This is a genomic window from Ruegeria discodermiae, assembly GCF_030758345.1.
Taxonomy (GTDB): Bacteria; Pseudomonadota; Alphaproteobacteria; order Rhodobacterales; family Rhodobacteraceae; genus Ruegeria_C.
Map to the genome: position 1 here is coordinate 670780 of NZ_JAVAMO010000001.1, position 226798 is coordinate 897577.

At 61.3% G+C, this 226798-nt stretch carries 216 protein-coding genes, 4 tRNA genes and 1 other RNA gene (2 of these 221 running past the window's edge); 109 read left to right on the top strand and 112 right to left on the bottom strand.

What is annotated here, in order from left to right; genetic code table 11:
* On the top strand, window positions 1-90 hold the final stretch of the coding sequence (locus tag Q5Y75_RS03360) for a dipeptide ABC transporter ATP-binding protein (RefSeq protein ID WP_306194336.1). Its footprint begins 1620 nt before the window's first position; only the last 90 of its 1710 coding nucleotides appear in the window; its start codon lies beyond the left edge, outside the window; the stop codon is at window positions 88-90.
* 4 nt (window positions 91-94) lie between these two features.
* On the opposite strand, the gene Q5Y75_RS03365 is transcribed toward Q5Y75_RS03360, so the two are convergent.
* From Q5Y75_RS03365 to zwf, 8 genes are all read right to left on the bottom strand, one after another.
* On the bottom strand, window positions 95-1240 hold the full coding sequence (locus Q5Y75_RS03365) for a fatty acid desaturase (protein ID WP_306194338.1): 1146 nt from the start codon (window positions 1238-1240) through the stop codon (window positions 95-97).
* Window positions 1241-1362: 122 nt separating this feature from the next.
* Window positions 1363-1794 carry a universal stress protein gene (locus Q5Y75_RS03370; RefSeq protein ID WP_306194342.1) on the bottom strand — a complete coding sequence of 144 codons (432 nt, stop codon included), beginning with the start codon at window positions 1792-1794 and terminating at the stop codon, window positions 1363-1365.
* Complete coding sequence (locus tag Q5Y75_RS03375; protein WP_306194344.1) at window positions 1791-4403, bottom strand: TRAP transporter permease; 2613 nt, start codon at window positions 4401-4403, stop codon at window positions 1791-1793. The genes Q5Y75_RS03370 and Q5Y75_RS03375 overlap by 4 nt, the downstream gene beginning before the upstream one ends.
* 99 nt (window positions 4404-4502) lie before the next feature.
* The gene (locus tag Q5Y75_RS03380; protein ID WP_306194346.1) at window positions 4503-5471 is read right to left on the bottom strand and encodes a TAXI family TRAP transporter solute-binding subunit; all 969 of its coding nucleotides are present in this window, start codon (window positions 5469-5471) and stop codon (window positions 4503-4505) included.
* Between the two features lie 276 nt (window positions 5472-5747).
* On the bottom strand, window positions 5748-7364 hold the full coding sequence (locus Q5Y75_RS03385) for a long-chain fatty acid--CoA ligase (RefSeq protein ID WP_306194348.1): 1617 nt from the start codon (window positions 7362-7364) through the stop codon (window positions 5748-5750).
* A gap of 166 nt (window positions 7365-7530) precedes the next feature.
* Window positions 7531-9135: a glucose-6-phosphate isomerase gene (gene pgi / locus Q5Y75_RS03390; protein ID WP_306194350.1), complete on the bottom strand. Its 1605-nt coding sequence runs from the start codon at window positions 9133-9135 to the stop codon at window positions 7531-7533.
* A gap of 8 nt (window positions 9136-9143) precedes the next feature.
* The gene (gene pgl / locus Q5Y75_RS03395; protein WP_306194351.1) at window positions 9144-9815 is read right to left on the bottom strand and encodes a 6-phosphogluconolactonase; all 672 of its coding nucleotides are present in this window, start codon (window positions 9813-9815) and stop codon (window positions 9144-9146) included.
* Entirely contained in the window at window positions 9812-11263 is a 1452-nt protein-coding gene (gene zwf / locus Q5Y75_RS03400) for a glucose-6-phosphate dehydrogenase (RefSeq protein ID WP_306194352.1), read from the bottom strand. The genes pgl and zwf overlap by 4 nt, the downstream gene beginning before the upstream one ends.
* A gap of 171 nt (window positions 11264-11434) precedes the next feature.
* Between zwf and Q5Y75_RS03405 the strand changes: the two genes are divergently transcribed.
* Window positions 11435-12388 carry a radical SAM protein gene (locus tag Q5Y75_RS03405; protein WP_306194354.1) on the top strand — a complete coding sequence of 318 codons (954 nt, stop codon included), beginning with the start codon at window positions 11435-11437 and terminating at the stop codon, window positions 12386-12388.
* A 112-nt stretch (window positions 12389-12500) separates the two neighbouring features.
* Window positions 12501-14084, top strand: coding sequence for a caspase family protein (locus Q5Y75_RS03410; protein WP_306194355.1), 1584 nt, complete (start codon window positions 12501-12503; stop codon window positions 14082-14084).
* Window positions 14085-14093: 9 nt separating this feature from the next.
* Here the strand turns inward: Q5Y75_RS03410 and Q5Y75_RS03415 are convergent, their stop codons facing one another.
* Window positions 14094-14363, bottom strand: a complete 270-nt coding sequence (locus Q5Y75_RS03415; RefSeq protein ID WP_306194356.1) for an usg protein — start codon at window positions 14361-14363, stop codon at window positions 14094-14096.
* Window positions 14364-14586: 223 nt separating this feature from the next.
* On the opposite strand from Q5Y75_RS03415, the gene gyrA reads away from it, so the two are divergent.
* Window positions 14587-17283, top strand: a complete 2697-nt coding sequence (gyrA, locus tag Q5Y75_RS03420) for a DNA gyrase subunit A (protein ID WP_306195686.1) — start codon at window positions 14587-14589, stop codon at window positions 17281-17283.
* Between the two features lie 53 nt (window positions 17284-17336).
* Here gyrA and Q5Y75_RS03425 read toward each other — a convergent pair whose 3' ends face one another.
* A complete protein-coding gene (locus Q5Y75_RS03425) occupies window positions 17337-17864 on the bottom strand; it encodes a flavodoxin domain-containing protein (protein WP_306194358.1) in 528 nt (175 codons plus the stop codon).
* Window positions 17865-18119: 255 nt separating this feature from the next.
* Here Q5Y75_RS03425 and Q5Y75_RS03430 point away from each other — a divergent pair, with 255 nt between their 5' ends.
* Window positions 18120-19007: an AEC family transporter gene (locus Q5Y75_RS03430; protein WP_306194360.1), complete on the top strand. Its 888-nt coding sequence runs from the start codon at window positions 18120-18122 to the stop codon at window positions 19005-19007.
* Window positions 19008-19019: 12 nt separating this feature from the next.
* On the opposite strand, the gene Q5Y75_RS03435 is transcribed toward Q5Y75_RS03430, so the two are convergent.
* On the bottom strand, window positions 19020-19370 hold the full coding sequence (locus tag Q5Y75_RS03435; protein WP_306194362.1) for a hypothetical protein: 351 nt from the start codon (window positions 19368-19370) through the stop codon (window positions 19020-19022).
* 516 nt (window positions 19371-19886) lie between these two features.
* On the opposite strand from Q5Y75_RS03435, the gene Q5Y75_RS03440 reads away from it, so the two are divergent.
* Window positions 19887-20426 (top strand): CHAP domain-containing protein, encoded by a 540-nt coding sequence (locus Q5Y75_RS03440; RefSeq protein ID WP_306194365.1) that lies wholly within the window; start codon window positions 19887-19889, stop codon window positions 20424-20426.
* 42 nt (window positions 20427-20468) lie between these two features.
* On the opposite strand, the gene Q5Y75_RS03445 is transcribed toward Q5Y75_RS03440, so the two are convergent.
* The 5 genes from Q5Y75_RS03445 to Q5Y75_RS03465 form a co-directional block, all read right to left on the bottom strand.
* Entirely contained in the window at window positions 20469-21938 is a 1470-nt protein-coding gene (locus Q5Y75_RS03445; protein ID WP_306194366.1) for a carboxypeptidase M32, read from the bottom strand.
* 1 nt (window position 21939) lies between these two features.
* Window positions 21940-23085, bottom strand: a complete 1146-nt coding sequence (gene ctaA / locus Q5Y75_RS03450; protein ID WP_306194369.1) for a heme A synthase — start codon at window positions 23083-23085, stop codon at window positions 21940-21942.
* A gap of 60 nt (window positions 23086-23145) precedes the next feature.
* A complete protein-coding gene (locus tag Q5Y75_RS03455) occupies window positions 23146-23892 on the bottom strand; it encodes an RNA methyltransferase (protein WP_306194371.1) in 747 nt (248 codons plus the stop codon).
* A gap of 61 nt (window positions 23893-23953) precedes the next feature.
* Window positions 23954-24709 (bottom strand): SDR family oxidoreductase, encoded by a 756-nt coding sequence (locus Q5Y75_RS03460; protein ID WP_306194373.1) that lies wholly within the window; start codon window positions 24707-24709, stop codon window positions 23954-23956.
* A complete protein-coding gene (locus Q5Y75_RS03465) occupies window positions 24699-24965 on the bottom strand; it encodes a hypothetical protein (protein WP_306194377.1) in 267 nt (88 codons plus the stop codon). The genes Q5Y75_RS03460 and Q5Y75_RS03465 overlap by 11 nt, the downstream gene beginning before the upstream one ends.
* A gap of 1 nt (window position 24966) precedes the next feature.
* Between Q5Y75_RS03465 and Q5Y75_RS03470 the strand changes: the two genes are divergently transcribed.
* Window positions 24967-25587, top strand: coding sequence for a thiamine phosphate synthase (locus Q5Y75_RS03470; RefSeq protein WP_306195688.1), 621 nt, complete (start codon window positions 24967-24969; stop codon window positions 25585-25587).
* A 2-nt stretch (window positions 25588-25589) separates the two neighbouring features.
* Here Q5Y75_RS03470 and Q5Y75_RS03475 read toward each other — a convergent pair whose 3' ends face one another.
* Complete coding sequence (locus Q5Y75_RS03475; RefSeq protein ID WP_306194380.1) at window positions 25590-26732, bottom strand: HupE/UreJ family protein; 1143 nt, start codon at window positions 26730-26732, stop codon at window positions 25590-25592.
* On the opposite strand from Q5Y75_RS03475, the gene Q5Y75_RS03480 reads away from it, so the two are divergent.
* The 4 genes from Q5Y75_RS03480 to Q5Y75_RS03495 all read left to right on the top strand — a co-directional run bounded on the left by Q5Y75_RS03480 (window position 26731) and on the right by Q5Y75_RS03495 (window position 30140).
* Window positions 26731-27528, top strand: coding sequence for a DUF4198 domain-containing protein (locus tag Q5Y75_RS03480; RefSeq protein ID WP_306194383.1), 798 nt, complete (start codon window positions 26731-26733; stop codon window positions 27526-27528). The two genes, Q5Y75_RS03475 and Q5Y75_RS03480, sit on opposite strands and share 2 nt — an antisense overlap.
* 49 nt (window positions 27529-27577) lie before the next feature.
* Window positions 27578-28471 (top strand): PfkB family carbohydrate kinase, encoded by an 894-nt coding sequence (locus Q5Y75_RS03485; protein WP_306194387.1) that lies wholly within the window; start codon window positions 27578-27580, stop codon window positions 28469-28471.
* Window positions 28468-29382, top strand: coding sequence for a pseudouridine-5'-phosphate glycosidase (locus Q5Y75_RS03490; protein ID WP_306194389.1), 915 nt, complete (start codon window positions 28468-28470; stop codon window positions 29380-29382). Before Q5Y75_RS03485 ends, Q5Y75_RS03490 begins: the two co-directional genes overlap by 4 nt.
* A 77-nt stretch (window positions 29383-29459) precedes the next feature.
* Window positions 29460-30140 (top strand): DUF502 domain-containing protein, encoded by a 681-nt coding sequence (locus Q5Y75_RS03495; RefSeq protein ID WP_306194392.1) that lies wholly within the window; start codon window positions 29460-29462, stop codon window positions 30138-30140.
* Here the strand turns inward: Q5Y75_RS03495 and Q5Y75_RS03500 are convergent, their stop codons facing one another.
* Both Q5Y75_RS03500 and Q5Y75_RS03505 read right to left on the bottom strand, forming a co-directional pair.
* Window positions 30141-31166: a patatin-like phospholipase family protein gene (locus Q5Y75_RS03500; protein ID WP_306194394.1), complete on the bottom strand. Its 1026-nt coding sequence runs from the start codon at window positions 31164-31166 to the stop codon at window positions 30141-30143. It abuts the gene before it with no gap.
* 58 nt (window positions 31167-31224) lie between these two features.
* Window positions 31225-31998, bottom strand: coding sequence for a 3-hydroxybutyrate dehydrogenase (locus tag Q5Y75_RS03505; RefSeq protein WP_306194397.1), 774 nt, complete (start codon window positions 31996-31998; stop codon window positions 31225-31227).
* Window positions 31999-32397: 399 nt separating this feature from the next.
* Here Q5Y75_RS03505 and Q5Y75_RS03510 point away from each other — a divergent pair, with 399 nt between their 5' ends.
* Entirely contained in the window at window positions 32398-34215 is a 1818-nt protein-coding gene (locus tag Q5Y75_RS03510) for an extracellular solute-binding protein (RefSeq protein WP_306194399.1), read from the top strand.
* A 32-nt stretch (window positions 34216-34247) separates the two neighbouring features.
* Complete coding sequence (locus tag Q5Y75_RS03515) at window positions 34248-34925, top strand: MIP/aquaporin family protein (protein WP_306194401.1); 678 nt, start codon at window positions 34248-34250, stop codon at window positions 34923-34925.
* A gap of 6 nt (window positions 34926-34931) precedes the next feature.
* Here Q5Y75_RS03515 and Q5Y75_RS03520 read toward each other — a convergent pair whose 3' ends face one another.
* Window positions 34932-35555, bottom strand: a complete 624-nt coding sequence (locus tag Q5Y75_RS03520) for a helix-turn-helix domain-containing protein (RefSeq protein WP_306195689.1) — start codon at window positions 35553-35555, stop codon at window positions 34932-34934.
* Between the two features lie 64 nt (window positions 35556-35619).
* Here Q5Y75_RS03520 and Q5Y75_RS03525 point away from each other — a divergent pair, with 64 nt between their 5' ends.
* From Q5Y75_RS03525 to Q5Y75_RS03540, 4 genes are all read left to right on the top strand, one after another.
* Window positions 35620-37128 (top strand): class I adenylate-forming enzyme family protein, encoded by a 1509-nt coding sequence (locus Q5Y75_RS03525; RefSeq protein WP_306194402.1) that lies wholly within the window; start codon window positions 35620-35622, stop codon window positions 37126-37128.
* A complete protein-coding gene (locus Q5Y75_RS03530) occupies window positions 37125-37784 on the top strand; it encodes a DsbA family oxidoreductase (RefSeq protein WP_306194404.1) in 660 nt (219 codons plus the stop codon). The genes Q5Y75_RS03525 and Q5Y75_RS03530 overlap by 4 nt, the downstream gene beginning before the upstream one ends.
* 78 nt (window positions 37785-37862) lie before the next feature.
* Window positions 37863-39071 (top strand): multidrug effflux MFS transporter, encoded by a 1209-nt coding sequence (locus Q5Y75_RS03535; RefSeq protein ID WP_306194407.1) that lies wholly within the window; start codon window positions 37863-37865, stop codon window positions 39069-39071.
* Window positions 39072-39122: 51 nt separating this feature from the next.
* Window positions 39123-40796 (top strand): tetratricopeptide repeat protein, encoded by a 1674-nt coding sequence (locus tag Q5Y75_RS03540; protein WP_306194410.1) that lies wholly within the window; start codon window positions 39123-39125, stop codon window positions 40794-40796.
* Window positions 40797-40829: 33 nt separating this feature from the next.
* Here the strand turns inward: Q5Y75_RS03540 and mfd are convergent, their stop codons facing one another.
* Complete coding sequence (gene mfd, locus Q5Y75_RS03545; protein ID WP_306194413.1) at window positions 40830-44288, bottom strand: transcription-repair coupling factor; 3459 nt, start codon at window positions 44286-44288, stop codon at window positions 40830-40832.
* Window positions 44289-44309: 21 nt separating this feature from the next.
* The gene (locus Q5Y75_RS03550; RefSeq protein ID WP_306194415.1) at window positions 44310-44831 is read right to left on the bottom strand and encodes a component of SufBCD complex; all 522 of its coding nucleotides are present in this window, start codon (window positions 44829-44831) and stop codon (window positions 44310-44312) included.
* A 124-nt stretch (window positions 44832-44955) separates the two neighbouring features.
* On the opposite strand from Q5Y75_RS03550, the gene hemB reads away from it, so the two are divergent.
* The 4 genes from hemB (at window position 44956) to Q5Y75_RS03570 (ending at window position 49726) form a co-directional block, all read left to right on the top strand.
* The gene (gene hemB / locus Q5Y75_RS03555; protein ID WP_306194417.1) at window positions 44956-45954 is read left to right on the top strand and encodes a porphobilinogen synthase; all 999 of its coding nucleotides are present in this window, start codon (window positions 44956-44958) and stop codon (window positions 45952-45954) included.
* A 140-nt stretch (window positions 45955-46094) separates the two neighbouring features.
* Window positions 46095-46667 (top strand): lipid-binding SYLF domain-containing protein, encoded by a 573-nt coding sequence (locus Q5Y75_RS03560; RefSeq protein WP_306194419.1) that lies wholly within the window; start codon window positions 46095-46097, stop codon window positions 46665-46667.
* A gap of 133 nt (window positions 46668-46800) precedes the next feature.
* On the top strand, window positions 46801-49263 hold the full coding sequence (locus Q5Y75_RS03565; protein WP_306194420.1) for a penicillin acylase family protein: 2463 nt from the start codon (window positions 46801-46803) through the stop codon (window positions 49261-49263).
* Between the two features lie 67 nt (window positions 49264-49330).
* Entirely contained in the window at window positions 49331-49726 is a 396-nt protein-coding gene (locus Q5Y75_RS03570) for a nuclear transport factor 2 family protein (protein ID WP_306194422.1), read from the top strand.
* A gap of 66 nt (window positions 49727-49792) precedes the next feature.
* On the opposite strand, the gene Q5Y75_RS03575 is transcribed toward Q5Y75_RS03570, so the two are convergent.
* The 5 genes from Q5Y75_RS03575 to trkA form a co-directional block, all read right to left on the bottom strand.
* On the bottom strand, window positions 49793-50431 hold the full coding sequence (locus tag Q5Y75_RS03575) for an imm11 family protein (protein ID WP_306194425.1): 639 nt from the start codon (window positions 50429-50431) through the stop codon (window positions 49793-49795).
* A gap of 9 nt (window positions 50432-50440) precedes the next feature.
* Entirely contained in the window at window positions 50441-51712 is a 1272-nt protein-coding gene (hflX, locus tag Q5Y75_RS03580; protein ID WP_306194427.1) for a GTPase HflX, read from the bottom strand.
* Entirely contained in the window at window positions 51712-51951 is a 240-nt protein-coding gene (gene hfq / locus Q5Y75_RS03585) for an RNA chaperone Hfq (protein WP_027260655.1), read from the bottom strand. Before hfq ends, hflX begins: the two co-directional genes overlap by 1 nt.
* Window positions 51952-52083: 132 nt before the next feature.
* Window positions 52084-53619, bottom strand: coding sequence for a TrkH family potassium uptake protein (locus tag Q5Y75_RS03590; RefSeq protein ID WP_306194430.1), 1536 nt, complete (start codon window positions 53617-53619; stop codon window positions 52084-52086).
* Window positions 53619-54995 (bottom strand): Trk system potassium transporter TrkA, encoded by a 1377-nt coding sequence (gene trkA / locus Q5Y75_RS03595; protein ID WP_306194432.1) that lies wholly within the window; start codon window positions 54993-54995, stop codon window positions 53619-53621. Before trkA ends, Q5Y75_RS03590 begins: the two co-directional genes overlap by 1 nt.
* 96 nt (window positions 54996-55091) lie before the next feature.
* Between trkA and Q5Y75_RS03600 the strand changes: the two genes are divergently transcribed.
* On the top strand, window positions 55092-55598 hold the full coding sequence (locus Q5Y75_RS03600; protein WP_306194434.1) for a hypothetical protein: 507 nt from the start codon (window positions 55092-55094) through the stop codon (window positions 55596-55598).
* A 102-nt stretch (window positions 55599-55700) separates the two neighbouring features.
* On the opposite strand, the gene Q5Y75_RS03605 is transcribed toward Q5Y75_RS03600, so the two are convergent.
* From Q5Y75_RS03605 to dusB, 6 genes are all read right to left on the bottom strand, one after another.
* The gene (locus tag Q5Y75_RS03605) at window positions 55701-56711 is read right to left on the bottom strand and encodes a hypothetical protein (RefSeq protein ID WP_306194436.1); all 1011 of its coding nucleotides are present in this window, start codon (window positions 56709-56711) and stop codon (window positions 55701-55703) included.
* 39 nt (window positions 56712-56750) lie between these two features.
* Entirely contained in the window at window positions 56751-58166 is a 1416-nt protein-coding gene (ntrX, locus tag Q5Y75_RS03610; protein ID WP_306194439.1) for a nitrogen assimilation response regulator NtrX, read from the bottom strand.
* Complete coding sequence (locus tag Q5Y75_RS03615; RefSeq protein ID WP_306194441.1) at window positions 58159-60447, bottom strand: sensor histidine kinase NtrY-like; 2289 nt, start codon at window positions 60445-60447, stop codon at window positions 58159-58161. The genes ntrX and Q5Y75_RS03615 overlap by 8 nt, the downstream gene beginning before the upstream one ends.
* Before the next feature lie 99 nt (window positions 60448-60546).
* Window positions 60547-61914 carry a response regulator gene (locus tag Q5Y75_RS03620; protein WP_306194443.1) on the bottom strand — a complete coding sequence of 456 codons (1368 nt, stop codon included), beginning with the start codon at window positions 61912-61914 and terminating at the stop codon, window positions 60547-60549.
* A complete protein-coding gene (locus Q5Y75_RS03625) occupies window positions 61914-62996 on the bottom strand; it encodes a two-component system sensor histidine kinase NtrB (protein ID WP_306194445.1) in 1083 nt (360 codons plus the stop codon). Before Q5Y75_RS03625 ends, Q5Y75_RS03620 begins: the two co-directional genes overlap by 1 nt.
* Window positions 62993-63976 carry a tRNA dihydrouridine synthase DusB gene (gene dusB, locus Q5Y75_RS03630; RefSeq protein ID WP_306194447.1) on the bottom strand — a complete coding sequence of 328 codons (984 nt, stop codon included), beginning with the start codon at window positions 63974-63976 and terminating at the stop codon, window positions 62993-62995. The genes Q5Y75_RS03625 and dusB overlap by 4 nt, the downstream gene beginning before the upstream one ends.
* A gap of 184 nt (window positions 63977-64160) precedes the next feature.
* Here dusB and Q5Y75_RS03635 point away from each other — a divergent pair, with 184 nt between their 5' ends.
* The 4 genes from Q5Y75_RS03635 to Q5Y75_RS03650 all read left to right on the top strand — a co-directional run bounded on the left by Q5Y75_RS03635 (window position 64161) and on the right by Q5Y75_RS03650 (window position 67641).
* On the top strand, window positions 64161-65294 hold the full coding sequence (locus Q5Y75_RS03635; RefSeq protein WP_306194449.1) for a bifunctional 2-C-methyl-D-erythritol 4-phosphate cytidylyltransferase/2-C-methyl-D-erythritol 2,4-cyclodiphosphate synthase: 1134 nt from the start codon (window positions 64161-64163) through the stop codon (window positions 65292-65294).
* Window positions 65291-65803, top strand: coding sequence for a phosphatidylglycerophosphatase A family protein (locus tag Q5Y75_RS03640; protein ID WP_306194451.1), 513 nt, complete (start codon window positions 65291-65293; stop codon window positions 65801-65803). Before Q5Y75_RS03635 ends, Q5Y75_RS03640 begins: the two co-directional genes overlap by 4 nt.
* The gene (locus Q5Y75_RS03645; RefSeq protein WP_306194453.1) at window positions 65800-66279 is read left to right on the top strand and encodes a CinA family protein; all 480 of its coding nucleotides are present in this window, start codon (window positions 65800-65802) and stop codon (window positions 66277-66279) included. The genes Q5Y75_RS03640 and Q5Y75_RS03645 overlap by 4 nt, the downstream gene beginning before the upstream one ends.
* Before the next feature lie 180 nt (window positions 66280-66459).
* Window positions 66460-67641: an ammonium transporter gene (locus tag Q5Y75_RS03650; RefSeq protein WP_306194455.1), complete on the top strand. Its 1182-nt coding sequence runs from the start codon at window positions 66460-66462 to the stop codon at window positions 67639-67641.
* A 66-nt stretch (window positions 67642-67707) separates the two neighbouring features.
* Here the strand turns inward: Q5Y75_RS03650 and Q5Y75_RS03655 are convergent, their stop codons facing one another.
* Window positions 67708-69003: an MmgE/PrpD family protein gene (locus Q5Y75_RS03655; RefSeq protein ID WP_306194456.1), complete on the bottom strand. Its 1296-nt coding sequence runs from the start codon at window positions 69001-69003 to the stop codon at window positions 67708-67710.
* Between the two features lie 36 nt (window positions 69004-69039).
* A complete protein-coding gene (locus Q5Y75_RS03660; RefSeq protein WP_306194457.1) occupies window positions 69040-69486 on the bottom strand; it encodes a type II toxin-antitoxin system RatA family toxin in 447 nt (148 codons plus the stop codon).
* Between the two features lie 74 nt (window positions 69487-69560).
* On the opposite strand from Q5Y75_RS03660, the gene hpt reads away from it, so the two are divergent.
* A complete protein-coding gene (gene hpt, locus Q5Y75_RS03665; RefSeq protein ID WP_306194458.1) occupies window positions 69561-70100 on the top strand; it encodes a hypoxanthine phosphoribosyltransferase in 540 nt (179 codons plus the stop codon).
* 104 nt (window positions 70101-70204) lie between these two features.
* On the opposite strand, the gene lipA is transcribed toward hpt, so the two are convergent.
* The gene (lipA, locus tag Q5Y75_RS03670; protein ID WP_306194460.1) at window positions 70205-71161 is read right to left on the bottom strand and encodes a lipoyl synthase; all 957 of its coding nucleotides are present in this window, start codon (window positions 71159-71161) and stop codon (window positions 70205-70207) included.
* 250 nt (window positions 71162-71411) lie between these two features.
* On the opposite strand from lipA, the gene Q5Y75_RS03675 reads away from it, so the two are divergent.
* Window positions 71412-71960: a peroxiredoxin gene (locus Q5Y75_RS03675; RefSeq protein ID WP_306194462.1), complete on the top strand. Its 549-nt coding sequence runs from the start codon at window positions 71412-71414 to the stop codon at window positions 71958-71960.
* A gap of 56 nt (window positions 71961-72016) precedes the next feature.
* Here the strand turns inward: Q5Y75_RS03675 and Q5Y75_RS03680 are convergent, their stop codons facing one another.
* Window positions 72017-73138, bottom strand: coding sequence for a DUF6456 domain-containing protein (locus Q5Y75_RS03680; RefSeq protein ID WP_306194464.1), 1122 nt, complete (start codon window positions 73136-73138; stop codon window positions 72017-72019).
* Between the two features lie 236 nt (window positions 73139-73374).
* On the opposite strand from Q5Y75_RS03680, the gene Q5Y75_RS03685 reads away from it, so the two are divergent.
* Window positions 73375-73668 carry a DUF6477 family protein gene (locus Q5Y75_RS03685; protein WP_306194466.1) on the top strand — a complete coding sequence of 98 codons (294 nt, stop codon included), beginning with the start codon at window positions 73375-73377 and terminating at the stop codon, window positions 73666-73668.
* 6 nt (window positions 73669-73674) lie between these two features.
* On the opposite strand, the gene Q5Y75_RS03690 is transcribed toward Q5Y75_RS03685, so the two are convergent.
* The 3 genes from Q5Y75_RS03690 to Q5Y75_RS03700 form a co-directional block, all read right to left on the bottom strand.
* On the bottom strand, window positions 73675-75219 hold the full coding sequence (locus tag Q5Y75_RS03690; protein WP_306194467.1) for a trimethylamine methyltransferase family protein: 1545 nt from the start codon (window positions 75217-75219) through the stop codon (window positions 73675-73677).
* 126 nt (window positions 75220-75345) lie between these two features.
* Window positions 75346-76065, bottom strand: coding sequence for a hypothetical protein (locus Q5Y75_RS03695; RefSeq protein WP_306194469.1), 720 nt, complete (start codon window positions 76063-76065; stop codon window positions 75346-75348).
* A gap of 73 nt (window positions 76066-76138) precedes the next feature.
* Window positions 76139-76576, bottom strand: a complete 438-nt coding sequence (locus Q5Y75_RS03700; RefSeq protein ID WP_306194472.1) for a GNAT family N-acetyltransferase — start codon at window positions 76574-76576, stop codon at window positions 76139-76141.
* A gap of 76 nt (window positions 76577-76652) precedes the next feature.
* Here Q5Y75_RS03700 and guaA point away from each other — a divergent pair, with 76 nt between their 5' ends.
* The 6 genes from guaA (at window position 76653) to Q5Y75_RS03730 (ending at window position 83027) form a co-directional block, all read left to right on the top strand.
* Window positions 76653-78227, top strand: coding sequence for a glutamine-hydrolyzing GMP synthase (gene guaA, locus Q5Y75_RS03705; RefSeq protein ID WP_306194474.1), 1575 nt, complete (start codon window positions 76653-76655; stop codon window positions 78225-78227).
* Between the two features lie 34 nt (window positions 78228-78261).
* Complete coding sequence (locus Q5Y75_RS03710) at window positions 78262-79083, top strand: hypothetical protein (protein WP_306194476.1); 822 nt, start codon at window positions 78262-78264, stop codon at window positions 79081-79083.
* Window positions 79084-79148: 65 nt separating this feature from the next.
* Complete coding sequence (locus Q5Y75_RS03715) at window positions 79149-79871, top strand: FkbM family methyltransferase (protein WP_306195690.1); 723 nt, start codon at window positions 79149-79151, stop codon at window positions 79869-79871.
* Window positions 79872-79915: 44 nt separating this feature from the next.
* On the top strand, window positions 79916-80776 hold the full coding sequence (locus Q5Y75_RS03720) for a DMT family transporter (RefSeq protein ID WP_306194478.1): 861 nt from the start codon (window positions 79916-79918) through the stop codon (window positions 80774-80776).
* A gap of 137 nt (window positions 80777-80913) precedes the next feature.
* Window positions 80914-82026: a transporter gene (locus tag Q5Y75_RS03725; protein WP_306194480.1), complete on the top strand. Its 1113-nt coding sequence runs from the start codon at window positions 80914-80916 to the stop codon at window positions 82024-82026.
* A 143-nt stretch (window positions 82027-82169) separates the two neighbouring features.
* Window positions 82170-83027 (top strand): ATPase, encoded by an 858-nt coding sequence (locus tag Q5Y75_RS03730; protein ID WP_306194482.1) that lies wholly within the window; start codon window positions 82170-82172, stop codon window positions 83025-83027.
* On the opposite strand, the gene Q5Y75_RS03735 is transcribed toward Q5Y75_RS03730, so the two are convergent.
* Complete coding sequence (locus Q5Y75_RS03735; RefSeq protein WP_306194484.1) at window positions 83028-83600, bottom strand: hypothetical protein; 573 nt, start codon at window positions 83598-83600, stop codon at window positions 83028-83030.
* A gap of 130 nt (window positions 83601-83730) precedes the next feature.
* Between Q5Y75_RS03735 and metA the strand changes: the two genes are divergently transcribed.
* From metA to Q5Y75_RS03755, 4 genes are read left to right on the top strand one after another with little or no spacing between them, the layout of a single operon-like run.
* Entirely contained in the window at window positions 83731-84669 is a 939-nt protein-coding gene (gene metA, locus Q5Y75_RS03740; protein ID WP_306194486.1) for a homoserine O-acetyltransferase MetA, read from the top strand.
* 6 nt (window positions 84670-84675) lie between these two features.
* Window positions 84676-85623 (top strand): alpha/beta fold hydrolase, encoded by a 948-nt coding sequence (locus Q5Y75_RS03745; protein WP_306194487.1) that lies wholly within the window; start codon window positions 84676-84678, stop codon window positions 85621-85623.
* A gap of 49 nt (window positions 85624-85672) precedes the next feature.
* Entirely contained in the window at window positions 85673-86542 is an 870-nt protein-coding gene (gene ppk2, locus Q5Y75_RS03750) for a polyphosphate kinase 2 (protein WP_306194488.1), read from the top strand.
* On the top strand, window positions 86535-87149 hold the full coding sequence (locus Q5Y75_RS03755) for a TetR/AcrR family transcriptional regulator (RefSeq protein ID WP_306194490.1): 615 nt from the start codon (window positions 86535-86537) through the stop codon (window positions 87147-87149). Before ppk2 ends, Q5Y75_RS03755 begins: the two co-directional genes overlap by 8 nt.
* On the opposite strand, the gene Q5Y75_RS03760 is transcribed toward Q5Y75_RS03755, so the two are convergent.
* From Q5Y75_RS03760 to rplM, 4 genes are all read right to left on the bottom strand, one after another.
* Window positions 87146-88210, bottom strand: a complete 1065-nt coding sequence (locus Q5Y75_RS03760; protein ID WP_306194491.1) for an adenylate/guanylate cyclase domain-containing protein — start codon at window positions 88208-88210, stop codon at window positions 87146-87148. The genes Q5Y75_RS03755 and Q5Y75_RS03760 overlap by 4 nt on opposite strands.
* On the bottom strand, window positions 88207-88575 hold the full coding sequence (locus Q5Y75_RS03765; protein ID WP_306194493.1) for a group I truncated hemoglobin: 369 nt from the start codon (window positions 88573-88575) through the stop codon (window positions 88207-88209). The genes Q5Y75_RS03760 and Q5Y75_RS03765 overlap by 4 nt, the downstream gene beginning before the upstream one ends.
* 191 nt (window positions 88576-88766) lie before the next feature.
* Window positions 88767-89252, bottom strand: coding sequence for a 30S ribosomal protein S9 (gene rpsI / locus Q5Y75_RS03770; RefSeq protein ID WP_306194494.1), 486 nt, complete (start codon window positions 89250-89252; stop codon window positions 88767-88769).
* A 6-nt stretch (window positions 89253-89258) separates the two neighbouring features.
* Complete coding sequence (gene rplM, locus Q5Y75_RS03775) at window positions 89259-89717, bottom strand: 50S ribosomal protein L13 (RefSeq protein WP_306194496.1); 459 nt, start codon at window positions 89715-89717, stop codon at window positions 89259-89261.
* Between the two features lie 235 nt (window positions 89718-89952).
* Here rplM and Q5Y75_RS03780 point away from each other — a divergent pair, with 235 nt between their 5' ends.
* The gene (locus tag Q5Y75_RS03780) at window positions 89953-90318 is read left to right on the top strand and encodes a nuclear transport factor 2 family protein (protein WP_306194498.1); all 366 of its coding nucleotides are present in this window, start codon (window positions 89953-89955) and stop codon (window positions 90316-90318) included.
* Between the two features lie 4 nt (window positions 90319-90322).
* On the opposite strand, the gene Q5Y75_RS03785 is transcribed toward Q5Y75_RS03780, so the two are convergent.
* A complete protein-coding gene (locus Q5Y75_RS03785) occupies window positions 90323-91735 on the bottom strand; it encodes an aminotransferase-like domain-containing protein (RefSeq protein ID WP_306194499.1) in 1413 nt (470 codons plus the stop codon).
* 97 nt (window positions 91736-91832) lie between these two features.
* Between Q5Y75_RS03785 and Q5Y75_RS03790 the strand changes: the two genes are divergently transcribed.
* Complete coding sequence (locus tag Q5Y75_RS03790; RefSeq protein ID WP_306194500.1) at window positions 91833-92060, top strand: DUF1127 domain-containing protein; 228 nt, start codon at window positions 91833-91835, stop codon at window positions 92058-92060.
* A gap of 57 nt (window positions 92061-92117) precedes the next feature.
* On the opposite strand, the gene Q5Y75_RS03795 is transcribed toward Q5Y75_RS03790, so the two are convergent.
* On the bottom strand, window positions 92118-92561 hold the full coding sequence (locus Q5Y75_RS03795; protein ID WP_306194501.1) for a PaaI family thioesterase: 444 nt from the start codon (window positions 92559-92561) through the stop codon (window positions 92118-92120).
* 57 nt (window positions 92562-92618) lie between these two features.
* On the opposite strand from Q5Y75_RS03795, the gene Q5Y75_RS03800 reads away from it, so the two are divergent.
* The 4 genes from Q5Y75_RS03800 (at window position 92619) to gluQRS (ending at window position 96492) form a co-directional block, all read left to right on the top strand.
* On the top strand, window positions 92619-93404 hold the full coding sequence (locus tag Q5Y75_RS03800) for an enoyl-CoA hydratase (protein ID WP_306194502.1): 786 nt from the start codon (window positions 92619-92621) through the stop codon (window positions 93402-93404).
* A 259-nt stretch (window positions 93405-93663) separates the two neighbouring features.
* Window positions 93664-95019 carry a methylenetetrahydrofolate--tRNA-(uracil(54)-C(5))-methyltransferase (FADH(2)-oxidizing) TrmFO gene (gene trmFO / locus Q5Y75_RS03805; protein WP_306194503.1) on the top strand — a complete coding sequence of 452 codons (1356 nt, stop codon included), beginning with the start codon at window positions 93664-93666 and terminating at the stop codon, window positions 95017-95019.
* A 22-nt stretch (window positions 95020-95041) separates the two neighbouring features.
* Window positions 95042-95656, top strand: coding sequence for a class I SAM-dependent DNA methyltransferase (locus Q5Y75_RS03810; RefSeq protein WP_306194504.1), 615 nt, complete (start codon window positions 95042-95044; stop codon window positions 95654-95656).
* Window positions 95653-96492 carry a tRNA glutamyl-Q(34) synthetase GluQRS gene (gene gluQRS, locus Q5Y75_RS03815; RefSeq protein ID WP_306194505.1) on the top strand — a complete coding sequence of 280 codons (840 nt, stop codon included), beginning with the start codon at window positions 95653-95655 and terminating at the stop codon, window positions 96490-96492. Before Q5Y75_RS03810 ends, gluQRS begins: the two co-directional genes overlap by 4 nt.
* Window positions 96493-96497: 5 nt before the next feature.
* Here gluQRS and hisI read toward each other — a convergent pair whose 3' ends face one another.
* Window positions 96498-96857 carry a phosphoribosyl-AMP cyclohydrolase gene (hisI, locus tag Q5Y75_RS03820; RefSeq protein ID WP_306194506.1) on the bottom strand — a complete coding sequence of 120 codons (360 nt, stop codon included), beginning with the start codon at window positions 96855-96857 and terminating at the stop codon, window positions 96498-96500.
* Between the two features lie 67 nt (window positions 96858-96924).
* On the opposite strand from hisI, the gene Q5Y75_RS03825 reads away from it, so the two are divergent.
* On the top strand, window positions 96925-97377 hold the full coding sequence (locus tag Q5Y75_RS03825; protein WP_306194507.1) for an iron-sulfur cluster assembly scaffold protein: 453 nt from the start codon (window positions 96925-96927) through the stop codon (window positions 97375-97377).
* 56 nt (window positions 97378-97433) lie between these two features.
* Window positions 97434-98072: a MarC family protein gene (locus Q5Y75_RS03830; RefSeq protein ID WP_306194508.1), complete on the top strand. Its 639-nt coding sequence runs from the start codon at window positions 97434-97436 to the stop codon at window positions 98070-98072.
* A 550-nt stretch (window positions 98073-98622) separates the two neighbouring features.
* On the opposite strand, the gene recG is transcribed toward Q5Y75_RS03830, so the two are convergent.
* The 4 genes from recG to sciP form a co-directional block, all read right to left on the bottom strand.
* Window positions 98623-100713 carry an ATP-dependent DNA helicase RecG gene (recG, locus tag Q5Y75_RS03835; protein WP_306194509.1) on the bottom strand — a complete coding sequence of 697 codons (2091 nt, stop codon included), beginning with the start codon at window positions 100711-100713 and terminating at the stop codon, window positions 98623-98625.
* Window positions 100710-102962 (bottom strand): NAD-dependent DNA ligase LigA, encoded by a 2253-nt coding sequence (gene ligA / locus Q5Y75_RS03840; RefSeq protein ID WP_306194510.1) that lies wholly within the window; start codon window positions 102960-102962, stop codon window positions 100710-100712. The genes recG and ligA overlap by 4 nt, the downstream gene beginning before the upstream one ends.
* Before the next feature lie 114 nt (window positions 102963-103076).
* Entirely contained in the window at window positions 103077-103793 is a 717-nt protein-coding gene (gene ctrA / locus Q5Y75_RS03845) for a response regulator transcription factor CtrA (RefSeq protein WP_306194511.1), read from the bottom strand.
* A gap of 84 nt (window positions 103794-103877) precedes the next feature.
* Complete coding sequence (gene sciP, locus Q5Y75_RS03850) at window positions 103878-104171, bottom strand: CtrA inhibitor SciP (RefSeq protein WP_306195692.1); 294 nt, start codon at window positions 104169-104171, stop codon at window positions 103878-103880.
* 130 nt (window positions 104172-104301) lie between these two features.
* Here sciP and mnmA point away from each other — a divergent pair, with 130 nt between their 5' ends.
* Window positions 104302-105447, top strand: a complete 1146-nt coding sequence (gene mnmA / locus Q5Y75_RS03855; RefSeq protein WP_306194512.1) for a tRNA 2-thiouridine(34) synthase MnmA — start codon at window positions 104302-104304, stop codon at window positions 105445-105447.
* Here mnmA and Q5Y75_RS03860 read toward each other — a convergent pair.
* The 15 genes from Q5Y75_RS03860 to Q5Y75_RS03930 form a co-directional block, all read right to left on the bottom strand.
* Complete coding sequence (locus tag Q5Y75_RS03860) at window positions 105441-106025, bottom strand: hypothetical protein (RefSeq protein WP_306194513.1); 585 nt, start codon at window positions 106023-106025, stop codon at window positions 105441-105443. The genes mnmA and Q5Y75_RS03860 overlap by 7 nt on opposite strands.
* Window positions 106025-107182: a lipid-A-disaccharide synthase gene (lpxB, locus tag Q5Y75_RS03865; protein ID WP_306194514.1), complete on the bottom strand. Its 1158-nt coding sequence runs from the start codon at window positions 107180-107182 to the stop codon at window positions 106025-106027. Before lpxB ends, Q5Y75_RS03860 begins: the two co-directional genes overlap by 1 nt.
* Window positions 107183-107977: an LpxI family protein gene (locus Q5Y75_RS03870; protein WP_306194516.1), complete on the bottom strand. Its 795-nt coding sequence runs from the start codon at window positions 107975-107977 to the stop codon at window positions 107183-107185.
* A 3-nt stretch (window positions 107978-107980) separates the two neighbouring features.
* Entirely contained in the window at window positions 107981-108766 is a 786-nt protein-coding gene (lpxA, locus tag Q5Y75_RS03875) for an acyl-ACP--UDP-N-acetylglucosamine O-acyltransferase (RefSeq protein ID WP_306194518.1), read from the bottom strand.
* Window positions 108763-109236: a 3-hydroxyacyl-ACP dehydratase FabZ gene (gene fabZ / locus Q5Y75_RS03880; protein ID WP_306194519.1), complete on the bottom strand. Its 474-nt coding sequence runs from the start codon at window positions 109234-109236 to the stop codon at window positions 108763-108765. Before fabZ ends, lpxA begins: the two co-directional genes overlap by 4 nt.
* Window positions 109237-109307: 71 nt before the next feature.
* Window positions 109308-109886, bottom strand: a complete 579-nt coding sequence (locus Q5Y75_RS03885) for an OmpH family outer membrane protein (protein ID WP_306194521.1) — start codon at window positions 109884-109886, stop codon at window positions 109308-109310.
* A 6-nt stretch (window positions 109887-109892) separates the two neighbouring features.
* On the bottom strand, window positions 109893-112196 hold the full coding sequence (bamA, locus tag Q5Y75_RS03890; protein WP_306194522.1) for an outer membrane protein assembly factor BamA: 2304 nt from the start codon (window positions 112194-112196) through the stop codon (window positions 109893-109895).
* A 185-nt stretch (window positions 112197-112381) separates the two neighbouring features.
* Window positions 112382-112507 carry a hypothetical protein gene (locus Q5Y75_RS03895; protein WP_306194524.1) on the bottom strand — a complete coding sequence of 42 codons (126 nt, stop codon included), beginning with the start codon at window positions 112505-112507 and terminating at the stop codon, window positions 112382-112384.
* 86 nt (window positions 112508-112593) lie between these two features.
* Window positions 112594-113946 (bottom strand): RIP metalloprotease RseP, encoded by a 1353-nt coding sequence (gene rseP / locus Q5Y75_RS03900; protein ID WP_306194526.1) that lies wholly within the window; start codon window positions 113944-113946, stop codon window positions 112594-112596.
* Window positions 113947-113950: 4 nt separating this feature from the next.
* Window positions 113951-115123: a 1-deoxy-D-xylulose-5-phosphate reductoisomerase gene (gene dxr / locus Q5Y75_RS03905; protein WP_306194528.1), complete on the bottom strand. Its 1173-nt coding sequence runs from the start codon at window positions 115121-115123 to the stop codon at window positions 113951-113953.
* The gene (locus Q5Y75_RS03910; protein WP_306194530.1) at window positions 115123-115905 is read right to left on the bottom strand and encodes a phosphatidate cytidylyltransferase; all 783 of its coding nucleotides are present in this window, start codon (window positions 115903-115905) and stop codon (window positions 115123-115125) included. The genes dxr and Q5Y75_RS03910 overlap by 1 nt, the downstream gene beginning before the upstream one ends.
* Window positions 115902-116633, bottom strand: a complete 732-nt coding sequence (uppS, locus tag Q5Y75_RS03915) for an undecaprenyl pyrophosphate synthase (RefSeq protein ID WP_306194532.1) — start codon at window positions 116631-116633, stop codon at window positions 115902-115904. Before uppS ends, Q5Y75_RS03910 begins: the two co-directional genes overlap by 4 nt.
* Window positions 116634-116645: 12 nt before the next feature.
* Entirely contained in the window at window positions 116646-117209 is a 564-nt protein-coding gene (frr, locus tag Q5Y75_RS03920; RefSeq protein WP_306194534.1) for a ribosome recycling factor, read from the bottom strand.
* Between the two features lie 275 nt (window positions 117210-117484).
* Window positions 117485-118369: a LysR substrate-binding domain-containing protein gene (locus Q5Y75_RS03925; RefSeq protein ID WP_306194536.1), complete on the bottom strand. Its 885-nt coding sequence runs from the start codon at window positions 118367-118369 to the stop codon at window positions 117485-117487.
* A 265-nt stretch (window positions 118370-118634) separates the two neighbouring features.
* Window positions 118635-119219, bottom strand: a complete 585-nt coding sequence (locus tag Q5Y75_RS03930; RefSeq protein WP_306194537.1) for an HNH endonuclease — start codon at window positions 119217-119219, stop codon at window positions 118635-118637.
* A gap of 212 nt (window positions 119220-119431) precedes the next feature.
* On the opposite strand from Q5Y75_RS03930, the gene Q5Y75_RS03935 reads away from it, so the two are divergent.
* Window positions 119432-120007, top strand: a complete 576-nt coding sequence (locus Q5Y75_RS03935) for a pseudouridine synthase (RefSeq protein ID WP_306194538.1) — start codon at window positions 119432-119434, stop codon at window positions 120005-120007.
* An 11-nt stretch (window positions 120008-120018) separates the two neighbouring features.
* Window positions 120019-120471 (top strand): VOC family protein, encoded by a 453-nt coding sequence (locus Q5Y75_RS03940; protein ID WP_306194539.1) that lies wholly within the window; start codon window positions 120019-120021, stop codon window positions 120469-120471.
* On the opposite strand, the gene Q5Y75_RS03945 is transcribed toward Q5Y75_RS03940, so the two are convergent.
* The 3 genes from Q5Y75_RS03945 to Q5Y75_RS03955 are packed head-to-tail and all read right to left on the bottom strand — an operon-like array spanning window position 120468 to window position 122088.
* Complete coding sequence (locus tag Q5Y75_RS03945; RefSeq protein ID WP_306194541.1) at window positions 120468-120767, bottom strand: putative quinol monooxygenase; 300 nt, start codon at window positions 120765-120767, stop codon at window positions 120468-120470. The genes Q5Y75_RS03940 and Q5Y75_RS03945 overlap by 4 nt on opposite strands.
* Window positions 120768-120790: 23 nt before the next feature.
* A complete protein-coding gene (locus tag Q5Y75_RS03950) occupies window positions 120791-121456 on the bottom strand; it encodes an alpha/beta hydrolase (protein WP_306194543.1) in 666 nt (221 codons plus the stop codon).
* Window positions 121453-122088 carry a DNA-3-methyladenine glycosylase family protein gene (locus tag Q5Y75_RS03955; RefSeq protein ID WP_306194545.1) on the bottom strand — a complete coding sequence of 212 codons (636 nt, stop codon included), beginning with the start codon at window positions 122086-122088 and terminating at the stop codon, window positions 121453-121455. Before Q5Y75_RS03955 ends, Q5Y75_RS03950 begins: the two co-directional genes overlap by 4 nt.
* A gap of 99 nt (window positions 122089-122187) precedes the next feature.
* Here Q5Y75_RS03955 and Q5Y75_RS03960 point away from each other — a divergent pair, with 99 nt between their 5' ends.
* Entirely contained in the window at window positions 122188-123411 is a 1224-nt protein-coding gene (locus Q5Y75_RS03960) for an MFS transporter (RefSeq protein WP_306194547.1), read from the top strand.
* Window positions 123412-123420: 9 nt separating this feature from the next.
* On the opposite strand, the gene Q5Y75_RS03965 is transcribed toward Q5Y75_RS03960, so the two are convergent.
* From Q5Y75_RS03965 to cysS, 4 genes are read right to left on the bottom strand one after another with little or no spacing between them, the layout of a single operon-like run.
* A complete protein-coding gene (locus Q5Y75_RS03965) occupies window positions 123421-124197 on the bottom strand; it encodes a squalene/phytoene synthase family protein (RefSeq protein ID WP_306194549.1) in 777 nt (258 codons plus the stop codon).
* Window positions 124194-124913, bottom strand: a complete 720-nt coding sequence (locus Q5Y75_RS03970) for a class I SAM-dependent methyltransferase (RefSeq protein WP_306194551.1) — start codon at window positions 124911-124913, stop codon at window positions 124194-124196. Before Q5Y75_RS03970 ends, Q5Y75_RS03965 begins: the two co-directional genes overlap by 4 nt.
* A complete protein-coding gene (cimA, locus tag Q5Y75_RS03975) occupies window positions 124913-126535 on the bottom strand; it encodes a citramalate synthase (RefSeq protein WP_306194553.1) in 1623 nt (540 codons plus the stop codon). Before cimA ends, Q5Y75_RS03970 begins: the two co-directional genes overlap by 1 nt.
* Window positions 126535-127929 (bottom strand): cysteine--tRNA ligase, encoded by a 1395-nt coding sequence (cysS, locus tag Q5Y75_RS03980; protein ID WP_306194554.1) that lies wholly within the window; start codon window positions 127927-127929, stop codon window positions 126535-126537. Before cysS ends, cimA begins: the two co-directional genes overlap by 1 nt.
* A 246-nt stretch (window positions 127930-128175) precedes the next feature.
* Here cysS and Q5Y75_RS03985 point away from each other — a divergent pair, with 246 nt between their 5' ends.
* From Q5Y75_RS03985 to Q5Y75_RS03995, 3 genes are read left to right on the top strand one after another with little or no spacing between them, the layout of a single operon-like run.
* Entirely contained in the window at window positions 128176-128688 is a 513-nt protein-coding gene (locus Q5Y75_RS03985) for a hypothetical protein (protein WP_306194556.1), read from the top strand.
* A 3-nt stretch (window positions 128689-128691) separates the two neighbouring features.
* Complete coding sequence (locus Q5Y75_RS03990) at window positions 128692-129036, top strand: MmcQ/YjbR family DNA-binding protein (RefSeq protein ID WP_306194558.1); 345 nt, start codon at window positions 128692-128694, stop codon at window positions 129034-129036.
* Between the two features lie 60 nt (window positions 129037-129096).
* Window positions 129097-130284, top strand: a complete 1188-nt coding sequence (locus Q5Y75_RS03995; protein WP_306194559.1) for a pyridoxal phosphate-dependent aminotransferase — start codon at window positions 129097-129099, stop codon at window positions 130282-130284.
* 27 nt (window positions 130285-130311) lie between these two features.
* Here Q5Y75_RS03995 and Q5Y75_RS04000 read toward each other — a convergent pair whose 3' ends face one another.
* Window positions 130312-130830 (bottom strand): outer membrane protein, encoded by a 519-nt coding sequence (locus tag Q5Y75_RS04000; protein ID WP_306194561.1) that lies wholly within the window; start codon window positions 130828-130830, stop codon window positions 130312-130314.
* Window positions 130831-131229: 399 nt separating this feature from the next.
* Between Q5Y75_RS04000 and Q5Y75_RS04005 the strand changes: the two genes are divergently transcribed.
* A complete protein-coding gene (locus Q5Y75_RS04005; protein ID WP_306194563.1) occupies window positions 131230-132774 on the top strand; it encodes a trimethylamine methyltransferase family protein in 1545 nt (514 codons plus the stop codon).
* A gap of 87 nt (window positions 132775-132861) precedes the next feature.
* Here the strand turns inward: Q5Y75_RS04005 and Q5Y75_RS04010 are convergent, their stop codons facing one another.
* Entirely contained in the window at window positions 132862-133107 is a 246-nt protein-coding gene (locus Q5Y75_RS04010; protein ID WP_306194565.1) for an EF-hand domain-containing protein, read from the bottom strand.
* A 720-nt stretch (window positions 133108-133827) separates the two neighbouring features.
* The gene (locus Q5Y75_RS04015; protein ID WP_306194567.1) at window positions 133828-137481 is read right to left on the bottom strand and encodes a vitamin B12-dependent ribonucleotide reductase; all 3654 of its coding nucleotides are present in this window, start codon (window positions 137479-137481) and stop codon (window positions 133828-133830) included.
* 534 nt (window positions 137482-138015) lie between these two features.
* Here Q5Y75_RS04015 and Q5Y75_RS04020 point away from each other — a divergent pair.
* On the top strand, window positions 138016-138477 hold the full coding sequence (locus Q5Y75_RS04020) for a hypothetical protein (protein ID WP_306194568.1): 462 nt from the start codon (window positions 138016-138018) through the stop codon (window positions 138475-138477).
* A gap of 155 nt (window positions 138478-138632) precedes the next feature.
* Here the strand turns inward: Q5Y75_RS04020 and Q5Y75_RS04025 are convergent, their stop codons facing one another.
* From Q5Y75_RS04025 to pdxH, 3 genes are all read right to left on the bottom strand, one after another.
* Complete coding sequence (locus Q5Y75_RS04025; RefSeq protein ID WP_306195693.1) at window positions 138633-139070, bottom strand: DUF192 domain-containing protein; 438 nt, start codon at window positions 139068-139070, stop codon at window positions 138633-138635.
* Between the two features lie 35 nt (window positions 139071-139105).
* Entirely contained in the window at window positions 139106-139645 is a 540-nt protein-coding gene (locus Q5Y75_RS04030) for a cold-shock protein (RefSeq protein WP_306194570.1), read from the bottom strand.
* Between the two features lie 122 nt (window positions 139646-139767).
* Complete coding sequence (gene pdxH, locus Q5Y75_RS04035) at window positions 139768-140373, bottom strand: pyridoxamine 5'-phosphate oxidase (RefSeq protein WP_306194572.1); 606 nt, start codon at window positions 140371-140373, stop codon at window positions 139768-139770.
* 131 nt (window positions 140374-140504) lie between these two features.
* Here pdxH and fabI point away from each other — a divergent pair, with 131 nt between their 5' ends.
* From fabI to trpE, 6 genes are all read left to right on the top strand, one after another.
* Entirely contained in the window at window positions 140505-141311 is an 807-nt protein-coding gene (gene fabI / locus Q5Y75_RS04040) for an enoyl-ACP reductase FabI (protein ID WP_306194574.1), read from the top strand.
* A 6-nt stretch (window positions 141312-141317) separates the two neighbouring features.
* Window positions 141318-141920, top strand: coding sequence for a LysE family translocator (locus Q5Y75_RS04045; protein ID WP_306194576.1), 603 nt, complete (start codon window positions 141318-141320; stop codon window positions 141918-141920).
* A 15-nt stretch (window positions 141921-141935) separates the two neighbouring features.
* Window positions 141936-142439: a xanthine phosphoribosyltransferase gene (gpt, locus tag Q5Y75_RS04050; protein ID WP_306194578.1), complete on the top strand. Its 504-nt coding sequence runs from the start codon at window positions 141936-141938 to the stop codon at window positions 142437-142439.
* A gap of 8 nt (window positions 142440-142447) precedes the next feature.
* Window positions 142448-143623 (top strand): aminotransferase, encoded by a 1176-nt coding sequence (locus Q5Y75_RS04055; protein WP_306194580.1) that lies wholly within the window; start codon window positions 142448-142450, stop codon window positions 143621-143623.
* Window positions 143624-143701: 78 nt separating this feature from the next.
* A complete protein-coding gene (locus Q5Y75_RS04060) occupies window positions 143702-145543 on the top strand; it encodes a peptidyl-prolyl cis-trans isomerase (protein ID WP_306194581.1) in 1842 nt (613 codons plus the stop codon).
* A 10-nt stretch (window positions 145544-145553) separates the two neighbouring features.
* Window positions 145554-147065: an anthranilate synthase component I gene (trpE, locus tag Q5Y75_RS04065; RefSeq protein WP_306194583.1), complete on the top strand. Its 1512-nt coding sequence runs from the start codon at window positions 145554-145556 to the stop codon at window positions 147063-147065.
* Between the two features lie 21 nt (window positions 147066-147086).
* Here trpE and Q5Y75_RS04070 read toward each other — a convergent pair whose 3' ends face one another.
* The gene (locus Q5Y75_RS04070) at window positions 147087-148550 is read right to left on the bottom strand and encodes a divergent polysaccharide deacetylase family protein (RefSeq protein ID WP_306194584.1); all 1464 of its coding nucleotides are present in this window, start codon (window positions 148548-148550) and stop codon (window positions 147087-147089) included.
* Between the two features lie 140 nt (window positions 148551-148690).
* Here Q5Y75_RS04070 and Q5Y75_RS04075 point away from each other — a divergent pair, with 140 nt between their 5' ends.
* From Q5Y75_RS04075 to lexA, 6 genes are all read left to right on the top strand, one after another.
* Window positions 148691-149272, top strand: coding sequence for an anthranilate synthase component II (locus tag Q5Y75_RS04075; protein WP_306194585.1), 582 nt, complete (start codon window positions 148691-148693; stop codon window positions 149270-149272).
* Window positions 149269-150288, top strand: a complete 1020-nt coding sequence (gene trpD, locus Q5Y75_RS04080) for an anthranilate phosphoribosyltransferase (RefSeq protein WP_306194587.1) — start codon at window positions 149269-149271, stop codon at window positions 150286-150288. Before Q5Y75_RS04075 ends, trpD begins: the two co-directional genes overlap by 4 nt.
* Window positions 150285-151097, top strand: coding sequence for an indole-3-glycerol phosphate synthase TrpC (trpC, locus tag Q5Y75_RS04085; protein WP_306194590.1), 813 nt, complete (start codon window positions 150285-150287; stop codon window positions 151095-151097). Before trpD ends, trpC begins: the two co-directional genes overlap by 4 nt.
* The gene (moaC, locus tag Q5Y75_RS04090; RefSeq protein ID WP_306194592.1) at window positions 151097-151570 is read left to right on the top strand and encodes a cyclic pyranopterin monophosphate synthase MoaC; all 474 of its coding nucleotides are present in this window, start codon (window positions 151097-151099) and stop codon (window positions 151568-151570) included. Before trpC ends, moaC begins: the two co-directional genes overlap by 1 nt.
* Window positions 151567-152739 carry a molybdopterin molybdotransferase MoeA gene (locus Q5Y75_RS04095; protein ID WP_306194594.1) on the top strand — a complete coding sequence of 391 codons (1173 nt, stop codon included), beginning with the start codon at window positions 151567-151569 and terminating at the stop codon, window positions 152737-152739. The genes moaC and Q5Y75_RS04095 overlap by 4 nt, the downstream gene beginning before the upstream one ends.
* A gap of 79 nt (window positions 152740-152818) precedes the next feature.
* Entirely contained in the window at window positions 152819-153517 is a 699-nt protein-coding gene (gene lexA / locus Q5Y75_RS04100; protein ID WP_306194596.1) for a transcriptional repressor LexA, read from the top strand.
* Here the strand turns inward: lexA and Q5Y75_RS04105 are convergent.
* A complete protein-coding gene (locus tag Q5Y75_RS04105; RefSeq protein WP_306194598.1) occupies window positions 153511-155562 on the bottom strand; it encodes a ComEC/Rec2 family competence protein in 2052 nt (683 codons plus the stop codon). The genes lexA and Q5Y75_RS04105 overlap by 7 nt on opposite strands.
* 79 nt (window positions 155563-155641) lie before the next feature.
* Here Q5Y75_RS04105 and gltX point away from each other — a divergent pair, with 79 nt between their 5' ends.
* The 3 genes from gltX (at window position 155642) to Q5Y75_RS04120 (ending at window position 159564) form a co-directional block, all read left to right on the top strand.
* Window positions 155642-157057, top strand: a complete 1416-nt coding sequence (gltX, locus tag Q5Y75_RS04110; protein WP_306194600.1) for a glutamate--tRNA ligase — start codon at window positions 155642-155644, stop codon at window positions 157055-157057.
* A 116-nt stretch (window positions 157058-157173) separates the two neighbouring features.
* On the top strand, window positions 157174-158469 hold the full coding sequence (gene gltA / locus Q5Y75_RS04115; protein ID WP_306194602.1) for a citrate synthase: 1296 nt from the start codon (window positions 157174-157176) through the stop codon (window positions 158467-158469).
* 180 nt (window positions 158470-158649) lie between these two features.
* A complete protein-coding gene (locus Q5Y75_RS04120; protein ID WP_306194604.1) occupies window positions 158650-159564 on the top strand; it encodes an SMP-30/gluconolactonase/LRE family protein in 915 nt (304 codons plus the stop codon).
* A gap of 8 nt (window positions 159565-159572) precedes the next feature.
* On the opposite strand, the gene Q5Y75_RS04125 is transcribed toward Q5Y75_RS04120, so the two are convergent.
* Together Q5Y75_RS04125 and Q5Y75_RS04130 are read right to left on the bottom strand one after the other, a co-directional pair.
* Window positions 159573-160130 (bottom strand): hypothetical protein, encoded by a 558-nt coding sequence (locus Q5Y75_RS04125; RefSeq protein ID WP_306194606.1) that lies wholly within the window; start codon window positions 160128-160130, stop codon window positions 159573-159575.
* 102 nt (window positions 160131-160232) lie between these two features.
* Window positions 160233-161312, bottom strand: coding sequence for a PA0069 family radical SAM protein (locus tag Q5Y75_RS04130; RefSeq protein WP_306194608.1), 1080 nt, complete (start codon window positions 161310-161312; stop codon window positions 160233-160235).
* Between the two features lie 210 nt (window positions 161313-161522).
* Between Q5Y75_RS04130 and Q5Y75_RS04135 the strand changes: the two genes are divergently transcribed.
* The gene (locus Q5Y75_RS04135; protein WP_306194609.1) at window positions 161523-162221 is read left to right on the top strand and encodes a cobalamin B12-binding domain-containing protein; all 699 of its coding nucleotides are present in this window, start codon (window positions 161523-161525) and stop codon (window positions 162219-162221) included.
* A gap of 87 nt (window positions 162222-162308) precedes the next feature.
* On the top strand, window positions 162309-162962 hold the full coding sequence (locus tag Q5Y75_RS04140) for a DUF1638 domain-containing protein (RefSeq protein ID WP_306194611.1): 654 nt from the start codon (window positions 162309-162311) through the stop codon (window positions 162960-162962).
* Window positions 162963-162985: 23 nt separating this feature from the next.
* On the opposite strand, the gene Q5Y75_RS04145 is transcribed toward Q5Y75_RS04140, so the two are convergent.
* Window positions 162986-163396, bottom strand: a complete 411-nt coding sequence (locus tag Q5Y75_RS04145; RefSeq protein WP_306194613.1) for a SufE family protein — start codon at window positions 163394-163396, stop codon at window positions 162986-162988.
* 141 nt (window positions 163397-163537) lie between these two features.
* Between Q5Y75_RS04145 and Q5Y75_RS04150 the strand changes: the two genes are divergently transcribed.
* Window positions 163538-164065 carry a hypothetical protein gene (locus Q5Y75_RS04150; protein WP_306194615.1) on the top strand — a complete coding sequence of 176 codons (528 nt, stop codon included), beginning with the start codon at window positions 163538-163540 and terminating at the stop codon, window positions 164063-164065.
* Window positions 164066-164068: 3 nt separating this feature from the next.
* Here the strand turns inward: Q5Y75_RS04150 and rnd are convergent, their stop codons facing one another.
* The 3 genes from rnd to purM form a co-directional block, all read right to left on the bottom strand.
* Window positions 164069-165226: a ribonuclease D gene (rnd, locus tag Q5Y75_RS04155; protein ID WP_306194617.1), complete on the bottom strand. Its 1158-nt coding sequence runs from the start codon at window positions 165224-165226 to the stop codon at window positions 164069-164071.
* Between the two features lie 129 nt (window positions 165227-165355).
* A complete protein-coding gene (gene purN, locus Q5Y75_RS04160; protein WP_306194620.1) occupies window positions 165356-165952 on the bottom strand; it encodes a phosphoribosylglycinamide formyltransferase in 597 nt (198 codons plus the stop codon).
* Window positions 165949-166995 (bottom strand): phosphoribosylformylglycinamidine cyclo-ligase, encoded by a 1047-nt coding sequence (purM, locus tag Q5Y75_RS04165; protein ID WP_306194622.1) that lies wholly within the window; start codon window positions 166993-166995, stop codon window positions 165949-165951. The genes purN and purM overlap by 4 nt, the downstream gene beginning before the upstream one ends.
* A 106-nt stretch (window positions 166996-167101) precedes the next feature.
* Here purM and Q5Y75_RS04170 point away from each other — a divergent pair.
* Both Q5Y75_RS04170 and Q5Y75_RS04175 read left to right on the top strand, forming a co-directional pair.
* A tRNA-Ile gene (locus Q5Y75_RS04170) sits at window positions 167102-167177 on the top strand.
* Window positions 167178-167339: 162 nt separating this feature from the next.
* On the top strand, window positions 167340-167825 hold the full coding sequence (locus Q5Y75_RS04175) for a hypothetical protein (RefSeq protein ID WP_306194624.1): 486 nt from the start codon (window positions 167340-167342) through the stop codon (window positions 167823-167825).
* Window positions 167826-167856: 31 nt separating this feature from the next.
* Here the strand turns inward: Q5Y75_RS04175 and Q5Y75_RS04180 are convergent, their stop codons facing one another.
* A complete protein-coding gene (locus Q5Y75_RS04180) occupies window positions 167857-169176 on the bottom strand; it encodes an ATP-binding protein (protein ID WP_306194626.1) in 1320 nt (439 codons plus the stop codon).
* 41 nt (window positions 169177-169217) lie between these two features.
* On the opposite strand from Q5Y75_RS04180, the gene Q5Y75_RS04185 reads away from it, so the two are divergent.
* From Q5Y75_RS04185 to Q5Y75_RS04240, 12 genes are all read left to right on the top strand, one after another.
* Complete coding sequence (locus Q5Y75_RS04185; protein WP_306194628.1) at window positions 169218-170135, top strand: MBL fold metallo-hydrolase; 918 nt, start codon at window positions 169218-169220, stop codon at window positions 170133-170135.
* 77 nt (window positions 170136-170212) lie between these two features.
* Window positions 170213-170287, top strand: a tRNA-Asn gene (locus Q5Y75_RS04190).
* Between the two features lie 377 nt (window positions 170288-170664).
* Window positions 170665-171099: a lipocalin-like domain-containing protein gene (locus Q5Y75_RS04195; protein WP_306194629.1), complete on the top strand. Its 435-nt coding sequence runs from the start codon at window positions 170665-170667 to the stop codon at window positions 171097-171099.
* 270 nt (window positions 171100-171369) lie between these two features.
* Window positions 171370-171444: transfer RNA gene (locus tag Q5Y75_RS04200), tRNA-Asn, on the top strand.
* A 197-nt stretch (window positions 171445-171641) separates the two neighbouring features.
* A complete protein-coding gene (locus Q5Y75_RS04205; protein WP_306194630.1) occupies window positions 171642-172139 on the top strand; it encodes a hypothetical protein in 498 nt (165 codons plus the stop codon).
* A gap of 128 nt (window positions 172140-172267) precedes the next feature.
* On the top strand, window positions 172268-173299 hold the full coding sequence (locus tag Q5Y75_RS04210; protein WP_306194632.1) for an alcohol dehydrogenase catalytic domain-containing protein: 1032 nt from the start codon (window positions 172268-172270) through the stop codon (window positions 173297-173299).
* A 46-nt stretch (window positions 173300-173345) separates the two neighbouring features.
* Window positions 173346-174221 (top strand): branched-chain amino acid ABC transporter permease, encoded by an 876-nt coding sequence (locus tag Q5Y75_RS04215; RefSeq protein WP_306194634.1) that lies wholly within the window; start codon window positions 173346-173348, stop codon window positions 174219-174221.
* Window positions 174222-174225: 4 nt separating this feature from the next.
* The gene (locus Q5Y75_RS04220; RefSeq protein ID WP_306194636.1) at window positions 174226-175323 is read left to right on the top strand and encodes a branched-chain amino acid ABC transporter permease; all 1098 of its coding nucleotides are present in this window, start codon (window positions 174226-174228) and stop codon (window positions 175321-175323) included.
* Window positions 175320-176084 carry an ABC transporter ATP-binding protein gene (locus Q5Y75_RS04225; RefSeq protein ID WP_306194638.1) on the top strand — a complete coding sequence of 255 codons (765 nt, stop codon included), beginning with the start codon at window positions 175320-175322 and terminating at the stop codon, window positions 176082-176084. The genes Q5Y75_RS04220 and Q5Y75_RS04225 overlap by 4 nt, the downstream gene beginning before the upstream one ends.
* The gene (locus tag Q5Y75_RS04230; RefSeq protein ID WP_306194640.1) at window positions 176081-176854 is read left to right on the top strand and encodes an ABC transporter ATP-binding protein; all 774 of its coding nucleotides are present in this window, start codon (window positions 176081-176083) and stop codon (window positions 176852-176854) included. The genes Q5Y75_RS04225 and Q5Y75_RS04230 overlap by 4 nt, the downstream gene beginning before the upstream one ends.
* A 5-nt stretch (window positions 176855-176859) precedes the next feature.
* Window positions 176860-178746 (top strand): AMP-dependent synthetase/ligase, encoded by a 1887-nt coding sequence (locus Q5Y75_RS04235; RefSeq protein ID WP_306194641.1) that lies wholly within the window; start codon window positions 176860-176862, stop codon window positions 178744-178746.
* A gap of 21 nt (window positions 178747-178767) precedes the next feature.
* Window positions 178768-179943 (top strand): ABC transporter substrate-binding protein, encoded by a 1176-nt coding sequence (locus tag Q5Y75_RS04240; RefSeq protein ID WP_306194643.1) that lies wholly within the window; start codon window positions 178768-178770, stop codon window positions 179941-179943.
* Window positions 179944-179997: 54 nt separating this feature from the next.
* Here the strand turns inward: Q5Y75_RS04240 and pbfA are convergent, their stop codons facing one another.
* The gene (gene pbfA, locus Q5Y75_RS04245) at window positions 179998-181374 is read right to left on the bottom strand and encodes a (R)-1-hydroxy-2-aminoethylphosphonate ammonia-lyase (RefSeq protein WP_306194645.1); all 1377 of its coding nucleotides are present in this window, start codon (window positions 181372-181374) and stop codon (window positions 179998-180000) included.
* Window positions 181375-182099: 725 nt separating this feature from the next.
* Between pbfA and Q5Y75_RS04250 the strand changes: the two genes are divergently transcribed.
* The 8 genes from Q5Y75_RS04250 (at window position 182100) to Q5Y75_RS04285 (ending at window position 193594) form a co-directional block, all read left to right on the top strand.
* Window positions 182100-184136 carry an ABC transporter substrate-binding protein gene (locus tag Q5Y75_RS04250; RefSeq protein ID WP_306194646.1) on the top strand — a complete coding sequence of 679 codons (2037 nt, stop codon included), beginning with the start codon at window positions 182100-182102 and terminating at the stop codon, window positions 184134-184136.
* Between the two features lie 117 nt (window positions 184137-184253).
* On the top strand, window positions 184254-185258 hold the full coding sequence (locus Q5Y75_RS04255) for an ABC transporter permease (protein ID WP_306194647.1): 1005 nt from the start codon (window positions 184254-184256) through the stop codon (window positions 185256-185258).
* Window positions 185259-185263: 5 nt separating this feature from the next.
* Window positions 185264-186412, top strand: a complete 1149-nt coding sequence (locus Q5Y75_RS04260; RefSeq protein ID WP_306194648.1) for an ABC transporter permease — start codon at window positions 185264-185266, stop codon at window positions 186410-186412.
* Window positions 186409-187410: an ABC transporter ATP-binding protein gene (locus Q5Y75_RS04265; RefSeq protein ID WP_306194649.1), complete on the top strand. Its 1002-nt coding sequence runs from the start codon at window positions 186409-186411 to the stop codon at window positions 187408-187410. The genes Q5Y75_RS04260 and Q5Y75_RS04265 overlap by 4 nt, the downstream gene beginning before the upstream one ends.
* A complete protein-coding gene (locus tag Q5Y75_RS04270) occupies window positions 187407-188411 on the top strand; it encodes an ABC transporter ATP-binding protein (RefSeq protein WP_306194651.1) in 1005 nt (334 codons plus the stop codon). Before Q5Y75_RS04265 ends, Q5Y75_RS04270 begins: the two co-directional genes overlap by 4 nt.
* 137 nt (window positions 188412-188548) lie before the next feature.
* Window positions 188549-190441 (top strand): PhoX family protein, encoded by a 1893-nt coding sequence (locus Q5Y75_RS04275; protein ID WP_306194653.1) that lies wholly within the window; start codon window positions 188549-188551, stop codon window positions 190439-190441.
* A 210-nt stretch (window positions 190442-190651) separates the two neighbouring features.
* Window positions 190652-193261, top strand: a complete 2610-nt coding sequence (mprF, locus tag Q5Y75_RS04280) for a bifunctional lysylphosphatidylglycerol flippase/synthetase MprF (protein WP_306194655.1) — start codon at window positions 190652-190654, stop codon at window positions 193259-193261.
* A 12-nt stretch (window positions 193262-193273) separates the two neighbouring features.
* On the top strand, window positions 193274-193594 hold the full coding sequence (locus Q5Y75_RS04285) for a DUF202 domain-containing protein (RefSeq protein WP_306194656.1): 321 nt from the start codon (window positions 193274-193276) through the stop codon (window positions 193592-193594).
* A 135-nt stretch (window positions 193595-193729) separates the two neighbouring features.
* Here the strand turns inward: Q5Y75_RS04285 and Q5Y75_RS04290 are convergent, their stop codons facing one another.
* Window positions 193730-194050, bottom strand: coding sequence for an NHLP leader peptide family RiPP precursor (locus Q5Y75_RS04290; protein ID WP_306194659.1), 321 nt, complete (start codon window positions 194048-194050; stop codon window positions 193730-193732).
* Window positions 194051-194453: 403 nt separating this feature from the next.
* On the opposite strand from Q5Y75_RS04290, the gene Q5Y75_RS04295 reads away from it, so the two are divergent.
* The gene (locus tag Q5Y75_RS04295; RefSeq protein WP_306194661.1) at window positions 194454-194795 is read left to right on the top strand and encodes a hypothetical protein; all 342 of its coding nucleotides are present in this window, start codon (window positions 194454-194456) and stop codon (window positions 194793-194795) included.
* Between the two features lie 332 nt (window positions 194796-195127).
* Window positions 195128-195457, top strand: a complete 330-nt coding sequence (locus Q5Y75_RS04300; RefSeq protein ID WP_306194663.1) for a GYD domain-containing protein — start codon at window positions 195128-195130, stop codon at window positions 195455-195457.
* A 174-nt stretch (window positions 195458-195631) separates the two neighbouring features.
* On the opposite strand, the gene Q5Y75_RS04305 is transcribed toward Q5Y75_RS04300, so the two are convergent.
* The 6 genes from Q5Y75_RS04305 to Q5Y75_RS28445 all read right to left on the bottom strand — a co-directional run bounded on the left by Q5Y75_RS04305 (window position 195632) and on the right by Q5Y75_RS28445 (window position 201561).
* Window positions 195632-196708, bottom strand: a complete 1077-nt coding sequence (locus Q5Y75_RS04305) for a class I SAM-dependent methyltransferase (protein ID WP_306194664.1) — start codon at window positions 196706-196708, stop codon at window positions 195632-195634.
* A 15-nt stretch (window positions 196709-196723) separates the two neighbouring features.
* Entirely contained in the window at window positions 196724-198292 is a 1569-nt protein-coding gene (locus tag Q5Y75_RS04310; RefSeq protein ID WP_306194666.1) for an efflux transporter outer membrane subunit, read from the bottom strand.
* A 27-nt stretch (window positions 198293-198319) separates the two neighbouring features.
* The gene (locus tag Q5Y75_RS04315; RefSeq protein WP_306194667.1) at window positions 198320-199465 is read right to left on the bottom strand and encodes an HlyD family secretion protein; all 1146 of its coding nucleotides are present in this window, start codon (window positions 199463-199465) and stop codon (window positions 198320-198322) included.
* Between the two features lie 16 nt (window positions 199466-199481).
* Window positions 199482-199856, bottom strand: coding sequence for a DUF3302 domain-containing protein (locus tag Q5Y75_RS04320; RefSeq protein WP_306194668.1), 375 nt, complete (start codon window positions 199854-199856; stop codon window positions 199482-199484).
* A 257-nt stretch (window positions 199857-200113) separates the two neighbouring features.
* Entirely contained in the window at window positions 200114-201436 is a 1323-nt protein-coding gene (locus Q5Y75_RS04325) for an MFS transporter (protein ID WP_306194669.1), read from the bottom strand.
* Window positions 201433-201561 carry a DUF3039 domain-containing protein gene (locus Q5Y75_RS28445; RefSeq protein ID WP_371933222.1) on the bottom strand — a complete coding sequence of 43 codons (129 nt, stop codon included), beginning with the start codon at window positions 201559-201561 and terminating at the stop codon, window positions 201433-201435. Before Q5Y75_RS28445 ends, Q5Y75_RS04325 begins: the two co-directional genes overlap by 4 nt.
* A 41-nt stretch (window positions 201562-201602) precedes the next feature.
* Here Q5Y75_RS28445 and Q5Y75_RS04330 point away from each other — a divergent pair, with 41 nt between their 5' ends.
* The 4 genes from Q5Y75_RS04330 (at window position 201603) to Q5Y75_RS04345 (ending at window position 205688) form a co-directional block, all read left to right on the top strand.
* Window positions 201603-202442 carry an arsenate reductase/protein-tyrosine-phosphatase family protein gene (locus Q5Y75_RS04330; protein WP_306194671.1) on the top strand — a complete coding sequence of 280 codons (840 nt, stop codon included), beginning with the start codon at window positions 201603-201605 and terminating at the stop codon, window positions 202440-202442.
* Window positions 202439-203437: an ArsJ-associated glyceraldehyde-3-phosphate dehydrogenase gene (locus tag Q5Y75_RS04335; protein WP_306194673.1), complete on the top strand. Its 999-nt coding sequence runs from the start codon at window positions 202439-202441 to the stop codon at window positions 203435-203437. Before Q5Y75_RS04330 ends, Q5Y75_RS04335 begins: the two co-directional genes overlap by 4 nt.
* Window positions 203434-204693 (top strand): organoarsenical effux MFS transporter ArsJ, encoded by a 1260-nt coding sequence (gene arsJ / locus Q5Y75_RS04340; RefSeq protein WP_306194675.1) that lies wholly within the window; start codon window positions 203434-203436, stop codon window positions 204691-204693. The genes Q5Y75_RS04335 and arsJ overlap by 4 nt, the downstream gene beginning before the upstream one ends.
* A gap of 272 nt (window positions 204694-204965) precedes the next feature.
* The gene (locus tag Q5Y75_RS04345; protein ID WP_306194677.1) at window positions 204966-205688 is read left to right on the top strand and encodes an SH3 domain-containing protein; all 723 of its coding nucleotides are present in this window, start codon (window positions 204966-204968) and stop codon (window positions 205686-205688) included.
* 320 nt (window positions 205689-206008) lie between these two features.
* On the opposite strand, the gene Q5Y75_RS04350 is transcribed toward Q5Y75_RS04345, so the two are convergent.
* From Q5Y75_RS04350 to glyA, 5 genes are all read right to left on the bottom strand, one after another.
* Window positions 206009-206098, bottom strand: a tRNA-Ser gene (locus Q5Y75_RS04350).
* 46 nt (window positions 206099-206144) lie between these two features.
* On the bottom strand, window positions 206145-206972 hold the full coding sequence (locus Q5Y75_RS04355; protein WP_306194679.1) for an endonuclease/exonuclease/phosphatase family protein: 828 nt from the start codon (window positions 206970-206972) through the stop codon (window positions 206145-206147).
* 89 nt (window positions 206973-207061) lie between these two features.
* Window positions 207062-209485 carry a DUF3772 domain-containing protein gene (locus Q5Y75_RS04360; protein WP_306194681.1) on the bottom strand — a complete coding sequence of 808 codons (2424 nt, stop codon included), beginning with the start codon at window positions 209483-209485 and terminating at the stop codon, window positions 207062-207064.
* Window position 209486: 1 nt separating this feature from the next.
* On the bottom strand, window positions 209487-210521 hold the full coding sequence (locus Q5Y75_RS04365; protein ID WP_306194683.1) for a cysteine synthase A: 1035 nt from the start codon (window positions 210519-210521) through the stop codon (window positions 209487-209489).
* 260 nt (window positions 210522-210781) lie between these two features.
* A complete protein-coding gene (glyA, locus tag Q5Y75_RS04370) occupies window positions 210782-212089 on the bottom strand; it encodes a serine hydroxymethyltransferase (RefSeq protein WP_306194685.1) in 1308 nt (435 codons plus the stop codon).
* Window positions 212090-212184: 95 nt separating this feature from the next.
* Between glyA and Q5Y75_RS04375 the strand changes: the two genes are divergently transcribed.
* Window positions 212185-213069, top strand: coding sequence for a LysR family transcriptional regulator (locus Q5Y75_RS04375; protein WP_306194687.1), 885 nt, complete (start codon window positions 212185-212187; stop codon window positions 213067-213069).
* 52 nt (window positions 213070-213121) lie between these two features.
* Here Q5Y75_RS04375 and Q5Y75_RS04380 read toward each other — a convergent pair whose 3' ends face one another.
* The 5 genes from Q5Y75_RS04380 to Q5Y75_RS04400 all read right to left on the bottom strand — a co-directional run bounded on the left by Q5Y75_RS04380 (window position 213122) and on the right by Q5Y75_RS04400 (window position 218694).
* Window positions 213122-214231: an NUDIX domain-containing protein gene (locus Q5Y75_RS04380; RefSeq protein ID WP_306194690.1), complete on the bottom strand. Its 1110-nt coding sequence runs from the start codon at window positions 214229-214231 to the stop codon at window positions 213122-213124.
* Between the two features lie 25 nt (window positions 214232-214256).
* Window positions 214257-214697: a TrgA family protein gene (locus Q5Y75_RS04385; protein WP_306194692.1), complete on the bottom strand. Its 441-nt coding sequence runs from the start codon at window positions 214695-214697 to the stop codon at window positions 214257-214259.
* A gap of 17 nt (window positions 214698-214714) precedes the next feature.
* Entirely contained in the window at window positions 214715-215923 is a 1209-nt protein-coding gene (locus tag Q5Y75_RS04390; protein WP_306194694.1) for an SAM-dependent methyltransferase, read from the bottom strand.
* A 74-nt stretch (window positions 215924-215997) separates the two neighbouring features.
* Complete coding sequence (locus tag Q5Y75_RS04395) at window positions 215998-217422, bottom strand: cryptochrome/photolyase family protein (protein WP_306195694.1); 1425 nt, start codon at window positions 217420-217422, stop codon at window positions 215998-216000.
* A 48-nt stretch (window positions 217423-217470) separates the two neighbouring features.
* On the bottom strand, window positions 217471-218694 hold the full coding sequence (locus tag Q5Y75_RS04400; protein WP_306194696.1) for an aminotransferase class V-fold PLP-dependent enzyme: 1224 nt from the start codon (window positions 218692-218694) through the stop codon (window positions 217471-217473).
* 133 nt (window positions 218695-218827) lie between these two features.
* Between Q5Y75_RS04400 and Q5Y75_RS04405 the strand changes: the two genes are divergently transcribed.
* Complete coding sequence (locus Q5Y75_RS04405; RefSeq protein ID WP_306194698.1) at window positions 218828-219211, top strand: VOC family protein; 384 nt, start codon at window positions 218828-218830, stop codon at window positions 219209-219211.
* A gap of 13 nt (window positions 219212-219224) precedes the next feature.
* On the opposite strand, the gene acuI is transcribed toward Q5Y75_RS04405, so the two are convergent.
* The 5 genes from acuI to Q5Y75_RS04430 are packed head-to-tail and all read right to left on the bottom strand — an operon-like array spanning window position 219225 to window position 223390.
* Window positions 219225-220220: an acryloyl-CoA reductase gene (gene acuI / locus Q5Y75_RS04410; RefSeq protein WP_306194700.1), complete on the bottom strand. Its 996-nt coding sequence runs from the start codon at window positions 220218-220220 to the stop codon at window positions 219225-219227.
* A 58-nt stretch (window positions 220221-220278) separates the two neighbouring features.
* Entirely contained in the window at window positions 220279-221382 is a 1104-nt protein-coding gene (locus Q5Y75_RS04415) for a dimethylsulfoniopropionate demethylase (RefSeq protein ID WP_306194702.1), read from the bottom strand.
* 1 nt (window position 221383) lies between these two features.
* A complete protein-coding gene (locus Q5Y75_RS04420) occupies window positions 221384-221890 on the bottom strand; it encodes a DinB family protein (RefSeq protein WP_306194704.1) in 507 nt (168 codons plus the stop codon).
* Entirely contained in the window at window positions 221890-222594 is a 705-nt protein-coding gene (locus tag Q5Y75_RS04425; protein ID WP_306194706.1) for a DUF1326 domain-containing protein, read from the bottom strand. The genes Q5Y75_RS04420 and Q5Y75_RS04425 overlap by 1 nt, the downstream gene beginning before the upstream one ends.
* Before the next feature lie 4 nt (window positions 222595-222598).
* The gene (locus Q5Y75_RS04430) at window positions 222599-223390 is read right to left on the bottom strand and encodes a DUF2182 domain-containing protein (RefSeq protein ID WP_306194708.1); all 792 of its coding nucleotides are present in this window, start codon (window positions 223388-223390) and stop codon (window positions 222599-222601) included.
* Window positions 223391-223469: 79 nt separating this feature from the next.
* On the opposite strand from Q5Y75_RS04430, the gene Q5Y75_RS04435 reads away from it, so the two are divergent.
* The 5 genes from Q5Y75_RS04435 to Q5Y75_RS04455 form a co-directional block, all read left to right on the top strand.
* On the top strand, window positions 223470-224207 hold the full coding sequence (locus tag Q5Y75_RS04435) for a FadR/GntR family transcriptional regulator (RefSeq protein WP_306194709.1): 738 nt from the start codon (window positions 223470-223472) through the stop codon (window positions 224205-224207).
* Between the two features lie 58 nt (window positions 224208-224265).
* Window positions 224266-224904 carry a TenA family protein gene (locus Q5Y75_RS04440; RefSeq protein WP_306194711.1) on the top strand — a complete coding sequence of 213 codons (639 nt, stop codon included), beginning with the start codon at window positions 224266-224268 and terminating at the stop codon, window positions 224902-224904.
* Window positions 224905-225328: 424 nt separating this feature from the next.
* Window positions 225329-225677, top strand: a transfer-messenger RNA (tmRNA) gene (gene ssrA, locus Q5Y75_RS04445).
* Between the two features lie 130 nt (window positions 225678-225807).
* Entirely contained in the window at window positions 225808-226182 is a 375-nt protein-coding gene (locus tag Q5Y75_RS04450) for a hypothetical protein (RefSeq protein ID WP_306194714.1), read from the top strand.
* Window positions 226183-226384: 202 nt separating this feature from the next.
* Window positions 226385-226798, top strand: the 5' end (the start) of a protein-coding gene (locus tag Q5Y75_RS04455) for a spondin domain-containing protein (protein WP_306194716.1). Its footprint extends 873 nt past the window's final position; the window shows 414 of its 1287 coding nt (coding positions 1-414); the start codon lies at window positions 226385-226387; its stop codon lies beyond the right edge, outside the window.

The following is a 226798-nucleotide window of genomic DNA, read 5'->3' on the forward strand; positions in this document are numbered from 1 at the left end:
AATCCGCAAACCGAGTATGCGCGCGAATTGCTGGAGCTGATGCCCAAGCTTGACGATCTGTCGACCGAAAACCTCGTGGCCGAGAGTTAAGCCGTCACTGCAACCCTTGTGGCGCAAGGTCTCCGATAGACGCTTCATCCCGCTCGGTTGCCTTCCGCCGTTGCGTCTTTGCTGTCGCGGGCAGCGGCGTGTCGAACTCATAATCCGGGTCCGCCTTCTGTCGCTCCCAGGTATCGAGCATCTCGCGCCATGCCCCGCGCAGGCTGCGGGGTTCGGGCATGTCCTCGCGTATTTCGGACGCGAGCGCGGGAAGGTTGTAGCAGGGAATGCCTGCATACATGTGATGTTCGGTATGCCAGTTCATGTGCCAATACAGAAACTCGACCGGTTTGGGCAGGCGGATTGAGCGCGTGCTTTTGCGAAAGTCCGTGGTGTTCTCCATCAGTCCGCAATGCTGCGGCAGCGCGACGAAATAGCTGAGCCAGTTGGCGATATAGCTGGGCACGGTCAGGATCAGCGGCAGCACCCATTGCCCCGTTGCAATTGCAAGCACAAGCACAGCGCCGTGAAAGGCCAGTTGCACGCGCGACCACCAGATTGACCGGCGATGCTGTTCGGGTTGGTCCTGATGCAGCGCCTGCAGCCATTCGTTGAAGGGAATCTTGGTGGACCCCACCTGCCCCATTGCATCCAGCAGCGTGACCCGAACCGTCGAGATGAACCCGCCCTTGCCAAAGGTGCGCCCCGGCGGGGTCAACAGGTTGATCGTGAAAAGCTGCAACAGAAAGGTCCGCCCTACATTAGGATGCAGCGGCAGCAGGTTCTCTCGATCGCCTTCGGGATGCAGCGTATAGCGGTGGTGATAGGTGTGGCTGGCGGCATAGTCGAACGGGTTCCACCAGCTGATCAGGCTGAAGAGATACAGGAACAGCTTGTTGAGCCAGCGCGTCTCGAACACGGTGCCATGGCCAAGCTCATGGGTTGCAGTGCCGCGAAAGAAACTGGCGACGGTGCCGTGACAGAACAGCGCCACCACAAAAAGCAGCCACAGGCCCTGCGCCCAGGTCACATAGGTTGCCAGACCGGTCAGGCAGAACAGGGCCAAATGACCGCCCGCCTGTTTCCAGCCCTGCCGGTCGCTGCGCCTGGACAATTCGCGAAACCGCTCGGGCGGCATGCGCGAGCGGTACCACTGGACCTTCAGCGTCTCACGGACCTGCGACAGGGGTTGATATTGCATGTCTCACCATCACGATCGATGCGACATGAGAATGGCGCGCAAACCGGGACCGTGCAAGCTTTGAGACATTCACGAAAAAGCCCCGGACGGGTCCGGGGCCTTGAGAGAATGCCGGTCGCGGCTTAGCGCACTACGTAGACCGACACTGTTGAATGACGCACCACGCGCGCGGCATTGGGACCCAGCAGATAATCCTTCAGGTCAGGGCGATGCGCGCCGATCACGATCAGGTCGCTGCCCGCGCTTTCGGCGGTTCTCAGTATCTCCTGATAGGCCGAACCAGTTGCCACCACATGGCGGACCTTGGCGTTACGCTCCTCGCCCAGCACCGACGTGCCCAGAGCCTCCAGCGCCTGCTGCGCCTGTTGGATCGCATGCTCGTGATGCTGCGGTTCGAAGAATTGCGAGACAAAGGATTCGCCGAAATCCGGCAACACGGTGACAACATCCAACTGCGCATCATCCAGATCCGCCAGACGCGCAGCCTGACGCAGCACTTCGGCGTCGCTTTCGGGCTTGCCGGCATCGACGGCACAAAGAACGGAACGGGTCATGCGGTCACCTCTGTTTGTCTTGCGGCACGGCCGCGCTGCAGGAAGGCGATCAGGCCCAGAAGCAGCAGCGCGGGGATGAAGACCAGCTCTTTGGGAGACTGGCTCTGCGGGGCAAGAACGGTTGCCAGACGCACCGGTTCGTCAGCATAAAAGTCGAACGTGCCCATTTCGTCCGAGATCGGCGTCCCAAAGAGCGGCTCGTCCAGTTTCACAACCCCGTCCTCGGGCAGCAGCATCAGGCCAAGCGCGTCGACACGGGCTTGACCATCCGGCTCTTCTCCGATGGTCAGTTGCAGCGTGGTCTCTTTCATCTCGCCGGTATCGAAATCCGGGCCTTCCACGGTGACCCGCATCTCACTGCCCGCAGGTGCCGCGCCAACCGCCTCGACCAGAGCTGCCGGTTCGATCTGGGCATAGGGGGGCGAAATACGGTCCATGAAGAAGTCTGGCCTAAACAGCGCAAATGCGATCAGGATCAGCGCGACGCTTTCATAGATGCGGCTCTTGGTCAGGAAGTAACCCATGGTGCCCGCCGTGAAGATCAGGATCGCGATGGTGGCCGAGATTGCCACGATGATCCCCTGCATCCATGTCACGTCGATCAGCAAGAGATCGGTATTGAAGATGAACACAAACGGCAGCGCCACGGTCCGCAGGCTGTAGAAGAACGCGGTGAACCCGGTCTTGATCGCATCCCCGCCCGAAACGGCGGCGGCAGCAAAGCTCGCCAGCCCGACGGGTGGCGTCACATCGGCCATGATCCCGAAATAGAACACGAACAGATGCACCGCGATCAGCGGCACGATCAGCCCGTCCTGCGCGCCCAGTTCGACGACCACACCAGCCATCAGAGAGCTGACCACGATATAGTTCGCAGTGGTCGGCAGGCCCATGCCAAGGATCAGGCTGAGCAGGCCCACCAGCGCCAGCATGGCGATCAGGTTGCCACCCGACAGGAACTCGACCAGATCGGCCATCACCTGCCCCACACCGGTCAGCGTCACGGTGCCCACGATCACGCCTGCGGTGGCGGTGGCCAAAGCGATGCCGATCATGTTGCGGGCGCCGTCGATCAGCCCCTGCCACAGGTCGACCACGCCGTCCATGAAAGCGTTGGCGGTTCTGTTTTCACCGCGGAAGATCGACTTGAGCGGCTTCTGGGTCAGCAGGATCGCAAAGAGCAGCGTTGTGGCCCAGAAGGCAGACAGGCCCGGCGATTTCTGTTCGATCATCAAGAAGTAGACCAGCACGATGATCGGCAGCAGGTAATAGAGCCCCGCCTTGTAGATCTCTGCGATCACCGGCAGTTCGACCTCTTTGGCATTGGGGTCATCGGGCACGAGGTCCTTGACCCCGGCGGCCAGTTTCAGCAGCACCAGATAGACGACCACAACAAGCGCGGACAGTACTAGGCCGGATGCTCCGGGCATGAGGGCGATGACCGCTTTGATCGGGTATTGCACCCCGTAACACAGCGCCGCAAAGCCGACGAAGAAGATCGCCATGCCACCAATGGTCCGACCCATCGAGACGACGCGGTTGCCCAAGGTCGGCATGTTCCGCTTCACCGCTTCCAGATGCACGATATAGACCAGCGCGATATAAGAGATTGCGGCGGGCAGGAAGGCGTGGGTGATCACCTCGACATAAGAGATGCCGACATATTCCACCATCAGGAAGGCGGCGGCGCCCATCACCGGCGGCATGATCTGACCGTTAACGGACGAGGCGACTTCGACCGCACCGGCCTTTTCTGACGAAAAGCCGACCCGCTTCATCAGCGGGATGGTGAAAGTGCCCGTGGTGACCACATTGGCGATGGACGAGCCTGAGATCAGGCCGGTCGCGGCTGAGCCCACAACAGCAGCCTTGGCCGGGCCGCCGCGCAGGTGCCCGAGCGCGCCGAAGGCCATCTTGATGAAGTAGTTGCCCGCACCCGCCTTATCCAGCAGCGCGCCGAACAGAACGAAGAGGAAGACGAACTTGGTGGAGACACCAAGGGCAATGCCGAACACGCCCTCTGACGTGATCCACATATGGCTCATCGCCTTTTGCAGGCTGGCGCCCTTCCAGCGGATCACTTCGGGGACCCATTCGGACGAGCCAAAGAAGACGTAGGCCAGGAAAATCGTTGCGATGATCGCCATGGCCGGGCCAAGCGCGCGACGCGCGGCCTCAAACAGCAGCAGCAGGCCAACAAGCGCGAACCACTTGTCGGTATCATCCGCCAAACCGCCCGCGTCGACGATCTTGTTGTAAAAGAAATAGCCATAGAGCGCGAGGAACGACCCGGCGAGCCCCATGATCCAGTCCTGAATCGGGATGTAATTGCGCGGGCTGGATTTCAGCGCGGGATAGGCGGAAAACGCCAGGAACATGGCAAAGGCCAGATGAATCTGGCGCGAGTTATTCACCACGCTGCCGGGCAGAATGTAGTTGGACAGGGGCGAGGCCAGAATGACCTGAAACACCGACCAGATCACCGCCACGATGGCGAGGAACAGCCCGACATTGCCGGCCGGATCACGCGCACCCGCATCCGAGGAGGCGACCAGTTCCTGTAGTTCTTCTTCGCTGAGCGGGCGATTGCCCTGTGTGTCAGAGGCCATGCGTCATCTCCCTGTCCGGTCCGTCTTTGTGACGGTTCTGGTTCTGGGCCCGTAAGGGCAAACGGGGCGCAATTGATGCGCCCCGCTGTTCAGCCGATCTTATTCGATCCAGCCTTTTTCCTTGTAATACTTCGCAGCACCGGGATGCAGCGGAGCGGACAGACCGTCCTTGGCCATTTCCTCGGGCTTGAGGTTGGCAAAGGCCGGGTGCAGCTTCTTGAAGTCGTCGAAGTTTTCAAAGACCGAGCTGACCACTGCATAAACCGCGTCTTCCGACACATCTGCCGAGGTCACAAAGGTTGCGCCCACACCAAAGGTCTGTGTGTCACCATCGCTGCCGCGATACATACCACCGGGAATGGTGGCGGTACGGTAGAACGAATTGTCATCAACCAGCTTGCCGACCGTATCGCCGGTCACGTTGACCAGCACCGAGTCACACGCCGTAGTCGCTTCTTGGATCGAACCCGAGGGGTGACCCACGGTATAGACCATGGCGTCAATCTGGTTGTCGCAGAGCGCCGCCGACTGTTCAGCCGCCTTTAGTTCGGTCGCCAGTTCGAAATCATCGGTGCTCCAGCCCATGGCTTCCAGCAGCACTTCCATGGTGCCGCGCTGGCCGGAACCGGGGTTACCGATATTGACGCGCTTGCCCTTCAGGTCCTCGAAATTGGCCACGCCGGAATCGGCGCGCGCCACAACGGTGAAGGGCTCTGGGTGGACCGAGAACACCGCGCGCAGGTTTTCAAACGGACCTTGCTCCTCGAATTTGGAGGTGCCGTTGAAGGCGTGATACTGCCAGTCGGATTGGGCGACGCCAAACTCAAGCTCGCCTTCGCGGATGGTATTGATGTTGTAGACAGACCCGCCGGTCGATTCGACCGAACAGCGGATCCCGTGTTCTTTGCGGCCCTTGTTAACCAGGCGGCAGATCGCGCCACCGGTTGGATAGTAAACCCCTGTCACACCACCGGTACCGATGGTGATGAACTCTTCGGCCATCGCTGCAGGTGCCATGAAGGCGGCGGTTGCCAGCGATGCAAGGCCCAGCTTTCCGAAATGTTTCATTTATATCTCCCACTGTGTTTTTAGCGGGCGCGTCATCAGGTGCAGTCCGGGCCCGCCTTTACGGACCTCAATGGTTACAGGACCTTTCCGATCCGCTTCAACCGTTTTCCAAGCACTTGATTTAATTATCGCTCCCAGTGCCGACCAAGCTGTCACCCGGTGCGACAAGATGTCAAGTCTTGCCGAGGCGAAGCAGGGCAAAGACCTCACATATGATCGCAATGCCGTGATTTTCCCCGTTGGCGCGGTGCCGAAACTCTTAGTGACCAGTCCCGGTCAACCGGTCAGCGCATCGCCAAACTGATCGCGCAGCGTCCGTTTGAGAACTTTCCCCGTCGCGTTGCGTGGCAGCGCCTCAACAAAGACCACGGCATCGGGGATCTGCCATTTGGCGATCTTGTCGTCGAAATAGGCCAGCAACTCATCCTGAGTCGGGTCCTGCCCCTCATCGCTTACCGCCACTAGCAGAGGCCGCTCATCCCATTTCGGATGCGGCACGCCAACCACGGCGGCATCGGCCAATTTCGGGTGGCCCACGGCGATGTTTTCCAGCTCGACCGAGCTGATCCATTCACCACCCGACTTGATGATGTCCTTCGAGCGATCGCGGATGGTCATGTAGCCATCGGGATCAATCGTGGCCACATCGCCGGTGGCGAACCAGCCATCCTGCAGCAAATCCTCGTCCTGTTTGCGGAAATAGCTGTCCAGCACCCAATGCCCCCGCACCATCAGATCGCCCTGGGTTTCGCCATCATTGGGCAGCGCATTGCCGTCATCATCAACGATCTTCATCTCGACCCCGTAAGGTGGTCGACCCTGGTTTTCGCGCAGTCGGTGCTGTTCCTCGACGGGCAGATTGGCGTGCTTGGCCAGCGGCACATTGGTGGTGCCCAGCGGGCTCATCTCGGACATGCCCCATGCATGCACCGTCTCAACCTCGTAATCGTCGCGGAACTCAGCGATCATCGAAGGTGGGCAAGCCGAGCCGCCGATCACCGTGCGCTCAAGGCTGGCCAGCTTGGTGTCGCTGCCGCGTGCAAAAGCCAGCAGGCCCTGCCAGATCGTCGGCACGCCGAGTGCCAGGGTGACGCCAAACCGGTCGATCAGGCCAACAAGCGCCTCACCGCTCAAATCCGGCCCGGGCAGCACCATGCGAGAGCCCGACATGGCGCAGGCATAAGGCGAGCCCCAGGCGTTGACATGAAACATCGGCACGACGGGCAGCACCACATCGCGCGCCGAAAAGCCGATACAATCGCGCGTGTTCGAGCCGAAGCTGTGCAGCATGGTGGAACGGTGAGAATACAGCACGCCTTTGGGATGACCCGTGGTGCCCGAAGTGTAGCACATGCTCGACGCGGTGTTTTCGTCAAACGAGGGCCAGGCAAACTCCGGGTCGCCTGTTGCGATCCACTCGTCATAGAATTTTAGCCCCGGAATCTGTTCCGCCGCCGCGTCGCGCGGCCCCAACAGCACCACATGTTCGACCGTCTCTAGCTGCGGCAGAAGCGGTGCAACCAATGGCAAAAAAGTGGCGTCCAGCAACAGCACCCGGTCTTCGGCATGGTTCATGATATAGACTAGCTGCTCGGGAAAAAGCCGGGGGTTGATCGTGTGCAGGACCAGTCCGGCGCCGGAGACCCCGAAATAGGTCTCAAGATGGCGGCGGTTGTTCCAGGCGAGTGTCGCGATCCGCGCCTGTGGTTCCAGCCCCAGTGCGCTCAGGATTGACCCCAGACGCCGGGCGTTGCCTGCCACCTGCGCCCAGTTTGTTTCTTCGACACCCCCGGTGGTGTTGACCGACCAGATTGCTGTTTCACCGTGGTATTTTTCGGCGTGGTCAATCAAAGACGAAATCAGCAAAGGTTGCGTCATCATCTGTCCGAGCATGGCGGTATCCTCCCAATCCGCGGCCCATCTTTTTGCCGGGGCCGTCGTTTCACGTCACTCCAAACGGGAACAGCGCGCGGCGCATCGCCTCAAGCGAATACCACGGTCTCTCCTCCCGCCCAGCACTCTGACGAGCATGGGCGGGGCTGACAAGATGGAAGAACGCTCAGCGATAGCGCAGCACGTAATCGACCAGCGCGGCGGTCGAGCCGTCTTTGCCTTCGGCGCTTTGCTCGCCCTCCACGATGGGACCCAGCGAAGTGGCAAGCTCTTTGCCCAGTTCAACGCCCCACTGATCGAAAGAGTTGATGCCCAGGATCACTCCTTCGACAAAGACCCGGTGTTCATAAAGCGCGATGATCTGGCCCAGAACAAAGGGCGTCAGTTGCGGGTAGATCAGCGTGGTCGAGGGCCGGTTGCCCGCAAAGACCCGGTGCCGCGCCTGCCGCTCCAGCTCGTCGCCGGTCAATCCCTTGGCGGCCATCCGCGCGCGCGCCTCCTCCAGCGAGCGGCCCTGCATCAGCGCCTCGGACTGGGCCAGGCAATTGGCGACCAGCAAGCGGTGGTGATGGGCCAGATCGCGCTCGTGCCCTTCGGCGGCGATCATGAACTCGCAGGGCACAACACCGGTGCCCTGATGGATCAACTGGTAGAAGGCATGCTGCCCGTTGGTGCCGGGCTCGCCCCAGACGATGGGGCCGGAGGGCACGGTCAGCGAGGTGCCATCCATCGCCACGGATTTGCCGTTCGATTCCATCTCAAGCTGTTGGAAATAGGCCGCCAGACGAGACAGGCGCTGATCATAGGGCAGCACGGCGCGGCTGGGATAACCGCAAATCTGGTGATGCCAGATGCCCACCAGCGCCAGCAGGACCGGCATGTTCTCGTGCCAGTCAGCGGCGCGGAAATGCTCATCCATCGCCTGCCCGCCACGCAGGAACGCGTCGAAGGCTTTGGGGCCGATAGCGATCATCAGCGACAGGCCAATTGGCCCCCAGACCGAATAGCGCCCACCGACCCAGTCGGCAAAGCCAAACACGTGCTCTGCCGGGATGCCGAATGCCGCAGTCAGATCCTGCGCAGTCGAAAGCGCCGCAAATTGCTTGGACGGATCGCCGCCGCCTTCACTCATCCAGGCCCGCGCGGTGCGGGCGTTGGTCATGGTCTCGATGGTGGTGAAGGTCTTGGAGGCCACTATCACTAGCGTCCGTGTCGGGTCGAGCCCGCGCAATGTGTCGGCAATATCGGCCCCGTCCACATTGGACACAAAATGGCAGCGCGGCCCGTCATGATAAGGCGCCAGCGCCAGCACCGCCATCGCAGGCCCCAGATCGGACCCGCCGATGCCGATATTGACCACATCCGTGACGGGGCCGCCTGCCCCGGTCAGCGTGCCCTCGCGCACCGCTTCGGCAAAGCGGTGCATATCGTCAAGCGTTGCCAGAACCTCCGCCATCACATCCTGACCGTCCACCAGGACCGGACCGCCATCGAGGTTGCGCAGGGCTGTATGCAGCACCGCGCGGCCCTCGGTCTCGTTGATCGGCTTACCCGAGAACATGGCCTCGCGCTTGCCGGCCAGGGCAGCATTGTCGCACAGGGCAATCAAGGCATTGCGGATATCCGCGTCGATCTGCGTCTTGGAATAATCCAGCCGCATATCTGAGGTTTCGCAGCAAAACCGGCTGGCCCGCGCGGGATCGGCGTCAAACAGATCGACAATTCTGCGCCCCTGACTCTGCGCCTTAAGCGCCTTCAATTCGTCGAACATGATCTATCCTATTCCGCCCAGTGAACCGTGATCCCGTCGAGCACCGCCGCGATGGGGGCCTCTTCCGGGGGCAGTGACATGGCGCGGTCGAGCACATCGCGCTTTTCCTGGCCGAAGATCAGCAAATGCTTGGACAGCGCCCCGTTCAAAACCGGCGCGGTCAGGGTGATGCGCGCCTCTGGCTGGGTTTCAGGCTGCGCCAGCGCCACTGCGGGCGCATGGGCATCCAATGCGGCCGCCAACCCGACCATACCGGGAAAGAGCGACGCAGTGTGCATATCCGCGCCCATCCCCAGTACCAGAACCGACAAAGGCCGCAGCGCGGTGACCTGTTCAGCGACCGCGGCCAGACCATCGGTCGGATCGTCGGCAGGCGCATAGAGCGGCAGGAAATGCGCTGCGGCGGCTCGGTTGACCAGCAGCCGTTCGGCGATCAGACGCGCGTTGGAGCGGTCACTGTCGGCGGGCACGCAGCGCTCGTCTGTCGGCAACACGTGCACCCGGTCCCATTCCAGATCGGCGGCGCAGAGTACGTCATAGATCGGCCCCGGCGTGGTGCCGCCAGGCACTGCCAGCGAGACGGTGTCATGATGCAAAAGCGCGGTCTCAAGCTCGCCCGCCAGCATATTGGCCACATCAATGGCCAGCATGTCGCGATCCGCGTATTCCCTCAGGTTCATGGGTTGATCCCCTGCCATTGGCGACCGTCGCGTTTCATCAGCAGCTCGGCGTCGCCCGGTCCTGTGCTGCCAATCTCGTAGGGTTTCGGCACATCGCCTGCCGCTGTCCAGCCCGAGATGATCGGGTCCGTCCAGGCCCATGCGGCCTCGACCTCGTCGCCGCGCATGAACAACGTCTGGTTGCCCCGGATCACGTCCATGATCAAGCGTTCATAGGCATCCGTTGCGCTCTGACTGTCCGGCCCCAGCGCCTCGGCAAAGCTCATGTCGAGCGGCACGTCGACCAGCCGCATGCCCCCCGGCCCCGGTTCCTTGATCGTCACTTTCAGCGTGATGCCCTCATTGGGCTGCAAGCGGATCGACAGCAGGTTGGCATGGCGCCCGGCCTCTTCGCCGAAGATCGAATGGGGCGCATCCTTGAACACCACGTTAATCACCGAGGAGCGCGCCACCAAGCGTTTGCCTGTGCGCAGATAGATCGGCGTGCCCGCCCATCGCCAATTGCTGACATTGGCCTTGAGCGCGATATAGCTTTCGGTGAATGAGCGCTCATTGCCAACCTCTTCGCGGTAGCCGGGCCGCTCACCATTGGCCTGATATTGCCCCCGCACGATATGATAGGGCTCGACCGGCCCCAGCGCGCGGATGACCTTGAGCTTTTCGTCGCGCACCGCGTCGGGGTCGAACTTGGCAGGCGGTTCCATCGCGATCAGGCACAGAAGCTGCATCAGGTGATTCTGCATCATGTCGCGCATCGCACCTGCGCGGTCATAATAATCGCCACGCCCGCCAACCCCCACGGATTCGGCCACGGTGATCTGGATGTGATCCACATACTGGCTGTTCCAGAGCGGTTCGAACATCATGTTGCCAAAGCGGATCGCCATCAGGTTCTGGACGGTCTCCTTGCCCAGATAGTGGTCGATCCGGTAAATCTGGCGCTCGTCGAAATGCGCCGCAAGCGTGGCGTTCAGCGCGCGGGCGCTGTCCAGATCGTTGCCAAAGGGCTTCTCGACCACGATCCGCGTATGTTCAGAGGCCAGTCCGTGCGCCTGGATGCGCTCAGCCAAGGCTCCAAACAGGCGCGGCCTGACGGAAAAGTAGTAGGCGCGCACGCGACCGGGCAGCAGTTTATCAGCCAGTTGATCCCAACCCTGCGCGCCTGTGACATCAATCTGCACATATTGCACCAGATCGAGAAACGCGCCCTCGATCTGTTCACCTGCGGCCGAGAGCCCGTACTCCATCAGCGCCCCACGCACGAAGGCGCGGTAATCCTCGACCGAGCGGTCCGCCCGCGCGGCCCCGATCACCCGCGCCCCGGCTGGCATCTGACCAGCCCGGAACCGGCGATAGAGCGCGGGCAGGATCTTGCGCCGGGCAAGATCGCCTGTGCCGCCGAAAATGACGAGGTCGAACGGCTCGACCGGGATGACGCGCGATACCATGGCCTGTCCTTAATCCGTCGCTGTGGCAAAGTCCAATGTTAGCGCCAACAATATTCATCCAAGACGACATTTCTCTAACAATCACAAACCTGTCACCTGATGGGGCGTTTCGTTCCCTCGCCCCCATCTTTGGGATACACAGCTTTCAACTCACCACTCCGGAAGACAATCATGAAAGACCTTGAGCAGCCAACCGCGAATGCGGGCAAGTTTCAGAACAGGCACGTGACCGCTGACGGATCGAACCGTGCCAGCGTCGCGCTGAGCAAGCCCGAAACGCTGTGGTTCAATACCGGAACGCTGTGCAATATCGAATGCGCAAACTGCTATATTCTCAGCAGCCCGACCAATGATGCGCTGGTCTATTTCACGGCGGATGAGGTTACCTCCTATCTGGACCAGATAGAGGCGCGCGGCTGGCCGATCCGCGAGATCGGCTTCACCGGGGGTGAGCCCTTCATGAACCCGCAGATGATCGATATGGCCAGGGCCTGTCTTTCGCGCGGCTATGAGGTGCTGATTCTCACCAACGCCATGCGTCCGATGATGCGCAAATCCATGCGCGCCGGGCTGCTGGAGTTGCGTGATGACTATCGGGACAAGCTGACGCTGCGCATCTCGGTAGATCATTACCGCCCCGAATTGCATGACGAGGAGCGCAGCGCAGGCAGCTTCGAAAAAACCCTCGAAGGCATGCGCTGGCTGCGTGACAACGGGTTCCGCATGGCGGTGGCCGGGCGCACCGTCTGGGGCGACAGTGACGCCGAAAGCCGGGCGGGATATGCCGCGTTTTATGAACGCAATGGCTTTGACATCGACGCCGGTGATCCCGGCCAGACCGTGCTCTTCCCGGAAATGGATGAAACGGCGGAAGTGCCAGAGATTACAACCGCTTGCTGGGGCATCCTGAACAAGTCACCGACGGATGTGATGTGCGCCAGCTCGCGCATGGTGGTCAAGCGCAAAGGCGCGCCGTCGCCCACGGTTCTGGCTTGCACGTTGCTGCCCTATTCGCCCGAATTCGAACTGGGCGAAACCCTGGAAGAGGCTGAGCGCGACGTGCATCTCAACCACCCCCATTGCGCCAAATTCTGCGTGTTGGGTGGGGCAAGCTGTTCCGCCTGAGCCGCAGAAAATCCAGATTGTGATAAAATTCACTGATCGCGCTGACGCGGGATTCGTATAGTGCAAGGCAGGTCCGCTGTATTTCGGGTCTGCCATACACAAGGAATTCGTCATGCGCTTTGTTCTGATACTGCTGTTCAGCCTGCTGCCGTCCAGCCTGTTGGCGGCGAACCGACTGGCTCTGGTCATTGGCAATGACGACTATGCCGATGTGCCGGTGCTGGAGAAAGCCGGTGCCGATGCGCGCGCCGTTGGTGAAAAGCTGCGCGAGCTGGGCTTTGACACGGTCGAAGCCATCGATCAGGACCGGCGCGGCATGAACCAGCGCATCTCGGAATTCACCTCGAAACTGCAGCCCGGAGACACCGCCTTTGTGTTCTACGCAGGCCATGGCGTTGAAATCGATGGCGAGAATTACCTGCTGCCCACCGATATCGTGGCCCCCTCCAGCGGCGAGAGCGACTTTGTGAAATCGGAATCCATCGCCCTGTCGGACCTGCTGGATCGGGTGCGTCAGACCGGCGCGCGCACGGCCATCGCCATCATCGATGCCTGCCGCGACAACCCGTTTGAAACCGTGCAGGGCCGCAGCATTGGCGGCACGCGCGGTCTGGGCCGGATCACCGCGCCCCAGGGCACCTTTGTGATCTTCTCGGCCGGTGCGGGTCAGATGGCGCTGGACCGGCTGCATGACGGGGACGAGGCGCAGAATTCGGTCTTCACCCGCGCCCTGTTGCCCAGGCTGTCGAAACCGGGTCTGGAGCTGCGCGCGCTGGTCTCGGACCTGCGGCTTGAGGTGCGCGATCTGGCCAGCACCGTGCAGCATCGCCAGGTGCCCGCCTATTATGACGAGTTGCTGGGCAAGTTCTATTTCACCCCCGCAGCGGCGGCGGCGACCCCGGTGGCAGAGGCCCTGCCCTCGGCATCACCCGAAGCCTCCGACGACATGCGCGCCGATCTGGCGCTGGCCCGCTCGGTTGGCACCGTGACCGCGCTGGACAGTTTCCTGGAGCGCTATGAGGATCGCTCAGAAGATTACAGCTATACCGTTGCTCTGCAGTTGCGTCAGTCGCTTGCGCAGGCCGACACCGCGCCCGTGTCACGTCAGACGGAAACGGAAACCGTCGAAGTGGCCGCCGCCCCAGTTGTGGCCGATCAGCGTAACGTCATGCGCGACACGCAGGTTGCGCTGAACGCGCTGGGATGCAGTGCCGGGGGCGCTGACGGCGTTGCCGGGCCGCGCACCAAACGGGCATTCAGCGCCTATCTGCGCGACAGCGGCTCGAATCTGGGTTCAGATGATCTGGGAACGACCCATGCGCTGGAAGAGTTGCAGGGCCATAGCGGCACGATCTGCAAGGTCGCGGTTGCGCCCAAAGCTGCTCCGGCGCCCAAGACCACAACGTTGAGCATGGCCGGAACCTGGAACTTCAAAGCGACCTGCGCCCTCGTGGTCAAAGTGACGGGTCAGGTGCGATATACGCGTGCCGGGGGCAACAAATATAATGGCAATTTGACGGATTCACTGGGTCAAAAAGCCAATACCGTGATCTTTCTGAATGAAAACCAGCTTTCGGGGACCGATTATTTCCCCGGTATCACGGTCACATGGCGCGGTCGGCTTGCGCCGGATGGCAACAGCTTTACCGCCAACGGCTCCACCGGGTGTGCCGTTTATGCCTGGCGGGTCGGTTAATCCTGCCCGTCAGTTAAGGTAAAATTCCCCCTTCACATTCCGCCATTCCCCCGGCGAAATCATCTTGCGATGCGTGAAGCGCACCGAATGCAGCGGGCCTTCGATCTCGCGCTGCCAGAATTCCACGAATTCAAAGAGCTTCGGGTGATCCGGTGCCAGATCGTAATCCTGCCAGATAAATGTATTCAGAACATGGATATAATCAGGCATGTGGTAGAAGAATTCCGCCGTGGTCAGCCCGTACCCCTTAAGCATCAACTCTGTTTCAGTTTTCTCCATCTATGACCTCCAGTTTGTGCTGTGGTCCCCCTATGGTAGCACGAAAAAGGTTAATCCTTCTGGAAAACAATATGTTAACGTAACGTGAACTGCGGTTTTTCGATCACAAATCACACCGCTTGCACCCCATATGTGCAGTCTGATAAGATACACCCACAAGATATAGACCCAGAATGAAGATCGGGCAGACCACTTGAGCGATACGCCAGAAACTCCTGAAAACATGGATGAAACCCCGCCTGAACGCCCAGTCTATGACGGGCCGACGGTCTCCATCGAATCCGAGATGCGCACATCTTATCTCGATTACGCGATGAGCGTGATCGTCAGCCGTGCCATCCCCGACCTGCGTGACGGGTTAAAACCGGTGCATCGGCGCATCCTTTATGCGATGCACGAGACCGGAAATACCCATGACAAGGCCTATCGCAAATCGGCCCGTCCGGTGGGGGATGTGATGGGTAAGTACCACCCGCATGGCGACAGCGCGATCTATGACGCGCTGGTGCGGATGGCTCAGGATTTCTCGATGTCGCTGCCGCTGCTCGATGGTCAGGGCAACTTTGGCTCGATGGATGGCGATAACCCGGCAGCGATGCGGTATACCGAAGTGCGGATGGACAAGCCTGCCGCCGCCCTGCTGGCCGATATCGAAAAAGAGACGGTCGACTTTCAGGACAATTATGACGGCAAGGACAAGGAACCGACCGTCCTGCCGGCGCGCTATCCGAACATGCTGGTCAATGGCGCGGGTGGTATCGCCGTGGGCATGGCGACCAACATCCCGCCGCATAATCTGGGCGAAGTGGTAGATGCCACATTGGCGCTGATCGACGATCCGGACCTGACCAGCGAGCAGCTGATCCAATTCGTCCCCGGCCCCGATTTCCCCACCGGGGGCGTGATGCTGGGCCGATCCGGTGCGCGCAAGGCTTATCTGGAAGGGCGCGGCAGCGTCATCATCCGCGCTAAGACCCGCGTCGAGGAATTGCGCAAGGATCGCTACGCCATCGTTGTGGATGAGATCCCCTATCAGGTGAACAAGGCCTCGATGATCGAAAAGATCGCCGAGCAGGTGCGCGAGAAACGTATCGAAGGCGTGAGCCATGTGCAGGACGAATCCGACCGCAACGGCGTGCGCGTCGTGGTCGAGCTGAAGCGCGATGCAACGCCCGAAGTGGTGCTGAACCAGCTTTATCGCTTCTCACCGATGCAGACCTCGTTCGGCTGCAACATGCTGGCACTGAATGGCGGTCGCCCCGAGCAACTGACCCTGCGCCGGTTCCTGACCAGCTTCATCGACTTCCGCGAGGATGTCGTCGCACGGCGCACCGCCTACGATCTGCGCAAGGCACGTGAGCGCAGCCATATCCTGTGTGGTCTCGCGGTTGCGGTTTCGAATGTCGATGAGATCGTGGCAACCATCCGTGCCTCCGCTGATGCGGCAGAGGCGCGCGAGAAGCTGATGACCCGCCGCTGGCCCGCCGCCGATATCGCAGGCTACATCCAGCTGATCGACGATCCGACCCATAAAATGAATGAGGACGGAACCTATAATCTTAGTGAAACGCAGGCCCGTGCGATCCTGGAACTGCGTCTGCAGCGCCTGACCCAGATCGGGGTCAAAGAGGTCACCGACGAACTTGAAGAACTGGCCGGTAAGATCAAGGAATACCTGGAAATTCTCAGCTCGCGCGAGCGGATCATGAGCATCATCGCAAATGAGCTGCGTGAGGTGAAAGAGAACTTCGCCGTTCCGCGCCGCACCGAGATCGTCGACTGGTCCGGCGACATGGAAGACGAGGACCTGATCGAGCGCGAGGATATGGTCGTGACCGTCACAAGCGGTGGCTATATCAAGCGCACCCCGCTGGCCGATTTCCGGTCGCAGAAACGCGGCGGCAAAGGTCTGAGCGGCATGCAGACCAAGGAAGAGGACGTGGTCACCACTCTCTTCGTTGCAAACACGCATACGCAGCTTCTGTTCTTCACCACCGACGGCATGGTCTACAAGCTCAAGACCTGGCGCCTGCCGCAATCGGGGCGCACTGGCAAGGGCAAGGCCATCGTCAACATCCTGCCGATCCCGCCCGGTGTGTCGATCGCCGCGATCATGCCGGTAGATGTACCCGATGACGAATGGGAAAACCTGCAGGTGGTCTTTGCCACCAGCGCCGGTGACGTGCGGCGCAACCGGCTGTCCGATTTCACCAATGTCCGTCGCAACGGCAAGATCGCTATGAAGCTGCCTGAGGGCGTGCAACTGGTGAATGCCCGCATCTCCTCGGATGAGGATGATGTGATGCTGGTGACCAATTCCGGCCGCGCCATCCGCTTCCGCACCACCGATGTGCGCGTGTTCAATTCGCGCGAGTCGACCGGGGTGCGGGGCATCAAGCTCAGCAATGGCGACCGGGTCGTGTCGATGTCGGTGATCCGCCATTTCGAGGCCAGCCCTGAGGATCGTGCTGCCTATCTGAAGATGCGGCGCGCCGTTGCGGGCCTGACCGATGAGGACAATGGCGAAGAGGACGGCGTGGCCGCCAGCAGCGATTTCAGCCAGGAGAAATATGCCGAGATGTCGGCCTCCGAAATGCTGATCCTGACCATCACCTCCGGCGGCTCCGGCAAGCTGAGTTCCAGCCACGATTATCCCGTCCGCGGACGCGGTGGTATGGGCGTGGCCGCCATGGACAGGGCGATGCGCGGTGGTGATCTGGTGGCCTCCTTCCCGGTGGATCTGGACGATCAGATCATGCTGGCCACCTCTAGGGGCCAGTCGATCCGGGTGCCGGTCGATGGCATTTCCTTCCGCTCACGCTCGGCTGGCGGGGTGAAGGTGTTCAACACCGGCAAGGATGAAGAGGTCGTCAGCGTCGCCTGGATCGCCGAGCAGGCCGAGGACGAGGCCGAAGAGTAAAGCGAGGGGCGCTCCGACCGGGGCGCCCTTTCCACATGCCCAGCCGCGCCGGGCTATTGCACTGCAGCTAGAAACACGTTCACCTCTGCTGACAGAGCGTCCCAATCCGTGAACACATGCTCGCCGGATTCTGGGTCAACATCCTGATCACGCAAAACCACATGCCGGATGACCTGCATCGCGAAATAATCGTAGCGCGTGGTGCGAACCGCCCCTGCAACCAGCGCCTCGGCGTCGGGGTCCAGACCGGTGCGCATCTTCATCTCGATCACATACTCCCAGGCCTCCTCGACCCCTTCGGGAAAGGCCGCGTTCAGGCTGACCGACAGCAACAGCGTCTTGACCGCGCGCAGCTCTGCCTGCCGGGCGCTCAGCAATGCTTCGAAACTCTGTGGATGCCGCCGTTGATGCACTGGCGCCGCCAATATCACCGCATCCGCCTTGTCGAGCGGGATGTCCGTGCCCTCGCCCGTGTCGAAAATGGCTGCGTCATGACCCAGTGAGGCAACCGCCTGTTCGACATAGCGGGCAATCTTGCGCGTCTGCCCTTCGACACTGGCATAAAGGATCAGGACATTCATCTGGGTCTCCCATTCATTCCGTCGGCGTCATCGGTGCTGGTACAGAGCGCCATAGCGTTGCCGACAGAGGCCCGGTTAGAGGCACCGTTGCCCGGCGTCGTTGTTCTGGATCAATGCAAGATGCGTTTCGCGGCATCGACCGCGCTTTTGCAAGCCACCCAAGGCTCTTGCCGCCATCGCGGAATTGGCTCAGGTTGCCCGTGACCTTTTTGCTTTCAGGCATGGGGGCACCGCTGACAGGAAAGGTAGGAAATTTTGGAGCAGCTTTTTCTGCATGTCCTGAACGTGGTGCTGCCGGTGATGATCTGCGCCGGGATCGGCTGGTGGCTGGCGATCATCAAAGCCCCGTTCGACAACAAGGTCATTGGCGGGATCGTGAGCAAGGTGGGTTATCCGACCCTGATCCTTTCACATCTTTCGACCACCAAGATCGCGGTGAGCTCCTTTCTCGACATGCTGGCGGCGGCATCGCTTGTGGTCGCGGGATTTGGCATCCTGGGCTTTGTCGCGCTCAAGGCCATGCGCCTGCCGGTGCGCGCGTTTCTGACGCCGCTGATGCATTCCAATGTTGGCAATATCGGCCTGCCGATTGCGCTGCTGGCCTTCGGGGATGCGGGCATGGCCTATACGATGGCCTTCGTGGTGGTGGTTCTGGTCAGCGTCTTTACCATCGGCATGTGGATTCCCGCCGGGACGTTTTCGCTGAAAAACCTGCTGACCTCGCCCATCATCTATGCCGTGATCCTCTCGCTGGGGCTGATGGCGACGGGCCAGTCCCTGCCCACCCCGATCGAGAAATCCTTCGACATTCTGGGGGGGCTGTCGATTCCACTGATGCTGCTGACGCTGGGCCATACATTGGCGACGCTCAAGGTCGGCGCGCTCTGGCGGTCAGGTGTTCTGACCCTGCTGCATCTGATCATGGCGGTGGCCATCGCCAGCGTTCTGGTGCCGGTCTTTGGGTTCACCGGGGTCGAACGCGGGGCCTTCATGCTGTGCTGCCTGATGCCGTCCTCGGTCGCGACCTATCTCTTCATCGACCAGCATGTGCCGGACTACGCACCCGAGGTGGCTGGCTTCATCCTAGTATCAACGCTGGCCACCATCCTGGTGCTGCCGCTTGCGCTGACCTATTGGATTTGAGCCTGGCCAGCGTCAGTTTTGAGGCAGTTCGGAGGGATCGCGCAGCAACTCGCCATTGGCATGGCGCCCGGAGCGAACGACAACCTTCGGCCGCCCCATCCGCGCAACAAGCTCCTGCATGCTCAGCCCGAGAAAGCGCAAGCCGCAGAGGCGCTGACCGTTCCGATCATCGATGATCGAAAACGTGCCGCCGCGGAAGGCAAGGCTGTAGTCTCTCGCCTGCATCTCATCAATCAGCGCCGTCCAGCTGGAGACGCGATTGAAGATCGGCAGAAGGATGGAGCGAAGAAGGATAGCCGTTTCACAATCCCAGACCGCAGGTTGCGGGCCGGAAGGGTTCGGAACTGGATTTGAATGCAACATAACAACACCGCACAATTTTACTCATTACTACAAGGCAAGTGTGGCATAGATCGCGCAACAATGCTTCAAAAAATGTCCGTTTCTTTGAAACTTTATGCCGCCACACGGCCCCTTACCAAACAATACTAGCAGCGCGTGGCTATTGTTTCTGTGAAAGATATCACAATGCGTGTTTTTGCACATCTTAGACGGGAAGCGCTTCGCCAGACCGGAGCCGATTACCTGCGCCAGCGCGACGATTCTGTGACCGACCCTCCCGCGCCTGCACGATTTCATTGAATGAAATCGTCCCGGAAACTTTTGAAGTTTCCGGGGCCAGAGTCCATGCCGCTCTTTGAACCTGCTGAATGCCTCTGAGCGCCTATTTTCTCAGCAATTGGCCCAACTGCGCATAGGGAACTGGCGAAATCTTGCCGGGGCATGGCCAAGCCTCTTTTCATTCGCGCTCAGACCACCGTAAAACCGCTTAACCCCTCGAACCGGCACTCAAGCTTCTTGCAAAACAGAACCCGCAACATGACTACGATTTGGCCGCGCCTGCGCGGCACCGCTCGGGCTGCGGTTGCGCTGGGGCTTATCACTCTTGCCTCTGCCTGCGCCCAAAGCCCGACTGAGGCGAATCTCAACCCAGAACGTCAGTCCATGGCGCTGCGCGAGGTTGCGCAAAAGCGCGCCCGGGGGCAACGGGTGTGGTGCGTGCCCTATGCAAGAAACCTCAGCGGCATCCAAATTCGCGGCAACGCCAAGGATTGGTGGGGCAAGGCGCATAATCTTTTTGAGCGGGGCACTGAACCGGCTGTTGGTGCGGTGATGTCATTCCGGGCGACCAGGGGAATGCCGCTGGGCCATGTGGCGGTTGTGTCCGAGATCGTCACCGACCGGGAAGTCATCGTGAACCATGCCAACTGGCACCGCAACAGGGTATCGTTGAAGATGGGCGTCAGGGACGTCTCCAAAAACAATGACTGGACGTTGGTCCGGGTCGAAAGCCGGCCGGGCCAATATGGCAGCTCCTACCCGGTGAACGGGTTCATCTATCCGAATTTTGACGGGTAGCCCACTGCAGAGCACTTCTTTGGCCTGCGGCGACCCTAAAACTCAAAGCTCGTAAAGCGCGCCGAACTTAGCCTCAAGGTAATCCAGCAGCGGCTCCGGTGACGGTTCAGTTCCACTGGCCCTCCTGATCACCTCGCGCGGCGCATAGAGGCTGCCAAAACGTTGCAGCTTGTCGCGCAGCCAACCTGTCGCGCCCGAGGTATCTCCGCCAGCAAGTTGCGTGTCCAGATCGGGAACCGCCCGGCACAGCGCGTCATAGAGGCATCCAGCATAGACATTGCCCAGGCTGTAGGTCGGGAAATAGCCGAAGAGGCCAACCGACCAATGCACATCCTGCAGGCACCCGTTTGAGGGTTTGTCGACCGCATAGCCGAAATCAGCCTCGAACCGGTCATTCCAGGCAGCTTCCAGATCGCGGACTTGCAGGTCGCCCTGCATCAAGGCGCGTTCCAGGTCAAAGCGCAGCATGATGTGCAGGTTGTACTGCACCTCATCCGCCTCGGTGCGGATATAACCGTTATGGACGCGGTTGACGGCAGCGTAGAAGGCATCGGCATCCGCGAATCCAAAATCGCCGAACCTGTCGCGCATCTGCTCATATAGCCAGCCGGTGAAGGCGCGTGAGCGGCCCAGCTGGTTCTCATAGATCCGGCTCTGGCTTTCATGCACGCCCATCGAGGCGCCCTGCCCCAGCGGTGTCAACAGATAGGCCGGGTCAATGTTTTGTTCATAGGTGGCGTGGCCGACCTCGTGAATGGTCGAGTAGAAACAGTTGAACGGGTCTGTCAGGCTGGTGCGCGTGGTGATGCGCACATCATTGCCCGAGCCCGAACTGAACGGATGCACCGCCTTGTCCAATCGCCCTCGTGTCAGGTCATATCCAAAGGTGCGGGCCAGAAGATGGGTCAGCTCCATCTGCCGGGGCTCGTCAAACTCGCCCTCCAGGCCCGCAGGCATGGGCTGCGCCAGCAGCCTTGCGCGCAGATCAACCAGACGGGGCCGCATCGCATCAAAGATCGCAGCGATCTGGGCCGCGGTTGTGTGCGGCTCATAATCCTCGATCATCGCGTCATAGACATCCCCGCCCGAGGCCAGCGCCGCGCCCTCTTCGCGTTTGAGCGCGACCACCTCCTCCAGCACCGGGAGGAACGCGGCCACATCCTCATCCGCGCGGGCCTGCGCCCATTTGCCCTGCGCCTCGGAGGTCACCTGCGCGATGCGCTTGGCCAGATCAGCAGGCACTTTGACCGTGCGCTCATAGGCGCGGCGGATTTCGCGCAATTGTGCGGTACCTGCCTCATCCGGGGCCTCAGCGCGCGCCAGCCAGTCACCCACACGCGCATCCGAGCGGCGGGCATGCAGCACCGCTTCGATTGCGGCCATCTCCTCGCCGCGCTGACTGGCTGCGCCGCGTGGCATCACGGTCTCCTGATCCCAGCCAAGGCGGCCCGCAATCATGCCAAGCGCGGTCGTCTCGCGCTGATAGGCCATCAACTCGTCATAAGCACTCATGTCAGATCCCTCGGACAGAGGTGGAAATCGGATAGGCGCAGAGGAACCGCGCCCGCAGGATCAGCACCCAGACCAGAACGGCCATCAGCTGATGCAGGATGGCGATCTGCCAGGGCGCGGCATAGATCACGGTGACGATGCCCAACACCACTTGCAGCGACAGCCCGGCCAGCACCGCGTTGAAGGCAAAACGGGTCTGGGGATGGGCGCTGCTCCGGCCCCGTCGCCAGACAACGATACCAAAGATCAGCAGCAGATAGCCCGCCACCCGGTGAATCCACTGCACCAGACCGGGGCTTTCGAAAAAGTTCCTCCAGATCGGCTCCAGCACGGTCGCATCCGGCGGCAGGATCTGCCCGCCCATCAGCGGCCAGTCGGTATAAGAGCGCCCGGCATCAATCCCCGCTACCAGCGCGCCCAGCAGGATTTGCAGGAAGGCGAAATGCATTAGCCCAGTGGAAAGGGAAAAGAGCTTGGCCTCCTTGGTGCGCCGCGCCTGCATCAACGCGCGTTCTTCGCGGCCCAGCAGGAAGATATACCAGCCCAGCACGCCCAGAATGACAAAGGCCAGCCCCAGATGGACCGCCAGACGGTAACTGGCGACCGCAATCATCCCCTCGCCCTGCGTCACGCCCGAGGCGACCATCCACCAGCCGACACCGCCCTGCACAGCGCCCAGAGCGCCGGGAATGATCAGACGACCCGTCCAGCCGGTGGGGATTTTACGCAGCACCAGAAAGCCCAGGAACCCAACAGCCCAGACCAGACCAATTACGCGGCCCAACTGCCTGTGGCCCCATTCCCACCAGTAGATTTCCTTGAAATCCGGCAGTTCCATCCACTGGTTCTGGATGCGCCACTGGTCTATCTGCTTGTATTTGTCGAACTCAGCCTGCCATTCGACCTCGGACATGGGCGGGATCGCTCCGGTCACGGGCCGCCATTCGGTGATCGACAGCCCGCTATCGGTCAGCCTTGTCAGCCCGCCCACCACGATCATCGCCACGACCAGCGCAAACAGCACCATCAGCCAGGCGCGAATACCGCCCCGAGCACCGCCGCGCCCGCGGTCGATCATGCCCGGCTGCACGGCCTCTTGCTTGCTGTCGTCCGAAACCTCTTCGAAGATGCTGCGCTTTCCGCTCATCTCGCCCTCATATTCCGTGTCTGGCCGCAAGCTAGGGCGCTTGGCTGGGAAGGTCCAGCGTCAGTCACCGCGTTCCTTCCAGCGCACCATTTGTCGCATGATCCCGTGCAGCATCTGCACATCGGCCCGCGTCATCCGCATCCGCGACCAGAGATTGCGCAGGTTCAGCTTCATATTCGCGGCCTTGGCGGGGGGATAGAAGAACCCCGCCGCCTCCAGCCGTTCCTCGTAATGCTCGACCAGCTTCTCGACCTCCTGCCCGGTCGCCCAGTCGCCCTTGCCCAGATCAGTGGTCTCATGCACCACATCGCCGGTCCGGCGCATCCATTCATAGGCCACCAGCAGCACGCATTGACCGAGGTTGAGCGAGGCATATTCCGGGTTCACCGGCACCGAGATGATGGCATTGGCCTTGGCGATATCCTCGTTTTCCAGCCCGGCGCGTTCCGGCCCGAACAGCACCGCAACCTTTTCCCCTGCCGCGATCTTCTCGGCGGCCATCTGCATCGCCGCTTCCGGGCTCAGCACCGGTTTGGTCAAACCGCGCTGGCGCGCCGTGGTGGCAAAGACGAAGGTGCAATCCGACAAGGCGCCGGGCAGATCGTCAAACAGCTGCGCCTCATCCAGCAGCCGCCCCGCGCCCGATGACATGGCCACCGCCTTGGGGTTGGGCCAGCCATCGCGGGGCGCGACGATCCGCATCCGGTCGAGCCCGAAATTCCACATCGCCCGCGCCGCCGCACCGATATTTTCGCCCATCTGCGGGCGCACGAGCACAAAGGCGGGCTGGGGTCTGTCGCTGGGCATTGCGGTCTCCTGATCAGGCGCGCCCGCTCTACTGCCCCAGCCCGGTCAGGGCAAGTGGGCGTTACAGAAGCCGCACCGCCATGCCGCCATCCACCGCCATGGACCCTCCGGTGACAAAGCTGGCCCGGTCAGACAGCAGGAACATGGCGGCCTGTGCGATCTCCTTTGGGGCGGCCATCCGTTTCACCGGGTGCAATCCAGAGATGAAGGCGTGGGCGTCAGGGTCGTCTCCGGCCATGGCGGTCATGGTCCCGCCGGGCAGAAGCGCGCTGACCCGGATACCCTCGGCGGCATGATCGGCGGCAAGCGAGCGAACCAGACCGGCCAACCCGGCCTTGGACGCCGCATAAGCGCCCATTCCCGGCAACCCGCCATTGCTGATGCCGACAAAAGACCCGGTGAACACCAGGCTGCCGCCGCCCGCTTTGCGCAGCGCGGGCAACTGCGCCTGCGCCGCCAGAAACGCGCTGGTCAGGTTGGTCTCGATCACCGCCTGCCAGTTGGAGAGTGCCATCTCAGGTGCCGGAGCCATGTCGCCCATCATCCCGGCATTGTTGAACGCCCCGTCAAGCCCGCCGAACTCCGATTGCGCCAGCGCAACCAGCGCTTTTGCATAGGCCTCATCGGTAACGTCGCCTGCCAGACAAACCGCCCTGCCACCGCTTTCGCTGATCTGGTCTGCGACCTGCTGCAACTCGGCCCCACGCCGCGCGCCAAGCACCAGATTCGCGCCCTCAGCGGCAAACAACAGGGCTGCCGCTGCGCCGATCCCACTGCTGGCACCGGTGATAATGAGTGTTTTTGCGTCAAGTTCCATGATCCATGTCCTCGCTGATGTGAATGATCAGCAGATACCCATCGCCGCCCCAGCGCCGCGATCCGTTTCCTGCGCTCTTGACCTCACCCCCACGTGAAACCGCAGGAATCGGATCGGGCGTTCCGATAGTCTTCTGGCTGAAAATATCCCGTGGGGAGTCGCAGCTTGCCCGCGCGCCAGCAGTCGTGCCTTTGATATTCCCATCCCCGCCGCAATCCAGTAAACGGCCCGGAACGAAGACGTGAAGGACCGCCATGATGGACAGCCCCGAGCAGCCGCAGATCTATCTGATCACCCCGCCCGAGATCGACCTGGAACAGTTCCCGGATCAGATGGCGAAGGTGCTCGACGGGGCCGAGATTGCCTGTATCCGTCTGGCGCTCTCCAGCCGCGACGAGGATCATGTTGCCCGTGTGTCGGATGCTCTGCGCGAGGTGGCCCATGCCCGCGACATCGCGCTGGTGATCTCGGATCACGTGCTGATGGCGCAGCGGCTGGGGCTGGATGGCGTGCATCTGAGTGATGCCGCGCGCTCGATCCGCGCCGCACGTAAAGAGCTGGGACCGGATGCGATCGTCGGCAGTTTCTGCGGCATTTCGCGCCATGACGGCATGACCGCGGGCGAGGCCGGCGCGGATTATGTCAGCTTCGGCCCGGTTGGTGCGACGGCACTGGGCGATGGCGCTTTTGCCGAGGCCGACCTGTTCCAGTGGTGGTCGGAAATGATCGAGGTGCCGGTGGTGGCCGAAGGCGGCCTGAGCGACGAATTGATCCGACAACTGGCCCCGCAGACGGATTTCTTCGGCATCGGTGACGAGATCTGGACGGCACCAGATCCGCTTGCAAGGTTGAAGGAACTACTGGCTGTAATGGCCTGATATCAGGTCAGATAGACCCGCTCGACGCACCAATACATCCCGATTCCGGCAATCACGAGCGAGGCCGGGATGGCAATCCGGCCGCGATACCAGCCGCGATCCCGGAACCAGAGCCCGACGCTCAGAAAGGCGATGGCGATCACCGTGAGCTGGCCAATTTCGACCCCGATATTGAAGCCGACCAGAGCGGGTATGAACTGCGCCGCTGGCAGCCCGTATTCGCCCAGCACCGAGGCAAAGCCCAGCCCGTGCAGCAGACCAAAGCCAAACACAACCAGCACCCGCCACGGATAAAGACGCCGGATAAAGACATTCTCCAGTGCGACAAACACAATCGAAAGCGCAATCAGCGGCTCGACGATTTCAGGATTTATCCGCACCACGCCGAGCGTCCCCAGCGCCAGTGTCAGCGTATGGGCCAGCGTGAAGGCGCTGATCTGCCAGACCAGCGGGCGCAAGCGCGGGCTGAGAAAGAACAGCCCCAGCACAAACAGGATATGGTCGATCCCATAAGGCAGGATATGTTCGAATCCGATGGGGATATAGGACTGAAACGTCGCCCACGGCCCCAGCGCCGCGCCGCCTGCAAGCGCGATGGCGGGGCTGGTTTCTCCACCTTTCAAATAACCGGTATAGGGCGCCTCGACTCCCTGCTGACGCAGCACCAGATCCCCGGCCCCACCGGGCCATGTTATCTGAAAATCGCGCGCGCTCTCAGGCACCGGCCCGGCAAAGAGGATATGCGAGGCGCGCGGCAGATCGGTATCCCCGATCACCGGTATGCGCGCGCCTTCGAACGACAATTCCACCGGCCCGCCCACGGTCACGCCAAGCCTCTCGATCCATTTAATCGCAAACTCCCGCACCAAAGGCTCCAGCTCGGCAGAGCCCATGGCACGATAGCTGTCATAGCGGCCGGAGAGCTCCGATTCGTCGGTATCGCTCATCCCGTCCAGATCGATCCCGGCCAGAAACGCCTCGACATTCAGGCGGAATTCCATCGTCAACTGGCCATCAGCGACCGAGAAATCGGCGATGCTGGGCGTGACCTCATGGGCGTGAACAGGCAGGCAGAGACACCAGAGGCTTGACAGCAGGGCCAGCAGACGCAGCTTGAGATGCATTGCGTGAAAGGTCCTTGCCATGATCCGCCGCCCCCTGCTCGCCCTTGTTTTGGCTTGTGTCTTTGCCCGTCCGGGCCTTGCGCATGAGTTTTGGATCGAACCGTCCGAGTTTCAAGTCGAAACCGGCGCGGAGCTGACGGCGCAATTGCGGGTGGGCGAGAAACTGAAGGGCACGCCACAGGCCTATTTTCCCAACCGCATCACCCGCTTTGAACAGCGATATGGTGATGTCGCGCTGCCCTATGAGGGGCGTCTTGGCGACATTCCGGCGCTTGCCATGCAGCCTGACCGGGATGGCTTGCTGGTCCTCCTGCATCAGACTGCGCCCAGCACGCTGGACTACAAGGCGTGGGAGAAATTTCAGGCCTTCGCCGATCATAAGGATTTCCCCGATATCCGCGAGCGGCATCTGACACGGGGCTTGCCGCTGGACGGGTTCACGGAAATCTATACCCGTTTTGCCAAATCACTGATTGCGATCGGATCTGGCGCAGGCACAGACACCGCAAGCGGCATGGAGACCGAGTTTGTCGCCCTGACAAATCCTTATACCGACCCGATCACCGACGGGATAGCGGTGCAGCTCTTCTATCAGGGCCAGCCGCACCCGAACGCACAGGTCGAGATTTTTGACCGCGCGCCTGATGGCGGTGTCACCGTTACTCTGACCCACACCGATGCGCAGGGGCGCGCCCTGATCCCGGTGAAATCCGGTCATGACTACCTGCTCGATGCCGTCCGGCTGCGCCCTTATGACGGGCCCGAAGAGGCAGTCTGGGAAAGCCTTTGGGCATCGCTGACATTCGCAGTGCCCTAAGCGGCGGCAACCCTTGCGCAGCAGGTGATTTCTGGGCAAGAGAACGGATATGACACAGCAGACAGATATTCTTTGTATCGGGTCGGTCCTGTGGGATGTGATCGGACGTTCGGCCAGTCACATGCGACAAGGATCAGACGTGCCGGGGCGCATCACCCGCCTGCCCGGCGGTGTGGCGATGAATATCGCGATGACGCTGGTCCGTTTCGGTATGACACCCGCCCTTCTGACCACCATCGGGCGCGATCCGGAAGGTGATGAGTTGATCAATGCCTGCGCGCGCATGGGTATGGAAACCAGCCATGTCTACCGCTCCGAGGACCTGCCCACGGATCGCTATATGGCGGTCGAGGGCGCCAACGGTCTGATCGCCGCTATTGCCGACGCCCATTCGCTGGAAGCGGCGGGTGCCAAGATATTGCGCCCGATGGAAAACGGTGCTTTGGGGTCGCGCGATGCTCCCTATGACGGGTTGGTGGCGCTCGATGGCAACCTGACCCTGACCTTGCTGAAGGAGATCGCAAAGAGCCCTGCCTTTGCTCGCGCCGATCTGCGCGTGGCTCCGGCCTCGCCCGGCAAGGCCGAGCGCCTGCTGCCCTTCCTGCAAAACGCCCGCGCCACGCTTTATGTCAACCTCGAAGAGGCCGGGCTGCTGTGCCAGACCGAATTCGCCGATTCCGCCACCGCCGCGCAAGGGCTGCTGGGCCGTGGCGCGTTGCGCGTGCTGGTGACAGATGGCGGCAAATCCGCGACCGAGGCTGATGCCAGCGGCGCGATCACCCAGACCCCGCCCGAAGTGCTGGTCACCCGTGTGACCGGCGCGGGTGACACCTTCATGGCCGCCCATATCGCCGCCGAGGCGACCGGCGCAAACCGCGCAGCCGCGCTCAACCGCGCGCTGCTGGCCGCCGCGACTTATGTTTCAGGAGAGACCCCGCTGTGATCGATATCCGACATTCCTCCGAGGTTGCCGCCGCGCGCGCCTCTGGCAAACCCGTCGTGGCGCTGGAAAGCACCATCATCACCCATGGCATGCCCTACCCGCAGAATACCGAGGTGGCCGCGCAGGTCGAACAGGATATCCGCGACGCGGGCGCCGTGCCCGCCACCATCGCGGTGCTTGAGGGGCAATTGCATGTGGGGCTGGAGGCACAGGAATTGCAGGCGCTGGGCCAATCACAGGGCGTGGCCAAGCTGTCGCGCGCCGATATGGCGGCCTGTATCGCGACGGGCGGCACCGGGGCCACAACGGTTGCCGCCACTATGATCGCCGCCCACCGCGCCGGGATCGAGGTGTTTGCCACCGGCGGCATTGGCGGGGTCCATAAAGGCGCTGAAACAAGTTTCGATATCTCCGCCGACCTGAACGAGCTGGCGCAGACCCCGGTCACCGTTGTGGCTGCGGGGGCCAAGGCGATCCTTGACCTGGCCAAGACGCTGGAGGTGCTTGAAACCCTGGGCGTGCCGGTCATCGCCCATGGCCAGGATGCCTTTCCCGCCTTCTGGTCGGCGCGCTCGCCGCTGAAGGCTCCGCTGCGGATGGATGATGCCGCCAGCATCGCCCGCGCGCACGCCACCCGCGCTGCCCTCGGCCTGCCCGGCGGGCAGTTGGTCGCCAACCCAATCCCCGTTGCGGATCAGATCCCGGCAGAGGAACTGGCACCCATCATTGCCCAAAGTCAGGCCGATGCGGACGCTCATGGCATCACCGGCAAGGCAGTGACACCCTATCTGTTGCAACGAATCTATGAGCGCACCGAAGGCCGGTCGCTGACCGCCAATATCGCGCTGGTTCGGAACAACGCCCGTCTGGCCGCAAAAATCGCCCAATCGCTGACCGAAATCACCGGCTGAGCCTACGGAAACCACCCCGCCCCATTGTTACCGAGATGAGAAAGACTTAACTAACCAGCGGGCTGGACGGGATAGACATGAATACGCCATTTGACGAGGAACCCCACCGACGCCCCGGTCTGCTGGCCGGGCTGCGCGCGTCCTTTCTGACCGGCATTGTCGTCATCGCACCGGTCGGGCTGACGATCTGGCTGATCTGGAGCGTGGTCGGCTGGATCGACAGTGTGGTTCTGCCGCTGGTGCCACACACGATCCGCCCCGAGCAATATATCGGCATCAACCTGCGTGGTGTCGGCGTCATTATCTTCCTCATCTTCACGGTGTTCGTGGGATGGATCGCCAAGGGCCTCATCGGCCGTTCGCTGATTCAGATCGCCGAAAGCATGGTGGACCGGATGCCGGTGGTGCGCTCGGTCTATTCCGGCATCAAGCAAATCTCGGAAACGGTCTTCGCCCAGAGCGAGCGCAGCTTCGAGAAAGCCTGCCTCATCCAGTATCCACGCCGGGGGATCTGGGCCATCGGCTTCGTGTCGATCGCGGCCAAGGGCGAAGTGGGGCAGCGCGCCGAAACAGGCGGCCAGTTGCTGGGGGTATTTGTTCCCACGACCCCGAACCCGACCTCGGGTTTCCTGCTCTTTTTCCCCGCCGAGGACGTGATCATTCTGGACATGAGCGTTGAGGAGGCGGCCAAGCTAGTGATTTCTGCCGGGCTCGTCTATCCCAATGGCAAGGACCCGACCCAGCCGCCTGAGGAGTGATCAGCCGAACATCTCGGCCAGATCAACCGTACTTTGCGCGCCCAGATCGGGTTTATGCTGGCTCAGAAAGCGGTCCGCCGCCTCTCGCCCGGCAGTTTTCAACCGGTGCAGGATGGGCGGCGTCGGCACCAGTTTTGTCGCCACCGAGAGCTCGTTCATCAGATCGTCATCGGCGATCATGTGGACCAGCACCCGCTTCATTCGGCCCGCTTTCAACGTCCCTTCGGCCAACAGCCGCTGCACAAAATTGATCGCCCGCAACTCGCGAAACAGCGATGAGTTGAAGCTGATCTCGTTGATCCGGTTCTGGATCTGCTGTGGTGTCACCGGCAGTTCATCCCGCTCCAGCGGGTTGATATTGACGATCACCACATCGCTGGGCAGGTCGTCATGGAACAGCGGAAACAGCGCCGGGTTGCCGGTATAGCCACCATCCCAATAGGCCTCGTCACGTCCGGTTTTCGGATCGTGAATCTTCACCGCCTGGAACATGCTCGGCAGACAGGCCGAGGCGAGGATGGCATCGGTACTGATCTCGCCGCCCTTGAACACCCGGATCTTGCCCGAGCGCACACAGGTCGCGCAGATGAACAGATTGGGCCCGTCTTCCGCACAGACGGTTTTGTAGTCGAACCCGTCCACCACCGGTCGTAACGGGTTCGAATAGAACGGCCCATAGGCATAAGGGGACACCATGCGCGACCAGGTATCCGCGACCGAAAACGGCAGCGAATATTCAATCGTGCGCGCCAGATGCCCGGGATCAAGCGCCGACATCCAGCCCGTGAGGCGCAGGTCATCCACCGCCCCCATCCGCGCCCAGAGCGCATCCAGATTGCGCCGCGCGCCGTCGCGCCCATCCGCCACCATACCGGACTTGAACGCCGCGCCATTCAATGCCCCAGCCGAGGTGCCGGTGATTGCCGCCACCTCCACATCTGGCTCGTCCAGAATGCGGTCCAGCACCCCCCAGGTAAACGCCCCATGCGCCCCGCCGCCCTGCAGAGCAAGATTGATCCGTTTCACCTGATCCGCTCCTTCATCTGATCAGACATACCGCAGGAGGCTGGCGCCTCACCCCGGATCACAACGCGGTCCAGCCGCCATCCACTGAAATCGTGGTCCCGGTGATCTGCGCAGCGGCATCCGAGCACAGGAACACGGTGGTGCCGCCCAGCTGTTCCACGGTGGCAAACTCTTTAGAGGGCTGACGCTCCAGCATCACCTTCTTCACCACCTCGTCCCGCCCCATATTGTATTTCTCCATCGTGTCGGGAATCTGCGCCTCGACCAGCGGGGTCAGCACATAGCCGGGGCAGATGGCATTTGCCGTAATCGGTTCCTGCGCGGTCTCCAGCGCGACGCTCTTGGTCATGCCCACGACGCCATGCTTGGCCGCAATATAGGCCGTTTTGAAGGGCGATGCGGTCAGCCCGTGGGCAGAGGCGATATTGACCACCCTGCCCCAACCAGCCGCACGCATCATCGGCAGAGCAGCAGCGGTCGTATGAAAGGCCGAGCTCATGTTGATCGCGATGATCGCCTCCCATTTGTCGACCGGAAACTCATCGATCGGGGCGACATGCTGAATGCCTGCATTATTCACCAGGATATCGCAGGACCCCGCCTGCGCGATCAGGTCACGGCACTCCTCCCCTTTCGACATGTCCGCCTTGATATAGCGCGCCTTTGTGCCGGTCTCCTCGGCGATCTGGCGCGCCAGCGCGTGATCCTCATCCCGGTCGGTGAAAGAGTTCAGAACCACGTCCGCGCCCGCGCGCGCCAGTTCCCAAGCAATCCCCAGCCCGATGCCGGAATTCGATCCGGTGATCACGGCGGTTTTTCCCGATAAGGTCATGGTTCATCCTCTTATGCATCCAATCCGATTGCGATGCAGCCTGCCATGCTGCAGTTGCAAAGAAAACGGGGAAGTTGCGGCGCGCTGTGACCCGGCCTCAAGAAGACAGGCGGGTTCCTGCGCAGCCTGACAATATGCCGCAAAATCAAACGACAAATCCGGGCTATATGGGTTTACCAGTCAAGTCTGCCCGGATGCCAGCACGGCGAAAAAAAACGCCCGCACGAAGCGGGCGTTAAGTTATTGAGGCAGGTTTCATACAGGCAAGAAACCTATCGAGCAGTGACCCCTTTATAAGCAATTCCGCTGCGGCATCCAAGCTAAAAGTTTGAAAAGACGTGAATCCATCGCTACGCTCAAAGCATAACAAAATAAGGCCAGAGCAGGATTGTTGCTAAAATGCTACAGGATATCGCCCCCCGGATACGTGCGGTAAGTGCCGGAATCGGCCTGATTTTTGCTGCACAACTTGCGCTTGCAGAATCGGCCCATGGCATAGCTATGTATGGTGCCCCCGAGCTGCCACCGGATTTTGTGTCGCTCCCCTATGCCAACCCCGAGGCGCCCAAGGGCGGGCGCGTTGTCTTTGGCAATACCGGTGGTTTCGACAGTCTCAATCCGTTTGTGCAGAAAGGCACCGTTCCGTGGCAATTGCGGTTCTGGACCCACGAGAGTCTGATGGGCCGCTCTTTTGATGAACCCTTCACGCTTTACGGTCTGCTGGCCGAATCGGTCGAGACCGATCCGGACCGCACATGGGTCGAATTCACCCTGCGGGAGGAGGCCCGATTCTCTGATGGCAGCCCGGTCACGGTCGAGGATGTGATCTGGTCCTATGAGACATTGGGCAACGAAGGCCACCTGCGCTATCGCGGGCTCTGGGACAAGATCGCCGGTATCGAGGAGACCGGGCCGCGCAAGGTGCGCATCACCTTCAATGTCGAGGATCGCGAGCTTGCCCTGATCACCGGGATGCGCCCGATCCTGCAAAAGGCGCAATGGGAGGGCAAGGATTTCGCCGCGGCGCAGCTGCAGGATATCCCCATCGGCTCGGGCGCCTATGTGATCGACAGCTATGAGGCGGGCCGCTTTGTCAATTTCAAACGCAACCCGGAGTATTGGGGCGCAGACATCCCCTTCCGGCGCGGTACGATGAATTATGATGAGATGCGGCTGGAATTCTTCGGCGACCAGACCGTGCTGTTCGAGGCCTTCAAGGCAGGCCAGCTATCAGCCGTGCGCGAGTTCAACGCAGACAAATGGGCCACGCAATACAACTTCCCCGCCGTGCAGCGCGGCGATGTGGTGAAAACGGAAATCCCGCATCTGAAACCCTCGGGCATCACCGGCTTTGTGATGAACACCCGCAAACCGCCCTTCGATGACTGGCGCGTGCGCGAGGCGCTGATGCATGCGTTCAACTTCGAATTCATCAACGACACGATCACCGGCGGCGCGCAGCCACGCATCACTTCGTATTTCTCGGGCTCGGAGCTTGCTTTGCAGCCCGGCCCCGCAGGAGAGGCGGTGCGCGCGTTACTGGAACCCTTCGCCGATGAACTGTTGCCCGGCGCGTTGGAAGGCTACGACCTGCCCCAAAGCGATGGCAGTGAGCGCAACCGCCGCAACATCCGCGCTGCAACCGCATTGCTGGAAGAGGCCGGATGGACCGTTACCGATGGCGTGCTACAGGACGCAAACGGGACACCGTTGCACTTCAACATCCTGATCAGTCAGGGGGATAAGGAAAGCGAAACCGCGATCGAGATCTTTGCCCGCGCGCTTGAGAGGTTGGGCATCGTGATCGCCGCCGAGAAGGTGGATGATGCGCAATTCACCTCGCGCACCAATGAGCTCGATTTCGACATGACCTATTACCGGCGGGCCCTATCGCTGTCGCCGGGCAATGAACAGAAGCTCTATTGGGGCAGCGAAAACGCCCACACGCCGGGTACGCGCAACCTGATGGGCGTGTCCTCACCCGCCGTAGACGCCATGATCGAACACATGCTGACCGCGACCTCGCGCGAGGATTTCATCGCCGCAACCCGCGCGCTTGACCGTCTCCTGATCTCGGGGCGCTATGTGATCCCGTTCTGGAATTTCGACGTCGGGCGCATCGCCCATGTCAAAGAGATGAAATTTCCCGAGGCGCTGCCAATTTATGGCGACGGGCCGCAATACATGCCCGATGTCTGGTGGTATGAGGCCAACTGAGCGACCCGAATCGAGTCCATCGGAGGCATGACGTGACCGCCCGCAAGCTATTCGCCGAGTTCTTCGGCACCGCCTTCCTGCTGATCGGTGTCGTGGGCTCGGGCATCATGGCGCAGACACTGTCAGACGGGAATATCGCGCTGGCGCTTCTGGCCAATGCGATTGCCACCGGCTGTATCCTGTTTGCGATCATCACCACGCTTGGCCCGATCTCTGGCGCGCATTTCAATCCCGCCGTCACGCTGGCCTTTGCCCTGCGCGGGGAACATGCCTGGAAAGATGTCGCGCCTTATGTGGCCGTACAGATCATCGGCGCGATTATCGGCGTCTGGGCCGCGCATCTGATGTTCGACCTGCCGGTGCTGCAAGCCTCGACCACCATGCATCGCAGCGGCGGCGCGCAGTGGTTTTCCGAGGTCATCGCAACGCTCGGCCTGGTCTTCGTGATCTTCGGCGGCGTGCGGCACAGGCCCGATGCGGTGCCGCCTTTGGTCGGCCTCTATATCACCGGGGCATACTGGTTCACCTCATCCACCAGCTTCGCCAACCCGGCGGTCACCATCGCGCGCGGGTTTACCGACACGTTTGCGGGTATCTATCCCGGCCATATCGCGATGTTCATCCTGATGCAGATCATCTCCGTTTTCATCGGCCATGTGGTGCTGAACTGGCTCTTTGCCGCAGATGAGAGCAAAGGCCCTAACAGCTGACCCGGCTCAGGCCAGCGACGTCACCCAGAGGATCGTCGCATCCTCGTCGCTGACCGACACCACGTTATGCCCCATCGTGGCATCGTAATAGGCGCTGTCGCCGCGGCGCATTTCGACCGGCTCGTAGAACTCGGTGTAAAGACGGACCACCCCGGTCAGCACGTAGAGAAATTCCTCGCCGTCATGGCGCACCCAGCCGTCGAACTCCTCCATCGTCCGCGCCCGGACCCGCGCGCGATAGGGCAGCATCTGTTTCTTGGTCAGGGCACCGGCCAGCAGCTCATGTTCATAGGTGGCGGTGGCATGTTCCGACCCTTCGCCGGATTTGGTGATCGACATGCGCCCGTTGACCTGCCCCTTTTCCGGCTGGGTGAATAGCTGCGGCACCGAAATGCGCAGCCCCACCGCAAGCTTCTTGAGCGCGTCATAGGTGGGCGACATCTGCCCGTTCTCGATCTTGCTGAGCGTCGAACGCGCCAGACCCGCCTGATTGGCCGCCTGTTCCAGCGTCCAGTCCTGCGCCTTACGCAGCTCGCGCACCCGCGCGCCCAGATCCAGCGGTTCCGAGCTTTCCTCGGTCCCGTTTTCGCGAGCGATGCGGATCAGCGATGTGGGGTCATGCGGTTTCATGGCGCCTGTATAGGAGCCGCGCACGCCGCTTGCAACGCGCGCCCGCGCAAGATAGCCAAACGTCATGCTAGCAATCTTCGATCAGGGGCCGCCGCCGCCCTGCCCGACCCCGTTCAACCTTGCCGCTTTTGTGATGCGCCAAGCGCAGGCACTGCCCGACAAGGTGGCGCTGTCCGTACTGGGCGCGCAGGACTGGACCTATGGCCAGTTGGAGGGCGCCATTCGCGGCACCGGCACCGGCCTGCTGGATCGCGGTATCCAGCCCGGAGAGATCGTTCTGATGCGGCTCGGCAATACGGTCGATTTCCCGATCGCCTATCTCGGTGCCATCGCCGCCGGGATCGTGCCGTTGCCCACCTCGTCACAACTGACCGAAGCGGAAACCGCCAAGATCATCACCGATCTCTCCCCGGCGGCGGTGCTGCGCGACCCACAGGTCGCCTGTGCGCACCATGAGCGGACCTTGATGCTGGCTGATCTGCAGGCCATGCGCAGCCTGCCGCCCGCCGCCTATGACATGGGCGATCCGGATCGGATGGCATATGTGGTCTATACCTCGGGCACATCCGGCACACCTCATGCGGTGGCCCATGCCCATCGCGCCATCTGGGCACGGCAGATGATGGTCGAAGGCTGGTATGGCCTCACGCAGGAAGACCGCCTGTGCCATGCCGGTGCGTTCAACTGGACCTATACGCTGGGCACCGGGCTGATGGATCCCTGGGCCATCGGTGGCACCGCGCTGATCCCCGCCGCCGGAACCGCGCCAGAGCAGTTGCCCACACTTTTACGCGATCACAAGGCGACGATTTTTGCTGCGGCTCCCGGCGTTTACCGCAAGCTCTTGCAGCGGGGGGAAATGCCGGACCTGCCCGATCTGCGCCACGGGCTCTGCGCCGGGGAAAAGCTCTCGCCCGCACTCCACGAGCGCTGGAATACGACCACAGGGACCGAGCTTTATGAGGCCTATGGCATGTCCGAATGCTCGACCTTCATCTCCGCCTGCCCTGGTCATCCGGCCAGCGGTGATGTCCTGGGCAGGCCTCAGAAAGGCCGCCGGATGGCGATGCTGGGCGAAAGCGGACCGGTTGGGATCGGTGAGGAAGGCACAATCGCCATCCATCGCTCTGATCCAGGCCTGATGCTGGGCTATCTGAACGCGCCCGAGCAGACCAGGGCGCGGTTTCAGGGCGAGTGGTTTCTGACCGGCGATCAGGGCGTGATGCAGGAAGATGGCAGCATCGCCTATCTGGGCCGCAATGACGACATGATGAATGCGGGTGGCTACCGGGTGTCGCCGGTCGAGGTCGAAGCGGTACTGAACCGCCATCCGGGCATCACCCAGTCCGGTGCTGCTGCTGTTGAGGTCAAACCCGACACGTTCATCATCGCCGCCTTCTATACCGGCCCCGAGGCACTGGACGAAACAGCCCTGCAGACCTATGTCGAAACCCGGCTCGCCCGGTACAAGCAACCGCGCGCCTATATTCACCTGTCCGAGCTGCCCATGGGCGGCAATGGCAAGCTTCTCCGCCGCGCGCTGCCTGCGCTTTTCAAGGTACCGACCTCATGACCCAGACCACCGTCAAGCTCGATATCATGTCCGACCCGATCTGCCCCTGGTGCTATATCGGCAAGACGCATCTGGATAAGGCGCTGGCCTCGGTGCCCGACCATCCCTTTGTCATCGAATGGCATCCGTTCCAGTTGAACCCCGATATGCCCGCCGGGGGCATGGATCGCCGCGCCTATCTGGAAGGCAAGTTCGGCGGCAAGGACGGCGCGGTCAAAGCTTATGCGCCCGTGGTCGAGCATGCCGAACAGGCGGGTCTGAAGATCAATTTCGACGCCATGAAACGCACCCCCAATACGATGGACGCCCATCGGCTGATCCATTGGGCGGGGATCGAAGGCAAGCAGACACAGGCCGTGGACGCGCTGTTCAAGGCCTATTTCGTTGATGGGCGCGATATCGGTGACCACGAGGTGCTGGCGGATATCGCGGACGGAATCGGCATGGATGCCTCGGTGGTCTTGAAACTGCTGCAATCGGAGGCCGATCGCGAAGATATCGCCGCACGCGACACCCATTCGCGCAAGATGGGTGTGAACTCGGTGCCGACCTTCATCGTGGCCAGCCAGCACGCGGTTCCCGGCGCGCAACCGCCTGAACTGTGGGAAAAGGTCATCCAAGACATCAAGTCTCAGCTTGAAACCGGGGCTGCGTAAGAGCACAAGGCTTGTGCGATTACGTCTATGGCTCTGATCCCATCCGCGTGATAGCGCGGGCGGAGAAGGAGCCTTGGAATGAGCACCCGAATCTCGACAGCAGAGTTCATCGCGCTAATCGGCGTGATGTTTGCGACCATCGCGTTTTCCATCGACGCGATGCTGCCCGCCCTGCCCGAGATCGCAGAAGAGCTTAGCCCCGATGAGGAAAACCGCGCCCAACTGATCCTGACCTCCTTTGTGGCGGGGATGGGGATCGGCACTTTTTTCACGGGCCCGCTCTCGGATGCATTCGGGCGCAAACCGGTGATCTATGCGGGCGTCGCGCTTTATATCTTCGCGGCGATACTTGCCTGGGCCAGCACCTCGCTCGAAACCATTCTGGCCGCCCGCGTCTTGCAGGGCATCGGTGCAGCGGCCCCCCGGATCGTGGCAGTGGCAGTGGTGCGCGACCTCTATTCCGGTCGTCAGATGGCGCGGATCATGTCGATTGCCATGATGATCTTCACGCTTTTTCCCGCAGTGGCGCCTGCCTTGGGCGCGGGCATCATCGTGTTTGCCGGCTGGCGCGGCGTCTTCATGGCATTTGTCATCTTTGCCTGCATCATGGTGACCTGGATGGGCCTCCGGCTCGACGAGCCCCTGCCGCGCGAAAACCGCCGCCCCTTCCGCGCGCCGCTGCTCTGGAGCGCGGTGCTGGAGATGTTCCGCAATCCGACCGTGCGCCTGTCCATCGCGGTCCAGACGCTGTGCCTTGGCATTCTGTTCACCATGCTCACCATGGTGCAGCCGGTTTATGACGTGATTTTTGATCGGGAAGAGAGCTTCCCCTTCTGGTTCGGCGCGGTGGCGCTGGCCTCTGGCTCTGCCAGCCTGCTGAACGCCGCCGTTGTGGTCCGGCTTGGCATGCGCCGTCTGGTGACCTGGGCGCTGGGGGCGCAGATCGCGCTGTCGGGCAGTGTGTTGTTCCTGACCAGCCTGCCGCTGCCCGACCTGGCCGGTTTTGCGATTTTTGTCGCGTGGCAGACGACCGTCTTTGCCATGGCAGGCATCACGCTGGGCAATCTCAACGCAATCGCGATGGAACCGATGGGCCATATCGCGGGCATGGCGGCTTCGGTAATCGGGGCCATTTCGACCGTGCTGGCCGCGCTGATCGCGGCACCGATCGGGCTGTTCTTCGATGGTACGTTGCTGCCGCTCACCAGCGGCATCTTCACCATGTCGGTGCTGGCCTTCCTGCTGATGCTGCAAATGGCGCGCGTGGAACAGCGCGTCACAGCCTGAGCTTTGCGAAACCGCGCGCCTCACCTATCCTGCCTGGCAGGAGGGGCCACCATGTCATATGATTACGACCTCGGCACGCATAGCTGCCGGATCACCACAAATTCGGATGAGGCGCAGCTCTGGTTCGACCGGGGGCTGGTCTGGACTTATGGCTATAACCATGACGAGGCGATTGCCTGTTTCGAGCGCGCGCTGGAACATGATCCGGATTGCGCCATGGCCTATTGGGGTGTCGCCTATGCTGCCGGTCCCAATTACAACCTGCCCTGGGCGCTGCTGGACGAAGGCGGACGCGAGCGGGCGCTGACCAAGGCCTATGACGCCACGCAGCAAGCGCTGACAAGGCTGGAGGGACTTACCAAGCTGGAAACCCAGTTGATCAACGCCCTGCTCGCCCGCTATCCGCAGCGCGCGTCTGCGCCGCTGGAAGACATGCAGGGCTGGGACCGCGATTTCGCCGACGCCATGCGCGCGGCTTTCGCCGCCTGCCCGAACCAACTCGACTTGCGCACGATCTATGTCGAAAGCCTGCTGAACGTCACGCCCTGGAAGATGTGGGACCTGCGCAGTGGTGGCCCGGCCGAGGGCGCGGCCACGCTGGAGGCGCAGGACGTGCTGGAAACCGCCATGCGCGACGATCCGGCAGCGATGTCCCACCCGGGCATCCTGCATCTCTATATCCACCTGATGGAGATGTCGCCCACGCCCGAAAAAGCGCTGAAAGCCGGGGATATCCTGCGCACGCTAGTGCCCGATGCGGGCCATCTGGTGCATATGCCCAGCCATATCGACGTGCTCTGCGGCGCCTATGAAGACGTGGTGCGCTGGAACCAGCAGGCGGTTGTCGCCGATCTGCTCTATTACGAGCGCGAAGGCGCGTTCAACATCTATACCGGCTACCGCCAGCACAACTATCACTTCATCATCTACGGCGCTCTTTTCCTTGGACAAATGCAGCCCGCGCTAGACGCCAATCGCGGCATCTGGGCGACCACACCCGAAGAGATGCTGCGCATCGAAAGCCCGCCCATGGCGGATTTCTTCGAAAGCTACATGGCGATGGAACCGCACATCCTGATCCGCTTCGGCCAATGGGAGCGCGCCAAGGCGCTGGAACTGCCAGACGACACCGATCTGTACCGGACCGTGACGGCAACCGTGCATTACGCCCGCGCCATCGCCCATGCAGCAACCGGCGACGTGCCTGCGGCAGAGGCCGAGGAAGAACTGTTTGACGCCGCCCGCGCCAGGGTTCCGGATACGCGGCTGATGCACAACAACAAGGCCGTCCACCTTCTTGAAATCGCTTCAGAAATGCTGCGTGGCGAGATCGAGTACCGCAAAGGCAATTTCGAGACCGCCTTTGCCCATCTGCGCGCCTCGGTCGCCCTCGATGACGGCTTGCCCTATGACGAGCCCTGGGGCTGGATGCAGCCCACCCGCCACGCGCTCGGAGCGCTGCTGTTTGAACAGGGCCATACAGAAGAGGCCGAAGCCGTCTATCGCGAAGATCTCGGTCTTGGCGGCCAGCTCAGCCGCGCCACCGTGCATCCCGACAATGTCTGGAGCCTGAAAGGTCTGCATGACTGCCTGAAGGCGCGCGGGGAAGATATTGAAATCATTCAGATCAAGCAGCGTCTCGACCTTGCGCTGGCCCGCGCCGACCGTTCGGTGGCGGCCTCCTGTTTCTGTGCTCAGGCTGCGATGCAGGCAGCGGCCGTGTGATCGCGCTGGACCCGCAGCGGGGCTGTGCTCCGATTAGGCGGTTTTTGCTTTTTTCCGCGTCCCCACGACTTTCTCGGCCAGATCGCGGGCTATCGCAAAGGCCCCTTTGATCTTGTCGCTTTCCTTGGCCCAGTCGCGGCGCACCACGATCTTGTTGTCCTTGACCTTGGCGAGGCCCTTCTGGTTCTGAATGAACTCCACCAGACCCTCGGGCGAGGCAAATTTGTCGTTGTGGAACTGGATCGTGGCCCCTTTTGGCCCGCCATCTAGCTTGGCGATGCCCGCGCGTTTGCACATCGCCTTGATGCGCACCACCAGAAGCAGCGTGTTCACCTCTTTTGGCAGCGTGCCGAAGCGGTCGATCAACTCCGCAGCAAACCCTTCCAGTTCAACCTTTTTCGACAGCGACGACAGGCGGCGATAGAGGCCCAACCGCACATCCAGATCGGGCACATAGTCTTCGGGGATCAGCACCGGCACGCCCAGATTGATCTGCGGCGCCCATTGATCATCCGCATCGCTGAGCCCCTCCATCTCGCCCGCCTTAATCTTGGCGATCGCCTCTTCCAGCATGGACTGGTAGAGTTCATAGCCCACATCGCGCATCTGGCCGGACTGTTCCTCGCCCAGCAGGTTACCTGCGCCTCGAATATCGAGGTCTTGAGACGCCAGCGTGAACCCCGCCCCCAGCGTATCGAGCGAGCCCAGCACGCGCAGGCGTTTTTCGGCGGTGTCTGTTAGCTTGGCACGGGGTTTCGTGGTCAGATACGCATAGGCGCGGGTTTTCGAGCGGCCCACGCGACCCCGGATCTGGTAGAGCTGCGCCAGACCAAACATATCTGCGCGATGGATCACCATCGTGTTGGCGGTCGGGATATCGAGGCCGGATTCGACAATGGTTGTGGCCAGCAGCACATCGTATTTGCCGTCATAGAAGGCATTCATGCGGTCATCGAGCTCTCCGGCGGCCATCTGGCCATGAGCGACCATATAGGTTAGCTCGGGCAGTTGTTCTTTCAGGAACGCCTCGATTTCGGGCAGATCGCTGATGCGGGGCACCACATAGAAGCTCTGCCCGCCCCGATAATGCTCGCGCAGCAGCGCCTCGCGGATGGTGACCGCGTCGAACTCGCTGACATAGGTGCGGATGGCCAGCCGGTCGATGGGCGGCGTGCCGATGATGGACAGGTCCCGCACGCCCGTCAGGCTCAGTTGCAGCGTGCGCGGGATCGGCGTGGCGGTCAGCGTCAGCACATGGATATCCGAGCGTAGCTGTTTCAGCCGTTCCTTATGGGCAACGCCGAAATGCTGTTCCTCATCGATGATCAGCAGGCCCAGATCCTGGAACCGGATGCCCTTGGCCAGCAGCGCATGGGTGCCGATGACGATATCGACCGTTCCGCGCGACAGGCCATCGCGGGTTTTCTGCGCTTCGCCCGCAGAAACAAAGCGCGACAACTGTTTGACTTCCAGGGGAAACCCCCGGATCCGTTCAGCAAAACTGGCCGCATGTTGCCGCGCCAGCAAGGTGGTGGGCGCGATCACGGCCACTTGCAGGCCGGACATGGCCGCGACAAAGGCCGCGCGCATGGCCACTTCGGTCTTGCCGAACCCGACATCGCCACAGACCAGCCGATCCATCGGCTGGCCGGATTGCAAGTCCTCCATCACGTCCCCAATGGCGCGCAACTGGTCATCGGTTTCCTGATAGGGAAAACGGGCAGAGAATTCTTCCCAGGCATGGGCAGGCGGGTCCAGCATCGGGGCCTTGCGCAGGGCGCGCTCGGCGGCGATGCGGATCAGCCGGTCCGCCATCTCGCGGATGCGTTCCTTAAGCTTGGCCTTCTTGGCCTGCCACGCGCCGCCGCCCAGCCGATCCAGCAGCCCCTCGTCATGGCCGTATTTCGACAGCAGCTCGATATTTTCGACCGGCAGGTAGAGCTTGGCCGCTTCGGCATATTCCAGCAGCAGGCATTCATGGGCGGCCCCGGCGGCGGTCACCACCTCCATGCCCTGATAGCGCCCGATGCCGTGATCCACATGCACCACCAGATCGCCGGGGCTGAGTGATTGGGTCTCGGTCAGGAAATTCTCGGCCTTGCGGCGCTTCTTGGGCGCGCGGATCAGCCGGTCGCCCAGCACATCCTGCTCCGAAATCACCACCATCTCGGGCGTCTCGAACCCGTGTTCCAATGCCCAGACCGCCAGATGCAATCCGCGCTTGCCGATCCGCGTACCATTGGGAACCGGGATCGCCTCAGCGAGGCCCTCATCCTCGATCAACCCGGTCAGGCGTTCGCGCGCACCTTCGGAGTATGAGGCGATCAGGACCGGTTTGGCGTCTAATTTCACCTGAACATGACCAGCCAACGCACCGAAAAGACTGATATTTTCCTGTTGTCTCTCGGGCGCGAAATTGCGCCCGATACGGCCGCCCGCATCGATCACGCCCGGCCCGCTGGCCTGCGGTAAAGGGTTGAACTGCATCACGCGACGGGCCGCCACAGCCTCACTCCAAGCGGTATCATCGAGATAGAGCAGCCCCGGCGGCGTCGGCTTATAGACACTGTCCATGCGCGAGCGGTTTTGCAGCGCGTGGGTGCGGGTCTCATACTGGTCCTGGATGCTGTCCCAGCGCGCCAGCCGCGCGGGCGTGACCTGATCATCCAGCGTGATCGTGGCGTTGGGCAGGTAGTCGAACAGGGTTTCCAGTTCTTCATGGAAGAACGGTAGCCAGTGTTCCATGCCCTGATGCTTGCGCCCGGCGCTGACCGCCTCATAAAGCGGGTCATCAGTGCCCGCCGCGCCGAACTCGATCCGGTAATTCTGCCGGAAACGGGTGATCGCAGCCTCGTCCAGGATTACTTCGCTGACCGGGGCCAGTTCCACGATATCGAGCTTTTCGGTGGTGCGTTGCGACACCGGGTCGAACCGGCGCGCCCCGTCCAACACGTCGCCGAACAGATCCAGCCGCACCGGGCCGCTTTCGCCCGGCGGGTAGATGTCGATGATGCCGCCGCGGATGGCGTAATCGCCGGGCTCCATCACCGTGGGACTCTGGGTGAATCCCATCCGCACAAGAAAGGCCCTGAGCGCCTCTTCGTCGATGCGCCGATCGACCTGCGCGGTGAAGGCCGCCTCGCGCAGCAGCGCGCGTGCGGGAACCCGCTGGCTGGCCGCGTTCAGCGTGGTCAGCAACACAAAGCGCTGCGGCATCTGATGCACAAGGGCGGCCAGCGTGGCCATACGCGCGGCAGATATCTCGGCATTGGGTGAGACCCGGTCATAAGGCAGACAATCCCAGCCCGGAAAGACAAAGACCGGCATATCAGGCGCAAGGAAGGCGAGCGCGGCGCGCGTCGCCTCCATCCGCTTGTCATCCCGCGCGACATGGCAGACCGGGCCATCGGCGCGGGCAATCTCGCGCAGGATCAGCTGCGCGTCGTAGCCTTCGGGGGCACCGCCAACCAGAACGTGATCCGCTGCTGTCATGCTTTGGGTCCTTTCCCCGCCCTAGAGGGCTCCGATGGAGAGGTTCTGATACATGCCCCAAAGGGCGGTGACAAAGATCGAGATCATGCCAATGACCTGCGTGATGATGCGGCAGCGGTTCAGGAAACGCGCAATCTCGACCCCTTGGGCGTTCTGCCCATGAATTGCGCGGGCCGTCGCCAGATTGACCAGACCGACAATCGACATTGGGAAGGCCAGCAGGAACAGCGCCTGAGCAAATTCGATCCCGTAAAAGAAGCCAAGCATCGCCATCCCGGACAGGAAGAAACAGCCGATGGCCAATATCCAAAGCCCCGACACCTCGGTGATATAGAGCAGCCGGTTCACGTTCACCCGGGTGATATCGTTGAGGTCCTGCTCAGCCTGCCCGCCCAATCGGCGCGCGCGGGTCACCATGTCAAAGGGGATGCCCATCACCCAGTGGCTGGCGGATGACCACATGACCGCAAGCCCGATCCAGAACCAAAGGTTCGAGAAGCTGCGCATATCGATCATCTCGAAGATCGAGTCGTACCAGTCCAACCGTCTTGCCCTGCCCTATGCTCTTGTCCTGAGGCCTCTGCCATGGCGCGCATTCAATTGCCACTCTTGAGACCGGGACAATTCCATGCCACCCAGAGCGCAATTGCGCAAGGAGTATCACCAAATGAAACCCATCGTTGCCCCTTTTCCGACCGCCCGGTTTCGCCGCGCCCGGCAATCCGAAGCCATTCGCGGGCTGGTCCGCGAGAACGTGCTGACGGTGGATGACCTGATCTGGCCGGTCTTCGTGCGCGATGGGGATGGCGTCGAGGAACCCGTGCCCTCGATGCCCGGCGTCATGCGGCGTAGCGTCGACCGGATCGCGCAGGCCGCCGTCGAGGCGCAGGCGCTTGGTATCCCGGCGATCTGTCTCTTTCCCTATACCGATCCGTCCCTAAAAACCGAGGATTGCGCCGAGGCCTGGAGCCCCGACAACCTCAGCAACCGCGCAATCCGGGCGATCAAGGCGGCAGCACCAGAGATCGCGGTGATGACCGATGTGGCACTCGACCCCTATAACATCAACGGGCATGACGGCTATGTGGTGGATGGCGAGATCGTCAATGACGAAACCGTCGAAGCGTTGACCAAGATGGCGCTGGCGCAGGCCGATGCGGGCGCGGATATCATCGGGCCATCGGACATGATGGACGGGCGCATCGGCGCGATGCGGCAGGCTTTGGAGGCAAACGGTCACCGCAATGTGATGATCCTAAGCTATGCCGCCAAATATGCCAGCGCCTTCTATGGTCCGTTCCGCGATGCGGTGGGGGCCTCCGGCGCGCTGACCGGCGACAAGAAAACCTATCAAATGGACCCGGCCAATTCTGACGAGGCCATCCGGCTGATCGCCCGCGACCTGAACGAGGGTGCGGATATGGTGATGGTCAAACCCGGCATGCCCTATCTGGATATCTGCCGTCGCAGCAAGGACATGTTCGGCGTGCCCACCTATGCCTATCAGGTGTCGGGCGAATACGCGATGATGCAGGCAGCGGCACAAAATGGCTGGGTGGATGGCGAAAGGATCATGCTGGAAAGCCTGATGTCGTTCAAACGCGCCGGCTGCGACGGGGTTCTGACCTATTTCGCCCCCGAAGTTGCGCGAATTTTGCAGGGCTAACCCTTTAATTTATGAAATTTTCCGGGCGATATCCCGCCCGGCGCTGTCATGAACAAGGTGACAGCGCCCCACATTCCGCGTATGCTTGCCGCCAAGACCGGACAAACCGGCTTATCAGGCAACCCACAGAGACAGAGAAAATGAGCAGTACCCAATCCCCACGACTGAGCCGTCGCGGCTTTGCCCTTGGCATGGCCGGGCTGACCGTCACCGCCGCCTGCGGCAATGGCGTCGGAAATTCCAACGCCGCCGTTATTGACGCCCGGGTCGATGCGACCCTGCAGGAACTCTATAACCAGTACCCAAACACCGTCGAAATCGGCAACAAGGCCAATGGCATCCTGGTGATGCCGCTGATCACCGAGGCCGGTTTTGGGTTTGGCGGCGCCTATGGGCGCGGTGCGCTGCGCGTCAATGGCGTCACAGTGGATTACTACCAGACCGTCAAGGGCACTGCCGGCCTGCAGATCGGCGCGGCGCAATATGCCACGGTTCTCTTTTTCATGACCGAGGATGCGCTGGGCAATTTCCGCCGCTCCAGCGGCTGGGAGGCAGGTGCCGATCTGGCCTATGTTGTCGGCGATCAGGGTGAATCCCTGTCAGCCACCACCACCACTACCACCTCGCCGGTGATTGCAGCGGTCTTTGGTCAGGCCGGTCTGCTGCTGGGGGCCACGGTCGAAGGCACCAAATACACCCGCATCATACCCTGATGCAGGCCTGCGCCGACGGGGCTATGCCCCCGTCGGTCAATCCGGTCGGGTTTCCGCAGGGAATGGACTTTCGGCCCCAAGCCGCTTGCTCTAGTTTGGCCGCGATCCGGACAGCAGAAGGCACGGCACACCCATGAGATTGATCTTTCGCTGGCTGCTGCGGATTGCCTCCGGTCTGATCCTGCTGGTGCTGGCAGGCGTTGCCCTGGTGTATTTCCTGGCCAGCCAGTCGCTGCCCGATTACAACCGCGAGGTTGCCGTAACGGGCCTGACCGCGCCGGTCGAAATCGTGCGCGACAACGCCAATGTGCCCCATATCTTTGGTGAAACCGACGCGGACGTCTATTTCGGCCTCGGCTTTGCCCATGCGCAGGACCGGATGTGGCAGATGACGCTGATGCGCCGCACGGTGCAGGGCCGCCTGTCCGAAGTCTTCGGCGAACGCACGGTCAAATTCGACCGGTTGTTGCGGCGGCTTGACCTCTATCGCGCGGCACAGCAGTCGGTCGCGGTTCAGGACGAAGAGACGATGGTGGCCTTGCGCGCCTATGCCGCCGGGGTAAACGCGCGCCTGAACCAGATCAACGAGGAATCCCTCGGCCGCGGCGCGCCCGAGATGTTCCTGTTTCCGACCCCGATGGCCCCCTGGCAACCCGCCGACAGCATCGCGATGATCAAGCTGATGGCGCTGCAATTGTCCGGGCATCTGGAAGAAGAAGTGTTGCGCGCCCGCACCTCGCTGATACTGGACGATCCCGACCGGCTGCGCGACATTTTGCCCGATGTGCCTGGCTCCGGCATTGCCGCGCTGCCGGAATATTCGGCGCTCTTCCCCGATCTGCCCCGCTATGCCTCGGGGGAACGGCCCGCTGCCGACCCGATCTCGCCGATCCCGGAACGCGGGCTGGCCGGGGCCTCCAATGCCTGGGCGGCTGATCCCAGCCGCTCTGCCAGCGGTGGCACCCTGCTGGCCAATGATCCGCATCTGGGATTCTCTGCCCCGTCAACCTGGTATCTGGCGCGGCTGGAGCTGACCTCGGGGGGGGTGATCGGCGGCACCATCCCCGGCATTCCCGCCGTCCTGACCGGGCGCAGTGACTATCTCGGCTGGGGCATCACCTCGTCTTACGTGGATGATCAGGACCTCTATATCGAACAGCTCAACCCGGATAATCCTGAAGAATACCTGACGCCCGAGGGCTACAAACCGTTCGAGAACCGCCCCTCGATCATCCAGATCAAGAACGCCGCCCCGATCACGCTGACCCTGCGCTGGACCGAAAACGGGCCGGTGCTGCCGGGCAGTATGTACAATCTGGGCAGCATTACCCCACCTGGGCATGTGGTGTCGCTGGCCTGGACCGCGCTCAGCCCGAACGACACGACCATGTCGGCGGCCATCGCGCTGATGAGCGCCAAGACCGTGGCGCAGGCCATCGAAGAAGGCGAGCGCTACCTTGCCCCGGCCCAGAACCTGACCCTGGCCGATCGGGAAACGGTTGCGATGCAGACCATCGGTGCGATCCCGCGCCGCGATGCGCGCCATCAGAGCCAGGGGCGGATGCCCAGCCAAGGCTGGCGGCCCGAAAACCGCTGGCAGGGCCGGATGCCCTACGACACCAACCCCTCCTTCCTGTCGCCCGAGGGAGGGTTGCTGGGCAATACCAACAACAAGACCGTCGACCGGCCCTTCCCGAACCATGTCTCACATAGCTGGGGCGACACCCAGCGGGTGAACCGCTGGGAACGCCTGATGCAATCGCGGCAGGTCCATACCCGCGACAGTTTCATCGAAGCGCAACTTGACCCGGTCAGCTTCGCCGCCCGCTCGCTGCTGCCGCTGATCGGCGCCGACCTGTGGTTCACCGGCGAAGCCGCGCCCGAAGGCACGCCCGAACGCCAGCGCCAGATCGCGCTGTCGCTGCTGGCCGACTGGAATGGCGAGATGAACGAGCATCTGCCCGAACCGCTGATTTATGCCGCCTGGCTGCGCGCCCTGCAAAAACGCCTGATCGAGGATGAGCTTGGCCCGCTGGCCGATGAGTTCAAACATGTCGATCCGCTCTTCATCGAACGGGTCTTCCGTGATGTGGACGGTGCCTCGGTCTGGTGTGATGTCAGCCAGAGCGCCCCGGTCGAAAGCTGCACCGAAATGGCCCGTCTGGCGCTGGATGACGCGCTGGTCTGGATCGCCGAGACTCACGGCAGCGCGCTGGAAAGCCTGCGCTGGGGCGACGCGCATCAGGCCACCCATGACCACCCGATTCTGGGCGAGGTCCCGGTGCTGCGCTATTTCGTGAATATCCGGCAATCGACCAGCGGCGGGGACAACACCCTGCAGCGGGGCCGCACCTCGGGCGAGGACCCGGCCCCGTTCCAGAACGTGCATGGCGCAGGGTTTCGGGGCGTCTATGATTTCGCCGATCCCGATAGCTCGGTTTTTGTCATCTCCACCGGCCAATCAGGCCATTTCCTGTCGCGTCACTATGACGATCAGGCGCAGCTCTGGCGGCGTGGCGAATATATCCCGATGTCGCTGGATGCCGATCTGGCGCGCGCGGCCTCCGTCGGCGTGACCACGCTCATCCCGCAATAAGCCCATCTGGACGCGGCGCACCGGTTTGGCATAGTTTCGCCGGTGTGAAGGCAAGGAGACTCCCCCAATGGCCACAGCCCAGGACAGATTGCAAAATCTCGCGCGGAACTATGCCCTGGCCTGGAGTTCCGGCAACCCCGATTACGTGGCCAGCTTTTTCGCCCCCGGCGGCCAGATCACCATCTATCGCAGCGCGCCGCTGGTCGGTCAGGCTGCGGTGGCGGAAGTGGCCAAGGGTTTCTTTACCGAATTCCCCGATCTCGACATGACCTGCGATACGATGCGCAAGGCGGGTGACCATGCGCTCTTTGCCTGGACGCTGCAGGGCACCCATGCCGAAACCGGCAATCAGGTCACCATACGAGGCTGGGAAGAGTGGGAGATGGACGCGGATCTGCGCATCCGGTCAGCCCATGTCTGGTTCGACCCCGACGATCACCAGCGCCAGATTGACGGGCGCTAAGGACTCTCGCAGAACTTCCGAAAGGTTCTGGCAAAAGAATCCGACATTGATTGCGCCTTACAAAAGTTACTTGATAAAGGATTCTATTTTGCTGAAGCCGCCAAAGCCTCTGCCTTCAGCAGCCGCCAGAAACGCGTCTGAGACGCAAAACCGGTCGCCCAAAAAGCGGTCAGCAAAGACGTGCCGCCCCTTGATCTTGTCGCTGCGCCAGACAAGTTTAGGCCAGGCGTTACTGCTGTAGAACCCGATCTTGCCCCTGCGCATCACGGGCTCCACACTCGACTCATCAACGATGATCCCGTCTTCAATGAAATCCGCAAACTTGTGCAGGAAATAGGCATCCTCCAAGACGCGCCCGTCATTGCAATGCAGAATAACGGGATAGTAGTGACTGTGGCCCGGGTCCATCTCCTCAATCAGATCGCGAAATGCGCGGCTGACAAGGTGTACTCCCAGACCTCCGCCACGCATGAAGTGAGTAAATTCAGTCTGATCGGATGTTTGCACGAAATGAATCGGAAGCAGTTTCGGATCGCCGCTAAAGCGCGGCGATGAAACACCTTCTATGAAGCCTTGCCTGCCGGTCTTGGTGTCCAGCATCGCCCATGTCACATCTTCTTCGTCCGAGATGCTCTCGTGCAAAATCCAAGGCATCACCACTCTCCTGCCTGATCTTTTGTCTAAACGCCGCGCTTCAAGCAGCACATCGCGGGATCAAAGCGCCGCGAATTGCGCCTCTTGCTTGTCGGTCCAGAGCACGAGGATCTCGAACCCCTCCTCGGTCTGTTTCTCACTCTGGATCAGGTCCTGCTCAAACAGCCAAGCCCGTTTGCGGCCGTCGGAAAAGCCCAGCCGCAGCACCGTTTCGTGGCGCGCGCCTTGCAGCTCGACCGCAATCCGGTCCAGCAGCGCATCAATCCCTTCGCCGGTCACCGCCGAGATTGCAAAGACCCCGTCCTCGCGCCCGGCGCGGGTTGCGATGCTGTCACGCATCTCATCGGGCAGCTGGTCAATCTTGTTCCAGATCTCCAGCCCCGGTCGGTCCTCCTCGACCCCCAGAGAAGTCAGGATGGCTTCGACATCCGCCGCCTGCGCCTCGGTCTCATCATGGCTGATATCGCGCACATGTAGGACCAGATCAGCGGCCAGAACCTCCTCCAACGTGGCGCGGAAGGCGGCGACCAGTTCGGTCGGCAGGTTCGAGATGAAGCCCACCGTGTCCGACAGGATCACCTCGGGTCCATCGGGCAATTGCACCCGGCGCATGGTGGGATCGAGCGTGGCGAACAGCATGTCCTTGGCCATCACCTCGGCCCCGGTCAACCGGTTGAACAGCGTCGACTTGCCCGCGTTGGTGTACCCCACCAGCGCGACAATCGGGTATGGCACCTTGGCCCGCGCCTTGCGGTGCAGCTCACGCGTCTTGACCACTTTCTGCAATTGGCGGCGCAGACGCACCAACTGGTCGTCAATGGCGCGGCGGTCAGCCTCGATCTGGGTTTCGCCGGGGCCGCCGACAAAGCCGAGCCCGCCCCGCTGGCGTTCCAGGTGGGTCCAGGCCCGCACCAACCGCGTGCGCTGGTAGGACAAAGCGGCCATTTCGACCTGCAACACGCCTTCTCGTGTCCGCGCGCGGTCCGAGAAAATCTCAAGGATCAGCCCGGTCCGGTCGAGGATCTTGACCTTCCACGCCTTTTCCAGATTGCGCTGCTGAACCGGGCTCAGCGGGCCGTCGATCAGCACCAGCTCAACCTCGGCGGCTTTAACTTCGGCGGCCAGTTCCTCGATCTTGCCGGAGCCAAAGAGATATCCGGGCTGCGGTTTTGCAAGCCGCACGATACCGGACCCGATCACATCAAGATCGGGCAAGGCCGCCGCAAGGGCCACGGCTTCTTCCAGCGCCGGTTCGGGTGTCCGGCGCTCGGCGTCTGATCGGATATCGGGATGCAGCACCCAGGCTCGGGTGCGCGCCCTCTCATGCTCCATCAAGTGGCGTCTTCGCCCTCGTACAGGCTGATCGGTTGTGCCGGCATGATGGTGGAGATTGCATGCTTATAGACCAGCTGCGATTGACCATCGCGCCGCAACAGCACGCAGAAATTGTCAAACCAGGTGATGACACCTTGCAGTTTCACGCCGTTGATCAGGAAAATTGTGACTGGAACTTTGGTTTTTCTAACATGGTTCAGGAAGGCATCCTGAAGATTCTGTCTGTCCGAAGCCATTAATTCTGTTCTCGCCTTTGTTCTTGCGACGCGCTGCGGACCAACGCGCTCCCTCTGAGGACCGAGTATGGAGTGCCCGCAAGGGATATTCCAGACGAAAAATCAACAATGGCAACGCAGTGGCAAAACTGTTCAGTTGCGCCACAGGTCCGGTGTGATCAGCGCGATGATCGCCAATGTCTCAAGCCGCCCGACCACCATGGCGATGCACATGATCAGCTTGGCCCAGGCGTTGAGATCGACCAGCCGGATCGAGATTTCGCCGGACATGTCGATCAGCGGACCGGTGGTGGACAGCGTGGCGATGCTCAGCACCAGCGCCTGATCGAAGCTGAGGCCAAAGGCGGCCAGGAGCGCGCTGACCACGGCCAGCGAGATCGCAAAGAGCATGAAGAAGATCCAGGCGATGAACGCCCCGTCCCGCCGGATGCGGCGGTTTCCCTTGTCGCCTGAATCGACCGAGGATGGGTGAACCAGCTTCTCCATCTCTCTGTAACCGTTGAGATAAAGCGCATAGACCCGCAACAGTTTCACACCGCCCGCAGTGGTGGCAACCCCGCCGCCGATCAGTGCGAGGCCCAGCAGGATCAGACCGGGATTGCCCAGCCCCGACCATTGCCGCGCCTCCTCCCAATCGGCGCTGACAAAACCGGTTGTGGTCAGAAAGGACATCACCGTGAATACTGAGCCCCAGAGCGAGCGCAGGGCGAATTCCACGGTCACCACGATGTCGATCTCGAAGGCGGCCAGCCAGTGCCGCAGAAACAGCAGCAGCGGTAAGCCAAAGACAATCGCAACGCCGATGCGGAATTCCGGGTCCTTGTCGAGACGCGCGTGGCCACTGGTGGCGGTGTCGCTGGAAAAGGTCAGGCGCGACAGGGCAAAGAACATGAACAGGAACAGGATCGCCTCGCCGGTGATGCCCGAGGTCGACCCGGCGATTCCCCCGACCGGCGAAATCCCGGAGGTCGCCAGGATCGACATGGCATGACAGACTGCCGTCAGATGCGCCTCGCCCGCGATCAGGAGCAGCACGCAGACCACCGCCGTCAGCCCTAGATAGACCGGTGCCAGCGTGCGACTGATCCGCAGCAAGCGGCCGCGCGGGTCAGCGCGTTCGCTCTGCGCCGCGCCCGGTACGGCGCGGCCCGGCTGGCCGCGCGCTGTCACCTCGAAGCCCCCCAGCGACAGCGGCGCCAGAATGGCCGCCGCCGCAATCCACATGACCAGCCCGCCCATCCAGGCCACCAGCGCCCGCCACAGATGCAGCGACGGTGCCAGTCGCCCCGGCTCGGTGAACAGGTTTGCGCCGGTGGTGGTGATCGCGCTGACCATGTCGAAATAGGCGTTCAAAAAACTCGTGGTGCGCAACGCGTCGTGAAACGGCACTGCCAGAAACAGCGGCAGCAGCGCAAATGTCGCCATCAGTGCCAGCAACTGCCCCAATGTGCCACGCCGCGACCGGCGGCCCTGCAGCGCCAACGAGATCATGGTGACCACCGTCAACCCCACGATGCCGGAATAGAAAAACGACCGCGACACATCGTGGTCATTCTGGATCAGCGCCATCACCGCCGGAATCCACATCAGCAGCGAGGCAACGCCCCAGATCAGCAGAAACAGCGGCAATTGCCGCACCAGGCTGATCTTCTGAGCGCTGCGTGCCATCAGAAGAAGTCGATCGAGACCTGCATCAGGCGTTCGACCTCCGGCACGTCCTTGGCCATGGCGAAGAGCGCGATGGTGTCACCCTCTTCGATGCGCAAGCCCCCCGAGGGGCGCACGACCTCGTCCCCCTTGCGCAGCGCGCCCACAAGCACGCCTTCGGGAAAGTCGATATCGCGGAGTTTCTGGCCCGCCATGGGCGAGGTCGACAGCACTTCGGCCTCGATCACCTCGGCCTCGGCATCACCGATAGAATAGACCTGCCGCACCCGCCCATGGCGGATGTGGCGCAGGATCGAGCTGACCGTGGTGGCGCGCGGGTTGATATAGGCGTCAATGCCCAGCGGCGTCATCAAAGGCACCAGCGTCGGGTCGTTGATCAGCGCGATGGCGAGCGGGCAGCCCTCGGCCTTGGCGCGCACGGCGGCCAGCAGGTTGGTCTTGTCATCATCGGTTACTGCCAGCATCGCATCGGCACGCGATATCCCGGCCTCGGACAAAAGCGAGGCATCCAGCCCGTCCCCGTTCAGCACGATGGTGCGTTCCAACGCTTCGGCCGCCATCTCAGCGCATTTGCGGTCGCGCTCGATCACCTTGGCGCGGATGCGTGTCTTGTGCTGCTCCAGCGTGCTGGCGACCTCCAGCCCGACATTGCCACCACCGACGATGACCACCCGGTCCTGCTTGCCGTGCTTCTTGCCGAAGATCTCCATCGTGCGTTCGACATCGTCCACATGGGAGAAGACATAACATTCATCGCCGGTGAAGATCTGATCGCCCGGTTCCGGCGCAAAGAGCGATCCCTCGCGCCGGATTCCGACCACGATGGTGCGCAGCGTCGAAAACAGATCGGTCAACTGCCGCAGGGGCGTATTCACGATGGGGCAATCCTCGTCCACCGAAATGCCCAGCAGCTGCGCGTCGTCATCCATGAACAATTCGGTATCAAATGCGGCTGGCACCGACAGGCGGCGCATCGCGGCGGCCGCCACTTCGCGTTCGGGGCTGATCACCACATCAATCGGCAGGTGGTCGCGGCGATAGAGGTCGGAATAGATCGCCGTCAGATAAGATTGTGAGCGCAGCCGCGCGATCTTGCGCTGGATGCCAAAGACCGAATGGGCCACCTGACAGGTCACCATGTTGACCTCGTCGGAATGGGTGGCGGCGATGATCATATCCGCATCCTTGGCCCCGGCCCGGTCCAGCACATCAGGATAGCTGGCAAACCCCGAAATCCCCTGTACATCCAGCGTCTCGGTGGCGCGCCTGACCAGGTCGGGATTGTTGTCGACTACGGTCACGTCGTTCAACTCGCCCGAGAGATGGCGGGCAATCTGCCAGCCCACCTGCCCGGCCCCACAAATGATGACCTTCATCGCACTGGTCCCTTCATGCCGGATTTCTGAATGACAGAAGCCCAAATCAGGGTCAATTGAATTGTCAGATCAGCAACATTGCGCCACAGTAAGCCTATGAAAATGCTGGTTCGGATTGTGTTCTTTGGGGTGTTTCTCGCGGGATGCGGGCCGCTCTCGCTCTATTACAAGCCCGGCGTGTCTGTCACGCGCCAGCAGAACGACACCACAAACTGTCAGGTGCAGGCGCTTCAGGAGGTGCCCGTCAACACCCAGATCCGGCAAGGCCCACCGATCTACTATCCCGGCAACCGCTACTGCAATCGCGGCCAGTGCTGGCGCACTGGCGGCTATTGGGATCGTGGGCCGGTTTACTCCGTCGATGCCAACAAGGGCCTGCGCAATCGGGTGACGCAGATGTGTATGGCGCAAAAAGGCTATCAGCCGGTGCAGATCAAGCCGTGCAGCGCTGGCATCAAGGCGCAGGTACCACCGGGAGCAACGACACAGCTGCCGCCACTTTCAAGCACCTCCTGCTTCATCCGTAACGAGGATGGCAGCTATCAGATCGTGACGCCTCAACAGGCCAACTACCAGATCGTCACGCCGCAACAGGGCGGCTGAAACCAAGGCATTCGCAGTATGCCCCCTTTATGCCGCCGGTCCGCGTCGGCGCTTTCTCGGCAGTAACAAGCGCTGCCGCACCAGCTCGAAGGCCGCTCGATCCTACTCAATTAAGTAGATCGCCGCGTCCCCATTTTCGTAAACGAATTTCACCGCAGACTTCGAGACCGCCACATCAGGGCAATACTGGGGATAATGTTCCCCACGGTGCATGAACTCTTCACAATACCTGCTATCGACAAAGGCCCAGCTGCCGGTGCCAGTTCTATTGCCGTAACTAAACCCGTCGATTGACCCATCCCGTCCATACTTTCTGACATAGAATGTATCATTGCTGAAAAACAAATCACGGCCAGTGACAAAGCGTAGAAAATCAACCTCCGTCTTGATGGGCTGAAACACGCTTGAAGTGTTTTCGATTGTGCCAACCGATGTAACCGGAATACCCGCCTCCAGCGCCTTGTCCACTGCGCTGAAGTTATCGCCGTCGAATATATCGAGAACGGCCCTCTGAAGCAGATTGGTGTCTGCGATATTCTCATGATAGGCGCGAATTTCAGCGGTGAGCTTTTCTACATCCGCATAAGGGCTTTGCAGATCGGACTGCCGGGAGTCGATCTTTTGCAACGTCTGCCGCGAGCTCTGGGCGTCTTTTGTAGAAATGCTGGAGTCTTTGAGAAGTCCTACAATCTCGGTTTCGCGCCGCTTTAGTCCCGCCTCGTATTGTTCGAGCGTGATGCCCTCAATCTTGTCGCCCTGCACATGATCGCCAAGGACGGTCACGATATTTGTTGCTGCCACATCCTTGCCCGATCCCGAGGTCAGATAAGTCGCGATCACAAGAACTGAACCGACGACTGCGCAGATTGCGGCTATGGCGGCCCAATTGAAGTTGCCATTCTTGTCGGTGAAAAACGCATGATCCGAACTCGAACTGGTGTGCTGATTATAGGTATTGCTGCTGCAAATTGTTTCGGGCTTCAAATCGGATGCCCGCGCAGAAAGTAACATATTTCTTCGCAAACCAATAGCGGAGAGAGCCCCTTCCCGGTCGGGTGAATGCAGCCGAATATGCCGCGCTTCAATCCAAACGCGGCATATCCGAAAGCTCACGCGTCCTGGAGACGCTAGTCACAAGGGTCAAACCAGCCCCTATTCGGCGGCTTCGGTCACCTCTTCATCCACATGCGCAACCCGGTTGCCCGCCTTGTTCGAGGTGACCACGCCCAGCGATTTGAGTTTGCGGTGCAGGGCGCTGCGCTCCATGCCGACAAAGGAGGCGGTGCGGCTGATATTGCCGCCGAAGCGGTTGATCTGGGTCAGCAGATACTCGCGCTCGAACGCCTCGCGCGCCTCACGTAGCGGCAGTGTCGCAAGGGCGCCAGAGAGCACAACGCGCCCGTCTTCGCTTTCGCGTTCTTCTTCGCTGGGCAGTTCGCGCGCCTCGATGGGACCGGTACTGTCACCCAGGATCAGGACCCGCTCGATCAGGTTCTTGAGCTGGCGCACATTGCCCGGCCAGGCCATGGTCTGCATCAGCGCGATCGCCTCGTCGCTTAAGGGTCGCGCCGTAAGCCCCTGGGTTTCATTGCACATCTCGATGAAATGCTCGGCCAGCAGCGGAATGTCCTCGCGCCGCTCCTCCAGTGAGGGTACTGCGATCGGCACCACGTTCAGGCGATGGAACAGCTCTTCGCGGAACCGCTCGGCGCGGATTTCCTCCTCCAGATCCTTGTTCGTCGACGAGATCACCCGCAGATCGACACGGACCTTGTCGGAACCGCCAACGCGCTGGAATTGCTGATCGACCAGCACCCGCAGAATCTTGGACTGGGTGCCCAGCGGCATATCCGCCACCTCATCGAAATAGACCACCCCACCATGGGCCTCTTCCAGCAGGCCCGGTTCGACCCCGCGTTCGGCGGTTTCGCGGCCGAACAGCACCTCTTCGACCCGCTCAGGCTCGACGCCCGCGCAGTTCACGGTGACAAAGGGGCCGTTGGCGCGGTTCGATTGCGCGTGTACGAAGCGCGCGGCGATCTCCTTGCCGGATCCCGCCGGACCGCTCAGCATCACGCGCCCGTTCGAGCGGGTGACTTTTTCGAGCTGCCCCAACATCGACCGGAAGGCCGCGGAATTGCCGATCATATCGGCATTGGTCACTTCGCGGCGTTTGAGCGCGCTGTTCTCGCGGCGCAGGCGCGAGGTTTCCATCGCGCGCCGGATCACCACCATCAACTGATCGATGTTGAACGGCTTCTCGATGAAGTCATAGGCCCCCTGTTTGATCGCGGCGACCGCAATCTCGATATTGCCATGCCCCGAGATGATAACCACCGGAATGTCCGGGTTGTCGCGCTTGACCGCCTTGAGGATGTCGATCCCGTCCATGCGGCTGTCTTTCAGCCAGATATCCAGGATCAGCAGCCCCGGAGGTTCGGCATTGATGGCCGCCATGCAGTCATCGGAATTGCCCGCCAGCCGGGTGGCATAGCCCTCATCTTCGAGAATATCGGAAACCAGTTCGCGAATGTCGCGTTCGTCGTCAACGATCAGAATATCACTCATCTTGCCCCGCTTTCACCTTTTTACCGGTTGTTTGTTTGGATGACGCGGATTTCCGGGCCGCGTCCTGCCCGGGAAGGCGGATCACGGCCATGGCGCCGAAATGATCCTGTCCTTCAAAGATCGGCGCATCTTCCAGCGCCAATGTTCCACCATGTTCTTCAATGATTTTCTTGACGATGGGCAGGCCCAGCCCGGTGCCCTCGTCTCGGGTCGTCACGTAAGGCTCAAAGAGCCGTGCGCGATCCTCGGGCAGGCCGATGCCGTTATCAGCGATGGTGATCAGGTTGCCGTCACCGCTGCTGCTCAACGTCACCTGAATCTCTGGGACCAGATTGCCAGGTGCGCCTTTTTCCTTAAGCGTTTCAATCGCTTCGCCTGCGTTTTTGATCAGGTTCGTCAACGCCTGGCTGAGCATGGTTGCATCCACATCGCTCATCAGCGGACCGTCGGGCAGCGTGGCCGAAACCTTTACATCCGGTTGCCCGGTCTGCTGCAACAGCACCGCGTCGCGCACCAGCTGGTTGATATCTTCATCCCGGCGCACCGGTTCGGGCATCCGCGCGAATTTCGAGAACTCATCCACGATGCGGCGCAGATCGTTGGTCTGGCGGACGATCACATCGGTCATCGACACCAGCGTGTCGGCATCACCCTCGTCCAACTGGCGCGCAAATTTGCGTTTGATGCGCTCGGCGCTGAGCTGGATCGGGGTCAGTGGGTTCTTGATCTCATGTGCGATCCGCCGCGCCACGTCACCCCAGGCCGCCATCCGCTGGGCGCTGACCAGATCGGTGACGTCGTCAAAGGCCACCACATAACCTTCCAGCCGCCCCTCTTCGCCGCGCCGTGTCGCCATCCGCACCAGCAGGTTCTCGGCGCGGCCCTTGCGGGTGACCTTGACCTCACCCTGACCTGTTTCGTTGCCGCCCTCCTTGAGCGCCTCGAAGAGAGGCAGGAATTCGGGCACGGCGACGCCAATGGCCGGGTTGCGACCACCGCCGGACCAGTCCAGCAGACGTTCTGCAGAGCGGTTCACGAAGGTCACACAGCCATCCGGGTCCAGGCCGACAACGCCCGAGGTGACCGAGCTGAGCACCGAGTCAAACAGTCTGCGGCGGCTTTCGATCTGGCGGGTGTTTTCCAGAAGCGTGTCGCGCTGGCCTTTGAGTTGGCGGGTCATCTGGTTGAAATAGCGCCCCAGCATGGCGATCTCGTCGTCGCCCTTCTCCTCGACCACCTGCACAGCCAAATCGCCCGCCCCCACGCGCTGCGCCGCCGTGGTCAGACGCCCCACCGGGCGCGACAGGCGCTCGGCAAACCAGAGGCCCAGCCAGACCGCCGCGAGGATCAGGATCAGCGCAAAGCCCAGATAGAGCAGGCCAAATTCGAACAGCACTCGACCCCGTTCGCTTTCAAGTTGCTGGTAGAGCCGCACGGTTTCCTTGGTGTCATCCAGCAGGTTCAGTATTTCGCCATCCACCACGCGGCTGACATATAGATAGCGGTCAAGATAGGCATAAAGCGGCACGATGGCGCGGAATTCGTTATTGTCCCAGTCCTGAATGATCAACTCGCCATTGATCTCGGCCTCAGACACCTGCTCGGGCGTGGGCGCCTCAAAACCAAACAGGTAAGACCGGTCGCCCCGCACCCTGATCTCGCCCGTGCCGTCGATGATATAGGCCTCTTTCAGACCGCGCTGGATCTGCGCCTGCCCCTGTGCCAGCACCTCGCGCAGCTCGGCGTCGTTGATGTAGAAATCGATCGCGCGGGCCTGATCCAGGAACCGCCCCAGCGCCTGCGCGTCCTGGCTGAGGTCCTCGCGATGTTCCAGTTCATAGGCCTCAGCCGCAGCAAGTGAGTTGCCGACCACCTGACGCACCCGGTCCGAGAACCAGCCCTCAAGCCCGATATTCACTGTGAGCCCGGCAAAGATCGCCACGGTCACGGTGGGCACAAGCGCCAGAAAGGTGAAAACGCCTATCAGTCGCAGGTGCAGGCGTGAGCCCGCCGATTTCGCCCGTCGTGCCGCAATCAGCCGCCCGACCTGCGCCAGCACCAGCGCCGCCAGAACAAGAATATAGACCAGATCAGTAAGAAGGATCAGTCGCAGGGTCGGCCCCGAAACATCCAACTCGAACGGGCCGATCACCAGATAGGTGGCAAGCGTCAGGATGGGCCCAAGAACAACAAGACCCAAGGTCCCGAAATTACGGACCTTTCGGGATCTACTCCACTGGCTCAGTGATGGAATTGGCCCGTTCTGTGACCAGGTTGCCACCTGCTGCCCTCATACTGATGTGTCGCCGAAGCGACGTACCGCCATATCTCGTGGTCGTTTCCAGGTCGAAACCCGTTTGCCACGGTTTGTGTGGCGATATTACATCAGTTTGCGTCTGCGTGTCACCTTTATATCGAGGTCCGAGATCTTTTTTCTCAGCGTATTCCGGTTGATCCCCAAAAGATCGGCGCATTTCGCCTGGTTTCCACCGGTCGCGTCCAGCGCGATTTCTATAAGCGGGCCTTCAACTTCGCGCAGAATCCTCTGGTACAATCCCGGCGGTGGCAGCATCCCGCCATGCAAGTCGAAATAGCGCCGTAAATGCCGCCCGACAGAGGCGGACAGCTTCTCGCTGTCACCGCCGCCAAGGGCGGGTTCCGCCTCTGGCTGACTACCCAGGACCGACTCGACCTCGGCGCGGGTGATCTCTTCGGCGCGGCTGGTCAGGCCCAAGCGTCGCACCGCGTTTTCCAACTGGCGCACATTGCCGGGCCAGGAATAGACCCGCACCAGCTCATGGGCCTCCTCGCTGAGCCAGCGTTTCGGCGCGCCCTCTCGTTCGGCCCGGCCCAGGAAATGCTCGGCCAAGAGCGGGATGTCTTCGACCCGTTCGCGCAGAGCCGGAACCTCTACCGTTGCGCCGCTGAGCCGGTAATAGAGGTCCTGCCGCACCCGCCCGGTTTCCATCGCTGCGGCCAGATCATCCTGGCTGGTGGCCATGAAGCGCGGCACGTGATCGCCCGGCGCATCCATCATGCGCACGATCCGGGCCTGAATCTCATCCTCGATATCAGAGACCTCGTCGATCAGCAGCGTGCCCCCCTTGACCCGCGCCAGCACCCGTGCCGGGCCCTCAAGATCCTGCAGATCGGCGGCGGTCACGGTGACGAAGGGCAAGGTCCGCCGGTCAGAAAAGTCGTGAATAGCTCGCGCGATCAAGGACTTACCGGTGCCACTTTCACCGGAAATCAACACCGGCAAATCGGTGTTCATCACCCGCGCCACCAGCCGGTAGAGCGATTGCATCGCCGGTGTCCGCCCGACCAGCGGCAGCTCATCCGGGCGGGTATCGTCCTCTGGCGGGGCCTCGGCCGGGCTGCGGCGTCGCTGGTCCAGCGCCCGCGCGGTACGCTTCATCAGGTCCGGCAGGTCGAACGGTTTGGGCAGGTAATCATAAGCGTCAGCCTCAGCCGCCTGAATCGCGGTCATAATGGTGTTCTGGGCCGAGATCACGATCACCGGCAGACCGGGGCGGTCCTCGTTGATCTTGGGCAGCATTTCCAGCCCGTTGCCATCCGGCATGACCACATCCGAGATCACCAGATCGCCCTTGCCTTCGCCCACCCAGCGCATCAGCGTGGTCAGCGACGAGGTGGCATGCACCTTGCACCCTGCCCGTGTCAGTGCCTGTGTCAGAACCGTGCGGATCGTGCGGTCGTCATCCGCGACCAGAACCGTGCCATCCATCAGGTCTTCTCCTCTATGTCATAGCCGCGCGGCACCCGAGGCAGCGACAGCCGAAAGACGGTCCGCCCTGGAACCGACGTGACCGAAATCCATCCATTGTGGTCCGAGATAATCTTGCTGACCAAAGCCAGCCCCAGCCCCGTGCCGTTCTCACGCCCCGACACAAACGGGTCGAACACGTCATTGCGAATGTCTTCCGGCAGTCCCGGCCCGTCATCGATGATCTCGACCTGCAGCGGCAGGGACTGGCCGGTGCCATCACTGCGGCGCAGGCGGAAGGAATGTTCGAAATAGCTGTGCAGGCGGATCGTGCCGCCCTTGGGCTCCGCTGCCTCGGACGCGTTGCGCAACAGGTTCAACACCACTTGCAACAGCTGGTCAGGGTCACCAATGGCCAGCGGCAGCGAAGGGTCGTAATCCTCGATCATTTTCATATGCGCGCCGAACCCCAGCAGCGCCGAGCGCCGCGCCCGGTCCAGCACGTCATGGATATTGACCGGGCGGAAATCCGGCGGGCTGAGATTGCCGAACTGTTCCACCTGTTCCAGCAGCTTCACGATGCGGCGGCTTTCGGCCACGATCAGATCGGTCAGTTCCAGATCGTCTGGGCTGAGGTTCATGCTGAGCAATTGCGCGGCGCCGGTGATGCCAGCCAACGGGTTCTTGATCTCATGGGCCAGCATCTCGGCCATGCCGATCGCCGATTGCGCGGCAGATTTCACCGTATGGCTCTGAGTCATCCGCCCGGCCAGTTCGCGGGGCGAGATCAGCATCAGCATCTTGCCCGGCTGCCCCAGCAGCGGCGCGATCTGCAGGGCGCATTGCAAAGGCGCGCGGCTGCCGGTGCCCACGTCGATATCGTTGACAAAAAGCGGCGTTCCGTTGTGGCGGGCTCGCTCGAACGCCTCTTCTATCGGCGCGTCGATGGCGATCAGGTCCCAGACCGGCGTGCCGACCACCGACTTGACCGAAGCGTTCAGAAACCCCTCGCCAGCGGAATTGGTATCCTCGATGCGGTCCTCTGCAGAGATCACAAAGGCGGGGACTGGCAGCGAGGCCCAGATGGTTGGATCGGTGTTCATGCGGCCTGCTCTCCCTGCCCGTCCAGCGCCAGTGGCAGCAGGCGCAGCACGTCGCGCGGATCGCGGCTGGTCAGGACATGACGGCGCAGCACCGGCGGTGTTCCGGCCCGGTCCATGTACCAGCCCAGATGTTTGCGGGCGACGCGCAGCCCCAGATCGGGGCCGTAAAAGCCCAGCATCGCCTCGTAATGGGCAGAGACCATGTCGACCAGCGCCGGGCCGGTCGGAATATCCGGATAAGCCGAAGACCCAAGCGAGGCCGCAATCTCGGCCAGCAGCCAAGGCCGCCCCTGCGCACCGCGCCCCACCATGACCCCATCCGCGCCAGAGCGTTTGAGCGCCATCCGGGCCGAAGCCAGATCGACGATATCGCCGTTGGCGATTACCGGGATCGACACCGCCTGTTTCACCGCGTTTATCGCCTGCCAATCGGCATGGCCCTTGTAGAACTGGCAGCGCGTGCGTCCGTGAATGGTGATCATCCGCACCCCTGCCGCCTCGGCCCGGCGGGCGATCTCGGGCGCGTTCAGCAGGGCGTCATCCCAACCCAGCCGGGTTTTGAGCGTCACCGGTATTTCCACCGCGCCCACAACCGCCTCGATCAGGCTGAGCGCATGGTCGGGCGTCTTCATCAGGGCCGAGCCGGAATAGCCACTTGTCACCTTCTTGGCTGGGCAGCCCATATTGATGTCGATAATCCGCGCGCCCCGATCGGCCACCTGCCGCGCGGCTTCGGCCATCCATTCCGCATCGCGGCCCGCCAATTGAACGGCGGTGTTTTCCACATCGGCCCCGATCTCGGCGCGCTCACGCACGCCGGGCTTGGCCTGCACCATTTCCTGACTGGCCACCATCTCGCTCACCACCAGCCCGGCACCAAAGCGCATCACCAGATCGCGGAACGGGCGGTCGGTGATTCCGGCCATCGGGGCCAGGATCACAGGAGGTGAGATGTGTTTGTCGGCAAGACGCAAGGTCACTTTGCCCAATCCTTGTGCATTTTTCTAGGTGGTATCGAAACCCCGCCAAATGCACAAGAAAACAGGGCAGGAATTGCCTTGCGGCAAATTGGTTTGCATAATTTTTAAGCAGGCGATCGGAGTGATTGCCCTTGGCTCTCTCTGGTCCTAAACAGAGCCCGACCCCAGCAGGAGCTCACCGCCCATGACAACAGCTGCCATCATCGTTGCCGCCGGGCGTGGGCGTCGGGCCGGTGGCGAAACGCCCAAGCAATGGCGTGCGCTTGCCAGTCGGCGCGTGGTGGACTGGACGCTGGACCGCTTCCGCCTGCCTGAGATCACCCACATCGTTCTGGTCCTGTCGCCTGATGACGACCCGGCATGGGAAGAGTTTGGCGCAACCGATCTGCTGCTCGCCAAGGGTGGCACTGAACGGGCAGATTCGGTGCGCAACGGGCTGCAGGCGCTGGCCGGGCGCGGTGTCACGCGGGTGCTGATCCATGATGTGGCACGGCCTTGCGTGACTGCGGCGCTGATCCGCACGGTTATACAGGCGCTTGACAGTCACGACGCCGCCGCGCCGGGTCTGGTGGTCACCGATGCGCTCTGGTCGGGCGCGGACGGATTTGTCGAGGGCACACGGGACCGTGCCGGGCTTTTTGCGGCGCAGACGCCGCAGGGGTTCGACTATGATCTGATCTGCGCCGCGCATGAGGTCCGCTCGGGCGAGGCCGCCGATGATGTGGAAGTGGCGCGCGCGGCGGGCATTAAGGTTGCCATCGTTCCCGGCGAGGCAGACAATCTAAAGATCACGCGGGCCGAGGATTTCGCTCGCGCAGAAAGGGTATTGAGGCGCGACATGGATGTGAGACTGGGCAATGGCTATGACGTGCATCGCTTTGGGCCGGGCGATCACGTGATCCTGTGCGGCTGCCGTATCCCGCATGGGCGCGGGCTGCAGGGGCATTCCGATGCTGATGTGGGCATGCATGCGGTCACCGACGCGATCTATGGCGCGCTGGCGCAAGGCGATATCGGTCGTCACTTCCCGCCCTCGGACCCGCAATGGAAAGGCGCGGCGAGCGAGATTTTCCTGGCCCATGCGGTAAGCCTTGCCGGAAACATGGGCTACCACATCGCCAATATCGACTGCACGCTGGTTTGTGAGCACCCGAAGATCGGGCCACATGCCGCTGATATGCAAACAGAAATGGCGCGGATCATGGGGCTGACGTCCGATCAGGTGTCGATCAAGGCCACCACCTCGGAACGGCTGGGCTTCACCGGGCGCGAGGAAGGCATCGCGGCGCTGGCCACCGCCTGCCTGGTGCGGTCATGAGCGCCGGGCGCGACCGCGCGGCGCGGCTTATCGCGACCGTGGGCGGCATCGGCTACCTGCGCCCCGCGCCGGGCACATGGGGCTCGCTTGCGGCGCTGCCCATGGCCTGGGTGCTGCATCAGCTGGGCGGCTTTCCCCTGCTGTTTCTGGCGACATTGCTGGCAGCGCTGGTCGGAAACTGGGCCACCCATGTGATGACCAAGGACAGCGACGACCACGACCCCTCCGAAATCGTGATTGACGAGGTGGCCGGGCAGTTTCTAGCGCTCTGGGCGGTCTCGGCCCCGGCCTGGGCGCATGGGCTGGATATCTCTGCGCTCTGGCCCGGCTGGATCGCGGCGTTTCTGCTGTTTCGGCTGTTTGATATCATCAAGCCCGGCCCTGTCGGCTGGGCCGACCGGCGCGGCGATCCGCTGGGCGTGATGCTGGACGATCTGATTGCCGGGATTTTCGCGGCCATCGGCGTCGCCGCACTGGCCTTCCTGTCGCATGGGGTGCTGGGGCTGTGACTGCCGAGGCGCTCCTCTCGCTTGCCCGCGCGCGTGGTCTGCGGGTCTGCACCGCCGAAAGCTGCACGGGCGGCATGGTGGCCGCCGCGCTGACCGACATCGCGGGCAGCTCGGATGTGGTCGAATGCGGCTTTGTCACCTATTCCAACGCCGCCAAGCAGCAGATGCTGGGGGTCCGCGCCGAAACGCTGGCCGCTCATGGCGCTGTATCCGAGGAAGTAGCGGCACAGATGGCCGAGGGCGCGCTGGCGCATAGCGCGGCGGATATCGCTGTGTCGATCACAGGCATTGCCGGTCCCGGCGGGTCCGAGTTCAAGCCCGAGGGGCGCGTCTGTTTCGGTGTTGCGGCAAAAGGCGCACCAACCAGAACCCAGACCATCGAGTTTGGCGCATTGGGCCGCGACAAGGTACGCGAAGCCGCGCGCGATCACGCGCTGGACTTTCTGGGCAAAGCCGCTTCGCGCAGCGATCAATAAGTGACCGTCACCACCAAATTCACGCCTAATTTTTACTCACTTTATAAAAAGCGCGCAAAATAGGCGGCTTTTCCACCCCCTGCCTCTTTTTTCCCCACAGATCCTCCGCTTGAACCGCCCACACCATCACTCATCCGCGATGCGGATGCATCGCTTGCAGGCAGGAAAGGAGAGCGGTTCATGAACGGAGCCGACACAGCCTGGATCATCGTGGCAACCGCGCTGGTCCTTTTCATGACATTGCCGGGACTGGCGCTGTTTTACGGCGGTCTCGTGCGCGCCCGCAACGTGCTCAGCGTTTTCATGCATTGTTTCTCGATCGCCTGTCTGATGAGTATTCTCTGGCTCGTCGCGGGCTATTCCATCGCCTTTGGTGGCGGCGCAAGCGGCTATTGGGGCGGGCTGGACAAGATGTTCCTGCTGGGTATCACGCCCGAGACCCTGGCAGGCACCCTGCCCGAGGTGCTGTTCTTTGCCTTCCAGATGACCTTTGCGATCATCACCCCGGCACTGATCGTCGGCGCCTATGTAGAACGCATCGGGTTTGGCTTTGTGCTGACCTTTTCGGCGCTCTGGATGCTGCTGGTCTATGCGCCGGTGGTGCATTGGATCTGGGGCGGCGGGTTCCTGTCCGATGGCGGCATATTCGGCGAGATCGGCGTGCGCGACTTCGCGGGCGGCATCGTGGTGCATGAGACCGCCGGTCTGGCGGCCCTTGTCATCGCCATCTTCCTCGGCCCACGCCGCAACCACACCACCCCACCGCACAGCCCCGGCTTCGTGATGATCGGCGCGGCGATGCTCTGGGTCGGCTGGTTCGGCTTCAACGGCGGTTCGCAACTGGCTGCTGATGGAGGAGCCGCAATGGCGCTGACGGTCACCCATATCTCGGCAGCAACCGCCTCGCTCAGCTGGGCGCTGTGGGAGAAGATCAAATATGGCAAGGCCTCAATGGTGGGTCTGGTCACGGGCACCATCGCCGGTCTGGCCTCGATCACACCGGCGAGCGGCTTTGTCGGCCCGGTCGAAGCGCTGATCATCGGCTTTGTCGCCGGAATCCTCTGTCAGGAAGCGGTGAATGTGGTGCGCAATATGCTCAAGATCGACGACACGCTGGATGTGTTTGCCGTACATGGCGTGGGCGGCATTTTCGGCACGATCATGATCGCCGTCTTCGGTCAGGGCGCATGGGCCGCGCAGCTTGGCGGGCTGGTGATTGTCGGGCTGTTCACAATCGTCGCCACCGCAATTCTGGTCAAACTGGTCGGGCTGGTCACGCCGCTGCGGGTAGATGCCGAGACCGAAACAAACGGGCTCGACCTCTCGGTACACGGAGAGCGGGCTTACGACATGACCAGCTAAGCCCACCTTTTGCTGTGTCAGGCCGGAAACGGCCGGAAAGCGGGTCCCGAACGCGGCCCGCTTTTCCTATTCTGCCATACGCGCGACAAGCTCGGCGGCCGACCCGCCGGTGCGCAACAGCGACCAGATCTCATCGCTGGCCTGCGCGCCGATCAGCTTGGCCGACTTGGCGCGCACCCGTTCCTCGCGCGTGGCGAGCGACAGCGGTTCCATCAGATCATGGCGCGCCTCCAGCCTTTGGCCGTCGCGACGCAACACGCTCAGATGCGCCTGGGTCTCACTCAGGGTCTCATCGGCCTCGACCGTGATGTGATCGCGCAGGCGCTGCAGCCTGGGGTCGGCGCAGACCTTTTCGCAGAAGCTGTCGAGCCGCGCCGTGTCATATCCCAGCGCGCGCATGGCCAGGACGGTGCGATAGGAGAATTTCGCGCCCAGCCCGGTCGTTGGCGCGGGCTGGTTGCAAACGCTCATCCAGCGCGGATGGGTTTTGACCGCCATTTCGGCCACTTCGGGTTCCGCAATATCAAGACTACGCGCGGCCTCAAGCGCCGCATGCAGCCCGTGACAGCAGGCGTGGAACTTGTGGCTGACCTGTTCGAACAGCCACGTCTCGCCGATCCCGTCCAGCGCCGCATCGCTGTCATCCGCGCCGTGATGGATGGCGCCAAAGCCGGTCGGCCCCTCCATCGCGTCGGGGTTGGCGATAAATCCGCGCAGAACCAGTTGCACCGCTTCGACCCCGCAACTTGCGGCGATCCCGGCATTATAGGGCTTGCCCATGGTGCCGAACTGCGCCTTGAGCCCTGCCGCGCGCGTTGCCGTCAGCCCGAATACCTGCGCCATCTGATCCGGCGTCAGCCCCGCCAGCCGCCCCGCTGCGGCTGCCGCGCCGAAGGCCCCGGCGGTGGCAGTCTGATGAAAGCCAGTCTGATAATGCCCCCGACCCAGCCAGAGACCGACGCGCACCGACAGCTCCATCCCGACCAGCGCCGCCTCCTGCAGATCGACCAGCGGCAGCTCGTGCAGCTCTGCCATGGCAAGTGCTGCAGGGATCACGGCGACCGAAGGGTGACCGATATGGGCAAAATGCGTGTCGTCATAATCCAGCGCGTGAGAGATGGTGCCATTGACCAGCGCCGCCGCGCGTGCGGGTGCAGCAGACCCGCCAAACAGATGCGCCTGCCCGACCCCGCCCTCAGCCAGCACCATATCGCGGATGATCAGCGAGACAGGCTCGGCCGCCCCCGCATGCCCCACGGAAAACCAGTCGAGAACCGACAGGGCGGTGATCAGACGCGCGGCGGTGCTGGTGTTGACGGGACCGGCGGCAAATCCGGCAAGCTCTGAGGTCAATCTGGTCATGGGCGCAGTCTAGCGCCGACCTGCCAGCGGTAAAGCCTAACCGTAGAGCGCGTGCGCCCGCTGCTCAAAGGCACGCACGATCCGATGCATCGCCTCGTTGAAGACCACACCGATGATTTTTTGCAGCACCGCGTTCTTGAATTCGAAATCCACATGGAAGGACACGTCGCAGCCACCGTCAGCGGCATCCGCGAAGGACCAGTTCGATTTCATGTATTTGAACGGGCCATCCAGATATTCGGTATCAATGCGGTGATCGGCGTCATAAAGCGTCACCCGGCTGCCGAATTTCTCGCGGAACACTTTGAACGAAATGACCAGATCGGCCTCCAGCACGCGTGCGCGGCCATCATCATAGGTGCGCCGCATGCGGGCCGCCGAACACCAGGGAAGGAATTCGGGGTATTTGCCCACATCCGCGACCAGATCATACATTTGCTGGGCGCTATATGGCAGGCGTCTGGTCTCGGAATGGGTTGGCATCAGGTCTGGCGTCTTCGTACATGACAATGGCGGGTGATGTCGTATGTTGGGCGCAAAAGATCAAGGGGGATGCCATGAGTGACCGCGCTTATGTGATAGATCAGATGATCTCGGCCAAGGCCATCGCGGCGCGGATCGAGGCGCTGTGCGATGAGATTGCGTCTGAATTCTCGGATACGGACAAGCTGGTCGTTGTCGGCCTCTTGCGCGGCAGTTTCGTGTTCATCGCCGACCTGGTGCGTGAGCTGGACCTGCCCATCGAGGTGGATTTCCTCGAAGCATCCTCCTACGGCGATTCGATGGAAAGCAGCCGCGAGGTCCGCATTCTCAAGGATTTGCGCGGCGCCATCGAAGGGCGCGATGTGCTGGTGGTCGAGGATATCGTCGATACCGGCCACACGCTGAACCACGTCACCAAACTGCTGCGCAGCCGCAAGCCCAAACGACTTAAATCCATCGCGCTGCTCGACAAGCCCAGCCGCCGCGAGGTCGATTTCCGCTCCGACTGGGTTGGGTTCGAGATTCCGGATGAATTTGTCGTCGGCTACGGCATCGATTACGCGCAGCGCAACCGCAACCTGCCCTTTATCGGCAAGGTGCGGTTCACCGAATAGCCGATAGCGTTTGACGAAAAGCCTGAGACATCAAGCATCACTTAACGCGTTGAAATCTATGATTTCAGGCAGCGTTAAGGGATTCAAGTTTTTCGCATAACGCTTTAGCCCTTGCGCCCGCTGAGCTTCGCTTCGCGCGCCTCGCGCAGGCGGGCGAAATCGTCTCCGGCGTGGTAGGAGGACCGGGTCAGCGGAGTCGCCGACACCATCAGGAAGCCTTTGCCGAAGGCTACCTTTTCATAGGCCGCAAACTCATCGGGCGTCACGAAACGATCCACCTTGTGATGTTTGGGCGTGGGTTGCAGATACTGGCCGATGGTCAGGAAATCGACATCCGCAGCGCGCATGTCATCCATCACCTGCCGCACCGCCTGCCCGTCCTCGCCCAGGCCGACCATGATGCCGGACTTGGTAAAGATCGACGGGTCCAGTTCCTTGACCCGCTGCAACAAGCGCAGGCTGTGGAAATACCGCGCGCCGGGGCGCACCTCGGGGTAAAGGCCGGGCACGGTTTCGAGGTTATGATTGAACACATCCGGTTTTGACTCGACCACGACTTCCAGCGCGCTGTCGTCGCATTTGATGAAATCGGGGGTCAGGATTTCGATTGTGGTTTTGGGGCTGCGATGGCGCACGGCGCGGATGGTCTGGGCAAAGTGATCGGCGCCGCCATCTTCCAGATCATCCCGGTCGACGCTGGTGATCACCACGTGATTGAGCCCCAGCTTCTGTACCGCATGGGCCACCCGGCCCGGTTCAAACGCGTCCAGCGTGTCGGGCTTGCCGGTGGCGATGTTGCAGAAGGTGCAGCCACGAGTACAGATCTCGCCCATGATCATCATGGTGGCGTGACCCTGAGACCAGCATTCGCCGACATTGGGGCAACCGGCCTCTTCGCAGACGGTGGTCAGGTTGTTATCGCGCATGATCTTGTGGGTTTCGGCATAGCCCTTGCCGCCGGGGGCCTTGACCCTGATCCAGCTTGGTTTCTTGGGCTGGGCATTGTCCGGGCGATGCGCCTTTTCGGGGTGGCGTTGCTCGGGGATTTTCAGATCGCGCACGGTTTTGCGTCCTCACCTAGGGTCAGCTTGCGTGTGCATACCATAATCCGTCCGGAGACAAACAGCCAGTGGCGCATGGCCGCTATGCAACGCCAATATGCAGACGCAGCATACTTGCCACCAAAAAACAGCTAACAACATGTTTTACATAATATTTACATACGTCGCTACTGCAGAAAGATCGACTTGAAACCGGTTTGGAATCATTTTAATCGGCGGCGAGTTCACAGCCCCGAAAAGGACATTGCACATGAAAACCGGCACAAAACTCCCCGACGTCACGTTTCACACCCGGGTGCGCGATGACGCGATTGAGGGACCAAACCCGTTCCGCTGGCAGGATGTGACCAGCGCCGATTACTTTGCCGACAAACGAGTTGTTCTGTTTTCGCTGCCCGGTGCCTTCACCCCCACCTGCTCGACCTATCAACTGCCCGGATTCGAAAACGGCCATGCTGATTTCGTCGCCCAGGGCATCGACGAGATCTATTGCCTGTCGGTCAATGACAGCTTTGTCATGAACAAATGGGCCGAGGCGCAGAAGCTGAAATACGTCAAGGTCATCCCCGATGGCTCGGGCGAGTTCACCCGAAAGATGGGCATGCTGGTCGACAAGGACAATCTGGGCTTCGGCATGCGCTCGTGGCGTTATGCGGCCATCGTCACGGACGGTGTGGTCGAGGCCTGGTTCGAAGAGCCCGGCCTGATGGATAACTGTCCCGAGGATCCCTATGGTGTCTCCTCGCCGGAAACGATGCTGGCCTATCTGGCCGAGCAAAAACAGCCGGAGCTGGCATAAGAACAAGGCCCGCCATTTTTGGCGGGCCTTTTGCTGTCCGGGGGAAAGCGGCGGGTTCAGCCGATCATGGCATCCGCTTCGCTTGCCATCTCGTAATGTCGCTTGAGCCGCTGCAGCGCGATACGCAGTACGATCTTGCCCGAGCGGGCCGACCAGCCCAAGTGCTTTTCCGCCAGTTCCAGCCCTTCGAGGTAGCAACAGCAGCGCAGCGCCACCTCGCTCAACCCCGGCCCCAGATCGCTGAGCGCGCGGGTGACCCGGTCGCGCGCGGTCGATGACCCGCTGCTGAGCGGATCTCTACGGCGGTCACCGCCAGATTTCCCGGCCAGAAACCCATCCCAGCTCTGGGTGACATTGGGGCCGATCTGCGCCAGTTCGAAATCCTCGCGCAGCCGCTCACCGGCGCGCACCAGATCGTCGGCCAGAAACGGTTTGCCGTCACGGTCCTTGCGCCGCGCCAGCGCGGCCAGCGGGCTTTCGGCCATCCCATAGCGCATCTTGCGCCGGCCTGGCGCCTGCCCCGGTCTCTCCATTTCCGCGCGGCCAGCAGGTCCGGTGAAACCGGCCTGCGCCTCGGCCAGCCCGTCTTCGCGGGCGCGGCGGGCGCGGTTTTCGGCCTCAGCCAGCAATTGCCCCAGCGCGGCCCGCCCGGCAGCGGTGATCCGGTAGCGGCAGATTCGCCCCGGCTTGTCGCAGGAGATCCAGTCATTGAGGGCCAGCGCCTGCGCGATTGCCGCCGCAACCACAGCCGTGCGCGTGTTGCCCGCCGGTCCGCTGTCACGCACGACAACCGCCTTGTCCATATCCTCGGCCACGGCCAGCACCGCCCCGGTCTCGCATAGCCGCCGCAGCACCCGCGCGGCTTCGTGATCGAACATCGCCTTGTCGACGGGCTGCTCACTCTCTGCCCGCGGGTCGCTTTCCCATTGCATGTCGGTCGGGCTGGGCTTCTGGCGCGGCTGGCAATGCGACGTGGCCAGGTTCTGCAGCGCCGCATCCACCAGCGGATCATCCCGACGCAGTTCGACCTTGCGAATCTGCCGCAGCACCGTCGAGGCGTGGCAGCCTGCCACACGCGCAAGCTCGCGGATGGAATGTCCTGCTTCGGTATGCGCGAGATAGCGCCGGGCGCCTTCTGGAACCCATGCCGGAACAAAAAAGCCGGACCCGTCATTCATCATATCGTACCCTTATTTTGTCATCCCTTGGTGCCCCGCCACGTCCCCTGAAAAACAAAAACAACCTATGGGAGCATTTGTTACCTGTTTGTTAAGGACGAACCTATGGGGAAACTATTGTTTAAAATTGATAAACAGGATTGAACCCAAAGAACGGTTAAAACGCCCACTCGGCAACACTCGTAAAAGTTGTGCAACAAATGACGCAACAACGCACAAACCAAGAGGGATCAACCATGCAAGACCTGACCACGATGCTGTCCACGCTCCGCCGCCCGCGCCTGTTGATTCGGGCAGCCCGGCACGGCGTGCAGGAATACAGCCGCGACCGCCATCTGCCGCGCATTCTGGGCTATGGCACGCTGCCACGCCCGGCGGCGACGCTGATGCGGCTGATGGAGCTTGAGCGGGAACTGAATGAGCAACGGCGCAGCGATGATGCGGGCTATTCCGTCATCCGCCATCTGGATCTGCTGATCGCCATGATGGGTGAGGCGCAGCTGCTGAAGGCCAGCCGCGCCCCGGTCTGAGAGACCTTACATGAAGGCGTCGGGCATCGAGGCCTTCTTTTCGTCGATATAGGCCTTGAGCGCCTCGGAGATGGCCGGGTCGAGCATCGGCTGCTGGTAGTTGGCTAGCAGATACTCGACCCGCTCGCAGGCCAGCATCCGCGTATCGCGCGCGCCCTCTTCCTCCCAGGTTTCGAACGGCTTGTAGTCCAGCAGATCGGATTTCCAGAAAGCGGATTTGAAGTTGGCCTGGGTATGGGCGCAACCCAGATAATGCCCGCCCGGACCTACCTCGCGGATGGCATCCATGGCCTGCGCTTCTTCATCCACAGACACGCCCTTGGCCAGCCCGTGCAACGCGCCCAACTGGTCGGCATCCATCACGAATTTCTCGAAATCGGCAACCAGACCGCCTTCCAGCCAGCCGCAGGAATGCAGCATGAAATTCACGCCTGCCAGCAGCCCCATATTGAGCGAGTTCGCGGTTTCATAGGCCGCCTGCGCATCGGGCAGTTTAGAGCCGCAGAAAGAACCCGCCGAACGGAACGGTAGCCCCAGACGCCGGGCCAACTGCCCCGCACCATAGGTGACCATGGATGCCTCGGGTGTGCCAAAGGTTGGGGCGCCCGAATTCATGTCGATCGAGGACACAAACGCCCCAAAGATCACCGGAGCACCGGGACGGATGATCTGACTATAAGCGATGCCCGCCAACACTTCGGCCAGCACCTGTGTCAGCGTCCCCGCGACCGAGACCGGCGCCATCGCACCGCCCACGATAAAGGGCGAGACGATACAGGCCTGGTTGTTGCGTGCATAGACCTCAAGCGCTCCCATCATCACGTCATCGAAGGTCATCGGCGAGTTGATGTTGATGAGCGAGGTCATCACCGTGTTGTCCTGCACGAACTCCTTGCCGAACAGAATGCCACACATATCCACCGAATCCTGCGCCCGGCTGGGATCGGTGACCGAGCCCATGAAAGGCTTGTCGCTGAGCGTCATATGGGCATGCAGCATGTCCAGATGGCGCTTGTTCACCGGCACGTCGGTCGGCTCGCAAACCGTGCCGCCGGAATGGTGCAGCCATTTCGACATGTAGCCCAGCTTCACGAATTTGTTGAAATCCTCCATCGTCGCATAGCGACGACCGCCACTGGCATCGCGCACGAAGGGCGGCCCGTAGACCGGGGCCAGCACCAGGTTGCGCCCGCCGATCACCACCGATTTCTCGGGGTTGCGGGCGTGCTGGGTGAACTCTTTCGGGGCGGTGGCGCAGAGCTTTCTGGCCAGTCCACGCGGCAGGCGTACCCGTTCGCCATCCACATCGGCCCCGGCCTCGCGCCAGCGCTCAAGCGCTGCGGGGTTATCGACGAAATTGACGCCGATCTCTTCCAGCACGGTTTCGGCGTTGGCCTCGATGATGTCGAGCGCCTCTTCGGTCAGCACCTCGAAATTCGGAATGTTCCGCTCGATATACTTAGCGGTCTCGATCCTCACCGCCGAGCGCTCGGCCCGGCGCGCTGCCCCGCCGCCGCCCCGGCCCCTGCGGCGCGCTGCTGCTTCTGCCATGGGTCATTTTCCCCTAAACTGCGTATTTATTTCACTTCTAACGGCTGTCGCGCCCCGCCCGCCGAAAGATAGCGGCGCAATAGGGGGAAAAGCGACATGGGCGGAGTAACCATGGCATTCTAGCGGCTATTCCTGTCCGCACTCATCACAAGCGTCAGGAGGGCAAAGCTCGGCGTTGCGTATTACATAGAATTCGCTGCGCGGCTTCGCATGGGCCTTGCAGAGAGGCGCAGTATAACGATCAAACCGCGTTCGCCGATCTTTCGAGCGTACAGGTGCCGCGACAACTGCCGGTTTGCTACACGGCATGGCGACACAGCGCCGCTTTCTACTATTTCCGGTGTAGACCCTGTAATGTGCGATATGACTCGAACAGCCGCATTTCGGTTTCCCGCCAGCCTTTGTCACTGACACGCGATAGTAGTTCTGCCTGTTCTGTTGATAGACAACCGTCTTGCATTCGTCGCGCGCCTTGTCATCGATCAGATTGCGCGAGGCATTTACAAAGAAGGGCGCCGTGAATCGGGACCGATTATGGGTCCCGCAAAGCGGGATGATGAACACGGTGCCGTCCAGTTGCTTTGGTTTGTAAAGCTCAGTTGCCGATTTGCGCTCAACTTTGACGAAAACGACATGTGCCCCGTCTTCGGCCTTCTTGCTGCACCCCATATAGGAGCAGTTCACCTGCGCCGCCAACCCAGCACCGCTGTAGATTTTCCAGTGATTCAGCCACGATCCGCAACCGCATCTGGGGCGCTTGGCCGAGCCTTTCTTGTTCATCACCGGGTGTCGATCGGAATATTCCTTCTGACACCCATCCAGTCCGTATCCGGTTTTCTTCGCCATCTATTCATATCAAACTGCTGAAACCAATGCCTTTTAGCCTACCACAATTTCCCTTAGCCTGCATCAAACGCACTCACAGATCGTTTTGCATCGTGACCACCTGCCCGCTCACGCCAGTCTCAACCCAGCCCAACTTGGCATAGAACCTGCGTGTTGCCGACATGCCCGCATGGGTGCGCAGGATCAGCCGGTCATATCCTTCGCCCCGCGCCATCTGTTCCGCCAACCGCATCAATTGCCCTCCGATCCCGGCGCCCTGCGCCTCGGCAGAGACCGCGACATTGGCGACCATCAGAGCGTTTTCCTGCTTTACTAGAACAATGACACCCAAAAGCGCCCCCGCCCGTTCGGCCAGTTGCACGATGTCATCACGAATATGCGCATCGAGCCCCTCGGTCACGTCCGGGATACCGCTCAGCCGCGCGCGTTCGGCGGCATAGGCGGAGGCAATGACCTCGACCAGTAGAGGAAGATCACCATGCGTGGCCGCGCGCAGTCGAATATCCGTCATCACCCTCTCCTCGCCCTGCGTCCAAACTGCCTGAAATCCCTTGCGCTTGCCAGTTCCGCAACCTAGTAGCTGGGCCATGAGCCAGACATCCCATGACCGCCTTCTCATCATCGACTTCGGCAGCCAGGTCACGCAGTTGATCGCCCGCCGCCTGCGCGAGTTGAACGTCTATTGCGAGATTCATCCCTATCAGAACGTCACGATGGATTTCGTGCGCCGGATGGGACCGAAAGCCGTGATCTTTTCCGGCGGTCCTGACAGCGTCACGCGCGAGGGCAGTCCGCGTGCGCCGCAGGAGATCTTTGACTATGGCGTGCCGATTCTAGGCATCTGCTATGGCCAGCAGGTGATGATGCAGCAGCTTGGCGGCAACGTTGAAGGCGGCAAGATTTCAGGCGGCGGCGGTACAGCCGAATTTGGCCGCGCCTTTGTCACGCCGGAAGGTACCCTGCCGCTGCTTGAGGGCTGGTTTGCGGATGGGGATGAGCAAGTCTGGATGAGCCATGGCGATCATGTCAGCCAATTGGCGCCCGGCTTTGCGGTCTACGGCACCTCACCCAACGCGCCTTACGCGATCACCGCCGATACCCAGCGCAATTTCTACGCTGTCCAGTTCCACCCCGAGGTGCATCACACGCCGCGAGGCGCGAAGCTTTATGAAAACTTCGTGCGTCTCGCCGGGTTCACCGGCGACTGGACCATGGGTGCCTATCGCGAACAGATGATTGAGGAGATTCGCGCGCAGGTGGGCGACAAGAAGGTGATCTGCGGCCTCTCTGGCGGCGTCGACAGCTCGGTCGCGGCGATTCTGATCCATGAGGCGATTGGTGACCAACTCACCTGCGTGTTTGTCGATCACGGGCTCTTGCGCAAGAACGAGGCGCAGGAAGTCGTCGCCATGTTTCGCGACAATTACAACATCCAGCTGATCCATGCCGATGAATCCGAGCTGTTCCTGGGCGAGTTGGACGGCCAGTCCGACCCTGAAACCAAGCGCAAGATCATCGGCAAACTGTTCATCGACGTGTTCCAGAAACACGCCGACACAATCGATGGGGCCGAGTTCCTCGCCCAAGGCACGCTCTACCCCGACGTCATTGAATCGGTGAGCTTTTCCGGCGGCCCCTCGGTCACCATCAAAAGCCACCACAATGTCGGCGGGTTGCCCGAAAAGATGGGCCTGAAACTGGTCGAGCCGCTGCGCGAGCTGTTCAAGGACGAGGTCCGTGCCCTGGGCCGCGAGTTGGGCCTGCCACAGAGCTTCATCGGCCGCCACCCCTTCCCTGGCCCTGGCCTGGCAATCCGCTGCCCCGGCGAAATCACCCGCGAAAAGCTGGAGATTCTGCGCGAGGCGGATGCGATCTATATCGACCAAATCCGCAAGCACGGGCTCTATGATGAGATCTGGCAGGCGTTTGTGGCGATCCTGCCGGTACGCACCGTCGGCGTGATGGGCGACGGACGCACCTATGACTACGCCTGCGCCCTGCGCGCGGTGACCTCGGTGGATGGCATGACGGCGGATTACTACCCGTTCAGCCACGAGTTTCTCGGCGAGACCGCGACGCGCATCATCAACGAGGTCAAAGGCATCAACCGCTGCACCTACGACATCACCTCAAAACCGCCCGGCACCATCGAGTGGGAATAGGGCCGCCATAGACAATCAAAAAAGGGAATCTGATTTGAATACGCAACCCTTTCAACTCGGGGATGTTCCTTGGGGTGATACCGAGATGGTCGAGGCCTATCCCGAGTTCAAGGAAGTCTATGCCCGCAAGCCGGTGTCGGACAATACCGGCGGTATGAAAGCCCCGCATGCCTTTCTCACTTGGTTCATGCTGTCCCGGCTGAAACCCGATCTGATTGTCGAAAGCGGCGTCTACAAGGGTCAGGGAACCTGGTTGATTGAACAGGCCTGCCCCTCAGCACGACTGATCTGTCTGGACATCAATTTCGGAACCCTGACCTATCGCAGCAAAACGGCGGACTATATCGAGCGCGACTTCTCACTGATCGATTTCACCAGCGAGGATCTCAGCAACGCCTTATGCTTCATCGACGATCACCAGAACGCGCTTATGCGCCTGCAACAGATGAAATGGAAAGGCTTTCGTCAGGCCATTTTCGAAGACAACTACCCAGTTCGGTTTGGCGATTGTTATTCGCTCAAACATGCGGCCTCCGGCGCCGGGTTCGATGCGCCGCCGCCCCCGGCGAAACCTCTCGGCAAACGGCTCCGGGCGGCTCTGGCATCCGATCCACTGACCGACCGACTTATCGAGAGCGTACCGGCCAATGAGACTCACCGCAGGGAACTCGAACAGAATCTTGAGGTTTACTACGAAGGGCCACCGCTTTTTGGCGCTGAGACCACACGCTGGGGCGACGCTTGGACTGGCGATGCCTTCCCGACCAAGGCCCCACTGTTTAATGCAACCAGCGAGGATCCTCTGAAATCCGAAGCTTTGGACTATACGTGGATGTGCTACGTCCGGTTCAAATGATATCTGCGCCGGCTTCGCAAAGACCCGAAAAACCGGCCACAGGTTCAGCGGAGGGTTAAGAATTGGTGCTTCAAAGACTGAAGAGGTCAATCGACAAACGCCGACGAGCTAAGGAACCCAAGTATTACGGGCTGAATGATCTCGACAAGAAGATGGAGGCCTATCTTGACTATGATAACGGCTTCTTTGTCGAGCTGGGGGCCAATGACGGTATAAACCAGTCTAACACATACCGCTTGGAACGCACGCGCGGTTGGCGCGGCGTTCTGGTGGAACCAGCGCCGCATAACTACCTGAAGTGCCTCGCCCTGCGAGGAGAGAACAACTCCGTGTTCTGCGGTGCCTGTGTCGATTTTGAATATTCGGATCGGTTTGTGGAGATGGTGTATTCCAATCTCATGAGCGTCAGTCTTGGTATGGAGAGCGCGCTTGATGACCCGATGGAGCATATCGAGCGGTCGAAGGTTCATTTGCCAAAATCTGAAACGAATTTTCGTTTTGGCGCAATTGCGCGAACCCTTGACGCGATCCTTACCGAAGCCGGTGCCCCTGAGCGGATCGACTTTCTTTCATTGGATGTCGAAGGAGTTGAGATTCCCGTGTTGAAAGGCATTCGTCACCAGAAATACCGTTTCAACTACATGCTGATCGAGCATAAGGATTTTGATCAATTGTCCACGTATCTCGGGCAGCACGGCTATTTGTTTGAAGCACAATTGTCCCACCACGATTACCTCTTCAAAGATGCTACCCATGTCGACGAAAACCCACTTGCGTCTGGCGTCTGATACGATGCCCTTAAGCGCAGCATGCAATCATAAAGCGCTGTCCGTTGGCCGCGGCTAACGTATTGCGCGCGGCGCTGTGGATGACCGGCGCGATCGCCTCGTTCACGCTGATGGCGGTCGCGGGCCGGGCGACGGCCAGCACGCATGACACGTTCGAAATGATGATGTATCGCAGCGTGATTGGCATAATCATCGTCTGCGCAGTCCTCACCTGGACTGGAACCTGGCACCGGGTCAGTCGCGACCGGCTTGGGCTGAACATGGCACGGAATCTGGCGCATTTTATCGGACAGAACCTCTGGTTCTACTCGCTGACGCTGATTCCGCTGGCGCAGGTCTTTGCGCTTGAGTTCACCACACCGCTTTGGGTGATTCTTCTGGCGCCACTGTTGCTGGGCGAGCGGATCACGCTACCCAAAGCGCTGGCGGTCGGGCTGGGGTTTCTGGGCATTCTCGTTGTTGCACGCCCCGGCGCGACACCGCTCAATTCAGGAATAGCGGCGGCGGCAAGCTGCGCGATTTTCTTCGCGCTCACGATGATTGCCACCAAAAGGCTGACCCGTACCGAAGGCATCGGCAGCATCTTGTTCTGGCTCACAAGCATGCAGCTGGTTCTGGGTCTGGTCGCCTCGGGCTATGACGCAGAGATCGCCCTGCCTACCGCAGCAACGATTCCCTGGCTGATTCTCATTGGTGTTTGCGGGCTGACTGCGCATTTTTGCATCACCAAAGCGCTCGCCATCGCACCCGCAACGATTGTGGTGCCATTCGATTTTGCACGGCTACCGATCATCGCTATCGTCGGCGCGCTAATTTATCATGAACCTATTGATTTATTTGTATTTATCGGCGGAATTATGATACTTTCAGCCAACTATGTTAACGTTAAAACTTCCCTAGCGTAACTGACGCAGATAGATCACAAAAAAGAAAACTTTGCCGTTAGGTCAGAGTTGACCGTGAAAATTACGTTCTGTTAGCCGACACTGCGTAAATAATAGCACTCACAAAAACCCGCCAAAAAACAGGGACAGCACAGGTCATGAAAAAACCACTCATAGCGTTGGCTGCGGCAGCGCTCTCGCCCACATTGGCATCTGCCGGAGGACTTGATCGTAGCGGTCAGGGCATCAACATTATATTTGAGGAGGGCGACGCGCTGCTGGCTGCGCTGGCATTCACCAGCCCAAGGATCAGTGGGTCTCAGGCCGGTACAAATTCCGGCAATGTCGGAAAGAATTTCTTTTCGCCTGAACTGGCTTACAAGAAAGCGCTGAACGACAAGTGGGATGTCGCACTGATTTACGACAAACCGTTTGGTGCGGATATCGCATATTCGCCAAGTTACATCCTGTCGAACTTTCCACCGGTACCCGGCGGACCTGTCGACCCCAACACCCGGTTGTCCGCCGATGCTGATACCGACGCATTGACCGGATTGGCACGTTACAAGTTTAACAACGGTTTCAGCGGAATCGGCGGTGTGCGGCTTGTTCGAAGCACGACGAAAGTTACCGTGCCGGCTGTTGGGAACTATGAAGTCGAGTCGGACGCTCAGTACGACTTTGGCTATGTTGTTGGCGTTGCCTGGGAGAAGCCGGAGATAGCGGCGCGTGTCGCGCTAACCTACAATTCGAAGGTGACGATTGACTTCGATCAGACAGAAACAATCGGTGTTGCCGGTATTACTGTTAACAGCCAGTCGCAAGTTGAGCTTCCACAATCAGTTAATCTAGATTTTCAGACTGGTGTAGCACAAGACACGCTGGTCTTTGGCACAATCCGTTGGGTCGACTGGCCGCAGCTGGAGTACGATCCACCTAATTACCCGTTCACAGAGCCACTTGTTAGCTACGAAGACTCTATCTGGACCTTTTCGCTGGGCCTCGGGCGTTCCTTCACAGATGAGTTTGCTGGAGCGATCACGGTTGGATACGAACCGTCAAACGACGTGCCCCAGTCCAATCTTAGCCCGACAGACGGTTTCTGGAATATTGGCATTGGCGGGACGTACACTCTTGAAAATGCAAAGATATCGGGGGGCATCCGCTACACTGATATCGGAGATGCTACCACCACGACCGGTGGTGAGTTCAAAGACAACCATGCTTGGAGCGTGGGTTTCCAAGTGACTTACGCGCTGGGAAATAGCTGAGTTCATCAATCACTCAGCCAGCTTAAACCCGCCGGTCCCTCCGGCGGGTTTTTCTTTGCTTTGGCCGGCCCGCCCACGCACACGCAAGATTGACCCCGCTTGCGCGGCGCTCTAGCTAGGGTCAAAATTCGGGACTGCGGGATATGCTTTACACTTCAGCTCAGGACTGGCGCAATGCGCCGCGCAAGAAGGTGCTGTTCTTTGGTATGTCCGGTTTGGGCAAGACCCATCTTAGCAATATCCTGAGGGCGGGTGGCGACTGGTTTCATTACTCGATCGATTATCGCATCGGTACTCGGTATATGGGCGAGTACATCACCGACAATGCCAAAGCGCAGGCGATGAAGGTGCCCTTCTTGCGCGATCTGCTCTTGTCGGATTCGATCTATATCGGCTCAAACATCTCGTTCCAGAATCTCACACCGGTTTCGGCCTATCTGGGCAAGCCCGGAGATCCTGACAAGGGCGGGCTGGCCATTGATGAATATCGCCGTCGCCAGGAGCAGTTCCGGCAGGCTGAAATCCATGCGCTGCTCGATACGCAATATTTCATCGACCGGGCCGAGCGGCTTTATGGCTATCCCAACTTTATCTGCGACACGGGCGGCTCGATCTGCGAATGGATCGATCCTGACGATCCCAAGGATCACGTGCTGTCCGAGCTTGCAAAGGATACGCTGATGATCTGGCTCAAGGGGGATGAGGCCCATACCGACGAGTTGATCCGCCGCTTCGACAAGGACCCGAAACCGATGTCCTATCAGGCGGAGTTTCTGACCGAGATGTGGGAGTGTTACCTGTCCGAACAGGGCTGCGCACCCGATGCGGTGGACCCGGATGCCTTTGTGCGCTGGACCTATTCCAAGGCGCTGGCCCACCGGCAGCCGCGTTATGAGGCGATGGCGCGCAACTGGGGACTTACGCTGACCGCCGATCAAGTGTCCACGGTGAGGGACGCGGCGGATTTTGACGCGCTGATCGGCGACGTGCTTGCGCGCTGATCAGCCGCCGCAGGCCGCCCGCACCTGCCAGATCGCCCCTTGCGCATTCAGCAGGCTATAGCCCGCCCTGTACGCCCCATCGGGGTCCACAATGGCGATGGCACGTCCCTGCCCCAGCAGGTTCAGAAACGGCGCTGAGGGCGGCAGATCACTGGTCAGCTCTCCGCGTCTGTTATGAAAGGCCAGCGGATAGGCGCGCCCATCGATGCTGATCTGAAACACGCCTTCGCGCGCCTTGAGACCGTAGAGCATCAAGTAACCGCCCCTCCCCGGCACACATTGATAATACAGCCCCTGCCCGCTGCCATCCGGCGCGGCCAGCCCGGCCGACCAGGTTTGGCCATCCGCAGCCATTCCTGCCGCCCAGCCCTGCGCCACGGGCGCTGCCGTTTGCGGCACATATTGAGGTTCGCTGCAGAGCCTGCTCACGCATTGGTGATAAATCGGGCTATGGGCACCCGGAGAGTTTGCCAGACAGCGCCAGATGCAGCGTTGCAGTTCCATGGGATCGCCGTGCTGCGCCATAACAGGTGGCGCACACAGCATCAGCGCCAAAAAAACCAATCTTTTCATTCCGGTCCCCTCTCGCCGGTCTGTCTCTGATTGAGAGGCCACAGTCCCGCTCTGTCAAGCGTTACGAGGCTTGGCACCACCGCCCACCCGGACTATCTAGCGCAGACACACACGCAAAAGAGCCCCTGTCATGCCTATCAAGATCCCCTCAGACCTGCCCGCCTTTGACGTCCTCAGCCGCGAGGGTGTCATGGTCATGGCCGAGGATCAGGCCGCGCGTCAGGATATCCGCCCGTTGCGCATCGGCCTGCTCAACCTGATGCCCAAGAAGATCCAGACCGAGAACCAGTTCGCCCGACTGATCGGCGCGACTCCCTTGCAGATCGAGCTCAGCCTCATCCGCATGTCTGAACACCGCACCAAGACCACCGCCGCCGATCACATGGCCGAATTCTATCGCCCCTTTCAGGAGGTCAAGGACGAGAAGTTTGACGGTCTGATCATCACCGGCGCCCCGATCGAGCATCTGGAGTTCACCGACGTCACCTATTGGGACGAACTGGTCGAGGTGATGAACTGGACCCAGACCAATGTGCATTCCACCTTCGGCGTCTGCTGGGGCGGGATGGCGATGATCAACCATTTCCACGGCGTCAGGAAACACATGCTGGATGCCAAGGCTTTCGGCTGTTTCCGGCACCGCAATCTTGCGCCCGCCTCGTCCTTCCTGCGCGGGTTCTCGGATGATTGCGTGATCCCGGTCAGCCGCTGGACCGAGATGAAGCAGGAGGAGATCGACGCGGCCGATGGCCTGCGCACCTTGTTGGGCAGCGATGAGGTCGGCCCCTGTCTGGTGCGCGACAAGGCCCATCGCGCGCTCTATATCTTCAACCATTTCGAATATGACAGCGACACGCTGAAACAGGAATATGACCGCGACGTTGCCAATGGCACGCCGATCAACGTGCCGCAGAACTACTACCCCGATGACGACCCCTCGCAAGAGCCGCAGAACCGCTGGCGCAGCCACGCCCATCTGCTCTATGGCAACTGGATCAGCGAAATCTACGAGACCACGCCCTTTGACATCAGCCGAATTGGCCTTAGCTCGACTGATTTGAGGGCCTGAGCGGAGATGCGCGTGCTGGTGATCATCCTACTTGTTCTTGGCGCCTTCTGGGCGCTGACCCTCTGGCTCGCCAGCCGCAATGAGGCGCGGGCCGAGGCCAGCCATCCGCCACGCGGCGAGTTGCTGCAGGTGGACGGCCATCAGGTCCATGCCGAAGTGATGGGAGACGGCCCCGATGTGGTGCTGATCCACGGCTCGAACGGCAATACCAACGACATGACCTACCGCCTCGCCCCGGCGCTGGCCGACCGCTACCGGGTCATTGTCTTTGACCGCCCGGGCCTGGGTTATTCCGATCCGCTCAATCCCAAAGGCGCGACGATCACCGAACAGGCGACCCAGTTGATGAAGGCCGCAGAGCAGCTTGGCGCGGACAAGCCCATCGTGGTGGGACAAAGCTATGGCGGCGCGGTGGCCTTGGCCTGGGCGGTAACCCATCCTGACCATATTGCGGCCCTGGTGCCGATTGCGGGCGCATCGAACCCCTGGGACACCGAGTTGGAGCTGTTCTACAAGCTCACCGCCAACCCGATCGGTGCGGCGGTGGTGAACCCTCTGATCACGGCCTATGTTCCGCAGTCGGTGGTCGAAGATACATTTGTCGATGTCTTCGCCCCCAACCCGATGCCCGAGGATTACGCCGATCATTTCGGTCCCGGCCTCAGCCTGCGGCGCGAGTCCCTGCGCGCAAACGCGCTGCAACGCTATAACCTGCTGGGCGAGATCGAGGAACTGGCACCGCATTACCACGAAATCTCGGTCCCGACCGAGATCGTGCATGGCACCGACGACACGGTTGTGGGGCTGGAAATTCATTCGCAGACGCTGGCTGAACAGATCCCCGACGCCGTGCTCACCAGTCTGGAAGGCGTAGGCCACATGCCGCAGCATGTCTCGGTCCCCGAAGTGGTTGACGCAATTGATCGTGCCGCCGAACGGGCGGGTTTGCGTTAAGCCCCTTAACATTCCATAGTGCGTGTACGAGCAATTCAGGAGGCACGGAATGTCTCGCAAAAACAAGGGCGAAATCGCCAAGTTCATCGCCGAGGACGCGCCCGGCCATCTGCGCAAAGCGCTGGAAAAGGCCGCCAAGGACGACATCATCACCGATAGCTACCCTTACGCGGAACGCATGGGCCGCAAAGCCTATGACACGCAGATGGAGGCGCTGCAGATCGAGCTGGTGAAACTGCAATCCTGGATTAAGGAAAGCGGACAGCGCGTCGCGGTGATCTTCGAAGGGCGCGATGCCGCCGGCAAGGGCGGCACCATCAAGCGGCTGCGCGAAAACCTCAACCCGCGCGGCGCGCGGGTGGTGGCGCTGACCAAGCCTTCGGATACCGAAAGCAGCCAATGGTATTTCCAGCGTTATATCGAACATCTGCCTTCGGCCGGGGAAATCGTGTTCTTTGACCGCAGCTGGTACAATCGCGGCGTGGTCGAGAAAGTGTTCGGTTTCTGCACTGATGAAGAGCGTGAGCGGTTCTTCCGCCAGGCTCTGCCTTTGGAAGAAGGCCTGGTGAATGACGGGATCAAGCTGTTCAAGTTCTGGCTAAACGTGGGGCGTGGCGAACAATTGCGCCGCTTCCGCGACCGCGAAACCGACCGGCTGAAGCAATGGAAACTCAGCCCCATCGATGTGCAGGGCCTCGGCAAATGGGACGCCTATACCAGTGCCATCGGCGAAACCCTGACCCGCAGCCATTCCGGGTTCTCGCCCTGGACCATCGTGCGCTCGGATGACAAGCGGCGGGCAAGGATCGCTGCTATCCAGACGGTGCTGCAGGGGCTGGATTACGAAGACAAGGACGCCGATGCGGTTGGTACCATCGACGCCAAGATCTGCGGGGGTCCCGATATCTGGGATGGCTAAACGCGGCTATCATCACGGCAACCTCAAGCAGGCCCTGATTGAAGGCGCGCTGGTACTGATTGAGGCGCGTGGACCCACCGGCTTTACCCTCTCCGAGGCCGCCAAGACCGCTGGCGTGACCCCGGCAGCGGTCTATCGCCATTTTGAAGGCCGCGAGGACCTGATCGCCGAAGCCGCCCGGCAGGGATTTGAGATGTTCGCCGACCTGATGCAATTCGCCTATGACAAGGGCCAGCCCTCGGCCTTGGCGGCCTTCGAGGCGACGGGCCGCGCCTATCTGGCCTTTGCCCGCAAACATCCCGGCCATTACATCGCGATGTTCGAAAGCGGTATCTCGGTCAACCGCACCCCCGCACTGGCCGACGCCGCCGCCCGCGCCAAGGCGGTGCTGGAGAAAGCCGCGCAAGAGCTGTCAGAACACATCCCGCCGGAGAAACGCCCCCCCGCCTCGATGGTCAGCGCCCATATCTGGGCCATGAGCCACGGCGTGGTCGAGCTTTACGCCCGCAACACCGGCACCGCCTCGCCCTTCCCGCCCGAGGATCTGCTGGAATCGGGCGTGGGAATTTACCTGCGCGGTCTGGGGCTGATCTCGCCCGACGATTAAGGCTGGAACCGTGAGCGGGTCTGCCCGGCGCGCAGATCGGCGCTGACATTGATCAACTCCATCTCGCCCATGCCCTTGATGTCGTAAGCGCCGATGTCTGAGACCTGAAACTCGTCGATCAGATCGTATTTCATCGACTCGGGTGCGACGATCTTCATCGGGTGGGCGAAAATCTGTAGCCGCGCGGCCATGTTCACCGCCGGGCCAAACACGTCGTAGACGTATTTCTGGATGCCCACGACCGAGCCCACCGCGGCCCCCGATCCCAGACCGATCCGAGCGCGCCATTTATGCGGGTGGCTTTCGTTGCGCCGCTCCAGATAGCGCAGGAAGCGAATGGCGCAATGGGCCACCGCCGTGGCGTGATCGGGGGTTTCGTCGGGCATGCCCGAGACCGCCAGATAGGCATCGCCAATGGTCTTGATCCGCTCGCAGCCATATTGTTCGACGATCCGGTCGAAGGCGGTGAAGATGTCATTCAACTCGCCCAGCGTTATCGTGGGATCGGTCTTGGCGGCGAAATCGGTGAAATCGACGAAATCCAGCATCACCACCGAGACATTCTTGTAGAGCTGCGGCGTCACGACACCAAAGGTCTTGAACTCCTCATAAACCGAACGCGGCATGAGGTTGAGCAGCAACCGCTCCACCCGCTCTTTTTCCCGCTCCAACTCGCGGGTATTGCGCTCGACCATGGTCGAGTAGCTGTCGATCATAGTCTCCAGCTCGCGGATGCGGGTGATGTTCTGGCATTCCACGATCAGCAGCGGCTCTTCGGTGCCGCTGGTCAGCGAGATATTGACCGCAAAGATCAACGTCCGGCGGCGCGGCTTGATCTCAAGCTCGGCGGAGTAGCGCTGGCCGGTTTCGCGCACCTGATCCAGAGCGTCCGCGTCCAACTCTCCCAGGACCGAGGTCAGCGTGGCGTCGGCGTCGGGCGCGCCGAACCATTCCGCAAAGGGCTCATTATGGAAGACCAGGCGCAAATCCGAGGCCCGCGCCAAGGCCACACCGACGCCAATCGCCCGCAGCAGATGCTCGTTGATGGCCGAAATGCTCATCCCACCTCGCGGGTCACGATGACCGAGCGCTTGGCTTCGACGGCAGCCAATGCGATATCGACATCACCGGGAGACATGCCATGTTCCAGCAAAGCCTCGCCCAGCAGACGCGCCACCTCGTCAAAATGATCATGGGTGATGCCCAGTGGCCTATGCACCACCTCAAGCCGGTCGTCGCTGAACGAGGCCGGCCCGCCCAGAAGCGATGAAATGAACTTGGTCTGATGATCAATCAGGCGCGGCATGTCGATATCATCGAAATGATGGCCGATCTCTTCGGACTCCAGCACCATCTCGTAGAAGTACAGGACCACCCGGCTCACGGTTTTGAAACCGCCATGCTTTTCGTAGATTGACTGCGCCATCCCTGATGCCCTGATCCGCCCGCCCGGGCTTGAGCCTCAACGATAGGTCACTTCGCGCAAAATGTTAAACATTTTGAACATTTGCCGGATTTTCACCTTCCGGTTGCACCTGCGAGGCATCGCCAGATCGGGGCAAAAAGAAAGGCCGCGCATCGCTGCACGGCCTCTCAAAATGATCGGATGGCTCCGGCTTAACGCTTCGAGAACTGGAAGCTCTTACGCGCTTTGGCCTTACCGTATTTCTTACGTTCCACAACACGGCTGTCGCGGGTCAGGAAGCCTGCGGCTTTCAGAGCGCCACGCAGCGACGGATCGTAGAGTTGCAGCGCCTTCGAGATGCCGTGCTTGACCGCACCGGCCTGACCGGTCAGGCCACCGCCCTTGACGGTTGCGACCACGTCGAATTCACCTTCGACACCTGCCACCTGCATCGGCTGGCGCAGGATCAGCTGCAGAACCGGGCGCGCGAAATACACGTCCTGGTCCTTGCCGTTCACGGTCACCTTGCCGGAACCGGGCTTGATCCAGACACGGGCAACCGCGTCTTTACGTTTGCCGGTGGCGTAGGAGCGGCCCAGCTCGTCCCGCACGGGCTCGTGTGCAACAACTTCTTCGGCCACGGTTTCAACGCCTGCAACGGCGCTCAGCTCTTCGAGAGTATTGATCTGATCAGCCATCGGTCATTAGCTCCGGGTGTTTTTCTTGTTCATGGACTTCACGTCCAGAACTTCGGGCGCTTGCGCCTCGTGGGGGTGTTCGCCACCGGCATAGACGCGCAGGTTGGTCATTTGCTGGCGCGACAGGCGGTTGCCCGGCAGCATGCGCTTGACCGCCTGGGTCACGACGCGCTCGGGGTGTGCACCCTCGAGGATCTGCTGCTTGGTGCGCGACTTGATGCCGCCCGGATGGCCGGTGTGCCAGTAGAAGTTTTCTTCGCGCTTCTTGCCGGTCATCTGGATTTTGTCAGCGTTGATCACGATGACATTGTCGCCCATGTCCATATTCGGGGTGAACGACGCTTTATGCTTGCCACGCAGGCGCATGGCGACGATCGAGGCAAGACGGCCCAGAACAACGCCCTCGGCGTCGATCAGAATCCACTTCTTGTCGATGTCTGCAGGTGTTGCAGAAAAGGTTTTCATGGCAGGATAGTCCTGTTTGATGTGAAAGACCGCCCCCGTGCGGAGCGGCCCGAATTCGATGGAGGGGGTTTAGACCTGACAGACATGCGGGTCAATACATTGAAACCTAATTTTTCGCCACATTAACAAAGGATTACAAAATAGGTATTATTTTACCCCATACTTCATCCTGTTTTCCTGCCCTATCTTTAGGCTATTGGTCAGCACATCACAGGAACCACTGCCGGAGGCCCGGATGACTGCCCTGAATGAAACCCTTGCCAGATATGGCGCGGCGTGGCGGGAAAGCGATCCCGACAGGCGGCTGGCGCATCTCGCGGCCTGTTTTGCCGAGACGGGCCGCTATGTCGATCCAAGCGCGGATGTGACCGGGCGCGGCGCACTCAGCGATCACATCGGACAGGTTCTGGCAGAGTTCGGTGGCCGGGTGGAGCTGACCAGCGCGCCGCAGCACCATCACGGCACGGTCCATTTCAAGTGGCATATGGTGGCAGGTGACGGCTCGGTCATGATTGCGGGGCGCGATTTCGCCCGTCTGGATGCGAAAGGCCAGATCGCCGAGCTTGTGGGGTTCTTTGGTGAGCCTGAGGCGTTGGGATAAAAGCTCAGACCCCGATCCGTTCGGGCGGATTGTCCAGTAGGTGGCGCAGGCGAGTCATGGCGGCCTCGAACGTCGCAAGGCTGACACCGGCATTCACTGCCAGCCTGACCGCATGCGGGGTTCGCGTGGTGCGGCAGGCAAACTCCTCGGCCGAACGGATCTGGATGCCCTCGGCCTCGGCCGCACGGCAGAAAGACGCTGCGCGCCAGCCCTCCGGCAAGGTCAGCCACAGAAATGGCACCGGAGGGCGCCAGCTCAGTTGATAAGCCCCCAGGATATTCACCGCCGCCTTGATGTAGTCACCGGTCACGCGCTGCAATTCCTCCAGCATGGCGTCCAGTTGCGGGTGGGCCAGCAGTTTTGCGGTCAGATCGATGAGCGGGGTGGCCAGCCCGAAGAACCCGTGCTCAGCCGCCCGGCGCAGGTCGGCGATATGCCCGTCCGGTGCAACAGCGACCCCGATGCGCAGCGCAGGCGTGATGGATTTGGAGATCGAGTTCACGAACCAGGACCGTTCCGGCGCCAAAACGCGGTAGCTCGGCGCATCGGCGGGCATGTGGCGATAACAATCATCTTCGAGAATAGAGAAATCACGCTGTCGGGCGACCCGAACCAGCGCCTCGCGCCGTTCCAGCGGGGTGAAGAGGCAGGTGGGGTTGTGGACCTCGGGCGAGGTGCAGAAGATTTGCGCATCATGGGCGCGCGCGGCGGCGTCCAGCGCGGCGGGTATGACGCCATGTTTGTCCATGGCAACCGGCACCACCTCGGCGCGCAGCAGATCAGCGGCCCGTCTGAAGCCGGGATAGGACAGTTCCTCGACCAGGATCGCCGGGCGCCTGCCCCGCAGCACCGCCTGCATGATAAGCGAAATGGCATTCTGGCCGCCATTGGTCAGAACCACATCACCTTCCCGAATACGCCCGATCGGCGCGCGCGACAGCCATTGCACCGCCGCCCGCCGCGCCGGCAGCGAGCCGGCACGGCTGGGATAATGCATGAGGCCCGAAGGCGGGTCCTGCGCGATCTCACCCAGCAAATGCCGGATTAGTTTCGACTGGCCGACGCCGGGCAGATGCGGCGAGAAGAGGTTCACGGTGTACCCGTCACCACCCTCGCTATTATGTGCAATCACATCGACCTCGATGGGAGCAACACCCACCTGATCGGTCTTGGGCGGCGCCACAAATGTGCCCCGCCCCACCTCGGCTTGTAACAATCCTTCATCGGTAAGTATCGTGTAAGCCCGCGCAACAGTGCCAGGCGTGATGCTCAATTGATACGCCAATTCGCGCACCGGCGGCAGCTTTGCACCGGGTTGCAACACCTTGTCTTCGATTGATTTTCTGATTGTGTCGGCCACCAGTTTATACTTGGGGCCTTTCTCGCGCGGCAGGGTGTCGGGCCAAATTGTACCCATTACAATCTTTCCTTTGATTTGACACAATGCAAAATGTATCCATACACCATATCCTCTATTATTCGCATTGTGTCAATACAATTGAAAGGACCCTGCCATGACACACGCTTCGCAAAACCCAGCCCTGACGCTCCTCAACGCCAGCCCCCGGCTGCCGCTGCTGGCCGCCCTGGCGGTCCGTTTTGCAGCGACAGTGACACGGTGGGAACAACGGCGCCGCACCCGCGTCAATCTCAGCTATCTCGATGATCGGCTTCTGTCGGATGTCGGGCTGACCAGATGGCAGGCCGACCGGGAAGCGGCGCGCCCCTTCTGGGATTGCTAACCAACTCCCCGTCCCAATCCGGGACCTCTGACTGGCCGGGCTTTGCCCGGCCTTTTTTCAGCCCGCCTGCGCTGCAGCAGACCCAACCGGCGGGATCGAATAGGTCATCGTGGCGCGCGCAACCGGCGCGTCGCTGCCCTCGGACAGGATCAGAACATCGCCCACCGCAAGGCTGCGCCCGAGCTTGAGCAGGCGACATTGCGCGATCATCGGCACGTCCCCGCGCGGCTTGCGCATGAAATCCATCGAACAATTCGTAGTCACCGCCAGCGCCTGCCGCCCCAGCCGCGCCAGCACGATCGCATAGACGCTGACATCGGCCAGCGCGAACATCGACGGGCCCGACACCGTGCCACCGGGACGCAGATGCCGCTCGGCGGTGAGCAGCCGCATGGTCACGCCATCCTCGGACAGCGCATCGATTGCGAAATCCTCGCGCACCTGCGGAAAGATCTCAGCCAGATACTCTGCCAGTTCTTCCTTGTTCATCTTCAGCGACATGCTTCCCCTCCGCCCTGCTGGGGCATAGAGTTGGCGCGGAACAGGGGTGAGGACAAGATGGCAATTCTGGAACGACATGACAAAGAGGCTGTGGCGCATCTGCGGCTGAACGCGCCCGAGCGGCTCAATGCGCTGTCAGACGAGATGCTGGCCGCGCTGCAGGAGACGCTGGAGCGGATCGGCGAAGACAAGACCGTGCGCGCGGTGGTCCTGTCAGGGGCTGGCAAGGCTTTCTGCGCCGGGCATGACCTGAAACAGATGACGGCGGGACGGCAGAACGAGGATGGCGGTAAAGCTTATTTCAAGGACCTGTTCGACCGCTGCGCCCGGATGATGATGACCGTGCAGGCGATCCCGCAACCGGTGATCGCGCAGGTCCACGGGATTGCCACCGCCGCTGGCTGCCAATTGGTGGCGACCTGCGATCTGGCCATCGCTGCCGAGGAAACCCGATTCGGCGTCAATGGCGTGAATATCGGCCTGTTCTGCTCAACCCCCATGGTTGCGCTGACCCGCAACATTCCCCGCAAGCAGGCGTTCGAGATGTTGACCACAGGTCAGTTCATCGACGCCCCCCGCGCGGCCGAACTGGGCCTGATCAACCGCGCCGTGCCTGCAGACACGCTGGCAGACGAGACCAGCGCATTGGCGCAGACCCTGACCCAAAAGCTTGGCGTGGCTGTGAAAATCGGCAAACGCGCCTTTTACGAGCAGCTTCAGATGCCGCTGGATCAGGCCTATGCCCATACCGGAAACGTCATGGTAGAGAACATGCTGCACCGCGATACTGAAGAGGGTATTGCCGCCTTTATCGAGAAAAGACCCCCCGATTGGAACCAATGAGTGTAACGTCACACAATTATTTTAGCATTGTTTCGAAATTCGCGCTTTTAATCTGGGCGAGACTGTGTCAAAGCTAGGGCATGGCGACAGCCAAGGATAGTTTTGGGTCGTTGTAGGTGGAAGGTCCCTCCTGGTCAGTTCTCTCGCTGACTTCGACATTCCCGCCACAACGACCCCAAATCCTCCCTCCCCTTGAATTCGCTTCTGATCGTCGCTGGCGGCGTTGCGTCTGCGCGCGCCCTGCCCTATGTGGCAGCCCATGACAGAGAGATTGCATATCGTGGGCGGCGGCATGGCCGGGTCCGAAGCGGCCTGGCAGGCGGCGGAAATGGGCGTTCAGGTGGTGATCCACGAAATGCGACCAAAGGTTGGCACCTTTGCCCATCAGACCGGCAATCTGGGCGAGATGGTCTGCTCGAACTCGTTCCGCTCGGATGATGATGAACAAAACGCCGTCGGCCTGCTGCATTGGGAGATGCGGGCGGCACATGGCCTGATCATGGCCAGCGCCGATCAGCATCGCCTGCCCGCGGGCGGCGCGCTGGCGGTGGACCGCGAACCGTTTGCCGAAACCGTCACTGCGCGGCTGCGCGCCCATCGCAATATCAGCATCTCGTCTGAAGAAGTCACCGAACTGCCCAAGACGGGCCAATGGATCTTTGCCACCGGCCCGCTGACCTCGCCCGCCCTGGGCGCGGCGATCCGGGCCGAGACCGGGGCCGAGGCGCTGGCCTTTTTCGACGCCATCGCCCCCATCGTCTATGCCGAGAGCATCGACATGGAAAAAGCCTGGATGCAGTCGCGATACGACAAGGGCGAGACCGAGGAAGAGCGCACCGCCTACCTCAACTGCCCGATGGACCGCGACCAGTATGAGGCGTTCATCGACGCGCTGGTGACTGCCGACAAGACCGAGTTCCACGAGGGCGAGACTGCGGGCTATTTTGACGGCTGCCTGCCGATCGAGGTGATGGCCGAACGGGGTCGCGAGACCCTGCGCCATGGGCCAATGAAGCCGGTGGGCCTGACCAACCCGCATCAGCCCGACGTGAAGGCCCATGCGGTGGTACAATTGCGCCGCGACAATGCGTTGGGGACGCTGTTCAACATCGTGGGCTTCCAGACCAAGATGAAATACGGCGCGCAGACGGATGTGTTCCGCATGATCCCCGGTCTGGAAAATGCCAGCTTTGCCCGGCTGGGCGGCATTCACCGCAACACGTTCATCAACTCGCCCACCCTGCTGGATGACCGGATGCGACTGCGGTCGCGGCCCAATATCCGCTTTGCCGGGCAGATCACCGGGGTCGAGGGCTATGTGGAAAGCGCCGCGATGGGTCTGCTGGCCGGACGGCTGGCAGCGGCGGATATTCTGGGCCGCCCTCTGGCCACCGCGCCGCAGGACAGTGCCATGGGCGCGCTGATCCATCACATCACCGGCGGGGCCGAGGCCAAGACGTTTCAGCCGATGAATGTCAATTTCGGCCTGTTCCGCCCGGTCGAGGGGCTGAAAGGCGGGCGCCGGGGTCGCAAGGACCGCTACAAGGCCTATACCGACCGCGCCAAGGCGGCCTGGCAGGGCTGGCTGGAGCAATGCGCGCTGGACGCCGCATGACGGGCGCGCTTATTCTTGGGCCATGTCAGATAAGTTCCTCGCCAAGACCTACGGGCTGAGCTCCGCCGAAGAAACCCGCGACCATTACGACAAATGGGCCGCCAGCTATGAAAGCGAGGTGGCCGAGAACGGCTATGTCACACCGGGCCGCATCGCTGACGCGCTCTGGAGCAAATTGCCTGAACCGCAGACACCGATTCTTGATTTCGGCTGTGGCACCGGCCTGTCCGGCCTCGCCCTGCGCGGCGCCGGGTTTGAGGTGATCGACGGCATGGACCCGTCATCCGAGATGCTGGAGGGCGCGCGGGCCAAATCCGCCTATCGCAATCTCCACCTGCTGGATATCAATGACCCGACACCCATTGCCAAGGGCGCCTATAAGGCGATCACGGCGATTGGCGTTCTAGGAACCGGCGCCGCCCCGCCAGCCACGTTCGACCTGCTGATGAATGCGCTGGATCGCGGGGATATGCTGGCTTTTTCGTATAATGACCACGCTTTGGCCGACAGGGGTTTTACCGGCAAGCTCAACGAATGGATCGATTGCGGCGCGGCGCGCCTGCTGTTTCGTGAATACGGCCCCCACCTGCCCGGTCAGGATATGGGCGCCGATGTCTACGTGCTTGAAAAAGCGTGAGCCTCACCACCCGTTTTGCGCCCTCGCCCACGGGACCGCTGCATCTGGGCCATGCCTATTCGGCGCTATTGGCCCATGACATGGCGCGCGCCGCCGGCGGGCGATTCCTGCTGCGCATCGAAGACACCGACACCAGTCGCGCCCGCCCGCAATGGGAGGAGCTGATCTACAAGGACCTCATCTGGCTGGGCCTGACATGGGAAGAGCCGGTCTTGCGCCAATCCGACCAGACCGAGGTCTATGACGCTGCGCTCAGCACACTTGCCGCTCGCGGGCTGATCTTTCCCTGTTCCTGTCGCCGTCGCGATATCCGCGCTGCCCTTTCGGCCCCGCAGGAAGGCGCGCCGCTGGCGCCCGGTGTCTATCCCGGCACCTGCCGCCACCGACCGATGAGCGACAGACAACCCGGAGACGCGCTGAGGCTGAACATGCGCGCCGCCGTGCAAAGCATCGACATGCCGGGATTCACAGAAGGCGGCGCGAAACATGCGGGCACGCATCGGCTGGACCCCGACCGGATGGTTACCGAAATCGGCGATGCGGTTCTGGGCCGGATCGAGATCGAGACAGTGTCTTACGTGCTGGCCTCGGTGGTCGATGACGCGGCGCAAGGCATCACCTGCATTATCCGCGGCGAGGACCTCTATCAGATCACCTTCCTGCAGGTTCTGCTTCAGGGCCTGCTGAGCCTGCCCACACCCGCGTATCACCACCACTGCCTGATCCGCGATGATCACGGCAAGCGGCTGGCCAAGCGCAACGACGCACGCGCCATTGCCAAATACCGCGCCGAGGGGGTCACCCCGCAGGATATCCGGCGGATGGTAGGGCTATAAAGCCCTCAAACCATCGGCGCCATCAGCTCGCGCTCGGTCCCGTCATTCACAGAGGTATAGAAACAGCTGCGCCGATTGGTGTGGCAGGCCGGACCGGTCTGGTTCACCACGGCCAGCAGGCAGTCGCGGTCACAATCCACGCGCAGATCGACCAGTTCCTGCACATGGCCCGAGCTTTCGCCCTTGATCCAGAAGGCCTGCCGCGAGCGCGACCAATATGTGACGCGGCGGCTCTCAAGGGTTCGCCGCACGGCGTCTTCGTTCATCCACGCCATCATCAGCACTTCGCCGCTTGTGGCGTCCTGCGCGATGGCCGGGATCAGCCCGTCGGCGTTATAGGTCAGGGTCTTGGGGTAGAAATCCATCTGCGAAAACCTTTTGCATCCCGGAATTGGCCCCTTATGTATGGGGAACGCATAACGAGGGAAAGCCATGTCCGGCGAAACCGATCTGATCAAGCTCTATTCAGGCCGCATTCTGGCGCTGGCCGCCGATATTCCGCATCTGGACCGGCTTGCCGACCCCGATGCCACCGTCAAGAAACGCTCACCGCTCTGCGGGTCGACCGTGACGGTGGATGTCAAGATGAAGGACGGGCGCATCGCCGAATTCGGGCAGGATGTGAAAGCCTGCGCGCTTGGCCAGGCCTCGGCCGCCGTGGTGGGCGCGGCCATCATTGGCACCACCCGCGATCAGGTGGAAACCGCCCGCGATCAGCTCAAGATGATGCTGAAACAGGACGGCCCGGCCCCGGACGCACCCTTTGACGGGCTCGAAGTGCTGATCCCGGCGCGCGAATACAAGAACCGCCACGCCTCGATCATGCTGGCACTGGAAGCCACAGCCGAGGCCATGGCGCAAGCCGAACAGGCCAACTGCGCCTGACGGTGGCCCTGCCCCTCGCGCATCGCTAGTGTTGCACCCATATCGGAGGGGACGCCTTGGAAGACCTGCTGGACCGTTTTGTGACCTTGTGGGTGGTGATCGACCCGATCGGCACCATTCCGGTATTTATCGCCGTCACCGCCGGTCTTGACGCGGCCACCCGCCGCCGCACCGCGCGGCAAGCGGCCCTGGTCAGCATTGGCGTTCTGCTGTTCTTCCTGCTGCTGGGGCAATTGCTGATCGATGCGCTGGATATCGGGCTGAATTCCTTTCAGGTTGCGGGCGGCATCGTGTTGTTCCTTTTTGCGCTCACCATGATCTTTGGCGAATCGAAACCCGAATCCGATCAGCGCCTGGCCGAAGCCGACAAGGCCGCCCATGTGCGCAAGCAGAACCCGGCGATCTTTCCGCTGGCGGTGCCGTCGCTCGCCTCACCCGGCGCGATGCTGGCGGTGGTGATGCTGACCGATAACGAACGGCACGGCATCGTCGATCAGGGCATCACGGGGCTGGTGATGGTGATCGTCATCGCCGCCGCCTATGTCCTGATGTTGTTTGCCGAGCCGATCATCCGCGTGATCGGTCATTCCGGTTCCGCCATCATCAGCCGGGTCATGGGCATGATCCTGGCCTCTGTTGCGGCCAACGCTGTGTTGTCGGCGCTGATCAACATCATCCAGACCGGTAAGCTCTGATCCGCCCCGATCGTCTTGTGCGCAAAAAAACCGCCGCTCCTCCCGGGCGGGAGAGGGCGGCGGCAGGAATGCGTCTCTCGTGTTGGGACCGAAGCGCCCGGCGGGGGAACGGGATATCCCCCGGAAGGGTTAAAGACAGGCAGGTCACCCTTTGCATCGGGACGGGATAGGATGCAGGGGCCTCGGCACGAGATCGCAGGCAGATACGGGGTCAGAGGCCGGGCATATGCAGGGCGACCATCAGCATGACAACCAGCGAGGCCGCACCCAGCGCATCTTGCAGGATGGTCGTGCGGGAACGGGTCAGCGCAGTTTTGATCTGGGTCAGCATGGGTCACCTCCGGCTCAGGTCTTAAGCATTTGTTGACCTTTTGTTCTCATTTCCGAAAGGCTTTGTAAAGAACTTTATGAGAACATTCGCGAACCTTTTGTGATCCAATCCGCTAACCCCTTGGGTCTATAGTGTTTTGGAAGTCGCGATTTCGGCCTATATCCGGGGCCCCGCCCGTTCGCTGCTGTAACCGTCCGGGGACGGTTTCCGGGACAAGGCTCACCCCACAGATATCAACCGGATCGCCTGATCCTGCCGCATCAGCCAGAGCAGAACGCGCGCTGCCTGCCCTCGCGCGCTTGCCAATTCCGGATCGGCCTCAAGCAGCGCGCGTGCATCCCGTTGTGCAACCGCCATCAGCGAGGCCTGCCTTTCCAAATCGGCGATGCGGAACTTTGGCAGACCCGATTGCGCGGTGCCGATCAGGTCTCCCGCGCCGCGCATCTCCAGATCGGTTTCGGCAATCCGGAACCCGTCCTCGGTCTCGCGCAGCACTTCCAGCCGCCGCCGTCCGCTTTCGCTGACCGGAGCCTGATACATCAGCAGGCAGGTCGATTCGGCCTCGCCCCGCCCGACCCGTCCGCGCAGCTGGTGCAGCTGCGCGAGGCCGAATATCTCGGCCCGCTCGATCACCATGATGGTGGCGTTGGGCACGTTGACCCCCACCTCGATCACTGTTGTGGCCACCAGCACCTTGGTCTCGCCCGCCTGAAACGCCGCCATCGCGGCGTCTTTCTCGGCAGGCGGCATCTGCCCATGCACGAGGCCGACAATACCTTCACCAAGAGCGGCCCGCAGGCGTTTGAACCGGTCCTCGGCCGAGGTCAGGTCCACCAGTTCCGAGTCCTCGACCAGCGGGCAGACCCAGTAGCATTGCCGCCCCTCACCAATCGCCTGCCGCAGCCGGTCCACCACCGCCTCCATGTTCTGCGTGCTGATCACCGCCGTCTTGATCGGTTTGCGCCCGGGCGGCTTTTCATCCAGCACCGAGACATCCATATCGCCATATTGCGCCAGCGACAGACTGCGTGGGATTGGCGTGGCGGTCATCACCAGCACATCCGCGCCCATACCCTTTTCCGCCAACTCCATCCGCTGGCGCACCCCGAACCGGTGTTGTTCATCGACGATCGCTAGACGCAGATCGGAGAAGGAAACATCCTCCTGAAACACCGCATGGGTGCCCACAAGGATCTGGATATCGCCGCGCGCCAGCGCATCCAGTTTGCCGCGCCGTTCCGCCCCCTTGTCGCGCCCGGTCAGCAGTTCCAGCACCACGCCCGCCTCTTCGGCCAGCGGGCGCAACCCCTCCAGATGCTGGCGGGCGAGGATTTCGGTGGGGGCCATCATCACCCCCTGCCCGCCCGCCTCGACCGCGACCAGCAGCGCCATAAAAGCCACCAACGTCTTGCCCGCGCCCACATCGCCCTGCAGCAGCCGGTTCATCCGGGTCTGAGCCGCCATATCATCAGAGATTTCCGCAATGGCGCGGGTCTGCGCCCCAGTAGGCTTGTAAGGCAAGCTGGCGAGCACCCGCGATTGCAACGCGCCGGTAGCAGCGCTGGAAATCCCCCGCCCCTTGCGTTCACGCCGCCGCGCCAGCGCCAGCGTCATCTGATGGGCAAACAGCTCATCATAGGCCAGCCGCGCCCGCGCCGGGGCATGTGGCAGCATGTCATCCAGCCCGCGCGGCGCATGTCCGGCCTCGATCGCCCCATGCCAATCGGACCAGCCCTCACGCTGGATCAGAGCGGGATCGATCCATTCATCCAGCAGCGGAGCGCGCGCGACCGAGGCGCGGGCGGCCTTGAACATCGTCTTTTGCGTGACGCCCTGCGTCAGGTGATAGACCGGTTCGAAATCGGGGATATCCCCGGCCTCTTCCACCGGCAGCATATGGTCGGGATGCACCATCTGCGCCATGCCATCGAACAGTTCCAGCTTGCCCGAGATCACCCGCCGCGCGCCTTGCGGCAGGACGCGCTTGAGGTAATCGCCGCGGGCGTGAAAGAACACCAGCTGGAAATCCGCCTGCGCATCCTCTACATGCACCCGGTACGCCCCGCCCTTATTGCGCGGCGGGCGATGGGGCCCCACCGTCACCTCGACGGTCAGCGTCGCGGGCAGATCGACCCCCTTGATCGTGTCGCGGCGGCGGCGGTCCACCACCGCATAAGGCAGCGAGAAAAGGATATCGCGCGGCGCGGTGATCTCGGCCTGTGTCAGCAGCTGCGCGGTTTTCGGGCCGACACCTTCCAGCGTCTCAAGCCCGGCAAAAAGCGGGAAAAGCTGTTCGGGACGCCCGCTCATGCGTCGCCGATGAGGTGCAACCAGCCATCCTCGTCCAAGGTTTCGATCCCCAGATCAGCAGCTTTCTTGGCCTTTGACCCGGCCCCCGGCCCCGCCACCAGCAGATCGGTCTTGGCCGAGACCGAGCCCGAGACCTTGGCCCCCAGCGCCTCGGCCCGCGCCTTGGCTTCGGCGCGGGTCATTTTTTCGAGCGTGCCGGTGAAGACCACGGTTTTGCCCGCAACCGGACTTTCTGATGCGGGCGCTTCGGGCGGCACGATGCTCAGATGGGCGCGCAGGGCGTCAAAGGCAGAGCGTTCTTCGGTATTGGCAAAGGCATCCGACAGTGACAGGCCCAGCGTCGCGCCGATCCCGTCGATTCCGGTCAGATCCCCCCAGGCGGCACTTGCCGCATCTGGCACCTCGCATGTGGCCATGGCGGCCTCCCGCGCCTCCTTGATCCGCGCCCGGCGCGCTTCCGCCGCCGCCGCGATCCGTTCGGCCTCTTCCGCCTCATCAGCGGCGCGATGGGCCAGTGCCGCTGGGCGGGCCGTATCGACGGCAGCAGCCATCGCGTCCCAGTCCCGGTAAAACAACGCCAGATCGCGCGCGCCGACCTCGCCCACATGGCGGATGCCAAGCGCAAAGATCAGCCGCGCCAGCGGGATCGTGCGCTTTTCCTCGATCGCGGCGAACAGATTGCTGGCCGAGGTCTCACCCCAGCCATCCCGGTTCTTGAGCCTGGCGAGGTTCTGCGCGTCGCGCTGCTCCAGCGTGAAGATATCAGCAGGCGTGTTGATCGGCAGGACATCGTCGCCATGAAACATCTCGACCTGTTTCGCACCCAGCCCTTCGATATCGAACGCTTTGCGCGACACGAAATGTTTGAGTTTCTCCACCGCCTGTGCGGGGCAGATCAAGCCGCCGGTACAGCGGCGGACCGCGTCGCCTTCTTCGCGGATCGCCTCGCTACCACATTCGGGACACGCGGTTGGAAACTGATATTTTTCTGAGCCTTCCGGCCTCTTCTTCAGGTCCACATCCGCCACTTTCGGGATCACATCCCCGGCGCGATAGACCTGCACCCAGTCGCCCACGCGGATATCCTTGCCGCCCCGGATCTCTGCCCCATTGGCATCTCGGCCCGCGATGTAATCCTCGTTATGCAGGGTCGCGTTCGAGACCACGACCCCCCCCACCGTCACCGGATGCAGCCGTGCAACCGGGCTGAGCGCGCCGGTGCGACCGACCTGAATGTCGATCGCCTCAAGCCTTGTCCAGGCAAGTTCGGCGGGGAATTTATGTGCAATCGCCCAGCGGGGCGTGGTCGAGCGGAACCCCAGCCGTCCCTGCAGGTCCAGCGCGTCGACCTTGTAAACCACCCCGTCGATATCATAACCCAAGGTGGCGCGTTGCGCCTCGATGTCGCGATAATGGCTGATCATCTCGGGCACCGTCTCGCACAGCCGGGTCAGCGGGTTGGTTTGAAACCCCAGCGCATTGAGCCGGGTGATCGCGCCCATTTGCGTTTCTGCAAGAGGTGCCGACAATTCGCCCCAGGCATAGGCGAAAAATTTCAAAGGGCGCGCGCGGGTGATCGTGGAATCGAGCTGGCGCAGAGAGCCTGCCGCCGCATTGCGCGGATTGGCAAACACCTTCCCGCCCTCCTGTTCCTGCCTTGCGTTCAAAGCGTCGAAATCGGCATGGGTCATATAGACCTCGCCGCGCACTTCAAGCACGGCGGGGGCATCCGTGAGCATGACGGGGATATCGGAAATGGTCAGCGCATTTGCGGTGACATTCTCGCCGACTTTGCCATCCCCACGGGTGGCGGCCTGTACCAGCCTACCCTCTTCATAGCGCAGCGATAGCGAAAGCCCGTCGATCTTGGGCTCTGCAGTGAACCCCAGCTGCGCATCAGCAGAAAGACCCAGATAGTTGCGAATCGACGTGACGAACCCGCTCACATCCCCGTCGTCAAAGGCATTGCCCAGAGATAGCATCCGCACCGCATGGGTGACCTTGGAAAACCCGTCAGCGGCGCGGGCACCGACCTGATCCGACGGGCTGTCATCGCGTTTGAGATCGGGAAACCGCGCCTCGATCGCGGCGTTGCGCCGCTTCAGCGCGTCATATTCGGCATCGCTGATCTCTGGCGCGTCCGACACGTGATAGGCTTGATTGGCCCGATCCAACAAACCGGTGAGCCGCGCGAGTTCGTCGCGCGCCTGATCCTGCGTCAGCGTGTCGACTGATTGTGTATCTGACATGGCCTCGCCCCCGCTTGTGGATTCGGTCACAAGTGTTAGGACGAGGCCATCGTCAGGTCCAGACGTTGCGTGTGAGTGGTGGAGCTGCTCTGGACGGGCAGCCGGGGGTGGTGTTCAGGCGCCAACGGCCAGTCTGGATTGGGTCATACTGTCATCCTGCGGGTCGCGCAGCACATAACCACGGCCCCAGACCGTTTCGATGTAATTCTCGCCATCGGTCGCAACGCTCAGCTTTTTGCGCAATTTGCAGATGAAAACATCGATGATCTTGAGTTCGGGTTCATCCATACCGCCATAAAGATGGTTCAGGAACATCTCCTTGGTCAGCGTGGTGCCCTTACGCAGGCTCAACAGTTCCAGCATCTGGTATTCCTTGCCGGTCAGATGCACCGGCTGCCCGTCCGCCTCGACCGTCTTGGCGTCCAGATTGACCGCGATGCGACCGGTATGGATGATCGACTGCGAATGACCTTTGGAGCGGCGGATAATCGCGTGGATGCGCGCTACCAGCTCTTCGCGGTGGAACGGTTTGGTCAGATAGTCATCCGCGCCAAAGCCGAAGCCCTTGATCTTGTTTTCCGTGTCATCCGCGCCGGACAGGATAAGGATCGGTGTTTCGACCCGCGCCAGGCGCAGCTGGCGCAGCACCTCATGCCCCTCCATATCGGGCAAGTTGAGGTCCAGAAGGATCAGGTCGTAGTCATAAAGCTTGGCAAGATCGATCCCTTCTTCGCCCAGATCCGTCGCATAGACATTCAGGTTGGCATGGGTCAGCATCAGTTCGATGCTTTTTGATGTTGTTGGGTCATCTTCGACCAAAAGTATGCGCATGCACCGCTCTCCGTATCCTACAGAAACTTGCTCTCGGGATCACCGTGGACAAAAATGGTTAACCCAACGTTACCGTTAATCAAACTATCGCGTATCAACTTTAGGTTGTCTATATTTTTTCAGCGCCGTGACCTTCAAAGCGTTCTCGCCATGGGTTGCGGCGGCGGCGACCCAGCTATTGAATTCCTCTTCACTCAACCCATAGGTTTTCTGAGCGTCTGACTGCGTGATCAGCCCGTATAACACGCCCCGCACCACCGCGAGTTTGCGGGATGCAACCCATCTGCTCGTGCTTGCAGGCGGCAGATCAGACCGCGTCATGATCGACCCGTCCGGCAGCGTGACCGAGCTTGGTCCTTCAACTTTGCGCAAAAACATCACCTTATCCCCTTTCTTGGCCCACAAACTGTTGCGCAGCATACTTAACGGCACATGAAACCGCCCCTTGAGAGTATCTAGGATTTTCCTATATTCTGCCGGTCTTTCACCGATCCGCAGGAGTCGCCCGATGGCGCTGGACACCGATACGCAGCTGAATTCGCTTGGCATCGCCAAACCCCCGTCTGAAACACGGGTCGTGGTGGCCATGTCCGGTGGTGTGGACAGTTCGGTCGTGGCCGCCTATCTGGCCGATCAGGGCTATGACGTGGTGGGCGTGACGCTGCAGCTTTATGACCATGGCGCGGCGCTGGCCAAGAAAGGCGCGTGTTGTGCAGGCATCGACATCCACGACGCGCGCCGGGTGGCCGAGGAACGCGGCTTTCCGCACTATGTTCTGGATTACGAGAACATCTTCAAGGACGCCGTAATCGATGAGTTTGCCGACAGCTATCTGGCGGGCGCGACCCCTGTGCCCTGTATCCGCTGCAACGAGCGGGTGAAGTTCAAGGACCTGCTGGAAACCGCCAAAGATCTGGAGGCCGACTGCATGGCCACAGGGCACTATATCCAGCGCAAGATGGGGCAAAACGGCCCGGAACTGCACAGCGCCGAGGATGCCAATCGCGACCAGTCCTACTTCCTGTTTTCGACCACGCCTGAGCAGCTGGATTTCCTGCGCTTCCCGCTGGGACATCTGCCATCCAAAGACGCCACCCGCGAGATGGCGGCACAGTATGGGCTGGCCGTGGCGGACAAGCCCGACAGCCAGGACATCTGTTTCGTGCCCGATGGCAACTATGCCAGCGTGATCGAGAAACTGCGCCCCGGTGCTGCGGAACCGGGCGAGATCGTGCATGCCGATGGCCGGGTGCTGGGCAGTCATGAGGGCGTCATTCATTACACGATCGGCCAGCGCCGGGGCTTGGGCATCGGCGGGCTGAGCGAGCCGCTTTATGTGGTCAAGCTGGATGTGGATGCCAAACAGGTTGTGGTCGGCCCGAAGGAGATGCTGGCCACCCGCACCGTCCCGGTGCGCGAGATCAACTGGCTGGGCGATGAACCCTTCACCTCGCAAAAGGAATGGCATGTCTCGGTCAAGGTCCGCTCGACCCGCCCGCCGCGCGAGGCGGTGATCCGACCGTTGAGCGAGACCACCGCCGAGGTCGAATTGCTGAACGCCGAGGAAGGCATCTCGCCGGGGCAGGCCTGTGTGTTCTACGAAACCGGTGGCAGCCGCATCTTTGGTGGTGGCTGGATCTGGCGCGGTTACTGAACCATATCGGTCCAGGTGTTGCTGAGGATAAATATCCCGGCGCAGATCATCACGTAGGGCACGATTTTCTCCATCCGGCGGGCGATGCGCTCGGCGAAGCTGGTGGCGCGTGCGCCGGCCAGCGCAAGCGCAGCCAGGGCGCAGACTGCCAGTACAGCGCCGATCAGCCCGGCGATACGGTAGCTCGGCGCGGAATCGGCCAGCAACGGCGCCATCACGATGAAGCTATCCACGGACATGCTGAGAAACAGCAGCGTGGTCACCACCACCGATGCACCCGCAGGGAGTGGTGAGGCTGGCGCCTCTGCATCTGAGGAGAACTGACGCCACAGGCCCCAGAGCCCAAGACCCACGGGAAAGACGCCGAGATAGCCCGCCCAATGCGGCACCGCATCGCTGACGCCATAGGCCACAGCCATCGCGGCCACCAGCACCAGCATCTGGGCCAGCAGAAACCCTGCCACCGAGCTGACCGCGCCGGAAACCAGCATCAGCGCGATCAGCGCCGCCAGATTGTCGAGATTGGTCAGCACCTGCGCCAGCGCGGCGGAGAGGGCAAAGATCACATGATCCAGCATCAGCCCTGCATCCGTTTCAGAACCGCGCGGGCCGCGCGCAATCCGGGCGCTTCGCCGCCGCGGCCCAGACGTTCCATGGTCAAGGCCATGGCGTCGGTTTGACCCGAGGGGTCAGCCTGCAAAGCTGCGAGCGCAGCCGCGACGTTTTCGGGCGTGCAGTCGGGGCCGAGGCATTCCGGCACCACACGCGTCTCGCTGACCAGATTGACCAGCGTGACCGTATCCAGCTTGACCATCCGCTCGGCGATCTTCTGGGTGAGCCAGCTGAGCTTGTAGGCGATCACCATCGGCGTGTTCTGCGCCGCCAGTTCCAGCGAGACTGTCCCCGAGGCTGCGAGCGCCAGATCGGCCATCGCAAAACCTGCGCGTTTACGCATCGCGGCGGCATCGCTGTCCAGCCCGCGCGGGTCGAGGATGACGGGATTGCCCGGCCAGTCGGCGGTCTGCGCCTGCACCAGATCGACCACATGCGGCACCGCCGGGACAACCACGCGCATATCGGGCCGGTCATTCAGAAACGCGCTGAGCGCCGCCCCAAAGACCGGCGCGAGCCGCTCGATCTCGCCCCGCCGCGAGCCGGGCAGCGCCAGCAGCACCGGTGCATCGCCCAGTTCCAGGTCGGCCCGCAGCGCGGCGATCTCCTCCGCGCTGGCGACCGGGTCGGCAGCCACGGGATGGCCGACGAAGTCGCATTCCATTCCGGCGCGTTCCATATAGGGCGGCTCGAAAGGCAGCAGCGCTAGAACGTGATCAATCACCTTGGCCATCTTGTCGGCCCGCCCCGGCCGCCAGGCCCAGACGCTGGGGGCCACGTAGTGCACGGTGCGGATCGTGCTTTGCGCCTTGACCAGTTTCGCCACGCGCAGGCTGAAATCGGGGCTGTCGATGGTGATCAGCACGTCGGGCTTCATCTCAAGCACTGCCTGCGCGGTCTCGGCGATGCGGCGTTTGAGGTGGAAGAATTTGGGCAGGACCTCGGTCAGGCCCATGACGCTGAGTTCCGACATGGGAAAGCGGCTCTGCAACCCCTGCCCGGTCATCATCGGCCCGCCAATGCCGTCGAATTTTACATCCGGGTCCAGCTGGCGCAGCCCCTGCATCAGCGCCCCGCCCAGCCGGTCGCCCGAAGGCTCGCCCGCAAGGACAAAGACCCGCATTCAGACCGCCCGTTCGCGCACGGTCAGAAACAGGCCGAGCCGGTTGCATTCCTCGATAACCCGGTCCCGTTCCAGCACGATCACCCCGCCCTTTTCAATCACGATCCCTGACAGGCCAGCGGCAACGGCGCTGGTCACGGTATCCGGGCCGATGGCGGGCAAGTCGGCGCGGCGGTCCTGATCAGGTTTCGGTGCCTTGAACAGGATGCCGCCCCCCGCATCGGGGCGCTGGGTCAGCGATTGCAGCATCCAGGCGGTGCCATAGATCCCCTCGACGGCCAGAGCCTGCCCCTTGGCCACAACACAGGCCTGACCGATATCCGCAGCGCTCATCGCCCGCACGATCATAGTGCCGCGATCTGCGTCGCGCAGATCCCCCTCGCTCGGCTGCGCCTCACTCAGGGTGCCGAGTGGCGGCAGCAGGTCAGGCGCGATCTCATGTGCGGCATGGACGGTCAGATCGGCCTCTTCGAGGAGACTGATGATCGCGCGCAACGCGCTATCATCACCGGACAGGATCGCCTTTTGCAGGATCGGCACCAGAGGCATGGTGGCAGCATCTATGCGCGACGGATCGATCGGAGGCCGCCCCACGGCACCCGCCATGCAAATTCCGGTCACGCCTTTGGACTTGAGCTCTACGATCAACGTGCCCAATTGCTCGATCACAAAAGGGCGATCCACGCTCAGGTGGTCCGGCAGGAACGGCTCCATCGCGCAGATATAAGGTCGCACTGGCAGATGGGCCACGATCTCGTCGGGCAGAACACCGGTCCCGGCGATCAGCGCCAGCATGGATCAGCGCTCCGGCGTGAGGAAGGACCGGTCGCTTTGCCCGGTCACAAAGTCGACGATCTGCTGAACATAATCGCTGTCAGCGCTTTCGCCCAGACGTTTGGCGCGCTCCTGAAAGGTGCCGTCGCCTTCGGACAGTTCCTTGAACGCCGCGCGCAGGGCCGAGATATCGGCTCGTGACAACCCGCGTCGCTTGAGCCCGACAAGATTCAACCCGTCAAGCCGCCCGCGCTGCGCCTGCACCAGCCCGTAGGGGATCACATCATTGGGCACCATGGTCAGCGCGCCGATGATCGCGCCGCGCCCGACCCGCACCCATTGATGCAGCCCCGAGATGCCGCCGACGATCACATCGTCCTCGATCACGCAATGCCCGGCGGCACCGGCATGGTTCACCATGATCACGCGGTTGCCCATCTGCACGTCATGGGCCACATGCACCCCCGCCATCAGCAGGCAATCATCGCCGATGCGGGTCACCCCGCCACCGCCTTCGGTACCGGTATTGACCGTCACATGTTCCCGGATCCGGTTGCGCTGTCCAATCACCAGCGACGTATTCTCACCGCCGAATTTCAGGTCCTGCGGGATCTCTCCGATCACCGAGAAATTGAAGATCACTGTGTCGTCGCCAACCTCGGTGTCACCGGTCACCACCACATGGCTTTTGAGCTCGACCCGGTCGCCAAGCCGCACCTGCGGCCCGACCAGACAGAACGGGCCGATGATGCAATCCTGACCGATCTGGGCGCCCTCTTCGATGATGGCGCTGGGGTGGATGCGGCTCATGTCGTCTTTTCCATGTCCCAATCAACATAGGCTGAAAACTCGGCCTGCGCCGCTACCTCGCCCTCGACTGTGGCCACGCCGCTGAACTTGAATATCTTGCCACCCTTCTTGCCGCGTATGGTCTGGACTTGCATCTCCATCACGTCACCGGGCACCACCTTGCGGCGGAACTTGCACTTGTCGATGGACATGAAATAGATCAGCAATTCGGTATCGATCACGTCAAAGCCGACGCCCAGCATAACACCTGCCGTCTGCGCCATCGCCTCGATGATCGTCACGCCCGGCATGATCGGGGTGCCCGGAAAATGGCCCTGAAAATGCGGCTCGTTCATAGTGACATTCTTGATCCCGCGCGACGATGCGTAGCCGTCGATATCCACCACCTTGTCGACCAGAAGAAAGGGATAGCGGTGCGGCAGAATACGCTGGATCAGCTGAATATCGGCGCTCTTGGTCTCTGATGTCATTGCGCGGTCGTCCCGTGGTTCATTCTTGTTGGTGGCGTCACTAGCAACAGACGCCCGTTTGAGCAAGCGAGCTAGCGCTCGATCTGCGTTTCCAGATCGGAACCATCACCGATCGCCGCATTGATCCGGGCGATCGCATTGGCGGTGATATCGGTGGCGTTTGCACTCAGAAACACGTCAGAGCGCTCCAGTATCACGCCAGCCCCGGTATCGCGCATCAGCGTTTCCAGCACCGGGCGGACAGCCTCAAAAAACACCGCTCGTGCTTTTTCGCGGTTGAGTGTCAAGGCATCCAGCTTGGCCTTCTGGTTAACGCGATGCTCTTCTACCTTCCTGTCGAATGCATCAGCCAGCGCGCGAAATGTCTGCGGGTCAGTTGTGGCGCGCCGCCCGGTCAGCGCCTCTTCCTCACGGCTCAGCTCTTCGATGATACGCTCATTTTCGGCGGAAAGAACGATACCCTCGGCTTCAAGCTCACTCAGAACCCGCTGTCCGAAATCGGACTCGGCAAAAAGCCGGTCAGCGGAAATGGTGAGAATTTGACCTGTGGGCAGACCGGTTTGCTGCGCGCCCACTGAAGGCGCACCCAGCAAGAGCGCAACCGCCAGCAACAAGGCAGTACGCGGGCTGGATCTGCGCCCAAGCGCCATCCCAGATCAGAACCGCGCCTGAAGCGTCACGTCGAAATTCTGTTCCTTGTCAAAGTCTTCTTTCTGCAACGCTTTGGAAAAGTTGAACCGCAACGGGCCGAATGGTGTTGTCCAGAGAATCGAGAAGCCGACCACCTGTCTGAGCGACCCATCGGCTCCCACGATCGATGCCCCATCGGTGTTTACGTTATCGATGTTCCAAAGGTTGCCCAGATCATAGAACAGGCCCCCGCGAATCCCGTACTCCTCTGGCAGCCCTAAGGGGAAATCAGCCTCGAGCCGCGCGACCGCGTAATAGTTGCCGCCAATCGCGTCATCGACACCGTTGGACAGATCACGCGGGCCGATACCCGCCGGCTCGAAGCCGCGGAATGTGCGCGGTCCTAGCAGGAACCGGTCAATTGTGCGGCTGTTGCCACCACCAAACCAGTGGAACGCGCCCAACTCGACCGTGGCTTTGAGTGTCACCTCTTCACTCCAAACCAGCCGCTGAGCGGTGCTGCTGACAACAGCTTTGACATATTTGTCATCTCCACCAAGCCCTGCCGTATCAACGTCAGCTCGGAACAGAACCCCGGCAGTGGGATCCAAACCACTAAGGCGACTGTCATAGACATAGCTCACCCCCAGCCCGCTTGCGGTACGCTCGCCCTGAGCGATCTCTGAGGCGATGACCGCGCCCACCGTCTGGTCATCACGCTGGCGCATTTCGCTCTGCCCCCAATCATACCGAAACTGCATGGAGGACAGCTCGCCCACTGGAAACGTCACACCCGGTGTGAAAAATACGCGCCTTGTATCGTAGTTAGAAAAGCTCGAATCGCGCGCCGCATATCCAAGATCAAGATCACCGCGCAGATCACGTCCCAGAAGATTGGGTTCGGTGAAACTGAAGGTATAACGCTCGGATTCCTGCGCGGTCGAGACGTTCAGAGAAACTCGTTGCCCCCGACCAAGGAAGTTGTTTTCGGTCAGCCCGATTGCCAAACCGAACCCGTCCGCCGCCGAGTAGTTACCACCGAGGCTAAGTGCCCCGGTCGGCTGTTCTTCCACATCCACATCGACAATGACCCGATCCGGGGTGGAGCCCTCGCGAGTTTCCACATCGGAATTGGCAAAAAAGCCCAATGCGCGGATGCGTTCCGCGCTCTCGCGGATTTCGCGCGGGTTGAACGGGTCGCCTTCGACCGTTCTGAACTGGTTGCGGATCACCCGGTCCAGCGTCGTGGTGTTGCCCTCGATATCGATCCGTTCGACAAAGATGCGCGGTCCACGCACCAGAGCAAAATCAACGTTCAGACTTAAGTCGCGATCATTGCGGGTGATCCGGGGTTCAACGCGCAGGAAGTCGACACCATTGCGCAAGCCGAGTTTTTCCAGGCGCGCGATCTCATTATCCACCAGTGACGGGGAATAGGTCACCCCGGGCCGGACCCTGATCGCATCAAGATAGGGCGCAGGATCAAGACCCTCGATCTCGCTGGAGACGGTGATCTCGCCAAACGAGAATTGCTGACCCTCGGTGATGTTGAGCACCAGAAAGAACGCGTCCCGTTCGCGGGTGAATTCCACGTTCGAACTGTTGACCCGGAAATCCACATAGCCGCGCGACAGGTAGAAGTCACGCAACACTTGCTTGTCAAACTCGATCCGGTCGGCGATGAATGTATCGGCCTGAATGAAGGTGCGCAGCAAACCAGCCTGTTTGGTCTCAAGCACCCGGCGCAGGCGGCGATCAGAGTAAGCGCGGTTACCGACGAAACTGATGCGCTCAACCTCAATCGTGTCACCCTCGGCAATCTCAAAAACCAGATCGACCCGATTATCGTTGCGGCGGATGATGCGCGGCACGACCGTGGCGGCAACACGGCCCCGCGCGGAATAGACATCCGAGATCGCAACCGCGTCGCGTTCGGCCTGCTCAGGCGTGTAAACACGGCGGGACTCCGAGGAGACAACCTGGCTCAAAACATCGTTTCTAATCCGCTTGTTGCCCTCAAAGCTGATCTGGTTGATCGTCGGGTATTCCGCGACCTTAACAATCAGTGTGCTACCGCGCGGGATCATCTCGACTGTTTCAAATACGCCACTGTCAAGCACACGCTGCACGGCGTCGTTAAGCTGACCGGCGCTCACTTCCTTGCCAGCTTCGATTCCCGTTCGGGTGATGATGGTCGAGGTTTCGATCCGCTCGTTGCCCTCGACCTGCACCGAATTGAAGACGTAGGTCTGCGCCGCCGCCATGTCGGGCAGGGTTGCAAAAGCCGTTGTCGCCAAAAAGAAAATCGCTGCCAGTGCACGCCACAACATATTGCCGCCGCTCCGCACTCCGCCGCAGGATATACCCGTCCCCGTGCCAGTCTTCATTTTTGAACTACCCGATTTCAAACCGCTATTTTTGCTTTTCAGTAGCGGGATTGAAGCGCGTTGTCAAAACACCAAAGGCACGCAACCTTTCGATTTACGTGCCTTTTTGGATTGTTGATTGCCGAGAATCAGAAACTGTTGAGATAAGCGCCCATGGCAAGACCCGCCCCAAGCGCGCCGAGAAACAGGAAACGGTCCCAGTTCAGCTCAAACAACAAGCTGAGGCCGCGATAGGATTGCTGGAGTGCAGGCATGGTAAGACCCTCGAAAACGATGGCTATACCCTAGTGCCGGAATATGGCGAGACTTGGGCAAGCTTGCGGCAAGATCGGGGACCGCCTCAGCAGAACAGGTCGTTGGTGAGGGCAAAAACCATCAGCCCCAGGATCAGCGAGATGCCCACTGTCATCAGCACCCGCAGCGCCATATCGCTGGGCGGTTTCCCCGCAACCGCCTCATAAGCGTAAAAGACCAAGTGACCGCCATCCAGCGCCGGGATCGGGAACAGGTTCATCAGCCCCACCGCAGCCGACAGCACCGCAATGAACCAGATGAAACTCTGCGCGCCCTGGCTGGCCATCGCGCCCGAGGTCTCGGCGATACCGATAGGTCCGGAGATATTGCAGGTGCTGATCGCGCCGGTGATCATGTGCCAAAGGCCGGAAACCGAGCCGCGGATGATCCGCCATGTCTGTTCGGTGCCCTCGGCCAGAGCCTGCACCGGCCCGGCCCGCTCGGTCGCGGGCTCCAGAGCCATGCCGCCGACGATGCCGATCCGCCAATGGGTGACAAAGCCACCTTCGGGCTGCGGCTCGTCGGTGCGGCGCGGCACCAGAGCAAATTCAAGCGTCTCGCCATCACGCCAGACATCCAGCAGCAACCCCTTGCCGTCTGATCCTTCAACCGCCTCTTTCAACTCGGAAAAGGCAAAGACCGGGGTGCCGTCTATAGCGGTGATCACATCACCGGGTTTCAGGTCGATATCCATCGCAGCACTACGCGGAGCGACAGCGGTGATAAGCGGTGGAAACAGCCATGGGCCCTGCACAACCATGTCTCGCCCATCACGAATGACCGCATAGTCCAGGACGGGCTCGGGTTGCAGGTCGTCGATGAAGTCGTCCCATGCGTCGGCATTTGTGAATTCGGGGACTATCGCCCCGTTGATCGCCGTGATCTGGTCCCCGACCTGCAATTCCTCGACAACATTTGGCAGCGGTTCGATCGCGGCCACGGTCAATGGGTCGCTGGCGACGCCGCGAAACATGAAGATCGCGCCAAAAACGATGATCGACAGGATGAAGTTGAACACCGGACCGGCAGCCACGGTTGCGGTGCGCGCCCAGAGCGGTGCGCCATGCATGGAGGCGCGCAAGGCCTTCGGATTGCCCTCGGCCAGCGTCTGCATAGCCGCCTCATCCTTGCCCGACGCCGCATCGGCATCGCCCAGAAACTTCACATAGCCACCAAATGGCAGCAGAGCGACCTGCCAGCGCGTGCCGTGACGGTCGACCCGGCTCCAGAGGACGGGGCCGAAACCCAGCGAAAACACCTCGGCATGAATGCCGGACCAGCGCCCAACGATGTAATGGCCATATTCATGGACGGCGACGATCACCGAAAGTGCCAGCACAAAGGCTATGATGGTATAAAGAAGTCCGCCAAACTGCGGGATCATCCCAAGAATGTCCAAGTGTCTACCCTGCTCTTGCGCCGATGGTTTCATCCGCCCGGATACGTGCGAGATGGTCCGTTTGCGTCACGTTATCAAGTGTCATTGGGGCATCAATAAGACCGGGATCGGCCTCAAACCTGTCAAGCACCGCCTCGACCGATGCCGCCATGTCGAGAAATCCGATGCGTCCCGCGATGAAGTGATCCAGCGCCCGTTCCTTGGCGGCGTTGAACACCGCCCCTGACAGCCCGCCGCGCCGCATTACCTGCCGCGCCAGCACCAGCGCCGGATAGCGGGCATTGTCAGGCGCACGGAAGTTCAGCTGCGCCAGTTGCGCCAGATCCAGCCGCGACACCGGCAGATGCTGCCGGTCAGGCCAGTTCAACGCATAGCCGATCGCATGGCGCATATCGGGTGCGCCCAGATGCGCCATCAGGGCCCCATCGCGGAATCCGACCAGCGCATGGATGATCGATTCCGGGTGCACGATCACCTCGATCTGGTCAGGTGCGACGCCGAAATACTCTTTGGTTTCTATAAGTTCCAGCGCCTTGTTGAACATGGAGGCGCTGTCGATGGTGATCCGCTGCCCCATCGCCCAATTGGGATGTAAGGAGGCCTGTTCCAGCGTCGCCTCTTTCAGCGCCTCCAGCGGCCAGTCGCGAAACGCCCCGCCGCTGGCGGTGATCACGATCCGCTCGACCGCCGAGATATCCTCGCCCACCAGCGCCTGAAAAACCGCCGAGTGTTCGCTATCCACTGGCAAGAGCCGCGCCGCGTGGCGCCGGGCGGTATCCAGCACCAATTGCCCGGCACAGACCAGCGATTCCTTGTTGGCCAGGGCCAGCGTCGCGCCCTGCTCCAGCGCTTTCAGCCCCGGCGCCAGCCCCGCCGCACCGACAATTGCGGACATGACCCAATCAGCGGGCCGTGCGCCCGCCTCGATCAGGGCATCCGGGCCAGCAGCCACTTCGATACCGCTGCCCGACAGCGCCTCACGCAGCGCCTGATAGTGCTCCGCATGGGCGGTAACGGCCAATTTTGCCTTTAAAGCCCGCGCATCTGCTGCCAGTTGGTCGATATTGGCGCCACCCGTCAGGGCCACCACCTCGAACCGCTCGGGGTTTCGGGCGATCAGGTCCACCGTGTTCTGCCCGATCGATCCGGTCGCCCCCAGAATGGAAACGCGCCGCATCACATCGGCCCCGGCGCATAGAAAAGCCCCGCGATCAGAACAAAGAGCGCCGCCCCCATCATGCCGTCGAACCGGTCCAGAAAGCCGCCATGTCCGGGGATCAGGTTCGAGCTGTCCTTGATATGGCAGGCCCGCTTGAGCGCGCTTTCAGCCATGTCACCCGCCTGGCTGGCCATCGACGCCAGCACCGAGACGACCACAAAGGCCACGCCAAACCCGGCCTGCAGGGCAACCACAGCGCCCACCAGCGCCGCCGCAGTCCAGCCGCCGACAATGCCCGACCAGGTCTTTTTCGGGCTCACGCGCGGCCAGAACTTGCACCCGCCGATGGATTTGCCCACGAAATACCCAGCTACGTCGGTGGCGACCACAACGCCAATCAACCACAGCATCCAGCCAAAGCCCATGTTCAGCCGGATCGAGATGAAGCCCAGCCCCGCCACGCTGATCCATAGGGCAAAAAGCGCATAGATCCCGCGCCGCGCAGGCATTTGCAAAGCCCCCACAACCACCGGAGCCAACAGCACCGGCAACCTATAGATCACGGGCAGATGATAGCTGAGCAGGATCGCAAACCCGGTCAGAATGCCCAGATGCAGGGCCTCGCGGCGCTTCTCCGGGGCGATGATCCGCACCAGTTCCCAGATCATCACACCGCAGGCTGCCGCAATGAAGCTTTCAAACCACAGCCCGCCCAGCCAAAGCTCAACAGCGGCGATTGCAACCAGCACGATCGTCGACACGACTCTCGCCGCCAGATCGGACCATTTGCCCTCGCTCATGCGCGCACCGCACCGAAGCGCCGGTCGCGGGTGCCATAGCTGCGACACAGATGCCCCAGCTCATCTGCCGTGAAATCCGGCCAGAGCGTGTCGATGAACTCATATTCCGAATAGGCCGATTGCCAGAGCAGGAAGTTCGAGATCCGCGCCTCGCCGCTGGTGCGGATGACCAGATCGGGGTCCGGCAGCACGCAGGTATCGAGATATCGCGGCAGGGTTTCCTCGTCCACGTCATCGGGGTTCAGCTTGCCCTGGGCGACGTCCTGCGCCAGACGCTTGGTGGCGCGGGCCACTTCGTCGCGACCACCATAGTTCAGCGCGATGGTCAGGTTCACGCGCGCATTGTCGCGCGTCTTTTCCTCAAGCGTGTCCATCAGGGCGACCAGCTTGTTGTCCAGCCGCACCCGGTCACCGATGAAACGCACGCAAACGCCGCGTTCGGCCAGGGCGCGGGTCTCTTTGGTGATATAACGGCGGAACAGGGTCATCAGCCCGGCCACTTCGACCTGGGTCCGCTTCCAGTTCTCGGTCGAAAAGGCGAAGATCGTCAGGTATTCGATCCCCAGTTCCGGGCAGGCCTCGACCACTTCGCGCACGCGGCGCGCACCGGCGTGATGTCCGAACAGGCGTGGCCGACCGCGCGCCTGCGCCCAACGGCCATTGCCATCCATGATGATCGCGACGTGGCGCGGGCCACCGGCCGTCTCAGATGAGGGATCCTTGAGCATCGGTTGACGCGTTTACACCTGCATGATTTCGGCTTGTTTGGTTTCCAGCGCGGTATCGACGGCCTTGATCATCTCATCCGTCAGTTCCTGCACCTCGGTCTCCCAGAATTTCTGGTCGTCTTCCGACATGCCGTCGGCCTTGGCCTTCTTGATCTGGTCCATCCCGTCGCGGCGCACGTTGCGAATGGCGACCCGCGCGCTTTCGGCATATTGGCCCGCCACCTTGCCCAGCTCGCGGCGGCGTTCCTCGTTCAGTTCCGGGATCGGCAGCATGATGATCGTGCCGTTGAGCTGCGGGTTGATGCCCAGCCCGCTTTCGCGAATGGCTTTCTCGACCTTGCCGACCAGCGATTTATCCCAGACATTGATCGTTACCATGCGGGGCTCGGGCACGTTCACGGTGCCGACCTGATTGATCGGGGTCATCGAGCCATAGGCATCCACCATCACCGGCTCCAGCATCGAGGCCGAAGCCCGACCCGTGCGCAGCGACGCAAACTCGGTTCGCAGATTGGCCATCGAGCCATCCATGCGGCGCTTCAGATCATCGGTATCCAGTTCGAAATCTTCAGACATGCTGCCCACTCCCCTTGCTTCAGGTGCTGTTTTGACGGGTCATACGCCATCGGCTTCTGGATGTATAGCAATCATGAACCACAATCACAGCAAAGACGAGGCCGACCGGCCGCCCTATATCCTCCGCAGATGGCAAACTTGTCGCCACCACCGGTTAAGGCCCGCAGCCCGACCGTTAAGGGTTTGCGACCCGCTCCAGCAATCCAGCTTCAGCCATCGGGGCCATTCAGGCGTCTTGCCTCAACACCTACGGCATTGATCCGTTACGCACCTTCTCAGTGGGGGTCCTGAGCCGTTTCTACCTCAATCCAACGGCGGAAAAGCCTGATCTTGTTCAGATTTCTGCGCGCTTCCGGATAGACTAGCCAATGCGCCATGCCATCTGTCGCAACCAGCTCGAAAGGTTGGATCAGACGCCCGGAGGCAAGATCCTGGCGAAAGAAACGCGGCGAGAGCATCGCGATCCCGTGGCCGGCCATCGCAGCTTGCGCCGCTTCGGTCTGTGAGGCCATCGAGGTTCCGGTCAGACGTTCCAGCCCGGACGGGTCACAGCCTGCGGCGTCGAACCAGATGCGCCAATAGGAATCGCGCGGGCAGATCAGCGGATACTCCAGCAACTCCTGCGGCGAGGATGGCACTGCCCCCAGCGCAGGGCCAAAAACCGGCGTGAATTCGGTAGGCATCAGGCGATGCGCGCGCAAACCCGGAAACCCGCCATCGCCATATCGGATGGCGAGATCAATTTCAGAGCGCGCAAAATCCGTTCGCTCCTCGTTGGCAAAGACCCGCACCGCGATCTCGGGATGCGCGATCTGGAACCGACCGATATTGGGCGCCAGCCAATTCGCCGAAAAGGTCGGCGTCGCAGAGATAGTCAGCGTGGCATGCTGGTCGGCCTCGACCGTCTGAAACGCCGTGCGCATCAGATCAAAGGCCTCGACCACCGATTTGGCCAGCCGTTCGCCATCGCGGGTCAGATGCACCTTGCGCGCCGCGCGGGCGAACAGGCGAAACCCCAGACGCTCTTCCAGCACCCGGATCTGATAGCTGACCGAGGCCTGGCTCATGCCAAGCTCTTCAGCCGCGCGGGTAAAGCTCTGATGGCGCGCGGCGGCTTCAAAAGCCCGGATGGCAGCGAGGGAGGGAAGGATCTGCACCATGCATAAATTCACCTTATGCTTTCATACTGTCTCTGCGTTTCACAAAACGCCTGCTCTCAACAATTATTGAGCACAGATCATAGCAGTAAATCAGAAAGCGTATCCCATGCATAGACTGGCTTTGGGCATCAAACGCCGCGTGTCTCGCTGGCGTCCCCTGTCAACGCGGCCACGACCGCGTCGCACGATCCATGTGGACCAATTGGACGACCATATGCTCAGGGATGTCGGGCTGCCGCCCAGAAGCGACCGCTAGGCCCGCAGATCAGGCGTCCAGCTCGGTGTCCCAATAGAGGAAGTCGATCCAGCTATCATGCAGGTGATTGGGTGGAAATTTCCGGCCGGTGTTACGCAATTCCTCGGCTTGCGGCCGACGCGGGGGCTTGCGCAGGCTCATCCCCGCGCGGCGCAGGGATTTCGATCCTTTGCGCAGGTTGCAGGGCGCGCAGGCGGCGACCACATTCTCCCAACTTGTGACGCCGCCTGCTGCGCGGGGCACCACATGATCAAAGGTCAGGTCACCTTTGGCGCCGCAATACTGGCAGCAGAATTCGTCCCTCAGAAATAAATTAAAGCGCGTGAAGGCCACGCGCTTTTGAGGTTTTACATAGTCTTTCAGAACAACGACCGAGGGTATCCTGATTTGCATCGACGGACTTCGGACAACCTCGTCATATTCCGCGACAATATCCACCCGATCCAGCCACGCGGCCTTGATGGCGTCCTGCCAGGCCCAGAGTGACAAGGGATAATAAGACAGCGGCCTGTAATCCGCGTTCAGCACCAGTGCGGGGTGCTGTTTCAGGGCGCCTGGCTCCCTGACAAATTCGGTCCTGAAATCGCCATCCATACCTGACTCTCCACTCGCCCTGCTCTGTCCTCTTGTGACATCAGGGCGGGGAGCCCCGCCCCTGCCTTTGGTATAACTATATATCGTGGTCAGCCCGTGACAAGCCTTGAATTTCCACAACATATCGCCGTCTTGCTAGCGGGCTTCCGTAACAGGATCGTGACGGTTATCCACATACTTGCCCACATCGGCCCCGCCCGCTAGGACGGGGCATGAGCTGGTTCATCCGTTTCAACAAACCCTTCGATGTCTTGTCGCAATTCACCGACAAAGGCACCGAGGGCAGTCCGCGCCGCACCTTGTCGGAGTTCATCGATCTGCCTGGCGTCTATCCGGCCGGGCGGCTGGACCGGGACAGCGAAGGGCTGATGCTGCTGACCGATGACGGGCGGTTACAGGCCCGCATCGCCGACCCGAAACACAAGATGGCCAAGACCTATTGGGCGCAGGTCGAAGGTATTCCAGATGCCGCGGCGCTGGATGCGTTGAGAAAGGGTGTCCAGCTCAAGGACGGTATGACCCGACCGGCGCGGGCGCGGCTGATCGAGGAACCGGAAAGCCTCTGGCCCCGGACGCCACCGATCCGGGTGCGCAAATCCATCCCCGACAGCTGGATCGAAATCACCGTCCGCGAGGGTCGTAACCGGCAGGTGCGGCGCATGACCGCCGCCGTGGGCCACCCGACCCTGCGCCTGATCCGCTGCCGGATCGGCGACTGGTCGCTGGAGCGGCTAGAGCCGGGCAGATGGGAGGCGCTGCCGCCGCCTGACAGGTCTCGCCGCAAATGATACACTCGGGCATGACCGACACGTTGCCCCCTGCCCCCGCCCCGTCCGCGATCCTTGAAGCGACGCTCTATGCCGAGGATCTGGATCTGGCCGAGGCGTTTTATGGCACCCTGCTAGGACTCGAATGTATCCAGCGCATCGGCGAACGGCATGTGTTCTTCAGGGTTGGCCCATCGATCTTGCTGATCTTCAACCCGCATAAGACAGTGCTGCCCCCCAACAACCCGCGCCTGCCGGTGCCTGCCCATGGCGCGCATGGGCATGGTCATGTCTGCTTCACATTGGATCGCGAGGCGATTGACTCGATGCGCCAGCGGCTTGCGACCGCCAATGTCACCATAGACACCGAGTTCCACTGGCCCAACGGGGCGAAATCGCTCTATGTCCGCGACCCTGCCGGGAACTCGGTCGAATTCGCGGAAGGCTGGCTCTGGGGGGCCACGGATTCGGGGTCACCCGCCTAGATGGGCGTCTTTTCTCCGGCCTCGAAATGCGAGATATCGCGCGAGATGACACCGACCGACCCAAGGGTCGCGCGGAACTCGGCCATATGCGGCGTTTCGAAATGGGCTTGCAACGCGGTCAGGCTGTCCCATTCCTCATAAACACGGAACCGCGTTTCCGAACCGATTACCTGGCTGAACTCATAGAGTCTGCAGCCGTCTTCCTTGAGGGTCTCGGTGACCATCTTCTGCACGGCCGCTTTGGCGGCTTCCACGCCATCAGGGGCGATTTCAACAATTCCGGTAACAGTCAGCATCCAATCTATCCCTTTGTGATCCGTCAAAGACTCAGCTTGTCGCGCATAAAGGCCAGCGCCACGCTCAACCCATCCGGCGCGATCCCGTGGCCAGTGCCTTTCATGACATGGGCATAGACCTCTTTGAAGCCTGCCTCTTGCAGCGCCTCGGCGGCTTCGGGCAGGGATTGCGGCGGCACCACGTCATCAGCATCGCCATGCACCAGCAGCACCGGCATGCGGCTGACCGCCTCCTCGCTAAGCGCTTCGGGGTTCAGCAACCGGCCCGAAAAGGCGACGATCCCCGCCACGGGGTCTTCGCGACGCGGCGCGACATGCAGGCTCATCATTGTGCCCTGGCTGAAGCCGAACAGCACGACCTGTTCCGGCAAGACATCCTCATCCACCATCAGCGCGTCGAGATAGGCGTTCAGATCATCGGTGGCCGCCGCCATGCCGCGCATGGCCTCTTCCTCGGACGAGCCGTCGATCCATGGGATCGGGAACCACTGATAACCGCCGGGCATGCCGGGAATCTGCTCCGGCGCATCAGGGGCGACAAAGAGCGTGTCCGGCAGGTGCTCGCCCAGCACATCGGCGAGCCCCAGCAGGTCGGCCCCGTTGGCGCCATAGCCGTGCAGAAACACCACCACCGATCGTGTGCTGCCCGATTGCGGCTCTTTGCGGCCGGAGGTTAAAACGCGCGTCATCTGATCCCTTCCCTGTCTTTGGCCAAGCGGTAATAGGCCCAGAGCACGCGGGCCGCAACCGACCGCCAGGGCGACCAGTCCTCTGCCATCGCGCGCAGGTCCTTTTCCCTGGGCCGCTCCGACAGGCCATAGAGATCCCTGGCCGCCTCCTGCAGCGCCAGATCGCCAGGTGCAAAGACATCGGCCCGGCCAAGCGAGAACATCGCGTAAATCTCGGCGGTCCAGGCGCCAATGCCCGGCACTTCGACCAGCGTTGCAACGACCTCATCGGAGGGCGCGGCGCGCAGGGCGTTGTAATCAATGCGTGCCTCGGCCAGGGCACGGGCGTAGCGGATTTTCTGGCGGCTCAGCCCCACCGCCCGCAGATCGTCATCGCTGGCCCAGAGAATCTTGCGCGGTCCGGTCAGCTTTGCCGCCTTCATCCGCCCCCAGATCGCATTGGCCGAGGCGACGCTGACCTGCTGGCTGACAATGGCGCTGAGTAGTTCCGCAAACCCGTCCGGCTTGCGCCGCAAGGGCAGCGGGCCGGTCAGCGTCATGGCATGGGACATGCGCGGGCATTGCGCGGCCAGCCAGTCTGCCCCTTCGGCCACGCAATCGGGCGTTTCGATGATCCGTTCGCTTTGTGCCATCCCTGCCCGTTTCCGTTGCGCGCTGCTGCGGCACCGTAACCGCATCCGCCGCACGTGCAAGCGCTTGTCGCGCCATGCAAACAGGGATACGCATGGCGCATGACAGACACCCTCGCCCCTGCTGACGACCGTATCGCCCGCCGCAACGTTGTGGTTCTTGTGGCGGCGCAGGCCGTGCTGGGTGCACAGATGCCGATGATCTTCACCATCGGCGGGCTGGCCGGGCAATCGCTGGCCAGCAATGTCTGCCTCGCCACGCTGCCGATTTCCATGATCGTTCTGGGCTCGATGCTGGCAGCCACTCCGATGTCGGCGATCATGCAGCGCTGGGGCCGCCGCGCCGGGTTCATGCTTGGGGCGCTGATGGGGGCGCTGGGCGGTATCGTGGGGGCTTATGGTCTTTACCTGAGTTCCTTTCCGGTCTTTCTGGCCGGGAGCCTGCTGACCGGTATCTATATGAGCGCCCATGGCTTTTATCGCTTTGCCGCCGCCGATACTGCCTCTGATGCGTACCGGCCCAAGGCGATTTCCTATGTGATGGCGGGCGGTCTGGCTGCGGCCATCATCGGACCACAACTGGTGAAACTCACCGCTACGGCTTATGTGATCCCGTTTCTTGGCACCTATGTGGCGGTGATCACGCTAAATATCGTCGGCTCGCTGCTGTTTCTGTTCCTTGACATCCCGCGCCCCGCGCCGCCCTCGGCAGACAGCCCCAGGGGCCGCACGAGGTGGGAGCTGATCAAGACGCCCCGCATCGCGGTGGCCGTGATCTGCGGCATGGTGTCTTATGCGCTGATGAACCTGGTGATGACCTCGACCCCGCTGGCAGTGGTGGGCTGTGGCTATGCCACAAACGATGCAGCGGATGTGGTCACCAGCCATGTGCTGGCCATGTTCATTCCCAGCTTCTTCACCGGCCATCTGATCGCCCGCTTCGGGGTCGAGAAGATCATGGCGCTGGGGCTGGTCATTCTCGCCGCCGCAGGAGTTGTGGCACTGGAAGGCGTCGATCTGAACAACTTCTTCCTGGCCCTGATCCTGCTGGGGGTCGGCTGGAATTTCGGCTTTATCGGCGCCACCACAATGCTCGCCGCCTCACATACGCCCAGCGAGCGGGGCCGGATGCAGGGGCTGAACGACCTGCTGGTCTTTGGCGGCGTCACCTTCGCCTCGGTCGCGTCGGGCGGTTTGATGAACTGTTCGGGCGGCAACCCGGTCGAGGGCTGGACCGCCGTGAACCTCGCCATGGCGCCGTTCCTGGTGCTGGCGGGCGGCGCGCTGATCTGGTTGATGCTGCGCCCGAAAGAGGAACTGGCCTGAGCCAGCCTGTCACCAACGCCCCGTTGCCGCCTGCCACATCAGGCCGGTGCGTCTGCGGAACTCACTTTGACCCAGCGTCCCGTCAGCCACCCGTTCCGGCTGCGCTACCGCCTGCTTTAGAAGTGCCTCGGCCTGCCATCCCGCCAACAAAGCCGCACGCGCTTCTTTTGAGATGGCCGACCGGTTTCGGCGTGCCTTTGAGAGGCGCTCAAGCCCGCTTTGCGCCAGTTGCCGCACACCCGACGCCGTTCCATCCAGCAAGGGAATACGCCCGCGCGCCTCCAACTCCGGCACAGCAACCAACCAATTCGCAACCCCCACCGCATAGCCGTAGTCGCGCAGGACATCCGCATCCGCCGGGCCAAGGCTTTGGGCGGCTGCCACCATCAGCGCCCCGGAACTGTAGTCGATATAATTGTCCAGATGCGCCTCATCCTCGAACGGGTCTTTATAAATATCCCAACGCCTTACCGAGACATATTGATCCAGATACGCAGCAAGGTCGGGTGACAGAACCTCAGCCAGAGGGGTGACCACCTGATGCCGCCGGACGGTCTTTCCCTCTGCGATCTCTTCCAGTGCGTCGCGCCACCATTGCAGGCGCATTTCGGCGATCATCGGCTCTTGGGTGACCCAGGGCGCGCGCGACACCTCGACATTCAGCGCATAGAGCGGGAACAGCACCCGGCGCGCCGCAACCGGCGCGGCCATGGCGGCCAGAAACCGGTCCGGATCGGCCTGCTCGACCAAGGCCGCGCAGGCGGTCAGGTCCGGATCAAAGCTCATTTTGGCCGGACGAGCATCAGCGCATAGGCGATATGCTCGGGCGCGGCCTCCCACAGGGCAATCTCTCGCGCATTCATATCCAGCATCTCGGTCATCGCGGGGTCGGGATCGGCAACACGCAGTTCAGCAATGCGCTGGCGCAGGGGGGCATAGTAGCTCTCCCACCCCTGCCCGATGATCAGGCGTGTGCCCAGAAGCGCATACCCCGCCGCCGCGACGCGAGCCTCGATCCCGGCCATATCGGTTATGCCCCGATACTCCTCCCAAAACTCACGCGCCGCCTGTGGCATCTCGCCGCGCAATTTCACCGGCTCGGAAAAGGCGACAAACCCGCTCGGCGCAAGCGCGGAACGCCAGGTCTTCAACCCTTCGGTCACCCCAAGGAAATAGAGCGCGCCCGCGCACCAGATCAGGTCATGCGGGCCACCGGGTTCGGCCATATCCCCGAGGCGGGCCTGAACACGGTCCCCGAACCGGGCACATCGTTTTTGGGCACTGGCGACAAAACCGTCATGCATTTCCAGACCCAGCAGCCGCGCCTCGGGCAGACGGTCGGCGAGCGTTTCCAGATCAGCCCCAGGCCCGCAGCCCGCGTCACAGACAGAGATCGCACCGCTCAGCCCGGTATTAGCCAAAACCCAATCCACATCCTCGGGGGAGCCCGGCCCCTCACGCGGCAGACCATTGTGAATTTTGAAAAACGCATCCCAGTCCATTATTCCGCGGCCTCCACGTGATGGATCAGCTTCCAGCGGATCGCATCCAGCAGCGCCTCGAAACTGGCATCCACTATGTTCGCGCTGACCCCCACCGTGGACCAGCGCCGCCCGGCCCCATCCTCGCTGTCGATGATGACGCGGGTGACGGCCTCTGTCCCGCCCTGGGTGATACGCACCTTGAAATCGACCAGCCGCATATCCTCCAGCACCGCCGAATACTGGCCCAGATCCTTGGCCAGCGCCTTGGCCAGCGCGTTGACCGGCCCGCGGTCGCTGCCATCCTCATCCAGCGATTCACTGACCGACAGGCGCTTTTCGCCGTCAACTTTCACCACAACCACCGCTTCGGACAGGCTGATCATGCGGTTGTACTTGTTCTTGCGCCGCTCGACCGTCACCTTATAGCGCTTGACCTCGAACAGTTCAGGCAGCAGCTCCAGTTCCTCGCGCGCCAGCAACTCGAACGAGGCCTGCGCGGTGTCATAAGAATAGCCCTCGGCCTCGCGCTCCTTGATCCGTTCCAGAATGCGCCCCAGCGCCGGGTCGCCCTTGGTCACGTCCAGCCCGGCCTCAGTCAGCCGGTTGCGCAGGTTCGACTGCCCGGCCTGGTTCGACATCGGAATGATACGGTCATTGCCGATGACGGAGGGCTCCACATGTTCATAGGTCGAGGGGTTTTTCAGGATCGCGCTGGCATGCAGCCCGGCCTTATGCGCAAAGGCCGAGGCCCCCACATAAGGCGCCTGCTTGGTCGGCACCCGGTTGAGGATATCATCCAGCATCCGGCTGACCTTGGTTAGCCCCGCCAGCGCCTCGGGCGTGACGCCGGTGTCAAACTGGCTGGTATAGGGTTCTTTCAGCAGCAGCGTCGGGATCAGCGAGGTCAGGTTGGCATTGCCGCAACGCTCGCCCAGCCCGTTCAGCGTGCCCTGGATCTGCCGCGCGCCGGCCTCCACCGCGGCCAGCGATCCAGCAACAGCCTGCTCTGTGTCGTTATGGGTATGGATGCCCAGCCGCTCGCCGGGAATGCCCGACGCGATCACCTCCGTAACGATCCGCCCGATCTCGGAGGGCAGCGCGCCGCCATTGGTGTCACAGAGCACGATCCATCGCGCCCCGGCCTCCAATGCAGCATGGCAGACCGCCAGCGCATAGCCAGGGTTGTCGCGGTAGCCGTCAAAGAAATGTTCGGCGTCAAACAGAGCCTCGCGCCCCTGCGCCACGATATGGGCGATCGAGGCGCGGACGTTTTCAGTGTTCTCCTCTAGCGCAATGCCAAGCGCGTCGGTGACATGAAAGTCATGGCTTTTGCCCACCAGACAGACCGTGCCGGTGCCCGCGTTCAGCACTGCGGCCAGCACGTCGTCATTCTCGGCAGACCGGCCAGAGCGCTTGGTCATGCCAAAGGCGGCAAGCCGCGCGCGTGTCTCGGGTGCATCGGCAAAAAACGCGCTGTCGGTGGGGTTGGCCCCGGGCCAACCGCCCTCGACATAATCCAATCCCAACTCGTCCAGCGCGCGGGTGATCTGGACCTTTTCCGGGGTCGAGAACTGCACCCCCTGCGTCTGCTGCCCGTCCCGCAGGGTGGTGTCGTAGAGGTAGAGGCGTTCGCGGTTCATCACACGCTCTCCAGTTTGGCAGCGTCGAAATCGGGGCCGGGCACCAATTCCACGCCCGCCTTGCTCATGCGCACCTCAAGACCTGCGGCCAGATAGGCGGTTTTCAGGCGATCGACCTCAGCGAAATCCTTGCTCTCCATCGCAACGCTACGCGCATCCGACAAACGGGCCTCATGCGCTGACAGGTCCAGATCACCTGCTTCAGCCCATTCCCCCATCTCATCCGTCAGCAAACCCAGCAAACGCGCCGAGGCCAGCAATTCCGCAGCCTTTCCATCCGCCGCCAGACGGTGGAGTTCTGCGAGGGCACCCGCCGTGTTCAGATCATCACCAAGCGCGGCGATGATTGCGGGGGCCGCGCTGGCGGCGGGCTCGATGCCCGCTGTCAGCGCCCGCCATTTCCGGAGCGTTCCTTCCGCCTCACGCGCCTTTTTCTCGGTCCAGTCCATAGGCTTGCGGTAATGGGTCTGCAGGAACACAAACCGGATCACCTCACCGGGCACGCCCTTATCCAGCAGGTCGCGCACGGTAAAGAAATTGCCCAAGCTTTTGGACATCTTCTTGCCCTCGACCTGCAACATCTCATTGTGCAGCCAATAGCGCGCAAACTGACCCTCGGGATGGGCGCACCGGCTTTGCGCGATCTCGTTTTCATGATGCGGGAACATCAGGTCGTTGCCACCACCATGAATGTCGAAACTGTCGCCCAGCAGCTCATGCGCCATGGCCGAGCATTCGATATGCCAGCCGGGCCGCCCCCGGCCCCAGGGACTGTCCCAGCCCGGCAGATCATCGGTGGAGGGTTTCCACAGCACGAAATCCATCGGGTCTTCCTTGAAGGGCGCCACCTCGACCCGCGCACCGGCGATCATGTCATCCACGGAGCGGCCCGAGAGCTTGCCGTAATCCTCGTATCTGCGCACGCGAAACAGCACATGGCCTTCTTTTTCATATGCGTAGCCATCCGCGATCAGCCCGTCGATCATCGCAATCATCTGGGCGATGAACCCGGTGGCGCGCGGCATCTCGTTGGGCCGCATCGCACCGACCTCATCCATGTCTTTCAGATACCAGCCGATGGTTTCGTCCGAGCGCGCCTGAACCAGCTCCTCCAACGTGCCTTCGGCCCCGGCCTGCTTGCGAGCCAGAGCGGTGGCGTTGATCTTGTCATCCACATCGGTGAAGTTGCGCACATAAGTCACGTGATCCGCGCCATAGACCTGCCGCAGCAGTCGATAGAGCACATCGAACACTACCACGGGCCGGGCATTGCCCAGATGCGCCCGGTCATAGACGGTGGGTCCGCAGACATACATCCGCACGTTTTCGGAATCGATCGGCTCGAAATCCTCTTTCCGGCGGGTTTTGGTATTGTGCAGTCTGATACGTGTCATCGTCTTTTCCTCGGGCACGGCAAAGCAAGCGCGGTGGCGCGGGCTTAGCAACTTGTCTCAGGGAAGAAAACGAAAGAAACCGGCCCGCGTGATTGCTCAGCAGGGAATGCAGCAGATAATGGTGCAAATCGGTGTCATGGGTCTTGCATAGCGCCCCTTTGCCGAGATTTCAAGCGTGCTGCCTAGGGGGCTGCGGTGCTGTTTGTTTTGTGCTATCCTGCAACCACAGGGAGCTATGTATCAAATATGAACACCTCAAAAGCGATGTGGCCCATGGGACCGCAAAGGATTGACGACACTGCAGATAATGCCGCTTCGCAATCGCCTGACTCGGTGGTTGTTACACGTGATTCCGACTATTCGGCGCTGGTCTCAGACCTGCGCGGCAAGCAGCAAAAATTCGAATCCAGCATCCACAAACACCTGCGCGAACTGGATCAGTGCCTAACTCGTCTTGAATCCGAACAAGAGCATCTGACCCATTGCCGGACCCAGATCGCCGGCCATGAAAAGATCCTGTCCAGCCATCGCAAGAGCTTGAAGAAAGCACGATCTGACGGTGACAAGAAAAGACGCAAATCCATTGAAAAGACGATGAAAAGGGAAACCCTGGCTTATGAGGACAGCCTGCGTCAGGCGGCCAAGCATTCCGCGCGTATTCAGCGTGAGCTGAAGGCGGCCAAAACCTCGTTCGAGGCCGCCGGATCGGTCGGCAATCTGATCTCGGATGGTGACCTGAAGCTGCGCACCCCGCTCTAGCCCATGTCACGGGACAGTGTGAATCGGATCTGCGCCGCGCTGCCGGGGGCCGAAGTGTCGGACCCGTGGGGTGGTGGGCATGATGCGTGGAAGATCGGCGGCAAGATGTTCGCCTGTATCGGCACCGCCAATGACGGTGTTTCGGTCAAGACGCCCGATATCGAAACCGCCCAGATGCTGATCGAGGCTGGCGTGGGTGAACGCGCGCCCTATTTCCATCGCAGCTGGATCAGGCTGGGCTGGGATACCCCCGAAGAGGAAGCAGAGCATCGGATCGAGGTCTCTTACGACCTAGTTCGCGCCAGCCTGACCAAGAAATTGCAGGCGACACTGCCGCCGCGCGGCTGAGATTGACAAATCGGCACGCCTCTGTCCCTGTCCGCTGGACTGAGACTCAGGGAGGTCGGGATGAAGCTGTCTCATCGCATCACGAATATCACCGGCGGCGGCTCGGACGGCTGGGATGTGTTCAACAAGGCGCGCGCAATGGTGCGCGCGGGTGTTGCCGTTACCGAACTGACCCAGGGCGAGCATGACATCCGCACCCATCCGGTGATCCTTGATGCGATGGATGCCGCGGCGCGGGCGGGCAAGACGGGTTATTCCGCTGTGCCCGGTGAACATGATCTGCGCGACACGGTTGCAACCCGCATTCAGGACCGGACCGGCGTGGCGACCACGCGCGACAACGTGCTTATCACGCCGGGCGGTCAGGCCGCACTGTTCGCGGCCCATAACGCAACCTGCGATCCGGGCGATACCGGCCTGTTCATCGATCCTTATTATGCCACCTATCCCGGCACGATCCGGGCGGTGGGTGCGGTTTCGAAACCGGTTCAGGCCCATGCCGAGGACGGGTTCCAGCCCCGTGCCGCGGATATCGATGCCGCCGCCGAAGGGGCCGCCTCGCTGCTGATCAACTCGCCCAACAACCCCACCGGCGTGGTCTATTCGCGTGAGACGCTGGAGGGGATCGCAGGGGTCTGCCAGGATCGCGATCTGTGGCTGATCTCGGACGAGGTTTATGACACACAGGTCTGGGAGGGCACACATCTCAGCCCGCGGGCCCTGCCCGGTATGGTCGAGCGCACGCTGGTGGTTGGCTCGATGTCGAAATCCCACGCGATGACCGGATCACGGTGCGGCTGGGTCGTGGGGCCACAAGAGGCCATTGCGCATCTGATCAACCTCGCCACCCACACCACCTATGGCGTACCGGGATTCGTCCAGGCGGCCGGGAATTTCGCGCTGAATGCGGGCCTCTGGCTGGAAGATGAGGTTGCCGCCCCCTTCCGCCGTCGCCGCGCGCTGGCACAGGAGGTGCTGCAGGCCCAGAACGTACTGCGTCCGGTTCCCGCACAGGGGGCGATGTACCTGATGCTGGATATCCGGGCCACCGGCATGAGCGGCGAAGACTTCGCCTATGCCCTGCTGGATGCCCATCACATCGCGGTCATGCCCGGCGAGAGCTTTGGCGTCGCCGCAGCGGGCCATATCCGCGTGGCAATGACGGTGGAGGATGAGGCCTTTGTGAGCGCGCTGAACACGATTTGCGATTTCGCGACGGGCCTCGCAAATCAGCGCGCCGCCGAATAGGCCCCGCGCGCCGCAATCACCCGGGGATCAGAAACGGAAAGTTGTGCGCAGATTGAACGTATCGGTGTCGAAATCGCCGGATTGATCGTTCAAATCACTGAAATTATGGCGCAAAATCTCGCCACCGATCTCCAGCCGGTCTGTCACCGGGACCGCGATCCCGATGCCATAGACCGCGCCAGTGTCGCTCGCGCCCGAGGTTTCCGCGCGCGCCGCACCGACCACCACATAGCCCAGAGCGTTGCCGAAATCATATCCGCCACGTAGCTTCAGCCGTCCGATATAGTCAATCTCACCGGCGGACCCGCCCAGATCGATATTGGTGCGGTTATACTCGAATTCCCCACCCAGCACGAAGTTGCCGAAGTCATGGTCATAGCCGATATGCGGACCAAAGCTGACATCATCGCCCCCGACACTGCCCGGGCCATCCACATCGGTATATCCCAGCGCAAAACCGCCATACACACCGGTCCAGTCCTCAGCCAGCGCCGGGGTAGCGCAGGTGAGGGTCAGAGCGACACATATAGGGAGGGCTTGCCTCAACTCCGAACTCCAATCTCAATTATAAACCCGTTGTCGCCCGATATAGGCGGACATGTCATGGGTGCGTTCCCTTGAAATATGGTTGACCCGAATTGTGCTTTCAAGGAACCGAATCCGCATGTGAACATATGTGAACACTATAGCACGTTTCGCCTGTTAGGCGCAAAAAATCGCTCAAATCCACCGGGTTATTGGTCGCAAACAGGACAGAACGTGGGCGGTATTCCTGTCACCCTTGCCTGAAATGGGAGGGTCCGAATGCAAGGCGAGTTGTCCAAGATTGGTCTCGTCAGCCGAACCATCGGCGCCGATCGCGGGCGGGCTGCGCGCGGTCGACCCCAAGCTGTCTGACGAATTCGCACAGCCTGCATCTCAGACAAATTTGGACCTTTCAGACTCATGAACGATCAAACCAGACCCTCTTCGCGCAGCGGCGGACGCGCCGCGCGCCGGGCCGCGCGTGCCAGCGCCCTGCCCGATCACCTCCGCCCGGTACGCCCTGGTATGGAAGGCGGAGCGCTGAAACCGCTGACACAGGACGGCGTTGAAAGCATCCACCGCGCAGCGCTCGACGCGCTTGAACAGATCGGCCTGGCCGACGCGCCGCCAAGCGGTATCGACTACCTCACCAAAGCCGGCTGCATCCTGGGCGATGATGGCCGCCTGCGATTCCCCCGCGCGCTGGTCGAGGATACGCTGGCCATCGCCAATCGCGCGGTCACGCTGTGCAGCCGCGACGGCAAGACCGATCTGGATCTCAGCGGTTCGCGGGTCCACTACGGCACCGCCGGGGCCGCCGTGCATATGGTTGATGTGCATGGCAGGGAATATCGCGATTCCACGGTGCAGGACCTGCATGATGCCGCGCGAATCTGCGACCAGCTCGACAATATCCACTTCGTGCAGCGCCCGATGGTCTGCCGCGATATCGTTGACAATCGCGAGATGGACCTGAACACGATCTATGCCTGCTGCTCGGGCACGTTCAAACATATCGGCACCTCGTTCACCGATCCCGATTATGTCGCCCCGGCGCTGGAAATGCTGCATATGATCGCGGGTGGTGAGGATAAGTGGCGCGAACGCCCCTTTGTCAGCAATACCAACTGTTTCGTCGTCCCGCCGATGAAGTTCGCCACCGAAAGCTGCGAGGTAATGGAGCGCTGTATCGAAGGCGGCATGCCCGTCCTGCTGCTGAGCGCGGGCATGGCCGGGGCCACCGCGCCCTCGACGGTGGCAGGGGCCATCGTGCAGGCCGTGGCCGAATGTCTGGCCGGGCTGGTCTATGTCAACGCGGTCAGGCCGGGCCACCCGGCGATATTTGGCACCTGGCCTTTTGGCCTTGACCTGCGCACTGGCGCGATGTCGATCGGCTCGGGCGAGCAGGCGCTGCTCAGCTCGGGCTGTGCGCAGATGCACCAGTTTTATGGTCTGCCCGGTGGGGCCGCCGCCGGTGGCTCGGATTCGAAACTGCCCGACATGCAGGCCGGGTGGGAGCAGATGTGTTCCAACGTGATGGCCGGGCTGTCGGGGCTGAACATGGTCTACGAGGCCGCAGGTATGCATGCCTCGCTGCTGGGCTTCTGCCATGAAAGCCTGATCCTTGGTGATGACCTGATCGGTCAGGCGCTGCGCTGCGTGCGCGGCATCGAAGTGACCGAGGAAACGCTGGCGCTCGACCAGATCGCCGAGGTCTGCCTGAGTGGGACCGGGCATTACCTGGGCACGGGTCAGACACTGGAGCGGATGCAGGCGGATTATGTCTATCCGACCCTGGGGGATCGCACCTCGCCCAAGGAATGGGCGGAACTGGGCAAGCCGGATCTGCTGGACAAAGCCACGGAACGCAAAGAGATGATGCTGGCGCAGCCATCGCAGGCCCATTGGGACCCGGTGCTGGACATGGCGCTGCGGGAGCGGTTCAACATCCACCTGCCCGCCTGAATAAAGAAAGGCGGCGGGCGCTAATACGCGACCGCCGCCGGACCGGAGTGGTGGGTTGTTACCGGCCCCTGCCCCTTCTCGTGGGGATCAGCCTTCGGTCGCCGGGATCAGACCAGCTTCCTGCGCGGCAGATACTTCGGCCTCGTCCAGCGCGCCATCGGCATTCACGTCGATCGCGTTGAACCCATCAGCGGACATTTCGGGGAAGACGGCCTGCACCTCATCCAGCGTCCAGACGCCATCGCCATTTGCATCCACCTTTCCTGCAGCCCATGCCAGCGCGGGCAGAGACACGGCAATCGCAAGCAGCGCGGTCGTTTTGGTCGGTTTCATTGGATCACTCCTAATTATCGTTTTTTAACGCGTTCCTTTGTGGAACACGGACAGAGAAACCGAACCGGGAAACGCCGTCACCCACCCGCGTGAGTTGCGACTGTTTCAGGCCACTCGCCGCCGGATTCGCACGCGTGACTGCGCGGCAGACCGCACGACCAAGTCAGCGGAGATTTGCTGAGCGGAACCTGACGAATTGCATCGGGGAATTTGGGCAAGCCTCTGCCGAAACCCGCCGGGATTGCGACAAAAAAGAAGGGGGGCTTGCACCCCCCTTGTTGAGTTTCGCCGTTCAGGCTCATCTAGTTTACCGCCCGTGTTTTATTGCCTGCGGCCTGAACGTCGTTAGGGGCGAGCGCACCCGCCCCGGATGAGAGTGGGAGGACCGAACTTCCGCCCCACCCTAGCTCGTCGGGGTCAGGCGAACCTGTCGCCTGCACCCCTACACGCCATCTCTGGCGCGATTCTCTTACACGTTGTCTGGCGATCCCAACCGTGAGTGGCTTGGCTTTGCCTGGGTGTTTTCCACAGAGCTGTGAGGTTTTCTGAGGTTAAGTCTTGGGACAACTCTGTATTTCCCCGCCTGAAATTGATCGCCTGTTACGCCCGTGTTTCCTTTCGCTATCCGACCTCCCCCGGTTGGACCCGGTTCTTCCAAGCCCCCCGCTTGCGGGAGATCCATCGGGGGCCGGTGCATTCACACCGGTCCCCTCAGTTTCTTCAGCTACACCCACTCGTTGCGCCGCAGGTGTTGCACTTCATGCAGGTGCCGTTGCGCACCAGCGTGTAGTTGCCGCATTCGCCGCAGGGATCGCCCTCATAGCCCTGCATCTTGGCTTTGGTACGAGCATCCATGCTGACCATGCCGGTGCTGAGCGCGGTTTCGCCCCCGGTTTCCGGGACCAGCGTGCTCAGCGCCTGAGCGGGGTCCATCGCGCCGTCCAACGCAACGCCGCCCATGGTCTGGCCACCGTTCAGCACCACCAGTTCCTGCGGCAGACGTTTGCGCAGATAGCCGGTCGAGCTGATCTGTTTCAGCACCTCCAGTGATTTCGAGGCCGCGGTTTCGCTGATCTCGGTGACGTTGGACACGCCCTCTTCCTCGCCCCGGCCCAGATCGTCAAAGCTCGCGCCTTCGGGTTTCACATGGGCCAGATCGGTGCGGTCCAGATAAGACACGGCAAGTTCGCGGAAGATATAGTCGAGGATCGACGTGGCATTCTTGATGCTGTCATTGCCCTGCACCATGCCCGCCGGTTCGAACTTGGTGAAGGTGAAGGCATCGACGAACTCCTCCAGCGGCACGCCATATTGCAGACCGACCGAGACCGCGATGGCGAAGTTGTTCATCATCGCCCGGAAGCCCGCGCCTTCCTTGTGCATGTCGATGAAGATTTCGCCCAGATTGCCATCCTCGTATTCGCCGGTGCGCAGATAGACCTTGTGGCCGCCCACGATGGCTTTCTGGGTATAGCCTTTGCGGCGTTCAGGCATCTTTTCGCGATGGGATTTGACGACCTCCTTGACCACCACCTTTTCGATGATCTTCTCGGCCAGAACAGCAGCCTTTTCCTGGGTCGAGCCGCTTTCCAGCACCTCTGCCGCCTCGTCGTCATCCTCGACCAGCGCCGCCGCCAGCGGCTGGCTCAGCTTCGAGCCGTCGCGATAAAGCGCGTTGGCTTTGATGCCCAGCGACCAGCTCAGTTCATAGGCCTTCTGGCAATCTTCGATGGTGGCGTCATTGGGCATGTTGATCGTTTTGGAGATCGCGCCCGAGATGAAGCTTTGCGCCGCCGCCATCATGGTGATGTGGCTGTCGACCGACAGGAACCGCTTGCCCTTCTTTCCGCAGGGGTTGGCGCAGTCGAAGATGCCGTAATGCTCTTCGCTCAGATGCGGCGCGCCTTCCAGCGTCATGGTTCCGCAGACATGGTCGTTGGCCGCGTCGATATCCGCCTTGGAGAAGCCCAGATGCCGCAGCAGGTCGAAGGTGGGATCGTTCAGCTTGGCCGCCGGGATGCCCAGTACACCGGTGCAGAAATCCTCGCCCAGCGTCCACTGGTTGAAGACGAAGCGGATGTCGAAGGCCGAGGCCAGTGCCGCATCCACCTTGGCCAGTTCATTGGCCCCGAAGCCATGCCCCGCCAGCGAGGTGTGGTTGATACCGGGCGCGTTGCCGATGGTGCCGTGACCCACCGCGTAAGACACGATTTCCTCGATCTGGGCGCTGGAATAACCCAGCTTTTCCAGCGAGGCGGGCACCGAGCGGTTGATGATCTTGAAATAGCCACCGCCTGCGAGCTTCTTGAACTTCACCAGCGCGAAGTCCGGCTCGATGCCCGTGGTGTCACAATCCATCACCAGACCGATGGTGCCGGTGGGCGCGATGACAGTGGCCTGCGCGTTGCGATAGCCGTTCTTTTCGCCAAGGCTCAGCGCCTCGTCCCAGGCGGTCATGGCCAGTTGCACCAGACGCGGATCGGGACAGTTGTTGTGATCCATCGGCACCGGCTTGACGCTCAGCTTTTCATAGCCGTTCACCGCGCCATGGGCGGCGTTGCGGTGGTTGCGGATGACGCGCAGCATATGCTCGGCATTGCGCTCATAGCCTGCAAATGGCCCCAGTTCCCCGGCGATCTCGGCCGAGGTGGCATAGGCCACGCCGGTCATGATCGCGGTCAGCGAGCCACAAAGCGCCCGGCCTTCGTCGCTGTCATAGGAATAGCCCATGTTCATCAGCAAACCGCCAATATTGGCATAGCCCAGACCCAGCGTGCGGAAGTCATAAGACAGCTGCGCGATTTCCTTGGACGGGAACTGCGCCATGGTCACGCTGACCTCCAGCGTCAGGGTCCAAAGGCGGGTTGCGTGCATGTAGCCCTCGGCCTGGAACTCGCCATCCTTGAGGAAGGTCAGCAGGTTCATCGAGGCCAGGTTGCAGGCGGTGTCGTCCAGGAACATGTATTCCGAACAGGGGTTTGAGCCGCGAATCTCACCATCTGTCGGGCAGGTATGCCAGTCATTGACGGTGTCGTGGTACTGAATGCCCGGATCGGCGCAGGCCCAGGCCGCATGACCGACCTTTTCCCACAGATCGCGCGCCTTGACGGTCTTGGCTACCTTGCCATCGACGCGGTTGATCAACTCCCAATCGGCGTCCTTTTCGACCGCGGTCAGGAAGGCGTTGGTCACCCGAATCGAGTTGTTCGAGTTCTGGCCCGAGACCGAGTTATAGGCCTCGGAGTCCCAATCCGTGTCATAGGTCGGGAATTCAATGCTGGTATGGCCCTGCTTGGCATAATCCAGCACGCGTTTGATATAGGTCTCAGGCACGGCCACGTTTTTGGCTTCGCGCACAGCGGCTTTCAGGCCGTCATTGACCTTGGGGTCATAGGCGTCGGCTTCCGCTCCGTCCCAAGCGCGGATGGCCTCGAAAATGCCGTTCAGCATCTTCTCGTGCATCTTCGATCCGGCAACGATCGAGGCCACCTTTTGCTCTTCGAGGACCTTCCAGTCGATGAACGCCTCGATATCGGGGTGATCGGCATCCACGATCACCATCTTCGCTGCCCGACGGGTTGTCCCGCCTGATTTGATCGCGCCCGCAGCACGATCGCCGATTTTCAGAAAACCCATCAGGCCAGAGGACTTTCCGCCCCCCGACAGCGGTTCACCTTCGCCGCGCAAGTGGCTGAAATTGGTACCGGTTCCCGAGCCGTACTTGAACAACCGTGCCTCGCGCACCCAGAGATCCATGATGCCGCCGTCATTGACCAGATCGTCATCGACAGACTGGATAAAGCAGGCATGAGGCTGGGGATGCTCATAGGCCGATTTCGACTTGGTCAGCTTGCCGGTCTTGTGATCGACATAGTGATGCCCCTGCGCCGGGCCGTCGATGCCATAGGCCCAGTGCAGACCGGTGTTGAACCATTGCGGCGAGTTGGGGGCTGCGCGTTGAGTGGCGAGCATGAACCGCATTTCGTCGTAATAGGCCTGCGCGTCTTCTTCGGTCGAGAAATAGCCGCCCTTCCAGCCCCAATAGGTCCAGGCACCGGCAAGACGATCAAACACCTGCTTGGAGGAGGTCTCGCCGCCAAATTCGGCATCATCAGTAGGAACGGAGCGCCACAGGAATTCGGGCACATCCTTTTCACGGACCTTTTTCAGTGCCGAGGGGACACCGGCCTTGCGGAAATATTTCTGCGCGATCACGTCGCTGGCGACCTGGCTCCAGGAGGACGGAATCTCGATATCGTCCAGCCGGAACACGATGGTGCCATCGGGGTTGCGGATTTCAGAGGTCGCCGACACGAAATCCAGCTCTGCATAGGCGTCCTGTCCAGCCTTGGTAAATCTTCTCTCAATTTTCATTCGGCAACCCCGGTTTATCCGCATTTCTTATGTCGGGTCAGCGACCCAAATCCTCCCGGTCCGAGACCGGTCGCCAAAAAACGGGACAAAGCACCCCGGCACCGCATTCCTGACGGTGCAAACGCGATCAGGTCGCGTGTTGCATGATGAATTGGTATTCTGTCCCGCCCGCTTTGCTGCCTCGGTATTCCCTACCATATTTAGTGGCTGCGCCGCTGGCCTACACAACTTGGCGTATGTAGTCATATATCGTCAACGGAATTTTTGCCCCAAAAGCCAACTATTTTCTGTTGACCGTCAGGTAAGGAATTTCCGCGTTAGGCGGGCAGACGATTCCTCCACACCCCCAACCGCCGAACTTAACGGGGTGCGGCATAGGATTATTCCTTAAATTCCAGATCATTACCCATGAATGCGTCCCAAAGAACACAAAGATTAACACTTCCGTTTTTCGAAATTATCCCCATCGTAACTGTTACCATTTTGCCCTAGTCTTGGTCTCAGACCGGGACAAAACGTAAATCGGAACAGCACGTGAAGCACTTCGGAATATCCGCCCTACTGATCCTGCTGGCCGCCTGCGCACCCCAAGATGTTGTGCCTGGCAAAAGCTCAGCCCGGTTCAACGAGTATCCGACACAGCTTTTCGACATTTTCGAACTGGCTTGCGACGGGCCCGCCTATACGTTCAATCGGCCAGGAAAAGACGTCTATGAGTGCCGCGAGTTGCTGCCCCCGCCCGAGGCTGCGGCCACGATTTTGGCCTATGACGGCTATCCCGAAGACCTGCCGCAACTGGTGATCCGGTTCAGCGCCTCACAATCCGCGCCGGGATATGTGGTGGATGCGGAACTGTTTCTGAATGTGCCGCAGAAAGAGGGGCTGGCGCAGCGCGTGGTGCCCGGTGATCCGCGAATCAACCGCAAGATGTCCAGCCTGCTGCGTATGGCGGGCGGCGTCCCGATCACCCCTGATGCGCCGGCAGACCCCGGTTAACGCATCCTGCTCTTGGTGTGGCATGCGCGACGCGCTGCTCATCTGTCTTTAGGCGTAGTTTGCTCTGGAACCCCATTGATTGCGTGCGAGGCTCACAGTTGAGGCACTTCGGGCGTCAGGCAGGAAGCAGGCGTTCAGGTTTGGGGAGAAACACCCTAGCAGGACCAGGCGGCCGGACCATCGGAAAAAACCTCGTGCCGCAGCACGCTTCCCGGCGCGATTCCATATTTCCTCGCCAGCCCACCATTGATTTCCAACACGGAAAACACACCTGTGCCGCCATCTATCGCTGTCAGATCGCCGGGAATCGCCTGATGATGCACATGGGTCACGGTTCCGGTGGCATCGACAAAGATCATGTCGAGCGGGATCAGCGTATTCTTCATCCAGAAGGAGGCCCGCTGAGGCTGCTCATAGACAAAGAGCATCCCGGCGCGCGGCGGCAGGCTTTCGCGGAACATCAACCCGCGCGAGCGTTCCTGCGGGGTGTCGGCGAGTTCAACCTGAAACCGCAGTTCCGAGCCGTCGCTACGCAGCTGAACCACATCCTCCCGGCAGGCTTCCGCCCAAGCCGAAAACCCCGAGATCATCATGAGGGATAGGGATGCAAGCAGCGCCTTGAGCGGGGTCACTGGCCACCCTTGGTGGAAATCGCGGTTTCCCAGGCCAGCACCTCAGCCGCCATGCGGCCCCGCTTGCCGTCGATCACCCGCATGGCGATCGCCTCTCCTGGTTGCAGGTCGGCAAGGCCCGACTGGCGCAGCACTTCAATATGCAGGAATACATCCTCGCCCCGACCGAAGATATTGGCAAAGCCAAACCCCTTGCCCTTGTCGAACCATTTCACCCGCGCGGGCTCCATCGGTGTTTCCTGAATGATGCCGGTATCGAGATGCTCGAAATCCGACAGCACCAGCGTGTCATCCCGTTCGGGTGGCGCGATGGAAAGCACCTCAACCGCCTGAACGCCGCGGTCGGTGCGATGAGTCATGATCTCGATCGCCGCGCCGTCAGCGACAGAGCTTTGCCCGAAATTCCGCAGCACATTCACGTGCAGCAGAATATCCGGCCCACCTGAGTCAGAGACGACGAACCCATATCCCTTGGCCGGGTCGAACCACTTCACCCGACCACGTATGTGGGACATCCCGCCTAGATCTTCTGCCACAGAGCGTTCCATAGTTAAGAGAGAATTAACATTCGTGTTAAGATTTGCAGGATTCTACCCTCCGGATTCAAGTTAAAAAACAAAAGAGCGTACATATTTGTGCATTTACCGTCATATTCGTCTCATGGGTTGAGCCGTTCTATCTTCCAATCTTTGTCCGTGCCTTCGCGCCGCCAGACAAACCTGTCATGCAGACGAAACGCGCCATCGGCCCAAAACTCTATCTGGCTGGGAATGATCCGGTAGCCCCCCCAGAACGGTGGTCGCGGCGGGTTCGGACCCAGCCTTGCCGTCACTTTTGCCACCTCGGCCATCAATGCCGCGCGACTTTCAAGTGGCTGCGACTGCCGTGATGCCCAGGCCCCCAATCGGCTTTTGAGCGATCGCGACGCATAGTATTCATCCGCAAGCGGCCCATCCTCGCGGCTGACTGCCCCCCGCACACGGATCTGCCGCCGCAGCGATTTCCAGTGTAGCACAAAGGCGGCCTTGCCTGCACCGTCAAGTTCGTGGGCCTTGGCGCTCCCGTAGTTGGTGTAAAAGACAAAAGCCGCTGGCTCGATCTCTTTCAGCAGAACCATGCGCACATCAGGCAGCCCGTCTGAATCAACCGTAGCGAGTGCGATGGCATTTGCATCATTTGGTTCTGAGGTTTCGGCCTCGGCCAGCCACTGGCGCGCAAGCGCAAAGGGATCTTCCCCCGCAAAAATGCTGCCCCGCTCACTCATTGTCTTCTCCGATACGATCCCGTTTTGAACCCTAAGCGCAGTTGTGCCTATCAGCAAGCACGCGTCGCACTTGATGCCCAAAGGTCAATGGCCTAAACCACAAGGTCATAACGACAGGCGGAGAACCGAACATGTCAAATCAGTTGATGGCCGGAAAACGCGGCCTCATCATGGGACTGGCGAATGACAAATCCATAGCATGGGGCATTGCACGCGCGCTGTCCGAGGCAGGCGCAGAATTGGCTTTTTCCTATCAGGGCGATGCGCTGAAAAAGCGAGTCGATCCGCTCGCCGCGCAATTGGGCAGTGACATCGTTCTGCCCTGCGATGTCGGCGACGAAAGCTCGATAGACGCGCTGTTTGACGCGCTGTCAGAGCGCTGGGGCAAGCTTGACTTTGTTGTTCATGCGATTGGTTTTTCTGACAAAAACGAGCTGCGCGGTCGCTACGTCGATACCAGCCGGGCGAATTTCAAACTGACCATGGATATCTCGGTCTATTCTTTCACCGCTGTGATGCAGCGCGCCGAGAAACTGATGACCGATGGCGGCAGCGCCGTCACCCTCACCTATTACGGCGCCGAGCAGGTGATGCCGCATTATAATGTGATGGGTGTGGCCAAGGCCGCGCTTGAGGCGTCGGTGAAGTATCTTTCCGAAGATCTGGGCAAGGACAATATCCGCGTCAACTCGATCTCGGCGGGACCGATCAAGACACTGGCGGCCAGCGGTATCGGTGATTTCCGTTACATCATGAAATGGAATGAGCACAACTCGCCCCTGCGCCGCAATGTCAGCATCGATGATGTCGGCAATTCCGCGCTCTACCTGCTCAGCGATCTGAGCTCGGGCGTGACAGGAGAGAACCTGCATGTGGATGCGGGCTATCACGTGGTCGGCATGAAGGCGGTCGACGCGCCGGATATCGAAAAGAGCTGACCCGGAATGGGCTGGGAACATCTGGTTGCCTTCAACCTGACGCTGCTGGCGGCTATCCTCAGCCCCGGACCGGCCATGCTGTATTTCGTGCGCCAGACCCTTAGCCAGGGGCGGCGCACAGGAATCTATGCGGTTCTGGGGCTGGGCAGCATGGCGGTCTGCTGGACCATAACGGCGCTCTTGGGGCTGGATGCGGTGTTCCGTCTCTTTCCTTGGGCTTATGCGATTTTCAAGGCCGCCGGTGCGCTCTACCTGATCTATCTCGCCTGCAAGACATGGCGCGCGGCGCGCGATCCGCTGGGGGAGATGCAAGTTGCCCCTGCCCGCGCCTTTCTGGGCGGCGTTCTGGTCAATCTGGCCAATCCGAAATCCATACTCTTTGCCGCCGCGCTGCTGGTGGTGATCTTTCCGCCCGGCCTGACGCTGGCTGACAAGGCGGTGATCGTGCTCAATCACCTGATGGTCGAGTGGCTGGTGGGCGGCGTTCTGGTCCTGCTGCTCTCGACAGGGCGGGCCCGTCAGGGCTATCTGCGCGCAAAACCAATGCTGGACCGGATCGCGGCGGGAATCATGGGCCTTCTCGGCCTGCGTCTGCTGCTCAGCCGCTAATATGAGGAACATCCGATGACCGACCGCCTGCCCCATGAAAAAGGCTTTCACATCAGCTGGGATCAGATTCACCGCGACGCGCGGGCGCTGGCCTGGCGGCTGGATGGGCAAGGCCCCGATGATGGCGGCTGGCGCGCGGTGGTGGCGATCACCCGTGGTGGCATGGCCCCGGCGATGATCGTCAGCCGCGAACTGGACATTCGCACCGTCGACACGATCAGCGTCCACTCCTACCACCATCAGGATCAGGGCGAGGCGGAAGTGTTGAAGTCCCCCGACAAGGATCTGATGGGCGATGGTGAGGGCATCCTGATCATTGACGATCTGGTCGATAGCGGCAAGACCCTGGAACTGGTGCGCACGCTCTATCCCAAGGCGCATTTTGCCACCGTCTATGCCAAGCCGCAGGGCCGCCCGACCGTGGACACGTTCATCACCGAGGTCAGCCAGGACACCTGGATATTCTTCCCATGGGATATGGCCCTGCAATATGTCGAGCCCTATCGCGGCACAGATTGAGCATCCCCATGACCCAGACCCGCACCGCCACGACCTTTGCGCCCCCTGTAATGGAGGCGCGGCGCTGGCTCGAAGGCGTTGAGTTTCCGCCGGAACGCCCCTTGATCAATGTCAGTCAGGCCGCGCCAGTTGATCCGCCGCCCGAAGCCTTGCGCAAGGCGATTGCGGAATTTACCGTCACCGAGGACGCGGCGCATCTCTACGGACCCGTACTGGGCAACCCGGCGTTGCGGGCGGCACTGGCCCGCGAGATTTCGGAGCATTACGACGGGCAGGTCGGTGCAGAACAAGTAGCTATCACCTCGGGCTGCAATCAGGCCTTTGCCGCCAGCATCGCCGCGATCACAGGCGAAGGGGATGAGGTCATCCTGCCAACGCCATGGTATTTTAACCACAAAATGTGGCTGGACATGGCGGGTGTAACGGCGGTGCCGCTGGCCACTGGCGACGGGTTGCTGCCAGACCCGGATGCGGCCCGCGCCTTGATCACTGATAAGACTCGCGCCATCGCGCTGGTCACCCCGAACAACCCCGGCGGTGCGGAATACCCCGCCGATCTGGTCCGCGCCTTCTATGATCTCGCCGCAGAGACAGGCCTGCGCCTGCTGGTTGACGAGACCTATCGTGACTTTGACAGCCGCGACGGCGCGCCGCACGGGTTGATGGGACTGCCCGAATGGGACGAGACGCTGGTGCATCTCTATTCCTTTTCGAAAGCCTACCGCCTGACCGGGCACCGCGTCGGCGCGCTGGCAAGTAGCCCGGCGCTGCTGGCTGAGATTGAGAAATTTCTGGACACGGTCGCCATCTGCCCCGGTCAGATCGGGCAATATGCGGCGCTCTGGGGGATGCAGAACCTGCGGCAATGGCTGGCGGGTGAGCGGCATGAAATCCTCGACCGCCGCGCCGCGATCACCGAAAATCTGCCCCGGCTTGAAGAACGCGGCTGGCGGCTGCTGGGGCTGGGGGCCTATTTCGCCTATTTCGAGCACCCGTTTGACATCCCATCGGACGAACTCGCACCGCGCCTTGTTAAAGAGTCAGGCATTCTGCTGCTGCCCGGCACCATGTTCATGCCCGAGGGCGACCCGGCGGGCCTCAAGCAGCTGCGCATCGCTTTCGCCAATCTCGATCGCGCAGGCATCGGGAAACTCTTCGACCGGTTGGCGAATCTGCCCTTCTGAACTTGCCCCCCGCCAGCGCCCGTCGTAGACAGTGCGGCAAGTCAAAATTCCGGTCTGAACCGGAGGTGAGGGAGCGCCATGGCCGCAGTCGCCAAGAAGATGTCGAAAACGTTTGTGTGGATCCTGATGGGTCTGCTGATGGTGGGTCTTGCCGGGTTCGGCGCGGTCGACATGATGGGCTCTGCCCGGACCGTTGCGACGGTCGGCGACGAGACCATCAGCGTCGACGAATATTACCGCGAATTACAACGTGAAATCAGCGCGTTGCAGCAACAGACCGGGCAAGGTCTGACCCCGGCGCAAGCGCGCGAGCTGGGTCTGGATCAACTGGCCCTGTCGCGGCTGGTTGCGCTGGCCGCGCTGGATCACGAGGTGGCACAGCTGGGCGTATCGCTTGGGGACGAAAACCTGCAGCAGGAGATCGTGGAAATTCCTGCCTTTCAGGGCGTGAATGGCGGCTTTGACCGCGAAGCCTATCGCTTTGCCGTTGAGCAGGCGGGCCTGAGCGAATCCGAATTCGAGGACAATCTGCGTAAGGAATCCGCCCGCACGCTGGTACAAAGCGCGCTGGTCTCGGGCGTTTCGATGCCCGACACCTTTGCCCAGACCATGACCGATTATGTGGGCGCGCGGCGTAGCTTCACCGTCGCCACGCTTGGGGCCGACCAGTTGCAGACCCAGGTTAGCACCCCCACCGACACACAGATATCGGACTATTATGAGGCCAATATCGATCAGTTCACCCTGCCCCGCACCAAGCGCGTGACCTATGCTCTGCTCTCGCCCGAAGCGATGCTGGATGAGGTCGAGGTTGATGAAGAGTCGATCCGCAATCTTTATGAGACGCGCGAGGCCGAGTTCAACCAGCCTGCGCGCCGTCTTGTGGAGCGTCTGGTTTTCTCTGATGACGAGGCCGCGCAATCGGCGCTGGCGCAGATCGAAGTGAATGGCACAACCTTTGAAAAACTGGTCGAGGATCGCGGCCTGACGATGGTCGATGTGGATCTGGGCGATCTGTCCGCCGCTGAACTGGGGGATGCCGCCGACGGGATCTTTGCCGCCGAAATCGGCGCGGTGGTCGGGCCCCTGCCCTCGGATCTGGGACCGGCGCTCTATCGTATCAACGGCACGCTTGAGGCGCGCGAAACCCCGTTCGAAGAGGTTGAGTCTGAGCTGCGCGACGAGCTGGCCGCCGCCCGCGCCCGCCGCCTGCTGGAAGGCGAGGTCGAAAACCTCAACGATCTGCTGGCGGGTGGTGCCACCCTGGAAGAGCTGCGCGATGAGGCCGGGACGGAAGTTGGCCAGATCGACTGGACTGAGGAGAGTTCAGACGGTGTGGCCGCGTATGACGGCTTCCGCGCTGCCGCGTCCAACGTGCAAGAGGGCGATTTCCCCGAGATCGACTTTCTCGAAGACGGCTCGCTTTTTGCCCTGCGTCTGGACGAAGTGCTTGAGCCGCGCCCCGAACCGCTGGAGCAATCTCGCGAGAGCGTGATCGCCGCCTGGCAGCAGGCTGAAACCGAGGCGGCGCTTGCCGAAATGGCGCAAGCGACGGCGGATCAGCTGGAAGCGGATGGCGATTTCACCGCCACTGGCCTGCCCGTACGCGTCGAAAACGGCCTGACCCGCACCGCCTTTCTGGAGGGCACGCCCCCCGACTTCATGACCCAGGTCTTTGAGATGGAGCCGGGCGAGCTGCGGGTGATCTCTGGCCCCGGTCAGGCGCAGATCGTGCGTCTGGACGAGGTGTTGCCGCCGGAAGAGACCGACGAGTTGAACCAGATGCGCCAGGCATTGGGCGCGCAGATGGACCAGACCCTGGCCCAGAACCTCTTTGACGCATTTGTGCGCGACGCCCAGACCCGCAGCCGCCCGACGGTGGACCAGCAGGCGCTGACGGCGGTGCACGCGAATTTCTAGGGCAACGCAGATGGCCGTCGTCCCCGAATACGAAGCCTTCGCTCGCGCCTATGAGGCAGGCGAAAACCAGGTGGTCTATGCCCGGCTTGCCGCCGATCTGGACACGCCCGTTTCGCTGATGCTGAAGCTGACCGGCGCACAGAAAGATGCGTTCATCTTGGAATCGGTGACCGGCGGTGAGGTGCGCGGGCGTTATTCGATCATAGGCATGAAGCCCGACCTGATCTGGCGCTGTCATGGCGAGGCCTCATCGATCAACCGCTCAGCCCGGTTCGACCCTGACGCCTTTGTTGCCCAGGACGGCAATCCGATGGACACGTTGCGCGCGCTGCTGGCAGAAAGCCGGATAGACCTGCCCGATGACATGCCACAGGCCGCAGCGGGCCTGTTCGGCTATCTCGGCTATGACATGATCCGCCTGGTCGAGCATCTGCCAAATGTAAACCCCGACCCGCTGGGCCTGCCCGACGCGGTGATGATGCGCCCCTCGATCGTGGCAGTGCTGGATGGCGTCAAAGGCGAGGTCACGGTGGTTTCCCCTGCCTGGGTCAGCGAGGGTCAATCAGCGCGCGCGGCCTATGCACAGGCGGCTGAGCGGGTGATGGATGCCGTGCGCGATCTGGAACGCGCCATGCCCAGCGAAAGCCGCGATCTGGGTCAGGCGCATGAGGTCGCGCCACCAGTGTCGAATTTCACCAAGCAGGGCTATCTGGACGCGGTTGAGAAGGCCAAGGAATATATCCGCGCCGGTGATATCTTTCAGGTCGTTCCGGCGCAGCGCTGGACGCAGGACTTCCCGCAGCCACCCTTCGCGCTTTATCGCTCGCTGCGACGCACCAACCCCTCGCCCTTCATGTTCTATTTCAACTTCGGCGGCTTCCAGGTGGTGGGCGCAAGCCCCGAGATCTTGGTGCGGGTCTTTGGTGATGAGGTCACGATCCGCCCCATCGCAGGCACGCGGCCCCGCGGTGCGACGCCGGAAGAGGATCGCGCCCATGAGGTCGACCTGCTCGCCGACCAGAAGGAACTTGCCGAACATCTCATGCTGCTCGATCTGGGCCGCAACGATTGCGGGCGCGTGGCCAAGATCGGCACCGTGCGCCCGACCGAGCAGTTCATCATCGAACGCTACAGCCACGTCATGCATATCGTGTCAAACGTGGTGGGTGAGCTGGAGGAAAGCAAAGACGCGCTGGATGCGTTCTTTGCCGGGATGCCCGCAGGCACCGTGTCAGGCGCGCCCAAGGTGCGCGCGATGGAGATCATCGATGAGCTGGAGCCGGAAAAGCGCGGCATTTATGGCGGCGGGGTGGGCTATTTCTCCTCGGGTGGCGACATGGATATCTGTATCGCGCTGCGCACCGCGATCGTGAAGGATCGCAAGCTTTATATCCAGGCCGGGGGCGGCGTGGTCTATGATAGCGACCCCGAGGCCGAGTTCATGGAGACCGTCCATAAATCCAACGCCATCCGCCGGGCGGCTGAGGACGCAGCGCGTTTTACCGGCGGCGGTAACGGCTAGGAGCCGACCGCCGCTTCGGGATCACTCAGCATCTTGCGTCAGGACAGCCGAGACCGGGGCCAAGGCCACCCGGCTGGCGCGGTCCTGCAAGCCCCAGAGCAGCAGCGCTGATACCGTGTCGGGACGCACCCGTCCCAGCATCACGACGGCCCCTTCCTGCCCGGCTCGGAACGCGGCCTGATCGAGGAAGCGCCGCATCACCGTGGGCGTCTGGCCCGCCCCGTCAAAATCGCGGAACACCACGGTCGAGGGCACGCCCTCGCGCGCGGCGAGTTTCTGCACCGTGTTCAGGCCCTTGCCCTGAGTGATCAACCCCCGCCCCGTGCCACCCGCAATCGCGGTGATCTGATCCGAGAGCGGACGGTTGCCCTGAATACCGGTGCGTGTGCCTTCCAGAATCGCCACCGTTTCAGGTACGGCCTCCATCCAGACCGACAGCGACACTTCGGCATCCTGCGCGGTGGCGGCCAGCGGCATATCCGTCAGCATCACCACCTCGAACCCTGCGGCGCGGTGGCCCGCCATTTTCTCGGCGGCATCAGGCTTGGTCGGATCGACCGCAAAGGTCAGCGGATAAGGAAACTCGCGCAACGCCTCGACACCCAGAGCGGCATCATCATCGATCAGCACGATCGACATCAGCGGCTTTTCTTCTGGGTTATCGAACCCCACCGCATAGGCCGAAATCGGAGGTTCACCACCAAGCTCTCCGACTCCCGGTGCCGACACGGTCTTGTGGCGGTCGGTCAGGGGCACAACCGGCGTGCCGATTCGTGTACTTGGCTCTGATCCGGTACCCTGCCGGACGGGCGGCAGAGCGGCGAGCCGGGGCGAATCACTTTCGGTCTCGGCCGCTTCGGTTTCAACCTCGGGAACCAGCGGCGCTTCGGGCTCAGCGGCGGGCGCTGCAGGTGCAGCCGGGGGCTGTTGCCCTTCCGGTGCCTGTGGGGTGACCAGCGCAGGCGGCGTTGCCTCTGCCAGCACCGACGGCTCTCCGTTGCGGGTGACCACGGGCGGCTCGGCGGGCTCAGGCGCGGGCGGTTCCGGCGCCTCGGTCGACACACTGGGTGTCTCGTCCTGCTCCGGAATTGCCGGAGCCTCAATCGCCGCCGTTTGCGAGACCGGCTTTTCCGCCTCGACCTCCAGTTCAGGGGCCGCGCCCGCTTCGGGGCCGGTCAGACCCGCGGTTGTCTCTGTAATATCTGGCTTGTTTCCCGGTTGCGTATCGGCCCCGGTGCTGGCTGCAATGGTGTCGCTTTCGCTTTCAAGCTCGTCGGGCGCGCGCGGCGCAAGATCGACCAGATCGGCATCCGGACCGGGCTGAGCCACGTCGACCTCTGCCGCCTCCGGTTGCGCGGGCACCGCTGTGGGCGTCTCAGTCGCAACCTCGGGTTGGGGCGAGAGCGGCATCAGCAGCGACGCTCCCACGCTTACACATAGCACAACCGCCGCACCGGCCAGCAGTCCTCCGAAAAATCCGCCCATATCCTTGTCGCCTCTTTCGTGCTCTTCTTATGGTATTGCCCGGCTTGCGCTCTTGACGCTGCGCGGCAAGCCTGAACAAGTATGCCCACACTATACTGCGGCGGGGCGGGTCCTCGCCAGCCCTTAATCAACGAGCTGACATGCTGCTGCTGATCGATAACTACGATTCCTTCACCTACAACCTCGTTCACTATCTGGGCGAGCTTGGGGCCGAGATGGTGGTGCGCCGCAACGACGCGCTGGACGTGCAGGAGGCGATGGGCATGAAGCCGGACGGCATCCTGCTCAGCCCCGGTCCCTGCGACCCGGATCAGGCGGGCATCTGCCTCGCCCTGACCCAAGCCGCTGCCGAAACGAAAACGCCGCTGATGGGTGTCTGCCTGGGCCATCAGACCATCGGTCAGGCCTTTGGCGGCAAGGTGGTGCGCTGTCATGAAATCGTGCACGGCAAGATGGGCATGATGCAGCACAGTGGCAAAGGCCTGTTCGCCGAGTTGCCCTCACCATTTGAGGCAACGCGCTATCACTCGCTGATTGTCGAACGCGAGAGCCTGCCGGACTGTCTTGAGATCACCGCCGAGCTTGAGGATGGCACAATCATGGGTCTGCAGCATCGTGAATTGCCGATGCATGGCGTGCAGTTCCACCCCGAATCCATCGCCTCGGAACACGGCCATGCGCTGCTGCGCAATTTTCTGGATGAGATGAAGGTCCCCGCATGAGTGATGCGCTGAAGCCGCTGATTGATGCGGCCGCCAATGGTCCCCTGTCGCGCGCGCAAGCCGAACAGGCGTTTCAGGTTCTCTTTGAGGGCGAAGCAACGCCCAGCCAGATCGGCGGGTTGCTGATGGCGCTGCGCACGCGAGGCGAGACGGTGGACGAATATGCCGCCGCCGCCGCCGTGATGCGCGCGAAATGCCATGCGGTGTCCGCGCCCGAGGGTGCAATGGACATTGTCGGCACTGGCGGCGATGGCAAGGGCACGCTCAACATCTCGACCGCGACCGCTTTTGTGGTGGCCGGGGCGGATGTGGTGGTGGCCAAGCATGGCAACCGCAATCTCAGCTCGAAATCCGGCGCGGCGGATGCGCTGGGGCAGATGGGCATCAACGTGATGATCGGCGCGGATGTAGCTGAAAAGGCGCTGAAAGAGGCTGGCATCTGCTTCATGATGGCCCCGATGCACCATCCCGCCATCGCCCATGTGATGCCCACCCGGCAAGAGCTCGGCACGCGCACCATCTTCAACATTCTGGGCCCGCTCACCAACCCTGCAGGTGTGAAACGGCAGCTGACCGGCGCGTTTTCCCGCGATCTGATCCGACCCATGGCCGAAACGCTGGGACAGCTCGGGTCCGACCGCGCCTGGCTGGTCCATGGCTCGGACGGCACCGATGAGCTGACCATCACCGGCATCAGTTGGGTCGCGGCCCTTGAGGATGGCGTGGTGAAAGAAGTCGAACTGCATCCCGAAGATGCGGGCCTGCCGGTGCACGATTTCGAAGAGATCGTCGGCGGAACACCGGAAGAGAATGCGCGCGCCTTCAACGCCTTGCTCGATGGCGCGCCCTCGGCCTATCGCGACGCCGTCCTGCTGAACGCGGCCGCTGCGCTGGTGATCGGCGAAAAGGCGAGCGACCTGCGGGAGGGTGTTGAAATCGCGGCGGAAAGCATTGATAGCGGTAAGGCGCGCGAAAAAATCTCGGCCTTGGCCAAAATCACACAGGACGCCTCATGACGGAAACCATTCTGGACAAGATCAAGGCCTATAAGCTGGAAGAGGTTGCAGCCGACAAGGAAGCGACCCCGCTTGAGCGGATGGAGTCGCTGGCCCGCGAGGCACCTGCCGTGCGCCCTTTCCTGACCGCGCTTCGCGAGGCCAAGCGGAATGGCTACGGGCTGATCGCCGAGATCAAGAAGGCCAGCCCGTCCAAAGGTCTGATCCGCGAAGATTTCGATCCGGCGGCGTTGGCCGCAGCTTATGCGGCTGGGGGCGCGACCTGCCTGTCCGTTCTCACCGACACGCCCAGCTTTCAGGGTGCGAAGGCGTATCTGAAACAGGCCCGCGCCGCCTGCGACCTGCCCGTTCTGCGCAAGGATTTCATGTATGACCCCTATCAGGTGGTCGAAGCGCGCGCGCTGGGTGCGGATTGTATCCTGATCATCATGGCCTCGGTCAGCGATGAACAGGCCGCCGAATTGGAAAAGACCGCCCATGACTGGGAAATGAACGTGCTGATCGAGGTGCATGACGCCCATGAGCTTGAGCGCGCCGCCAAGCTGACCAGCCCGCTGATCGGCATCAACAACCGCAACCTGCACACGTTTGAAACCTCGCTCGACACCACGCGCACGCTGTCGAAACTGGTGCCCTCGGATCGCACCATCGTCTGCGAAAGCGGGCTGCACAGCGCCGCCGAACTGGCCGATATCGCCCGCTATGGCGCGCGCTGCTTCCTGATCGGCGAAAGCCTGATGCGCCAGGAGGACGTGGAAAAGGCCACCCGTGAGATGCTGGCCAATCCGCTGGTGCCCGGAGCCATGTGATGGCACTGACCCATTTCGACAGCAAGGGCGATGCCCATATGGTCGATGTCTCGGACAAGGAGATCACCGACCGTATCGCGGTGGCCCAAGGCCACGTGAGTATGCAGCGCGAAACCTTTGATATCATTTCAGAAGGCCGCGCCAAGAAAGGGGATGTTCTGGGTGTCGCCCGTCTGGCGGGCATCATGGGGGCCAAGAAGACCCCCGACCTGATCCCGCTCTGCCATCCGCTGCCGGTCACGAAGGTCGCCGTTGAATTGACGCTGGACCCGGACCTGCCCGGTGTGCAGATCGAGGCCACCGTACGCACCACCGGTCAGACCGGCGTCGAGATGGAGGCGCTGACGGCGGTGTCGACGGCGGCGCTGACGGTCTATGACATGACCAAGGCGGTGGACAAATCCATGCAGATCGGCGGCATTCGCGTTATCCTGAAAGATGGCGGAAAATCAGGCCGCTACGAGGCACAATGATTTCTGTTGACGAGGCCCGCGCCCATCTGTTCGCCCTCGTCTCGCCGCTGGAAGCCGAGACCATCCCACTGGCACAGGCGGCAGGCCGGGTTCTGGCCCGCGATGCGGTCGCGACCCGCGACCAGCCGCCCTTTGCGGCCTCATCGATGGACGGCTATGCGATGAATTCGGCCGAGGTCGAATTGCATGCCATGTTCAAACTCGTCGGCGAAGCCGCTGCGGGCAAACGCTTTTCCGGCGATGTGAAACCGGGTCAGACGGTGCGCATCTTCACCGGTGCCCCGATGCCCGAAGGCACGGATTTTGTCGTCATTCAGGAAAATACCGAACAGCGCGGTGATCTCGTCACGATCACCGATGGTCCGGGCACCAAATCCAATATCCGCCCCGCAGGCGTGGATTTCAAGACCGGAGACCGCCTGACCGCCCCCCGCCGCCTGTCGCCATCCGATGTCGCCCTGCTGGCCGCCATGAACATCGCCGATGTGCCGGTCACCCGTCGCCCGGTTGTTGCCCTGATCTCGAACGGCAACGAGCTGGTGATGCCCGGCGAGATCCCCGGCCCGGATCAGATCATCGCCTCCAACACCTTTGGCCTGAAGGCGCTGTTCCAAGAGGTCGGCGCGCAGGTCCGGATGTTGCCGGTGGCACGTGATACGACACGCTCGCTCACCGCCGCGCTGGAACTGGCGGCGGGTGCCGACTTGGTGATCACCATCGGCGGTGCATCGGTGGGCGATCACGATCTGGTCGAAGAGGTCACCGGCACGCTCGGTATGGAGCGGTCGTTTTACAAGGTGCTGATGCGCCCGGGCAAACCACTGATGGCAGGGCGCCTGGGGAATGCGGCGATGATCGGGCTGCCAGGAAATCCCGTCTCTGCAATGATTTGTGGGCATATCTTCGTGCTGCCCCTGCTGCGCTACATGTTGGGCTTGCCCGACACGCTGCCCCAAATGCGCAAAGCCGTGCTGAGCGCGCCTTTGTCAGAAAACGGCCCGCGTGCGCATTACATGCGCGCCACATTGGACGGAAGTGACATCGCAGCGGCGGAGGACCAGGACAGTTCGCTGCTGAGTGTTCTGGCACGCGCCAATGCGCTGATCCTGCGTCCCCCCAAAGACCCAGCCCGAGCGGTCGGAGAGATAGTCAGCTACATCCCGCTCTGAGCGCCTACGTCAAACGCATTGACACAAAACAGGAACATGCGTAGAACAAATGTAAACGCATGGAGCAGAGGTGTGCGCAATGCTGACCAAGAAGCAGTTGGATTTGCTGGAGTTTATTCACAAACGTCTACAGGCTGATGGCGTGCCGCCCAGTTTCGACGAAATGAAGGTGGCACTGGATCTGCGGTCGAAATCCGGCATCCACCGCCTGATCACGGCGCTGGAGGAGCGCGGCTTTATCCGCCGTCTCGCCCATCGCGCCCGCGCCATCGAGATCGTGAAGCTGCCGGAAAGCCTGGGGGGTGAATCGACGCTCGGGTTCCAGCCGCGTGTCATCGACGGCGACCGCCCCGACATGCCCCGCCCGGCCAATACCGAACCGGTTGCTGTTCACGCGATGGAACTGCCCGTCATGGGTCGCATCGCCGCCGGTGTCCCGATCGAGGCAATCAGCCACGTCTCCAGCCATGTCTCGGTACCTGGAACGATGGTGTCCGGCACCAGCGAGCATTATGCGCTTGAAGTCAAAGGCGATTCGATGATCGATGCCGGGATCAATGATGGTGATATCGTGGTGATCCGCGAAAGCGGCGCCGCCGATAATGGCGATATCGTGGTGGCGCTGGTCGAGGATCAGGAAGCCACGCTGAAGCGCTTCTTTCGCCGTGGCAACGCCATCGCGCTTGAGGCCGCCAACCCGACCTATGAAACCCGCGTCTTCCCGGAAGAGAAAGTGCGCGTTCAGGGCCGCCTGGTCGGATTGATCCGCACTTACTGAGGCCTGCGCCCTGCCCCTTTGGCGCGCGTCCCGTGCCAAAGGCGCTGCTGTGTGGCCTTGCTGGCAGCGATCTTACCAGTGTTGCTGATCGACAGGCTGCCGGTTCGGCGCAGCTTGGCAGGATCGAAGATGCGGCAGCCGCCGGACAGATCCAGCGGCACGGCTGTCACGATGATCTGGTCCGCCGCGCATTCGGTGACTGTTTGCGCCGCCCTCTTACCCGCAACATGCACGATCTGCCAGGACCCCAGCCGCATTTTCGGCACGGGCCCTTCGCTTGCGGTCCAACGGGTCGCCGCCGCTGCCTGATCCTTGCCGTCACCATCGTTTTCCAGCCACACCTTGGCCACGAACCCGCTGCCCCTGGCCCGGCTGAGCGCCCGGCCCGTCTCGGTCATCACGCCAACCAGCTTGCCGCTATCGGCGATCAGCACCTGCGGACGCTCGGCCCCCGCCCAGAGTCCAAACGCACAGAGCACCGGCACAACGCCCACCCATCGCAATCGACCTTGCCACAGGATCACAAAAAGCGCGCCCAATGAGAGGAGCGGCAGAACCAGCGGGCCGGGGCTGACCACAAAGCCGCGCGCGCCTTCCAGCGCCGCCACGTAATGGGCGACCCCCAATATCCATGTCAGCCCCAGCCCCATCAGCTTCAACCCGATCCAACCCAGCCCGAAAGGCGACAGGCAAAGGGCCAGAACCGCCGCCGGGATCACCAGCAGACCCATCAACGGCACCGAGAGCAGATTGGCAGGCAGGCCATAATGCGCGATGGCGTTGAAATGCGCCGCCGCCACCGGTGCGGTGGCAAACCCCGCCACGGCGGAGGAGATCACAACCCCCGCCGTCGGTTTCAGCCATTTGGGCAGCACCGAAGCCTCCCACCTCCGGATGGCGCCAAAGACCGCGACCAGTGCCGTGGTTGCCGCAAAGGACATCTGGAACCCGGGGCTGAGCAGGGATTCGGGCCGCAGCACCAGAACGATCAGCGCCGCCATGGCCACGGCGCGCAGCGAAATCGCGCGGCGATCCACCAGCACCGCGCAGAGCATCACCGAGACCATGATAAAGGCGCGCTCAGTCGCAACATTGCCACCCGAGAGCGCCAGATAGACCGCCGCCGCCAGCAGCGCGCCGATCGCGGCCAGTTTCTTGACCGGCCAGCGCAGCGCCAAAGGCGGGATAAGGCAGAGCCCGAACCGCAGGGCAGCAAAGACAAAACCGGTCAGCAACCCCATATGCAGCCCCGAAATCGCCAGCAGATGCGCCAGGTTGCTGGCCCGCAGAGCATCAAGGGTGGCCAGGCTCACGCCGCTGCGGTCGCCGGTTGTGACCGCAGCCGCGAAGCCTCCCACATCGCCGGGCAGCACCTGCCGGATGTGATCCGACACCGCCATGCGCAGGGCGAAAATCCGCATCCTCAGGCTTCCCAATTCAGGCGGTGCCACCGCCAGAACCGGAACGCGCGTATAGCCCACCGCGCCGATGCTCTTGAACCAGGCATGGCGGCGAAAATCGAACCCGCCGGGCTCGACCGGGCCTTGCGGGGGCGACAGATGCCCAGTGGTCATGACCTGCTGGCCCGGCACCAGTTGCGCAACAGCATTGCCATGCAGCGACATGCGGACCCGGCGCGGCGTTTCAACCGGTGCGACACGCAGCAGTCGAACCCGGTCCAGCGTGACGCGTGGCGCATCCGAGGCCGACCGGTCCAGCCCGACCACGCGACCCTCAACCGGGCCGTAATAGTGCCAGTCCAGCACCGGTCCGGCGACCTGATGGGCGCGGTAGCCAGACGACAGGAACCCGACGGCGGCAAGGGCCAGCGCGGCTCCGATCGGCGTCCATGCGCCGGGACGGCGCCGCGCGACCCAGATGCCCGATAGCCCCGCCAGCGCCACCGTCAGGTAAAATGCGCGGGACGGCTCCTGCGGCAGCAGGAAATACGCGCCGATCCCCAGCGCCATGCAGACCGGCGCCCAGGGAAACAGGTATCCGCGCTGCGCCAGCAGCGCCGCCTCGATCCGCGCCAGAACGCGCATGCTTGCTCCTGTCCGTCCGGCTCGTTATTCAGACGCAAACGCTATCTCCCACATGGTTACCAAAAGGTAAAAGGCATCGATGTCTGATCAGGTTGTCACCCGTTTCGCCCCGTCTCCGACCGGGTTCCTGCATATCGGCGGCGCGCGCACGGCGCTGTTCAACTGGCTCTTTGCCCGTGGTCGGGGCGGCAAGTTCCTGTTGCGGATCGAAGATACCGACCGCGAACGCTCCACCCCCGAAGCAACGGCGGCGATTCTGCAGGGCATGGCGTGGCTGGGCCTTGACCATGATGGCGAGGTGATCAGCCAGTTCGAGGGGGCTGACCGCCATGCCGAAGTCGCGCGGCAATTGCTGACCGAGGGCAAGGCGTACAAGTGCTTTTCCACCCAGGAGGAGATCGCCGCTTTCCGCGAGCAGGCGCGGGCCGAGGGCAAATCCACCCTCTTCCGCAGCCCTTGGCGCGAGGCTGATGCCGCGACCCACCCCGATGCGCCCTATGTGATCCGCATCAAGGCCCCGCAGGAGGGTACAACCGTGATCCGAGATCAGGTGCAGGGCGATGTGACCATCCGCAACGACCAGTTGGACGACATGGTGCTGCTGCGCTCGGACGGCACGCCGGTCTATATGCTGGCCGTGGTTGTGGATGACCACGATATGGGCGTGACCCATGTGATCCGGGGCGATGACCACCTCAACAACGCTGCACGGCAGATGATGATTTACGAGGCGATGGGCTGGGAGGTTCCGGTCTGGGCGCATATCCCGCTGATTCACGGGCCCGACGGCAAGAAACTGTCCAAGCGTCATGGCGCTCTTGGTGCGCAGGAATATCAGGCGATGGGCTATCCCGCCGCCGGGATGCGCAACTATCTGGCGCGGCTGGGCTGGAGCCATGGAGATGACGAATTCTTTACCGACGCGCAGGCGCGCGACTGGTTCGATCTGGGGGGAATCGGCAAAAGCCCAGCCCGGTTCGACCTGAAGAAACTGGAAAACCTCTGTGGCCAGCATATTGCAACCACAAATGACGCCGCGCTGCGGCAGGAAATCGAAGCCTATCTGGCGGCGGCGGAACAACCCACATTGAGTGAAATGCAATCAAACAATCTTGAGCGGGCGATGTTCTGCCTCAAGGATCGTGCGCGCACCTTCCCAGAACTTCTTGAAAAAGCGGCGTTTGTTCTGGCCTCCCGGCCCATCGTGCCGGATCAGAAAGCCAGCAAAGCCCTAAATTCTGTATCCGATGGTATACTGAACGATTTGACGCCGCATCTGCAAAATGCTAGCTGGTCGCGAGAAAGCTTGGAGGAGACCTTAAACGCCTTCTGCGAGGCGCGCGAAACGAAGTTTGGCAAACTGGCCGGGCCCCTTCGCGCCGCTTTGGCAGGCCGGTCTGTAACACCTTCGGTGTTTGACATGATGGTCGTTCTGGGTCGTGAAGAAACCCTGGCCCGATTGGCAGATGCGGCGGAACTGGTCCGGTCGTCCTGACAGGGACCACGCCTCCCCGATAACCCGGCTTGCGCGGCCCCCGCGCGAGCAACATCCGCACGGTTCTGATGCCTCCGTCTGGCACCATTGTCGTGTTTAAAAGAGGAAGGGACATAATGACTGAAAACAAAAAATCGGCCACGCTGAACGTGCACGGCGAAACCTATGAATTGCCGATCTTCTCGCCGACTGCCGGTCCGGATGTGATCGACATTCGCAAGCTTTACAGCAATGCAGGCGTTTTCACCTACGACCCCGGCTTCACTTCGACCGCAAGTTGCGACAGCACCATCACCTATATTGATGGCGACAAGGGTGAATTGCTGCATCGTGGCTATCCGATCGACCAACTGGCCTCGAAATCGCATTTCCTCGAAGTCTGCTATCTGATGCTCTATGGCGAACTGCCGAATGCCTCGGATCTTGAGGAATTCGAAACCACCATCACCCGCCACACGATGCTGCACGAACAGATGCAGTATTTCTATCGCGGCTTCCGCCGAGATGCGCACCCGATGGCGATTATGGTCGGCGTGGTCGGCGCGATGTCGGCCTTCTATCACGATTCGACCGACATTCATGATCCGCGTCAGCGAGAGATTGCCTCGCACCGCCTGATCGCCAAGATGCCGACTATCGCGGCCTGGGCCTATAAGTATCACACCGGACAGCCTTTTGTGTATCCGCGCAATGATCTGGACTATGCCTCGAACTTCCTGCGCATGTGCTTCAGTGTTCCGGCCGAGGAATATGAGGTCAATCCGATCCTCAGCCGCGCGATGGACCGGATCTTTACGCTACATGCCGATCACGAGCAGAACGCCTCGACCTCGACTGTGCGTCTGGCCTCGTCCTCAGGCGCGAACCCGTTCGCCTGTATCGCGGCTGGTATCGCTTGTCTCTGGGGTCCGGCCCATGGTGGCGCCAATCAGGCCTGCCTGGAAATGCTGGAAGAGATCGGGTCGGTGGATCGCATCCCCGAATACATTGCCCGCGCCAAGGACAAAGACGATCCGTTCCGCCTGATGGGTTTTGGTCACCGGGTCTACAAGAACTTCGATCCGCGCGCGACGGTGATGAAGCAATCCGCGGATGAGGTTCTGGATCTGCTGGGGATCGAGAACAACCCCAAACTGCAGGTCGCCAAAGAGCTTGAAAGAGAAGCACTGGAAGATCCGTATTTCGCCGAGAAGAAGCTGTTCCCGAATGTCGACTTCTATTCGGGCATCATTCTTGAGGCGATGGGCTTCCCCACATCCATGTTCACCCCCATCTTCGCGCTCAGCCGCACGGTGGGCTGGGTCAGCCAATGGAAAGAGATGATTGCCGATCCACAAAACAAGATCGGTCGCCCGCGCCAGCTCTATCTGGGCGAAACCGAGCGCGACTACGTGGATATCGAAAAGCGCTGATCCCATCTCGATCATTCCGAAAGGGCCCCGCGACATGCGGGGCCTTTTTTGCTTGCACCGCCCCCGCAACTGGCGCGTTTGGCGAGAAGCCGCGCCATTTGTGGACCCCGAAGCGACGTGCAATACTGACCGCATGGCAGAACTTCAAAACGCGTAGCGCGACCGGGTCAGAGGGATGTGATGGTCGAAATCGAGTGCCTTTGGGAATGTGACGACGGTCTGGGTGAGACACCCATCTGGGTTGCCGAAGAGAGTTCGATCTACTGGGCGGATCACGTCGGCCCCTCCATTGATCCAACCGACACGCGAACGCCTTCACTGCGCCGGCTGAACATCGCCACCGGAGCCCGCAAAACCTGGCAAATGCCGGAGCAGATTGGATCATTTGGGTTTCGCGTCGGCGGCGGCCTTGTTTGCGGCGCGAATTCCGGCTTCTGCACGATCGACCTTGATACCGGCGCGTTCGAGAAGGTTTTTGACCCGGAACCCAGGATGCCCAGCACGCGTCTCAACGATGGCAAGATCGACCGACGCGGGCGGTTCTGGTGCGGCAGCATGGACTCGAGTCTCACGGACGCCTGCTGCCACATCTACTGCCTTGACCCCGACCTCACCTGCCGTAAGGCGGCTGAGGACTATTCCTTTATCGTGAGCAACGGGATCGCCTTCGACCCAGAGGACACAAGGATGTATTTCGGCGATACGTTCGGCGGCATGATCTATGTGTTCGACTTCGACATCGACGAGGGGCGCGTCCACAACCGCCGCCCCTTCTTTTCCGTCGAGGATCGCAAGCCCGCCATTGTTGATGGCGCGACGGTCGATGCCGAGGGGTATTATTGGTTTGCGTTGAATCTCGGTGGCAAGATCTTGCGGGTCGATCCGAAAGGCCGCCTTGACCGCGAGATCGACATGCCGGTGCGCAGCCCCACCTGCGTGGCATTTGGCGGTGACAATTACGAGACGCTTTTTGTCACCTCGCAACAGGCGTTTCTGACACCTGAGGAACTCGCCCATCATCCTCTGCCCGGCAGCCTTTTTGCCATCCATGGGCTTGGTGTGCGTGGCCTGCCGGAGCCGCAATTCGGCGCCTAACAGCGTGTCTACATCATCGCGGCGGGCGATTGCGAGGTGAAGACCCGGATATAGTCGCCGGGTGACGAGCCTGCCCAGTAGACCCAGAGGCGAAACGGGTCCTCCTCCTCAATCCAGACATAATCGCCGGGCTCAAGACCGCGCAGGTCGGTGCTGATGTAATTGACTGAGGTATTGGCCAGAAAATCGGTGGCATCCATGGACGCGGGCAGCGCCGCCACACCGAGGATCGGCGCGTCAAAATCCACATAGCCGTAGTGGATTCCATTGTAGCTGTCGAAAAAGACGTAGTGGCTGGCGATCACCATGCCCGCCGGAATCTCGCCGCCTTCGCCGCCGATATCAACTCTGATCGGGGCCTCCAGCGTGATGTTCTGATCCTCGTCAAAAGCGTAGAGATTGTTGGTATTGAAATTGTCTGCCCCCACATCAAAGGGCGTGGTCGTGTCCAGTTTGACAAACTCTCCGGCCCCGCTTTGCCGCAGGATGCGCCCGTCCAGAACCGTCGCAAGCGCCTGCTGAGAGCCCATCGCACAAAGCAGCGCCGCTATCAGTGATCTTTTCATTCGGCACTCTCCCAGGCGGCGTCTGCCCTTACGTGGTAAGCAGGCCTTGCCCCGCCGACCAGCATCGCGCGCCATTCTCGCAGAAACGTGAAACTCAGCGCCTCAGAACAGGCTCAGTTGATCCCCGGCTTGCGGCGGGACCGCAAAAAGGTCGGTTCTGAGCGGCGGGGCCTCTATCGACAGGCCGAGCCTGCGGCAGGCGGTCCTGAACCGTTGCGCCACCATCTCGGCGCAAGGGCCCTGCCCCTGCATCCGATGCCCCCAACGCGCGTCATATTCCTTGCCGCCATGCATCTCGCGCAGCCGCGCCATCACGCGTGCAGCCCGGTCCGGGTAATGCGCGGCCAGCCATTCCTGCCAGAGCGCCGAGACCTCGCGCGGCAGACGCAGCATGATCCAGCTTGCGGTCGTTGCCCCGGCCTCGGCCCCCGCCTCCAACAGCGCCTCAAGCTCATGATCGCTCAACCCCGGCACCAATGGCGAGGTCATCACCCGCACCGGCACGCCCGCCTCAGTCAATCGCCGGATCATCGTGAGACGCCGCGCGGGCGACGGCGCGCGCGGCTCCATCCGGCGCGACAGATCCGTGTCCAGCGTGGTCAGCGAAATCCCCACCCGTATCAGCCCCCGGGCAGCCATTGGCGCCAGAATATCCAGATCCCGTTCGATCAGCGCGCCTTTTGTGACAATCGCCACCGGATGGTTGAAATCGGCCAGCACCTGCAGACAGGCGCGCGCAATGCAATGATCGCGCTCGACCGGTTGGTAGGGGTCGGTATTGGTGCCGATCGCCATGGTCGCTACCTTGTAGCGCCGCGCCGACAATTCCCGCCGTAGAACCACTGCGGCGTTGGGCCGCGCCACCAGAACACTCTCGAAATCCAACCCCGGTGACAGGCCCAGATAGGCATGGGTTGGCCGTGCAAAACAATAGACGCAGCCATGCTCGCACCCCCGATACGGGTTGATCGAGCGGTCAAATGGCAGATCGGGCGAACGGTTATAGGTGATCAGGCTGCGCGCCTGCTCCATCCGCAGCTCGGTACGCAACAACGTCGCCTCTTCAGCTATATCCCAGCCATCCCAGACCTCTTCACGAGCCAGCTCAAACCGCCCGGACGCGTTCGAAACCGCACCGCGAGCGGGCCTGCGCTGCGCCGAAAAAGGAGAAGATTGATCCATATCCCCAGACTAGAACATAACAAGAACAATCACAACAAACGCATCATCTTCCTGCAAATTTCTCATTTCCGGATTTCCGAATTCGTCTCTATAGGTCGGTTGTAGCTTCACCTGTGTCGCAATTAACGCAGTCGATTTGCGCCCTTTTGAGCAAAAAGAAACAAGAAATAGCCTAGGGTCACATACCCGTAACACCGAGGAATCGCGCGCATGTCGGAAGAAGATGACATCATCCTGTCGGAACTTGACGACGAGGAACTGGTCCAGCAGATGTTCGACGACCTCTATGACGGTCTCAAGGAAGAGATCGAAGAAGGGGTCAACATCCTGCTGGAGCGCAAATGGATGCCCTATGACATCCTGACCAAGGCGCTGGTCGGTGGCATGACCATCGTGGGCGCTGACTTCCGTGACGGCATCCTGTTTGTGCCAGAGGTGCTGCTGGCCGCCAATGCGATGAAGGGCGGCATGGCCATCCTCAAGCCGCTGCTGGCTGAAACCGGCGCGCCGCGCGTGGGCAAGATGGTGATCGGCACGGTCAAGGGCGACATCCACGACATCGGCAAGAACCTGGTGTCGATGATGATGGAAGGCGCGGGCTTCGAAGTGGTCGATCTGGGCATCAACAACCCGGTCGAGAACTATCTGGAAGCGCTGGAAACCGAAGCGCCTGACATTCTCGGCATGTCCGCCCTGCTGACCACCACGATGCCCTACATGAAAGTCGTGATCGACACGATGGTCGAGCAGGGTATCCGCGACGACTATATCGTGCTGGTTGGTGGCGCGCCGCTGAACGAGGAATTCGGAAAGGCCATCGGCGCCGACGCCTATTGCCGCGACGCCGCCGTTGCGGTCGAAACCGCCAAGGATTTCGTCAGCCGCAAGCACAACCAGCTTTCCGCCTGACGGCACGTTTCCGAGAACACGCAGATCGGGGCGGGCCGCAATCGGCGCCGCCCTTTTCATTTACCCTAAACGCGGGGGAGAAAAGCAATGATCAGCGATACGGAACTGACACAGAAAGGCCTGCCAGCGCGTGGCGAGGGGCGGATTCTGCTCATCGCCTGTGGTGCGCTGGCGCGCGAGATTCTCGCCCTGATCAAGGCCAATGGCTGGTCGCATATGACCCTGACCTGCCTACCCGCGATCTATCACCTCCACCCTGAGAATATCCCGCAGGCTGTCGAAGACGCGGTGTTGAAGAACCGCGAAGATTATGACGACATCTTTGTGGTCTATGCCGATTGTGGCACCGGCGGGCTGCTGCAATCGCTCTGCGACCGGCTGGGCGTCCAGATGGTTGCCGGGCCGCATTGCTATTCCTTCTTCGAAGGCAATGACCGTTTTGCCGAGTTGGCCGAAGACGAGTTCACCGCCTTCTATCTCACCGATTTTCTGGTGCGCCAGTTCGACGCCTTCATCTGGAAACCGATGGGGCTCGACCGGCATCCCGAATTGCGTGACATGTATTTCGGAAATTACACCAAGCTGGTCTATCAGGCCCAGATCGACGACCCAGAGCTGACCGAAAAGGCCCGCGCCTGCGCCGAGCGCATGGGCCTTGAATTCGAGCGCCGCTTCACCGGATATGGCGACCTGAAAACCGCCCTTGCCGCCCTCGACCGCGATCCCGCTTCATCCGGCTGAAAATATCCCGGGGGTGAGGCCCATCAGACGTTTTCCGCCGCCACCTCACGGATACGCTCAATCATCGAGCGCAACCCGTTCGAGCGCTGCGCCGACAGATGGTCGTTCAACCCCAGCCGCTCCAACTCGGCCCTCGCATCGATTTTGGGCACATCGCCCACGGGCGTGTCATTATAGAGCGCACGCAGCACCGCGATCAGACCACGCACGATCAGCGCATCGCTGTCGCCGTCAAAGCGGAACACCCCGTTTTCGATCACCGGATGCAGCCAGACCTGGCTCGCGCAGCCATGCACCTTGGTGGCAGGCACTTTCAGCGCGTCATTCAGGGGCGCCATCGCTTTGCCCTGCTCGATCACATGGCGATAGCGATCTTCCCAGTCGTCGAGAAACTCGAAATCCTCGACAATATCTTCAAAGGCTGGGCGGGCCATCGGTGTCTCCGTCATCAGGCATGTCTGAACCGTGACCTAAGGCGGCCCTGCCCGCCTGTCCAGACCCGCGATGGGTTTTCAAGCGCCGCTGGATAGGCTAACCGGTTTCAAGGCAAGATGAATTGACCGGGGCGGTTGCAGATGCGGGTTTCATTGACAGTTCTACTGATCGGATCACTGACGCTGAGCGCGTGCAGCGCATGGCGCGAGTCGCGTGTGAACCCGTCAAACTGGTTTGGCGGACCGGAACCGGTGTCGGTCAATGTTGACAGTGAAGGCGCGGTCAATCCGCTGCTGCCGTCCGAGGATGACAGACTCGGCCTCTTTGACCGGCCCGAGCCGGTGGATACCTCCGTTCCGATCACAAAACTGACCACGATGCGGGTTGAGAAGACCAATAGCGGCGCGATCATCTACGTGACCGGCGTTGCTCAGCGGCAAGGCGCGTTTGATGCGTTCATGCGCCGCAACCGTTCCGAGGAAAACACCAAGAACGGCGTGCTCAGCTACACCTTTCGCGTGACGTATCCTGAGGGTGCCACCTTGCAAGGGGATGAGGCGTCGCGCACAATTCATGACGCAATCACGGTCTCGAACGAAACGCTGGAAGGCATCCGGCTGATCCGGGTGACCGCCGAGCAGAACGCGCTGGAATCACGCCGCCGCTGAGCCCTAAAGCGAGACGACCTTGACGCTCTGCCCTTTGGCAGAGAGCGCGATCTGGCCGTCACACAGCCTCAGCGCATCCTCGCCAAACACCTCATAGCGCCACCCCGACAAGGCGGGTACATCGCGCTCGCCCGCCGCGATCAGGTCTAGATCGGCGCTCGGTGCGATCAGCTTGGCCGCCACACCGGAGCTTTCGGTCTTGGCCTTTAGCAACACCCGCAGCAGATCGGCCAGCGCCGGGTTCACCTGCAGCTTGTCGCGGCTGCGATCGGGTTTTGGCATCTGATCGGGCGGGCAGTTCACCCCGCGCTTGACCGCCGCCAGAATCCCGTCGGCAATCGGCCCCTTGCGGGCTTCGCGCAGCAGCAGGCGCGAACCGCCCAGATCTGCCGGGTTGCGCGGCTTGGTCGAGGCCAGTTCGATCAGCGCGTCATCCTTGAACACCCGGTTGCGCGGCACATCCTGGGCCTGCGCGTAGCCTTCGCGAAACTTGGCCAGTTCCCGCACCACCGCCAGAAACTTGCCGGAATTGGTGCGCGTCTTGACCCGCTGCCAGGCCTGCTCGGGTTGCACCAGATAGGTGGCGGGGTCGGTCAGGACCTGCAATTCCTCGGTCACCCAGTGGCTGCGGCCGGATTTCTCAAGCTCTGACGCCAGATATTCATAGATCAACCGAAGATGGGTCACATCGGCCAGCGCATAGGTTTTTTGCGCCTCGCTCAGCGGACGGCGGGACCAGTCGGTAAAACGCGAGGATTTGTCGACGCCCTCTTTGGCGATCTTGCGCACCAGCGTCTCATACCCGACCTGATCGCCAAAGCCGCAGACCATGGCCGCGACCTGGGTATCAAAAAGCGGCTTGGGGAAGACCTGCGCATTGATCCAGAATATCTCCAGATCCTGGCGCGCGGCGTGAAAGACCTTGACCACATCCTCGTTACGGAACAGGTCATAGAGCGGTTCCAGCGACAGGCCATCCGCCATCGGATCGACCAGCACGGCATTCTCGTCCCCCTCGCCGGGAAAGGCCATCTGCACCAGACACAGACGCGAGTAATAGGTCCGCTCGCGCATGAATTCGGTGTCTACGGTCACATAGGGATGTTGGGCGGCAGCGGTGCAGAAGGCGGCCAGCTCTTGGGTCGTTGTCAGTGTTTTCATTCGGCTCGGATGCCCTGTTCTTCTTGTTGTCGCATTCGCCCCTGTTCCGGCATGCCAGAACCCCAAGCTAGAGCATACGCAGAACGCTGCCCAACTGCAATTGCTCGCGTAACAGTGATTTGAAGGTCGTCAACCCAGAAAAATCGGGCTGCGATCACCTGCCGCATAGCGACGCAGCACTGCCGGATAAAGGTGGTGTTCCTGCACCAGAACCCGCGCTGCCAGCGTCTCTTGCGTGTCGCCTTGTTCAACCGGCACCCGCGCCTGTCCCAGAATGGGCCCGTCATCCAGCGCCGCCGTGACCTCATGCACGGTGCAGCCATGTTCGCCATCCCCGGCCTCAAGCGCGCGGGCATGGGTGTGCAGGCCCTTGTATTTGGGCAAGAGCGAAGGATGGATGTTCAGCATCCGCCCCTCGAACTGGGCGACGAACTCCGCCGTCAGCACCCGCATGAACCCCGCCAGACAGAGGATATCGGGGGCGCTGTCCAGAAGCGGTTGCAACAAAGCCGCCTCAAACGCCGCACGGTCGCCCTTAAACGGTCGGTGATCAACACTGGCAACCGGCACGCCACGCGCTGCCGCTTTGGCAAGCCCGCCCGCCTGCGGGTCGTTGGATAGAACCAGACAAGGTCTCGCTGGATGGTCACCGGTCATACTATCGAGCAGCGTCAGCATGTTCGACCCGCCGCCCGAAATCAGGATCGCGACCCGTTTGGGGCTCACAGCAGCTTGCCCTGATAGGCGATCCCGCTTTCGCCTGTCACATGGCCCAGCACGGTGACGCTTTCGCCTTGCTCACGCAGCAGCTCAGCGGTGGCCTCGGCACGTTCCGACGCGCAGGCCACAACCATGCCGATGCCGCAATTGAAGGTCTTGAGCATTTCCGACTCGGCAATGCCGCCTGTCTGGGCCATCCAGCGGAAGACCGGCGGCAGCTCCCATGCGTCCAGATCAATTGCCGCGCCCATGCCCTCGGGCAGAACACGCGGCAGGTTCTCGGTCAGACCGCCGCCAGTGATATGGGCCAGCGCATGCACACCACCCGCCCGGATCGCCGCAAGCACCTGCCGTACGTAAAGCCGTGTCGGCGCAAGTAGCGCCGCGCCCAGCGAGCCCTCAGCCCAAGGGCAATCAGCTTCCCAATCGAAGCCGGAGATTTCGACCAGGCGCCGCACCAGCGAATAGCCGTTGGAATGCACCCCGTCCGAGGCCAGCCCCAGCAGCACATCGCCCTCCTGCACGCCCTCGGGCAGCGCGGTGCCGCGCTCCATCGCGCCCACGGCAAAACCCGCCAGATCAAAATCACCTGTGGGATACATACCCGGCATCTCGGCGGTTTCGCCTCCGATCAGCGCGCAGCCCGAGTGTTCGCAGCCCGTGGCGATCCCTTCGATGATGCGCGCGGCCTGATCCGTCTCCAGCTTGCCGGTGGCGAAATAATCGAGAAAGAAGAGCGGCTCGGCCCCCTGACAGACCAGATCGTTGACGCACATGGCCACCAGATCGATGCCCACGCCATCCACCAGACCGGTGTCGATGGCAATCCGCAGCTTTGTACCGACGCCGTCAGTGGCGGCCACCAGAACCGGGTCGTCGTAACCGGCAGCCTTGAGGTCGAACAAGGCGCCGAACCCGCCGAGCCCGCTCATCACGCCGGGACGGTTGGTGCGTTTGGCAGCCGGCTTGATCCGGTCGACCAGAGCGTTGCCCGCATCGATATCCACGCCTGCATCCGCATAGGTGATGCCGTTCTTGCCCGCCGTCATGATCGCGTCCTCGTCGTTGCCTGCGCGCGGGTTAGTCCATTGCGCGCGCGCATGCAACGGTCAGGCTTGACGCGACCCGCGATCCTGTTAGGCATGGGCCTCAGGCGGGCCTGTAGCTCAACGGTTAGAGCAGAGCGCTCATAACGCTTTGGTTGGGGGTTCAAATCCCTCCAGGCCTACCAGACACCTCCCGCAATTGGCCGATATCCGGCCAAAATCACGTGCAGGTTGCAAGGATCGGCAAGAATCCGCAAACCAGCCTGCTTGGATTCGTTTAGTTTTCTGAACCTTCCTGCTTGCTGCATACTTCTTTGAGCGCGCATAGGCGGCTAGCGGGGCAAAAGATGACACATCCAGAACCACATGCATCCGGCACTCGGTTCCAGGCAACAAACCATCCGATGCCCGCGCCGGACGAGGCGCAATCTTTCACGACATGTGAGGCCGCGACGCCAACCGAGCGGGCGCTGGCCGAGATACGCTCGGATGCGCGGGTCTTTCGTGTCATCAAGGCCGTATTGTCGATGCAGGCTCTGGCCCGCGAGGAACAGGTCATCGTTCTGGACGAATTGTTGCAGCACCGGCGCAGCCCTGCACTAGCGAACCTGCTCACCCTGCTGCGGGCGGATATGTCCGCAGCCTCACCAGCCCAGCAATTCCTGACCCCGCTTGAGATTGTCGCGCGCCACGATTGCCTGCACGATCTGGCGGGATGCCTGCGCAAGACCGGCCAACCCCCGAGCGATGAGCTGTGTTACCGCGCCTTTGAGGTCGGTCTGACCCTGAACACCTACAAGGGTATTGTCGAGGCGGCGGAACTGGCCGCCTGACGCACATTACGGCTCGCTGTCTCAGAAGAGTCTATCGCCCGATCACGATATCAGCACAGAGGCCGCCCAGCCGCTCGCTCTCTCCCAGCCGCAGCGTGCCGCCATGGGCTCGGGCGATATCGGCGACGATGGCCAGCCCCAAACCAACACCTGTTCCCTTGTTCTGATTGCGCGACGGGTCAAGCCGGGCGAACGGCTTCAACGCTTCGCCGCGCTGATCGGGCGGGATGCCCGGCCCATCATCCTCAACCCGCAAACGCAGGGATTTGGGCGTGAAGGCCACGCTAACCTCTGCGCGATTCCCATAGCGGACCGCATTATCGACCAGGTTCTGCAACGCGCGGCGAATCGAATCGGGGCGCAGTTTGACCCTGCCCTCACCCTCCGGCGGCAGGAGCGTAACGGGTTTGCCAGCACGCTGAGCATCTTCGACAATGCGCGCGGCTAAGGCCTGCGGGTCCAGCTTTTCAACTTCGCCTTCGGAGGCCCCGCGCGAGAAGTCCAGAAAGGAATCCACCAGACGCTGCATCTCGTTGACATCTTCCAGCAAGGGTTCGGCATCCCGTTCGTCCAGCATCGACAGGCCCAGCTTCAGCCGGGTGAGCGGTGTGCGCAAATCGTGGCTGACCCCCGACAGCATCATCGTGCGCTGTTCGATCTGGCGTTCGATCCGCGCGCGCATGTCGATAAAAGCGTTTCCCGCCTCGCGCACCTCGGTGGCGCCACCGGGATGGTAGGCAACGTTCTGTCCCCGGCCAAACGCCTTGGCGGCGCGGGCCAGCCGGGTAATCGGGCGCAGCTGATTGCGCATATAGAGCGAGGCGATCGCTGTCATCAGAAAGCCGCAGAACACCATGGTGACGATCAGCTGATGCGGTGCCGTAGGTGTCAGGCGGCGGCGGTTGATTGTCAGCTCGATCGGTCCCAGATCGCTGTCGAGATAGACCAGCGCCGTCTTGTCAGGCAGGAGCTCGACCGCCTCAACCGCCGCGAGGCTCAGTTTCAGCGTGTCCCGCGCGACCCCGCCGGTGAAGTCGAAAATCCCGACGCGATCCGCCTCGGGCACCTCCTGTGACGACAGGAACCGAACCTTCATGTTCAGCGAGGCCAGGAACGGCCGGACCCGCGCGATCAGCTCCTGCTGGGTCTCGGCCCCCGCCACCTGATCGCGCACCATCCGGACCTCGCGCACCACGGTGCCGGTCATCTGCTGCGTCACATCCTCCAGATGCCGCTGGATGAAGGTAAACGACATGATCGCCAGCAGCATCGCCACCGGCAGAACCAGAATCAGGGCCGCACGCCCATAGAGGCCACGCGGCATATAGTGTTTGAGCCAACCAAAGGACATGCGCTAAGGGTAACCGCGCAGAATTCCAAGAGAAAGAGCCGATGCTTCCGCCTCCCGACGATTTCAACCCGCCTGTGGGTGTCGCCATCGAGCTGTCGCCCGGTCTGCGGCGCGTGCTGGCGCCCAACCCCTCGCCGATGACCTATCGCGGCACCAACACCTATCTGATCGGGCAGAGCGATCTTGCGGTGATCGACCCCGGCCCCCTGGACGAGGCCCATCTCGACGCCATACTTGCGGCAGTCGCGCCCGGACAGCGCATCTCGCATATCATCGTGACCCATAGCCATCTGGATCATTCCCCGCTGGCCCGCCCCCTGTCCCAACGCACCGGCGCACCGGTTCTTGCCTTTGGCGGCCCCGAGGCGGGGCGCAGCCCGGTCATGGCCGAACTCGCCACCGCCGGGCTGGCGGGCGGCGGTGAAGGCATCGACCACAGCTTCCGGCCCGATATCGAGATTGGTAATGGCGCGGTCATAGAAGGCCCCGACTGGACGCTGGAGGTGATCCATACGCCTGGCCATCTGGGCAATCACATCGCGCTCGGCTGGGGTGATATCTGCTTCACCGCAGACCATGTGATGGGATGGGCCAGTTCGCTGGTCTCGCCCCCCGATGGCGATCTCACGGATTTCATGGCCTCCTGCGCCCGCCTGCGCGCCCACAACTGGTCAGTCTTTCATCCCGGCCACGGCGCCCCCGTCGAGAACCCCGCCGGACGGCTCGACTGGCTGATCACGCACCGTCAGGGCCGCGAAGCCGCGATCCTGAGCGCGCTTGCTCAAGGCCCCGCCACCGCCCGCCAAATCGCCGAGCAAGTGTATACAGACACGCCCCCGGCCCTGCTCCCCGCCGCCGAACGCAACGTCTTTGCCCATCTCGTCGATCTTCTGGGCAGGGAGATGGTTTCCCCGACCGGCCCCCTCGGCGCAGAGGCGGTTTTCAGTCGGCGATCGTGACGCGCAGAGACAGGTCGAGAAAAGCGCGCAATCCCTCTGGACGCCGCAAAACGGGATTGCTATATGGCGCGAACCGTTCCGGCGTAGCTCAGCGGTAGAGCAGTTGACTGTTAATCAATTGGTCGTAGGTTCGATCCCTACCGCCGGAGCCAATCCTCCCCTAGCCTATTGGATTGCCCCAACGCTTCCCCACGACATTGGCACAATGAACGTTTTGAGCCCAAAGTACTTGATGCTGCAGCTTGCACCAACGACCTCTTTCTAGGAGCGACCAAAAACGTGCCAAAATCAACGGTGGTTTTGCCAAGGGCTTGGGGCACAAGGTTTTCAACTGCTCCGGCGTCAGCAATGCCTTTGGCAAAAACGACCGTTTTGGCGCGAACAATGGGACGGCAACCACCCTAGGGTTGAAGATGTGCCTTTCTGGTAAAGTTCGGGTGGGAGCCCCATCCAGACTTCCAGCCACAAACCGCTTTCACCGCGTGACGACGCTTGCTACCTTCAAGCGCATCCCGGAAGGAACGGCGAAATGGTTAGAAACACACCACTTATCGGTACATGGGAGCTGGTGGCCTGGTACAATGAAACGCATGGCGGCGAGCGCATTTACCCTCTCGGTGAGCGAGCAACTGGCTACATAAGCTATTCGAATGACGGCTTTGTTTTCGTACATCTCAGTGCGGCGGATCGGGCGCTCTACGTTTTGAATGATCCCTTCGGTGGCACCGCGGACGAAGACGCCGCGGCCATCAAATCTCAGATCACTTATGCTGGGCCGTTTGAATTTTTTGGCGACCACGTGATCCATCGAGTCACGCATTCCTCGTGTCCGAATTGGGTCGGGACCGAGCAGAGGCGCATGGTCGAGTTCAAGGGCGAGGGACTTCGCCTGAGTGCAGCAGGTGCCCTTTTTCAAGGTGAGGAAGTAACTGCAATTGTAGACTGGCAGCGTGCGATACAGTGAAAGCCAGGTTCCCCACAGGTTGAGTGCTCAAATTCGGGCGCAAACGATCGTTTTTGACATGGCGGTCATGTCTGACCGTTCTTTAGATTGATCCCGTAAGCAGCCATTGGCACCGCCGCGGCGAAAGCTCACTTTGTCCGCTTTATCGACATCAGACCTCAGATCCGCGCTGTCGTACCAACCAGCGATACCCGGCGCGCAAGCTGGGCTCAGTTTTTTGATTTCCCCTCTGGACGGCCTGAATCGGGATTGCTATATGGCGCGAACCGTTCCGGCGTAGCTCAGCGGTAGAGCAGTTGACTGTTAATCAATTGGTCGTAGGTTCGATCCCTACCGCCGGAGCCAAAAGTTTCCAAGAAAGACCTCGTGCGGTTGCACGGGGTCTTTTTTCTTGCGCCCACCGGCATGTCCTTGCCTGCCCGTCCCACCCGGTTTCGCAAGAACCAGCCAACCCCGCAACATGTTGAAAACCCTGTCGTCATCCGGACATCTTCTGCAGATACTTGCAGTGCGACTCCACTTGATTTTGAAAGGTGATCCACATGTCTAGATTGATTAGCGTTGTCGTACTGCTCGCCGCGCTGGCCGCGGTATATTATTTTGTGATCCATCAGGAACCAACCCCGAGCGAACAGCTCGACAGCGCTGCACAAGACGCAGGCGATGCGGTGCAGGATGCCGCCTCCGGTCTGGGCGAGGCGGTTTCCGAGTCGGCCCAGTCGGTGACGGAACAGGGTGCGCAAGCGGTCGAAGACACGACCGGCGCCGTGACGGGCGCGATCAATGACGCCACCGCAGCTCTTAGCGACGGCGCGTCCAGCCTTCAGGAGCAGGGTCAGGCATTGATCCAACAATTGCAGGATGAAGGGCTGCTGAGCGAGGCCGGGTTCGACTACGACAAAGTCGTCAGCCAGGTCGAAGCCAGCCCGCTCGCGCAGGTGGTCAAGGAGCAATTCATTGCAATCCTTGCCGAAATCCGCGACACGCCTGCGCAGTTCGATGCCGGGATGGACAAGCTAAAGGCGCTCTTTGCGGGGTGAGTGTCGCGCTCTGATTGACAGCACCGGCGGTGCATGTTGTCCTCATTTTAAACCAATAATCTGCCGCAGCCTCGCCCGCCAGCAAGCTGGGGCGTTCACCTGAACAGGTGGCCGAAAAGGAGGACAGGATGAGCGAAATTCCCGACACGATGCAGGCCGCGCTGCTGATCCATGATGGCTATGCCCAGACGGCCTCAGGCCCTGCGATTGAGGACGCAGCAGACTGGCTGCAGGACGCGGAGATACCGGTGCCGCAACCCGGCGCGGGTCAGGTGCTGATCCGTGTGCGGGCCGCATCGGTCAACCCATCGGATCTGCATTTCATCAAGGGCGAATACGGCCAGCCACGCATCAAGGGGCGCCCCGCCGGGTTTGAGGGCTGCGGCGACGTGGTCGCCACCGGTGCCGGCGCTGAAAATCTGACCGGTCAGCGGGTTGCCTTTGTCGCTGCGGGCTCGGGCGCATGGGCCGAATATGCGCTGACACCGGCCATGATGTGCATCCCGCTGCGCCCTGATATCTCGGATTTCGACGGGGCCGCGCAGATCGTCAATCCGCTGACCGCGATGGCTATGGTCGATATCGCAAAACAGGCGGGCGACGCGTTCATCACCTCTGCGGCAACCAGCCAGCTTGGCAAGCTGATGTGCGCCCTTGGCCGAGACCTGGGCCTCGCCCCCATCGCGCTGGTGCGCCGCGCCGACGCGGTGGAGCAACTCAAAGAGCTGGGCGCGGCAGAGGTTCTGGTCACAGGTGAGGCCGACTTCGCCACGCGACTGACCGAGATCATTCGGGCGCGAAAACCCCGCATCTTCCTTGATGCGGTGGCGGATCAGCAATGCGAAACCGTCTTCACCGCCATGCCCAACGGCGCGCGCTGGATCATCTATGGCAAGCTCAGCACCGAGCCGCCCGCATTGACCCAGACCGGTCAGTTTATCTTCATGAGCAAGCAGATCGAGGGGTTCTGGCTGAGCAAATGGATGACCAGCACCCCGCCCCAAGACCAGATGCGCGTGGTGGGTGAGGTGCAGGCCCGCTTCGCCGATGGCCGCTGGAGCACGGATGTCGCGGCAACCATCCCGCTGCGCGACCTGGTCGGCACACTTGCCGAGACTCTAAAGACCACAAAAGGCAAGATCATGATCGTTCCCGAGTGATCGCCGATCCGGACAAAAGACGTCGCAGCAGCCTGGGGAGGAGCGCTTGGACAATCTGCAACTGGTAATCAGCGGACTCGCAAATGGCTGTGTCTATGGCCTGATCGCACTGGGTTTTGTTCTGATCTACAAGGCGACCGAGGCGGTCAATTTCGCCCAGGGCGACATGATGATGCTGGGCGCCTTCGTCACCATCGGATTGACAAATGCCGAATATATGGGGCTACCATTCTGGGTGGCGGTTCCGATCTCGCTGGGGCTGATGGCAGGGTTTGGCGTTCTGCTCGACCGGCTGCTGATCCGGCGCATGTTCGGAGAAAGCCAGACCTCGGTGGTGATCCTGACCATCGCTCTGGGCTTCGTGATCCGCTTTGTCGCCGGGCTGATCTGGGGGCATGAACCGCAAACGCTGCAGAACCCGCTGGCTGGCAAGGATATCCGCTTTGGCGGCCTCGTCTTGGGGCTGGAGGATGTGGCAGTGATCACCGTCACCGTTTTGCTCACGCTCTCGCTTTATCTGTTCTTTGCCCGCACCAAGCTGGGGCTGGCGATGCAGGCCGCCTCACAGAACCAGTTAGCGGCCTATTACATGGGCATCCCGGTGAAACGGGTGCAGGGGCTGATCTGGGGTCTTGCGGGCATGGTCGCATGCGTTGCAGGCATTCTATTTGCGGCCAAGGGCGCGGTTGATCCCAGTTCCGGCCTGCTGGGGATCAAGGCCTTTGCGGCGGCGGTGATTGGCGGGTTTGGCAGCCTGCCCGGTGCGTTGGCGGGCGGGTTGATCGTGGGCGTGATCGAGCCCTTTGCCAGCCGCTATATCGCCGCAGGCTACAGCCAGATCGCGCCTTATGCGCTGGTCTTGCTGGTGCTGATCCTGCGACCACATGGGCTGTTCTCGCAAATCCGCCTCAAGAAGGTCTGACCAGATGCGGATCGTGTTCAAAACCAGTTACTTGCAGGATATCCGCCCCTGGAAGGACGGATATCAACTGTCGCTCTATCTGATCCTGCTGGCCTGCGCGCTGGCGGCACCGCTGCTGTTGGATGATTTCTATCTGGGCGAATTGACCAATGTGCTGATCTGGGCCATCGCGGGCATGGGGCTGATGGTGCTGACCGGGCATACGGGTCAGGCCAGTCTGGGCCACGCCGCCTTTCTGGCAATCGGATGTTATGCCAATATCATCCTGCTGGAGCAGGGCCTGCCTTTTCTGCTGGCCTTCCCACTGGCCGGGCTGATCACCGGCGTTCTGGGCGTGATCATCGCCATTCCGGCCCTGCGCATGCACGGTATCTATCTGGCGATCGCCACGCTGGCGCTGTCGGTGCTGATGGATGACATCATCGTCCTGAGCGAGCCGCTGACCGGCGGTGTCGCTGGCAAATTCGCCCCGCCCGTGCGTGTCTTTGGCATTGAGATCGACCGCTGGGGCACGCCGCGCGCTTTCTACTGGCTGGTGCTTGCGGTCGTGGTGATCGTGACGCTGGGCTATATCAACCTGCTGCGCGCGCCGCTGGGCCGCAGTTTCATCGCCGTGCGCGACAGCGAGGTTTCGGCCCAGGCGATGGGCGTGCATATCGCCCGGACCAAAGTGATGTCGTTTTTCCTGTCCTGCGCGGTGACAGGGCTCGCCGGGGCGCTGATGGGCCTGTTTGCAGGCGCGTTCAACAATGAAACCTTCAGCGTGGTAATCTCGATCCTGCTTCTGATGATGATCGTGATCGGCGGGCTCGGCTCGATCCATGGGGCGTTTTTTGGGGCCATCGTCATCGGCTTCCTGCCGCAATTCCTGTCGATCAGCAAGGAATGGGTCGGCGCGCTGATCGGAGGAAACACGGTCGCAATTCCCGGTTTAGAAACAGGGGTTTTCGGCCTGATCCTCATCTTTTTCGTGCTGTTCGAACCGATGGGCATCTATGGCCGCTGGCTGAAAATCCGCACCTGGTTCGAGCTGTTCCCGTTCTATCGCCGCGATATGTTCAAGCGCCAGAAATCCTACCTGAAGACGGAGCGTCTGCGATGAGCCTGCTGACGCTGGACAATGTCACGCTGCGCTTTGGCGGCCTGACGGCGGTGGATGCCCTGTCATTCTCGGTCGAACCGGGCGAGGTTTTTGCCATTGTCGGCCCCAACGGTGCGGGAAAATCCACGGTTTTCAACCTGATATCGCGGTTTTATGATCCTGCTTCCGGGTCCATCCGCCTCGAAAACGACGACCTGCTGGCGCATGAATCCAGCGACATCGCCAATCTGGGCATCGCGCGGACGTTCCAGAATATCGAGCTGTTCGAACATGCCACCGTCTTGCAGAACCTGCTGGTCGGACGGCACCGCCACCGCCGCAGCACGATGCTGTCGGAGCTGTTCTTCCTGCCCTCGGTCCGCCGTGCCGAGATCGAGAACCGCGAGAAGGTCGAAGAGATCATCGATTTCCTCGACCTGCAGCCCCATCGCGACAAGATGATCGCCGGGCTTCCTTATGGCGTGCGCAAGGTGGTCGAGGTGGCCCGCGCGCTGGCCACCGGCCCGCGCCTGCTGTTGCTGGACGAACCGGCCTCGGGGCTTTCGGTCGAGGAAACCAGCGATATGCGCTGGTGGATCGAGGATATCCGCCGCCAGATGGGGATCACCGTGCTGATGGTCGAACATGACATGGGGCTGGTCTCGGGCGTCTCTGACCGGGTGCTGGCCATGGCCGATGGCGCGAGACTGGCGCTTGGTACCCCCGAAGAGGTGCAATCGCACCCGGCGGTGATCGAAGCCTATCTGGGCCGCGCCTCATGAGCGATCCGATCCTCTCCGTCCGCAATGTGGAAAGCTACTATGGCCCGATCATGGCCATCCGAGGCGTGTCGATCGACGTCACGCCGGGCCGGATCGTCACCATTCTGGGGGCCAATGGCGCGGGCAAGACCACGCTGATGAAGACAATCTCGGGCGTGATGGACCCTGAAAAGGGCGCCATCACATTTGAAGGCGACGAGATTCAGGGCCGCGAGCCCCATAAGATCGTCGAGCGCGGCATTGTCCATGTCCCCGAAGGGCGCGAGGTCTTTCCCCTGCTCACGGTTGAGGAGAACCTGACCCTTGGCGCCTATACCCGCCACGACAAGGCACAGATCGACCGCGACCGCGATTTGGTTTTCTCCTACTTCCCCATTCTGGCCGAGCGTCGCCTGGCCGAGGCGGGCACTTTGTCGGGCGGGCAACAGCAGATGCTGGCCATTGGCCGGGGCTTGATGGGCGGACCGCGTCTGATGCTGCTGGATGAGCCCTCGCTGGGCCTGTCACCCCGGCTGGTGCAGGAGATCTTCGAGATCCTCGCGCGGCTGAACCGCGAGCAGAACATGACCATCGTTTTGGTCGAACAGAACGCGGCCGCCGCGCTCGATCTGGCCGATGACGGCTATGTCATGGAGGTGGGTCGTATCGTGATGAGCGGCACGGCGCAGGAGTTGAGCGCCTCGGACGATATCCGGAACTTCTATCTCGGCGTGCAGGAGGAAGGCGCGCGCGCAAACCGGCGCTGGAAACGGCGCAAGACGTGGAGGTGAGCGGAATGGATGCCAGCACCCTGCCCCCCCAGACCGAGATCAACGGGATCAGCGTCAATACCGATCCGGGTCATCGCCCGGTGCTGGTGGATGGCAACCTTACCATTGTCAGCCTGTTTGCCAGCCGCTGCGCCGATCTTGGCCCCCGCACCGCTCATCGCGAAAAGGACATGGGGCTGTGGAAATCCTATAGCTGGGCCGATTACTGGACCCATGCCAAATGGATCGGCCTTGCCCTGCGCAAACTCGGGCTGAAACGGGGCGAGGTCGTCTCGATCCTCAGCGAGGACCGCAAGGAATGGGCCTGGCTCGATCTGGGCATCCAATGCGTGGGCGGCATCGCCTCGGGCGTCTACACCACCGATTCCGAAAAGCAGCTGTCTTACCTGCTGCGCGACAGCGACAGCCTCTTTCTGATCGTCGAAAACGAAGAGCAGCTCGACAAGTTCCTGCATATCCAGGATGAGGTGCCCGATCTGCTGAACGTCATCATCCTCGAAGAGGAAGGGCTGCATGATCTGGATCATCCCAAATGCCTGATGATCGACGCGCTCTATGAGATCGGTCAGCAGGCAGAGGTCGCACAGCCCGGCCAGTTTGAAACCGAGATCGCGCTGGCTGAGCCGGAAGATACCGCCCTGCTGATCTACACATCCGGCACCACCGGTCCGCCCAAAGGCGCGATGTTGAGCCATGAGAACATCATGGCCGCGATCACCGCCGGTCTGCATGGGCTGCCCGGCCATGAAGATGACGAGCAGCTCTGTTTCCTGCCGCTGTGCCATATCCTCGAACGCGATGTGTCGATTTATTATCCGCTCGCCACCAAATGCACGGTCAATTTCGCCGAGAGCCCCGAGACGGTGTTCACCAACCTGCAAGAAGTCTCCCCCGCGACCTTCACCGCCGTGCCGCGGGTCTGGGAGAAAATCCACAGCCAGGTCACCATTCTTGTCAACGAGGCCACGCCGCTGGGTCGCATCGCCTTTGCCGCCGCTTTGTCTACGGGGATAAAGCGTGCAGACTACCTGCTTGAAAACAAACCGGTTCCCGCAGGTTTAGCCTTGCGTTACAGGCTTTGGGACTTTCTGGTTCTGCGCAATCTGCGGCGGATGCTGGGCTTTGACCGGTTGCGTCGCGGCGGGTCCGGCGCGGCCCCGATCTCGCCCGAGTTGCTGCGCTGGTATTGGGCCATCGGCGTGCCCTTGATCGAAGGCTTCGGCATGACCGAAACTGCGGGTATCGCCACGGTCAACACGCTGGAAGCCAACCGCATCGGCACCATCGGCCGCGTGGTGCCGGGGTCCGAGATCCGGGTCTCGGAACTGGGCGAGCTTGAGACACGCGGGCTGAACATCTTCAAAGGCTATTGGCGCAACAATGAAAAAACCGCCGAAACCTTCACCGATGATGGTTGGCTGCGCACCGGCGATCTGGGCCGGATCAACGAAGATGGCTTCGTGACGATCACCGGCCGGATGAAGGACATCCTGATCACCGCTGGCGGCAAGAATATCGCCCCCGCCGAAATCGAGAGCCGATTGAAGTTCTCGCATTTCATCTCTGATGCGGTGGTGATCGGGGATGCGCGCAAACACCTGACCGCGCTGATCATGATCGATCAGGACAATGTCGAGAAGTACGCGCAGGAGCAGAAAGTGCCGTTCTCGGATTTCCCCTCGCTCTGTGCAGCCCCGGAAGTTCGCGCGCTGATCGACGGCGAGGTGAACAACGCCAACAAAGATTTCGCCCGTGTCGAGCAGATCAAGGATTTCCGCATCATCGACGTGCTGCTGACCGCCGAGGATGAGGAACTGACCGCCACCATGAAGCTCAAACGCGGCCAGGTGGAAAAGAACCATGGCGCGCTGATCGAAGAGATGTACGATTAAGCACATATCAGGGAGGAACACATGAAACGGATTATCGGAGGCTTCAAACGGATCATCGGAGGCTTCGCGGCCAGCGCACTTGCATTTGCCAGCGGCGCATGGGCCGACACGCAGGGCGTAAGCGATACCGAGATTGTCATCGGTGCCGTCAACGACCTGAGCGGAATTTTTGCCGCCGTTGGCGTTCCGGCCACCAAGGGGGCCAATCTCTATTTCGACAAGGTCAACGCCGAGGGCGGCGTGCATGGCCGCACCATCCGATATGTGGTCGAAGACAATGGCTATCAGATGCCCCGCGCGATGCAGGGCTATAATAAGCTGCTCAATCGCGACAAGGTTTTTGCCATGCTGCAAAGCCTCGGCACTCCGATGAATGTGGCAGGCTTCAAGCTGCTTGATCCCAAGGGCATCCCCAATGTGGCCCCGCTTTCCGCCGCGCGTCAGATGCTGCAAGAGCCGATGGACAACAAATTCACTTCCTTCTCGACCTATTACGATCAGGCACGGGTGGGCGTGAAATATCTGGCGGAAAAGGATGGCGGCACCAAGGTCTGCAGCATGTATCTGCCCACCGATTTCGGCAAGGAAATCCTGGAAGGCACCATCGCGGGCGCGGAAGAGGCCGGGATCGAATTTGTCGCTGAGACCACGCATAAACCGGATGAGACGGATTTCGTGGGCTCGCTGAGCAAGCTCAAAGAGGAAGGCTGCGATATTGTCACCATTGCGCTCGGCGTGCGCCAAGCGATCACCGTTGTCGGCACCGCCAAGAAGATGGGGCTGGACGACATGGATTTTCTAGGCACCTCGGCCAGCTTCCTAACGGTCGTGGCGGCTGTGCCCGGTGGCGTGACAGACGGGTTCTATGCAGCGGCAAGCTGGCAAGACCTCTGGGCGCGCGCGGATGAGCCAGCGCCAAAAGCCTTTATCGAAGAATACAAGGCCGCGTATGGCGAGGACCCGGTGGGGTTTTCGATGCTGGGCTATTCCGCCGCTGACATGATGGTCCGCGCGCTTGAGGCCGCGGGACCGGACCTGACGCAGGAAAGCTTCATCGCCGCAATGGAAAGCCTAGATTACACCGATGATCTGGTTGGCAACCATCTCGACTACAGCGCCGAGGACCATCAGGGCGCCAATACGGTCTATATCGCCGTAGTCGAAGATGGCGGCTGGAAAAAGATCCACGAGGAGTGATCACCGCTCCGGCTGCGCGCGACAAGGCCGTTTGATCGGCCTTGTCCCTTTCCGCTAACCGGCATCAAGGTGCCGTTCAGCCGCAAACGTCTGAATCGTGCTCTCAACAATTCCAAGTGCGTGATCGAGATCTTCTTCGCTGATGACCAGCGGCGGCGACAGGGTCAGGACGTTTCCGGCGCTGATCTTGAAGGAGAGACCCTGATCCAAACAGGCATAGAAAATCCGCTCGGTCAGTTCGGGATCTTTCGTGCGCGCCGCGCGATCGGACACGATCTCGACCCCGAACATCAACCCCCTTCCCCTTATATCCCCGACGACGGGACAATCGCCCAACGTCTCCCGCAATCGGTCCAGCGCTCGGGCGCCCAACTGCTCGGCGCGCGCAACCAGGCCTTCCTCCTCGAGGATCTGCAAGGTGGTCAGCGCGGCGCGGGCGGTGACCGGGTTCTTTTCGTGGGTGTAATGCCCGATGGCAAACTCCCCCGCCACGTTCAGATCATCCCGCGCCAGCACCGCCGCAATCGGCAAGACGCCCCCACCCAGCGCCTTTCCCAGCGTAACGATATCGGGGGTAATCCCGTCATGCTCGAAGGCAAAGAACCGCCCCGTCTTGCCCAGCCCGGTGGGAATCTCATCCATGATCAGCAGCGCCCCGTGGCGATGGCAGGCCGCCTGCACAGCTTGCCAGTAGCCCGGCGGCGGCACCACCGGCACTGCGCGCATCGGCTCGGCGATAACGGCGGCGACATCACCCTCGCGCTCAAGCGCGAACTCGACCATGCGGGCGCAGGCTAGCGCGCAAGTATCGGGACCGGAATGCCCATAAGCGCAGCGATAACAGTTGAAGGGCGCGACATGTTCCGTCCCCGGCAGCAGCGGGCCCGCCACATGGCTGCGGAACGTGGCCTCGCCACCGACGCTTGAGGCGCCAAAACCCGCGCCATGAAACGCATCCCAGAAGCTGATCGTCTTGAACCGCCCGGTGGCCGCGCGCGCCAGACGCAGCGCGACCTCATTGGCGTCGGACCCGCCGGTGGTAAACAACACCCGCGACAGCGCGCCTGGCGCAATCCGGCCCAGCGTTTCGGCCAGTTCGACCGAGATCTCATTGGTGAACCGGCGCGGTGCAAAGGGCAGCGTGTCCAACTGCGCCTTGATCGCGGCGATCAGGCGGGGATGGCCATAGCCGATGTGATGAACCGAATTGCCATGGAAATCCATGTAGCGGCGACCCACCAGATCCTCGATCCAGATTCCCTCGGCCTTTGCGATGGTGGACAGGCAGGGGGTCGATAGCGATTGATGCAGGAAGGCCTCGCTGTCCCGTCTCAGCAGAGCCTCGCCAGGGCCATCCGCAACGCGCGCGCGCCACTCCCGCCCCGCCGCCGAGATATTGGACTCACCTTCGGTGTGGCGCTGGACACTCATGATCTGGCCTCCGCTGATTGGGCGTGCCGGGCGGTCGGCGGATGCCCCGCCCGCCGATTGCAAGCTGGCTGTTGGTGCAGGATGGCGGGCGGCTGGCACTATGTAAAATCTATATATGCTATCAGGTGATAAATCGAACCGATGCCAGCTCTGTCCGCAGATGCGAATCAACTGGTCGATAATTTGGCATATTGCCCGGCCAAAAGCCTCATATCGGGATTTATTCGGTCACTTACCAACATAAACCCACAACCTTCCTCATATCGCTTGCTCCGACTCAAGCGAGCGAATCTTCTCGAAATGCCGCTATCCGTGAAGGAACCAATGCGCCCGCCAATGGCCAGACCCACCGCAGACCCGTACAAACGAAGGGAAAAACCCGCCCGCGCACAAGACGTTGCGCAGGCCGCGTCGCAAGCGCTAGGGTTTTCAGCATCGCTGGCACTGACACAAAACTGTCGTAGGGCCGTGAAAAAAAATGGGGTGTCTCGGAATGCGCGGGCGAACGCATCGCGGCAGCTTTTGAAGCGAACAAAGCTACGGCGGGGGGGTGTTTTGTTCAATCACGATAACAGACCTGACGACCACCGCTGCTCCGTCCGTTACCGGGTCGAACCCGATCCCATGCTGGGTGCTCTGAAGCAACCGGACCACTCGCAGACTGCAGCGCGCGGCGCAGTCCAATCCAAAAACAAAACAAACAACGTCCAACAACAGGAGATAACATGAAGAAGTTCCTACTTTCGGGCGCGGCGATCCTGCTGCCCGCTGCCGCTTATGCAAACTGTGCGGGCATTACCGTGGCTGACATGCAGGGTGTCGCGCCGGGTGCGTTTCCGCAGCAATACGAGCTAAGCGAGTTCGAAGCCGCCGCTGGCTGCACAATGGAGTTTTCGGCCAACCCCGAGATCGAGGCGCTGAACGCCCGCATTCAGGGCAATGGCGAACTGCCGGCACTGGCGGACCGGCTGCCAAAAGAGCCGCTGGTGATCGTGCCCTATGAAAGCGTCGGCAAATATGGCGGTGAGCTTGACGCGCTGTCCAACGCGACCGAGGCCGGCACCTCGGATTTCCTGTCCACTCGCCACGTCAATCTGGTGCGCTATGCCGATGATCTGCAGACCATCGTGCCCAATATCGCCAAAAGCTGGGAATGGAATGACGACTATACGCAGCTGACCTTCCATCTGCGCGAAGGCCATAAATGGTCCGACGGCGCGCCCTTCACTTCGGCGGATGTGAAGTTCTGGTATGACAACCTCGCCCTTGATCCCAATGTGATCGAAAAGCCCAAGGACTATGTTCTGGTCGGTGGTGAGCGGATGACCGTGGACACACCAGACGAAACCACCGTGGTCTTCAACCTGCCCTCGCCCAAGCCGGGTCTGGTCAACCACTTTGCGATCTCGTTTGCGCAGGGCTTCCAGCCCAAGCACTTCATGGGCCAGTTCCACCCCGATATCGACGAAAACGCCGATGCCAATGCGCAGGCGCTGGGGTTTGAAAACGGCTATGACGCGATCAAGGCCTATTACGGCAATTCCGACTGGACGGACACGCCCAGCCCGATGCTGTCGAACCCCGACAAGGTCGCGAACCTGCCCAAGGCAACGCACCCGACGCTGGAAAGCCATATCTACGTCACCGACACGACCGAAGGCCGCTATCTGGTCGCCAACCCCTATTTCCACATGGTGGACACGACCGGCCAGCAACTGCCCTATATCTCGGCGCAGGATGAGCTGTTTGCCAATGACAATGAGGTGCGCATCCTCAAGCTGGTCAATGGCGAGGCAGATTACAAATCGCAATCCCTGACACTGGCCGCCGCGCCGCTGCTGCTGGAGAATGCGGAAAAGAACAACTACTCGGTTCAGCTTAAGCCGACCATCGCGATGCCAGCGTTTTCCTTCAACATGACCTCCGAAGACCCCGCCAAGCGTGAGGTGTTCGGCGATTTGAGGTTCCGTCAGGCGATGTCGGTGGCTATCAACCGCGACGAGTTGAACGAGGTGTCGTTCTTTGGTCAGGGTGAGCCGAAGCAATATATCGGCTTCTCGCCCACGCCGGATTTTGTCGATCCGGAGCTGACCAAACACATGATCCAGTTTGATCCGGACATGGCCAATGCGCTGCTGGATGAGATCGGCATGGTCGATACCGATGGCGACGGGTTCCGCGAATTGCCCAATGGTGACAAGCTGGTGCTGAACATGCAGTTCGCCACGCAGGGCATTGGCGGCGAAGTGGTGCAGCTTGTGGCGCAGAACTGGGCCGATGTGGGCATCCAGACCACGGTGAAAGAGGTGACGCCGGACGAATACCGCTCGGCGCAATCCTCCAACCAGCTAGATGTGGGCATGTGGGAAAAGGGCCAGCCGGTTGCCATCGTTCTGGGCAATAACGAACTGTTCGTGCCGCCCTTCGAGAACTATTTCGGTCACCGCACCGCAATGCTCTGGGCCGAATGGGTCGACAGCAACGGCGCTTCGGGTGTTGAGCCGCCGCAATGGGTCAAGGATATGGCCGCAGATGTGGACGCTTTCCAGGGCGCAGTGCCGGGCTCGCCGGAACAGGCCGAGATCGGCGCGCGTCTGGCCAAGTCAATGGCTGAAAATTTGCCCTTTATCGGGACAGTTCAGGCTCAAAACCTCATTTATCATCGCAATGCGCTGAAAAACGTGCCTGAATTCAAGACACAGTCTTACGAATACTACCGGACCTACCCGTATCTTGCCCCGCAATGGTGGCTGGACGAGTAAGACGATCAGCTAAAAGGCAGCGGTGGGCGTAGTGCGCCCGCCGCAAGACCCAAACCGAACAAGAGACGCCCACCCGCCTGCGATGCGGACAAACGGGCGCAAGGACAGGGAATAGGTATGCTGGGCTTTATGCGGTTCGTGGCCACCCGTGCAGCGATGGCGCTGGTGACGCTGGTGATCGTATCGCTGGTCGTGTTCTCGCTGATGGAACTGGTGCCCGGCGATTGCGCCGAGCGGTATCTGGCCTTCAAGAACACCCAAGGTTCCGGCATCTCGGTCGCCGATATCGAGGCCGAGCGTGTCCGGCTGGGTCTGGATCGCCCGTTTCTGGAACGCTGGACAAGCTGGCTGTTCAACGCCTTTCGCGGCGATTTCGGCGATAGCTGCATCCTGCGGCTCAATATCTCGCAACTTCTGGGCGACAAGTTCTGGCTGAGCCTGTCGATCTGCCTGGCCTCGCTGGTGCTGGCCTATGCGATCGCCCTGCCCGTCGGCATCATCGCCGCCGCCTCGCATAACGCGGTGCTGAACAACGTGCTGCGCTTTGTCAGCTATCTGGGCCTGGCGATGCCCAACTTCCTGCTGGCGCTGATCATCATGCTGATCTCGACAGTCTATTTCGGCGATACGTTGACGGGGCTGTTTTCCGACCAGTATCGCGACGCGCCGTGGAGTTGGGCGAAATTTCTCGACATGCTGGGCCATGCCTGGCTGCCGGTCTTCATTCTGGGCTGGTCGGCCACGGCCTTTGCTCTGCAGACAGTGCGGGCGCTGATGTCGGATGAGATCGGCAAGCTCTATGTCACCGCCGCCTCGGCGCGCGGGGTGCATGGGCGCAAGCTGCTCTGGCGATACCCGGCCCGGCATGCGCTGGGGCCGATCATCAACTCGCTCGGCTTCGACCTGAACCGCATCTTCAACGAATTGCCCATCGTGGCGCTGATCCTGACGCTGACCGAGGCCGGATCATTGCTGATCGAGGCACTGGCGCGCTCTAATGACCAACAACTTGCGGGCGCCATCATCTTCATGCTGACCGCCTCGATCGTGACGCTGAACTTTGCAACAGACGTGTTGCTGGCCGTGCTCGACCCGCGCGTCCGCAAGAGCATCATCCGGTGAGCGCCATGACATCTGAAACCACAAACCCCGCCACCGAAACCGACCAAAAGGCCAAAGAGGCCTATTTCACCGCCTCTCAAGGGCAGTTGATCTGGGCGCGTTTCAAGAAACAGCGCAGCGCAATGATCGCCGCCTGGGTGCTGATCGCGCTGCTACTCTCGGGGCTCTTCGCCTCGTTCCTGTCGCCCTATGACCCGACCGTTGCGGGACGCGACAAGGATTACCTGAACGGCGCGCCCCAGCTGCCGCAATTCTGTGACGGCAATGGCTGTTCGCTGCGCCCCTTCATCCACCCGGTCGAGCGTGAGCGCTCGCTGGCGACCAATTTCCGTTGGGTGACCAAGGTCAACGAGGACAAGCGGGTCTATTTCACCTTCCTGCCCAAGGGTTGGGATTATAAGCTTTTCGGCCTGATCCCGATGGACCGGCACCTGTTCGGGGTCGAAGAAGGCTATGTTCACCTGTTCGGCACCGATGCGACCGGCAAGGATATTTTCTCGCGAACGCTGCATGCGATCTGGACGTCGATGCAGGTGGGCACGATCGGGGTCATGATCGCCTTTGTGCTGGCGCTGATCATCGGCGGCATATCAGGATATTACGGCGGCTGGATTGACAGTTTCATACAGATGATCACCGATGCGGTGCGCACGGTACCCGCGATCCCGCTGTTCATGGCCATCGCCGCCTTCATCCCGCAGGAATGGTCGGCCGAAACCCGGTTCTTCATCATATCCATGATCCTCGGGCTGATCGGCTGGCCCACATTGGCGCGGCGCGTTCGAACCCATCTGCTGACCGAGCGCAATCAGGAATATGTGCTGGCCGCCCAGCTTTGCGGCGCCTCGCCCGGCCATGTGATCCGGCGACATCTGCTGCCCAGCTTCACCAGCTACATCATTGTCGACCTGGTGATCTCGTTTCCTTACATGGTACTCAGCGAGACCGCGCTCAGCTTTATCGGGCTGGGCTTGAAGGATCCGGTCAACTCGCTGGGGGTCATGCTGCAAAGCGTGACCTCGGCGGATGTACTGCTGAACTACCAGTGGTATTTCATCCCTGTCATCTTCTTCATCGCGCTGGTGATGGCCTTCGTCTTTGTGGGCGATGGGCTGCGCGACGCCGCCGACCCCTATTCGGATAGCCATAAATGAGTTCCTTGATCGATGTCGAAAACCTGACGCTGCAATTCCGCACCGATGAGGGGCTGGTTACGGCGGTCGATGATGTCAGCTTTTCGCTAGCCAAGGGCGAGGTGATCGGGCTGGTGGGCGAAAGCGGGTCCGGCAAGTCCGTGACCGCCAAATCGCTGATGCACCTGAATGCCCGCAACGCCCTCTACGCGCCGCAAAGCAAGATCACGCTGTACACGGATGCGGGCGAGGTCGATGTGCTGTCGCTTCGCACCGCGCGCGAGCTGAACGTGGTGCGGGGCGGCGCGATCAGCATGATCTTTCAGGAACCGATGGCCTCGTTCGCGCCGGCCATCACCATCGGCAGCCAGATGGTCGAGCAGCTGCAGCTACATGGCGACATGTCCAAGGCCCAGGCCCGGAAGATTTCGGTCGAGATGCTGGACCGCGTCGGCATCTCGGACCCGCATAAGCGCATTGACCAGTTCGCCTTTGAGCTGTCGGGGGGCATGCGCCAGCGGGCGATGATCGCCATGGCGCTGTCGACGCAGCCCAAACTGCTGATCGCGGATGAGCCGACAACAGCGCTGGATGTGACCATTCAGGCCCAGGTGATCGACCTGATGAAGGACCTCGTCAACGAGTTCCACATGGGCATCATCTTCATCACCCATGATCTCGGCGTGGTGGCGCAGACCGCCGACAAGGTCTGCGTGATGTATCTGGGTCGCATGGTCGAGGAAGGCCCGGTGCGCGAGGTGATCCGCCATCCCAAACACCCTTATACGCGGGGCCTGATTCAAGCCCTGCCCCGGCTTGACGATCTGGATTCGCCGCTGACCCCGGTGCCAGGTGATATCCCCTCGCCGTTGGAACGGCCCTCCGGCTGCGTGTTTCACACCCGCTGTCAGGAAATCCTGGGCGATATCTGCAAATCCGCCCTGCCCCATGACACGCAACTGGACGCAACGCACCGGGTGGCCTGCCACCTGCATGACACCAAGGAGGTCGGCGCATGAGCGATGATATCCTGATCTCGGCCGACCGGCTGACCGTCGGCTACCCGCTTGGCAACAGTATCCTGCGCAAGTCGGTGCTGAAGGCGGTGAACGAGGTTTCGGTCCATATCGAACGCGGCTCGTTCTTTGGTCTGGTGGGCGAAAGCGGGTCGGGCAAAACCACGCTGGGCCGCGCGCTGCTCAAGGCTGCGCCGATCACGGAAGGGCGCGCGATCTATCGCGATGACGAGGTCGAATATGACCTGTCCACGCTCGATGGGGCCGAGCTGAAAGATTACCGAAAACGCGCGCAACTGATCTTTCAAGACCCCTATGCGGCCTTGTCGCCCCGCATGACGGTGCGCGACATCATCGCCGAACCACTTGAAGTGATGGGCCTGACCGCCTCGCGCCAAGAAACCGACGAGCGCGTGCGTGAGATCGCGGCAAAATGCCGGTTGAACCTAGAACATCTGCGCCGCTTTCCGCATGCCTTTTCGGGCGGGCAGCGGCAACGGATCTCGATCGCGCGGGCGCTGGTCTCGGGACCGAAATTCGTGGTGGCCGATGAAAGCGTCGCGGCGCTGGACGTGTCGATTCAGGCCGATGTGCTGAACCTGCTGAAACAGCTTCAATCAGACCTGGGGCTGACCTTCATGTTCATTAGCCACGACCTGTCTGTGGTCGCCCATACCTGCGACCATGTGGCCGTGATGTATCTGGGTCGCCTGGTGGAATCCGCGCCCACACGTAAATTGTTCGCGATGCCCCGGCATCCCTATACCCGCGCGCTGTTTTCAGCGATCCCGTCGCTTGACCCCGATGATCGCGGCAAGGCGCAAAAGCTTGAGGGCGAAATACCTTCGCCCCTCAATCAGCCGCCGGGTTGCAAGTTTCATACCCGCTGCCCCAACGCCATCGACCGCTGCAAACGCGAAGAACCCCGGCTGGAAGACCCCGGCGACGGGCATGAAGTGTCCTGCCATCGCTGGCGCGAATTGCTTGAGACTGTTCCAGCCTGACCGGTGCCCTACATTCCAGCAAACACCACCCATAATTTGCAGCTTTTCCGGCATCTGAGGCAGATTTCGGGAAGGCTTCAACTCCCTGTCACAATTCCCCTCTAGGAGGTGCAGACACTCAAGCTATGGAGCCAGAAATGACCAAGATCGACCCGACCGAGTTGTCCCCCGACGACTGGGATGAACTGAACTTCCCCCGCCCTGAAGAAAACGAGTTTGACCGTGTGGTTGAACGCGCGATCTCGCGCCGCGGTTTCCTGGGTGGCGTGCTGGCCTTTGGTTCGGGTGCGGCGGCGATGGGCGCTGGTCTGATGTCCTCGACCTCAGCGCAGGCGCAAAACGCATCGCGCTTTGCCTTCACCCCGATCGCGGCACAAACGGACAACACCGTGCATGTGCCCGAAGGCTATAACTGGAAGGTTCTGGCGCGTTGGGGCGATCCGCTGTTCTCGGATGCCGACGGATATGACATCACCGGCGGTGGCCCGGTCGAAAAGTCCGACCTCATCTTCGGCGAAAACACAGATGGCATGGAAACGTTTGGCTATAACGGTCGCCAACTGATCGCCATCAACCACGAATACCCGAACCGGAAAATCAACTTACCGAAGCTGCGCGCGGGCACACCTGGCAGCGCCGACGAGGTGAAGAAACTGCAGAACATCCAGGGCGTCACCGTGATGGAAATCACCGAGACACCCGAGGGCTGGGCCGTGGTCAAGGACAGCCCATTCAACCGCCGTATTCACCACAACACGCCGATGAAAATCGTGGGCCCCGCAGCTGGTCACGACCTGCTCAAGACCGAGGCCGACCCGACCGGGACCACGTCGCTGGGCACCATGAACAACTGCGGTGCTGGCAAGACCCCCTGGGGCACCTACCTGACCTGCGAGGAAAACTTCAACGGCTATTTCGGCTCGTCCGACGAGACTGCCAGCTACGACCAGAAGGTCGCGGACGGCTTCGGTCGCTACGGCGTGAAAGCCGAAAGCTGGAACGGCTATGAGCTGTTCGATCCGCGTTTTGACACCTCAAAGCACCCGAACGAACCGCACCGCGCCGGCTGGATCGTCGAGATCGACCCGACCAAGCCCGACAGCACGCCAGTCAAGCATACAGGTCTGGGCCGCTTCAAACACGAGAACGCCGCAGCCACGGTTGCGCCGGATGGCCGCGTGGTCGTCTATATGGGCGACGACGAGCGCGGCGAGTTCCTCTACAAATTCGTCTCGACCAACCCCTATCAGCCGGGTGGCCCGACCGAAGGTCTGTTGAATGACGGTCAGCTCTATGTGGCCAAGTTCAACGACGACCAGACCGGCGAGTGGGTGGCCCTGACGCCCGATGCCACAGGCATGGACGCCGCCGAGATCGCGATCTTCACTCGGACGGCTGCCTCCAAAGTTGGTGCAACCACCATGGACCGCCCGGAATGGGTGGCGATCAGCCCGGTCGCGGCTGAGGCCTATTGCTGCCTGACCAACAACAAGAACCGTGGCGTCAAGCCGAACGCTGGCGGCGACGACACCTCGGTCAACGGCCCCAACCCGCGCGAAACCAACCATTACGGTCAGATCGTGCGCTGGCGCCCGGCCAATGACGATCACGCGGCTGACGGCTTTGACTGGGATCTCTATGTGATGGCGGGCAACCCCACCGTGCATAGCGACGCCTATGCGGGATCGCCCAATGTGAACGAGGGCAACCTGTTCAACTCGCCGGACGGTATGCAGATCGACACAACCGGTCTGGTCTGGATCCAGACCGATGGCAATGATGACAATGAGGGTGATTTTGCAGGCAACGGCAACAACCAGATGCTGGTTGGTGACCCGGTGACCGGCGAGATCGTGCGCTTCCTGACCGGCCCGAGCGGGTCGGAAGTGACCGGCCTGACCTGGTCGGATGACCTGCGCACCATGTTCGTAGGCATCCAGCACCCCGGTGGCACCTGGCCCGATGGCGAGGGCCTGCCGCGCTCGTCGATCATCGCCATCAAGCGCGACGATAACGGCATACTGGGCTGATCCAGTCCTGAACATCTTTTGCAGCGCCGCCTCTCAGGGCGGCGCCGTTGCGTTCATAGGGCTGGACATGGTGCAAAATACCAATCCCCGGCTTAACTTGCGGGAAGTTTGTCTTTGCGCTGCCTCTAAGACATGTATGCTTTGCCCGAGCAGAACCGGGCGATGTAAACGCGTTCCGGAACAGAGAATCGACCCACCGGAACGGGGATCATGAGCGCAGAACAGGACACCTCCGACACAGAACACGCCGCACCGGCCGAGTTCCTGACCAAACTGCTGCATCACCCGCTGACCAAGGTGGTGCTTCCGATCCTGGTCACGGGCATTGCGCTTTTTGCCCTGCATGATCTGTCCGCGCGGGTGAGCTGGTCGGATGTGAAATCCGATATCAGCGACACCCCCTGGCGTATCTTCATCGCTGCGATCGGCTGGACGGCGGTCAGTTATTTCAGCCTGTCCTTCTATGACATTTTCGCGGTGCGCAGCGTGGCTGACGGCAAGGTGCCCTCGCATATCGCGGGCATGGCCGGGGCCAGCGGCTATGCGGTGTCGAACTTTCTGGGCTTTTCTTATGTCACTGGCACCGCCGTGCGCTATCGCATCTACGCCTCGCTTGGTCTGGATCTGGAGCGGGTGGCCGGTGTTATCGCGACCTCCTGGGTGGCGTTCTGGATGGGCATGACGCTGATCCTTGGGGCGCTCATGGTGCTGCATCCGCAAGGCCTGTCCACGGTGCTCCCGCTCAACGACACGACCGAGACGCTGATCGGTGCCGTGCTGTTATGCGCGCTGCTGTCGCTCTTTGTCTGGTTGGCCATGGGCGCGCGCCGACTGGCTGTTGCTGGGATGGGGTTCGATCTGCCAAGTTTCCGTCTGGCCGTGTTGCTGACGCTGGCGGCGATGGGTGACCTGCTGGGCGTGACGATGACGCTCTATGTGCTGATGCCCAGCGATCTGGCGGTTGGCTTCCCCTTCTTCTTCACCATCGTCATCGCCGCCATCGCGCTGGGTGTGCTGAGCCACGCGCCGGGCGGTCTTGGCGTCTTTGAGGCAACAATCATCGCGGGGCTTGGCGCGGCAGGCCGGTCCGATGTGCTGGCCGCGCTGGTGCTCTATCGGCTGATCTATACGCTGATGCCCTTTGCCGTTGCCTGCTGCGGCATCGCGGTGGTTTGGACGGTAGCGCGTCGACGCTCAGTCAGTTCGGCTGCAACGGCGGCCTATCGCATCGTCAAACCGATCGTGCCCATTGCGGCGGCCGCCGTGACCATGTTTGCGGGCATCATCCTGCTGGTCTCGGGCACCCTGCCCGCCGACAATGAAAGCATGCGCATCCTGCGCTCGATCCTGCCGCTGTCGCTGGTCGAGGCCTCGCATCTGATCGGCAGCATCACCGGGTTATTGCTGATCCTGATTTCGCGCGGGCTTTATCGCAAGCTCTACCGGGCCTGGGTAGTGGCGATGATCCTGATGGGTGTGGGTTTTGTCGCCTCGCTCAGCAAGGGGCTCGATGTGCGTGAGGCGATCAGCATGTTGCTAACCATCGGTTTTCTGGGCCTCTTTCGCGGGGCGTTCTATCGCGTTGCCGGGGCGTCGATCTTCCGGCTGAACGTGCCGTGGTTCGTCAGTATCGTGGCGCTGCTGGCGGCGGTGTTCTGGCTGGGGCTTTTTGCCTATTCCCATGTGGATTACCAGAACGATCTGTGGTGGGACTTCGCCTGGAACGCCGATGCCTCACGCTTCCTGCGCTCCAGCCTCGTGGTGGCGCTGGTGCTTGCCGCTATCGCGCTGAACTCGCTGCTCAGCCAGCGCATGCCCGATCAGCGCAGCTTCGAAGTGCCGCAGGTGGTGCATGATCTGGCGATGGCCAGCGAAGATACCGAAGCACTGATCTGCCTGACCGGCGATAAGCAGTTCCTGATCGCTGAGGATGAAAGCGCCTTTCTGGCCTATGCCGATACCGGTAGCTCGCTGATCAGCAAGGGCGAGCCGGTGGGCGAAGAGGAAGCCGGCAAGCAACTGATCTGGCAGTTGCGCGAGAAGGCAGACAAGGAAGGCAAGCGCTGCGCCTTCTACAGCGTCTCGCCGCGTTATCTGCCGACCTTCCTTGATCTGGGCCTGTCGATCCTGAAAATCGGCGAGGTCGCGCGTGCCGACCTGACCGGCTTCACACTCGACGGTAAACCCCGCAAGGGTTTCCGTCAGGCCCGCAACCGCGCCGAGCGCGAGGGCTATGTGTTCGAGATCATCCCCAAGGAAGAGCTGCAGCCCGCCCTGCCCGAGCTGAAAGAAGTCTCGGACAAGTGGCTGACCAACAAACAGGGCGAAGAGAAAGGGTTTTCGCTGGGTGGCTTCAGCGAGGCGTATCTGCTGAATTTCGACCATGCCGTGCTGCGCGATGGTGAGAGCGGCAAGATCGTGGCCTTTGCCAACCTGTTTCAGGGCGCGAACAAAAGCGAATTGTCGCTGGACCTGATGCGCTATGACCCCGAAAGCCCCAGTTTCATCATGGACGCGCTTTTCGCTGAAATGATGCTGTGGGGCGCGGAACAGGGCTTTCACTGGTTCTCGCTGGGGGCCGCGCCCTTTTCGGGGATCGAGAACCGCCAGCTTGCCTCGCTCTGGAACCGGATTGGCGGCTTTGTCTATGAACATGGCGAGCAGTTCTATCACTTCGAAGGGCTGCGGTCCTTCAAGCAGAAATTCGACCCGGTCTGGAGCCCGAACTATCTGGCCAGCCCCGGCGGTCTGGCAGCCCCGCGCATCCTCTATGAGATCAACGTGCTGGTCTCGGGCGGACTGCGGGGCCTGACGAAATAGGAGCCTGCGCCGATGATCGACAGCTACCGCGAACATGCTGCAAACGAGCGGACCTTTCTGGCCTGGGTCCGTACGGTCATAGCGATCGTGGGCTTTGGCCTTGTGGCCACACGGATGAATGACGAACCGGTGACGATCTGGACCGAAACGCTGATGATGGTGGCGGGCGCGCTGGTGCTGCTGCTGGCTTATGTGCGGATGCGGCGCATGCATCACCGGATCAGAAGTGACAAGGCCACGGATGACTACGAAGACAGCGCCGACATTATGCTGTTGGTGCTGGTCGGCTCACTTTTTGCGCTGCTCGGAGCCTTTGTGCTGCATGTGTCGTGAAGTCATGAGGGCGGTGCTTTCGGCGCAGCTGCCCAGTATACCCCAGCAAAGCGCGATGCACCGCATATCAAAACAAACGGCTTCACTCTGTATGTAAACGGGGGCCGAAGCCCCCGCCGCACCAGGTAGAGAGGCTCAGGCCTCGACCCAGGAGATGGCAGAGATTGTCAACGTAAGCGCCGTTATGCATCCCGGCGTGGTTCCGCCCTGCACACCGAGCAGTTCGGAATCGGAAACCTCACCCTGTTTGGGGGCCGCCGGAATGTGCAGGTACTTCGTATCTGCGGTATCCTGTACCACGTTGATCTCGATATCGGCGGGCAGTTCGCCGATGATTTCCTCGATCGCGGCTTTTGGGTCGGTTTTTAGACGGGCATTGAACGCCTCGTCAGTCCAGGCGCGCTCATAGATGGCGGTAAGATGGTCTGCGCCGCTCTGTTTATCCTTGATGGTCATTGCGTTGCTCCTTTCCTTATGCGCCGCGCGGGAGAAGCCCCGCTTGAGACGCTGTTAGGCCCATCGAGCTAAGGGCGGATGCTGCACTCCGGATGAGCAGACCGTTAAGAAAAGCTCATGTCGCTGGAACACGCAAAAATGCGCGCATACTGAGCATCGCGGCTCAGAACTGGCCGCTTACCCCCACGGCCCGGAACTTGACCGATTCTGAAAGGCTCGCGGCGCCGCGCCTTTTGGGAACGACCCCGCTCTGCGCCGCAAGCGCCCACACCGCCGGGATAAGAACTTTAGCTTTCTTAACTAACGCTTCATCAGCGACGCAGCTTGCCCGCCTAACTTAGTGCCAGAAAGCCGACTCTCCGGGGCAGATCCCGGCACGGCCCAATCTGAGAGGAAAGCACAGATGACTTACACACATCAGAAAAGCAGCGACAAACTCGCGGCGATTTATGAACGCGCCTGGAGCGATAAAGAATTCAGTGCCCGTCTTGAGAGCGACCCAAAGGCGGCGATTGAGGAAATTGTCGGCGAACTGCCCCAGGACATGGAGTTCAAGGTGGTGCGGGACACGGCGGGTACGAAATACCTGCACATCCCGGCGGCACCCACGCAGGGTGAGGTCTCTGACAATGACCTGGTCGGTGCTACGGGCGGCACAACGCAATTCTGTCAAACCCAGTCCATCAGCGGGTTGACCTGCACGGTCACGCTCCCACCCAATCTTACGACCACATTTGTCCCCTAAGGCGGTGGATGTGTAAACCAAACACACGAAGATAGACTACTCGACTTCGCTGCCTATATCGCGAATGGCTGGTCTGCTCGTTGCGCGGGAGCGGAAAAATCTCCGCCCCGCCGCGTTTTTTCAAGCCGAGAGCGCATGCAATAAGATAACCGAGCTCTCAGCTTTTGAGCTCAAGGCGGTCAAACGGTGATGTCTCCCCAAGAACACCCAGAATGTGTCTCTGTGCTTCACTCCTGCATCCGAACGGAGGCGGATCGCAAAAAACATGCCGTGGATTCGAGAAAATACGCTAGTATTGCAGTATTTTTAGTCAAGTTTTGTGGGAGGAACACATGGCGACTTACATTGTTACCGGAAATTATACTGTTCAGGCGATCCAAGGCATGATGGCCAATCCATCTGATCGGGCTGCCGCCGTTAAGCCCTTGGTTGAGGCGGTTGGCGGCAAGTTGATTGCCTACTATGCCACGACAGGTGAAACCGACTTCCTGATGATCTGTGAAGCGGCAGATGGGGAAGACATCGTGCCTGCACTAATGGTCGCGGGGGCGACTGGCACCGTGTCCAACATGAAAACGGTTCGCGGATATTCCAGCGAAGAGTTCATGGAAGCGCAGAAAAAGGCAGGAGGGATCGCCGCCAAGTTCAAACCGGCCGGTTAAGACCCTCGTCAAGTTTGAAAATGCCGTGATCGGGCGGAGCCCGTCGGGTCTTCTGCACGTCGTGGCTCGCGCTGCGGGAACCTCGCTTCATCGCCCGCCCTGTGTCAGGGTGATCACAGGGCGGGCTGAGCCGAGTTTCCGGCGATGTTTGTCCGACGGCTTTGCAGGAACAGTTTAACCCTTCCGGGTCAGCAACACCGCCATGGCGATATAGTTGAACGGGTAGCGCTCGGGCGTCTCGCGGACGCGCTGTTCGGCACGGGTGTAGACATAGCGCACAAGGCCATCCAGATCCGCGCTGTCGGAAAGGTTCAATCGCAGCGAGGTCTCGGTGAAGGCGCGGAAGAAATCGGTATAGGCTTTTGCATAGGCCTCCACATCGCCGTTTTGTTTGAAAGCCTCGACAAAAGAAACGGGGATTTCATAAAGCTCGGATCGTTCCAACGTGAACAGGGTGCTCAGGTCCGAATGGCTGTCCTCAAACGGGGCCATGACCTCATCCAGTGTGCGCATATAGACCGGCTGGTAATAGCGCGCGTAGGCCTCCTGCGTCAGCATCCCGGCCTTCAGCGCGTCCAGCACCGCGTCGTTGAGCACGTCATAGATGCCGTCGCAGGTGCGCAAAGCTTCGCCCGCGCCAAAAACCTCGATCAGCAGTTTGCCGCCCGGAACAATTTCGGCGGCGCGGGCGCGCGCAAAGCTGCGCAGATCGGCATCGGCCTGTTGTGCGAAGGAGGAGCGCTCGAACTCACTGACATGGCCAATGGGATTCAGGGCGCTGGGACCGTTGGCCAGAATATACCCCGGCAGGCGATCAAGCGGCCTGCGGCTGAGGAATCCGATCGCGTTGAACGTCATCGCCATCTGCACCGAGGCGGGAGGCAGCAATTGGCGGAACATGCTGCCGCCCACAGCCGAAGAATAGACGTGCTCGTCCTCGAAAATGCCGCCCTCCGGGTCCAGCAGCTCAAACAAGTCCGAGAAATCGTTGGTGGGCAGATCGCTGTGAATGGTCTGGATCGGTCTGTCACTGTGGGCCCTGAGCGCCGGAACCAGATGCCGCATCACCCCGATGGAGTTCCGCCCCTCCGAACAGCCGAAATCGGCCAGCGTGACAGTGCCGCTGCCTGAGAGGTCCAGTTCTGCGGCGGTCTCTTCAAGCCAGGACAGCACATGCGCGGTGGCCGCCCATTGGGGGGCGGAATGGCCATCATAGAAGCCGTGGCCAACCATGCCTTTGGTCACCTGCATGCGCGTATCCCTCTGTTACCGGATGCTGGCCCCTTCCGGGTCCTGGCTCAGCAGATCGCCCCAATCGGTGCGATAGGCCATTTCGGCCAGCACGTCCGAGGGCAGGAACTCGCGCCCCTGACGGATCTGCCAGCCGCCACCAAGCCCCTTGTAGATCGACACCAGATTGTTCGACACCGAGGCCCGCGCCTGAATCAGATCGGCATCAGCGCGCAAAGCCGCCGTCAGCGCATCAATCACGCGCGAATAATCCTGCGTGCCGCCCTGATACTGGTCAATGGCGATCTCGACCGAGCGATCCGACGCCTTGACGCTTTGATCATAAAAGCCCACCTGCTTGCGCGCCTGGGTGTAGCCGACCATGGCATTCTCGACCTCGGAATAGGCCGTCACCACGGTGTTCTGGTAATTTGCGATCAACTCCTGATAGGCGGCGTCCTGGGCGCGCACATTGTCCTTGATCCGACCATAGTTCAGCACGTTCCAGACCACGCCCGCACTGGCCAGGCTGGTGGTGCCGGAGCTGTTGAACAGGTTCTGATTGGCCGAGGCCTGCAACCCGATGGAGCCGGACAGGATGAACTGCGGATAAAGATCCGCCATGGCGATCCCCACCTGCGCCGATTGCGCGGCGGCCTCCAGCTCGGCGGCGCGGATATCGGGGCGGCGGCGCAGCAACTCGGCTGGCACGCCGACTGCCACGATGCTGGAGCGCGCCGCCGGGATGCGCCCAGTGCCCAGCAGCGACGTCATCTTTGAGGGCGTTGTCGCCAGCAGCACCGCCAGCGCATTCTTGGCCTGTTGCAGATCGCTTTCCAGCTGCGGCACCAGCGCCTTGGTGTTGTTGAGCAGGGTCAGCGATTCCTGCACGTCCAGCTCGGTTGTGACGCCGTTGTTGAAGCGGATCTGAGCGATATCCGCCGCCTGCTGCTGCAACTTGATATTGGTCTGCGCGACGCGCAGCGTTTCCTGCAACGCGCGAATATTGATGTAGATCGCCGCAACGTCCCCGGTCAGCGTCACCAGCGCGTCATCATAATTGGCGACCTGCGCGGCAAGGTTGGCCTTGCCCGATTGCACGCCCCGGCGCTGAGCGCCCCAGACGTCAGCCTCCCATGTCGCATCAAATCCGATCTGGTTGGTGGTGAAACCCGTATCAAACGGCACCACCTCGCGGATTTCCCGGATCGGATCGAGGTTCTCGCTGATCACCCGCCGCGATGTCGAGGCACCGACCGCCTGTGACTGCGGAAACAGTTCGCCATAGGCGATCCCAAGTTGTGCGCGGGCCTGCAGCACGCGTGCGCCTGCGATCTGCAAAGACAGGTTCTGGGCGTAAGCCTGCCGGATCAGCTTGTTCAGCACCGGGTCGTTGAAGTTTTTCCACCACTCCACCACCGGCTCACTGCGCGCGGTCAGGCCCGAGCTTTGGCTGGCGGCAGGGCTGTTGGCCTCGATCCACTGGTTCATAACAGGCGAGTTCGGGCGCACGAAGTCGGGGCCAAGCGGCGCACAGGCGGTCAGCGCCGCGGCCGCACATAGCGTCATCAGCCTGCCGATACTCTGTCTGCCCCTGCCTGTCATGCCCTGCCCGCCTTGTTTTTATTGGCCTTAGATATTGAGCGGCCTGATGAAGTTCGCGAAGGAATAAAGCCGCATATTGATGCGCCGGAGAAACTCGAAGCTCTGCCCCTTGCCGGTATAGATCGCCACCGCCGCATGACCGCCTGCGGGGAAGGTATGCCCCTCGGGCACATCGACCTTGATCTGAACGGCGATATGTCCGGGCGCCTTGGGCAGCACGAAGTTCGGCAACCGGCCCGAGGGCAGGTATTGCCCCTGCCGCGTGGCCCACCAGACCGCCTCGACCTCCCCATTCAGGATCTCACCGGGATAGAGATCCAGCGCCACTTCGACCGGCTGACCCGGCTCGACAAATTTCAGATTCTGCTGGCGGTAAGAGGCGAGAATATAAGGATCTTCGTCCAGCACAAAGCTGGCGATGGAGCCCAGGCGAATCTCACCCACCACAAGGCCGGGTTTTGCCTGTTGCGAGACGATCATGCCATCGGCTGGCGCGTAGATCGTGGTATTATCCATGAAATACTGCGCCTCGGCCAGTTGCGCCCGCGCCTCGGCCACCCCGGTATTGACGCCGTCGATCTGCGAGCCCTGCCCGAGCTTGGCCTTGGCCAGATTGGCCTCGGATTCGTGAACCGTGGCCGTGTCTTCGATCACCCGCTCGTTCCAGCGGTCCAGTTCCTCTTGCCGAGCACCGCCTTGCGGCACGAGCGTTTCATAGCGCTTCTGTTGCGTCTTGGCATAGTTTAGCTGCGCGTTGGCACGTACCACCGCTTCACTGGCGGCAATCACATCCTGCTCGAGCACTTTGGCGTTTTGCTCGGCGGCCGCCAGTTGTGCTTGAGCCAAGGCCAGCTGCTGCGAAAAGATCGTATCGTCGAATTTATAAAGCGGCTCGCCTTTCTTGACCGGCTGGTTCGGGGTGACCAAAACCTCAGATAGCAATGTCGGCTGGGTCAGGCGCGGCACGATCTGGATGGTCGAGCGCACCACATGGCTGTCGATCGACATCGGTTGGAAAAAGCGCAGCGCCACCAGAAAGATCAGCAGCAGATGCGCCCCGACCCAGAACGAGACAATGCCCCAGGCGATGTTGAATTTCAGCCACTGCGCCTTGAAGAAGACGAACCAGACGAAGATGATGTAAAAGAGCGTGATGCAGAGCGCGACAAACATATCCGGTTAGATTTCCCTAGCTCTTGGCATTGTCATCAGAGGGGGTGCCATCGTCGCTTGCCTCACGGTATTCTTCTTTAACGTCACCGCCCAACCGCTTGATTTCATCTCTAATATTCTTGCGCTCATCTTCGGGCATCCGACGCAGATCGACCGTCACCCCATCGTGAAAGGCCCACATGAAGGCATGGACCCAGGGCACAACGGCCAGGAATCCCATCCAGCCCATGATCTTGACCGCTTCGGCATGGGGATGGTTGCGCTTGATCGCGATGCGGCCCGGCAGGCCCATCAGGAACAGGAACAGCCCCATCACCGCCGCCAATATCAGGATCAGCGCCAGAAAGGTCAGATAGTCGTAACGTTCAAGCGGTGCGCCAAGCAGTCCCATGGCATCCCTCCGGTTTTGGTCGCGGCGCGGGTCGCCCGCCGCTTTCGACTGGGTTCGGAAATGGGCATTGCACCAGAGGATCGACACAGGTTTTTCTGCCCTGCCCGAACCGGTGAAATGACCAACAAAGAAGCTATCATGACCTCGATTAACCTCCTGCGTGGCTTATACGCCATCGTCTTTTGAAGAACTGTGTCACCCGAGGGTTGTCTTGGCAAGCGTAGCGGTCAAGTTTGGCTGAAACCTGACGCGGTAATTCAACGGTCCTTGGGGCTAACTCTCGTGCTCTGCGGCGCAGGCGCGCTCGCGCGCGGGGGCAAGATCCAAAAGCTGAGGATCGCGGCCAGAAGGCTCACCACAGTGATAAAGACAATCGCCCAGGCGACCTCAGCCGAGTGGGCAACCGCCGCCAGCGCAGCGGAGATCGCGACAATGGCGATCCGGGCCAGGCTGGTGGACACCGCCTTGGCCGCAACGCGTTGGTCTTTCGGGGCCACCTCCATGAAATAAAGCGAGCGGGCGCCGCCCAGCCCAGTCACCGCGATGGTCACCAGAAACAGCGATACAGCGTGTACATGGATGTCATGGTCAATGCCCGCATGGTGCAGCACCATCAGAACGCAGCCCGTCACCGCGACCATCAGGGCCGCCACCGCCATCACCAGATTGAGCGAATAGCCGTTCAGCACCCGCCAGAGCGGCGTCGCCACCAGCACCGCCGCTGCGGACGAGATGATCAGGGCGGTCAGCCCCTTGGCCGAGCTGTGATGCGCCTCGGCGGCGATCAGGGCAAAAAACGGCACGGACAGGCCCACCACCACGAAGGATAGCCGGATCACCATGAAACGGCGGAACCAGGGTTCGGCAAACAGGTCGCGAGCGCGGCGGAAAAAGCCGGTCAGCGCCCAGGATTTGCGTGCGCTCGGCTCTGGCGCAACCTTGGCGCCAATCGCAGTTTCACGAAAGGCCAGCATCGAAATCGCCGACAGCAGGAAGCACAGCACACCGATCATGACCACCGTGGAATGCCGCGACAGCGCGGGCGCGTCCTGCATCAGTTGATGAACAAGCAGCACCAGCGCGATGGTTCCTGCCCCGCCGATGGCCTTCTGGACGTAGCTGACCTGCATGCGGCTGCGGCTGTCCATATTGTCGCTGACGAAATCGACAATCAGCATCGCCTTGATTTCCTCAAGCACGCCGATCAGGAAAATCGCGATGACAAAGGCCGCAATCGTGGCCGTGCGATCGCCCATCAGTGTGACGACAACGACCAGCAGGAAACAGGCGGCAACCGCAATATCCATCCAGATGATCGCGCCCTTCTTCCTGGATAGCCGCGCAATGCGGTCCGAGACGAAGATATCTCCCAGCGTGCCTGCGCCGTGACGGATCGTCACCAGAAGCCCGGCCAGAAACATCGGCAGGTCAAGCGAGACCGCCAGAAAGGCCAGCACGATCGAGGGGCTGGCCATCGACCAGGCCATCATGTTGAACGCCCCCTGCCCGGCAAGGATCGGCACGTTCCGGCGGGCAACCGCTGCGCTCTTTGCTTGGGTGGTGTCCTGCTGGGTAGTCATCGGGTGCGCTTGGCTTTCGGAGCGGGGTTTCGCGAGCATAAAAACAGCGTCCCACAAAGGGCAACGCAATTTCGGCCGATGAGCGCAGAGTGAGCGTAGTAGCGGCGTTCCGTCCACAACCGCAATCGGGGCTTGCGTCATTTTTAATTTCATATATTCATGAATTATGGAATCAACGCTGCTCGATCGCCTCTCCGTTCTGAGCCATCCGCAACGGATGGCCATCTTTCGCCTGCTGGTCCGACGCTGCCCCGATCAGGTCTCGGCCGGAGAGATTGCGCATGTGCTGGGGCTGAAGGCCAGTACAGCCTCGGTCTATCTCTCGGCGCTCCACAAATGCGGGCTGATCCTGCAAAGCCGCCGTGGCACTTCGGTTCTCTATCAGATGAACCTCGATGCGGCGCAAAGTGTTGTGTCTGACCTGTTTCTGGATTGCTGCAGGGGGCGACCCGACCTCTGCCCGCCCAACTTACCCGACCCGTTTGCAAGGAGTCAGACCATGCCTGACAAGACCTTCAATGTCCTTTTCATCTGCACCGGAAACTCTGCCAGATCGGTCTTTGCCGAGGCGATCCTGCGGCATGAGGCCGGCGACAGGTTCACCGCCTATTCCGCCGGCACACAGCCCAGGTCCGAGCTGAACCCCTATGCCATCGAGATGCTGAAAAGCCGAGGCATCAACACCTCGATCCTGCGCGCCAAGAACATTGCCGAGTTTCAGGGGCCCGATGCGCCCCCGCTCGATTTTGTCTTCACGGTCTGCGATCTGGCCGCAAACGAGGATTGCCCGGCCTGGACCGGTCAGCCGATCTCGGCCCATTGGGGTCTGCCCGACCCGGTCAAGGCCACCGGCACCGAGGCCGAAAAACGGCTGGCGTTCCAGCAGACCTATGGGGCGATGCATAACCGGATCAAAGCCTTTGCGGCGCTGCCCCTGGGCACGCTCGACCGCGCATCACTACAAAGACATGTCGATGACATTGGAAGGACGTCGGAAACCGTATGACAACTTATGCACTCAATGGCCTGGGCCGGATCGGCAAGCTGGCGCTACGCCCGTTGCTGGAACGTGGCGCAATGATCGCCTTCGTGAATGATGCGGTGGGCGATCCGCATATGCATGCCCATCTGCTGGAATTCGACACTGTCCATGGCCGCTGGCCTGCCGCGTTTTCGGCCACCGATCACAGCATCACCATCGACGGCACAACCATCCCCGCGCTCTCGACCCGCAAGCTGGAGGATCTGCCGCTCGACGGGGTCGATGTGGTGATCGACTGCACTGGCGTGTTCAAGAGTGAAGCCGCCCTTGCCCCCTATTTTGCAGCGGGCGTGAAGAAGGTGGTCGTGTCGGCCCCGGTCAAGGATCAGAGCGTTGCCAATATCGTCTATGGCGTGAACCACGACATTTACGACGCCGAAACGCACCGGATTATCACCGCGGCAAGCTGCACCACCAATTGCCTCGCGCCGGTGGTGAAGGTCATTCATGAGGGGCTGGGCATCAAGCATGGCTCGATCACCACGATCCATGACGTGACCAATACCCAGACCATCGTGGACCGGCCAGCCAAGGACCTGCGCCGCGCGCGCTCGGCGCTGAACGCGCTGATCCCGACCACAACCGGCTCGGCCACGGCGATCACGCTGATCTATCCCGAACTGACCGGCAAGCTGAACGGCCATGCGGTGCGGGTGCCGCTGCTGAATGCCTCGCTGACCGATTGCGTGTTCGAAGTGGCCCGCGAAACCACAGCCGAAGAGGTCAACGCGCTGTTCGAAGCCGCAGCCGAGGGGCCATTGAAAGGCATTCTAGGCTATGAGACCCGCCCGCTGGTTTCGACCGACTACACCAATGATCCACGCTCATCGATTGTCGATGCGCCCTCGACCATGGTGGTGAACGGCACGCAGGTGAAGGTCTATGCCTGGTATGACAATGAATGGGGCTACGCGCACCGGCTGGTGGATGTGGCGTTCATGGTGGGCGATGCCTTATGAGCAGGCCTGAAGGCCTAGCCGCCTATTTCGCCGTGACGGCGGCTTATTGGGCCTTCATGCTGACCGATGGCGCCTTGCGGATGCTGGTGCTGCTGCATTTCAACACGCTGGGCTTTTCGCCGATCCAGCTGGCCTATCTGTTCGTGCTCTACGAGATCGCGGGCGTGGTCACCAACCTGTCGGCTGGCTGGATCGCGGCGCGGTTCGGGCTGACCAGTACGCTTTATGCCGGTCTCGCGCTGCAGGTGGTGGCGCTGCTGGCGCTATCGATGCTCGACCCAGGCTGGACAGTCGCCGCATCGGTAGTGTTCGTGATGCTGGTGCAAGGGCTGTCCGGCGTTGCCAAAGACCTCGCCAAGATGAGCTCCAAAAGCGCGGTGAAGCTGCTGGCCCCGACCGAGGGGGCGGGCCTGTTTCGCTGGGTGGCGCTGCTGACCGGATCAAAGAACGCGGTGAAAGGTCTCGGCTTCCTGCTGGGGGCTGGCGCACTTGGGCTGATCGGCTTTGTCCCGTCGGTGCTGAGCATGGCGGCTATTCTGGCCGTGATCCTGGTGGTTTTGCTGTTCCGGATGCCCTCGGGCCTGCCAACCGGCAAGAAAGGTGCGAAATTCAAAGAGGTCTTTTCCAAGAACCGCAACGTGAACTGGCTGAGCCTTGCGCGGGTCTTCCTGTTTGGCGCGCGCGATGTCTGGTTTGTGGTGGGCATCCCGATCTATTTCTACTCGGTACTTTCAGACGGCACGCCCGAGGGCAACCGCGCAGCGTTCTTCATGGTCGGCACCTTCATGGCGCTCTGGATCATCCTCTATGGCGCAGTGCAGGCCAGCGCGCCAAAGCTGCTGCGCGCGCGGGAGCGCAGCGAGGCAGAGATCGTCGCCGGAGCCCGCTTCTGGGTCGGGCTTTTGTTCTTCGTCCCGCTCGTGCTGGCCGCTCTCGCCTGGCTCGCCGCAACACCGGCCCTGTGGCTGACCATCTGCGTCGTGATCGGCCTGCTGGCCTTCGGCGCGCTCTTTGCGCTGAATTCATCGCTGCATTCCTACCTGATCCTCGCTTTCACCAGTTCCGAGCGCGTGACGATGGATGTGGGGTTCTACTACATGGCCAACGCCGCCGGGCGACTGCTGGGCACGGTTCTGTCCGGGCTGAGCTACCAGCTTGGCGGATTGCCCTTATGCCTCGGAATCGCCGCGCTGATGATCGCGCTGAGCTGGCTCAGCATCGGCAATCTGTCTGCGAAGACTGTTTCGAGAGACTAGCCTTCAGCTTATTGGCGCCGACCCGTGCTATTGCGGCGTCTCGAACAGGGAGAGCGCCATTGCGACCAAGAACAGGGGCTTGCGATGGCATTGCGGCAACGGGATCAACAAAGGCAAGATGAACCCGCGCACAAATTAGGTCATCTCTGAGCACCGCGCCTATTCTGAAGAACAAACTAATCCCAGATTAAGTTGCTCGGGCAGTGCATTGACTGAAACAGTTCATGTCTATGTAGTGTTTCAAGTGTCCTAGCCATACGCGGGGAAATGCAATGAAACGACTATCTATCGCCATAATGGCAATGCTTGTTTTGCCGCTGCTAGCTAACTTAGCACACGCGAAAACGCAGGGTTTTACCACAACCTCGGCCCACATGCGGGCTGGGCCAGGGATCAGCTACCCGGTTGTCGCGACGTTGCCGCAGGATGCAACGATCGAAATCTACGGGTGTCAAACGGGCTATAGCTGGTGTGATGTATCGTGGAACGCTGCACGCGGTTGGATTTCATCCAACTACATACTGACAGACAGAGATGGCAAGAAATCAGTTCTGACACCAGTACTCGCCGCAGAAATCGGTATTGCGATCATCGAGTTCAATCAAGCCTACTGGAACAACCACTACGAGCAATACCCGTGGTATGCCGATTGGAACCGCTACTACCACCCCTACCATCCGGCTCCTGGCCCCTATTGTTATCACGCGCCGCAGGATCCGGCGTGCCACTATGCTGCGCACAACGCCACTCACCCACTGTATCATCCCGCTCCACACTATCACACACATGATCACAGCGCTCCGTACTACCAACACCATGGGGCCTATGGTCATCACCACCATCATTCGCATCCCGGATCACACCAAACCGGCGCTCCACATGGCGGTCACGATTCGCATGGCGGGCATGGCGCTCCACATGGCGGACATAGTGGACATGGCGGTTCACATGGCGGGCACGGCGGTTCACATGGTGGGCATGGTTCACATCACTGAAGAAAGTTATCGAAGTGATCCACCCGACCAGAGCCAAAGCCTGGATATTGGCAGCGTTAACACCTTAAACCGGAGGGTATAGTGGATAGTATCTTCTGACTCCGATCACCTGCTCGCTGTTTCGATGCTCCGGTGTTCCTGTCACAACGGAGGACCACCTCAAAATGAGGATCAGCAGTACTGGTGAGACCATCTTCAAGCTAGACCGTCGCACCCGCGTTTTCAGAACCATTGGCGAGCTGCCAAAACGAGGATTCCAGCATCCAATTTAACGCTATCATTCCGAGTATCAGGTCTTGATATACTGCAACAAAGCTTGATGGCGGAGAGACAGGGATTCGAACCCTGGAGACGGTTTCCCGCCTACACACTTTCCAGGCGTGCGCCTTCGACCACTCGGCCACCTCTCCGGTAGGCGTGACTTATGCGAATTCGATCGGGGAACGCAAGAGCCAATCAGAAAATGCGAAAACTCGCGATAAAAGGCAGATGGTCCGAGACCTCGTCCCTGAACGCCTCGCGCCCCATATTCATGGTCCAGTGCATCGGAAACAGCCGCAAGCTGCCGCGCACATAGTCGGTGGCAAAGGTGCGCGAGACCGCAAAACCATCCAGCAGATTGGCTCGTCCCTTGTCCAGAATATGCGAGAACCGGTCCTGCAAATCCCAGCAAGACACAAAATCCATCAGGTCATCCCCACCCAGATGGTGGAAATTGCTGACATCCTGACCGGGGATCATATTGAAATCCCCCATCAGCAGAATCGTCCGCTGCGTCAGGCCGGGCGTTTGTCGAATGCGGGCGATCTCGGCGCCGATGATCTTGCACTGACTGTCGCGAATCTGCTGTTCGGGACGGTTCCGGCCTGATTTCAGATGCACTGCGATCAGCTTGGCCTTGAAGCGGCCCACCGAGACATCGACAACCACTGCCTGACGCCCATCCGGGTCATCGCCTTCGGAGCCATCGATCAGCTGCGGATCGGAGACCTCCAGCTCGGGTTTGTGCAGGAAACCGATATGGATGTTGCCATGGGGCTGGGCGATGATCTTTTTCTCGTAGGTCAGACCAAATGCCGCGAGCGCATTGGCGAGGCGATCAATATGCTCAATCGGGCTGACCTCGACCAGGGTGATCAGCTCTGCGTCTAACAGCGCCAATCCTTCGGCCTGCTTTTGAACGCGCTCACTGGTCGCCGGGATACCAAGAGCCTGATTGAACGGGTTGAACCCCGCGAGGTTCCAGACCGCGATCCTGGCCAGGCTGTGTTGAAATGACGCCACAGGTGATCCTCCGTTGCTCCGATCCGAGCTTAGCAGAGAATTGTGACCATTGCGCTGTTGGCAATGCGGCTGCCCGACTGGGGGCCAGATTAGTAATCCCCGTCGGGGTCGCCATCCATGTCTGAATCGGTCAGGCCAGCCGGTTTCGTCGAAGCTGGTGCTGCGGATGTTGCGGCCGCCTGTGGCGGGCTCGCCTGCCCCTGCAACGTCTCGGGGTTGCGCAGCCAGACATCGCGCTGTGCGAACGGGATCTCGATCTCTTCTTCGGTGAAGCGGCGGTTGATCTCGTGGTTCATGTCGGATTTCACCGACAGCACCCAGTTCACATCCCGCAGGATCGCGCGGATTTCGAAATCCAGCGAATCCGCGCCAAAGCCCTGGAACACGATGCTGGGCGCGGGGTTGGCCAGCACCATCGGGTGGGCATTGGCGATCTCGCCCAGAATGGTCTCGACCTTGCGGGTATCGGTGCCATAGGCCACGCCCACCGGCACGATCACCCGGCCCACCGTGTTGCCGCGCGTATAGTTGGTGACCGACTGGCTGATCAGGTCCGAGTTCGGCACGATCACATCGGTGCGGTCAAAGGTCTCGATCCGTGTCGAGCGCACCGAGATGTCGCGCACATACCCCATCTGCCCGTTCACATCGATCCAGTCGCCCTTGCTGATCGGACGTTCGATCAGAAGGATGATGCCCGAGACGAAATTTGATACGATGGTCTGCAACCCGAAACCGATACCGACCGACAAGGCCCCGGCCACGATGGCCAGCGAAGACAGGTTGATCCCGGCGCTGGTTACCGCAATCACCGCCGCAAGCGCGATCCCGATATAACCGGTGCCGGAAACAATTGCATTCTGCGCACCGGCATCAAACTTGGTCTTGGGCAAAAGCGAGTTGCGCAACCCGCCCTGCAACAGCCGGGTGATCGTATAACCTGCGGCAAACACGGCGGCGAAGGTGATGAACGCGCCCGGCGAAATCTCGATACCACCCAGGCTCACGCCCTGCTTTGCGCGGCTCCAGAACTCCTGCAGATCGGTCTCGCGGGCCCCCCAGAACAGCGCCAGAATGGGCAAAGAGAAAATGACAAGGACAAATCCGGCAATCACCGAGAACAGGGAATCCCGCCCCGCCGCACCCTTTCCGGTCACCCAGCCATAGAGATTGCCCAGAAACCGCTGCACGATCACGATAATCGACATCAGCGCCAGTGTCTTGATCGCCGGAAAGATGATCGACTCGGCGGCTGTCACATAACCCAACGCCGCAGCCACCGCCGACAGCACGCCCAGTATCATCAGCAGCCGCCGGACCTGACGCGCGAATTTCGAGAACCCGGCGCGGCGCGTATTGTCTTCGGGGTCAGAATCTGTGCCGGTGCTGCGCAATGGGCCGGTGCGATGCAGCCTGAGCAGCACAAGTGCGGACATGACGATGACCGGGAATGTCACCACGGACCGCGTTGCATCGGGGACATTTTCGATCCGCTGGAACAGCAGCACCAGATCAAAGAGGATCAGCATGACTGCCAGCAGGTCGATCACGATCCGCAACTCGGCCATGCGCACCCGGCTGAGCATCGGCTTGCGGTCTTCTTCGCGGATCACAAAGAGCTGCCGCCCGATCCAGTCGAAACAGAAGAAGATCGCCGCCCAGTTGGGAACCTGATCCAACAACAACTGTCCCCTGACCCCGGCGATACCAGTGGTTGAAATGGCCGTTGCCAGCAGCACAACGCCCAACCAGGGCAGGAAAATCCGGGACAGGGAGACCATAAAGGTCCAGACGCCGCTGCCATTGCCACCGAAGGTCCGCAGATAATCCCCTAGCCGTTCAGACCACCTGCGCCCGCGCGCGATCAGGATCAAACCGAACCCGGTCAACAGCACAATAGAGGGCAAATGCTGGCGGATCTCGGTTTTCACCACATCCGTATTCAAATTCGCGATGATCTCATTCCAGAGGCTTTGCAACGCCTGAGCGACATCCGCACCCGCAGCGGGCCAAAGCTCGGGGTTGAGCGGGGACGGGCCGCGCGTGGTAAATTCCTTGGTCTGGCGCTGCCGAATGATCCGGTCAATCTCGGAAATCAGACCATTGGCACGGTTATAGGCTTCCTCGGAAATGATCCGTGGCACCCGCAACGCATCAAGCTGGTCCTGAAGATGTTCGCGCAGCGTGGCGATATCCTGAGGCTCGTCCGCGCCTTCCTCGGGCTTGGCGCCGAGCGCCTCCAACTGGCTTTCCAGCGTCTTGATACGATCCGAATTGCCGCCCCGCACCTCGTTGAAGATAGAGCGATAGGAATCCAGTTCGGTGCGCAGATTCTCCAGCGCGGCGTCAGACGCGCGGCCTGCATTCACCGCATCTTCGGCCCTGTCGGCGGTCTTGAGCCAGTCCTGATAATATTGCTTCTGCTCAATGGACAACTGCGCTGACGCGGCGTTCGCCGCGACGAGCAGCAAGGCCATCAGCCCCGCAGCCAGTAGCCATTGCAGGGCTTTCATGTCAGGCGTCCTCGAAAACGCCCGGGATCGAGCGCGGTGCCTCGGTCATCCAGCCCGGCACTGGCAGGTCCTTGCTGCGCAGGAAATCGGGGTTGAAGAGCTTGGACTGATAGCGTGTCCCATAGTCGCAGAGCACGGTGACAATCGTGTGCCCCGGCCCCAGATCACGCGCGAGACACATGGCGCCGGCCACATTGATGCCCGTCGAGCCGCCCATGCACAGCCCTTCATGCTCCAGCAAGTCAAAGACGATCGGCAAGGCCTCGGAATCGGGAATCTTGTAGGACATGTCTGGTTTGAACCCCTGCAGGTTCGCCGTCTCGCGCCCCTGCCCGATCCCTTCGGTGATCGAACCGCCCTCGGCGGCAAATTCGCCGGTGGTATAGAAGCCGTGAATGGCCGAGCCCTCGGGATCGGCCAGTGCGATCTTCACGCCTTTGGGCTGCAACGCCATGCCGACACCGGCCAGCGTGCCGCCGGAGCCCACCGCGCAGGCAAACCCGTCGACTTTGCCGCCGGTCTGCTCCCAGATCTCGGGGCCCGTGGTTTCCAGATGCGCCTGCCGGTTCGCCACATTGTCGAACTGGTTGGCCCAGATCGCGCCATTGGGTTCGGTTTTGGCCAGTTCATTGGCCAAACGCTCGGAATAGCGCACATAGTTGTTGGGGTTGCGATAAGGCGCAGCGGGCACCTGCACCAGTTCCGCACCGGCCAGACGCAGCATATCCTTTTTCTCTTCCGACTGGGTTTCCGGGATCACGATCACCGTTTTGAATCCCATCGAGGCACCGACCAGCGCCAGACCGATCCCGGTATTGCCCGCCGTACCCTCGACAATGGTGCCGCCGGGCTTGAGATCGCCGCGCGCGATGGCGTCGCGGATGATATAGAGCGCCGCGCGGTCCTTCACCGACTGACCGGGATTCAGAAACTCGGCCTTGCCGAGGATTTCACACCCGGTTTCCTCGCTGACACGGCGCAGCCGGATCAGGGGAGTGTTTCCAACAGCATCAGCCAGATCACGTGCGGTGCGCATGGTGCCCTCAATTCTTCGGTTTCACACATGTGGTGTACCCTCGCCCCCCGCCGACCTCAAGCAGAGTCACGCGTATCGGGAAGCGCATGGGAAAAGGCCCATCCGCGCAATCACGACAAACGCCGATCAGACTCGGTAGATTGGCAAAATGCGCGCGCCGCACAGGGTTCACCGTTTCGCAAGTGTCAACGGAATTCACTTTTCCGGAATGCTGGACAAATCAGTTGTCCACACACTAGGTCTCAATGCCCGCTTCGGGATCAGTGAACAAAGTGCAAGGTGTCAAACTCGCGCCGCCATTCTGAGACCTCGTTGCCGATCCCGCCTTCAACCAAGCCACGCTTGATCAAGTCTGCCAAACGGTCCGCGTCACCGGAGGTCATGCCCCAGCGGACCAGTTCAGGCGTGCCGATCCTCAGGCCATTCATGTCACCTGCCGCGGGTGCGATTGGCAAACCGATGCCACAGGCCAGGAAACCGTTCTGGCGCAGTTTCTTCGAGGCCGCCTGACCACCGCCATAGGGCGCGGCAACAACGGCGAATTGATGCGAGTTTGTAAAGCCTTCCTTCCCGGCAAAGACCGGCACGCCTTTGTTATCCAATGCAGCTGCCAGCGCTCTGGACGTCGCGATCATCTCGCTTGCGTAGGCAACGCCGAAATCTTTCCAATCCAGCATGGTCACAGCCAAAGCAGCGGTCTTTGCCGCGTCGAAATTCGCCGTCATGCCGGGAAAGGCAATCGCGTCGAGCGCTTTGGAGATCTCGGCGTCGTTTGACACAATCAAACCGCCAGCGGGTCCACCTAGGCTTTTATAGGTGCTCATGGTCATGAAATGCGCCCCTTCCGCCAAAGGGTTGGACCATGCCCGCCCAGCGATGATGCCACATTGATGGGCGGCATCGAACATGACTTTTGCACCGATTTCGTCAGCGATGGCACGGATTTCCGCGACTGGGTGCTCAAAGAGATTCAAGCTGCCCCCGACCGTCATCAGCCGGGGCCGCTCCCTCAGCGCCAGCGAGCGGAGGTGATCCAGATCGACCGTGTAGCCATCTGCATTGACCGGAGCCTCGATGCTCCGCAAACCGTAAAGCCCTGCGCATCCCGCCGAATGATGCGTGACATGCCCGCCAATCGACGCGGGCGGGACAATAATTGTGTCACCGGCTCTACAGGTCGCCATAAACCCGTAAAGGTTGGCAATGGCGCCCGAAGGAACGCGAACCTCGGCAAACTCGGCATCGAACACTTCGGCGCATAGCTCAGCGGCGATAATCTCGATCTCTTCAATCGCCTCCAGCCCCATCTCGTATTTGTCCCCAGGATAACCCAGCGAAGGCCGCGAACCGATGCCAGAAGACAACAGCGCCTCAGCCTTTGGGTTCATCACATTTGTTGCGGGGTTGAGGTTGAAACACTCTTCCTCGTGGATCACCCGGTTCTGCTCGGCAAGCTGCTCGATACGGGTAAGAAGGTCCGCTGACGACGTTAACGCAGCCTTGGCCGCAATCTTCTGAACCAGAGTTTCGCTGGTGCCGGGCACCCAATCCCGTTGTGCTAGTGTCATGGTTGATCCTCCTGTTGGGGCAATCTGGCGCGCAAACGCTGACAGCGCAAAGCAGATTTGCTAAAACTTGGCGTAGAAAAACTAAGGCTAATGCAATGAGCGTCGCGCCCAAGCGCCCCAAAGGACCGCCCCTGAACGCCATGCGCGCATTCGAGGCTGCTGCGCGCCATATCAGTTTTGTCGCTGCGGCAGAGGAATTGAACGTTACTCCGGGCGCGATTTCGCAACATGTGAAAACACTGGAAACATGGGCAGGAACGCCGCTTTTCCGCCGCAACGCAAAGGGGGTCGAACTGACCCAGGCGGGTGTGTCGCTCTTGCCGGAGTTTCGTTTGGCTTTCGACGCGTTGGCAAATGCAACGCGCGTCCTTCGCGATCTCAAACCTGATGCCGACTTTCACATCGCGGCGCTGCCGTCAGTGGCGCAGCTGTGGTTACCGAAGCGACTTGCTCAGGTAAGGGCCGCGTTCCCGCACATAAACTTTTCCGTCACGGCGATGGAAAGCCCGCCGAGCCTGGGGCGTGAATTGTTTGATATGTCGATCTTCATGGGCCTGCCCGACGGGTCGCGGGATCAGTTCTGTATTTGCCCGGATGAAATCATGCCAGTCTGCGCCCCGTCGCTAAAGGACAGCGCTGCGGATCTTGATAGCGTCGCAAGGCTGCACGATCAGACCTGGATCGAGGATTGGTTGACTTGGTCCGAAGCGAGTGGTGAACGGCTAACAAATCCGCAGGCGGGTCCGCAATTCTCACTCTACAGTCTCGCGGTTGAAGAGGCGAAGGCCGGTGCAGGTGTTTTGATCGGCCACGTGTGCCTGATAGAAGACGCGTTGGAGGCAGGGTCACTTGTGAAGGCACATGAGAAATCATGTGAAACCGGTCGCTTTCTGATCATTCGCATGCCGTATAAATCCCGTCAGCGGCCTGAGACAGAGCAAGTCCTTGCCCTCGTTTCCGAGCTTAAGGGCAAGAGTTGACGATCGCTAACGGCGCGGCATTGAACTTTTGCGCGATCAATTGCCGTCGTCGTCAATGCTCTTCGCGCAGGCGGTCGCGGTGGCGGGCCAACCAATGGGCAATCGACAGCAGGGGCAGGTCCTTGACCTCATGCGCATCCACCTTTGCCATCAGCTCGTCAAAAGACAGGATCGCGCTGCGGATATCCTCCCCCTCACCGTCGAGCCCGCCGTTTTCGGTGGTCTCGGTCAGATTGGCGAGGCCCACATAAAGGTGCAGAAACTCGGTCGAGGACCCGCTGGAGGAATAGGCCCGCCCGGCACATTCAAGCCCGCGCAACGCGACATGCGCCTCTTCCCGCGCCTCGCGATGGGCGGCCTGCTCGGGGGTTTCGCCGGGATCAACCATGCCAGCCACAGGTTCCCACATCCAGGGCGCCGCGTCGCCGATCATATAGACCGGCGCGCGGAACTGTTCGACCAGCAACACGCAATCGCGCTGTGGATCATAGGGTAACACCACCGCCGCCGCGCCCTGCATGAGTGCGCTGCGCCCCAGCATAGGTGTCATGCCACCCTCGTAGCGTTGGTGCTGAACCTGCATTTCATCCACCGCAAAATACCCCTGATAGGCGCGATGATAGCTGTGGACGACCACCTCACGCGATTGCGGGGCGGACCGGGCTTCGGCGGCGATCCGGGCGGCGGCGCGCATGCGGACCGCCGGAAAGCTGCGCGCCACGTCTTCAGCACTGCGCCGACCATAAAACGCCATCACTTCCTGCGCGGCATATTCGGAAAGCTGGCCCCATTGCGCCACCCAACCTTGCAGCGACCAGAGCGCGTCGGGCTGCCAGAGATCGGGATCAGGAAAGAACAGTTCCGCCGCCGCGCTTGACCCGTCCTCACAAATCACCTGACGGACCGACAGGGCGTAATCGAACCCGCCCTCATAAAACTCTATCCGGCTCAGGTCTTCGGCGGACAACCCCCGCACAAGCAGGCCGGGCGCGGATTGACCGGCGGCTGACAGGATCATCGGAAAGGGCTGCCCCGCAACGGAATGCACGGCGTGATCGGGCAGATGGGCCGGGACCAAATCAATCTGCTCCGCCGAACGCCCCAGAACAATTTCAAGCAAGGGGCGATGCCGCAGCGTGCCGTAAAAGAACAGGTTTTTCAAAACAGGAGGACCGTTGAATGAGGGTTCAGCGCCATCTGCGCCATGCGAATTCGGTGGCCAGACCGGCGAGAACTCCGCCAATCAGCAGCGTCAAGATAACGTTCGGCACTGCGATCGTGTAAGCGTAATCGATCCCGATCCGAAAAATCGCGCCGATGGCCTCGAAGGGCCCGCCATAGCGGTTGCGCATCGCCTGTCGGAACATCTCATAACAGCCCTGAACGAACAGCCCCCAGAAGACCAGAACGACGATTCCAGTAATGCCGTTATTGATCGCATTGGTGATACCCCTGCCTGCGCGTTTGCCCATCGTGATCCAGCCGACGAGAATGCCGAGCCCCATATTCACATAGGTGAAATAGCCGAAATCCAGCCCTTCGGGCATCAGCGGGATAATCTGCCCCGATACGATGAACGCAATCAGCGCCAGACAAGTGGCGGCGACGAGTCGGGCGGCGTCGGGCATATTGTCCTGGATCCTGCTCAGCTTGGTCTTGCTAAGGTAATCTGTGTCACATCGCAGGTGCCGGTGTCAAAGGCCGCTCCGCAGGAGGTCAGATAATAATTCCACATGCGGCGGAACCGCTCATCAAACCCCATGGCTGCGATCTGTTCCCATTTCTCGTTGAAGGTCTCGTGCCAGCGCCGCAAGGTCAGGTCATAGCTCTTGCCGAACTCTTTCGAACTGACGAAGTTCAACCCCGCCATATCCACCTGCTGACGCAGGATTTTCGGGGCCGGGAGCATGCCGCCTGGGAAGATGTATTTCTGGATGAAATCGACACCGTTGCGGTAGATCTCCCAGCGCTTATCCGCCACGGTGATGATCTGCAGCGTCGCCTGCGCGCCGGGCTTGAGCCGCTCGCGCACGGTGTTGAAATAGACCGGCCAGTATTTCTCGCCCACCGCTTCGAACATCTCGATCGAGGCGATGCCGTCATAGCTGCCGCGCTCATCGCGATAGTCTTGCAGCTTGAATTCGACATGATCGGATAGACCTGCCTTTTCAATGCGTTCTGATGCGTATTTCAACTGTTCCTGGCTCAGGGTCAGGCCGGTAACCCGCAAGCCACGCTCTTTCGCGGCATATTCGGCAAACCCGCCCCAGCCGCAGCCGATCTCAAGGATATGATCGCCGGGTTTCGCGCCCATCTCATCGACCAGACTGGCATATTTGGCGATCTGCGCTTTTTCCAGGCTTTCCTGCCCGGTCTCGAAGATGGCGCTGGAATAGGTCATCGTGTCATCCAGCCAGGCCGCATAGAAGTCATTGCCCAGATCATAATGGTACGAGATATTCTTCTTTGCCTGTTGGCGGTGATTGCGCTGCAACCAGAACCGCAGCCTCTCATAGGCGCGGGCCAGGAACTGTCCGGTGAATCCGTCATAGACCGTTTCATTGCCCAGATGCACCAGATCCATGAAGGCGCGCAGGTCCGGTGTGCTCCAATCCCCTTCCAGATAGGCGTCGGAAAAGCCCAGATCGCCCTCGCGGACCAGCCGGGCAAAGATATCCGGATCATGCACATCGATCTGCGCGACCGGGCCAGGCAGTTTGCCCTCGGACCGGAACACCCGCCCATCCGGCAGCACGATATCGAGCCGCCCGGCATTCATGGTTTCGAGCAGTTTCATGACTTGCGTAAAATATCTGGGCAGGTTTTTTTGCCCATGGGTCGATGTCAGGATCATCCGCTCTCCCTATCGCGGTGCGTTACAAGGCTAATTCGAGTTGGTTTTTCAGGCAAGCGTTTGTTTTAACACGATTACACTCCCTTTAGTTGATAGGCGGCAAGCGCCCGCTTACGCCCCTCATCCAGCGCCATGACCGGGTCAGGATAGCGATCATCGGGGGCAAGGCCCCATGAGCGTGGCGCCGCCCGGAAAAAGCTGAGCGCCGTATCCGGCGGGTCGGCCTGCATTTCCGCCAGCCACCGCGCCACGTAAGCCCCGTCAGTGTCGAACTTTTTTTGCTGTAGCTCTGGGTTGAAGACCCGGAAATACGGCGCGGCGTCGGGGCCGGTTCCAGCGACCCATTGCCAGCCCATCGCGTTTGAGGCCGGGTCCCAGTCCACCAGGGTATCAGCAAACCAGTCCATGCCGATTTTCCAATGTGTCATCAGATGCTTGGTCAAGTAACTTGCCACGATCATCCGGGCGCGATTATGCATGCGTCCGGTGACATAAAGCTCGCGCATGGCCGCATCTACAAAAGGTATGCCGGTGCGGCCCTTTTTCCAGGCCAGAACCTCGGGCGCATCAGGGTCGGTGCGCCATGGAAAGCTGTCCCAGCCCTCTTTCCAGTTCTCATCCAGCATATGGGGCGCGTGGTACATCAGATGATAGGCGAATTCGCGCCAAGACACCTCTTTGAGGAAGTGTTCGGCCCCGTTTTTGTGTTCCGTCCTTGCCCGCTGCCCCGCCAGCCACAGCAGCCTTGGGCTGATTTCGCCAAGGCTCAGGTAGTCGGACATACCTGATGTGGCGTCGATCGCGGGATAGTCGCGCTGCGCCTTGTAGCCGTCGATCGAGGTTTCGATGAAGGCATCCAGCCGCACCCGCGCCGCTGCTTCACCTGCGGAGACATGCGCGCCGACCACCGCAGCGCCGCGGTTCATTGCAGCGCCAAGTTCCCAACCCTCAAGCCGTTCTGAATGAGGCCAAGCCGCGGGCGTTGCGATGCGGGCGGGTTCCGGCAGCGCGGCAGCGACCTCAAGCCCTTGAACGGCGCGCCACATGGCGGAATAGACCTTGAAATACCCGCCGGTCTTGGTGCGCACGGTCCAGGGCTCAAACAAAAGATGCCCGTCAAACGAGCGCGCGTCATAGCCCTCTTGCTTGAGCCCCGATTTGATCGCGCTGTCACGGGCCTGCGCGCCGGGATCATAGAGACGGGTCCACCAGACCGCGCTTGCCCCTGTCTCTTGCAGCACATCACGCAAAACCTGCGCGGCGTCACCCCGGCGCAGGATCAACCGGCTGCCCCGACCCTCCAGCGCGCGCGAGAAGGCCTCAAGACCCCGTTCAAGTCGCCATTTCGGTGCAGCGCCAAGTTCGGCAACGGACTCGTCGGCGATGAAGACCGGCAGAACCGGACGACCGCTGCGACACGCCTCGTGAAACCCGGGATGATCCGCCAACCGCAGATCACGCCTGAACCAGAAAATGATCGGTGAACGCTGCCCGTCCATCATGCCCCCGCCGCTTTATCCTTGATACGGCGGCGGCGCGAGGCCGGATCACAAAACGTGGTCAAGTGCCTCGATCAACTGGTCAATTTCGGCCTTCGAGGTGTAATGCGTGAAGCTCATCCGAAAAACGCCGCGGGCCGGATCGACGCCCATTCCCGCCAGCGGGCGTACCGCGTAAAAATCGCCCCCATCCGCCATGATCCCGTGTTGCGCCAATTCAGCGGCGACCGGTTGGGCGGGACGATCCAGCGACAGGGCAACGGTCGGCGCGCGCAGTTCCGCCCGGTCGGGACCCAGCAGGCGCACCGAATTGCGATCTTTCACCGCGTCCAGCAGCGGTTGCAGCAGCGCAACCTCCTGCTCCCGCATCAAGTCATGCACAAAAGCGCCGCGTGCCGCCGCACCTTCAACCGGGCCACCGTGATGATCGCAGAGCGCGTCAACGTAATCCGCCATGCCCGCACAGGCCGCGATCTGCGCGTGATCCGGGCCCGCCGGGGTGAAGCGCTTGTAGAGGGTATCACCGTTGAAATAATGCCCCTGATTGGGAAGCAATTCGCCCAAGGCGCGCCGGATCACCATGCAGCCCTGATGCGGGCCATAGGTCTTGTAGCTAGAAAACAGGTAGATATCCGGCCCCAGCGCGCCCACATCCGGAAAGCCATGCGGCGCGTAAGAGACGCCATCGACGCAGACAAACGCCCCGGCGGCGTGAGCAATCGCGGTGATCTCGGTCACCGGGTTGATCTCAGCCACCACATTCGAGCAATGGGGAAAACAAACCAGCCGTACCTTCTCGTCCAGCAGGTTTTCCAGCTGCTCGGGGTCCAGATGCCCGGTCTCGGGATCAATGCGCCATTCGCGGATCTCGATCCCATCCTCAGCCAAGCGCCGCCACGGCCCGCTATTGGCCTCGTGATCCTGATCGGTGACCACGATGGCCTCGCCCGGCTGCATCCATTTGCGCACCGCTTGCGCCAGAACATAGGTGTTCTGCGTGGTCGAGGGGCCAAAGCTCAACTCATCCTTCTCAACGCCCAACAAGGCCGCCATGCGCACCCGCGCCTCGTCCATCTCTTCACCGCCCAGGCGGCTGGCATCATAGCTGGCATAGGGCTGCACCTTGCGCTGGGTATAAAACCGCGTCAGCCGGTCGATCACCTGACGGCAGGTATAAGACCCGCCCGCGTTCTCGAAAAACGCTTGTCCCTGCAGGGACGGCTCGGCAAAGGCGGGGAATTGCGCGCGCACGAAATCGGTATCTAGGGCCATGACTGCTCCGGGGCTTGGGTTTGCGAAATGGATGCAGATCGCGGGCAGCGCGGTCAAGAGCGATCCTGATGACAGATTCTGACATCAGCTCATGACAATCTACTGCCATTCCACACATACAGGAGCATGTGAAATGAGCTTTCAACCCAAGGATTTTCTGGTCTGGGGTGAAGTGCCGGTCAGCGACCTCGACAAGGCGGTTGCCTTCTATAGCCGCGTAACCGGCGCCGATCTTTCGATCGACAAAAGCGGCCCCAATCCGGTGGCCATGTTCCAGCCCGAAGACCCCAAGACCGGTATCGCCCTGCACCTCTATCCCGGCACCCCGGCCAGCGACGGGCGAGGCCCGACGCTGCACCTGACCGCCGAGGGTACGCTGCAAGAGGTGATGGATCGCGTTTTTGAGGCCGGAGGCCGCGTCACATCCGACATCATCGAGATTCCGCCGGGTCGTTTCTTTTACGCAACCGATCCCGACGGCAACTCTTTGGGCTTCTTCAAGGCCAATCCCGACTGAGCCAATCGGCCCGTCAGGCGTTCACATCCACAACAACGCGGCCCTGAACCTGCCCGGCGAGGATGTCGGCCCCCAATTGGGGCAGATCGCTCAGGGTCGCGGGCCGCACCATCGCCTCCAGCTTGTCCATGGGCAGGTCGGTGGCGATGCGCTGCCAGGCCCGCAGCCGATTGTCATAGGGCTGCATGACCGACTCGATGCCCAGCAGGTTCACCCCGCGCAGCAGGAACGGAATGACCGAAGCCGGCAGGTTCGCGCCACCGGCCAGCCCCACCGCCGCAACCGAGGCGCCATATTTCATCTGGCCCAGCACGCGGGCCAGCATCGCACCACCCACTGCATCGACACAGCCTGCCCAGCTCTCGCTCTCCAGCGGACGCTTGACCGTTTCGTTCAGCTCTTCGCGCGCAACGATCTGGGTCGCCCCAAGCGACGTGAGATAGTCAGCGCTCTCGGGACGCCCCGTCACCGCCGCGACCTCATATCCCAGATGCGCCAGAATAGCTGTGGTGACGGAGCCGACACCACCTGCCGCCCCCGTAACCAGAACCGGACCATGGCCGGGCGTCAGCCCGTGATCCTCCAGCGCCATCACTGACAGCATCGCGGTCAGCCCGGCGGTGCCCACCGCCATCGCCTGACGGGAACTCAGCCCATCGGGCAAAGGCACCAGCCAGTCGGCCCGCATATTGGCCTTCTGCGCATAGCCGCCCCAATGCGCCTCGCCCACGCGCCAACCGGTCTGCACCACCTTGTCACCGGGTTTGTAGCGATCATCCGAGGAGGCCTCGACCGTGCCGGAAAAATCCACACCCGGCACATGCGGATATTTCCGCACCAGCCCGCCGCCATGCGAGCTCAGACACAGCCCGTCCTTGTAGTTGACCGTGGAATACTCCACCGCAACCGTCACCTCACCCTGCGGCAGGTCGCTTTCGGTCAGTTGCTTCAGAACGGCACTCGCCTTGCCGCTTTCCTCGTCCTTTTCCATCACCAATGCGTTGAACATCTCAGCCATCCTTTCAAAAAATCACGGGGGGTGTCGCGACGCGACGGGGCAGAGCCCCCTATATCCAGAAGCGATCCCGCACGATTGCGGGGCGCATGCCCTGAGGCGTTTCAATTTCCAGCGCGGTGCCGGGGTCCCAATGGCTCAGATGCAGCATGCCGATCGAGACATTGGTGTCGAAATCCGGCGACCAGGCGGCAGAGGTCACCTGCCCGACCCGCTTGTCACCGACATAGGCGGGCCACGCGCGCTCGCATGGCGGCACCGGATCGCCTTCGATAGCAATCGGCCGAATCTGTTGCACCGGGCCTTCCTTAGCCACGCGCAGCAGCGCATCGCGACCGATACAGCCAATCGCGGTGTGGGTGTTGCAGAACCTGCCCAAACCGCATTCATGCGGCGTGTTGTCGTCGGTCATGTCATTGCCATAAGACAGCAGCCCGCCCTCGATCCGCTCGATCAGGTTCGGACATCCCGCGCGCACCTGCAAATCCTCACCGGCGGCAAAGAGCGCGTTCCAGAGCGGCATGCCAATTTCACCGCCCTCAACATAGATCTCGAAGCCGCCCTGTTTGGAATAGCCCGACCGCGCAACGGCCAGATCGCGCCCTTCGAATTCGAACATGTCGAACCTGAAGAACCGGATATCGCGCACCCGATCCCCGAAGAGGCGCGCCATCAGATCGTCGGCTTTTGGTCCCTGCACAGCCAGTGGCGAGACATCCGGCTCGTCAACCAGAACGTCCAGACGATAGCCATTCGCCAGCCCCTTGACCCACAAAAGCAAATCACTGTCGGCAATCGAGATCCAGTAACGATCCTCGGACAGTTTCACGGCTACCGGATCGTTCAGCATGCCGCCGGTCTCATCGACGATGGGTACATAATAGCACTGGCCGGGCAACATGCCGCGCAAATCGCGCGGGGTGAGCATCTGCATAAGCCGCGCCGCATCCGGGCCACGCAGTTCCACCTGACGCTCGCAGGAGACATCCCAGACCTGAACATGGCTCTTGAGGTGGCGGTAATCGGCCTCGACGCTCTCGAACAGCGTTGGCAGCCGCATCCGGTTATATACGGTGTAGGCTTTGGCACCGGCAGCCTCGACCCCGTCCGAGAAGGGGGTGCGCCGCAAGCGGTGTGACAGGGAAATCTGCGCCATGTCAGGCCTCCTCGGGCATAAAGACCAGATCGCTGACCGGCGCTGCCGAGCCGGTCTCGGTCAGCATCTGGTGCAATTGGCCCCGGTGATGGGTCTGGTGATTGAACATGTGGATCACGCATTGCGCATGAGGCTTCACGACATCCGCCTCCTTGGCCGCCGAATACCAGGAAAACGTCCCGCTCAGCGGCCCATCCCCAAGCCCTGACGCCCAATCGGCAATGCGCGCATCGATCTTGTCGCGCAGGGGCAGCCACTGGGCCAGATCAGCGCAGAGCGAGACGCTTTCGGGAATGCCGCCACCCGGCCCCTCGCCCTTGTCGAAACGCGAGATCCAGATCCAGTCACCCCAGAGCAGGTGGTTCGCCGTGCCCATGATCGAGCCGAAGAACGCCCCGCGATCCCGCGTCAGTTCCTCTTGCGGCAAGGCTTGCAGAAACCCCGCAAGCTGGGTGTTCTGCCAATGGCCATAGCGCGCCATCTCGCGGGCATAGTCCCCGGTGATCATCACTTTGGTCCGTGCCAGTCGATGGGGCAGATCTCGGCCGATTTGCCGCCGAAATCCCAGACCCGGCCATAGTCGCGCACCCTGGATTTAGTGCCCTTGGCGACGATGATGTCCGGCCCCATCCAGTATTTCGAGTTGGTGACCATGACTGGATGCTCGGCATCCTTGCCCCCGATCATCTCGATCTCGCCCTGAATCTTGCGCCCGATCATGATCCGCCGCTTGGTGCCGTCGCGCTCGATCTCGACGGGTGCGCGTTCGGCTCCGATGATCTCGCTGACCAACATCGTGAACAGACCCGTGGTGCCCCCCGCCTGACCGCTGAATATCTGCAGGATACCATTATACGCCTTGCCGCTGGCGCGCTCATCCACATAGGCCGCGACCTTCCACTGACCTTCGCCCATGCGGCCCGGAATATCGACCAGCAGGCCGACATTGAGGCCGGACAGATCCTCGCCCTCGTAATGGCCCTCATCGATGATGATCCCCATCCAGGCGTGGCAATGGCCCTCTGTCGGGGGATGCGCGCCCAGTGAAACCACGCAGGGGCAGAACACGTCGCAGGAGCAGTTCAGGATCAACTCGCCCTTGATCGCCCATTCGGTCGGCGACATCTCGCGCCGTTTCGGGTTCGGCATGCGGCTGTCGATGCGTTGGCTGATCGGCAGACGATCGGCATCCGGTTTTCTGTTCTTTGCCATAAGGTTATCCTCCGAACATGACGGGATAGATGAGAAGTGCGAGACCACCCGCGATCAGCGCGACGCCCATGGGGCGGGTCACCACATGGCCAATCTGCGGCAGTTTTTCGAGGACCATGAACAGCGTGGCGAGCCCCATCCACAACAGGCTCATGACCCCGCCGACAAAACCAAGCGCCATGAAGCCCCAGCAGCAGCCCATACAGAACGCGCCCAGCCCCAGACCCATGCGCAGGCCGCCAGCAAAGCCGGTGCGCCAATGGCCCAGAAAATACGTCATCGGCGCATGGCAAACGCCATGGCAGACCTCTTTCGCGCGGGTGAACTGGAACGCGCCCACGACGATCAGCAGGCCAGCGGCGACCAGCGGTGATTTGGCAATGCCCAGCATATCGACCACACCACCAAAAAGCAGCGCCAATTGCACGCCGGTGATCAATGCAGCAAAGCCAACCCAGACCAGCATGTACCCGGACACAACGCCCACCCACCCGACCCGCGTGCCATCAGCACTGACTATCAGGTCCTCGTAACTGCGCAGGGTCGGCACCAGCGTGGGCAGCATCATCGCCGCCATCATCACCCCCCACATCCAGAAGAGCGGCCCGAACTCGGCCATGGGCATCACCATATCCATGCGCGGGTCCATTGCCGCCATCGCCTGCCCCATCGGACCCGGTCGCCCGATCAGGTCCAGATCCATCCCGACGCTCATGGAATAAAGGAACCACCACGCCCACAGGATCAGGCCATAAAAGCCAAGCCACAAAATGCTGCGTATCGATCCGGCAGACACGTGTCCCTCCCCGACTCAGTTCTTGCAATTCAAATGTCAGACTTTTAAATGTCAGACAAATAAAATCTGAGTCTGCCCCGTGAAAATTGATCCCAGCAAACCTGCCGACCTTTCCGCCCAGATTGCCGCCGCGATACGCGACGCCATCATCGGTGGTGATCTGATCGTGGATGAACGCCTGCCATCTGAGGCGGAACTGGCCGATCATTTCAACGTCTCACGACCCACGGTGCGCGAGGCTTTGAAGCGGCTGGCCGCGCAATCACTGATCCGCACCCAGCGCGGTGCCAGCGGCGGGGCCTTCGTCAATCGGCTGAGTTTCGAGGATGCCTATGCCCAGCAGATCACCACTTCGACGTTGCTGCTCAGTATGAATGCGGTCAGCTTTGATACGGCGTGTGAGGCGCGGTTTGCGCTGGAGCGGGCCTGCGCACCGCTCTCAGCGCAGCGCCGCAGCGCCGATCATCTGGCGACGATGCGGGCCGAGATTCACCGCCAGCAACAACCCGGCCTGACCGATGAGGCCTTCTGCGCCTCGGACGTGGCTGTACACCGGGCGCTGGTCGACGGCGCGGGCAATCCGGTGCTGTCCTATCAACTGGCGGGCGCGGTCGAGGCGATGCAGCCGCTGATGAACATGATCACCTTCAGCGCCCGCTCGCGCGAGGAAATCGTAGCCATGCATACCGAACTGGCCGACGCGATCGAGGCGGGCGACGGCCCGACCGCTGATGCGGTTCTGCTGCGGCTCGAAGACTATACCCGCACCCTCGCCCGAGATGTGATGGCCGCGCGCGCCGCCAGGGCATCCTCTTGAACCCGCGCTAAAAATCCGCTTTGTCTCGCGGCAGGTAACACGCAGGCGGAGACAGGACATGCGCCCCACCGATCAGTTGAAACAGGCCGTGGCCGAGGATTGGCAGGCCGCCACAACCCATGCCTTTTGCCGCGAATTGTCGGACGGCACGCTGCCGCTGGACAAGATGCGCTGGTATCTGCAGCAGGATTACCAATTCGTGGACGGCTTCGTGCGCCTGCTGGCCAGCGCCATCGCGCATGCGCCCAGCCTCGCCGATTCGGTTCCGGCAGCGCAGTTTCTGGCCGTGATCACGGGGCCGGAGAACACCTATTTCCTGCGCAGTCTTGAGGCGCTGGACGCCACCCCCAGCACAGACCCCGCCCCGGTCACCCGCGCCTTTCAGGACCTGATGGCCGAAGCCGCAGCCTCGGGCCGGTACGAAAACATGTTGGCTGTGCTGGTCGTGGCCGAATGGATCTATCTGGACTGGGCCACGCCCGAAAACCCGCCCGCCGATGACCTACCCTTCTGGTTCGCCGAATGGATCACCCTGCATGCGGGGGACGGGTTTGAGGCGGTCGTGGCCTATCTGCGTGATCAGTTGGACAAGGTCTGGCCCGATCTGACCCTCGAAGCACAGGGTGAGGTCACCCGGCTCTTCACCCGTGCCGTCGCGCTGGAGCGTGCTTTCTTTGACAGCGCCTATGCTGCTTAGACCGGCGCAAGTGTTCGACCGGTCGCAACATCTGGGCGGCGTTCAGCGCCGATAACTCAAGAGATTGCAGAGGGCGACCTGCGCGGCAAAGCCAGCGCAGGTCTGGTCTCTACTTAGATTTGCCGGTTAGGACTGTGCCGCCGTACCAACTTGAGGCACGGCAAGACCATGGACCTCGTCCCCCTTAGACTTACCGGCCACAGGACAGTAACCGTAAAACGCGTCTGGAAAAAGAGCGCATAGGTTGAGCAGCGGGGTTTGGTCGCAGTTTGGTGACATCTCAGCAACAATTAATCTTGGCTTGACATTATTGTCTTTGAAACCCGGCTCATATGGCCCCGATTCGCCGTTTAGACGCAGGTTTCACAAAATCGAGAGCCATGCCGAGCTAGGCCCGAATTTTCCGCTTGCCCCCTCATCTTGGGGGGTTTGCATCCGCAGGGCATGCGCTTATATTCGCTCTGTTCCCTTGGGAACTATGGACATAAACGCGCTCGTAATAAACGGATCGGACCCGGGGGCGGTACCCGGCGACTCCACCAAACATCCTTCATTTGGGGATCATGGGGTCGAAACAGGATCGACGGACGTCTAAAGGGGTTAGCTTTGTCTCGGCGGGGTGCCACCGTATCGGCCCGAACAGTACAATTGCAAATGACAATCGTGCTCCGGTTGCCGTTGCTGCGTAAGCAGTAACCAGACCGAAACTTAAGCCCTTGCGCCTAGCCGCGTAAGGCGGGGTTCGCAGGTACCTGGCAACAGAAACCTGCATTCCACTTTCGATCGCAAACATTAAGAAAAATTAACATGCCAAGCGTCTTGGCCGAGACGGTTTGACCGGCTAGCTTTTCTGACCAACGCCACCAGAGCGTTCTTTTGTTGCGTCAAAATGGGGGAAAGACGATGGCAGCCAGCGCGTCCGACAAAAAAATCCAGGATATGGAAAAGCAGATCAAGTCACTCGAAAAACGGCTCAAGTTGAGCGAGGACATGATCAAAGTCTTCCAGAAGAACATGACCAACTCTGCCGACATGATGAAAATCGCCAAAGTCATGGAGAAACACAAGGTCGATACAGCCAAGACGTTCAGGTTCAATCAAGATGTTGAAAAGGTACGACAAAAAGAGACCCAGGAACTCCATAAAAAAGTGGAAAAACTGTCCAGCTCGCTCGCCAAGCGGGCCGAAATCCAAAAGATGCAGATCGAAGTGAAACAGGTCATGGCACGGATGAACGCCATAGAGGCAATGGCAAACGCCGCATTCAGAAAAAAGTAAGCCAGCCGAGGGTGGTGCACCGGACTGTGGGGCGCGGTTTCAGACGACTGCGGTTCGACCACCCAAAAGCTACAGATATGTCTCTTTGACCCGCAATCTCCCATCAAGACTGGGAACCTTAGCGTGAAGAGCTTTGAATTCTAAATCGCGCCTGTGGGCTGCATGGTTTTGCCGTGACTATTTCCCACTCAGCGAGGCTCTCATGACACAAGAAATACGCGTAACTGTACGCAACACCTCTGACTTTGGCGGCATCGCCGTCACACCGCTTTTCACAGGGTTCCACGATAACAGTTTCGATATTTACGATCTGGGCGGCAAAGCGTCGGCCGGGCTGGAGGCTCTGGCCGAAGACGGCAACAACGCGGTCCTTGCCGGGGAACTGCAGGCTGCGGATGCAGACGGTCAGAGCGTCAATATCGCCGCCGCGCGAGGCCCCATTGCCGCCCGCGAGATCGCCTCGCAAACCATCGACGTGGATGGCGCATCCAACGGCTATCTCAGCGTGGCAACCATGGTATTGCCCTCCAATGACGCGTTTTTTGGCACAGCGAACGCTGTACAGATATTTGACGAAAACGGCGTGTTCCTCGGCCCGCAGACCCTGAATTTCGAT

What these genes read in the sequence shown, in the direction of transcription:
- Q5Y75_RS04005 (WP_306194563.1), top strand. Translation starts at nt 131,230, where the DNA reads ATGAACGATCAAACCAGACCCTCTTCGCGCAGCGGCGGACGCGCCGCG.
- guaA (WP_306194474.1), top strand. Translation starts at nt 76,653, where the DNA reads ATGAGCCAGACATCCCATGACCGCCTTCTCATCATCGACTTCGGCAGC.
- Q5Y75_RS04045 (WP_306194576.1), top strand. Translation starts at nt 141,318, where the DNA reads ATGGGCTGGGAACATCTGGTTGCCTTCAACCTGACGCTGCTGGCGGCT.
- Q5Y75_RS04325 (WP_306194669.1), bottom strand. Translation starts at nt 201,436, where the DNA reads ATGACTACCCAGCAGGACACCACCCAAGCAAAGAGCGCAGCGGTTGCC.
- Q5Y75_RS04025 (WP_306195693.1), bottom strand. Translation starts at nt 139,070, where the DNA reads ATGATGATCTCGGGGTTTTCGGCTTGGGCGGAAGCCTGCCGGGAGGAT.
- mprF (WP_306194655.1), top strand. Translation starts at nt 190,652, where the DNA reads ATGAGCGCAGAACAGGACACCTCCGACACAGAACACGCCGCACCGGCC.
- cysS (WP_306194554.1), bottom strand. Translation starts at nt 127,929, where the DNA reads ATGACACGTATCAGACTGCACAATACCAAAACCCGCCGGAAAGAGGAT.
- Q5Y75_RS03415 (WP_306194356.1), bottom strand. Translation starts at nt 14,363, where the DNA reads ATGGAGAAAACTGAAACAGAGTTGATGCTTAAGGGGTACGGGCTGACC.
- Q5Y75_RS03675 (WP_306194462.1), top strand. Translation starts at nt 71,412, where the DNA reads ATGAAAACCGGCACAAAACTCCCCGACGTCACGTTTCACACCCGGGTG.
- Q5Y75_RS03780 (WP_306194498.1), top strand. Translation starts at nt 89,953, where the DNA reads ATGACTGCCCTGAATGAAACCCTTGCCAGATATGGCGCGGCGTGGCGG.
- Q5Y75_RS03495 (WP_306194392.1), top strand. Translation starts at nt 29,460, where the DNA reads ATGAATACGCCATTTGACGAGGAACCCCACCGACGCCCCGGTCTGCTG.
- ppk2 (WP_306194488.1), top strand. Translation starts at nt 85,673, where the DNA reads ATGTCTCGCAAAAACAAGGGCGAAATCGCCAAGTTCATCGCCGAGGAC.
- Q5Y75_RS03885 (WP_306194521.1), bottom strand. Translation starts at nt 109,886, where the DNA reads ATGGCGCTTGGGCGCAGATCCAGCCCGCGTACTGCCTTGTTGCTGGCG.
- Q5Y75_RS03635 (WP_306194449.1), top strand. Translation starts at nt 64,161, where the DNA reads ATGACAACAGCTGCCATCATCGTTGCCGCCGGGCGTGGGCGTCGGGCC.
- hfq (WP_027260655.1), bottom strand. Translation starts at nt 51,951, where the DNA reads ATGGCTTCGGACAGACAGAATCTTCAGGATGCCTTCCTGAACCATGTT.
- Q5Y75_RS04300 (WP_306194663.1), top strand. Translation starts at nt 195,128, where the DNA reads ATGGCGACTTACATTGTTACCGGAAATTATACTGTTCAGGCGATCCAA.
- ctaA (WP_306194369.1), bottom strand. Translation starts at nt 23,085, where the DNA reads ATGAGCGGAAAGCGCAGCATCTTCGAAGAGGTTTCGGACGACAGCAAG.
- Q5Y75_RS03380 (WP_306194346.1), bottom strand. Translation starts at nt 5,471, where the DNA reads ATGAAACATTTCGGAAAGCTGGGCCTTGCATCGCTGGCAACCGCCGCC.
- acuI (WP_306194700.1), bottom strand. Translation starts at nt 220,220, where the DNA reads ATGTTCAACGCATTGGTGATGGAAAAGGACGAGGAAAGCGGCAAGGCG.
- ntrX (WP_306194439.1), bottom strand. Translation starts at nt 58,166, where the DNA reads ATGAGTGATATTCTGATCGTTGACGACGAACGCGACATTCGCGAACTG.
- lexA (WP_306194596.1), top strand. Translation starts at nt 152,819, where the DNA reads ATGCTGACCAAGAAGCAGTTGGATTTGCTGGAGTTTATTCACAAACGT.
- Q5Y75_RS03990 (WP_306194558.1), top strand. Translation starts at nt 128,692, where the DNA reads ATGTCACGGGACAGTGTGAATCGGATCTGCGCCGCGCTGCCGGGGGCC.
- Q5Y75_RS03870 (WP_306194516.1), bottom strand. Translation starts at nt 107,977, where the DNA reads ATGCTGGCGCTGATCGCCGGGACCGGTGTTCTGCCCGACGAGATCGTG.
- Q5Y75_RS03475 (WP_306194380.1), bottom strand. Translation starts at nt 26,732, where the DNA reads ATGGCAAGGACCTTTCACGCAATGCATCTCAAGCTGCGTCTGCTGGCC.
- Q5Y75_RS03765 (WP_306194493.1), bottom strand. Translation starts at nt 88,575, where the DNA reads ATGGCGCAGTCAATCTACGAAAAGCATGGCGGTTTCAAAACCGTGAGC.
- Q5Y75_RS03860 (WP_306194513.1), bottom strand. Translation starts at nt 106,025, where the DNA reads ATGCTGGATCATGTGATCTTTGCCCTCTCCGCCGCGCTGGCGCAGGTG.
- Q5Y75_RS04415 (WP_306194702.1), bottom strand. Translation starts at nt 221,382, where the DNA reads ATGGCGCAGATTTCCCTGTCACACCGCTTGCGGCGCACCCCCTTCTCG.
- Q5Y75_RS03375 (WP_306194344.1), bottom strand. Translation starts at nt 4,403, where the DNA reads ATGGCCTCTGACACACAGGGCAATCGCCCGCTCAGCGAAGAAGAACTA.
- hflX (WP_306194427.1), bottom strand. Translation starts at nt 51,712, where the DNA reads ATGGAGCATGAGAGGGCGCGCACCCGAGCCTGGGTGCTGCATCCCGAT.
- lpxB (WP_306194514.1), bottom strand. Translation starts at nt 107,182, where the DNA reads ATGCGGGTCTTTGTCCTTGCGGGCGAGCCTTCGGGCGACCGGCTGGGC.
- pdxH (WP_306194572.1), bottom strand. Translation starts at nt 140,373, where the DNA reads ATGAGTGAGCGGGGCAGCATTTTTGCGGGGGAAGATCCCTTTGCGCTT.
- Q5Y75_RS04395 (WP_306195694.1), bottom strand. Translation starts at nt 217,422, where the DNA reads ATGGACGGGCAGCGTTCACCGATCATTTTCTGGTTCAGGCGTGATCTG.
- fabZ (WP_306194519.1), bottom strand. Translation starts at nt 109,236, where the DNA reads ATGACATCAGAGACCAAGAGCGCCGATATTCAGCTGATCCAGCGTATT.
- Q5Y75_RS03910 (WP_306194530.1), bottom strand. Translation starts at nt 115,905, where the DNA reads ATGAGCGAGGGCAAATGGTCCGATCTGGCGGCGAGAGTCGTGTCGACG.
- Q5Y75_RS04095 (WP_306194594.1), top strand. Translation starts at nt 151,567, where the DNA reads ATGATTTCTGTTGACGAGGCCCGCGCCCATCTGTTCGCCCTCGTCTCG.
- Q5Y75_RS03405 (WP_306194354.1), top strand. Translation starts at nt 11,435, where the DNA reads ATGAAAGACCTTGAGCAGCCAACCGCGAATGCGGGCAAGTTTCAGAAC.
- Q5Y75_RS04150 (WP_306194615.1), top strand. Translation starts at nt 163,538, where the DNA reads ATGCGGGTTTCATTGACAGTTCTACTGATCGGATCACTGACGCTGAGC.
- Q5Y75_RS04360 (WP_306194681.1), bottom strand. Translation starts at nt 209,485, where the DNA reads ATGAAAGCCCTGCAATGGCTACTGGCTGCGGGGCTGATGGCCTTGCTG.
- frr (WP_306194534.1), bottom strand. Translation starts at nt 117,209, where the DNA reads ATGTCTGAAGATTTCGAACTGGATACCGATGATCTGAAGCGCCGCATG.
- Q5Y75_RS03930 (WP_306194537.1), bottom strand. Translation starts at nt 119,219, where the DNA reads ATGGATGGCGATTTCAGGACCGAATTTGTCAGGGAGCCAGGCGCCCTG.
- Q5Y75_RS03755 (WP_306194490.1), top strand. Translation starts at nt 86,535, where the DNA reads ATGGCTAAACGCGGCTATCATCACGGCAACCTCAAGCAGGCCCTGATT.
- dxr (WP_306194528.1), bottom strand. Translation starts at nt 115,123, where the DNA reads ATGCGGCGCGTTTCCATTCTGGGGGCGACCGGATCGATCGGGCAGAAC.
- Q5Y75_RS03620 (WP_306194443.1), bottom strand. Translation starts at nt 61,914, where the DNA reads ATGGATGGCACGGTTCTGGTCGCGGATGACGACCGCACGATCCGCACG.
- hisI (WP_306194506.1), bottom strand. Translation starts at nt 96,857, where the DNA reads ATGGATTTCTACCCCAAGACCCTGACCTATAACGCCGACGGGCTGATC.
- Q5Y75_RS04125 (WP_306194606.1), bottom strand. Translation starts at nt 160,130, where the DNA reads ATGAAAAGATCACTGATAGCGGCGCTGCTTTGTGCGATGGGCTCTCAG.
- Q5Y75_RS03455 (WP_306194371.1), bottom strand. Translation starts at nt 23,892, where the DNA reads ATGCCCAGCGACAGACCCCAGCCCGCCTTTGTGCTCGTGCGCCCGCAG.
- rnd (WP_306194617.1), bottom strand. Translation starts at nt 165,226, where the DNA reads ATGAAAACACTGACAACGACCCAAGAGCTGGCCGCCTTCTGCACCGCT.
- Q5Y75_RS04105 (WP_306194598.1), bottom strand. Translation starts at nt 155,562, where the DNA reads ATGCGCGTTCTGGCGCGGATCGAGGCGGCGCTGCTGGCGCAGCGCGGA.
- Q5Y75_RS03730 (WP_306194482.1), top strand. Translation starts at nt 82,170, where the DNA reads ATGCTTTACACTTCAGCTCAGGACTGGCGCAATGCGCCGCGCAAGAAG.
- Q5Y75_RS03795 (WP_306194501.1), bottom strand. Translation starts at nt 92,561, where the DNA reads ATGTCGCTGAAGATGAACAAGGAAGAACTGGCAGAGTATCTGGCTGAG.
- Q5Y75_RS03655 (WP_306194456.1), bottom strand. Translation starts at nt 69,003, where the DNA reads ATGACCAGATTGACCTCAGAGCTTGCCGGATTTGCCGCCGGTCCCGTC.
- Q5Y75_RS04120 (WP_306194604.1), top strand. Translation starts at nt 158,650, where the DNA reads ATGGTCGAAATCGAGTGCCTTTGGGAATGTGACGACGGTCTGGGTGAG.
- recG (WP_306194509.1), bottom strand. Translation starts at nt 100,713, where the DNA reads ATGAGCGGGCGTCCCGAACAGCTTTTCCCGCTTTTTGCCGGGCTTGAG.
- Q5Y75_RS04250 (WP_306194646.1), top strand. Translation starts at nt 182,100, where the DNA reads ATGAAGAAGTTCCTACTTTCGGGCGCGGCGATCCTGCTGCCCGCTGCC.
- Q5Y75_RS04225 (WP_306194638.1), top strand. Translation starts at nt 175,320, where the DNA reads ATGAGCCTGCTGACGCTGGACAATGTCACGCTGCGCTTTGGCGGCCTG.
- Q5Y75_RS03925 (WP_306194536.1), bottom strand. Translation starts at nt 118,369, where the DNA reads ATGGTGCAGATCCTTCCCTCCCTCGCTGCCATCCGGGCTTTTGAAGCC.
- Q5Y75_RS04240 (WP_306194643.1), top strand. Translation starts at nt 178,768, where the DNA reads ATGAAACGGATTATCGGAGGCTTCAAACGGATCATCGGAGGCTTCGCG.
- Q5Y75_RS03470 (WP_306195688.1), top strand. Translation starts at nt 24,967, where the DNA reads ATGGACAGCCCCGAGCAGCCGCAGATCTATCTGATCACCCCGCCCGAG.
- Q5Y75_RS03370 (WP_306194342.1), bottom strand. Translation starts at nt 1,794, where the DNA reads ATGACCCGTTCCGTTCTTTGTGCCGTCGATGCCGGCAAGCCCGAAAGC.
- Q5Y75_RS03365 (WP_306194338.1), bottom strand. Translation starts at nt 1,240, where the DNA reads ATGCAATATCAACCCCTGTCGCAGGTCCGTGAGACGCTGAAGGTCCAG.
- Q5Y75_RS03955 (WP_306194545.1), bottom strand. Translation starts at nt 122,088, where the DNA reads ATGGCACAAAGCGAACGGATCATCGAAACGCCCGATTGCGTGGCCGAA.
- hemB (WP_306194417.1), top strand. Translation starts at nt 44,956, where the DNA reads ATGAAACCCATCGTTGCCCCTTTTCCGACCGCCCGGTTTCGCCGCGCC.
- Q5Y75_RS04145 (WP_306194613.1), bottom strand. Translation starts at nt 163,396, where the DNA reads ATGGCCCGCCCAGCCTTTGAAGATATTGTCGAGGATTTCGAGTTTCTC.
- Q5Y75_RS04450 (WP_306194714.1), top strand. Translation starts at nt 225,808, where the DNA reads ATGGCAGCCAGCGCGTCCGACAAAAAAATCCAGGATATGGAAAAGCAG.
- Q5Y75_RS03570 (WP_306194422.1), top strand. Translation starts at nt 49,331, where the DNA reads ATGGCCACAGCCCAGGACAGATTGCAAAATCTCGCGCGGAACTATGCC.
- Q5Y75_RS03965 (WP_306194549.1), bottom strand. Translation starts at nt 124,197, where the DNA reads ATGAGCTTTGATCCGGACCTGACCGCCTGCGCGGCCTTGGTCGAGCAG.
- pbfA (WP_306194645.1), bottom strand. Translation starts at nt 181,374, where the DNA reads ATGAGTGTCCAGCGCCACACCGAAGGTGAGTCCAATATCTCGGCGGCG.
- purM (WP_306194622.1), bottom strand. Translation starts at nt 166,995, where the DNA reads ATGACGGCGGGCAAGAACGGCATCACCTATGCGGATGCAGGCGTGGAT.
- gltA (WP_306194602.1), top strand. Translation starts at nt 157,174, where the DNA reads ATGACTGAAAACAAAAAATCGGCCACGCTGAACGTGCACGGCGAAACC.
- Q5Y75_RS03950 (WP_306194543.1), bottom strand. Translation starts at nt 121,456, where the DNA reads ATGACGCGCGTTTTAACCTCCGGCCGCAAAGAGCCGCAATCGGGCAGC.
- Q5Y75_RS04330 (WP_306194671.1), top strand. Translation starts at nt 201,603, where the DNA reads ATGGAATCAACGCTGCTCGATCGCCTCTCCGTTCTGAGCCATCCGCAA.
- Q5Y75_RS04235 (WP_306194641.1), top strand. Translation starts at nt 176,860, where the DNA reads ATGGATGCCAGCACCCTGCCCCCCCAGACCGAGATCAACGGGATCAGC.
- Q5Y75_RS03445 (WP_306194366.1), bottom strand. Translation starts at nt 21,938, where the DNA reads ATGAGTGCTTATGACGAGTTGATGGCCTATCAGCGCGAGACGACCGCG.
- trmFO (WP_306194503.1), top strand. Translation starts at nt 93,664, where the DNA reads ATGACAGAGAGATTGCATATCGTGGGCGGCGGCATGGCCGGGTCCGAA.
- Q5Y75_RS03650 (WP_306194455.1), top strand. Translation starts at nt 66,460, where the DNA reads ATGAACGGAGCCGACACAGCCTGGATCATCGTGGCAACCGCGCTGGTC.
- Q5Y75_RS03520 (WP_306195689.1), bottom strand. Translation starts at nt 35,555, where the DNA reads ATGAAACCGCATGACCCCACATCGCTGATCCGCATCGCTCGCGAAAAC.
- pgl (WP_306194351.1), bottom strand. Translation starts at nt 9,815, where the DNA reads ATGAACCTGAGGGAATACGCGGATCGCGACATGCTGGCCATTGATGTG.
- Q5Y75_RS04345 (WP_306194677.1), top strand. Translation starts at nt 204,966, where the DNA reads ATGAAACGACTATCTATCGCCATAATGGCAATGCTTGTTTTGCCGCTG.
- Q5Y75_RS04365 (WP_306194683.1), bottom strand. Translation starts at nt 210,521, where the DNA reads ATGCGCACCGCACGTGATCTGGCTGATGCTGTTGGAAACACTCCCCTG.
- Q5Y75_RS04140 (WP_306194611.1), top strand. Translation starts at nt 162,309, where the DNA reads ATGATCAGCGATACGGAACTGACACAGAAAGGCCTGCCAGCGCGTGGC.
- Q5Y75_RS03530 (WP_306194404.1), top strand. Translation starts at nt 37,125, where the DNA reads ATGACCCAGACCACCGTCAAGCTCGATATCATGTCCGACCCGATCTGC.
- Q5Y75_RS04420 (WP_306194704.1), bottom strand. Translation starts at nt 221,890, where the DNA reads ATGATCACCGGGGACTATGCCCGCGAGATGGCGCGCTATGGCCATTGG.
- ligA (WP_306194510.1), bottom strand. Translation starts at nt 102,962, where the DNA reads ATGTCAGATACACAATCAGTCGACACGCTGACGCAGGATCAGGCGCGC.
- zwf (WP_306194352.1), bottom strand. Translation starts at nt 11,263, where the DNA reads ATGGTATCGCGCGTCATCCCGGTCGAGCCGTTCGACCTCGTCATTTTC.
- trkA (WP_306194432.1), bottom strand. Translation starts at nt 54,995, where the DNA reads ATGAAGGTCATCATTTGTGGGGCCGGGCAGGTGGGCTGGCAGATTGCC.
- Q5Y75_RS03440 (WP_306194365.1), top strand. Translation starts at nt 19,887, where the DNA reads ATGACTACGATTTGGCCGCGCCTGCGCGGCACCGCTCGGGCTGCGGTT.
- Q5Y75_RS04195 (WP_306194629.1), top strand. Translation starts at nt 170,665, where the DNA reads ATGGTTAGAAACACACCACTTATCGGTACATGGGAGCTGGTGGCCTGG.
- Q5Y75_RS03945 (WP_306194541.1), bottom strand. Translation starts at nt 120,767, where the DNA reads ATGCTGACTGTTACCGGAATTGTTGAAATCGCCCCTGATGGCGTGGAA.
- Q5Y75_RS04230 (WP_306194640.1), top strand. Translation starts at nt 176,081, where the DNA reads ATGAGCGATCCGATCCTCTCCGTCCGCAATGTGGAAAGCTACTATGGC.
- Q5Y75_RS03510 (WP_306194399.1), top strand. Translation starts at nt 32,398, where the DNA reads ATGCTACAGGATATCGCCCCCCGGATACGTGCGGTAAGTGCCGGAATC.
- Q5Y75_RS04220 (WP_306194636.1), top strand. Translation starts at nt 174,226, where the DNA reads ATGCGGATCGTGTTCAAAACCAGTTACTTGCAGGATATCCGCCCCTGG.
- Q5Y75_RS03785 (WP_306194499.1), bottom strand. Translation starts at nt 91,735, where the DNA reads ATGGGTACAATTTGGCCCGACACCCTGCCGCGCGAGAAAGGCCCCAAG.
- Q5Y75_RS03435 (WP_306194362.1), bottom strand. Translation starts at nt 19,370, where the DNA reads ATGTTGCATTCAAATCCAGTTCCGAACCCTTCCGGCCCGCAACCTGCG.
- Q5Y75_RS03410 (WP_306194355.1), top strand. Translation starts at nt 12,501, where the DNA reads ATGCGCTTTGTTCTGATACTGCTGTTCAGCCTGCTGCCGTCCAGCCTG.
- hpt (WP_306194458.1), top strand. Translation starts at nt 69,561, where the DNA reads ATGAGTGACCGCGCTTATGTGATAGATCAGATGATCTCGGCCAAGGCC.
- Q5Y75_RS04425 (WP_306194706.1), bottom strand. Translation starts at nt 222,594, where the DNA reads ATGGCAAAGAACAGAAAACCGGATGCCGATCGTCTGCCGATCAGCCAA.
- Q5Y75_RS04375 (WP_306194687.1), top strand. Translation starts at nt 212,185, where the DNA reads ATGAGCGTCGCGCCCAAGCGCCCCAAAGGACCGCCCCTGAACGCCATG.
- Q5Y75_RS04180 (WP_306194626.1), bottom strand. Translation starts at nt 169,176, where the DNA reads ATGTCCTTTGGTTGGCTCAAACACTATATGCCGCGTGGCCTCTATGGG.
- Q5Y75_RS04285 (WP_306194656.1), top strand. Translation starts at nt 193,274, where the DNA reads ATGATCGACAGCTACCGCGAACATGCTGCAAACGAGCGGACCTTTCTG.
- Q5Y75_RS03970 (WP_306194551.1), bottom strand. Translation starts at nt 124,913, where the DNA reads ATGGACTGGGATGCGTTTTTCAAAATTCACAATGGTCTGCCGCGTGAG.
- Q5Y75_RS03725 (WP_306194480.1), top strand. Translation starts at nt 80,914, where the DNA reads ATGAAAAAACCACTCATAGCGTTGGCTGCGGCAGCGCTCTCGCCCACA.
- Q5Y75_RS03425 (WP_306194358.1), bottom strand. Translation starts at nt 17,864, where the DNA reads ATGAATGTCCTGATCCTTTATGCCAGTGTCGAAGGGCAGACGCGCAAG.
- Q5Y75_RS04390 (WP_306194694.1), bottom strand. Translation starts at nt 215,923, where the DNA reads ATGATCCTGACATCGACCCATGGGCAAAAAAACCTGCCCAGATATTTT.
- Q5Y75_RS03505 (WP_306194397.1), bottom strand. Translation starts at nt 31,998, where the DNA reads ATGACCTTATCGGGAAAAACCGCCGTGATCACCGGATCGAATTCCGGC.
- arsJ (WP_306194675.1), top strand. Translation starts at nt 203,434, where the DNA reads ATGAGCAGGCCTGAAGGCCTAGCCGCCTATTTCGCCGTGACGGCGGCT.
- bamA (WP_306194522.1), bottom strand. Translation starts at nt 112,196, where the DNA reads ATGTTGTGGCGTGCACTGGCAGCGATTTTCTTTTTGGCGACAACGGCT.
- Q5Y75_RS03600 (WP_306194434.1), top strand. Translation starts at nt 55,092, where the DNA reads ATGAAAATGCTGGTTCGGATTGTGTTCTTTGGGGTGTTTCTCGCGGGA.
- Q5Y75_RS03680 (WP_306194464.1), bottom strand. Translation starts at nt 73,138, where the DNA reads ATGAATGACGGGTCCGGCTTTTTTGTTCCGGCATGGGTTCCAGAAGGC.
- Q5Y75_RS04295 (WP_306194661.1), top strand. Translation starts at nt 194,454, where the DNA reads ATGACTTACACACATCAGAAAAGCAGCGACAAACTCGCGGCGATTTAT.
- Q5Y75_RS04320 (WP_306194668.1), bottom strand. Translation starts at nt 199,856, where the DNA reads ATGGGACTGCTTGGCGCACCGCTTGAACGTTACGACTATCTGACCTTT.
- Q5Y75_RS03525 (WP_306194402.1), top strand. Translation starts at nt 35,620, where the DNA reads ATGCTAGCAATCTTCGATCAGGGGCCGCCGCCGCCCTGCCCGACCCCG.
- Q5Y75_RS03810 (WP_306194504.1), top strand. Translation starts at nt 95,042, where the DNA reads ATGTCAGATAAGTTCCTCGCCAAGACCTACGGGCTGAGCTCCGCCGAA.
- Q5Y75_RS03700 (WP_306194472.1), bottom strand. Translation starts at nt 76,576, where the DNA reads ATGACGGATATTCGACTGCGCGCGGCCACGCATGGTGATCTTCCTCTA.
- Q5Y75_RS03660 (WP_306194457.1), bottom strand. Translation starts at nt 69,486, where the DNA reads ATGCCAACCCATTCCGAGACCAGACGCCTGCCATATAGCGCCCAGCAA.
- Q5Y75_RS03735 (WP_306194484.1), bottom strand. Translation starts at nt 83,600, where the DNA reads ATGAAAAGATTGGTTTTTTTGGCGCTGATGCTGTGTGCGCCACCTGTT.
- Q5Y75_RS04015 (WP_306194567.1), bottom strand. Translation starts at nt 137,481, where the DNA reads ATGAAAATTGAGAGAAGATTTACCAAGGCTGGACAGGACGCCTATGCA.
- fabI (WP_306194574.1), top strand. Translation starts at nt 140,505, where the DNA reads ATGTCAAATCAGTTGATGGCCGGAAAACGCGGCCTCATCATGGGACTG.
- Q5Y75_RS03825 (WP_306194507.1), top strand. Translation starts at nt 96,925, where the DNA reads ATGTCCGGCGAAACCGATCTGATCAAGCTCTATTCAGGCCGCATTCTG.
- Q5Y75_RS04385 (WP_306194692.1), bottom strand. Translation starts at nt 214,697, where the DNA reads ATGCCCGACGCCGCCCGACTCGTCGCCGCCACTTGTCTGGCGCTGATT.
- Q5Y75_RS03385 (WP_306194348.1), bottom strand. Translation starts at nt 7,364, where the DNA reads ATGCTCGGACAGATGATGACGCAACCTTTGCTGATTTCGTCTTTGATT.
- Q5Y75_RS03465 (WP_306194377.1), bottom strand. Translation starts at nt 24,965, where the DNA reads ATGGCGGTCCTTCACGTCTTCGTTCCGGGCCGTTTACTGGATTGCGGC.
- Q5Y75_RS03940 (WP_306194539.1), top strand. Translation starts at nt 120,019, where the DNA reads ATGACCGACACGTTGCCCCCTGCCCCCGCCCCGTCCGCGATCCTTGAA.
- Q5Y75_RS03760 (WP_306194491.1), bottom strand. Translation starts at nt 88,210, where the DNA reads ATGAGCATTTCGGCCATCAACGAGCATCTGCTGCGGGCGATTGGCGTC.
- Q5Y75_RS04130 (WP_306194608.1), bottom strand. Translation starts at nt 161,312, where the DNA reads ATGGATCAATCTTCTCCTTTTTCGGCGCAGCGCAGGCCCGCTCGCGGT.
- trpD (WP_306194587.1), top strand. Translation starts at nt 149,269, where the DNA reads ATGAGTGATGCGCTGAAGCCGCTGATTGATGCGGCCGCCAATGGTCCC.
- moaC (WP_306194592.1), top strand. Translation starts at nt 151,097, where the DNA reads ATGGCACTGACCCATTTCGACAGCAAGGGCGATGCCCATATGGTCGAT.
- Q5Y75_RS04175 (WP_306194624.1), top strand. Translation starts at nt 167,340, where the DNA reads ATGACACATCCAGAACCACATGCATCCGGCACTCGGTTCCAGGCAACA.
- Q5Y75_RS03480 (WP_306194383.1), top strand. Translation starts at nt 26,731, where the DNA reads ATGATCCGCCGCCCCCTGCTCGCCCTTGTTTTGGCTTGTGTCTTTGCC.
- Q5Y75_RS03460 (WP_306194373.1), bottom strand. Translation starts at nt 24,709, where the DNA reads ATGGAACTTGACGCAAAAACACTCATTATCACCGGTGCCAGCAGTGGG.
- gltX (WP_306194600.1), top strand. Translation starts at nt 155,642, where the DNA reads ATGTCTGATCAGGTTGTCACCCGTTTCGCCCCGTCTCCGACCGGGTTC.
- Q5Y75_RS03935 (WP_306194538.1), top strand. Translation starts at nt 119,432, where the DNA reads ATGAGCTGGTTCATCCGTTTCAACAAACCCTTCGATGTCTTGTCGCAA.
- Q5Y75_RS03790 (WP_306194500.1), top strand. Translation starts at nt 91,833, where the DNA reads ATGACACACGCTTCGCAAAACCCAGCCCTGACGCTCCTCAACGCCAGC.
- ctrA (WP_306194511.1), bottom strand. Translation starts at nt 103,793, where the DNA reads ATGCGCATACTTTTGGTCGAAGATGACCCAACAACATCAAAAAGCATC.
- Q5Y75_RS04205 (WP_306194630.1), top strand. Translation starts at nt 171,642, where the DNA reads ATGTCTAGATTGATTAGCGTTGTCGTACTGCTCGCCGCGCTGGCCGCG.
- Q5Y75_RS03695 (WP_306194469.1), bottom strand. Translation starts at nt 76,065, where the DNA reads ATGGCGAAGAAAACCGGATACGGACTGGATGGGTGTCAGAAGGAATAT.
- Q5Y75_RS03590 (WP_306194430.1), bottom strand. Translation starts at nt 53,619, where the DNA reads ATGGCACGCAGCGCTCAGAAGATCAGCCTGGTGCGGCAATTGCCGCTG.
- Q5Y75_RS03485 (WP_306194387.1), top strand. Translation starts at nt 27,578, where the DNA reads ATGACACAGCAGACAGATATTCTTTGTATCGGGTCGGTCCTGTGGGAT.
- Q5Y75_RS04255 (WP_306194647.1), top strand. Translation starts at nt 184,254, where the DNA reads ATGCTGGGCTTTATGCGGTTCGTGGCCACCCGTGCAGCGATGGCGCTG.
- trpC (WP_306194590.1), top strand. Translation starts at nt 150,285, where the DNA reads ATGACGGAAACCATTCTGGACAAGATCAAGGCCTATAAGCTGGAAGAG.
- Q5Y75_RS04440 (WP_306194711.1), top strand. Translation starts at nt 224,266, where the DNA reads ATGCGCCCCACCGATCAGTTGAAACAGGCCGTGGCCGAGGATTGGCAG.
- metA (WP_306194486.1), top strand. Translation starts at nt 83,731, where the DNA reads ATGCCTATCAAGATCCCCTCAGACCTGCCCGCCTTTGACGTCCTCAGC.
- Q5Y75_RS04260 (WP_306194648.1), top strand. Translation starts at nt 185,264, where the DNA reads ATGACATCTGAAACCACAAACCCCGCCACCGAAACCGACCAAAAGGCC.
- Q5Y75_RS03690 (WP_306194467.1), bottom strand. Translation starts at nt 75,219, where the DNA reads ATGGCAGAAGCAGCAGCGCGCCGCAGGGGCCGGGGCGGCGGCGGGGCA.
- Q5Y75_RS03800 (WP_306194502.1), top strand. Translation starts at nt 92,619, where the DNA reads ATGGCAATTCTGGAACGACATGACAAAGAGGCTGTGGCGCATCTGCGG.
- Q5Y75_RS04335 (WP_306194673.1), top strand. Translation starts at nt 202,439, where the DNA reads ATGACAACTTATGCACTCAATGGCCTGGGCCGGATCGGCAAGCTGGCG.
- Q5Y75_RS03960 (WP_306194547.1), top strand. Translation starts at nt 122,188, where the DNA reads ATGACAGACACCCTCGCCCCTGCTGACGACCGTATCGCCCGCCGCAAC.
- Q5Y75_RS04290 (WP_306194659.1), bottom strand. Translation starts at nt 194,050, where the DNA reads ATGACCATCAAGGATAAACAGAGCGGCGCAGACCATCTTACCGCCATC.
- pgi (WP_306194350.1), bottom strand. Translation starts at nt 9,135, where the DNA reads ATGTTCGACGAATTGAAGGCGCTTAAGGCGCAGAGTCAGGGGCGCAGA.
- Q5Y75_RS04270 (WP_306194651.1), top strand. Translation starts at nt 187,407, where the DNA reads ATGAGCGATGATATCCTGATCTCGGCCGACCGGCTGACCGTCGGCTAC.
- Q5Y75_RS04070 (WP_306194584.1), bottom strand. Translation starts at nt 148,550, where the DNA reads ATGGGCGGATTTTTCGGAGGACTGCTGGCCGGTGCGGCGGTTGTGCTA.
- Q5Y75_RS03535 (WP_306194407.1), top strand. Translation starts at nt 37,863, where the DNA reads ATGAGCACCCGAATCTCGACAGCAGAGTTCATCGCGCTAATCGGCGTG.
- Q5Y75_RS04315 (WP_306194667.1), bottom strand. Translation starts at nt 199,465, where the DNA reads ATGTTTGTCGCGCTCTGCATCACGCTCTTTTACATCATCTTCGTCTGG.
- Q5Y75_RS03625 (WP_306194445.1), bottom strand. Translation starts at nt 62,996, where the DNA reads ATGAACACCGATCCAACCATCTGGGCCTCGCTGCCAGTCCCCGCCTTT.
- lpxA (WP_306194518.1), bottom strand. Translation starts at nt 108,766, where the DNA reads ATGAGCCGCATCCACCCCAGCGCCATCATCGAAGAGGGCGCCCAGATC.
- Q5Y75_RS04265 (WP_306194649.1), top strand. Translation starts at nt 186,409, where the DNA reads ATGAGTTCCTTGATCGATGTCGAAAACCTGACGCTGCAATTCCGCACC.
- gyrA (WP_306195686.1), top strand. Translation starts at nt 14,587, where the DNA reads ATGGATGAAACCCCGCCTGAACGCCCAGTCTATGACGGGCCGACGGTC.
- Q5Y75_RS04075 (WP_306194585.1), top strand. Translation starts at nt 148,691, where the DNA reads ATGCTGCTGCTGATCGATAACTACGATTCCTTCACCTACAACCTCGTT.
- Q5Y75_RS04405 (WP_306194698.1), top strand. Translation starts at nt 218,828, where the DNA reads ATGAGCTTTCAACCCAAGGATTTTCTGGTCTGGGGTGAAGTGCCGGTC.
- Q5Y75_RS03995 (WP_306194559.1), top strand. Translation starts at nt 129,097, where the DNA reads ATGAAGCTGTCTCATCGCATCACGAATATCACCGGCGGCGGCTCGGAC.
- Q5Y75_RS04135 (WP_306194609.1), top strand. Translation starts at nt 161,523, where the DNA reads ATGTCGGAAGAAGATGACATCATCCTGTCGGAACTTGACGACGAGGAA.
- Q5Y75_RS04275 (WP_306194653.1), top strand. Translation starts at nt 188,549, where the DNA reads ATGACCAAGATCGACCCGACCGAGTTGTCCCCCGACGACTGGGATGAA.
- gpt (WP_306194578.1), top strand. Translation starts at nt 141,936, where the DNA reads ATGACCGACCGCCTGCCCCATGAAAAAGGCTTTCACATCAGCTGGGAT.
- Q5Y75_RS04055 (WP_306194580.1), top strand. Translation starts at nt 142,448, where the DNA reads ATGACCCAGACCCGCACCGCCACGACCTTTGCGCCCCCTGTAATGGAG.
- Q5Y75_RS03560 (WP_306194419.1), top strand. Translation starts at nt 46,095, where the DNA reads ATGAGCAGTACCCAATCCCCACGACTGAGCCGTCGCGGCTTTGCCCTT.
- Q5Y75_RS04010 (WP_306194565.1), bottom strand. Translation starts at nt 133,107, where the DNA reads ATGAAACCGACCAAAACGACCGCGCTGCTTGCGATTGCCGTGTCTCTG.
- Q5Y75_RS04400 (WP_306194696.1), bottom strand. Translation starts at nt 218,694, where the DNA reads ATGGCCCTAGATACCGATTTCGTGCGCGCGCAATTCCCCGCCTTTGCC.
- Q5Y75_RS04310 (WP_306194666.1), bottom strand. Translation starts at nt 198,292, where the DNA reads ATGACAGGCAGGGGCAGACAGAGTATCGGCAGGCTGATGACGCTATGT.
- Q5Y75_RS04305 (WP_306194664.1), bottom strand. Translation starts at nt 196,708, where the DNA reads ATGCAGGTGACCAAAGGCATGGTTGGCCACGGCTTCTATGATGGCCAT.
- glyA (WP_306194685.1), bottom strand. Translation starts at nt 212,089, where the DNA reads ATGACACTAGCACAACGGGATTGGGTGCCCGGCACCAGCGAAACTCTG.
- rpsI (WP_306194494.1), bottom strand. Translation starts at nt 89,252, where the DNA reads ATGGCTGATCAGATCAATACTCTCGAAGAGCTGAGCGCCGTTGCAGGC.
- Q5Y75_RS03565 (WP_306194420.1), top strand. Translation starts at nt 46,801, where the DNA reads ATGAGATTGATCTTTCGCTGGCTGCTGCGGATTGCCTCCGGTCTGATC.
- mnmA (WP_306194512.1), top strand. Translation starts at nt 104,302, where the DNA reads ATGGCGCTGGACACCGATACGCAGCTGAATTCGCTTGGCATCGCCAAA.
- Q5Y75_RS04210 (WP_306194632.1), top strand. Translation starts at nt 172,268, where the DNA reads ATGAGCGAAATTCCCGACACGATGCAGGCCGCGCTGCTGATCCATGAT.
- Q5Y75_RS04185 (WP_306194628.1), top strand. Translation starts at nt 169,218, where the DNA reads ATGCTTCCGCCTCCCGACGATTTCAACCCGCCTGTGGGTGTCGCCATC.
- Q5Y75_RS03745 (WP_306194487.1), top strand. Translation starts at nt 84,676, where the DNA reads ATGCGCGTGCTGGTGATCATCCTACTTGTTCTTGGCGCCTTCTGGGCG.
- uppS (WP_306194532.1), bottom strand. Translation starts at nt 116,633, where the DNA reads ATGCTCAAGGATCCCTCATCTGAGACGGCCGGTGGCCCGCGCCACGTC.
- Q5Y75_RS03540 (WP_306194410.1), top strand. Translation starts at nt 39,123, where the DNA reads ATGTCATATGATTACGACCTCGGCACGCATAGCTGCCGGATCACCACA.
- sciP (WP_306195692.1), bottom strand. Translation starts at nt 104,171, where the DNA reads ATGTTTTTGCGCAAAGTTGAAGGACCAAGCTCGGTCACGCTGCCGGAC.
- cimA (WP_306194553.1), bottom strand. Translation starts at nt 126,535, where the DNA reads ATGAACCGCGAACGCCTCTACCTCTACGACACCACCCTGCGGGACGGG.
- Q5Y75_RS03985 (WP_306194556.1), top strand. Translation starts at nt 128,176, where the DNA reads ATGAACACCTCAAAAGCGATGTGGCCCATGGGACCGCAAAGGATTGAC.
- Q5Y75_RS03895 (WP_306194524.1), bottom strand. Translation starts at nt 112,507, where the DNA reads ATGCCTGCACTCCAGCAATCCTATCGCGGCCTCAGCTTGTTGTTTGAG.
- trpE (WP_306194583.1), top strand. Translation starts at nt 145,554, where the DNA reads ATGGCCGTCGTCCCCGAATACGAAGCCTTCGCTCGCGCCTATGAGGCA.
- Q5Y75_RS03640 (WP_306194451.1), top strand. Translation starts at nt 65,291, where the DNA reads ATGAGCGCCGGGCGCGACCGCGCGGCGCGGCTTATCGCGACCGTGGGC.
- Q5Y75_RS03685 (WP_306194466.1), top strand. Translation starts at nt 73,375, where the DNA reads ATGCAAGACCTGACCACGATGCTGTCCACGCTCCGCCGCCCGCGCCTG.
- Q5Y75_RS04060 (WP_306194581.1), top strand. Translation starts at nt 143,702, where the DNA reads ATGGCCGCAGTCGCCAAGAAGATGTCGAAAACGTTTGTGTGGATCCTG.
- rplM (WP_306194496.1), bottom strand. Translation starts at nt 89,717, where the DNA reads ATGAAAACCTTTTCTGCAACACCTGCAGACATCGACAAGAAGTGGATT.
- mfd (WP_306194413.1), bottom strand. Translation starts at nt 44,288, where the DNA reads ATGACAGCAGCGGATCACGTTCTGGTTGGCGGTGCCCCCGAAGGCTAC.